General features: G+C 55.6%; 158 protein-coding genes, 8 tRNA genes, 1 other RNA gene and 1 other annotated feature. Of the genes, 37 read left to right on the top strand and 130 right to left on the bottom strand.

The window, feature by feature from the left end; translation table 11 throughout:
• Nucleotides 1–188 precede the first annotated feature (188 nt).
• The 3 genes from clpB to rluD all read right to left on the bottom strand — a co-directional run bounded on the left by clpB (nucleotide 189) and on the right by rluD (nucleotide 4,594).
• The gene (gene clpB, locus MWH02_RS19465; RefSeq protein ID WP_271461275.1) at nucleotides 189–2,762 is read right to left on the bottom strand and encodes an ATP-dependent chaperone ClpB; all 2,574 of its coding nucleotides are present in this window, start codon (nucleotides 2,760–2,762) and stop codon (nucleotides 189–191) included.
• 126 nt (nucleotides 2,763–2,888) lie between these two features.
• Nucleotides 2,889–3,617, bottom strand: a complete 729-nt coding sequence (yfiH, locus tag MWH02_RS19460) for a purine nucleoside phosphorylase YfiH (RefSeq protein WP_192411984.1) — start codon at nucleotides 3,615–3,617, stop codon at nucleotides 2,889–2,891.
• Complete coding sequence (gene rluD, locus MWH02_RS19455; protein ID WP_271461274.1) at nucleotides 3,614–4,594, bottom strand: 23S rRNA pseudouridine(1911/1915/1917) synthase RluD; 981 nt, start codon at nucleotides 4,592–4,594, stop codon at nucleotides 3,614–3,616. The genes yfiH and rluD overlap by 4 nt, the downstream gene beginning before the upstream one ends.
• A 130-nt stretch (nucleotides 4,595–4,724) precedes the next feature.
• Between rluD and bamD the strand changes: the two genes are divergently transcribed.
• From bamD to pheA, 4 genes are all read left to right on the top strand, one after another.
• A complete protein-coding gene (bamD, locus tag MWH02_RS19450) occupies nucleotides 4,725–5,465 on the top strand; it encodes an outer membrane protein assembly factor BamD (RefSeq protein WP_008109011.1) in 741 nt (246 codons plus the stop codon).
• Nucleotides 5,466–5,741: 276 nt separating this feature from the next.
• Entirely contained in the window at nucleotides 5,742–6,068 is a 327-nt protein-coding gene (gene raiA / locus MWH02_RS19445; RefSeq protein WP_008109009.1) for a ribosome-associated translation inhibitor RaiA, read from the top strand.
• A gap of 96 nt (nucleotides 6,069–6,164) precedes the next feature.
• Nucleotides 6,165–6,289 (top strand) — a sequence feature (Phe leader region).
• Nucleotides 6,166–6,213, top strand: coding sequence for a pheA operon leader peptide PheL (gene pheL, locus MWH02_RS19440; protein ID WP_100703679.1), 48 nt, complete (start codon nucleotides 6,166–6,168; stop codon nucleotides 6,211–6,213). Its footprint overlaps the feature before it by 48 nt.
• Before the next feature lie 22 nt (nucleotides 6,290–6,311).
• Nucleotides 6,312–7,475: a bifunctional chorismate mutase/prephenate dehydratase gene (gene pheA, locus MWH02_RS19435; protein ID WP_192236526.1), complete on the top strand. Its 1,164-nt coding sequence runs from the start codon at nucleotides 6,312–6,314 to the stop codon at nucleotides 7,473–7,475.
• Between the two features lie 34 nt (nucleotides 7,476–7,509).
• Here pheA and tyrA read toward each other — a convergent pair whose 3' ends face one another.
• The 7 genes from tyrA to ffh form a co-directional block, all read right to left on the bottom strand.
• Nucleotides 7,510–8,631: a bifunctional chorismate mutase/prephenate dehydrogenase gene (gene tyrA, locus MWH02_RS19430; protein WP_061719956.1), complete on the bottom strand. Its 1,122-nt coding sequence runs from the start codon at nucleotides 8,629–8,631 to the stop codon at nucleotides 7,510–7,512.
• Nucleotides 8,632–8,637: 6 nt separating this feature from the next.
• Nucleotides 8,638–9,717 carry a 3-deoxy-7-phosphoheptulonate synthase gene (locus MWH02_RS19425; RefSeq protein WP_101762625.1) on the bottom strand — a complete coding sequence of 360 codons (1,080 nt, stop codon included), beginning with the start codon at nucleotides 9,715–9,717 and terminating at the stop codon, nucleotides 8,638–8,640.
• A gap of 389 nt (nucleotides 9,718–10,106) precedes the next feature.
• Nucleotides 10,107–10,457, bottom strand: a complete 351-nt coding sequence (rplS, locus tag MWH02_RS19420) for a 50S ribosomal protein L19 (RefSeq protein ID WP_007893316.1) — start codon at nucleotides 10,455–10,457, stop codon at nucleotides 10,107–10,109.
• Between the two features lie 42 nt (nucleotides 10,458–10,499).
• Complete coding sequence (gene trmD, locus MWH02_RS19415; RefSeq protein ID WP_271461277.1) at nucleotides 10,500–11,264, bottom strand: tRNA (guanosine(37)-N1)-methyltransferase TrmD; 765 nt, start codon at nucleotides 11,262–11,264, stop codon at nucleotides 10,500–10,502.
• A 35-nt stretch (nucleotides 11,265–11,299) separates the two neighbouring features.
• Nucleotides 11,300–11,848: a ribosome maturation factor RimM gene (gene rimM, locus MWH02_RS19410; RefSeq protein WP_271461273.1), complete on the bottom strand. Its 549-nt coding sequence runs from the start codon at nucleotides 11,846–11,848 to the stop codon at nucleotides 11,300–11,302.
• A gap of 18 nt (nucleotides 11,849–11,866) precedes the next feature.
• On the bottom strand, nucleotides 11,867–12,115 hold the full coding sequence (gene rpsP / locus MWH02_RS19405; RefSeq protein WP_007893313.1) for a 30S ribosomal protein S16: 249 nt from the start codon (nucleotides 12,113–12,115) through the stop codon (nucleotides 11,867–11,869).
• 142 nt (nucleotides 12,116–12,257) lie between these two features.
• Nucleotides 12,258–13,619, bottom strand: coding sequence for a signal recognition particle protein (gene ffh / locus MWH02_RS19400; RefSeq protein ID WP_101762624.1), 1,362 nt, complete (start codon nucleotides 13,617–13,619; stop codon nucleotides 12,258–12,260).
• Between the two features lie 167 nt (nucleotides 13,620–13,786).
• On the opposite strand from ffh, the gene MWH02_RS19395 reads away from it, so the two are divergent.
• Together MWH02_RS19395 and MWH02_RS19390 are read left to right on the top strand one after the other, a co-directional pair.
• A complete protein-coding gene (locus MWH02_RS19395; protein WP_008108993.1) occupies nucleotides 13,787–14,581 on the top strand; it encodes a cytochrome C assembly family protein in 795 nt (264 codons plus the stop codon).
• 10 nt (nucleotides 14,582–14,591) lie between these two features.
• Nucleotides 14,592–15,878 (top strand): HlyC/CorC family transporter, encoded by a 1,287-nt coding sequence (locus MWH02_RS19390; RefSeq protein ID WP_101762622.1) that lies wholly within the window; start codon nucleotides 14,592–14,594, stop codon nucleotides 15,876–15,878.
• Nucleotides 15,879–15,931: 53 nt separating this feature from the next.
• Here the strand turns inward: MWH02_RS19390 and luxS are convergent, their stop codons facing one another.
• From luxS to tam, 15 genes are all read right to left on the bottom strand, one after another.
• Nucleotides 15,932–16,447 (bottom strand): S-ribosylhomocysteine lyase, encoded by a 516-nt coding sequence (gene luxS / locus MWH02_RS19385; RefSeq protein WP_192236523.1) that lies wholly within the window; start codon nucleotides 16,445–16,447, stop codon nucleotides 15,932–15,934.
• A gap of 150 nt (nucleotides 16,448–16,597) precedes the next feature.
• The gene (gshA, locus tag MWH02_RS19380; protein ID WP_101762621.1) at nucleotides 16,598–18,202 is read right to left on the bottom strand and encodes a glutamate--cysteine ligase; all 1,605 of its coding nucleotides are present in this window, start codon (nucleotides 18,200–18,202) and stop codon (nucleotides 16,598–16,600) included.
• Between the two features lie 31 nt (nucleotides 18,203–18,233).
• Nucleotides 18,234–18,662, bottom strand: a complete 429-nt coding sequence (locus MWH02_RS19375; RefSeq protein ID WP_101762620.1) for a YqaA family protein — start codon at nucleotides 18,660–18,662, stop codon at nucleotides 18,234–18,236.
• The gene (gene yqaB, locus MWH02_RS19370) at nucleotides 18,659–19,225 is read right to left on the bottom strand and encodes a fructose-1-phosphate/6-phosphogluconate phosphatase (RefSeq protein WP_008108985.1); all 567 of its coding nucleotides are present in this window, start codon (nucleotides 19,223–19,225) and stop codon (nucleotides 18,659–18,661) included. Before yqaB ends, MWH02_RS19375 begins: the two co-directional genes overlap by 4 nt.
• A 241-nt stretch (nucleotides 19,226–19,466) precedes the next feature.
• A tRNA-Arg gene (locus MWH02_RS19365) sits at nucleotides 19,467–19,543 on the bottom strand.
• Nucleotides 19,544–19,587: 44 nt separating this feature from the next.
• Nucleotides 19,588–19,664 (bottom strand) — tRNA-Arg (locus MWH02_RS19360).
• A 55-nt stretch (nucleotides 19,665–19,719) separates the two neighbouring features.
• A tRNA-Arg gene (locus MWH02_RS19355) sits at nucleotides 19,720–19,796 on the bottom strand.
• 85 nt (nucleotides 19,797–19,881) lie between these two features.
• Nucleotides 19,882–19,958, bottom strand: a tRNA-Arg gene (locus MWH02_RS19350).
• Nucleotides 19,959–19,966: 8 nt separating this feature from the next.
• Nucleotides 19,967–20,059 (bottom strand) — tRNA-Ser (locus MWH02_RS19345).
• 305 nt (nucleotides 20,060–20,364) lie between these two features.
• The gene (csrA, locus tag MWH02_RS19340; protein WP_008104508.1) at nucleotides 20,365–20,550 is read right to left on the bottom strand and encodes a carbon storage regulator CsrA; all 186 of its coding nucleotides are present in this window, start codon (nucleotides 20,548–20,550) and stop codon (nucleotides 20,365–20,367) included.
• Between the two features lie 249 nt (nucleotides 20,551–20,799).
• Nucleotides 20,800–23,427: an alanine--tRNA ligase gene (gene alaS, locus MWH02_RS19335; RefSeq protein WP_217549478.1), complete on the bottom strand. Its 2,628-nt coding sequence runs from the start codon at nucleotides 23,425–23,427 to the stop codon at nucleotides 20,800–20,802.
• 135 nt (nucleotides 23,428–23,562) lie between these two features.
• Nucleotides 23,563–24,078 carry a regulatory protein RecX gene (locus MWH02_RS19330; RefSeq protein WP_254633574.1) on the bottom strand — a complete coding sequence of 172 codons (516 nt, stop codon included), beginning with the start codon at nucleotides 24,076–24,078 and terminating at the stop codon, nucleotides 23,563–23,565.
• Between the two features lie 115 nt (nucleotides 24,079–24,193).
• Nucleotides 24,194–25,264 (bottom strand): recombinase RecA, encoded by a 1,071-nt coding sequence (gene recA / locus MWH02_RS19325; protein ID WP_101762617.1) that lies wholly within the window; start codon nucleotides 25,262–25,264, stop codon nucleotides 24,194–24,196.
• Between the two features lie 93 nt (nucleotides 25,265–25,357).
• Nucleotides 25,358–25,852 carry a nicotinamide-nucleotide amidase gene (pncC, locus tag MWH02_RS19320; protein ID WP_101762616.1) on the bottom strand — a complete coding sequence of 165 codons (495 nt, stop codon included), beginning with the start codon at nucleotides 25,850–25,852 and terminating at the stop codon, nucleotides 25,358–25,360.
• Nucleotides 25,853–25,954: 102 nt separating this feature from the next.
• Nucleotides 25,955–26,731 carry a trans-aconitate 2-methyltransferase gene (gene tam / locus MWH02_RS19315; protein ID WP_271461272.1) on the bottom strand — a complete coding sequence of 259 codons (777 nt, stop codon included), beginning with the start codon at nucleotides 26,729–26,731 and terminating at the stop codon, nucleotides 25,955–25,957.
• 166 nt (nucleotides 26,732–26,897) lie between these two features.
• Here tam and MWH02_RS19310 point away from each other — a divergent pair, with 166 nt between their 5' ends.
• Nucleotides 26,898–27,785 carry a dihydrodipicolinate synthase family protein gene (locus MWH02_RS19310; protein WP_271461271.1) on the top strand — a complete coding sequence of 296 codons (888 nt, stop codon included), beginning with the start codon at nucleotides 26,898–26,900 and terminating at the stop codon, nucleotides 27,783–27,785.
• 32 nt (nucleotides 27,786–27,817) lie between these two features.
• Here the strand turns inward: MWH02_RS19310 and MWH02_RS19305 are convergent, their stop codons facing one another.
• Together MWH02_RS19305 and mltB are read right to left on the bottom strand one after the other, a co-directional pair.
• Nucleotides 27,818–28,153, bottom strand: coding sequence for a zinc ribbon domain-containing protein YjdM (locus tag MWH02_RS19305; RefSeq protein ID WP_192236517.1), 336 nt, complete (start codon nucleotides 28,151–28,153; stop codon nucleotides 27,818–27,820).
• Between the two features lie 85 nt (nucleotides 28,154–28,238).
• Nucleotides 28,239–29,321, bottom strand: a complete 1,083-nt coding sequence (gene mltB, locus MWH02_RS19300) for a lytic murein transglycosylase B (protein ID WP_222234634.1) — start codon at nucleotides 29,319–29,321, stop codon at nucleotides 28,239–28,241.
• A gap of 366 nt (nucleotides 29,322–29,687) precedes the next feature.
• On the opposite strand from mltB, the gene mutS reads away from it, so the two are divergent.
• Nucleotides 29,688–32,231 (top strand): DNA mismatch repair protein MutS, encoded by a 2,544-nt coding sequence (gene mutS / locus MWH02_RS19295; protein ID WP_271461270.1) that lies wholly within the window; start codon nucleotides 29,688–29,690, stop codon nucleotides 32,229–32,231.
• A gap of 108 nt (nucleotides 32,232–32,339) precedes the next feature.
• On the opposite strand, the gene MWH02_RS19290 is transcribed toward mutS, so the two are convergent.
• The 15 genes from MWH02_RS19290 to cysG form a co-directional block, all read right to left on the bottom strand.
• Complete coding sequence (locus tag MWH02_RS19290; protein WP_101762610.1) at nucleotides 32,340–33,086, bottom strand: GolD/DthD family dehydrogenase; 747 nt, start codon at nucleotides 33,084–33,086, stop codon at nucleotides 32,340–32,342.
• A 26-nt stretch (nucleotides 33,087–33,112) separates the two neighbouring features.
• Entirely contained in the window at nucleotides 33,113–34,366 is a 1,254-nt protein-coding gene (locus tag MWH02_RS19285; RefSeq protein ID WP_271461276.1) for an MFS transporter, read from the bottom strand.
• Between the two features lie 424 nt (nucleotides 34,367–34,790).
• The gene (gene rpoS / locus MWH02_RS19280; RefSeq protein WP_007893257.1) at nucleotides 34,791–35,789 is read right to left on the bottom strand and encodes an RNA polymerase sigma factor RpoS; all 999 of its coding nucleotides are present in this window, start codon (nucleotides 35,787–35,789) and stop codon (nucleotides 34,791–34,793) included.
• A gap of 48 nt (nucleotides 35,790–35,837) precedes the next feature.
• Nucleotides 35,838–36,959: a murein hydrolase activator NlpD gene (gene nlpD / locus MWH02_RS19275; RefSeq protein ID WP_271461269.1), complete on the bottom strand. Its 1,122-nt coding sequence runs from the start codon at nucleotides 36,957–36,959 to the stop codon at nucleotides 35,838–35,840.
• Between the two features lie 166 nt (nucleotides 36,960–37,125).
• Nucleotides 37,126–37,752 carry a protein-L-isoaspartate(D-aspartate) O-methyltransferase gene (locus MWH02_RS19270; protein WP_008104533.1) on the bottom strand — a complete coding sequence of 209 codons (627 nt, stop codon included), beginning with the start codon at nucleotides 37,750–37,752 and terminating at the stop codon, nucleotides 37,126–37,128.
• A complete protein-coding gene (gene surE / locus MWH02_RS19265; RefSeq protein WP_271461268.1) occupies nucleotides 37,746–38,507 on the bottom strand; it encodes a 5'/3'-nucleotidase SurE in 762 nt (253 codons plus the stop codon). The genes MWH02_RS19270 and surE overlap by 7 nt, the downstream gene beginning before the upstream one ends.
• Entirely contained in the window at nucleotides 38,488–39,531 is a 1,044-nt protein-coding gene (gene truD, locus MWH02_RS19260) for a tRNA pseudouridine(13) synthase TruD (RefSeq protein ID WP_271461267.1), read from the bottom strand. Before truD ends, surE begins: the two co-directional genes overlap by 20 nt.
• The gene (gene ispF / locus MWH02_RS19255) at nucleotides 39,528–40,010 is read right to left on the bottom strand and encodes a 2-C-methyl-D-erythritol 2,4-cyclodiphosphate synthase (RefSeq protein ID WP_061719965.1); all 483 of its coding nucleotides are present in this window, start codon (nucleotides 40,008–40,010) and stop codon (nucleotides 39,528–39,530) included. The genes truD and ispF overlap by 4 nt, the downstream gene beginning before the upstream one ends.
• Entirely contained in the window at nucleotides 40,010–40,726 is a 717-nt protein-coding gene (gene ispD, locus MWH02_RS19250) for a 2-C-methyl-D-erythritol 4-phosphate cytidylyltransferase (protein WP_271461266.1), read from the bottom strand. Before ispD ends, ispF begins: the two co-directional genes overlap by 1 nt.
• A gap of 3 nt (nucleotides 40,727–40,729) precedes the next feature.
• On the bottom strand, nucleotides 40,730–41,047 hold the full coding sequence (gene ftsB, locus MWH02_RS19245; RefSeq protein WP_101762604.1) for a cell division protein FtsB: 318 nt from the start codon (nucleotides 41,045–41,047) through the stop codon (nucleotides 40,730–40,732).
• A gap of 171 nt (nucleotides 41,048–41,218) precedes the next feature.
• The gene (locus tag MWH02_RS19240; protein ID WP_101762603.1) at nucleotides 41,219–41,539 is read right to left on the bottom strand and encodes a DUF3561 family protein; all 321 of its coding nucleotides are present in this window, start codon (nucleotides 41,537–41,539) and stop codon (nucleotides 41,219–41,221) included.
• Between the two features lie 55 nt (nucleotides 41,540–41,594).
• Entirely contained in the window at nucleotides 41,595–42,200 is a 606-nt protein-coding gene (gene cysC, locus MWH02_RS19235) for an adenylyl-sulfate kinase (RefSeq protein ID WP_271461265.1), read from the bottom strand.
• Nucleotides 42,200–43,627 (bottom strand): sulfate adenylyltransferase subunit CysN, encoded by a 1,428-nt coding sequence (gene cysN, locus MWH02_RS19230; RefSeq protein WP_210081661.1) that lies wholly within the window; start codon nucleotides 43,625–43,627, stop codon nucleotides 42,200–42,202. The genes cysC and cysN overlap by 1 nt, the downstream gene beginning before the upstream one ends.
• 10 nt (nucleotides 43,628–43,637) lie before the next feature.
• Nucleotides 43,638–44,546: a sulfate adenylyltransferase subunit CysD gene (gene cysD / locus MWH02_RS19225; RefSeq protein ID WP_007893231.1), complete on the bottom strand. Its 909-nt coding sequence runs from the start codon at nucleotides 44,544–44,546 to the stop codon at nucleotides 43,638–43,640.
• 9 nt (nucleotides 44,547–44,555) lie between these two features.
• Nucleotides 44,556–45,971 (bottom strand): siroheme synthase CysG, encoded by a 1,416-nt coding sequence (cysG, locus tag MWH02_RS19220; protein WP_101762601.1) that lies wholly within the window; start codon nucleotides 45,969–45,971, stop codon nucleotides 44,556–44,558.
• Nucleotides 45,972–46,219: 248 nt separating this feature from the next.
• Here cysG and MWH02_RS19215 point away from each other — a divergent pair, with 248 nt between their 5' ends.
• Nucleotides 46,220–47,242 carry an aminopeptidase gene (locus tag MWH02_RS19215; protein WP_271461264.1) on the top strand — a complete coding sequence of 341 codons (1,023 nt, stop codon included), beginning with the start codon at nucleotides 46,220–46,222 and terminating at the stop codon, nucleotides 47,240–47,242.
• A 9-nt stretch (nucleotides 47,243–47,251) separates the two neighbouring features.
• Complete coding sequence (locus tag MWH02_RS19210; protein WP_101762599.1) at nucleotides 47,252–47,536, top strand: YciI family protein; 285 nt, start codon at nucleotides 47,252–47,254, stop codon at nucleotides 47,534–47,536.
• A gap of 262 nt (nucleotides 47,537–47,798) precedes the next feature.
• Here the strand turns inward: MWH02_RS19210 and MWH02_RS19205 are convergent, their stop codons facing one another.
• The 3 genes from MWH02_RS19205 to cysJ are packed head-to-tail and all read right to left on the bottom strand — an operon-like array spanning nucleotide 47,799 to nucleotide 52,056.
• A complete protein-coding gene (locus MWH02_RS19205; protein WP_101762598.1) occupies nucleotides 47,799–48,533 on the bottom strand; it encodes a phosphoadenylyl-sulfate reductase in 735 nt (244 codons plus the stop codon).
• Entirely contained in the window at nucleotides 48,530–50,254 is a 1,725-nt protein-coding gene (cysI, locus tag MWH02_RS19200) for an assimilatory sulfite reductase (NADPH) hemoprotein subunit (protein WP_271461263.1), read from the bottom strand. Before cysI ends, MWH02_RS19205 begins: the two co-directional genes overlap by 4 nt.
• A complete protein-coding gene (gene cysJ / locus MWH02_RS19195) occupies nucleotides 50,254–52,056 on the bottom strand; it encodes an NADPH-dependent assimilatory sulfite reductase flavoprotein subunit (RefSeq protein ID WP_222185577.1) in 1,803 nt (600 codons plus the stop codon). The genes cysI and cysJ overlap by 1 nt, the downstream gene beginning before the upstream one ends.
• A 297-nt stretch (nucleotides 52,057–52,353) precedes the next feature.
• Here cysJ and queD point away from each other — a divergent pair, with 297 nt between their 5' ends.
• Nucleotides 52,354–52,713, top strand: coding sequence for a 6-carboxytetrahydropterin synthase QueD (gene queD / locus MWH02_RS19190; RefSeq protein ID WP_167391191.1), 360 nt, complete (start codon nucleotides 52,354–52,356; stop codon nucleotides 52,711–52,713).
• Nucleotides 52,714–52,767: 54 nt separating this feature from the next.
• Here queD and queE read toward each other — a convergent pair whose 3' ends face one another.
• The 6 genes from queE to rlmD all read right to left on the bottom strand — a co-directional run bounded on the left by queE (nucleotide 52,768) and on the right by rlmD (nucleotide 61,326).
• Complete coding sequence (gene queE / locus MWH02_RS19185) at nucleotides 52,768–53,439, bottom strand: 7-carboxy-7-deazaguanine synthase QueE (protein WP_110868307.1); 672 nt, start codon at nucleotides 53,437–53,439, stop codon at nucleotides 52,768–52,770.
• Between the two features lie 149 nt (nucleotides 53,440–53,588).
• Nucleotides 53,589–54,887 (bottom strand): phosphopyruvate hydratase, encoded by a 1,299-nt coding sequence (gene eno / locus MWH02_RS19180; RefSeq protein WP_101762594.1) that lies wholly within the window; start codon nucleotides 54,885–54,887, stop codon nucleotides 53,589–53,591.
• A 75-nt stretch (nucleotides 54,888–54,962) separates the two neighbouring features.
• On the bottom strand, nucleotides 54,963–56,600 hold the full coding sequence (pyrG, locus tag MWH02_RS19175) for a glutamine hydrolyzing CTP synthase (protein ID WP_007891723.1): 1,638 nt from the start codon (nucleotides 56,598–56,600) through the stop codon (nucleotides 54,963–54,965).
• Nucleotides 56,601–56,841: 241 nt separating this feature from the next.
• The gene (gene mazG, locus MWH02_RS19170; protein ID WP_271461262.1) at nucleotides 56,842–57,633 is read right to left on the bottom strand and encodes a nucleoside triphosphate pyrophosphohydrolase; all 792 of its coding nucleotides are present in this window, start codon (nucleotides 57,631–57,633) and stop codon (nucleotides 56,842–56,844) included.
• Nucleotides 57,634–57,745: 112 nt separating this feature from the next.
• On the bottom strand, nucleotides 57,746–59,977 hold the full coding sequence (relA, locus tag MWH02_RS19165) for a GTP diphosphokinase (protein WP_101762592.1): 2,232 nt from the start codon (nucleotides 59,975–59,977) through the stop codon (nucleotides 57,746–57,748).
• A gap of 32 nt (nucleotides 59,978–60,009) precedes the next feature.
• Entirely contained in the window at nucleotides 60,010–61,326 is a 1,317-nt protein-coding gene (rlmD, locus tag MWH02_RS19160) for a 23S rRNA (uracil(1939)-C(5))-methyltransferase RlmD (protein WP_271461261.1), read from the bottom strand.
• A gap of 90 nt (nucleotides 61,327–61,416) precedes the next feature.
• Here rlmD and barA point away from each other — a divergent pair, with 90 nt between their 5' ends.
• A complete protein-coding gene (gene barA / locus MWH02_RS19155) occupies nucleotides 61,417–64,146 on the top strand; it encodes a two-component sensor histidine kinase BarA (RefSeq protein WP_271461260.1) in 2,730 nt (909 codons plus the stop codon).
• Nucleotides 64,147–64,290: 144 nt separating this feature from the next.
• On the opposite strand, the gene MWH02_RS19150 is transcribed toward barA, so the two are convergent.
• The 6 genes from MWH02_RS19150 to MWH02_RS19125 all read right to left on the bottom strand — a co-directional run bounded on the left by MWH02_RS19150 (nucleotide 64,291) and on the right by MWH02_RS19125 (nucleotide 71,283).
• On the bottom strand, nucleotides 64,291–65,430 hold the full coding sequence (locus MWH02_RS19150) for a glycerate kinase (protein ID WP_271461259.1): 1,140 nt from the start codon (nucleotides 65,428–65,430) through the stop codon (nucleotides 64,291–64,293).
• A gap of 84 nt (nucleotides 65,431–65,514) precedes the next feature.
• Complete coding sequence (gene garR, locus MWH02_RS19145) at nucleotides 65,515–66,399, bottom strand: 2-hydroxy-3-oxopropionate reductase (protein ID WP_271461258.1); 885 nt, start codon at nucleotides 66,397–66,399, stop codon at nucleotides 65,515–65,517.
• A gap of 19 nt (nucleotides 66,400–66,418) precedes the next feature.
• Nucleotides 66,419–67,186, bottom strand: coding sequence for a 2-dehydro-3-deoxyglucarate aldolase (gene garL, locus MWH02_RS19140; protein ID WP_101762587.1), 768 nt, complete (start codon nucleotides 67,184–67,186; stop codon nucleotides 66,419–66,421).
• Between the two features lie 52 nt (nucleotides 67,187–67,238).
• Complete coding sequence (gene gudD / locus MWH02_RS19135) at nucleotides 67,239–68,570, bottom strand: glucarate dehydratase (protein WP_192412005.1); 1,332 nt, start codon at nucleotides 68,568–68,570, stop codon at nucleotides 67,239–67,241.
• 16 nt (nucleotides 68,571–68,586) lie between these two features.
• The gene (locus MWH02_RS19130) at nucleotides 68,587–69,927 is read right to left on the bottom strand and encodes an enolase C-terminal domain-like protein (RefSeq protein ID WP_271461257.1); all 1,341 of its coding nucleotides are present in this window, start codon (nucleotides 69,925–69,927) and stop codon (nucleotides 68,587–68,589) included.
• A gap of 9 nt (nucleotides 69,928–69,936) precedes the next feature.
• Complete coding sequence (locus MWH02_RS19125; RefSeq protein ID WP_271461256.1) at nucleotides 69,937–71,283, bottom strand: MFS transporter; 1,347 nt, start codon at nucleotides 71,281–71,283, stop codon at nucleotides 69,937–69,939.
• 509 nt (nucleotides 71,284–71,792) lie between these two features.
• Here MWH02_RS19125 and garD point away from each other — a divergent pair.
• The gene (garD, locus tag MWH02_RS19120; RefSeq protein WP_271461255.1) at nucleotides 71,793–73,352 is read left to right on the top strand and encodes a galactarate dehydratase; all 1,560 of its coding nucleotides are present in this window, start codon (nucleotides 71,793–71,795) and stop codon (nucleotides 73,350–73,352) included.
• Between the two features lie 123 nt (nucleotides 73,353–73,475).
• Here the strand turns inward: garD and MWH02_RS19115 are convergent, their stop codons facing one another.
• The 4 genes from MWH02_RS19115 to syd form a co-directional block, all read right to left on the bottom strand.
• Nucleotides 73,476–73,922 (bottom strand): flavodoxin, encoded by a 447-nt coding sequence (locus MWH02_RS19115; protein WP_137386353.1) that lies wholly within the window; start codon nucleotides 73,920–73,922, stop codon nucleotides 73,476–73,478.
• 12 nt (nucleotides 73,923–73,934) lie between these two features.
• Nucleotides 73,935–74,714 carry a tRNA pseudouridine(65) synthase TruC gene (gene truC / locus MWH02_RS19110; RefSeq protein WP_271461254.1) on the bottom strand — a complete coding sequence of 260 codons (780 nt, stop codon included), beginning with the start codon at nucleotides 74,712–74,714 and terminating at the stop codon, nucleotides 73,935–73,937.
• Nucleotides 74,714–75,040: a YqcC family protein gene (locus tag MWH02_RS19105; RefSeq protein WP_101762014.1), complete on the bottom strand. Its 327-nt coding sequence runs from the start codon at nucleotides 75,038–75,040 to the stop codon at nucleotides 74,714–74,716. Before MWH02_RS19105 ends, truC begins: the two co-directional genes overlap by 1 nt.
• Nucleotides 75,041–75,617: 577 nt before the next feature.
• On the bottom strand, nucleotides 75,618–76,181 hold the full coding sequence (syd, locus tag MWH02_RS19100) for a SecY-interacting protein (protein WP_210081675.1): 564 nt from the start codon (nucleotides 76,179–76,181) through the stop codon (nucleotides 75,618–75,620).
• A gap of 62 nt (nucleotides 76,182–76,243) precedes the next feature.
• Here syd and queF point away from each other — a divergent pair, with 62 nt between their 5' ends.
• The 3 genes from queF (at nucleotide 76,244) to xni (ending at nucleotide 79,433) form a co-directional block, all read left to right on the top strand.
• Entirely contained in the window at nucleotides 76,244–77,089 is an 846-nt protein-coding gene (gene queF, locus MWH02_RS19095) for an NADPH-dependent 7-cyano-7-deazaguanine reductase QueF (RefSeq protein WP_271461253.1), read from the top strand.
• A 182-nt stretch (nucleotides 77,090–77,271) separates the two neighbouring features.
• Complete coding sequence (ppnN, locus tag MWH02_RS19090) at nucleotides 77,272–78,636, top strand: nucleotide 5'-monophosphate nucleosidase PpnN (protein WP_101762010.1); 1,365 nt, start codon at nucleotides 77,272–77,274, stop codon at nucleotides 78,634–78,636.
• A 38-nt stretch (nucleotides 78,637–78,674) separates the two neighbouring features.
• Entirely contained in the window at nucleotides 78,675–79,433 is a 759-nt protein-coding gene (xni, locus tag MWH02_RS19085; RefSeq protein ID WP_271461252.1) for a flap endonuclease Xni, read from the top strand.
• 336 nt (nucleotides 79,434–79,769) lie between these two features.
• Here xni and rlmM read toward each other — a convergent pair whose 3' ends face one another.
• The 4 genes from rlmM to MWH02_RS19065 form a co-directional block, all read right to left on the bottom strand.
• Nucleotides 79,770–80,870 carry a 23S rRNA (cytidine(2498)-2'-O)-methyltransferase RlmM gene (rlmM, locus tag MWH02_RS19080; protein ID WP_101762008.1) on the bottom strand — a complete coding sequence of 367 codons (1,101 nt, stop codon included), beginning with the start codon at nucleotides 80,868–80,870 and terminating at the stop codon, nucleotides 79,770–79,772.
• Nucleotides 80,863–81,258 carry a DUF423 domain-containing protein gene (locus MWH02_RS19075; protein ID WP_192412013.1) on the bottom strand — a complete coding sequence of 132 codons (396 nt, stop codon included), beginning with the start codon at nucleotides 81,256–81,258 and terminating at the stop codon, nucleotides 80,863–80,865. Before MWH02_RS19075 ends, rlmM begins: the two co-directional genes overlap by 8 nt.
• A 49-nt stretch (nucleotides 81,259–81,307) precedes the next feature.
• Nucleotides 81,308–82,225 (bottom strand): transcriptional regulator GcvA, encoded by a 918-nt coding sequence (locus MWH02_RS19070; protein WP_101762006.1) that lies wholly within the window; start codon nucleotides 82,223–82,225, stop codon nucleotides 81,308–81,310.
• 331 nt (nucleotides 82,226–82,556) lie between these two features.
• Entirely contained in the window at nucleotides 82,557–82,781 is a 225-nt protein-coding gene (locus MWH02_RS19065; protein WP_008109575.1) for a YgdI/YgdR family lipoprotein, read from the bottom strand.
• Between the two features lie 206 nt (nucleotides 82,782–82,987).
• On the opposite strand from MWH02_RS19065, the gene csdA reads away from it, so the two are divergent.
• Nucleotides 82,988–84,193, top strand: coding sequence for a cysteine desulfurase CsdA (csdA, locus tag MWH02_RS19060; RefSeq protein WP_271461251.1), 1,206 nt, complete (start codon nucleotides 82,988–82,990; stop codon nucleotides 84,191–84,193).
• A gap of 4 nt (nucleotides 84,194–84,197) precedes the next feature.
• The gene (csdE, locus tag MWH02_RS19055) at nucleotides 84,198–84,653 is read left to right on the top strand and encodes a cysteine desulfurase sulfur acceptor subunit CsdE (RefSeq protein WP_101762005.1); all 456 of its coding nucleotides are present in this window, start codon (nucleotides 84,198–84,200) and stop codon (nucleotides 84,651–84,653) included.
• Here the strand turns inward: csdE and tcdA are convergent.
• Together tcdA and mltA are read right to left on the bottom strand one after the other, a co-directional pair.
• Nucleotides 84,641–85,447, bottom strand: coding sequence for a tRNA cyclic N6-threonylcarbamoyladenosine(37) synthase TcdA (gene tcdA / locus MWH02_RS19050; protein ID WP_101762004.1), 807 nt, complete (start codon nucleotides 85,445–85,447; stop codon nucleotides 84,641–84,643). The two genes, csdE and tcdA, sit on opposite strands and share 13 nt — an antisense overlap.
• A 28-nt stretch (nucleotides 85,448–85,475) precedes the next feature.
• On the bottom strand, nucleotides 85,476–86,624 hold the full coding sequence (mltA, locus tag MWH02_RS19045; protein WP_271461250.1) for a murein transglycosylase A: 1,149 nt from the start codon (nucleotides 86,622–86,624) through the stop codon (nucleotides 85,476–85,478).
• A 204-nt stretch (nucleotides 86,625–86,828) separates the two neighbouring features.
• On the opposite strand from mltA, the gene MWH02_RS19040 reads away from it, so the two are divergent.
• The 3 genes from MWH02_RS19040 (at nucleotide 86,829) to MWH02_RS19030 (ending at nucleotide 87,163) form a co-directional block, all read left to right on the top strand.
• Nucleotides 86,829–86,905, top strand: a tRNA-Met gene (locus MWH02_RS19040).
• A 53-nt stretch (nucleotides 86,906–86,958) separates the two neighbouring features.
• Nucleotides 86,959–87,035: transfer RNA gene (locus MWH02_RS19035), tRNA-Met, on the top strand.
• A 51-nt stretch (nucleotides 87,036–87,086) separates the two neighbouring features.
• A tRNA-Met gene (locus MWH02_RS19030) sits at nucleotides 87,087–87,163 on the top strand.
• A 73-nt stretch (nucleotides 87,164–87,236) separates the two neighbouring features.
• Here MWH02_RS19030 and amiC read toward each other — a convergent pair.
• Nucleotides 87,237–88,472, bottom strand: a complete 1,236-nt coding sequence (gene amiC, locus MWH02_RS19025; RefSeq protein ID WP_146001292.1) for an N-acetylmuramoyl-L-alanine amidase AmiC — start codon at nucleotides 88,470–88,472, stop codon at nucleotides 87,237–87,239.
• Between the two features lie 233 nt (nucleotides 88,473–88,705).
• On the opposite strand from amiC, the gene argA reads away from it, so the two are divergent.
• The gene (gene argA, locus MWH02_RS19020; RefSeq protein WP_007891884.1) at nucleotides 88,706–90,034 is read left to right on the top strand and encodes an amino-acid N-acetyltransferase; all 1,329 of its coding nucleotides are present in this window, start codon (nucleotides 88,706–88,708) and stop codon (nucleotides 90,032–90,034) included.
• 142 nt (nucleotides 90,035–90,176) lie between these two features.
• On the opposite strand, the gene recD is transcribed toward argA, so the two are convergent.
• From recD to rppH, 12 genes are all read right to left on the bottom strand, one after another.
• A complete protein-coding gene (recD, locus tag MWH02_RS19015; RefSeq protein ID WP_271461249.1) occupies nucleotides 90,177–92,015 on the bottom strand; it encodes an exodeoxyribonuclease V subunit alpha in 1,839 nt (612 codons plus the stop codon).
• A complete protein-coding gene (recB, locus tag MWH02_RS19010) occupies nucleotides 92,012–95,551 on the bottom strand; it encodes an exodeoxyribonuclease V subunit beta (RefSeq protein WP_271461248.1) in 3,540 nt (1,179 codons plus the stop codon). The genes recD and recB overlap by 4 nt, the downstream gene beginning before the upstream one ends.
• On the bottom strand, nucleotides 95,548–98,445 hold the full coding sequence (gene ptrA / locus MWH02_RS19005; protein WP_271461247.1) for a pitrilysin: 2,898 nt from the start codon (nucleotides 98,443–98,445) through the stop codon (nucleotides 95,548–95,550). Before ptrA ends, recB begins: the two co-directional genes overlap by 4 nt.
• Before the next feature lie 107 nt (nucleotides 98,446–98,552).
• Nucleotides 98,553–101,933, bottom strand: coding sequence for an exodeoxyribonuclease V subunit gamma (gene recC, locus MWH02_RS19000; protein ID WP_271461246.1), 3,381 nt, complete (start codon nucleotides 101,931–101,933; stop codon nucleotides 98,553–98,555).
• A gap of 69 nt (nucleotides 101,934–102,002) precedes the next feature.
• Nucleotides 102,003–102,344: a prepilin-type N-terminal cleavage/methylation domain-containing protein gene (locus MWH02_RS18995; RefSeq protein ID WP_271461245.1), complete on the bottom strand. Its 342-nt coding sequence runs from the start codon at nucleotides 102,342–102,344 to the stop codon at nucleotides 102,003–102,005.
• Entirely contained in the window at nucleotides 102,277–102,699 is a 423-nt protein-coding gene (locus tag MWH02_RS18990; protein WP_192236492.1) for a DUF2509 family protein, read from the bottom strand. Before MWH02_RS18990 ends, MWH02_RS18995 begins: the two co-directional genes overlap by 68 nt.
• Nucleotides 102,696–103,235 carry a prepilin peptidase-dependent protein gene (locus MWH02_RS18985; RefSeq protein WP_192236491.1) on the bottom strand — a complete coding sequence of 180 codons (540 nt, stop codon included), beginning with the start codon at nucleotides 103,233–103,235 and terminating at the stop codon, nucleotides 102,696–102,698. The genes MWH02_RS18990 and MWH02_RS18985 overlap by 4 nt, the downstream gene beginning before the upstream one ends.
• Nucleotides 103,226–103,696: a prepilin-type N-terminal cleavage/methylation domain-containing protein gene (locus tag MWH02_RS18980; protein WP_110868038.1), complete on the bottom strand. Its 471-nt coding sequence runs from the start codon at nucleotides 103,694–103,696 to the stop codon at nucleotides 103,226–103,228. The genes MWH02_RS18985 and MWH02_RS18980 overlap by 10 nt, the downstream gene beginning before the upstream one ends.
• 177 nt (nucleotides 103,697–103,873) lie before the next feature.
• Nucleotides 103,874–104,668, bottom strand: a complete 795-nt coding sequence (thyA, locus tag MWH02_RS18975; protein WP_110867965.1) for a thymidylate synthase — start codon at nucleotides 104,666–104,668, stop codon at nucleotides 103,874–103,876.
• Entirely contained in the window at nucleotides 104,665–105,546 is an 882-nt protein-coding gene (gene lgt, locus MWH02_RS18970) for a prolipoprotein diacylglyceryl transferase (RefSeq protein WP_008109262.1), read from the bottom strand. Before lgt ends, thyA begins: the two co-directional genes overlap by 4 nt.
• Nucleotides 105,547–105,640: 94 nt before the next feature.
• Nucleotides 105,641–107,887, bottom strand: a complete 2,247-nt coding sequence (ptsP, locus tag MWH02_RS18965; protein ID WP_008109260.1) for a phosphoenolpyruvate--protein phosphotransferase — start codon at nucleotides 107,885–107,887, stop codon at nucleotides 105,641–105,643.
• 12 nt (nucleotides 107,888–107,899) lie between these two features.
• Complete coding sequence (gene rppH, locus MWH02_RS18960) at nucleotides 107,900–108,427, bottom strand: RNA pyrophosphohydrolase (RefSeq protein WP_007890933.1); 528 nt, start codon at nucleotides 108,425–108,427, stop codon at nucleotides 107,900–107,902.
• A gap of 682 nt (nucleotides 108,428–109,109) precedes the next feature.
• Between rppH and mutH the strand changes: the two genes are divergently transcribed.
• The 3 genes from mutH to MWH02_RS18945 all read left to right on the top strand — a co-directional run bounded on the left by mutH (nucleotide 109,110) and on the right by MWH02_RS18945 (nucleotide 111,304).
• Nucleotides 109,110–109,796 carry a DNA mismatch repair endonuclease MutH gene (mutH, locus tag MWH02_RS18955; protein ID WP_110867967.1) on the top strand — a complete coding sequence of 229 codons (687 nt, stop codon included), beginning with the start codon at nucleotides 109,110–109,112 and terminating at the stop codon, nucleotides 109,794–109,796.
• A 104-nt stretch (nucleotides 109,797–109,900) separates the two neighbouring features.
• Nucleotides 109,901–110,119 carry a YgdI/YgdR family lipoprotein gene (locus tag MWH02_RS18950; RefSeq protein WP_101761992.1) on the top strand — a complete coding sequence of 73 codons (219 nt, stop codon included), beginning with the start codon at nucleotides 109,901–109,903 and terminating at the stop codon, nucleotides 110,117–110,119.
• Between the two features lie 144 nt (nucleotides 110,120–110,263).
• The gene (locus tag MWH02_RS18945) at nucleotides 110,264–111,304 is read left to right on the top strand and encodes an NADP(H)-dependent aldo-keto reductase (protein ID WP_110867968.1); all 1,041 of its coding nucleotides are present in this window, start codon (nucleotides 110,264–110,266) and stop codon (nucleotides 111,302–111,304) included.
• A gap of 119 nt (nucleotides 111,305–111,423) precedes the next feature.
• Here MWH02_RS18945 and lplT read toward each other — a convergent pair whose 3' ends face one another.
• From lplT to MWH02_RS18870, 15 genes are all read right to left on the bottom strand, one after another.
• On the bottom strand, nucleotides 111,424–112,614 hold the full coding sequence (gene lplT, locus MWH02_RS18940; RefSeq protein WP_271461244.1) for a lysophospholipid transporter LplT: 1,191 nt from the start codon (nucleotides 112,612–112,614) through the stop codon (nucleotides 111,424–111,426).
• Nucleotides 112,611–114,761 carry a bifunctional acyl-ACP--phospholipid O-acyltransferase/long-chain-fatty-acid--ACP ligase gene (gene aas, locus MWH02_RS18935; RefSeq protein WP_222211037.1) on the bottom strand — a complete coding sequence of 717 codons (2,151 nt, stop codon included), beginning with the start codon at nucleotides 114,759–114,761 and terminating at the stop codon, nucleotides 112,611–112,613. The genes lplT and aas overlap by 4 nt, the downstream gene beginning before the upstream one ends.
• A gap of 656 nt (nucleotides 114,762–115,417) precedes the next feature.
• Nucleotides 115,418–116,821 carry an efflux transporter outer membrane subunit gene (locus tag MWH02_RS18930; RefSeq protein ID WP_110867971.1) on the bottom strand — a complete coding sequence of 468 codons (1,404 nt, stop codon included), beginning with the start codon at nucleotides 116,819–116,821 and terminating at the stop codon, nucleotides 115,418–115,420.
• The gene (locus MWH02_RS18925; protein WP_271461243.1) at nucleotides 116,822–119,926 is read right to left on the bottom strand and encodes an efflux RND transporter permease subunit; all 3,105 of its coding nucleotides are present in this window, start codon (nucleotides 119,924–119,926) and stop codon (nucleotides 116,822–116,824) included. It lies immediately after the preceding gene.
• Complete coding sequence (locus MWH02_RS18920; protein WP_271461242.1) at nucleotides 119,923–123,075, bottom strand: MdtB/MuxB family multidrug efflux RND transporter permease subunit; 3,153 nt, start codon at nucleotides 123,073–123,075, stop codon at nucleotides 119,923–119,925. The genes MWH02_RS18925 and MWH02_RS18920 overlap by 4 nt, the downstream gene beginning before the upstream one ends.
• Nucleotides 123,072–124,319, bottom strand: a complete 1,248-nt coding sequence (locus tag MWH02_RS18915) for an MdtA/MuxA family multidrug efflux RND transporter periplasmic adaptor subunit (RefSeq protein WP_271461241.1) — start codon at nucleotides 124,317–124,319, stop codon at nucleotides 123,072–123,074. The genes MWH02_RS18920 and MWH02_RS18915 overlap by 4 nt, the downstream gene beginning before the upstream one ends.
• A gap of 142 nt (nucleotides 124,320–124,461) precedes the next feature.
• Entirely contained in the window at nucleotides 124,462–125,862 is a 1,401-nt protein-coding gene (locus tag MWH02_RS18910) for an efflux transporter outer membrane subunit (protein ID WP_271461240.1), read from the bottom strand.
• Nucleotides 125,849–128,986 carry an efflux RND transporter permease subunit gene (locus MWH02_RS18905; RefSeq protein WP_271461239.1) on the bottom strand — a complete coding sequence of 1,046 codons (3,138 nt, stop codon included), beginning with the start codon at nucleotides 128,984–128,986 and terminating at the stop codon, nucleotides 125,849–125,851. The genes MWH02_RS18910 and MWH02_RS18905 overlap by 14 nt, the downstream gene beginning before the upstream one ends.
• A gap of 9 nt (nucleotides 128,987–128,995) precedes the next feature.
• Nucleotides 128,996–130,132: an efflux RND transporter periplasmic adaptor subunit gene (locus MWH02_RS18900; RefSeq protein WP_271461238.1), complete on the bottom strand. Its 1,137-nt coding sequence runs from the start codon at nucleotides 130,130–130,132 to the stop codon at nucleotides 128,996–128,998.
• 287 nt (nucleotides 130,133–130,419) lie between these two features.
• On the bottom strand, nucleotides 130,420–130,608 hold the full coding sequence (locus tag MWH02_RS18895; protein WP_101761981.1) for a toxin-antitoxin system HicB family antitoxin: 189 nt from the start codon (nucleotides 130,606–130,608) through the stop codon (nucleotides 130,420–130,422).
• Nucleotides 130,609–130,899: 291 nt separating this feature from the next.
• Nucleotides 130,900–131,337, bottom strand: a complete 438-nt coding sequence (locus tag MWH02_RS18890) for a hypothetical protein (RefSeq protein WP_271461237.1) — start codon at nucleotides 131,335–131,337, stop codon at nucleotides 130,900–130,902.
• Between the two features lie 87 nt (nucleotides 131,338–131,424).
• On the bottom strand, nucleotides 131,425–131,904 hold the full coding sequence (locus MWH02_RS18885; RefSeq protein WP_101761979.1) for a hypothetical protein: 480 nt from the start codon (nucleotides 131,902–131,904) through the stop codon (nucleotides 131,425–131,427).
• Entirely contained in the window at nucleotides 131,894–134,119 is a 2,226-nt protein-coding gene (locus tag MWH02_RS18880; protein ID WP_271461236.1) for a hypothetical protein, read from the bottom strand. The genes MWH02_RS18885 and MWH02_RS18880 overlap by 11 nt, the downstream gene beginning before the upstream one ends.
• 367 nt (nucleotides 134,120–134,486) lie before the next feature.
• Nucleotides 134,487–136,217 (bottom strand): penicillin-binding transpeptidase domain-containing protein, encoded by a 1,731-nt coding sequence (locus MWH02_RS18875; protein ID WP_101761978.1) that lies wholly within the window; start codon nucleotides 136,215–136,217, stop codon nucleotides 134,487–134,489.
• 273 nt (nucleotides 136,218–136,490) lie between these two features.
• Complete coding sequence (locus tag MWH02_RS18870; RefSeq protein ID WP_271461235.1) at nucleotides 136,491–138,752, bottom strand: molybdopterin-dependent oxidoreductase; 2,262 nt, start codon at nucleotides 138,750–138,752, stop codon at nucleotides 136,491–136,493.
• Nucleotides 138,753–138,949: 197 nt separating this feature from the next.
• Here MWH02_RS18870 and galR point away from each other — a divergent pair, with 197 nt between their 5' ends.
• Nucleotides 138,950–139,951 (top strand): HTH-type transcriptional regulator GalR, encoded by a 1,002-nt coding sequence (gene galR / locus MWH02_RS18865; RefSeq protein ID WP_036649453.1) that lies wholly within the window; start codon nucleotides 138,950–138,952, stop codon nucleotides 139,949–139,951.
• Nucleotides 139,952–140,102: 151 nt separating this feature from the next.
• On the opposite strand, the gene MWH02_RS18860 is transcribed toward galR, so the two are convergent.
• Complete coding sequence (locus MWH02_RS18860; protein ID WP_271461234.1) at nucleotides 140,103–140,552, bottom strand: GNAT family N-acetyltransferase; 450 nt, start codon at nucleotides 140,550–140,552, stop codon at nucleotides 140,103–140,105.
• Complete coding sequence (lysA, locus tag MWH02_RS18855; protein WP_271461233.1) at nucleotides 140,552–141,805, bottom strand: diaminopimelate decarboxylase; 1,254 nt, start codon at nucleotides 141,803–141,805, stop codon at nucleotides 140,552–140,554. Before lysA ends, MWH02_RS18860 begins: the two co-directional genes overlap by 1 nt.
• Before the next feature lie 110 nt (nucleotides 141,806–141,915).
• Here lysA and MWH02_RS18850 point away from each other — a divergent pair, with 110 nt between their 5' ends.
• A complete protein-coding gene (locus MWH02_RS18850; RefSeq protein WP_271461232.1) occupies nucleotides 141,916–142,836 on the top strand; it encodes a LysR family transcriptional regulator in 921 nt (306 codons plus the stop codon).
• Here the strand turns inward: MWH02_RS18850 and MWH02_RS18845 are convergent.
• The gene (locus tag MWH02_RS18845) at nucleotides 142,833–143,996 is read right to left on the bottom strand and encodes an MFS transporter (protein ID WP_101761973.1); all 1,164 of its coding nucleotides are present in this window, start codon (nucleotides 143,994–143,996) and stop codon (nucleotides 142,833–142,835) included. The genes MWH02_RS18850 and MWH02_RS18845 overlap by 4 nt on opposite strands.
• 362 nt (nucleotides 143,997–144,358) lie before the next feature.
• Between MWH02_RS18845 and MWH02_RS18840 the strand changes: the two genes are divergently transcribed.
• Nucleotides 144,359–144,985: a hypothetical protein gene (locus MWH02_RS18840; RefSeq protein ID WP_101761972.1), complete on the top strand. Its 627-nt coding sequence runs from the start codon at nucleotides 144,359–144,361 to the stop codon at nucleotides 144,983–144,985.
• A 198-nt stretch (nucleotides 144,986–145,183) separates the two neighbouring features.
• Here the strand turns inward: MWH02_RS18840 and MWH02_RS18835 are convergent, their stop codons facing one another.
• The 9 genes from MWH02_RS18835 to prfB all read right to left on the bottom strand — a co-directional run bounded on the left by MWH02_RS18835 (nucleotide 145,184) and on the right by prfB (nucleotide 153,281).
• Nucleotides 145,184–145,855, bottom strand: coding sequence for a DUF1989 domain-containing protein (locus MWH02_RS18835; RefSeq protein WP_101761971.1), 672 nt, complete (start codon nucleotides 145,853–145,855; stop codon nucleotides 145,184–145,186).
• 13 nt (nucleotides 145,856–145,868) lie between these two features.
• On the bottom strand, nucleotides 145,869–146,534 hold the full coding sequence (locus tag MWH02_RS18830; protein WP_101761970.1) for an amino acid ABC transporter permease: 666 nt from the start codon (nucleotides 146,532–146,534) through the stop codon (nucleotides 145,869–145,871).
• A complete protein-coding gene (locus tag MWH02_RS18825) occupies nucleotides 146,534–147,184 on the bottom strand; it encodes an amino acid ABC transporter permease (RefSeq protein ID WP_101761969.1) in 651 nt (216 codons plus the stop codon). The genes MWH02_RS18830 and MWH02_RS18825 overlap by 1 nt, the downstream gene beginning before the upstream one ends.
• A gap of 3 nt (nucleotides 147,185–147,187) precedes the next feature.
• Nucleotides 147,188–147,835, bottom strand: coding sequence for an urea carboxylase-associated family protein (locus tag MWH02_RS18820; RefSeq protein ID WP_271461231.1), 648 nt, complete (start codon nucleotides 147,833–147,835; stop codon nucleotides 147,188–147,190).
• A complete protein-coding gene (locus MWH02_RS18815; RefSeq protein WP_271461230.1) occupies nucleotides 147,819–148,451 on the bottom strand; it encodes a DUF1989 domain-containing protein in 633 nt (210 codons plus the stop codon). Before MWH02_RS18815 ends, MWH02_RS18820 begins: the two co-directional genes overlap by 17 nt.
• Nucleotides 148,452–148,453: 2 nt before the next feature.
• On the bottom strand, nucleotides 148,454–149,290 hold the full coding sequence (locus tag MWH02_RS18810; RefSeq protein ID WP_137386385.1) for a transporter substrate-binding domain-containing protein: 837 nt from the start codon (nucleotides 149,288–149,290) through the stop codon (nucleotides 148,454–148,456).
• Nucleotides 149,291–149,552: 262 nt separating this feature from the next.
• Complete coding sequence (locus tag MWH02_RS18805; RefSeq protein WP_192236472.1) at nucleotides 149,553–150,404, bottom strand: MurR/RpiR family transcriptional regulator; 852 nt, start codon at nucleotides 150,402–150,404, stop codon at nucleotides 149,553–149,555.
• Between the two features lie 248 nt (nucleotides 150,405–150,652).
• Entirely contained in the window at nucleotides 150,653–152,173 is a 1,521-nt protein-coding gene (gene lysS, locus MWH02_RS18800; RefSeq protein WP_101761966.1) for a lysine--tRNA ligase, read from the bottom strand.
• Nucleotides 152,174–152,182: 9 nt separating this feature from the next.
• A protein-coding gene (gene prfB / locus MWH02_RS18795; RefSeq protein ID WP_110867985.1) for a peptide chain release factor 2 occupies nucleotides 152,183–153,281 on the bottom strand; the annotation gives its coding sequence in 2 pieces (ribosomal slippage) (nucleotides 152,183–153,205 and nucleotides 153,207–153,281; 1,098 coding nt in all).
• Between the two features lie 554 nt (nucleotides 153,282–153,835).
• On the opposite strand from prfB, the gene MWH02_RS18790 reads away from it, so the two are divergent.
• Entirely contained in the window at nucleotides 153,836–156,598 is a 2,763-nt protein-coding gene (locus MWH02_RS18790) for an autotransporter domain-containing protein (RefSeq protein WP_271461229.1), read from the top strand.
• A 95-nt stretch (nucleotides 156,599–156,693) separates the two neighbouring features.
• Here MWH02_RS18790 and recJ read toward each other — a convergent pair whose 3' ends face one another.
• The 3 genes from recJ to xerD are packed head-to-tail and all read right to left on the bottom strand — an operon-like array spanning nucleotide 156,694 to nucleotide 160,057.
• Nucleotides 156,694–158,421 carry a single-stranded-DNA-specific exonuclease RecJ gene (gene recJ, locus MWH02_RS18785; RefSeq protein ID WP_271461228.1) on the bottom strand — a complete coding sequence of 576 codons (1,728 nt, stop codon included), beginning with the start codon at nucleotides 158,419–158,421 and terminating at the stop codon, nucleotides 156,694–156,696.
• A 6-nt stretch (nucleotides 158,422–158,427) separates the two neighbouring features.
• Complete coding sequence (gene dsbC, locus MWH02_RS18780; protein WP_101761962.1) at nucleotides 158,428–159,141, bottom strand: bifunctional protein-disulfide isomerase/oxidoreductase DsbC; 714 nt, start codon at nucleotides 159,139–159,141, stop codon at nucleotides 158,428–158,430.
• A 22-nt stretch (nucleotides 159,142–159,163) separates the two neighbouring features.
• Complete coding sequence (gene xerD, locus MWH02_RS18775; RefSeq protein ID WP_008108233.1) at nucleotides 159,164–160,057, bottom strand: site-specific tyrosine recombinase XerD; 894 nt, start codon at nucleotides 160,055–160,057, stop codon at nucleotides 159,164–159,166.
• A 100-nt stretch (nucleotides 160,058–160,157) separates the two neighbouring features.
• Here xerD and fldB point away from each other — a divergent pair, with 100 nt between their 5' ends.
• Complete coding sequence (gene fldB, locus MWH02_RS18770) at nucleotides 160,158–160,676, top strand: flavodoxin FldB (RefSeq protein WP_101761960.1); 519 nt, start codon at nucleotides 160,158–160,160, stop codon at nucleotides 160,674–160,676.
• On the opposite strand, the gene MWH02_RS18765 is transcribed toward fldB, so the two are convergent.
• Entirely contained in the window at nucleotides 160,673–161,032 is a 360-nt protein-coding gene (locus MWH02_RS18765) for a protein YgfX (RefSeq protein WP_271461227.1), read from the bottom strand. The two genes, fldB and MWH02_RS18765, sit on opposite strands and share 4 nt — an antisense overlap.
• Before the next feature lie 34 nt (nucleotides 161,033–161,066).
• Nucleotides 161,067–161,333, bottom strand: a complete 267-nt coding sequence (gene sdhE, locus MWH02_RS18760; RefSeq protein ID WP_101761958.1) for an FAD assembly factor SdhE — start codon at nucleotides 161,331–161,333, stop codon at nucleotides 161,067–161,069.
• A 218-nt stretch (nucleotides 161,334–161,551) separates the two neighbouring features.
• Here sdhE and ygfZ point away from each other — a divergent pair, with 218 nt between their 5' ends.
• Nucleotides 161,552–162,535 (top strand): tRNA-modifying protein YgfZ, encoded by a 984-nt coding sequence (gene ygfZ / locus MWH02_RS18755; protein ID WP_101761957.1) that lies wholly within the window; start codon nucleotides 161,552–161,554, stop codon nucleotides 162,533–162,535.
• A gap of 60 nt (nucleotides 162,536–162,595) precedes the next feature.
• Here ygfZ and trhA read toward each other — a convergent pair whose 3' ends face one another.
• From trhA to MWH02_RS18710, 9 genes are all read right to left on the bottom strand, one after another.
• The gene (gene trhA / locus MWH02_RS18750; protein WP_271461226.1) at nucleotides 162,596–163,249 is read right to left on the bottom strand and encodes a PAQR family membrane homeostasis protein TrhA; all 654 of its coding nucleotides are present in this window, start codon (nucleotides 163,247–163,249) and stop codon (nucleotides 162,596–162,598) included.
• A gap of 207 nt (nucleotides 163,250–163,456) precedes the next feature.
• Nucleotides 163,457–164,200, bottom strand: a complete 744-nt coding sequence (locus tag MWH02_RS18745; protein ID WP_271461225.1) for an SDR family oxidoreductase — start codon at nucleotides 164,198–164,200, stop codon at nucleotides 163,457–163,459.
• Between the two features lie 184 nt (nucleotides 164,201–164,384).
• On the bottom strand, nucleotides 164,385–167,258 hold the full coding sequence (gcvP, locus tag MWH02_RS18740; protein ID WP_210082042.1) for an aminomethyl-transferring glycine dehydrogenase: 2,874 nt from the start codon (nucleotides 167,256–167,258) through the stop codon (nucleotides 164,385–164,387).
• A 99-nt stretch (nucleotides 167,259–167,357) separates the two neighbouring features.
• The gene (gene gcvH / locus MWH02_RS18735) at nucleotides 167,358–167,744 is read right to left on the bottom strand and encodes a glycine cleavage system protein GcvH (RefSeq protein ID WP_101761953.1); all 387 of its coding nucleotides are present in this window, start codon (nucleotides 167,742–167,744) and stop codon (nucleotides 167,358–167,360) included.
• Nucleotides 167,745–167,767: 23 nt separating this feature from the next.
• Complete coding sequence (gene gcvT / locus MWH02_RS18730) at nucleotides 167,768–168,865, bottom strand: glycine cleavage system aminomethyltransferase GcvT (RefSeq protein WP_271461224.1); 1,098 nt, start codon at nucleotides 168,863–168,865, stop codon at nucleotides 167,768–167,770.
• A gap of 422 nt (nucleotides 168,866–169,287) precedes the next feature.
• Nucleotides 169,288–170,490, bottom strand: coding sequence for an FAD-dependent 2-octaprenylphenol hydroxylase (gene ubiI, locus MWH02_RS18725; RefSeq protein ID WP_101761951.1), 1,203 nt, complete (start codon nucleotides 170,488–170,490; stop codon nucleotides 169,288–169,290).
• A gap of 20 nt (nucleotides 170,491–170,510) precedes the next feature.
• Nucleotides 170,511–171,689, bottom strand: a complete 1,179-nt coding sequence (gene ubiH / locus MWH02_RS18720; protein WP_271461223.1) for a 2-octaprenyl-6-methoxyphenyl hydroxylase — start codon at nucleotides 171,687–171,689, stop codon at nucleotides 170,511–170,513.
• A complete protein-coding gene (gene pepP / locus MWH02_RS18715; RefSeq protein ID WP_271461222.1) occupies nucleotides 171,686–173,008 on the bottom strand; it encodes a Xaa-Pro aminopeptidase in 1,323 nt (440 codons plus the stop codon). Before pepP ends, ubiH begins: the two co-directional genes overlap by 4 nt.
• 50 nt (nucleotides 173,009–173,058) lie before the next feature.
• On the bottom strand, nucleotides 173,059–173,640 hold the full coding sequence (locus tag MWH02_RS18710; protein WP_271461221.1) for a YecA/YgfB family protein: 582 nt from the start codon (nucleotides 173,638–173,640) through the stop codon (nucleotides 173,059–173,061).
• 170 nt (nucleotides 173,641–173,810) lie between these two features.
• Between MWH02_RS18710 and zapA the strand changes: the two genes are divergently transcribed.
• The 3 genes from zapA to MWH02_RS18695 all read left to right on the top strand — a co-directional run bounded on the left by zapA (nucleotide 173,811) and on the right by MWH02_RS18695 (nucleotide 175,040).
• Nucleotides 173,811–174,140: a cell division protein ZapA gene (gene zapA, locus MWH02_RS18705; protein WP_007890288.1), complete on the top strand. Its 330-nt coding sequence runs from the start codon at nucleotides 173,811–173,813 to the stop codon at nucleotides 174,138–174,140.
• 39 nt (nucleotides 174,141–174,179) lie between these two features.
• Nucleotides 174,180–174,363: non-coding RNA, 6S RNA (ssrS, locus tag MWH02_RS18700), on the top strand.
• 80 nt (nucleotides 174,364–174,443) lie between these two features.
• Nucleotides 174,444–175,040 (top strand): 5-formyltetrahydrofolate cyclo-ligase, encoded by a 597-nt coding sequence (locus MWH02_RS18695; protein WP_137386396.1) that lies wholly within the window; start codon nucleotides 174,444–174,446, stop codon nucleotides 175,038–175,040.
• Between the two features lie 38 nt (nucleotides 175,041–175,078).
• On the opposite strand, the gene serA is transcribed toward MWH02_RS18695, so the two are convergent.
• Together serA and rpiA are read right to left on the bottom strand one after the other, a co-directional pair.
• Entirely contained in the window at nucleotides 175,079–176,317 is a 1,239-nt protein-coding gene (gene serA, locus MWH02_RS18690) for a phosphoglycerate dehydrogenase (RefSeq protein ID WP_110867996.1), read from the bottom strand.
• Between the two features lie 279 nt (nucleotides 176,318–176,596).
• Nucleotides 176,597–177,256: a ribose-5-phosphate isomerase RpiA gene (rpiA, locus tag MWH02_RS18685; RefSeq protein ID WP_110867997.1), complete on the bottom strand. Its 660-nt coding sequence runs from the start codon at nucleotides 177,254–177,256 to the stop codon at nucleotides 176,597–176,599.
• A gap of 181 nt (nucleotides 177,257–177,437) precedes the next feature.
• Between rpiA and MWH02_RS18680 the strand changes: the two genes are divergently transcribed.
• Nucleotides 177,438–178,343 carry a LysR family transcriptional regulator ArgP gene (locus tag MWH02_RS18680; RefSeq protein ID WP_271461220.1) on the top strand — a complete coding sequence of 302 codons (906 nt, stop codon included), beginning with the start codon at nucleotides 177,438–177,440 and terminating at the stop codon, nucleotides 178,341–178,343.
• 38 nt (nucleotides 178,344–178,381) lie between these two features.
• On the opposite strand, the gene MWH02_RS18675 is transcribed toward MWH02_RS18680, so the two are convergent.
• Nucleotides 178,382–179,110, bottom strand: coding sequence for an oxidative stress defense protein (locus MWH02_RS18675; protein ID WP_101761944.1), 729 nt, complete (start codon nucleotides 179,108–179,110; stop codon nucleotides 178,382–178,384).
• A gap of 217 nt (nucleotides 179,111–179,327) precedes the next feature.
• Between MWH02_RS18675 and MWH02_RS18670 the strand changes: the two genes are divergently transcribed.
• Nucleotides 179,328–180,635 (top strand): MFS transporter, encoded by a 1,308-nt coding sequence (locus tag MWH02_RS18670; RefSeq protein WP_192236439.1) that lies wholly within the window; start codon nucleotides 179,328–179,330, stop codon nucleotides 180,633–180,635.
• Here the strand turns inward: MWH02_RS18670 and MWH02_RS18665 are convergent.
• Nucleotides 180,622–181,320, bottom strand: coding sequence for an IclR family transcriptional regulator (locus MWH02_RS18665; protein ID WP_101761942.1), 699 nt, complete (start codon nucleotides 181,318–181,320; stop codon nucleotides 180,622–180,624). The genes MWH02_RS18670 and MWH02_RS18665 overlap by 14 nt on opposite strands.
• A 57-nt stretch (nucleotides 181,321–181,377) precedes the next feature.
• Here MWH02_RS18665 and MWH02_RS18660 point away from each other — a divergent pair, with 57 nt between their 5' ends.
• Nucleotides 181,378–183,636 carry an FAD-dependent oxidoreductase gene (locus MWH02_RS18660; protein ID WP_439652374.1) on the top strand — a complete coding sequence of 753 codons (2,259 nt, stop codon included), beginning with the start codon at nucleotides 181,378–181,380 and terminating at the stop codon, nucleotides 183,634–183,636.
• On the opposite strand, the gene argO is transcribed toward MWH02_RS18660, so the two are convergent.
• The 5 genes from argO to epd all read right to left on the bottom strand — a co-directional run bounded on the left by argO (nucleotide 183,633) and on the right by epd (nucleotide 188,867).
• Nucleotides 183,633–184,256, bottom strand: coding sequence for an arginine exporter ArgO (gene argO / locus MWH02_RS18655; RefSeq protein ID WP_271461218.1), 624 nt, complete (start codon nucleotides 184,254–184,256; stop codon nucleotides 183,633–183,635). The two genes, MWH02_RS18660 and argO, sit on opposite strands and share 4 nt — an antisense overlap.
• 128 nt (nucleotides 184,257–184,384) lie before the next feature.
• On the bottom strand, nucleotides 184,385–185,260 hold the full coding sequence (gene mscS / locus MWH02_RS18650) for a small-conductance mechanosensitive channel MscS (protein ID WP_271461217.1): 876 nt from the start codon (nucleotides 185,258–185,260) through the stop codon (nucleotides 184,385–184,387).
• Between the two features lie 188 nt (nucleotides 185,261–185,448).
• Entirely contained in the window at nucleotides 185,449–186,528 is a 1,080-nt protein-coding gene (gene fbaA, locus MWH02_RS18645) for a class II fructose-bisphosphate aldolase (RefSeq protein ID WP_110868001.1), read from the bottom strand.
• Nucleotides 186,529–186,632: 104 nt separating this feature from the next.
• The gene (pgk, locus tag MWH02_RS18640; protein WP_101761937.1) at nucleotides 186,633–187,796 is read right to left on the bottom strand and encodes a phosphoglycerate kinase; all 1,164 of its coding nucleotides are present in this window, start codon (nucleotides 187,794–187,796) and stop codon (nucleotides 186,633–186,635) included.
• A 51-nt stretch (nucleotides 187,797–187,847) separates the two neighbouring features.
• Nucleotides 187,848–188,867: an erythrose-4-phosphate dehydrogenase gene (epd, locus tag MWH02_RS18635; RefSeq protein WP_271461216.1), complete on the bottom strand. Its 1,020-nt coding sequence runs from the start codon at nucleotides 188,865–188,867 to the stop codon at nucleotides 187,848–187,850.
• Nucleotides 188,868–189,289 lie beyond the last annotated feature (422 nt).

Raw genomic sequence — 189,289 nt, 5'->3', positions numbered from 1 at the left:
ACCGTCTGCGTTGCCGCTTTGCCGTCTCAGTGGTGGCGCATTATAGGGAGTTCATTTCAGCTGACAAGTGCTAATTTGAAGTTTTCGCGCGACCGCTCACTTTCCAGGCTACACGTTGCAAAAAGCAGCTAATTCTTGCAAAAAGGCCAAAAAAAACGGGCCTGCAGGCCCGTTTTAATCAGAAGTGATTACTGATGAGCAACAATCACATCGTCTTTTACATCCATTTCGATGGTTTTTCCCGGAACCAGGGCACCAGAAAGAATCTGCTGAGCCAGCGGGTTTTCAATCTGCTGCTGAATAGCACGTTTCAATGGACGCGCACCATACACCGGGTCGTAGCCATTCTCGCCGAGCAGTTTGAGCGCCTCATCGGAGATATGCAGCTGATAGCCACGCTCCTCAAGACGTTTATACAAACGTTGCAGCTGAATCTGCGCAATCGAAGCAATGTGTTTTTCGCCCAATGGGTGGAACACCACCATGTCATCGATACGGTTGATAAATTCTGGGCGGAAATGCTGCCCCACAACAGTCATCACCACCTGTTTCATCTCCGCATAGTCCAGAGAACCGAAACGTTCCTGAATAAGATCGGAGCCAAGGTTCGAGGTCATGATCACCACGGTATTGCGGAAATCGACCGTACGGCCCTGTCCATCGGTTAAGCGACCATCATCCAGCACCTGCAACAGAATGTTGAACACATCAGGATGCGCCTTCTCCACTTCATCCAGCAGAATCACCGAATAAGGCCGACGACGTACCGCTTCGGTCAGATAACCGCCCTCTTCATAGCCGACATATCCCGGAGGTGCACCCACCAGCCGCGACACCGAGTGTTTTTCCATAAACTCGGACATATCAATACGCACCATCGCGTCATCGCTATCGAAGAGGAAGCTAGCCAGCGCTTTACACAACTCGGTTTTCCCTACCCCCGTTGGTCCGAGGAACAGGAAGGAACCAATTGGACGATTCGGATCGGACAAGCCGGCACGACTACGACGAATCGCATTCGAAACCGCTTCTACCGCTTCGTTCTGGCCAATGACGCGTGAATGCAAATCCTGCTCCATACGCAGCAACTTGTCGCGCTCGCCTTCCATCATGCGTGCGACAGGAATTCCGGTCCAACGCGCCAGTACATCGGCGATCTCCACATCCGTTACGCGATTACGTAACAGCTTCATGGTTTTACCTTCAGACTGCGTAGCGATGGCTAACTGTTTCTCCAGCTCCGGAATTTTACCGTACTGCAGCTCAGACATCTGACCCAGGTCACCAACGCGACGCGCTTGCTCCATCGTCAGGCGCGCTTGTTCCAGCTCGGCTTTAATGTTTTGCGTGCCGGTTAATGAGGCTTTTTCCGCTTTCCACTCCTCTTCCAGCTCAGCATATTCACGCTCTTTCTGGTCAAGTTCACTTTCCAGCATTTCCAGACGCTTCACGCTGGCATCATCAGACTCTTTCTTCAGCGCCTGCTGCTCAAGTTTCAACTGGATGATGCGGCGCTCAAGGCGATCAAGGGACTCAGGCTTCGAATCCATCTGTAAACGAATGCTTGAGGCCGCTTCGTCTATCAGGTCGATGGCCTTATCCGGCAGCTGACGATCTGAGATGTAACGATGCGACAACGTCGCCGCAGCCACAATCGCCGGATCGGTGATCTGCACATGATGGTGCAGCTCATAGCGTTCTTTCAGTCCGCGCAGAATGGCAATGGTATCTTCGACACTCGGCTCAGCAACGAAGACTTTCTGGAAACGACGTTCCAGCGCCGCATCTTTCTCTATGAACTGACGATACTCATTCAACGTAGTTGCGCCGACACAGTGCAACTCACCACGCGCCAATGCGGGTTTCAGCATGTTGCCGGCATCCATGGCGCCATCGGCTTTACCTGCGCCCACCATGGTATGCAGTTCGTCGATAAACAGAATGACGTTGCCTTCCTGCTTCGCCAAATCGCTAAGCACGCCTTTGAGGCGCTCTTCAAATTCACCGCGATATTTGGCGCCCGCCACCAGCGAACCCATATCCAGAGCCAGCACGCGACGGCCTTTCAGCCCTTCCGGTACTTCGCCATTGATGATGCGCTGCGCTAAACCTTCGGCAATAGCCGTTTTACCGACGCCGGGTTCACCAATCAGCACCGGGTTATTTTTGGTACGACGCTGCAACACCTGAATGGTGCGGCGAATTTCTTCATCACGACCGATAACCGGATCAAGCTTGCCGAGTTCGGCACGCTCTGTAAGGTCGATGGTGTATTTTTTTAATGCCTGACGCTGATCTTCAGCCCCTTGATCGTTCACGCTGTCTCCTCCCCGTATTTGCTCGATGGCCGCAGAGAGTTTTTCCGGAGTCGCGCCAGCTGATTTCAATAGATCAGCCAGCGAGCCACGTGAATCAAGGGCCGCCAATACAAATAATTCAGATGATATAAAGTTGTCGCCGCGCTTTTGCGCCAGCTTGTCGCACAGATTGAGTACCCGAATCAGATCGGCGGATGGCTGCACATCGCCGTCCGTGCCTTCAACCTGAGGTAGTCGATTAATCGCTTGTTCAATGCTGGTACGCAGGCCAGCCACGTCGGCACCCGCTGCGCTGAGCAACGGACGCACCGATCCGCCTTCCTGGTTGAGCAATGCGCTCATCAAATGAAGGGGTTCAATGAATTGATTGTCATGTCCCAGAGCAAGGGACTGTGCATCGGCAAGTGCCAGTTGAAATTTATTAGTAAGACGATCCAGACGCATAATTCCTCCCATTACAGGTCAAAATGCTACTGGAGATTAAATGAGGTCATCCCTCAAATTTTTCAAGGTTAATGACCTGAGTTGTGAGCAAAAAATACGCTAACTGGACCGTCTTGTGGCGTAAGGTTATCTCAGCCAAATCAAAGTTGCCATACGCCCGGTGATTCCGTCGCGTCGGTAGGAGAAAAAATCATCGCGCTCATGGAAGGTACATCGCGTTGAACCGCTGATGGAATGCACGCCGGCGGCCTGCAGACGCTGACGCGCCAGCAGCCAAATATCGGCGAAGTATTGGTTACCCGCCGGGCGGAAAGCCTCTTCCGCTTGTGAATCATGGGCCATAAATGCCGTTCTGACTTCCGAGCCAACTTCAAATGCCAGCGGCCCAATTGCCGGACCAAGCCATGCATGAATGTCATTTGGCGCGCAGTGAAACTGTGACAACGTCTGTTCCAGCACGCCATTACAGAGTCCACGCCAACCGGCATGTGCTGCCGCGACTTCACTGCCATCCTTGCTGCAGAACAGCACCGGCAAACAATCCGCCGTCATCACTGCGCAAACCACCCCGCTTTCACGCGTGATTGCGGCATCAGCGCGCGGCAGCGGATCGCTGGCGGGTAAACGCGCAACCACTTGACCATGGATCTGATCCAGCCATTGCGGCATTGCAGGTAACGTCAGTTGTTCAACCAGGCGTTGACGATTCTGAGCAACATGCGCCTCAGCGTCGCCAACATGCCCACCAAGATTCAACGAATCCCATGGAGCAGCGCTGACGCCGCCGTAACGCGTGGTGGAACATGCCCGAACATGCTGCGGCGCAGGCCAATCCGGGATGATCCATTCACTCATAGCCAATCCATCTGATCGCGGAATTCAAGGGTATCGGCTTTCAGCGCATCAATTAAATCGACCATATCCTGCGGCAACGGCACATGCCATTCCATCTCAATACCGGTGATTGGGTGATAGAGACGTAACATCGTGGCATGCAGCGCCTGGCGATCAAAACCCCGTAGCGTAGTGATGAAAGCTTCAGATGCCCCTTTTGGCGGGCGTGGACGGCCACCGTATAGCGGATCGCCCACCAGCGGATGGTTAATATGCGCCATATGCACACGGATCTGATGGGTACGACCGGTTTCGAGACGCAAACGCAAACGCGTATGGGCACGAAAATGCTCCATGATGCGATAGTGCGTGGTTGCCGGTTTACCCATCGGGTGCACCGCCATGTGCGTACGTTTGGTTGAGTGGCGCGCCATGGGCTGATCCACCGTACCGCCCGCAGTCATGGTGCCAATAGCCACCGCTTCATATTCACGCGTGATTTCGCGCAGCTGCAGCGTTTCAACCAGATGCGTTTGCGCAGGAACGGTTTTCGCGACCACCATCAAACCGGTGGTATCTTTATCCAGACGATGAACAATACCTGCACGAGGCACATCAACGATCGGTGGATAGTGATAAAGCAGTGCGTTAAGCACTGTGCCATCAGGATTACCGGCGCCAGGATGTACCACCAAACCGCGAGGTTTGTTAATGACCAGAATGTCGTCATCTTCATAGACGATATTCAGTGGGATGTTTTGCGCTTCCCAGCGTTGCTCTTCTTCGATCTCAGCATCAATCGAGACATGCTCACCGCCAAAAACTTTTTCTTTTGGTTTATCGATGATAGTGCCGTTGACGCTGACTCGGCGCTCAAGAATCCATTCTTTTATGCGAGAACGTGAATAATCAGGGAACAATTCTGCCAAAGTCTGATCTAAGCGTTGTCCAAGCTGTGCTTCGGACACCGTTGCGGTGAGTTGAACTTGTTGTGCCATATACAGCTTCTTCGTTAACGTTGGGTTTTCACGGCGATGCCGTTTAATATAATGTGCTATCGTACCTGGTCATAACTGGGAGCTATACGGACAGCTTCTGCTACAACACTTTGAGGATAATCATTTCGTCATGACGCGTATGAAACATCTGGTGGCTGCTGCCACACTGAGCCTGAGCCTGGCGCTTGTGGGTTGTTCTGGCTCATCAGATCCAGTCCCGGACAGCCCGCCGTCTGAAATTTACGCCACGGCCCAGCAAAAGCTGCAGGACGGTAACTTTAAAGCGGCGATTAAGCAACTGGAAGCACTGGATAACCGCTATCCGTTTGGTCCTTACTCGCAGCAAGTACAGCTGGATTTGATCTACGCGTATTACAAAAATGCCGATCTGCCACTGGCGCAAGCCGCTATTTCTCGCTTTATGCGTCTGAATCCAACCCATCCGAATATCGACTATGTCATCTATATGAAAGGTCTGACGGATATGGCGCTGGACGATTCTGCACTGCAGGGCTTCTTCGGTATCGATCGTTCCGATCGTGATCCGACGCACGCTCGTGATGCTTTCCGTGACTTCTCGCAATTACTGCGCGGTTATCCAAACAGCCAATATGCTGCGGATGCGCAGAAACGTTTGGCATTCCTGAAAGAGCGCCTGGCGAAGTATGAACTCTCGGTGGCGCAATTCTATACCAAGCGCGGTGCCTATGTCGCTGTTGTTAACCGCGTGGAAACAATGATGAAGGATTATCCGGATACTGAGGCGACCCATGAAGCGTTACCGTTGATGGAGAATGCTTACCGCCAGCTGCAGTTGACGGCTGAAGCCGACAAAGTGGCAAAAATCATTGCGGCAAATAATCAGTCCTGATTATTACACCCACAAAAAAGCAGCCCATGAGGCTGCTTTTTTTATGTCACTTTGTGGATAATCCAGCAGTTTTACAGATTTATCGCTGCAGTTATCCAGTCAATCATGCGCCCTTCCCCAGTCGTCTTCAAGTATTTCCCGCCACTTTCCCGGCCTTTCTCACAATTAAGCGGCATTGACAAAAAGTGACATTTCAATGTGATTTAGATCACACATTTTCTTAATTTCCGCGGTATGCTGGACCTACCCACACGGAAATGACAGAGAGGTTTAACTATGATTCTGAACATTACCAGCAAACAAATGGAAATCACCGAGGCCATCCGTAACCACGTTGAAGAGCGTCTCGCCAAGCTGGAAAAATGGCAAACACATCTGATAAACCCTCACATTGTGTTATCGAAAGAGCCGAAGGAGTTTGTGGCTGATGCCACCATTAATACGCCTAACGGTACGCTGGTTGCCAGCGCGAAACATGATGATATGTATACGGCCATCAATGACTTGATTGCCAAGCTGGAGCGACAACTCAATAAAGCGCAACACAAACCCGAAGCCCGTCGCGCCAACAGCAGTGTGAAAGATTTTCTTCCTACGGAATAAGCAAACATCTTTAGTAACGCGCCTCCGGGCGCGTTTTTTATTGACAGCTTTAAATCACTGCGGTTACTCTCAAGCCACTTTATTTATGGAAACAACCATGAAACATCTGCCGTTCTTCTTCGCATTCTTTTTTACCTTCCCCTGATTGGGAGGCGATTCGTCATGTGAAAATGAATGCGAAGACGAACAACAAAGCCTCCCAAATGGGAGGCTTTTTTATTGGACATTTTACAGGTGAGCCCTATGAATCCCGAAAATCCGCTGCTGGCATTACGCGATAAAATCAGCGCCGTTGATGAAAAACTCTTAGCGCTTTTGTCGGAGCGTCGCATACTGGCCGTTGAAGTTGCGCAGGCTAAACTGGCAACGCATCGCCCTATCCGCGATGTTGAGCGTGAACGCGCTCTGCTGGAAAACTTAATTTCACTGGGTAAAAAGCATCAGCTTGATGCGCATTACATCACTCGCCTGTTTCAGTTGGTGATTGAAGATTCGGTTCTTACTCAGCAAGCCTTGTTGCAAAAGAATCTCAACCATCCACATGCTCACGCGCCGCGCATTGCCTTCCTCGGTCCGAAAGGTTCCTACTCACATCTTGCGGCGCGCAAATACGCCACCCGACATTTTGATTCAATGGTTGAGATCGGTTGCCTGAAATTTCATGACATCATCCATCAGGTGGAAAGTGGACAAGCGGACTACGCGGTGATGCCGATTGAAAATACCAGCTCTGGTTCGATCAACGACGTTTACGATCTGCTTCAGCAAACCACGCTATCGATTGTGGGTGAGCTGACCATTCCAATTGAGCACTGTGTGCTGGTCAACGGCAGCACCGATTTGCAGCAGATCGAAACGGTATATAGCCATCCACAGCCATTCCAGCAGTGCAGCCAGTTCATTAATCGTTTCCCGCAGTGGAAAATCGAATACACCGAAAGCACCGCTGCAGCGATGGAGAAAGTGGCAGCGATGAATTCAACAAAGGTTGCCGCATTGGGTAGCGAAGCGGGTGGTGAGCTGTATGGATTGCAGGTGCTGGAACGCAATCTGGCCAATCAGCAGCAGAACCATACGCGCTTCATCGTGCTGGCACGTAAAGCGATTGAAGTTTCGGGTCAGGTTCCGGCGAAAACAACATTGATCATGGCGACGGGTCAACAAGCAGGCGCATTGGTTGAAGCGCTGATGGTATTACGTAACCACGGCCTCATCATGAGCAAACTGGAAAACCGTCCCATCAACGGCAATCCGTGGGAAGAGATGTTTTATATTGATGTGCAGGGCAATCTGCAGTCAGAAAATATGCAGTTGGCGTTAACCGAGTTGAGCGGCTTAACCCGTTCATTAAAAGTTCTTGGCTGCTATCCAGGCGAGAATGTGGTGCCGGTTGAGCCGCGCCTCTAAGCAAAAAGGCATCCTCACGGATGCCTTTTGTTTTTTACTGCCGGCTATCGTTCGCCGATCGCAGCATGCTTCTGCTTTCGACCAGGAAGCGTTTCGCGTAATCACCAAACCAGTGTTCGACGCGCTCAAAGCTATCGATAAAGGCTTGCTTATCGCCCTGCTCGAGCAGTTTGATCGCATCGCCAAATCGCTGGTAATAACGTTTAATCAGCGCCAGATTACTCTCCGAGGACATGATGATGTCCGCGTAAAGCTGCGGATCCTGCGCAAACAGACGTCCAACCATTGCCAGTTCAAGGCGGTATATCGGTGAAGATAGCGCCAGCAGCTGATCCAGATTAACGTTCTCTTCCGCCAGATGCAGACCGTAAGCGAAAGTCGCAAAGTGACGCAGTGCCTGAATAAACGCCATATTCTGGTCGTGCTCAACGGCACTGATACGATGCAACCGCGCGCCCCAAACCTGAATCTGCTCAAGGAACCACTGATAAGCTTCCGGCTGACGGCCATCACACCAAACCACAACCTGCTTTGCCAGGCTGCCGCTGTCCGGACCAAACATCGGATGCAAGCCCAGAACCGGTCCGGTGTGCGCGGCCAGCATCGCCTGCAGCGGGCGATTCTTCACCGAAGCCAGATCGACCAGAATGCAGTCTTCTGGCAATTTCGGCAGCTCACCGATGATTTGCTCGGTCAGATGAATTGGCACACTGATGATCACCATGCCCGCATCTTTCAGCAGCTCGTCAGAGCGTTCCCAATCGCCTTTATCCAGAATGCGGACCTGATAGCCAGAAAGCGTCAGCATCTTTTCAAACAGACGCCCCATCTGGCCGCGGCCACCTACAATCACCACCGGACGCAACGTCGGACACAGCGTTTTGAAGCCTTTGTCATTTTCATGGGCATAGGATTCACGCATCAAACGACGCAATACATCTTCAATCAAGTCCGGCGACACGCCGAGCGCTTCAGCTTCCTGGCGGCGTGAAGCCAGCATGCTGGCCTCACGCTCAGGAACATAGATCGGCAAACCGTAGCGGCTTTTAACTTCCCCTACTTCGGCTACCAGCTCCAGTCGTTTTGCCAGTAACCCAAGCAGTGCTTTATCTACTTCATCGATTTGATCGCGTAGCGCGGTCAGTTCAGCCACCATGACTCATTACACCTCGTGTGACAGACGCGCCGACAGCACTCCCTGCAGATCCTGATGGATTTCACGCAGCAATGTTTCAGTGGTTTCCCAGTTGATGCAGGCATCAGTGACGGACACACCGTATTTCATTTCGCTACGTGGCTGTTCAGAAGACTGGTTGCCTTCATGAATGTTGCTTTCCAACATCAGGCCAATGATGGAACGGTTTCCATCTTTAATCTGCGCAATAGCCGATTCGGCTACGCCAGGCTGGCGACGATAGTCTTTGTTAGAATTACCATGGCTGCAATCTATCATTAAGGCCGGACGCAGTCCCGCTTTCAGCATCTCTTTTTCACACTGAGCGACATCTTCTGGACCGTAGTTTGGTGCTTTACCGCCGCGCAGAATCACATGCCCATCTGGGTTGCCCTGCGTTTGCAGCAAGCAAACCTGGCCGGCCTGATTGATGCCAACAAAACGGTGCGGCATTGCGGCGGCGCGCATGGCGTTAATCGCGGTGCCCAGGCTGCCATCCGTACCATTTTTAAAACCAACCGGCATGGAAAGGCCTGAAGCCATTTCACGGTGGGTTTGTGATTCAGTGGTACGCGCACCAATCGCTGACCAGCTAAACAGATCGCCAAGATATTGCGGGCTATTCGGATCCAGCGCTTCGGTCGCCAGCGGTAAACCCATCTCCACGAGATTAACCAGCAGTTGACGCGCGATATGCAGGCCAGCTTCCATATCAAACGAGTTGTTCATGTAAGGATCGTTGATTAACCCCTTCCAGCCGACGGTGGTTCGAGGTTTTTCAAAATAAACGCGCATAACGATGTACAGCTGATCCTTCAACTGTGCAGAGAGAGATTGCAACTGACGGGCATAGGCAAGTGCGGCTTCAGTATCGTGAATCGAACAAGGACCACAAACCACCAACAGACGCGGATCGCGGCCCGCAATAATGTCGGCAATGGTTTGGCGAGAAGACGCAATTTGCGCTTCCTGCGCCGCAGTGAGCGGGAATTTGGCTTTCAGCTCTTGCGGGGTAATCAAAATTTGTTCGTCGGCGATATGCACATTGTTCAGCGCGTCTTTTTGCATGATTGCGATCCTTTTTACTCGTTTATGCGGTATGGGATCCTCACTGAGGATGGCGCTTACTTTATCACACCCTGTACAGGTTGCAATCCACCCATGTACACATTTATTACCACATCAAATAAAAATCACAAAAAATATTAAAATGTTCATTAAAATCATACGAATAACAGAAATGATGACAGAACGGCAATGTAAACTAAAGGTTACACCTAATTATGTTCTGATGATGCTCTCAACTAAAATTTTGGTATAACATTTTGATTTTCATTGTTTTCAGGAAACATACACTTTCCATCTTAGGGATGATCCTGCGCCCCTTATACGCCCATAAAAAAAAGGGGCTGGCCAAATGGCCAACCCCTTGTTTGCTATTAACTTTGAGAAGTCGCTTACGCGCCAAGACGCTCTTTGATACGAGCTGACTTACCGGTACGCTCACGCAGGTAATACAGTTTGGCTTTACGCACAGCACCACGACGTTTAACAGCAATGCTGTCAATTACTGGAGAGTGAGTCTGGAAGACACGCTCAACACCTTCGCCGTTAGAAATCTTACGAACAGTGAATGCAGAATGCAGACCGCGGTTACGAATAGCGATAACCACGCCCTCGAATGCCTGCAGACGCTTCTTAGAACCTTCTACGACCCATACTTTCACTTCCACGGAATCACCCGGACGGAATGAAGGTACGTCCTGCTTCATCTGCTCTTGTTCAAGTTGCTTGATAATGTTGCTCATAATTAAATCTCTTATCCTGGGTAAACTGATAGTGAGGGAAGATTACTCTCCCACCTCATCGTTTTGTTGCTGCTGATGTTCACGCTGGAACTCATTTAGCAACCGTGCTTGCTCTTCAGTCAGAGCCAGGTTTTCCAGAAGTTCAGGTCTTCTTAGCCAGGTACGGCCTAACGACTGTTTCAGGCGCCAGCGGCGAATATCGGCATGGTTGCCCGACAGTAAAACTGGCGGAACTTCCATCCCTTCTAACACTTCAGGTCGGGTGTAGTGCGGGCAATCCAGCAAACCATCCGAGAACGAATCCTCATCGGCTGACGCCTGTTTTCCCAGTACGCCGGGAATAAACCGCGCGACCGAGTCAATCAACGTCATGGCTGGCAGCTCACCGCCACTGAGCACGTAATCACCGATTGACCACTCTTCATCAATCTCAGTGTGAATCACGCGCTCATCTATCCCTTCGTAGCGACCACACACCAGAATCAACTTCTGATGGGTCGCCAGTTCGCAAACGCCCTGTTGGTCCAGTTTGCGTCCCTGAGGTGAAAGATAAATCACCTTAGCACCTTCTCCCGCCGCTGCTTTCGCTGCGGAGATGGCGTCCCGTAAGGGTTGCACCATCATCAACATTCCCGGTCCGCCGCCGTAAGGACGATCGTCCACGGTACGGTGCCGGTCATGCGTGAAGTCACGAGGACTCCAGCTTTGAATGTCGAGCAGGCCATTTTTTACTGCCCGGCCAGTTACCCCGTACTCGGTAATAGCGCGAAACATCTCTGGAAACAGGCTAATAACACCAATCCACATCGCGTTCGCCGTTACGTTACCGGATTGTCCGGAGATCAAAAACCAGGATCCCAATCTACTTCAATAAGGCCAGTAGAGAGATCGACTTTCTTGATAACCTGTTCATCAAGAAACGGGATTAACCGCTCTTGCGCACCGAATGCATCCTTCAGGTTTGCCTTAACGACGAGAACGTCGTTCGATCCGGTTTCCATCAAATCAATGACTTTGCCCATCTCGTAGCCTTCGAGGTTCACTACTTTCATTCCCATAAGGTCTTTCCAGTAGTAATCGCCTGCTTCCAGCGCTGGCAGCTGCGTGGAGTCGACCGTAATTACGCAATTGGTCAACTGTGCCGCAGCGTCCCGATCGTCAATGCCTTTGACTTTGATGATCAGGTCCTGATTGTGGTGCTTCCAGCCCTCGAGTTCGACCTGCTGCCATTTACCGGCGCGCTGGATGAACCAAGGTTGGTAGTCGAAGATGCTTTCAGCGTCTTCAGTGGAGGAAAACACTTTGAGCCAACCCCGAATTCCGTAAGCCGCGCCCATTTTTCCCAATACAATCGGGTTAACGGGAGGCTGCCCGGCAGGTTTAATGCTCATGCTCACCACCGTGACAGATTAAGCTGCTTTCTTTGCTTCTTTGATCAGCGCGTTAACGCGATCAGAAAGCGTTGCGCCCTGGCCAACCCAGTGCTCAATACGGTCCAGATCCAGACGCAGACCTTCAGCCTGACCAGAAGCGATCGGGTTGAAGAAACCTACGCGCTCGATGAAACGACCGTTACGAGCATTGCGGCTGTCAGTGACGACGACCTGATAGAACGGACGCTTTTTAGCGCCGTGACGTGCCAAACGAATTGTTACCATAACATCCTCATTAGTTAATAAAGCGCTCGGGCCCCATCGAGGAACGGGGCCCGAGCGCGATATAAAAAGCCCGAAAATTTTACTCATTTTGGCGCAAAAAGCAACCTCAGCGTGCCAAATTTCCGGCTTTATGACGGCCGCCTTAGCGACCAGGGAATCCAGGCGGCATCATACCTTTCATGCCACGCATCATTTTGGCCATGCCGCCTTTCTTCATTTTCTTCATCATGCGCTGCATATCATCGAACTGTTTCAGCAGTCGGTTGACATCTTGCACCTGCATGCCTGAGCCCAACGCAATACGACGTTTGCGCGACCCCTTGATAATTTCTGGCTTCTCACGCTCTTTACGCGTCATCGAATTGATGATGGCTTCCATGCGGACCAGCACTTTGTCATCCATCTGCGATTTCACGTTGTCAGGCAGTTGCCCCATGCCCGGCAGTTTGCCCATCAGGCTCGCCATGCCGCCCATGTTACGCATCTGCTTCAACTGCTCAAGGAAGTCGTTGAGATCAAAACCGTCGCCGGTTTTCAGTTTCTTCGCCAGTTTCTCCGCCTGATCGCGGTCAACTTTGCTTTCGATATCTTCGATCAGCGACAGAACATCGCCCATGCCAAGAATGCGCGACGCGATACGCTCTGGATAGAAAGCTTCCAGCGCTTCGGTCTTCTCGCCCATCCCCATAAATTTGATTGGCTTGCCGGTAATGTGACGAATCGACAGCGCCGCACCACCGCGCGCATCACCATCGACTTTAGTCAGGATCACACCAGTCAGCGGCAGCGCTTCGTTGAAGGCTTTCGCGGTGTTGGCGGCATCCTGACCGGTCATGGCATCGACCACAAACAGGGTTTCCACCGGATTTATCGCGGCGTGTACCTGTTTGATTTCGTCCATCATCGCTTCATCGACGTGTAAACGACCGGCGGTATCCACCAGCAGCACATCGTAGAATTGCACTTTGGCTTGTTTTAGCGCGTTCTGAACAATATCGACCGGCTTTTGACTCAGATCGGACGGACAGAAATCCACGCCGACCTGGCCAGCCAGGGTTTCCAGCTGTTTGATCGCCGCAGGGCGATAAACGTCAGCAGAAACTACTAGCACTTTCTTCTTATGCTTCTCGCGCAAGAATTTACCCAGTTTCGCCACGCTAGTGGTTTTACCAGCACCTTGCAAACCTGCCATCAGCACCACGGCTGGCGGCTGAGCATTCAGATTGAGCGCATTATTTTCAGCGCCCATCGCCGCAACCAGTTCGTTGCGCACGATTTTGATGAACTCCTGGCCTGGCGTCAGGCTTTTGTTCACATCGTGGCCAACGGCGGCCTCTTTCACGCGATTAATAAATTCACGCACTACCGGCAGCGCAACGTCAGCTTCCAGCAGCGCCATGCGGACTTCACGCAGCGTGTCTTTGATGTTGTCTTCAGTCAGCCTTCCGCGGCCGCTGATATTGCGCAGGGTTTGCGACAAACGATCGGTTAAATTATCAAACATGCTCTCTCACTTAGAACCGTAGCGAGGCCGCCATAGGCGACACAATGCGGCGGATTATAACACGAAGACGAAGCGATCTCTGCAATTGACCGTCAGATCGTTTGGAGCCTGCCGCTGCTGGCGCTATACTGCTTTTTTCCTTATCTGACCGATACATGAAAGGATCTATGTTCGTTTTCGCGATCGTGGCGCTGTTCGCCTACTCCCTCAGCCTTGCATTGATCATTCCCAGCCTGCTTAAACGCAACGGTGGCTGGCGTCGTTTTGCTGTGCTTTCTGCCTGCGTGGCGCTGATTGCGCACGCCGTTGCTCTGCAGCAGCGCATTTTTGCTGTTGATAACGGGCAAAACCTCAGCCTGCTTAATATCGGCTCGCTGGTTAGCCTGCTGATCTGCGCCATCATGACAATTGTCGCCTCGCGCAATCGTGGCTGGCTGCTGCTGCCGATTGTTTACAGCTTTGCATTGATTAATCTGGCCTTTGCCACCTTTGTGCCCAATGCCTTTATTACGCATCTGGAAACCACGCCGGGCATGATGGTTCACATCGGTCTGTCGCTGTTTGCCTATGCCACGCTGATCATCGCGGCACTGTATGCGCTGCAGCTGGCGTGGATCGATTACCAGTTGAAAAATAAGAAACTGGCTTTCACTCAGGATATGCCGCCGCTGCTCAGCATTGAGCGCAAAATGTTCCACATCACGCAGATTGGCGTTGTGCTGTTGACGCTGGTGCTGTGCACCGGTTTGCTCTTCATGCATAACCTGTTTAGCGCTGAGAATGTGGATAAAGCGGTTCTCTCCATCATTGCCTGGTTTGTCTACATCGTTCTGCTTTGGGGACACTATCGTGAAGGCTGGCGCGGACGCCGCGTCGTGTGGTTTAACTGTGGCGGCGCATTGCTGCTAACCATGGCCTACTTCGGCAGCCGCGTGCTTCAGCACCTGCTCACCTCTCACTAAGGATTTTGTGTTGGAACACGTTTCAACCACCACGCTGATCATTACGCTGGTCATCATGGTGCTGGTCTCTGCCTATTTCTCCGGTTCAGAGACCGGCATGATGACGCTTAATCGCTACAAACTGCGCCATAAAGCCAAAAGCGGCAATCGCGGCGCGCGTCGGGTAGAAAAACTTCTGCGTCGTCCCGACCGCCTGATCAGCCTGGTTTTAATCGGCAACAACCTCGTTAATATTCTCGCCTCCGCACTCGGCACCATTGTCGGTATGCGCCTGTATGGCGATGCTGGCGTAGCGATTGCCACCGGCATTCTGACTTTTGTCGTGCTGGTTTTTGCCGAGGTGCTGCCGAAAACGGTCGCGGCGCTCTATCCAGAAAAAGTGGCCTATCCCAGCAGCGTGTTACTGGCTCCGCTGCAGTATGTGATGCTGCCGCTGGTGTGGCTGCTGAATACCATAACCCGCATTCTGATGCGCATGGTGGGCATTAAAACCGATGGTTCCATCAGTTCGGCGTTAAGCAAAGAAGAGTTGCGCACCATTGTGCATGAATCGCGCTCGCTGATGTCGCGGCGTAATCAGGACATGCTGCTGTCAGTGCTCGATTTGGAGAAAGTCAGCGTGGATGACATCATGGTGCCGCGCAATGAGATCGTCGGCATCAACGTCAATGATGACTGGAAATCGATTGAGCGCCAGCTGAGTCATTCGCCGCATGGGCGTATCGTCCTGTTCCGTGACTCGCTGGATGACTGCGTTGGTATGCTGCGCGTGCGTGAAGCCTGGCGCATGATGACCGAGAAGAAAGAGTTCAACAAAGATCGCCTGCTGCGTGCTGCTGATGAGATTTACTATGTACCGGAAGGCACGCCGCTTAACGTGCAGCTGGTTAAATTTCAGCGTAACAAAAAGAAAGTCGGCATGGTGGTTGATGAATATGGCGATGTTAAAGGCTTAGTGACGATTGAAGATATTCTGGAAGAGATCGTCGGCGATTTCACCACCTCCATGTCGCCGTCGCTGGCTGAAGAAGTCATGCCGCAAAATGATGGTTCGGTATTGATTGAAGGCAGCGCCAATGTGCGTGAAATCAACAAAGCCTTTAACTGGACGTTACCGGAAGAGGATGCGCGCACCATTAACGGCATGCTGCTGGAAGCACTGGAAGAGATTCCGCTGGTCGATACTCGCGTCACCCTTGGCGCCTACGATATCGATATCCTTGATGTGCAGGACAACATGGTGAAGCAGGTGCGCATTACGCCACACCACGCACTGAAATCCTCCATCGGCTCCTGAAGCCTGTAAACAAAAACGCCGCGATAATCGCGGCGTTTTTCATGGTGTCTCAACTAGATGTGCAGCTCTTTCAGCTTTTCCGCTGGCAGCTTCAAATCTTCGTTGCGGTTCACGCCGATGTCGTGCGCCAGCACATTGCGCGCGATCTGCTGCGCTTCATCCAGTGAGTGCAGTTTGTAGCTGCCGCACTGATATTCGTTCAGCTCTGGAATCTGGCCCTGCTCTTTGACTTTCAGAACATCTTCCATCGCGCCTTTCCAGGCTTTCGCAACACGCTGCTCGTCAGGCGTACCAATCAAACTCATGTAGAAGCCGGTGCGGCAACCCATTGGCGAGATGTCGACGATTTCAACGCCATCACCATTCAGATGATTACGCATGAAGCCAGCAAACAGGTGCTCCAGCGTATGGATGCCACGCTCAGTCAGAATATCAATATTCGGACGGCAAAAACGCAGGTCGAAAACGGTGATGGTATCGCCATGCGGAGTTTTCATGGTTTTTGCTACGCGTACTGCAGGTGCGCCCATGATGGTGTGATCAACAGTAAAACTATCCAGTAGTGGCATACGTCACCTCCTGTTTTGAGATTTTTTTTAAAACGATGAAACTTTTCTGTTCGTCCAGCGTCTGAATATATGAAAGACGCGCATTTGTTATCATCATCCCTGACAACAGAGATGTTTATTTTGGCCACATTGATGTGGCCATTTTCTTTTCTAGCCTTCGCGACCCGCAAGGTAGCTTTCGAAATCCAGCGTATCGCTCTGTTCCAGCTTCTCTTGTGCCTGCACCGACTCCAGCGCCTGACGACTAAAATCTTCTTCGGTCAGAATCTCTAACGACTCTTCACACAGCAGATGACGATATTGCTCTGCCAATGCCACACCCGCGCCGGTCAAACCGTTTTCTTTGATCGCATGCAGGATGCGCGCCGAATAGGTTAGCTCAGGATCGTCGAAAGATGCCACCAGTTGATCGCAAACCTGTTGATATTGCGTGTTGCCGTGATTGCTGTCGAGCACTTCCGCCACGCGACGCAGATCGGCAAACAGCGCTTTACCCACTTCAACCAGCGTATGTTCTTTTTCGCTGCAACCTACTGCAATGACCTGGCCAGGCTTACGCCCTTCCATCACCACGCGATTCCAGTTTTTACGCGTACACAGCAGCTCATCCGCGCTCATTTCTGGCGCATCAGCAAGCGTACACCAAATCAGGAACAGATCGAGGAAGCGCGCCTGATCGGCATCTACGCCAATCGCGGAGAATGGGTTGATGTCCAGCGAACGCACTTCAATGTATTCAATACCGCCACGCAACAGCGCATCGGATGGTGCCTCGCCTGAACGCGTAACGCGTTTCGGACGAATCGGCGCATACAGCTCGTTTTCAATTTGCAGCACATTGGTGTTCAGCTGCAGCCAGTTGCCTTCGGCATCTTTGGTACCCATGGCGGCATACTCTTCCGACGGCGTTTTAATCGCTGCCTTCAGTGCTGCAACGTAACCTTCCAGCGAGTTAAAAGTGATACCCAAACCGCTCTGCGATTTGTTGGTGTAACCAAGGTCGCTCAGGCGCAGTGAGGTGGCGTGAGGCAGCCACAGCGTACCCTTGCCATCACCTTCAAACGGCAGATTGCTCTCGCGCCCTTGCAGGAACGAGGAGCAAATCGCTGGCGATGCACCGAACAGATACGGAATAACCCAGCCAAAACGATAGTAGTTACGAATCAGACGCAGATAGCCGGCAGAGATGGTCTCTTTGCCGCTTTCGGCATCTTTTACATCCGCCCACTCCTGCCAAAACGACAGCGGCAACGAGAAGTTGTAGTGCACGCCAGAGATAATCTGCATCAGCGCGCTGTAGCGATTCTTCAGCCCCTGACGATACAGCGTTTTCATTTTGCCAATGTTCGAGCTGCCATACTGCGCCAACTCGATGCTATCAACGTCATCAATGAAGCCCGGCATGCTGAAAGGCCACAAGCGCTCCTCGCCTAACTCACGCGCCACATGACGGTGAATATCGCGCAGGAACGCCAGTGAACGATCGATGCTCTGATCAACTGGCGTGATGAACTCCATCAGCGTTTCGGCAAAATCGGTGGTGATCCAATCATGCTTAAGCGCCGAACCGAGTGACTCAGGATGTCCTGTGGTTGCCAGGTGACCATCGGGTTTTACGCGTAATGATTCGCGCTCAATACCACGGCCGATACCCTTTAACGCGTCAGGATGCGCCTCCAGCCAGGAAAGTGCCTTAGATACGTCCGGGATCACGTTAACCTCCCGCTGTGTTAATAATTTATTTTTGTTCAGCATAATGTTAGCCGTAGCCTCGAATCTGTGCGAATCAATGCCACCATTGCATTGTTTGCAATGTGGCGGTCGCGATAACGATATAACGCAGCGTTTTACCCATGGCGAGGAACAGCACTGAAGGTAGCCAGGCAAAGCGCAACCAACCTGCGAGCACGCAGAGTAAGTCGCCCACTACCGGCAGCCAGCTAAAAATCAGTGCTGCAGGTCCTAATCGGTGTAACCACGTCATTGCTGTGTCGTGCCATCGCCCTTGCCCTTTTGGCGGCATCAGGCGACCAAGAAGAATGTTGGTCAGGCCACCCAGCGTGTTTCCCACTGATGCAGCCAATAACAATCCATAAACCGAACCTTTTTGGGCGATCAGCAGTGCAACCAGCACCGCTTCCGAGCTTCCTGGTAACAGAGTCGCGCTAAGAAAGCTGCTGCCGAATAACGATCCATAGGTCAGAAATTCATTCACAGTAAACGGACATCAACCACGTCCATGCCTGCTGCTTTGGCGGCTTGTACGCCGAAGTCAGCATCCTCAAACACTACACAGCGCTCGGGTGCGATACCCATTAATTCAGCGCAGCGTAAAAAGGTGTCCGGCTGCGGCTTATGACGCTGTACGTCATCCGCTCCGACCACCGCATCAAACAGGTGGTAAACACCTAACTCTTCGAGTAAGGCTTTTGCCAGGCTGTGTTCACTGCCGGTGCCCACCGCCATCGGACGGCGACCATGATAAGCCTTTACCACGTCCATCAACGGCAGCGGACGCACGTCATCCAGCAACATCGCTTTCAGTGCAGCGGTTTTTTCCGCCGCCAGCAGATGCGGATCGTGCGTTGCATTGTTCTGCTCAAGAATGAACTGCGCCAGTTGCCAGGTTGGAGCGCCATTGAAGCCCACCATTTTTTCTTCATCCATGGTGAAACCATAGCGGCCAAGCACCTGCTGCCAGGCTTTTCGATGTGTCGGCTCAGTATCCAGAATTGTGCCGTCCATATCGAAAATCAGGGCGTCATATTGGTCGTACATTGTCACTCCATCGAGCACCACAAAATGAGCCATTACTTTAGCGTAATGCGCTCAGGTTGTCGCCAGGCACGCTTAACCGCAAATGCTTTGAAAGCATTAGTTTTTTTCGTTTTCAGAAAAAGGTCAGAGTGCAATGCCGTGGATAAACGCCGGTAAATTCAGCGATTTTTTTACAAGTTGATTTGATTGCTGCAGGATTCAGAAACTGAGAGTCAAAAACAGAAAGGTATCGAAGAAGAGATGGTGCATCCAGGAGGATTCGAACCTCCGACCGCTCGGTTCGTAGCCGAGTACTCTATCCAGCTGAGCTATGGATGCATTGAGTTACTGCTGAAGAAAATTTTGAGAAGTTTGAAGAGGAATGGTGCATCCAGGAGGATTCGAACCTCCGACCGCTCGGTTCGTAGCCGAGTACTCTATCCAGCTGAGCTATGGATGCATTGAGGTTTTCTTACGATGGACTAACTGAAACAACCTGAGGATGATACGAAGAATGGTGCATCCAGGAGGATTCGAACCTCCGACCGCTCGGTTCGTAGCCGAGTACTCTATCCAGCTGAGCTATGGATGCATCGAGTTAATTCTTGTACAACGCAGGGTGCTAACAACTCACCATGAAAGGAACTGCTCGTTCACTCTTACTTCACCTTTCCGAATGGTGCATCCAGGAGGATTCGAACCTCCGACCGCTCGGTTCGTAGCCGAGTACTCTATCCAGCTGAGCTATGGATGCATCGGAAATGGCGGTGAGGCGGGGATTCGAACCCCGGATGCAGCTTTTGACCGCATACTCCCTTAGCAGGGGAGCGCCTTCAGCCTCTCGGCCACCTCACCTTACGCGTTCTTCCGAACCGTGCTTCTGAACTTGTTTCTGCTCATCGGCACTGCGTGGCGCACATATTACTTTCCCGGACTTATAAGTCAAACATTTATTTCCAGCCTTTTGTTTGATTGCACAAATGACACTCAATTCGGATGCTTTAGCGACAAAAAGAGTGATTTATCAACAAAGAAAGCCTGCTGGAGAACAGAAATGGGCGTTAAAGAGAATTGGTAATAGAGAGCGAAAAGCGGAAGATGTGTGGGGCTGGAGAGGAAAAACCGGTAGCGCCTCGCTCATGAGCGAGGCGCTGAATCCGTTAGTAACTCGAGGCTTGAGTTTTTTCGGCTTGAATACGCTGATAGATCTCTTCGCGATGTACCGAAACTTCTTTAGGCGCGTTAACCCCAATGCGAACCTGGTTACCTTTTACACCCAGCACCGTTACAGTCACCTCATCGCCAATCATGAGGGTTTCACCAACTCGACGAGTTAGAATAAGCATTCTTTGCTCCTTGAAAGATTAAAAGAGTCGGGCTTGTTCGGTCTCCCGGCCGTATCCATCATATAACGCTGAACAATGCCTATGACAAATACACCATTGTGCTTCGCCATGCCAATACATTCTGCTGATAGTTAGTTTAGCCGAAATACACTACATCAACCGGACTTTGTCATTACCTGGTGTGCACCGCGTTAAAAAAGCGCCAGAAAACGGGCTTCTGGCGCTTATCACAATGCGAAGTTTTATACGTTACAGTCGGTTACTGACCCATTCCTGCACGCCTGCCAGCGCACCCGCTAGCGCCTGCGGATTTGTACCGCCTGCCTGAGCCATATCTGGGCGACCACCGCCTTTACCACCAACCTGAGAGGCCAGTTCGCCAATCAGCTCGCCGGCTTTTACACGGTCAGTAAGATCTTTGGTCACGCCAGCAATCAGTGAAACTTTGCCATCATCAACCGTTGCCAGCACGATAATGGCAGACGTTAACTGGTTCTTCAGATCGTCAACCATGGTACGCAACATTTTCGGCTCAACGTTGCTCAGTTCACTGACCAGCAACTTCGTGCCTTTAACGTCAATCGCCTTACTGCTCAGTGACGCGCTTTCCTGCGCAGCTTGCTGATCGCGCAGTTGCTGCAACTCTTTTTCCAGCGCGCGGACGTGATCAACTAAGCCGCGCACTTTCTCATTCAGGTTACTGCTATTGGCTTTCACCAATTGCGCCACATCCAGCAACTGTTGGCTCTGCGCATTCACTTGTGCCAACGCACCTTCGCCGGTTACAGCTTCAATGCGGCGTACACCTGCAGCAGTACCCGATTCAGACTGAATGCGGAACAGGCCAATATCACCGGTACGCAGCGCGTGAATACCACCACAGAGTTCGGTAGAGAAATCGCCCATGGTCAGCACACGTACGCGCTGATCGTATTTCTCACCAAACAGCGCCATTGCGCCCTTCTGTTTTGCATCATCGAGATCCATGATTTCGGTCTCAACGACAAGGTTGCGGCGAATCTGCGCGTTAACAATATCCTCAACCTGACGGATTTCCTGCGGTTTCATGGCTTCAAAATGAGAGAAGTCGAAACGCAGATATTTATCGTTAACCAGCGAGCCTTTTTGTCCTACGTGATCACCCAACACCTGACGCAGTGCTGCATGCAGTAAGTGCGTGGCGGAGTGATTCAAACGGATGCGCGCGCGACGCGTTTCATCAACTTGCGCATGCAAACGGTCACCAACGCGTAACTGACCGCTGCTCAGCTTACCGATATGACCAATCGCTTTACCATACTTCTGCGTATCCTGAACGCTAAATTCAGCATTCTGCCCAGCCAACACGCCGGTATCGCCAACCTGTCCACCTGACTCGCCGTAGAACGGCGTTTCGTCCAGTACGACCACCGCGTCCTGACCCGCGCTGATCTGCTCAACTTGCTGACCGTCGACGAACAGTGCTTCGACTGTCGCGTTCAGTTCCAGATGGTCATAGCCTTTAAAGTCGGTTGCGGCATCAATGCGAATGACATTGTTATAGTCGGCACCAAAACCGCTGGCTTCACGCGCACGCTGACGCTGCTGCTCCATCGCGGCTTCAAAACCCGCTTCATCAATCTTCAGATTGCGCTCACGGCACACGTCAGCGGTCAAATCCGCCGGGAAACCGAAGGTATCGTACAGACGGAACACCGTTTCGCCATCAAGCGTATCGCCCTGCAGTTTGGCCAGTTCTTCATCCAGCAGTGCAAGTCCACGCTCCAGCGTTTTAGCAAATTGCTCTTCTTCGTTCTTCAGCGCGTTTTCAACATGCTTCTGCTGACGCTTCAGGTCTTCGCCTGCAGCTCCCATCACTTCAATCAGTGGCGCAACCAGCTTGTAGAAAAAGGCTTCTTTCGCACCCAGCATATTGCCGTGACGTACCGCGCGACGAATAATGCGACGCAACACATAGCCGCGGTTTTCATTCGATGGGATTACGCCATCGGCGATCAGGAAGGCACAAGAGCGAATATGGTCAGCGACAACGCGCAGCGACTTGTTATCCAGATCGGTTGCGCCAGTTACCTGCGCAACTGATTTGATCAGTTTGGCAAACAGATCGATTTCATAGTTGGAGTTAACGTGCTGCAACACGGCAGCAATACGCTCCAGACCCATGCCGGTATCCACTGACGGTTTAGGCAGCGGCTCCATGGTGCCGTCGGCCTGACGGTTGAACTGCATGAAGACGATGTTCCAGATCTCGATGTAACGATCGCCATCTTCTTCCGGGCTGCCCGGTGGACCGCCCCAGATATGATCGCCGTGATCGAAGAAAATTTCGGTACATGGACCGCAAGGTCCGGTGTCGCCCATCTGCCAGAAGTTATCTGATGCGAAAGCGCTACCTTTATTGTCACCGATACGGATAATGCGCTCGCGCGGCACACCAATATCGTTAGCCCAGATTTCGAAGGCTTCATCGTCTGTTTCATAGACGGTCACCCACAGGCGCTCTTTAGGCAGCTTGAACCACTGCTCACCCGTCAGCAGTTCCCATGCATAAGCGATCGCTTCTTTCTTGAAGTAATCACCAAAGCTGAAGTTGCCCAACATTTCAAAGAAGGTGTGGTGACGTGCCGTGTAGCCCACGTTTTCGAGGTCGTTATGCTTGCCGCCGGCACGCACACAGCGCTGCGACGTCGTTGCCCGCGCATAGTCGCGCTTATCCTGCCCGAGGAAAACGTCTTTAAACTGGACCATCCCGGCATTGGTAAACAGCAAAGTCGGGTCGTTGTTCGGTACGAGGGAGCTGCTGGCTACAACCTGATGTCCCTTGCTATGAAAAAAGTCGAGAAACGCTTGACGGATCTCAGCAGTGCTCTTGCTCATAAAATTCCTGGAATCACGCTAACGAACGTTCCCTTTCGCTGGCAAACCCTATCCATCCGGCCTGCCGCTGACTGAGGAACAAAAAGTGGGAATAAGATAAATTTTCTTCAGTGGGAAGTAAAATCACATCGCCTTTCAGTCGTCACTATTTCTGAAAACAGCCTGAATATCTTCCATCATAAAGCCTTTCGACATTAAAAAACGCTGTACCTTGCTTTTCTCAGTCCAGGTTTGCGGTAAGGGTTCGCCAAATTTGCGTTTGGCAAGATCGGCTGCGCACTGGCTCCAGTCTACTTCGGTATCGAATAGCGCCTGATTGATCTCCTCACGGCCAATGCCCTTTTGCTGCAATTCCATACGCACGCGTTGTGGACCATATCCTTTACGCGCACGGCTTTGAATAAAGCGTTCGGTAAAGCGCTCATCGTTGAGCCAACCGCTCTCCTGACACCAGTCGAGCACTTTTTCCAGTAACTCGTCGGGAATGGGCGTGTTTTCCTGCTGCTGCAGATAAGCCGCACGTTGGGAAGAGAGCTGCAATTTACGCTTTAGCTCTTCACGACTGTGGTCGCGCTGCGAAAGGATGCGCATAGCGCGGTCGAGTAAACGGGAATATGTTGGCACAGGTGCCGCAGATGATGACGATGACATAGGATCAACCTTGTTCTAACAGTCGTGCAGGGTCGCAGAGTAAAGCAAGAAGGCAGAGAGGAAAAGCGCTGGCGGGGAAAAGCAAAACGGGAGCATTTCTGCTCCCGTTAATATTTTAGAAATCTTCGTTGGTTTCGCTGGCTTCTTCGCGATCATCCGCGGAGATTTTCGCGGTGTCTGCGGCGGCGACATCACCACTTAGCAGTAAGTCACGCAGCTTCTTGTCGATTTCATTCGCAATCGCCGGGTTCTCTTTAAGGAAGTTGGTGGAGTTAGCTTTACCCTGACCAATCTTCTCACCGTTGTAGCTGTACCACGCGCCGGCTTTCTCAACCAGTTTGTGCTTCACGCCAAGATCCACCAGCTCGCCAAAGGTGTTGATACCTTCTCCGTACATGATTTGGAATTCAGCCTGCTTAAACGGTGCCGCAACTTTGTTCTTCACGACTTTCACGCGGGTTTCGCTACCTACCACTTCGTCGCCCTCTTTAATCGCACCGATACGGCGGATATCCAGACGAACAGAAGCGTAGAATTTCAGTGCGTTACCGCCTGTTGTGGTTTCCGGGTTACCGAACATCACACCAATCTTCATACGAATCTGGTTGATGAAGATCAGCAGCGTGTTGGACTGCTTCAGGTTACCCGCCAGCTTACGCATTGCCTGGCTCATCATACGAGCGGCCAGACCCATGTGCGAATCGCCAATCTCGCCTTCGATTTCCGCTTTCGGCGTCAGCGCCGCCACGGAGTCGACGATGATGACGTCAACTGCGCCTGAACGCGCCAGCGCATCACAAATCTCCAGCGCTTGCTCACCGGTATCCGGCTGTGAACACAGCAGGTTATCGATATCAACGCCCAGTTTTTTCGCGTACACCGGATCCAGTGCGTGCTCAGCATCGATAAAAGCACAGGTTTTACCTTTACGCTGTGCAGAAGCAATAACCTGCAGCGTCAGCGTGGTTTTACCCGAAGATTCTGGTCCGTAAATCTCAACGATACGGCCCATCGGCAAGCCACCCGCGCCCAGCGCGATATCCAGTGACAGTGAGCCGGTAGAGATGGTTTCGACATCCATTGAGCGGTCTTCACCCAAGCGCATGATGGAGCCTTTACCAAATTGCTTCTCAATCTGGCCCAGTGCGGCAGCTAAAGCCTTCTGTTTGTTCTCGTCGATCGCCATTTCCACTCCTAATCATGCTGGGTGAGTCGACATCAAGTATGTCGCTCGTTCTGTTGCCGCTAATTATACTGTATAGTCATACAGTATCAAGTTTTAATTTATCAGAAATTCATCAAGCAGCGTTTGCAGCGCCCAAGCCACTGACTGACGGCGTACCGCATCACGGTCGCCAGCAAAGATCTGGCGCTGCGCTAGTACGCGCCCCTCTGGACCCACAATCGCAAACCACACGGTGCCCACCGGTTTATCGGGCGTGCCACCTTCAGGACCGGCAATACCGCTTACGGCGATGGCGTATTCTGCCGCTGCCGCTTTAGCCGCACCGGTAGCCATCTCACGCACCGTCTGTTCACTTACGGCGCCATGCTGCTGCAACGTTGTGTCCTGTACGCCGACCATCTGCTGCTTAGCTTCATTGCTGTAAGTAACGAAACCGCGCTCAAACCAGGCAGAGCTACCGCTGATATCAGTAAATACTTTCGCAATCCAGCCGCCGGTGCAGGATTCTGCAGCGGTCACCGTGGCCTGACGTCTCTTCAGCTGTTCGCCAATACGGTGACTTAGCTGCTGTAACTGTTCATCGTTCATCGCCTTCTCCCGTTGTGGCGCTTCACGTTAGCAGTAAATGGTGCACTGAAAAGCCCTTTTCAACCTTCAGCCATCATTTCTGCGCAGTGGATTCCAGATACCTCAACCTGTTTTCACTGCAACCATAAACAGACGCGGGAAGGCTAACAAAACCTGGCCGTTACTGCGTGCGGGGTAAGCCGGAATGAGGGCCTGATGATAATCATGAAGAAATGCTGCCTGCTGCGTTTCATCCAGCCCCGCGAGGAAAGGACGCAGCCCGGTGGCACGCAACCAGGTAATGATGCCCTGCGCATCTGCCATCGGGTGATAATAAGTAGTGCGCCAGACATCAACCTGACAACCCGCATCGGTCAGCAGATCGTAATAGCGATCGGTGGTTAGCAGACGTTTGCGATCCGCCGCTTGTGGCGAAATCAGCGCCTGCCATTTTTCATTCGCCGCCACTTCGCGCATCAAACGGTGCGATGGTTCTTCAAGGTTATCGGGCATCTGAATCGCTAGCGCGCCACCGATGGCCAATTGATCAACCAGATGCGGCAGCAAGGTGTGATGCTCGGTCAACCACTGCAGCGAGGCGTTGGCATAGATAACCTGCTGCGGCTGTTCAGCCTGCCAGCGACGAATATCGGCCTGCAGGAAATGGCAGTTGGGGAGACGTTCGCGCGCCTGCTCTAACATTGCCGCAGAACTGTCAATGCCGGTTATCTGCGCCTCCGGCCAGGCTTGTGCCAGTAGCTCGGTGCTGTTGCCGGGTCCGCAACCAAGATCGGTGGCAAAGCGCACATCATCGAGCGGAATGCGCTCCAATAGCTCGCGCGCCGGGCGGGTTCGCTCTGATTCAAATTGGCGATACAGCTGTGGATTCCAGTCTTGCATGGCAATGCTCCTGTCTTGGCTGAGGGGTTAAACACTAACTGCTTTTCATGCGTTTATAGAAAGAGAAAAGTGCGATATCTCACCTTTTTGCCCTCGTTAGCTGGTTAGCCTGTGCAGATAGCATTAAGTTAAAACGACGTTTCATTTCCTAACCAAGGAGCTTGATATGTCTGCACAACCTGCATTGCCCGGCGTATGGTGTCCGTCAGTAACTCCCTTTGATAGCAACAATAATCTGGATATTGATGCGCTTGGCCGCCATTTTTCGCGCCTGAGCCAATCAGGTATTGATACCTTGCTGCTGATGGGCAGTATTGGCGAATTTGCCTCGCTCTCGCAGCAGGAGCGCCTGTTACTGATCCGTGAGGCGCGTCAACTCTCGCCCCTGACCATGGTGGCAAATGTCTCCAGCACCTGTATTGCGTACATGCTGCAAATGGCAGATGCGGCCTGGCAGAACGGATTTGATGCTGTGATGGTGCTGCCTCCTTACTATTACGGGCAGACACATAAACAGCTGCTGAGCTATTTCAAAGCGCTGGATACACAGCTGGGCGGCAAGTGGTTCGCCTACAATTTCCCCGCACGCACCGGCTGTGATTTAACGCCTGCGTTGGTCGCAGAACTGGCGGCAGAGCTGCCCAACTTTATTGGCATCAAAGACACCATGGATTGCTTGTCGCACAACCGCGCAATGATTGAAGAAACGAAGCAGGTGCGCAGCGATTTCACCGTGCTTTCCGGCTATGACGAATATCTGTTGCCCAATCTACTGGCTGGCGGTTCAGGTGTGATTTCCGGCTTGAACAATATTGTGCCGGAGCTATTTGCCCGTGCGATGCAGGCCTGGCGGGCGGGCGATGTAGCGCAGCTCAGTGAGATTCAACAACGTATTGGTAAACTGATGGCGATTTACACTATCGGCGATGATTTTGTTACCACCATAAAAACGGCTGTTGCACGTCGATTTGATTCAATGCGCAGCAACTCGCGCAATTATGGTGGCGAGCTAACAGCGGAACAGTGCGAGGAAGTGGATCGTTTACTGAGTTGAAACAAACAGGACGGCGCAAAGCCGTCCCATAATTAGTTCTTTTTGACGAACTCAGATTTGAGTTTCATCTGGCCAAAACCATCAATCTTGCAATCAATGTTGTGATCGCCTTCGACCAGGCGAATGCTTTTGACTTTGGTACCAATTTTCAACGTCGAAGAGCTGCCTTTAACCTTAAGATCTTTAACGACAGTGACGCTGTCGCCATCGGCTAACAGGTTGCCGTTGGCATCGCGTACCACCAAACCGTCCGATGCATCATCGGCGTTTGCCGTCCAGATATGGCCGCAAGATGGGCAATTCAGATTCTCGCCATCTTGCCAGGTGTAATCGGCGTGGCAGACAGGACAGGCAGGTAAGGTACTCATAAGCGCTCCTCAGAAGTCGGATGCGGTGAAGATGGCACCGCAAATGGGGCGCCATCTTATACCCTCACACTTTATATGGACAGCATTAAAACAGGCTGCCCTGACGTGCTTTAGCAACGGCTTCACCCAACTGCCACACCGCCATTGCATAGTGGGTGCTGTGGTTATAGCGCGTAATGGCATAGAAGTTGGGCAGACCATACCAATATTGATAGCTGGTGCCGAGATCCAAACGCAGCAAACTGACCTGAGTATTGCCGCCCAGCGATCCCTGCGGCGTTAACCCACTCGCGGCTAAGGTGCTGATTGGGTACTTGGTTTTAAAGCCATTCTCCAATGCCGGAGCCTGCCCGCTGGCTGGCACCGCAACGTTCTCGCCCGCACGCCAGCCATGTTCTTTGAAGTAGTTGGCTACGCTGCCAATCGCATCAACCGGATCCCAAAGGTTGATATGACCATCGCCATTAAAATCGACTGCGTATTGCTTATAAGAGGATGGCATGAACTGTCCATAACCCATCGCACCGGCAAAGGAGCCGCGCAGATCCAGCGGATCGTCTTGCTCTGTTCGCGCCATCAGCAGGAAGGTCTCCAACTCACCGCTGAAGTAAGCTGCACGACGCGGATAGCTAAATGACAAGGTTGCCAGCGCATCCAGCAAGCGCGTTTTGCCCATTACCCTGCCCCAGCGCGTCTCAACGCCGATAATGCCAACAATGATTTCCGGCGGCACGCCGTAAACCTGCTGCGCACGCTGTAGCGCATCCTGATACTGATTCCAGAATGCCACGCCGTTCTGCACGTTATCCGGCGTAATAAACTTGTTGCGATAGCGAATCCACGCGCCATTCGGTCCGGTTGGCGGCGTATAGCTCGGGGCTTGCTGATCCATCAAACGCAGCACGTAATCCAGACGCTTCGCCTGGCCGATAACCGCATGCAATTGCTCACGGTTAAAACCGTGTTTTGCCACCATTTGATCAATGAACTGTTCAGCGGCGGGGTTACCCGCAAAATCGCCAAACATCGGTTGAACCGCGTGCGAAGGTTCCAGCAAAAAGCCGCCTTTCGGTGCAGGCACAACGGCGGGCTGCTGATGGGATGCAGGCTTACTGCTGCAGGCAGCAAGCAGAGTAATAAGCGGAAGAAGAGCAACCTTAAAACGCATTGGATATCCATAAGCCAGGTGAAACCGGAAGCACTCATGGTAATCGTTCATCGGGGTGACATACAGAGCAATATCTTAAAATTTAGCCGTTTCCCGCCCGTTTCAGCCGGTTGCAACGCGAATTTGCGAAACCGCTCCACACTTTACCTTTTTCATTAAATTTTGCTTTTTACCGTTTGCGGCAATTTGTTATGGTCGGCAGCCATAAAGCCCTGCTGGCGGATGAAGGTTACGCGGCAAAAATGGTAATATCCCGCTTTCGTTATCCGCCCAAGTGATAACGACACTTCCGGGCTGCATTGACCCAGCCTCAGGTAATTAAAAGAATGAATGTTGAGTGAGAATGAGATGAAAGGAGCAGAGCAAATGGACTTTAGTGGCCATACGCCGATGATGCAGCAATACCTGCGCCTGAAGGCCGATCATCCTGACATCCTGCTGTTTTATCGCATGGGCGATTTTTACGAGCTGTTTTACGATGACGCGAAACGCGCCTCGCAACTGCTGGAAATCTCTCTGACTAAACGCGGCGCCTCTGCTGGGGAACCGATTCCGATGGCGGGCGTGCCTTACCATGCGGTTGAAGGCTATCTGGCGAAACTGGTCCAGCTCGGCGAATCGGTGGCGATCTGTGAGCAGATTGGCGACCCAGCCTTGAGCAAAGGCCCGGTTGAGCGAAAAGTGGTGCGTATCGTTACACCCGGTACCATCAGCGATGAAGCGTTGCTGCAAGAGCGCCAGGATAACCTGCTCGCCGCCATCTTCCAGAGCCAGCGCGGTTTTGGTTATGCAACACTGGACATCAGTTCTGGTCGCTTCCGCCTGAGTGAACCCGGCGATCTGGAGACGATGGCAGCAGAACTGCAGCGCACCAATCCGGCTGAACTGCTCTATCCCGAAGATTTCCAGGCAATGACGTTGATCGATCAACGCCGTGGCCTGCGTCGCCGCCCGCTGTGGGAATATGAAATCGATACGGCGCGCCAGCAGCTCAATCTGCAATTTGGCACCCGCGACTTAAGTGGTTTTGGCGTTGAGCAGGCGCATCTGGCGCTACGCGCTGCAGGATGTCTGCTGCAATATGTTAAAGACACGCAGCGCACGTCGTTACCGCACATTCGCTCGCTGAGCATGGAGCGTCAGCAGGATAGCGTGATCATGGATGCTGCTACGCGCCGCAACCTGGAGATAACGCAAAACCTGGCCGGCGGCATCGAGAACACGCTGGCGGCGATACTGGATAAAACCGTCACGCCGATGGGCAGCCGTATGCTGAAACGCTGGCTGCATATGCCGCTGCGCGATGTCACTACCATTGCCCGGCGTCAGGAGTCTATCGCAGAACTGCAATCACTTAGTCAGGAGCTGCAGCCGGTGCTGCGCCAGGTGGGCGATCTGGAGCGTATTCTGGCGCGACTGGCACTGCGCACCGCGCGCCCACGCGATTTGGCACGTATGCGCCATGCCTTCCAGCAGTTGCCCGAGTTAAACCAACAACTCGAGGGCGTTGAGGCCACGCAGTTAATTAATCTGCGCTCTCAGATGGGCGAATTTACTGAACTGCGTGAGTTGCTGGAACAGGCGATCATTGAATCGCCACCGGTGCTGGTGCGCGACGGTGGCGTGATCGCTCCGGGATACAATGCTGAACTCGACGAGTGGCGTGCGCTAGCCGATGGTGCCACCGATTATCTTGATCGTCTGGAAATCCGTGAGCGCGAGAAACTCGGGCTGGATACGCTGAAAGTCGGCTTTAACGCGATTCACGGCTACTACATTCAAGTCAGCCGTGGTCAAAGCCATCTGGTGCCGATTCATTACGTTCGCCGCCAGACGCTGAAGAATGCTGAACGCTATATCATTCCTGAACTAAAAGAGTATGAAGATAAGGTCCTGACGTCGAAGGGCAAAGCGCTGGCGCTGGAGAAAGGTCTCTACGATGAGCTGTTTGACCGCTTGCTACCGCATCTTGAAGCCCTGCAAATCAGTGCGGCTGCACTCTCTGAGCTGGACGTGCTAGCAAACCTGGCCGAACGTGCATTGACGCTGAATTATTGCCGCCCGGTGCTACAAGAAAAAGCCGGCATCCGTATTACTGCAGGCCGCCATCCGGTGGTCGAGCAGGTATTGAAAGAGCCGTTTATCGCGAATCCGCTGTCACTCTCACCGCAGCGTCGCATGCTGATCATTACCGGCCCCAATATGGGTGGTAAAAGTACCTACATGCGCCAGACAGCGTTGATCGCGCTGATGGCGTGGATAGGCAGCTATGTGCCAGCAGAGGAGACCGTCATCGGCCCTATCGATCGCATTTTCACGCGCGTCGGGGCTGCTGATGATCTGGCTTCCGGACGCTCGACCTTTATGGTGGAGATGACGGAAACCGCCAACATTCTGCATAACGCTACCGAAAACAGTCTGGTACTGATGGATGAAATCGGGCGCGGCACCTCAACTTATGATGGTTTGTCGCTGGCATGGGCCTGCGCTGAAAGTTTAGCGAATCGCATTAAGGCCATGACGCTGTTTGCCACCCACTATTTCGAGCTGACCACGCTGCCGGAAAAAATGGAAGGTGTCGTGAATGTGCATCTGGATGCGGTCGAACACGGAGACACCATCGCCTTTATGCACAGCGTGCAGGATGGTGCTGCAAGCAAAAGTTATGGTCTCGCGGTGGCGGCGCTGGCGGGCGTGCCGAAGGAAGTGATTAAGCGCGCGCGTAACAAGCTGAAGGAGCTGGAAGCGTTATCTGGCAGCTCCGCCGCATCCACAGTGGAAGGTTCGCAAATGCAGTTGCTGGTGGCAGAAACCTCACCGGCGGTTGATGCGCTTGAGGCACTGGACCCAGACAGCTTAACGCCGAAGCAAGCGCTGGAATGGATCTATCGCTTGAAAACGCTGGTGTAGTTATTCGCCCGCCCAGAAGCAACGTTCTGTGCGGGCCATTTTTTCTTTCTTACAATTCCCTGGTGTTAAGCAATTTCAGCGGGCTCATACTAATCAACTCGCCCGGCTTTAAATCACACTATATCCCCCATCGATCACTAAATTCTCGCCATTGACCATTGCCGCTTCATTGCTGCTGAGATACAGCACCGTACTCGCGACTTCGTCAGGTGTGGCAAAACGTCGTGATGGGATTTTTGATTTCATCTGCTCCGCTCGCTCCCCATGCCAGTAACGCTTACCTAATTCCGTCTCAACCACCGTTGGTGAAATGGCATTAGCGGTAATACCAAACGGCCCCAACTCCGCTGCCAACACCCGCGTGAAAGACACCATACCTGATTTGCTGGTGCAATATGCCGCGTGCTCATTGAGTGCAATGACGCTGGCCTGTGAGGCGATGTTAATCAGGCGGCCAAAACCGTGTTCTTTCATATATCGAGCACAATGCTGAGCGAGGAAGAATGGCGCGGTCATGTTAATCAACATCGTGGTATTCCAGCTGGCGAGTTGCACTTCGCCCACGGATTCCAGCATGCCAATACCGGCGTTATTGACCAGGATGTCAATGCGGCCAAAATCATGGTGAATCTGCTCAACCAGTTCACCAAGCGCTTCGACATTAGCCAGATCGAAAACGTAACCTCGCGCAGGGTTGTCCATCTTGCTGGCAACCGTTTTTACCTCTTCTGCGCGATCGATCATCGCCACTTGGGCACCCGCAGCACTTAAACAGCGGGCAATGGCGTAACCAATTCCCGATGCGGCGCCGGTGACGATGGCGACCTTATTTTGCAGTGAAAATGGTGTTGTCATGTTGTGGTCCTTTTCATTGAGGGTATTTATTCGGATTTGCTGGCCGTGGTCTTGAAAGGAGCGTTACGCTCTATTTTTGGTTGGGGATCACGAATAAAGAATGTCATGACGCCGCCAGCAAAATAGAGAACGGAGAAAGTAATAATCACGTGCTTGATTTCAAATGACAGGCCGAACATTAGTGCGGCAACCGCCGGACCAATTAGATTACCGAAACCACCACCCAGATTTTGCACCGAAACCGCAGCGCCTTTATGCTGCGGCGCCAGCATCGGGAAAATCGCCCCCATTGGCACAAAGGAGGTAAGCGTTAAGGCTAATAACAGCGCGCAGACAATGGCTAACGCCAGATTACCTGGGAAAAATGAGGGTAAATAATAGAAAGCGGCAGTGGTAATCGTGCATCCGAAGAAACCAAACCAGCGCATTTGAAAAATCCAGCCAATACGATCGCCAATAATGCCCCAAAGCACATTGGTTATTGGTTGAACCAGGAAAAATACGCCCCAGATAGTCGCCCACTCTTTAGTAGAAAATCCTAATTCACGGGTGAAATAGATCGGCATAAATACCGGCAGGCCAAATAATGCCACATTACATAAGATGCGTGTTATCAGCGCAAAGAACATACTGCGGTCTTCGAAGATCAAGGTTATTCCGCGCGATATTTCCCGCAATTTTTCTTTGCGACTGACGCCGTTACTATTTAGATTGTGTTCACTCTGAGTTTTAACCGTAAACAATATAATCACACCGCCCACCGCAGCAAACAGCAGTGAAAGCCAAAGCGTATTGATGAACCCAATTTCAGGCACCAGAAGGCCGGAGAGGAAGGAAGCGGTAATGCCATAACCAATGGTAAACATCGACCATATCCAGCCGGTTGCGGAGGCAAGTCGATGCTCAGGCGTGCGCTGCACCACTAATACATAGAATCCATAAAAGAACAGCGGATAAGCGAAGCCGCGCAACGTATAACTCACCAACATTAAGGTAAAGTTATTTTCACTTACGCCAAAATAAACAAATACGGCATGTAACACCATCCACCAAATAGCGCCGGTGAGCATAATTTTCTTCGGACCATAAATTTCACTGACGGCACCGGAAAGCCAACTTGAAACTGCTGCCGTTAACGCATAAACGGTGAAAACTAATGAAACTTGTTTTTCTCCATAGCCGAGATCGTAGAGATATCGGGAGAGATGAGCCAGTTCGATGCCATCGCCGGTCATGAAGATAGCCATCGCAATATATCCCCATAGCAGAGATATTGGCATTCCAAAAACCACTCTGGAGTATTGTGACTTTGTACTGCTGCTTTGCACACGCATTGTTCTTCTCACTCCCTTTTAGTTATTCATTGCTTGAATATCCTGGTGATACAGCGAGCAAGAAAATGGCATAGCACCGTGTCAAAAACTTTTATCAGAGTGACACGGAGAAAGGAAATAAGGCAAAATTGCAAAGAAAGTCGTGCGCAACATTACAAATTGCTAAATGAGAGCAAGATAAATAGAGCATTTATTAGATGTTTAATTAACATCTAATGGATTTAATTTACGTTTATCTATTTAGGTGAGGATTTAAGTGATAGCGTTAAAAGATTTTACTTTGATGAATTAACAAGTGCTGTCTGTATATTTTAACCAATAAAAAAGCGGTGGTTTTCACCACCGCTTCTTGTATTAACCACGTATTCTGTTATTCACGAAACAGTGCTTCGATGTTCAAACCTTGCGTCTGCAGAATCTCACGCAGACGACGCAGTCCCTCCACCTGAATCTGACGTACGCGTTCACGGGTCAACCCGATTTCACGACCGACATCTTCGAGCGTTGCCGCTTCGTAGCCTAACAGGCCGAAACGACGCGCCAGCACTTCACGCTGCTTGGCATTCAGTTCAAACAACCACTTAACGATGCTCTGTTTCATATCATCGTCTTGCGTGGTGTCTTCCGGACCGTTGTCTTTCTCATCGGCCAGGATATCCAGCAGCGCTTTTTCGGAATCGCCACCCAAAGGTGTATCGACCGAGGTAATGCGCTCATTGAGACGCAGCATACGGCTCACGTCATCAACAGGCTTGTCTAGCTGCTCGGCAATCTCTTCAGCACTTGGCTCATGATCAAGCTTGTGCGAAAGTTCACGCGCGGTACGCAGGTAAACATTTAACTCTTTAACGATGTGGATTGGCAGACGGATGGTACGGGTTTGATTCATAATCGCCCGTTCAATTGTCTGACGAATCCACCACGTGGCGTAAGTTGAGAAACGGAACCCACGTTCTGGGTCAAACTTCTCTACGGCGCGAATCAAGCCGAGATTACCCTCTTCAATCAGATCCAGCAGCGCCAGACCACGATTGCTATAACGACGGGCAATCTTTACTACCAAGCGTAAGTTACTTTCAATCATGCGGCGGCGAGATGGAATGTCACCCCGCAGTGCACGGCGCGCAAAGAAGACTTCTTCTTCTGCCGTCAGCAGCGGTGAATAACCAATCTCTCCGAGGTAAAGCTGCGTCGCATCCAAAACGCGTTGCGTCGCACCCTGTGACAACAGCTCTTCTTCCGCTACGTCGTTGTTATCACCAGGTTCGTTCTCAACGAGAGCCTTCTCATCAAAAACCTCAGCTCCGTTGTTTTCCTCGAATTCCGCATCTTCATGTAAATCGTTAACTTTCAGCGTATTCTGGTTCATTAGCGGCTCCTACCCGTGATCCAAGGGCAGAACCAAGGTTCTGCCGGATTATCGCTGCGGTAAATAACGCAACGGGTTTACGGATTTCCCCTTGTAACGAATTTCAAAGTGCAATCGTACTGAACTGGTACCGGTGCTACCCATGGTAGCGATTTTTTGCCCCGCCTTAACTTCCTGTTGTTCCCGGACCAGCATAGAGTCGTTATGGGCGTAGGCGCTCAGGTAGTCATCATTGTGTTTGATGATGATTAAATTACCGTACCCACGGAGCGCGTTGCCTGCGTACACCACTCTTCCCGAAGCTGTGGCGACAACAGGTTGTCCACGCGAACCGGCGATATCGACCCCTTTATTTCCGCCTTCCGCAGCGGAGAAGTTATCGATGATCTTCCCATCAGTCGGCCAACGCCAGCTTCCCACTGGAGTTGTGCTATTAGTCGTGCTGCTGACTGTAGGTGGTGCGACAACCGGAGCTGTGGTCGTTGCCACATTATTTGCTCCTTTCGACGGCAGCAATTTGCTACCCGACGAATTACCCGAATCATCAGAATACGTAATAACAGGTTGCTGTGCAACAGGGGTGGATTTAATTTGCGTCTGGCTCGGTGTAACTGGCACGCCGCCCTGGGTTGCATCGGCGGCAGTAATCGCGTTTCCACCGGTAATGGTCTGGCCGTTACCATTACCAACCTGCAGCGTTTGCCCAGCGTTCAAGCCATACGGGGCTGCAATATTGTTACGCTGTGCCAGATCGCGGAAATCGTTGCCGGTAATCCAGGCAATGTAGAACAGGGTATCGCCACGTTTTACGGTATAGGTTTCACCACCGTAGCTACCTTTAGGAATATTCCCATAATTGCGATTGTACACAATGCGACCATTTTCCGTGGCCACATTGTTATTGTCACTTACCATTCCATCTGACGGTTGTGCCGATGGTGTGCCGCCGCTTAACATTCCGCCACGTGGCATCGCGGGCACAGCGCTGTTTTGCGAAGAGATCATACCGCCGACTGGGGCTGAAGCCATACCGCTATCGCCGCTATCACCACCAATCTGGCTAATGGGTGCCTGTGTATTATCGCCAGAACTACAGCCCGCCAGCCAAAAACCTACCAAAGAAAGTGCCGCCAAACGGCGTAATTGAAATGCTGTGCTTCCCATGCTCACTGATCCCCCGTGATGGCAACCCTGAATATAAATGTGTAACGGCGTTAACCGCATTATCCACTGCGCGTAACGTTAAAAACGGTTTTTAGCATTGATAAACAAGGATAGTAACAATATCAACTGTGCCGTGCCATGTAACAGTTGTGAAGAATTGCGTAATGATGTCCTAGGCCAGATCGCCCTGAACCAACGGCACAAAGCGCACGGGTTCGATGATTTCTTCAATCAATTCATCGCCCTGACGACGCAAACGCTTCAACACCTGCTGATCCTCACCAACCGGCAGCACCATTTTGCCGCCGTCACCTAATTGCGCTATCAGCAAAGTCGGAATTTCAGGCGGTGCGGCGGTCACGATAATGGCATCAAACGGACCACGCGTCGCCCAGCCCTGCCAGCCATCGCCATGCCGGGTAGAAATATTATGCAGATCAAGTTGCTTGAGGCGACGCTTAGCCTGCCACTGCAAGCCCTTGATGCGTTCGACGGAATAAACATGATTAACCAGATGCGCCAGAATCGCGGTCTGATAGCCAGAACCGGTGCCGATTTCCAGCACGCGCGATTCCGGCGTGAGCTCTAACAAGGCGGTCATGCGCGCCACCATGTAAGGCTGAGAGATGGTCTGGCCGTTGCCAATCGGCAGCGCAACGTTTTCCCACGCTTTATGCTCAAACGCCTCATCGATAAAACGCTCACGAGGCACATCGGCAATGGCTTTCAGCAGGTGTTCATCATGAATGCCCTGCGCGCGCAGCTGCTCCAAAAGCGTTTCGATGCGGCGATTCACCATGCGAGTTTTACCTCTGCCTGGGTCAGCCAGTCACTCAATACTTCTTGTGCAGCATGCGCGGTCAAATCCACATGCAGCGCGGTCAACGAAACGTAGCCCGCATCCACCGCAGCGAAATCGGTATCCGGGCCTGCATCCAGCTTTTGCCCCGGCGGGCCAATCCAGTAAAGCGGCTGGCCGCGCGGGTCTTCGGTGCAGATAACCTGATCGGCGGGATGGCGGCTGCCGCAGCGGGTCACGCGGAAACCTTTGATCTCCGCTAACGGCAAATTAGGCACGTTGATATTAAGAATACGGCCGGTACGCAGCGGAGCGCGCGACAGCGCACGTAACAGCGTACAGGTGATGGATGCGGCGGTGTCGTAATGCTGATGTCCGTTGAGCGAAACGGCGAGCGCAGGCAAGCCAAGATGGCGCCCTTCCATTGCCGCAGCGACGGTACCGGAGTAAATCACATCGTCGCCAAGATTTGGACCGGCGTTGATGCCGGAAACCACGATGTCGGGCCGCGGCTGCATCAGCTTGTTCACGCCGAGGAACACGCAGTCGGTCGGCGTGCCCATCTGCACCGCGATATCGCCGTTTTCATGTGTAAAGGTACGCAGCGGCGTCTCCAGCGTGAGCGAGTTTGATGCGCCGCTACGATTGCGATCGGGCGCGACAACCTGCACCTCGGCAAACTCACGTAAAGCACGCGCCAGCGTCTGAATACCCGGCGCATGGATTCCATCATCGTTACTCAGCAATATCCGCATCGTTACCTTCTTGTTGGAGAAGCTCACGCACCACGCTGGTGGCAAAACTGCCGGCGGGCAGCCAGAACTGCATCTCCAGCGTCACATCGTCCCACCATTCCCAGCGCAGATCCTTTGGCACCACCAGCATTGCTCGACGCGCGGCATCAACCCGCTCGCGCTCAAGCAGTGTAATCAATTCTTCTGCGCCTGCCAGGCTCTGCTGCTCAAAAAGCAGCGCGTCGCCTTGCGGACCCGCATCACCGCGACCCGGCAGCGGCGCAGTGATGCGCAGTTGATGATTATCGATGCGCTGCTGCACGTCAGGCAACTCTTCCGCCTGCGCCACGAACCAGCTGCCGCGACCGGCCAGCTGTACCGCATCGCCCACCTGCACCACATCCAGTGCGCCATCACGCTGCAAACGCGCGCTGGTCACCTGATTGAACAGATGGCTGCGGGTCGCTGACAACAGCAGACTTTTCATATTGCGATCGCGCGGACGGAATGTCTCTTTCGCCCACTGTTTCGCCTGCGTCAGGTTGTTGCCGCCACGACCAAAGCGCTGCTCACCAAAGTAGTTCGGCACGCCGCGCTGTTGAATCTGCTGTAAACGTGCGTCGACTTCACGGCGATCGGAGATCTGACGCACCACTAAGCGGAACGCATTGCCCGCCAGCGCGCCGGTACGCAGTTTGCGCTTGTGGCGAATTACCTGCAGGATTTCAACGCCTTCCAGCTGGAATCCGGCCAGATTCGGCATGCCATTGCCCGGTACGCGGAAACAGAGTGTTTGCTCGGTGACGGCATGACGATCTTTCATGCCGGCATAGCTAAGGTCACGCACCGGCACGCCGAGAAATTTGGCGATGGCTTCAGCGACAAAGCGCGTATTGCAGCCAATTTTACGGATGCGCACCAACAGCTGTTCACCTTCGCCATCATAGGGATAGCCAAGATCTTCAATCACCACGAAATCTTCGGGATTGGCTTTGATGACGCCGGTGGCAGTCGGCACGCCGTGCAGGTAATGCAGTTCACTCATGCCTGATCGGCCTTTATCAGCAGCGCAACCGCTTCACAGGCAATGCCTTCGCCACGCCCGGTAAAGCCCAGCTTTTCGGTGGTGGTGGCTTTGACGTTGACGTCATCCATATGGCAACCGAGATCTTCGGCGATATTGACGCGCATCTGCGGCACATGCGGCAACATTTTCGGTGCCTGCGCAATGATGGTCACATCGACGTTACCGATGCGATAGCCTTTCAGCTGAATCCGACGCCAGGCTTCGCGCAGCAAACCGCGGCTGTCAGCGCCTTTAAACGCCGGATCGGTATCCGGGAACAACTTGCCGATATCGCCCATCGCCACCGCGCCGAGCAAGGCATCCGTCAACGCATGCAGCGCCACATCACCATCAGAATGGGCAATAAAACCGTGTTCGAAGGGAATACGCACCCCGCCAATCACTAACGGACCTTCGCCGCCAAAAGCGTGAACGTCAAAACCGTGACCGATACGCATCATGCGCTCTCCTGTAACTGAATCTGGGTAAGATAGAAGGCCGCCAGCGCCAGATCTTCTGGCCGCGTCACCTTAATATTGTCGCTGCGTCCACTCACCAATTCCGGGTGATAACCGCAATACTCCAGCGCCGACGCTTCATCGGTAATGGTAGCGCCTTCATGGAGTGCGCGCGTCAGGCAAGCGGTGAGCAGTTGATGCGGGAAAAATTGCGGCGTTAACGCGTGCCATAAATCTTCGCGTTCGACGGTGTGAGCGATGGCGGTTTTGCCCGGTTCGGCGCGCTTCATGGTGTCGCGCACCGGCGCCGCCAGAATTCCGCCAACCTTGCTGTACTCACGTACCGCCAGCAGACGTGCTAAATCGTCCGGATGCAGGCAAGGACGCGCAGCGTCATGCACCAGCACCCATTCGCTGTGTTGAATGGCGTTTAAGCCCGCCAGCACTGATTCGGCGCGCGTGTTGCCACCGGTCACGCGGAGAATACGGGAATCCTGCGCCAGCGGCAGTGAATCGAACCAGCCATCATCATTGCTGACCGGCACAATCACCTGTTTTACCGCAGGATGTGCCAGCAGACGTGCGACGCTGTGTTCAAGAAGGGTGAATTGACCAATGGTCAGATACTGTTTTGGGCAGGCAGCCTGCATTCGGCTGCCCACACCTGCGGCGGGCACCACGGCAATCACATCCGCAAGGATCGGGCGCTTGTTCATGGCTTATCGTTGTTGATTTTGCGCAGCTTGTTGCGCGTTACGTTTGTTCTGGTCTGGCACCAGACGATAGAAAGTCTCACCGGGCTTAATCATGCCCAGTTCATTACGTGCGCGTTCTTCGATCGCTTCAGAGCCGCCATTGAGATCGTCAATTTCGGCGAATAGCTGATCGTTACGCGCTTTAAGCTTGGCGTTATTCGCCTGTTGTGTCGCGACGTCTTCGTTGACGCGCGTATAGTCATGAATACCGTTCTTACCCAGCCACAGGGAATATTGAAGCCATCCCAGCAGCACGAGTAGCAGTAACGTCAGTTTTCCCATCCCCGCCCCCTGAAAAACGGCCCAATCATCCCATAACTTGACGCTGGACTCCACTGCGACGGCGAAAATGCCGCGCACGGGCGTTTAGCCGTGCAAATAATGCCAGAGTAGGAGGCGAGACGGCAGGTAAAGTTTTGTAACCTGCCGATGCGTTTGCACATCAGCTGGGCGTTACCAACCGGAGAGAAATGAGAACAGCAGCCAGAACAAGCACACCACCACAATCGCCGTGGCGATCCCGCTCCAGAATAAGTGAGTGCGGATCATCAGGCTGAGCACGATACCAATCAGTACCGAAACCGGCAGTAGCGCGAGGAAGAATGGCCAGGTGTAGAGGAAGAAGAACAGCGTGTTGGAGCCGTAGAGCATGAACGGAATCGCCAGTGCGCACCAGTACGAGAGAAAGCCAAACACGCCGCCCGGCAGTGATGAGCGAGACTCATCCGGGGTGCGTTCATCTTTACGGGCTAGCATGGGCGTTACGTTCTGCATAGAGATCCTGTTGACGCTAAGCGCGGCAAACCCAAAGGGATTTGCCGCTGTCGGTTCAGGATCTGATGATATCGCGGTGACGCAGCAGGTCTAACAATTGGCCGGCGAGTTTTGTAACCAATTGTTCGCCATCAAGGTGGATTTCCGGGGCGTCTGGCGCCTCGTAAACGCTATCGATACCGGTGAAATTACGCAGCTCACCGGCACGGGCTTTTTTGTATAAACCTTTGGGATCGCGCGCTTCGCACACGGCCAACGGCGTATCGACAAACACTTCGATGAACTGCCCTTCAGCCAGCAGATCGCGCACCATGTTGCGTTCCGCGCGATGCGGCGAGATAAATGCGGTCAGCACCACCAAACCGGCATCGACCATCAGTTTCGCCACTTCGCCGACGCGACGAATGTTCTCTTTACGATCGTCATCGCTGAAGCCGAGGTCACGGCACAAACCGTGACGCACGTTGTCGCCATCCAGCAGATAGGTGTTCACACCCGCCCGATGCAGCGCCTGCTCCAGCGCGCCGGCTACGGTGGATTTCCCCGAGCCGGAAAGCCCGGTGAACCACAGCACCACGCCTTGATGGCCGTGCTGCAGTTCGCGCTCCTCGCGCGTTACCGGATGATCGTGCCACACCACGTTTTCATCGTGTTGCGCCATTACTTGCCACCCAGCAGATCGCGCGCGTTCCAGTGTGGGAAGTGACGACGCACCAGCGCGTTCAGCTCCAGCTCGAAATCGCTGAACTGACCCGCTTGCGTACGCACATCGGTCAGCGGCTGATTAATCATGCCCGCGCCCACCGTCACGTTGCTCAGACGATCAATAAAGATCATGCCGCCAGTCACCGGATTCTGGCGATACGCGTCCAGCACCATCGGTTCGTCAAAGGTCAGTTCGACCAGGCCAATGCCGTTAAGCGGCAGGCTGTCCACGGTGCGCTTCTCCAGCGAGTTGATCTCCACCTGATGGATCACTTTCTCAACGCGCGCGCGGGTTTTCTTACCGGCGATCTTCACTTCGTAACTTTGGCCCGGCTGCAGCGGTTGTTCCGCCATCCACACTACGTCAATGGTGGCGGATTGCACCGCTTGCAGCTCGGCTTCCGCATCCACCAGCAGATCGCCACGACTGATGTCGATCTCATCTTTCAGCACCAGCGTAATCGCTTCACCGGCACCCGCTTCAGGCAGGTCGCCATCGAAGGTGACGATGCGCGAGATGGTCGATTCCACGCCCGATGGCAGCACTTTCACGCGCTGACCGACGTTGACCACACCCGAAGCCAGCGTACCGGCATAACCACGGAAATCGAGGTTAGGACGGTTCACATACTGCACCGGGAAACGCATTGGCTGATGATCCACCACGCGGTTCAATTCAACGGTTTCTAATACGTCGAGCAGCGTTGGGCCGCTGTACCACGGCATGGTGACGCTGGGCGTTGCCACGTTATCGCCTTCCAGCGCCGACATCGGCACAAAGCGAATATCAAGGTCTTCCGGCAGCTGCGCGGCGAAATCGAGGTAATCCTGTTTGATCTGCTCGAAGGTCTCTTGCTTGTACTCCACCAGATCCATCTTGTTGATGGCGACCACCAGATGCTTAATGCCCAGCAGCGTGGAGATAAAGCTGTGACGACGCGTCTGATCCAGCACGCCTTTACGCGCATCGATCAGCAGGATCGCCAAATCGCAGGTCGATGCACCGGTCGCCATGTTGCGGGTGTACTGCTCGTGTCCCGGCGTGTCGGCAATAATAAATTTGCGCTTCTCAGTGGAGAAATAGCGATACGCCACATCAATGGTGATGCCCTGCTCGCGCTCGGCCTGCAAGCCATCAACCAGTAACGCGAGATCCAGCTTCTCACCCTGCGTCCCGTGACGTTTGCTGTCGTTGTGCAGCGAGGAGAGCTGGTCTTCATAAATTTGACGCGTGTCGTGCAGCAGGCGACCAATCAGCGTACTTTTGCCGTCGTCGACGCTACCGCAGGTCAGGAAACGCAGCAGGCTTTTATGTTGTTGCGCGGTCAGCCAGGCTTCTACGCCGCCCTGATCGGCAATCTGTTGTGCAATAACGGTATTCATCTGCGTCTCCTTAGAAATAACCCTGACGTTTCTTCATTTCCATCGAACCGGCCTGGTCGCGGTCAATCACGCGTCCCTGGCGTTCACTGGTGGTGGAGACCAGCATCTCTTCAATAATTTCCGGCAGCGTCTGCGCCTCTGATTCAACTGCGCCGGTCAGCGGCCAGCAGCCGAGCGTACGGAAACGCACCATGCGCTGCTTGATCACTTCACCTGGCTGGAGATCGATACGGTCGTCGTCGATCATCATCAGCATGCCATCACGCTCCAGCACCGGACGCGGCGCGGCGAGGTAAAGCGGCACGATCTCGATATTCTCGAGGAAGATGTACTGCCAGATATCCAGCTCGGTCCAGTTGGAGAGCGGAAACACGCGGATGCTTTCGCCTTTGTTGATCTGGCCGTTATAGTTGTGCCACAGCTCAGGACGCTGGTTTTTCGGGTCCCAGCGGTGGAAGCGATCGCGGAAGGAGTAGATACGCTCTTTCGCGCGCGACTTCTCTTCATCACGACGTGCGCCGCCAAATGCCGCATCAAAACCGTATTTGTTCAGCGCCTGCTTCAGGCCTTCGGTTTTCATGATGTCGGTGTGCTTGGCGCTGCCGTGCACAAACGGGTTGATGCCCATCGCCACGCCTTCCGGGTTGCGATGCACCAGCAACTCCGCGCCCATCGCTTTCACGGTGCGATCGCGGAACTCGTACATTTCACGGAATTTCCAGCCGGTATCAACATGCAGCAGCGGAAACGGCAGCGTGCCCGGATAGAAGGCTTTACGCGCCAGATGCAGCATTACCGAGGAGTCTTTACCGATGGAGTACATCATCACCGGATTGCTGAACTCGGCCGCCACCTCGCGGATGATATGGATACTCTCTGCCTCCAGCTGGCGCAGATGAGTAAGTCGATTTTGGTCCATAATTTTTCCTCAAGCCAAATTGACAACGGCGGACTCGCGAGCCCCCTGCTGTGCCGAATGTTGGAACCAGGCCAATTGCCCGTGCAAATTTACGACTTCGCCAATCACTAACAGTGCTGGCGTGGGCGCGGCCGCAGCCAGCGCCTCCAGTTGATCCAATGTGCCGGTCAGCACCTGCTGATCCTGACGCGTGCCGCGCCCAATCACCGCTACCGGCGTGGAGGCGGCGCGGCCATGTTCGATAAGCCCGGCAGCGATTTCCGCCGCTTTCACCGTGCCCATATAAATCGCTAAGGTTTGACGTGCGCGCGCCAGCGACGGCCAATCAATGCCGTCGCCATCCGCGCGACAGTGACCGGTAATAAACAGCACGCTCTGCGCGTGGTCGCGATGGGTCAGTGGAATACCGGCATAGGCGGTTGCGCCTGCTGCAGCGGTGATGCCCGGCACCACCTGGAACGGAATCCCCGCGGCCTGCGCCGCCTGCAGCTCTTCGCCACCGCGGCCAAAAATAAACGGATCGCCGCCTTTCAGGCGCACCACGCGTTTACCCTGTTGCGCCAGCGTCACCAGCATCTGATTGGTTTCTTCCTGCGGCACCGAATGCGCACCGGCGCGTTTACCGACGCAGATGCGGTCGGCATCGCGCCGCACCAGCTCAAGCACTTCGTCGCTGACCAGATGGTCATACAGCACCACATCGGCCAGCTGCATCACCTGTAAGCCACGCAGCGTCAGCAAACCGCTGTCGCCTGGACCGGCGCCTACCAGCGTAATTTCGCCTTGATTGTCGCTATCGTTTTCCAGTTCGTGATCCAGCGTGCGCCGCGCTTCATGGACGTTACCCGCCGCCATCTGGCTGGCGAACAGACCGTTAAAGGCGCGCTCCCAGAAGCGACGGCGGTCAGACATGCGGTGATAGCGCTGCTTCACCTTGTCGCGCCACTGCCCGGCCACTTCCGCCATCTGCCCGAGATTGGCCGGCAGTAACGCTTCAATTTTTTCACGCAGCAGACGCGCCAACACCGGCGCGGTGCCGCTGGAGGAGATGGCCACCACCAGCGGTGAACGATCGACAATCGACGGGAAGATAAAGCTGCACTTCGGCTGATCGTCCACCACGTTCACCAGCTTGTGGCGCGCATTGGCGGCATCGAACACCTGCGCGTTAAGCGCGTTGTCATCGGTAGCGGCAATCACGAGGAACACGCCATCCAGCTGCGCCGGATCGAAGCGGTGGGCGATCCATTCAATCGCCTCAATTTCCAGCAGCGCCTGCAGCTCATGACCGAGTTCGCGCGCGGCGACCAGCACGCGCGCACCGGCACGCCGCAGCAGTTCTATTTTGCGCGCCGCGATGTCGCCACCGCCGACAACCAGCACCGGACGACTTTTGAGATCGGCAAAGAGAGGCAGATAATCCACGTTAACCTTGCTAGTTTTACAATAAGTTAACGCGACTATACGTCCCGGCCTTCCAGCAGATGAAATTACGAATTGGAATGAGTAGTTACCGAATGGAATAACGACCCAGGATTGCTGATAACATTTTGTGCTTAACAAATGATATTGCTGGTGTTTCGGAGAAAATCAAATTGTGCAAGCGTCGTCACAGTTTCATACTAAGTCGGAATTTTTTTAGCATGACCGGATGTCAGAAAAGGACGCTAACTATGTTTGCCACTCTCCGCCGCACTGTGCTGGCTGCACTGCTCGCGGGCGGTTTGCCTTTCTTTGTTCAGGCTGCGAGCAACAACACGCCAGGACATTTTGCCGAACAGCAGCTTCGCCATATCGCCACCTATTTCCCCGGCCGCATGAGCGGCAGTCCCGCCGAGTTGCTGACTGCCGATTATCTGCAGCAGCAGTTCAGCCAGTTGGGATATCAGAGTAATACCCGCCAGTTTAAAACCAGCTATAGCTGGCTGGAGAAAAAGGGCGAGAGCCGCACCCACAAAGTTACGGCCACGTCGGTGATTGCCGCGCGTGCCGGTGAAGTGCCGCAGGAGATCCTGATCGTTACTCATCTGGATACCTGGACGCCGCTCAGCCGCCACGAAGCCGATAACAATCTCGGCGGCCTGCGTTTGCAGGGCGTGGATGACAATGCCTCCGGGCTTGGCGTGATGCTGGAGCTGGCGCAGGCGCTAAGCAAAACGCCGCTGCACTACGGCGTGCGCTTTGTGGCGCTGAGCGCCGGTGAAGCGGGTTTGCACGGCATGGATGATTATCTGGCGCGCATGAGCGCGCAGGAGAAGAAGAACACGCTGCTGGTGATCGATCTGAATAGCCTGATTGTCGGCGATCATCTCTACTTTAACAGCGGTATCAATACGCCAGCGGCAGTGCGCAAACAGACCAGCGCGCGTGCCGTGCAGCTGGCGCACCGTTACGGTATCTCCGCCGCCAGCCACGCGATGACCGCACGCGATTATCCCGGCGTCAATCCGTTCGACAAAGCCGGCATGCCACTGATGGATGTCACCGCCGCCAACTGGACGCTGGGCAACAAAGATGGGCAGCAGCAGCGCGCGCGTTCCAGCCACTTCCCGGAAGGCAATGTGCGCCATCAAACCGAGCGCGATAACCTCAACTACCTCGATCACTGGCTGCCTGGCCGCATCACCCAGCGCACGCATGACAGCGTGAAGATTCTGCTGCCGCTGCTGACCGAGCTTGCTAATCCGACAACCTGAGGATTCCCTATGTACGTGGTATATCTAGACTATTTTCGTCCGGTAGAAGAAGTGGAAGCGTTACTGGAACCGCACATTAGCTGGCTGGATCGCTATTTCGCTAACGGCGTGTTTATCGCGGCGGGACGCAAAGATCCACGCACCGGCGGCGTGCTGTTGGTGAAGGATATTGATCGTGCGCGATTAGATACCATCCTGGCGGAAGATCCGTTTGTGGCGGTGGCGCATTATGAAGTGACGAAAGTGAATATGACGCGTGCGGCGGAAGAGTTTGCGGGGTTGCAGGGGGTTTGATTGTGCTGGCTGTACTCATACTTGATTGTGCTGGCTGTCCCCCATCCCGGCCTTCCCCCGCTAGCGGGGGAAGGAGACGCTGCCACATGCAGGTTCAGAACTCACATGTGGCAGCATCTTCCTCCCCCATTTATGGGGGAGGACCGAGGAGGGGGAAAGCGAGCACCAACTGGCAGCATCTTCCTCCCCCATTCATGGGGGAGGACCGAGGAGGGGGAAAGCGAGCACAAACCAAGGATGGGGGACAACCAGCACCTACCAATCAACCTTCATGCAACCCGCACTCGCGCTTCAGGCCGAAGAAGCGTGTCTCTTCCTCTGCCATGCCCGGTTCCCACTTTTTGGTGGTATGCGTATCGCCCACTGACAGATAACCTTCATCCCACAACGGATGATATTTCAATCCGTGTTGGGTCAGATACTGATGCACCTGACGGTTATCCCAATCAATGATCGGCAGAATCTTGAACACGCCGCGCTGCACCGCCAGCACCGGCAAACTGGCGCGACTGCCAGACTGATCGCGGCGCAGGCCAGCAAACCAGGTTTGCGCGCCCAGCGTTTCCAGCGCGCGGTTCATCGGTTCCACTTTGTTGATCTGGTTATACTGCTCAATCCCCTCGACGCCCTGCTCCCACAGTTTGCCGTAACGCGCTTCCTGCCATGCCGCTGAAGTTTCCGCACGGAAGATTTGCAGGTTGAGATTGAGCTTGTCGGTCAGCTCATCAATAAAGCGGTAAGTTTCCGGGAACAGATAACCGGTATCGGTCAGGATCACCGGAATGTCCGGCTTCTGCTGCGTCACCATATGCAGCAAAACCGCCGCCTGAATACCAAAGCTGGATGACAACACAAATGCGCCTGGCAGCTGTTCTAATGCCCAGCCCACGCGTTGTTCAGCGGAGAGTTTCTCCAGCTGCACGTTGCTTTCCGCCAGCGCCATGATGCGGTCAACTTTTGATGAACCATTCAGTGCTGCGAGATCGAGTACCGTCATACTGCCTCCGAGTCCCAGAAATCACGGGCGGGATCAACCACGGCTTTAATAATGCCGGTGCGAATCACGAAGTCGCCGAAGCCTTCGTTGGCCTGACGCTCGGTTGCCCAGCGCGCCACCAGCTCATCAATGCTGGCGAGGATTTCGCCTTCGTTGATGTTCTCGCGGTACATGCGTGGAATGCGCGTACCTTCACGGTTGCCGCCAATGTGTAAGTTGTAACGGCCCGGCGCTTTGCCCACCAGACCTAACTCCGCCAGCAAAGCACGGCCACAACCATTTGGGCAACCGGTAACGCGTAACACTATGTGCTCTTCGCCGACACCATGCTTATGCATGATCTCTTCCACTTTGGTCACGAACGACGGCAGGAAGCGCTCGGCTTCGGCCATCGCCAGCGGACAGGTCGGGAACGCCACACACGCCATCGAGTTCTCACGCTGCGGCGTGACCGCTTCCATCAAACCGTGTTCACGGGCGATGGCTTCGATCTGCGCTTTTTGCTTCTCCGGCACGCCAGCCACAATCAGGTTCTGGTTAGCCGTCAGACGGAAATCGCCCTGATGGATTTTGGCAATTTCGGCGATGCCGCGTTTCAGCGGACGGCCAGGATAATCCAGCAGACGGCCGTTCTCAATGAACAGCGTCAGGTGCCATTTCTCATCGATGCCTTTCACCCAGCCAACGCGATCGCCGCGCGAGGTGAACGCATACGGACGAATCGGTTCGAAGGTCAGACCGGCACGCTTTTCCACTTCCGCTTTGAAGGTTTCAACACCGACGCGTTCCAGCGTGTATTTGGTCTTGGCATTTTTACGCTCGGTACGATTCCCCCAATCGCGCTGCGTGGTGACCACCGCAGCCGCCACGTCGAGGATCTTCTCGACCGGCAGAAAGCCGAATTCGCTTGCGGTGCGCGCATAAGTCGCTTTGTTGCCGTGATCGATCGACAAGCCCCCGCCCACCAGCAGGTTAAAACCAATCAGCTTGCCCTGCTCGGCGATGGCGATGAAGTTCAGGTCATTGGCATGCAGATCGACATCGTTATGCGGCGGCACCACCACCGTGGTTTTGAATTTACGCGGCAGATAGGTTTCGCCAAGAATCGGCTCTTTATCGGTGGTGGCGACCTTCTCTTTGTCCCACCAGATTTCCGCGTAAGCGCGGGTTTGTGGTAGCAGATGCTCTGACAGCTTTTTCGCCCACTCGTACGCTTCCTGATGCAGCTCTGATTCCACCGGATTCGAGGTGCAAAGCACGTTACGGTTCACGTCGTTGGCGGTCGCCAGCGCATCCAGCCCGACTTCGTGCAGCATCTGGTGCGTCGGCTTGACGTTCTTCTTCAGAATGCCGTGAAACTGGAAGGTCTGGCGGTTGGTCAACCGGATGCTGCCATAAATGGTTTTATCGGTGGCGAATTTATCAATTGCCAGCCACTGCGTTGGCGTGATGATGCCGCCCGGCAGACGGCAACGCAGCATCATGGCGTGACGCGGTTCGAGTTTCTGCGCTACACGCTCGGCACGAATGTCGCGGTCATCCTGCTGGTACATACCGTGGAAACGGATCAGCAGGAAGTTGTCGCCAGTGAAGCCGCCGGTCAGGCCATCGTCGAGATCGTCGAGGATGGTGCCGCGCAGGTAGTTGCTCTGTTTTTTCAGACGCTCAGCGTCGACCAGCTTGCCTTCAACGACCAGCGGTCCAGGATGTTTTTCGCTCATTAGTAAACGTCTCGCTGATAACGGCGCTCAATGCGCAGCTCACTTAAAAATTCGTCAGCCGTTTCACGATCCATGCCGCCGTGTTCGACCACCACATCCAGTAATGCCTGCTCAACGTCTTTCGCCATACGATTGGCGTCGCCGCAGACGTAAAGGTGTGCGCCTTCCTGTAACCAGCTCCACACCTCCGCACCTTTGGCGCGGATCTTATCTTGTACGTAAACCTTCTCGGCCTGATCGCGCGACCATGCCAGATCAATATGGGTCAGCAGGCCATCTTTGACATACTTCTGCCACTCCACCTGATAGAGGAAATCATCGGTGAAATGCGGGTTACCGAAGAACAGCCAGTTTTTACCGCCTGCGCCATCGTTATCGCGCTGCTGCATAAAGGCGCGGAACGGCGCGATGCCGGTGCCCGGACCAATCATGATCACTGGCGTTTCCGGGTTAGCCGGTAAACGGAAGTTATCGTTGTGCTCGATGAAGACGCGAATTTCGCCTTCTTCCTCAATACGATCCGCCAACCATGTTGAGGCGCCGCCGCCGCGCTGACGACCGTCGATTTCAAAGCGCACCGCACCTACGGTGATGTGCACTTCGGTTTCGTTCTCCGCCTGCGATGAGGCGATGGAGTAGAGGCGCGGCGTCAGCGGACGCAGCAGGCCGGTTAATTGTTCGGCATTCAGTTCGGTCGGTGCCTGACGCACCATATCGACAATCGGGAAGCTCTGCGCATAACTCTGCAGCTTCGGCTTGTCACCGGCCAGCGCCAGCAGCGCGTCATTGCGGGACAGCGCCGCATACTGTTCGACGATTTGTGGCGTGTTGACCGTCAGTTCGAAATGGGTTTTCAGCGCTTCGGCCAGCGGCAGGGTTTTGCCCTGCACGTCTACCTGCTCGTCACCTTTCAGCCACACCAGCTGCAGCAGTTCCTGCACCAGCTCGTCATCGTTTTCAAACCACACGCCGAGTGCGTCGCCCGGCTGGTAGCGCAGGCCAGAATCGCCAAGGTCGATCTCAATGTGACGCACATCTTTATCCGAATCGCGTCCGGTGATCTTCTGGTTGGCCGCCAGGCTGGCCACCAATGGCTCTTCTTTGGTGTACGGGCTGCTGTCGACAAGGTTAACGCTGCCCGCCGCGGTGATGGCGGCCTGTGCCGGCGATTCGCTCGGCACACGTGCCTTCAGAATCTCGGTGATCTGCTGACGCCAGGCGTTCGCCTGCTCTTTGTATTCAACATCGGCATCCACACGATCCAGCAGACGTTCTGCACCCAACTCAGCCAGACGTTCATCAAAGTCTTTACCGGCTTTGCTGAAAAACTCATAAGAGGTATCGCCGAGACCGAACACCGCAAACGCTGTGCCTGCGAACTTCGGCGCTTTCTTCGATAGCAGGAATTTATGCAGCGCCACCGCCTCTTCCGGCGGCTCGCCCTCGCCTTGCGTGGAAGTCACCACCACCAGCAGCTTTTCCTGACCGATCTGCTTGAATTTATAATCGCCGGCGTTAACCAGATTGACGCTCAGCTTAGCAGCCAGCAGGTCATCACGCAGTTGCTCAGCCAGGCGACGCGCGTTACCGGTCTGCGAGGCGGAGATCAGCGTGATGGTCGGGGTTTCTGCCTGCACAGGCGCTGGCGCGGCAGCCGCACCCGGCGTCTGATTGACCATGCCCCAGAAATAGCCGGAGAGCCAGGCCATCTGAGTGGTGTTGAAATCCGTGGTCGCCGCCTGTAAGCGCGCGAGTTGCTCCGGTGATAACGGAAGCAGTGAACCTGGTGCCTGAGTCGTCATTGCGTTAAAAATTCCAGTGTCAGAAGTCCGGATCAATATGTTGCGAAAGAGTGCGTAGGTTACCGGGCTGTATATTAACGATTAAATACGCCTTCGACATATTAAATAACCAAAATGACTAAGTGGTTTTTCGGGTAAAGTTAACCAGCAAAAGTGGTAAATGAAGGCGATATGATTCAATGAGTTAATTAGCCGTTTTGCTGGCGGGATGGCGCATAATGCCCTTTTCGTTGCCAGCGGGTGCGAAAAATCTGCAATTCAGGTAGACTTCAGCGGTTTTTAAGTCTGAGAGCCATTATGTCTACCACGTTATTTAAAGAGTTCCAGTTTGAATCTGCCCACCGCTTACCTCACGTGCCGGAAGGCCATAAATGTGGGCGTTTGCACGGCCATTCATTCCTGGTGCGATTAGAAATTACCGGCGAAGTGGATGCGCATACCGGTTGGGTGATGGATTTTGCCGAACTGAAGGCGAAGTTTAAGCCGCTGTATGAACGCCTCGATCATCACTATCTGAATGACATTCCGGGTCTGGAAAATCCTACCAGTGAAGTGCTGGCGAAATGGATTTGGGATCAGATGAAGCCGATTCTGCCGGAATTGAGTGCGGTGATGATTAAAGAGACCTGCACCGCCGGCTGCGTTTATCGCGGTTGAGGTCAGTGAAGCCGTAACCGTGAGTGAGGTCGCCATGCATGGCGACCTTAGAACTCAGGCAATATTCAGGTATTTGTGCGTCTGCATCGAAAGCCGCCAGTTGCGGGCGATACAGGTTTCAATACAGAGTTTCGTTGCCGCATCACCCCGGCTGATCGGTTGCAGCGCCACAATGCGCTTTTTATCGTCGTGTAATCCTGCCAGCAACGCATCTAACGCTTCCACATCACGCTCACGCGCCACCGGATGTTTAATCTCATCTGCACGCTGCAGTGCCTGCGGCAAAACATCATAGCCACCGCGCATGTTCACCTTGGGTGAAACCGTCACCCATGTTGCGTCGGAACACTGCACGTCGTGCGTGCCGCTGGTTTCGATCTGGCAGGCAAAACCCGCCGCTTCTAATTGTTCCGTCAAAGGGCGCAGATCAAAAATCGCCGGTTCGCCGCCGGTGATCACCACATGACGTGCGGTCCAGCCCTGACGTTGAATGGTGTCGATCAACATGGCCGCATCGGCGCTGCCCCACGCATCGCTTTCCACGGTTTTGACCAGAATATCACCCAGCGAGGTCTCCCGATCCGCCCGCTTTTCCCAGGTATGTTTGGTATCACACCAGCTACAGCCCACCGGACATCCTTGTAAGCGGATGAACAGCGCCGGAACACCGGTGTAAAAACCTTCGCCCTGCAGCGTCTGGAACATTTCGTTAATCGGGTAGAACATTATTTACTCACGTCTAAAATTTGAGGCGCAGATTATGGCAGATCTTATGCGCCAGGTCACAGCTGCTTCGTGCCAAATAAAAGCAAAAGCCCCGCACAAGGCGGGGCTTCATTCAGACGATGCTGCCCGCAGGCAGCATACTCAGGCGATTACGCCTGGCCTTTAACTTCTTTCAGACCGTTGAACGGTGCTTTGCTGCCCAGCGCTTCTTCGATACGAATCAGCTGGTTGTACTTAGCAACACGGTCAGAACGGCTCATAGAACCGGTTTTGATCTGGCCAGCCGCCGTACCTACCGCCAGGTCAGCGATGGTTGCATCTTCGGTTTCACCTGAACGGTGTGAAATCACCGCGGTATAACCCGCATCTTTCGCCATCTTGATTGCAGCCAGAGTTTCGGTCAGTGAACCGATCTGGTTGAATTTGATCAGGATGGAGTTAGCGATGCCTTTATCGATACCTTCTTTCAGGATCTTGGTGTTGGTTACGAACAGATCGTCACCCACCAGCTGGATTTTGTCGCCCAGCACTTTGGTCTGGTAGGCGAAACCAGTCCAGTCAGATTCATCCAGACCGTCTTCGATAGAAACGATTGGGTACTGTTTGGTCAGGTCTTCCAGGAAGTGGGTGAACTCTTCTGAAGAGAAGGCTTTGTTGCCTTCGCCAGCCAGCACATATTTGCCGTCTTTGTAGAATTCAGATGCTGCGCAGTCCATCGCCAGGGTGATGTCTTTGCCCAGTTCGTAGCCTGCTGCTTTTACCGCTTCAGCGATAACAGCCAGCGCTTCGGCGTTAGAACCCAGGTTTGGCGCGTAGCCACCTTCGTCACCAACTGCAGTGCTCATGCCTTTAGACTTCAGCACTTTCGCCAGGTGATGGAAGACTTCAGAACCCATGCGGATCGCTTCTTTCAGGGTTGGCGCGCCAACCGGCTGAATCATGAATTCCTGGATGTCGACGTTGTTGTCGGCGTGCTCACCACCGTTGATGATGTTCATCATTGGCAGCGGCATAGAGTATTTGCCTGGGGTGCCGTTCAGTTCAGCGATGTGTGCGTACAGCGGCAGGCCTTTAGAGGCAGCAGCAGCTTTAGCAGCAGCCAGTGAAACCGCCAGAATGGCGTTAGCACCGAAGTTAGATTTGTTCTCAGTACCGTCCAGCTCGATCATGATCTTATCGATGTTCGCCTGGTCTTTGGCATCTTTACCGGTTACCGCGTTAGCGATTGGACCGTTAACAGCCGCAACCGCTTTGGTTACGCCTTTGCCCAGGAAACGAGATTTGTCACCGTCACGCAGCTCCAGAGCTTCGCGAGAACCGGTTGATGCACCTGATGGCGCAGCAGCCAGACCAACGAAACCGCCTTCCAGATGCACTTCTGCTTCTACAGTTGGGTTGCCACGGGAGTCGATGATTTCGCGACCGATGACTTTTACGATTTTGGACATTCGATTTTCCTCAGTACAAGTTAGTCAATCCTAAGACAAACAACGCGCGAAAAGTTCGCGCGTTGTTCGTGAAACTTACTTCGCTAAACGCTTCTGGTGTTCCTGCGCGGCTTTCACAAAGCCAGCGAACAGCGGATGACCATCGCGTGGGGTCGACGTGAATTCCGGGTGGAACTGACAGGCAACAAACCACGGGTGGTTCGGGATCTCAATGATCTCAACCAGCTGATCGTCGCCAGAACGACCGGCAATATGCAGACCCGCCGCTTCAATCGGCTTCAGCAACATATTGTTTACTTCGTAACGATGACGGTGGCGTTCGGTAATGATTTCAGAACCGTACAACTGACGCACTTTGCTTTCCGGCGTCAACTGGCACTGCTGGCTGCCCAAACGCATGGTGCCGCCCAGATCGCTCTGCTCAGTACGCTGTTCAACGTTGCCCTCTTCGTCACGCCATTCGGTGATAAGCGCAACCACCGGATACTTACAGTCTGGCACAAATTCCGTAGAGTTCGCGCCTTCCATACCGGCAACGTTGCGGGCGAATTCCATCAGCGCAACCTGCATGCCCAGGCAAATTCCCAGGTAAGGCACGTTGTTCTCACGGGCGTATTGCGCCGTCATCATTTTGCCTTCCACACCGCGGTAGCCGAAGCCGCCAGGGATCAGAATAGCATCCAGATCTTTCAGTAATTCGACACCGCGCGTTTCAACATCCTGCGAGTCGATCAATTTGATATTCACGGTAACGCGATTTTTCAGGCCACCGTGTTTCAAGGCCTCAATCACTGACTTGTACGCATCCGGCAGTTCGACATATTTGCCGACCATACCGATGGTCACTTCGCCGCCCGGATTGGCTTCTTCGTAAATAACCTGTTCCCATTCGGCCAGGTTCGCTTCCGGCGCGTTCAGATTGAAACGCTTGCAGATGTAATCATCCAGACCTTGCGATTTCAGCATGCCTGGAATCTTGTAGATGGAATCCACATCTTTCAGGGAAATAACCGCTTTTTCTGGCACGTTACAGAACAGCGCGATTTTAGCGCGTTCGTTCGCCGGCACCGCGCGGTCAGAACGGCAGATCAGCACGTCTGGCTGAATCCCGATCGACAGCAGCTCTTTCACTGAATGCTGGGTTGGCTTGGTTTTCACTTCGCCTGCGGCCGCCATATACGGCACCAGCGTCAGGTGCATATACATGGTGTGTTCACGACCGACATCGACCGCCATCTGACGAATCGCTTCGAGGAACGGCAGGGATTCGATATCACCCACGGTACCGCCGATCTCGACCAGAACCACGTCATGACCTTCGCCGCCTTCAATAATGCGTTCTTTGATGGCGTTGGTGATGTGTGGAATAACCTGAATCGTGGCGCCCAGATAGTCACCGCGACGCTCTTTGCGCAGCACTTCTGAGTAGATACGACCGGTAGTAAAGTTGTTACGGCGCGACATTTTGGTGCGGATGAAGCGCTCGTAGTGACCTAAATCCAGATCGGTTTCGGCCCCATCATCGGTAACAAATACTTCACCGTGCTGCGTTGGGCTCATGGTACCCGGATCGACGTTGATGTACGGATCGAGTTTCATGATGGTCACATTCAGACCACGTGCTTCAAGGATGGCTGCGAGGGAGGCTGCGGCAATGCCTTTGCCCAGAGAGGAAACAACCCCGCCGGTCACAAAAATATAATTCGTTGTCATGCTGAACCTGAGAGTTTAGGTTTAAAGACGGTGGAATAACCAAGACGGGAAAATAGTATACTTGAAGTCGTCTTAAGCCACAATTGATGAATCACACCATCGTCCTCCACAGGTAAGCCGGTAACATAGCGGATAGCATGGTGCGAAATGTTGATGTACGTCACAAAGTCGCCGCAAGGCTGAATCGAGTAAGCTCAAGCGGCGAATTTATGCGCAGCGCTGGAATAATCGCCAGATTCGCTTACTGTTTGTTCTCGCTCACTTTCACCTGCTGCCAGGCGGCTTCCATTTGATCCAGGGTCGCATCGCTTATGGCTAACCCTTGTGAGGCGATGATGGCTTCAACTTCGCGGAAGCGGCGCTCAAATTTATCGTTGGCTTTTTGCAAGGCGACTTCCGCTTTGCTGCCTAAATGGCGCGACAAATTGACGGTCGCGAACAGCAAATCACCGATTTCCTCTTCCAGCCTGGCGTTATCCACCACCGCTTGCTGCGCTTCGTGCATCACTTCATCGATCTCTTCATGCACTTTATCCAGCACCGGGCCGAGATTGTTCCAGTCGAAGCCCACCGAGCTGCAACGCTTCTGAATTTTGTGCGCGCGCATCAATGCCGGCAGCGCTTTAGGAATGTCGTCCAGCGCCGAGTGCTGCGATTTTTCTGCGCGTTCGCTGTGCTTGATGGCTTCCCAGTTTTTCAGCACTTCTTCGCTGGTTGCAGCCTGAACATCGCCAAAAATGTGCGGATGACGGCGCTCAAGTTTGTCGCTGATGGCGTTGCAGATGTCATCGAAATTAAAGCGCTGCTGCTCATCGGCCATCTGCGCGTAGAACACAACCTGAAACAGCAGATCGCCAAGTTCACCGCGCAGATCGGCAAAATCTTCACGCTGGATGGCATCGATCACTTCGTAGGTTTCTTCCAGCGTGTAAGGCGCGATCGAGGCGAAGGTTTGCTGACGATCCCACGGGCAGCCGCGCTCCGGGTCGCGCAAGGTTTGCATGATGGTGAGCAGGCGATTTAAGGGCGTCATGAAAGGATCCTTTGGGAAAATTTTGGGAGAGACTGCGCTGGTTACAAATACGGCAGCGTCTTCTTCCCCCGCGAACGGGGGAAGGTCGGGATGGGGGACAAACGGCTCTGAATCAATGCAAACGGCGCGCGTCGATAATATCCGGCACCTGATTGAGACGTGCCAGCACGCGGCCAAGCACTTGCTGGTTATAGATCTCAATATCCATATCAATGGTTGCCAGCTGCTTTTTGGTGTCACTGCGGCTGGAGACGCCGAGCACATTGACCTTCTCGTTAGCCAGAATGGTGGTGATATCGCGTAGCAGGCCGCTACGATCGTTGGCGGTAACGCGTACCACCAGCGAATAACCGCTGGAGTAATCCTCGCCCCACACCGCATCAACGATACGTTCCGGTGCGTGCGAAATCAGCTCGGTTAACTGGTCGCAGTCGGCGCGGTGAATCGAAATGCCGCGCCCCTGAGTAATGAAGCCCACGATATCGTCGCCAGGAATCGGCTGGCAGCAGCGGGCGATGTGGTGCAGCAGATTGCCCACGCCTTCCACCACCACGCGACCGCTCTCTTTGCGCGCGGACGGCGCATGTGACTTCTGCGTCAGCAGGCGCAGCGCCTCGCGATCTTCCTCTTCGGCGCTCGGCTTGTTGAGCTTGCCCTGCAGGAAATTCACCATCTGATTGAGGCGAATATCGCCGCCGCCAATCATCGCCAGCAGCTCATCCTGCGAACTGACGTTATAGCGCGGCAGCAGCAGTTTTTCCGCTTCGCGCATGCTGATATCCATCTGATTTAGCTCGCTTTCGAGGATCTGACGGCCAGCAATGATATTTTTGTCACGATCCTGTTTGCGGAACCAGGCGTGAATTTTCGAGCGTCCGCGGCTGGTGGTGATATAGCCGAGGTTCGGGTTCAGCCAGTCGCGGCTTGGGTTTGGCTGTTTCTGGGTGATCACTTCAATCTGATCGCCCATCTGCAACTGATAGGTAAACGGCACGATGCGCCCGCTGATTTTGGCGCCAATGCAGCGGTGGCCGATATCGCTGTGAATATGGTAGGCGAAGTCGAGCGGCGTTGATCCCGCCGGCAGATCGACCACGTCACCTTTCGGGGTAAACACATACACGCGGTCGTCGAATACCTGGCTGCGCACCTCTTCCAGCATCTCGCCGGAATCAGCCATCTCTTCCTGCCAGCTAATCAGCTTACGCAGCCAGGCGATGCGCCCTTCATGTCCTGCCGCGCCGCGCGCGTTGCTGGAGGTTGGACCTTCTTTGTACTTCCAGTGTGCGGCGACGCCCAGCTCGGCATCTTCATGCATCTGGCGCGTACGAATCTGGATTTCCACCGTTTTGCCCTGCGGACCCAGCACCACGGTATGAATCGATTGATAGCCGTTAGGCTTGGGATTGGCAACGTAGTCGTCAAACTCACTTGGCAGATGGCGAAACAACGTATGCACCGTACCAAGCGCGCCGTAGCAATCCTGCAGCCGTTCCGCCACGATACGCACCGCGCGCACGTCAAACAGCTCATCGAACGCTAATGACTTCTTCTGCATCTTGCGCCAGATGCTGTAGATGTGTTTCGGACGACCATACACTTCAGCACGCACGCCCTCTTTCTGCATCTCGGCACGCAGGTTGGCAACGAAGCTTTCAATATAGCCTTCGCGGTCAATACGGCGTTCATGCAGCAGCTTAGCAATGCGTTTGTATTCATCGGGATGCAGATAGCGGAAGCAGTAATCTTCCAGCTCCCATTTGAGCTGACCGATACCCAAGCGGTTGGCCAGCGGCGCGTAGATATTGGTGCTCTCTTTCGCCGCGAGCACGCGCTCATCTTCTGGCGCGTCTTTCATTTCTCGCAGATGGGCGATACGTTCCGCCAGCTTGATAACCACGCAGCGAAAATCTTCCACCATCGCCAGCAGCATGCGGCGCACGTTATCCACCTGCTCGGAGGCCATCGAATCGTTGTGAATCGCTTTCAGCTGGCGAATGGCATCCATGTCGCGCACGCCGTGCACCAACATCACAATCTCTTTGCCAAAGGCTTTTTCGAGATCCTCTTCGCTCACCACATCGGCGTTGGCGAGCGGGAACAGCAGTGCCGCGCGCAGGCTGTCAATGTCCATGCTGAGCATGGTGAGAATTTCCACCATCTCAATACCGCGCCACAGCAGCAGAGCTTGATCAGGATGGTTGTGCGTTTCGGCTTCACAGTAGCGCCACGCATCCGCCAGTCGCTGACAGGATTGCGGATTGTTGATACTCAAACTGGCGATCCACTGGTCGAGGGCAAATTCGCCCGCCGTATTTAAATGCGCACTTCTAACCGCAACCATATCCTCTCCTGCCACAGCGATGTGGACATCGCTTATGCTTTGCTAAACAGCACCATGGATTCGAGATGACTGGTATGGGGGAACATATCCAGCATCGCGACCCTTTCCAAATGGTAGCCCGCTGACAGCAATGTCTGACTGTCACGCGCCAGCGTTGTAGGGTTACAGGAAACATAGACCACACGTTGCGGCGCAAGTTTAACCACATGCGCCATTACGCCCGCGGCCCCAGCACGCGCTGGATCCAGTAACACCTTGTTAAATCCCTGCGTCGCCCACGGCTGACGCGATACATCTTCCTCCAGGTTATGCTGGAAAAAGCGAACATTCTTGAGATTAGTCTGCTCAGCATTATACGCTGCCTGCTGCACTAATGCTGCAACGCCCTCCACACCTACAACATTTTGTACGAACTTTCCTAATGGCAAGGTAAAGTTTCCCATGCCGCAGAACAAATCCAGCACACGATCCTCTGGCTGCAAATCCAGCCATTCAATGGCTTTGGCGACCATCTGCTGATTCACACCATCGTTGACCTGAATAAAATTCTGCGGGCTAAAGGATAGCGGCAAATTCAACGAGTGATAAAAAGGTTGGCGCGCATTCAGCGCGAGCAAACTTTCACTGCCATCAGCCAGATAGAGCGACAGTTGCTGCTCATGCGAAATGCGTTCCAGTTTTGCGTGGTCGCCGGCAGATAATGCATCAAGATGACGCAGCACCATCAGCGGGCCATTATCCGCCAGCACCAATTCTACGTGGCCTAACCGTTTAACTGCCTGTAAATCGCTGAGGCACTGGTGCAGCGGCTGCAGCAACGCTTCAAGTTCGGGCACCAAAACCGGGCATTGCTTCAGTTCAACCAGATCGTTGCTGGCGGCCTGACGGAACCCCATTTGCAAACGCTGCTGTTTTGGCTGCCACTGCAATCCTAAACGCGCCCGGCGACGATAACCCCACGCGCTGCCGCTGATGATCTCATCCACCTTCACCGGCAGCGGCGCTTCGCGGCTTAACATGCGGCTTAATGCGCGCGCTTTACTCTCCTGCTGCAAAGCCACCGAGGCATGTTGCTGCTGGCAGCCGCCGCACACGCCAAAATGGACGCAGCGCGGTGTTTCCCGCTGTGGGCTGGGATTAATGATCTTGTTGGCTTTGGCGCGTGCGTATTTGCTTTTATCCTCGAACACCGTCACTTCCGCCTGTTCACCGGGCAGCGCGCCGCTAACAAACATCGCCTTGCCTTTATGGCGCGCAACACCTTGTCCGAAAGGATCGAGGTCTTCAATGGTGACGGATATGCGAGCCTTCGTCGTCACACGCTGTTTTGCGGAGTAAAATTGCGCCATAGTATTGTGAAATCTCTACGTTAATTGGGTGTGCAGCCAATAGCCGTGCTCGCACAGGGAAAAAATGCCAGGAGTCGCCAGGCCACAATTATGACCAAATACAGCCTGCGGGCGCGAATGATGATTCTGATACTGGCACCAACGCTGATGATTGGTCTGCTGCTCAGTACCTTCTTTGTGGTGCACCGCTACAACGAATTACAGCATCAGGTGCACGACGCGGGAGCGAACATCATCGAACCGCTGGCGGTCTCTAGTGAATACGGCATGACGTGGCACAACCGCGATGCGATTCGCGAGTTAGTCAGTCTGCTGCATCGCCGCCACTCCGATATTGTCCGTGCCATCACCATTTTCGACAACAACAATCACGTCTACGTCACCTCGAATAACAATCAGAATCTGGCGCTGCTGCAAAAAGAGGACATCTCCACGCTGGAAGATGGCGTCTCGGTGGAGCGGCAAGGCACAATTATGATTCTGCGCACGCCGATTATCTCTGAACGCTATTCGGTGGATGAGCTGCCGGGCGAAGATGCCAAACCAGCCGGGAATCCGCTGGGTTATGTGGCGATCGAACTGGATCTGCAATCAGTGCGGCTGGAGCAGTACAAAGAAGTATTTGTCGCCACGCTGCTGCTGCTGTTCTGCCTGTGCATCGCCATGCTGTTTGCCTATCGCCTGATGCGCGACGTCACCGGTCCCATTCGCAATATGGTTACCACCGTGGACCGCATTCGTCGTGGCCAGCTGGACAGCCGCGTCGATGGTTACATGCTGGGCGAGCTGAGTATTCTGAAAAACGGCATCAACGCCATGGCAATGTCGCTCACCGCCTATCACGAAGAGATGCAGCAGAACATCGATCAGGCGACTTACGATCTGCGTGAAACGCTGGAGCAGCTGGAGATTCAGAACGTGGAGCTGGATCTGGCGAAGAAGCGCGCGCAGGAAGCGGCGCGCATCAAATCGGAGTTCCTCGCCAACATGTCGCATGAGCTGCGTACGCCGCTGAACGGCGTAATTGGCTTTACCCGTCAGATGCTAAAAACCGGGCTGAGCACCAACCAGCGCGACTACATGAGCACCATCGAGCGTTCGGCGAATAACCTGCTGAGCATCATTAATGACGTGCTCGATTTCTCGAAACTGGAAGCCGGCAAGCTGGTGCTGGAGTCGATCCCGTTCCCGCTGCGCGCCACGCTGGATGAAACCCTGGTGCTGCTGGCGCCGTCCGCCCATGACAAAGGGCTGGAAATTACCGTGTGCCTGGAAAAACAGGTGCCGGATAATGTGATTGGTGATCCGCTGCGCCTGCAGCAGATCATGATTAACCTGATTGGTAACGCGATTAAATTCACCGAGCACGGTCATATCGATTTGCGCGTTGAGCTGCGCAGCATCAACACTACGCGCGTCGAGCTGGAGATTCAGGTGCATGACACCGGCATCGGTATCTCTGAACAGCAGCAGTCGCAGCTATTCCAGGCGTTTCGTCAGGCCGATGCCAGCATTACGCGCCGTCATGGCGGCACCGGTTTAGGGTTGGTGATCACGCAGAAACTGGTGAGCGAAATGGGCGGCGAAATTGCCTTCCACAGCCGCCCGAATCAGGGTTCGACCTTCTGGGTGCACATTCATCTCGATCTCAATCCCAATGCGCCAGCCATTCCGCGCATGTTGGACGATTTGCGTGCCACGCCGCTGGCGTATATCGAGCCACATCCGGCGGTGGCAAAAGCGGTGCAGGAGATGCTAAGCATCACGCCGCTGCAGGTGCAGCACTTCTCCAGCCTGGAAGAGATGCCCGAGACGCACTTCCCGCTGCTGCTGATGGGTTTGCCGGTCACCGAGCCGCATCCTGCGACGTTGCCGGATGCATTGATTAAACGTCTGCATGCGCGCGCCGATTCGGTGCTGCTGGCGCTGCCGAGTGAAATGATGCTGTTTGCCGATGACTTACGGGCGCGCGGCATTGCCGGGTGTATCGCCAAACCGGTTTCGTTGACGCGCTTGCTGCCGATGCTGCTGGACTTACATGACTGGCAAAGCGATGCGCTGCCGCGTGGTGCACGTCAGCCGCTGACGGTAATGGCGGTGGATGACAATCCCGCCAATCTGAAACTGATTGGCGCGCTGCTGGAGGAGCAGGTGCAGCACATCATTCTGTGTGATAACGCCGAGCAGGCGATTCGCCAGGCGCGCCTGCACAAGCTGGACGTGATTCTGATGGACATTCAGATGCCGGATATCGATGGCATCCGCGCCAGCGAAATCATCCGCAGCCTGCCGCTGCACGCCACCACACCGATTGTCGCCGTTACTGCGCATGCGCTGGACGGCGAACGTGCGCAGCTCATCAACGCTGGCATGAATGACTATCTGGCGAAACCGATTGATGAGGACAAATTGAGCCAGCTGCTGCAGCGTTACGCGCCGAACCGGGTCATGCCACAGCCGCAACAGCCGCACGTGGCGCCGTCGCTGGACTGGACGCTGGCGCTACGTCAGGCCGCCAATAAACCCGATTTAGCCCGCGATTTGCTGCAAATGCTGCTCGATTTCCTGCCGGAAGTGGAAGAGCGCGTAGAGAGTGCAATGGCGAGCAATGATGTGGTGGGATTGCGCGAGATTATCCACAAGCTGCACGGCAGCGCCAGCTACAGCGGCGTGCCGCGCCTGAAGCAGCTGTGTCAGCAGCTGGAGAAGAGTTTGCATCAGGAGAGCGATATCGACGCGCTGGAGCCGGAGCTGCTGGAGTTGAGCGATGAGATGGCGAACGTGGCGCGTGAAGCGAGGAAATTGTTGGCGTTGGGTTAGTGCGGTGCGATTTTCCCCTCACCCCGCCCTCTCCCGCAAGCGGGCGAGGGAGTTGCCCTGAGCATGCTGAAGTTACGTGCAAACTTATTCCATCGCTCCGATCGGTTCCCTCTCCCTCTGGGAGAGGATTAGGGTGAGGGAAAACTATCTCCCTTTCCCCAGCTTTATCACCGCCGCCACATTGCGCGCCGTCAGGCGCACGTTCTGCGCCGCGTTGGCCAGCGCGTCATCCAATGAGCAGATGCTAAACAGCACGCTGAACACCGCATCCAGCCCATGTTGGTGCACCACGCCGACATCCGCGGTTAAACTTCCGGCAATGCCAATCACCGGTTTATTAAACTGCTTCGCGACCTTTGCCACACCAATCGGCACCTTGCCGTTAATGCTTTGACTATCAATGCGCCCTTCGCCGGTAATCACCAGATCGGCATCTTTCACCTGCTCGGCCAGGCCCAAGGCTTCAGTGACAATCTCAATGCCGCTGCGTAACTCGGCCTGACAAAACGCATGCAGCGCCGCGCCCATGCCGCCCGCCGCGCCGCCACCATCAATGTGTAAAACATCAATATCCAGATCGCGATGAATCAGGGTGGCGTAATGTTCCAGTGCTTTGTCCAGCTGCTGCACCAGTTCCGGCGTCGCGCCTTTCTGCGGACCGAAGATCGCCGAAGCGCCCTCATCACCGGTGAGCGGATTGCTGACATCGCAGGCGACTTCAAAGCGACACTGCTTAATACGCGTATCCAGCTGTTCGATATCGATGCACGCCAGCTGCGGCAATGCGCCGCCGCCGTAGGCGATTTGCTTGCCGTGCTCATCCAGCAGTTGTGCGCCCAGCGCTTGCATCATGCCGGAACCGCCATCATTGGTGGCGCTGCCGCCAATGCCGATAATGAAGTGATCGACACCGCGATCAAGCGCATCTTTGATCAGCTCGCCGGTGCCGAACGAGGTGGTAATCAGCGGATCGCGCTGTGCCGCGGGCACTAACTCCAGCCCGCTGGCTGCCGCCATTTCGATAAATGCGGTACGCTCATCACCTGACAAACCGTAGAACGCCTCCACTGGCTTGCCGAGCGGTCCAGTAACCGTCAGCCGGACAATGTTTCCCTGCGTTGCCGCCACCATCGCTTCAACCGTGCCTTCACCACCGTCGGCAACCGGTATTTTCACGTACTCAGCTTCGGGAAAGATCTCGCGGAATCCCGCTTCAATCGCCGAAGCCACTTCCAGGGCGGATAAACTCTCTTTATATGAATCCGGTGCGATGACAATTTTCATAGGCAATCCAGCGCGGTTGATGACGGACATCCGTCCTGCGAAGGCAGCGAGCCGCCCGACATCCGTAGACGCCGGACGATTGCACTACCGGGTGATCTCAACTTTCGCTAATTTTTCATAATAGCAGGCCAGCGCGCTATGGTCGGAAGTGCCCTGTCCATCCACTTTCAGCGCCTGCATCATCTCCATCACTGCGGCAGTCAGCGGCAGATGCGCACCGATCTCGTGCGAGGTATCCAGCGCATTGGCCAGATCTTTGATATGCAGATCGATGCGGAAGCCCGGTTTGAAGTTACGATCCAGCACCATCGGCGCTTTGGCATCCAGCACGGTGCTGCCTGCCAGACCACCACGAATCGCCTGATAAACCAGCTCAGGATTAACGCCCGCTTTGGTCGCCAGCGACAGCGCTTCTGACATCGCCGCGATGTTAAGCGCCACAATCACCTGATTTGCCAGCTTAGTCACATTCCCCGCGCCAATGTCACCGGTGTGGACCACCGAACCCGCCATCGCTTTCATGATGTCGTAGCACTGATCAAACACCGCTTTATCGCCGCCCACCATCACCGACAGCGTGCCTTCAATCGCTTTCGGCTCGCCGCCGCTGACTGGCGCATCGAGCATTTTGATGCCTTTCGCCGCCAGCGCATCATGCACTTCGCGGCTGGCCAACGGCGCAATGGAACTCATGTCGATAACAATCAGGCCCGGCTTCGCGCCTTCGATGATGCCGTTAGCGCCGAGGCACACCTCTTTAACCTGTGGCGAGTTCGGTACCATGGTGATCAACACATCCACCTGTTCAGCCACCTCTTTTGGCGTCTTCGCCACGGTGGCGCCCAGCTCCACCAACTCTGCTTCGTTAATAACATTATGGTCGCGCACCACCAGCGAATAACCGGCTTTCACCAGGTTTTTACTCATCGGTTTGCCCATGATGCCGAGGCCGATAAATCCAATTTTCATTGCCTTTCCTCTCAGTCAGTTATTTTTTAAATTTGTCACACAGCGCCTGCGTGGCGTTACGGAACACACCCAGATCGCTGCCTACCGCCACAAAGCTGGCGCCCCACTCCAGATAGCGGCGCGCATCGGCTTCCACCGGCGCCAGAATGCCGCTCGGTTTCCCCGCCGCTTTGGCGCGTTCAAAGACGTGTTTAATCACTTTCAATACTTCGGGATGCGCAGGCTGGCCGAGATAGCCGAGCGCGGCCGAGAGATCGCCCGGCCCAACGAAGATGCCATCGACCCCCTCCACCGCGGCGATAGCATCGATGTTGTCCACCGCCTGTTGCGTTTCGATCTGCACCAGCACCGTGATGTTGTCGTTAATGGTGCTGTTGTAATCCGGCAGCGTGCCGTACATGTTGCTGCGGTGTGAAACCGACACACCGCGAATGCCCGCCGGTGGATAGCGAGTAGATGCCACCGCGCGAATCGCCTCTTCCTCGGTCTCCACGAACGGCACCAGGAAGTTGTAGAAGCCGATATCCAGCAAGCGCTTAATGATGATCGGTTCGTTGCACGGCGGACGCACCACCGGCGCGCTGTGGCTGCCCTTCAGTGCCATTAGCTGCGGCACAAAGGTGGTGATGTCATTCGGCGCGTGTTCGCCATCCAGCACCAGCCAGTCAAAGCCCGCCAGGCCCAGCACTTCAGTGGTAAGGGGATTAGCCAGCGCGCACCAGCTGCCAATCAGGGTTTCTCCTGCCAGCAAACGGCGACGAAAAGGGTTCGGCCAGGCATTGCTCATTGTCTTCACTCCTGTCGGTTACAGCAGGCTCCCGCGCGGGGAGCCGGAAAAGTTAGCGCACCAGGCACGGACGCTTGTTATCAAAGGTCCAGTTCGGTACGAGGAACTGCATGGCTTGCGCATCGTCGCGCGCGCCTAAACCGTGTTTCTGATACAGCGCGTTGGCCTGCATCACCTGATCCATATCCAGCTCGACGCCGAGACCCGGTTTTTGCGGCACCTGCACCATGCCGCCTTTAATCTGTAGCGGCTCTTTAGTCAGGCGCTGATTGCCTTCCTGCCAAATCCAATGCGTATCGATGGCGGTAATCGCACCTGGTGCGGCGGCGGCAACGTGGGTAAACATCGCCAGTGAAATGTCGAAGTGGTTGTTAGAGTGCGAGCCCCACGTCAGGCCGAAGTCGTGACACATCTGCGCCACGCGCACCGAACCCTGCATCGTCCAGAAGTGCGGATCGGCCAACGGGATATCGACCGACTGCAGCGACAGCGTGTGGCCCATTTGACGCCAGTCGGTGGCGATCATATTGGTGGCGGTCGGCATGCCGGTGGCGCGGCGGAATTCCGCCATCACTTCGCGACCGGAATAGCCCTGCTCAGCACCGCACGGATCTTCCGCATAGGCCAGCACACCTTTCAGCTGCTTACCGAGCAGAATCGCCTCGTTGAGCGACCAGGCGCCGTTAGGATCAAGCGTCACGCGCGCCTGCGGGAAGCGCTTCGCCAGCGCCGTCACCGCTTCGGCCTCTTCGCCACCGCGCAGCACGCCGCCTTTCAGTTTGAAATCGTTAAAGCCATATTTTTCATAGGCCGCTTCCGCCAGGCGCACCACCGTATCCGGCGTCAGCGCTTCTTCGTGGCGCAGGCGATACCAATCGCATTTGTCATTTTCCTGGCTCTGATACGGTAGCGAGGTTTTCTTGCGGTCGCCGACATAGAACAGATAGCCGAGCATTTCTACCCGGTCGCGCTGCTGACCATCGCCAAGCAACGAGGCGACGTTCACGCCTAAATGCTGTCCCAGCAGATCGAGCAGCGCCGCTTCGATGCCAGTAACCACGTGAATGGTGGTACGTAAATCAAAGGTTTGGTTGCCGCGTCCGCTGGAATCGCGGTCGGCAAAGGTGCTGCGCACCAGGTTGAGGATGTTCTTGTATTCGCCAACGGTTTTCTGCACCACCAGCGCCGCCGCATCCTCCAGCGTCTGACGAATCTTTTCGCCGCCCGGAATCTCACCGACGCCGGTGTGTCCGGCATTGTCTTTAATGATGACGATGTTGCGGGTAAAGAACGGCGAATGCGCGCCACTCAGGTTAAGCAACATGCTGTCGTGACCGGCCACCGGAATGACCTGCAGCGATGTTATTTTCGGTGTCTGACTCATTTCCTGCTCCTTAAACTTAGCCGCGACCAAAGGCTGGACGCTTGCGATCGAATGACCAATTGGGAACCAGATACTGCATCGCGGTGGCGTCATTACGTGCGCCCGCTGGCAGTGATTTGTACAACGCGTTGGCCTGATGCAGGCGATCCCAATCCAGCTCGACGCCGAGGCCCGGCTTATCCGGCACGGCGATTTTGCCGTTGCGGATCTGCAGCGGCTCTTTGGTCAGGCGCTGATCGCCCTCCTGCCAAATCCAGTGCGTATCAATCGCGGTGGGTTTACCCGGCGCAGCGGCGCCAACGTGGGTGAACATCGCCAGTGAAATATCGAAGTGGTTATTGGAGTGACAGCCCCACGTCAGCCCCCAGTCATCACACAGCTGCGCCACGCGCACTGCGCCGCTCAGCGTCCAGAAGTGCGGATCGGCCAGCGGGATGTCGACGGCATTGAGCATCACCGCGTGGTTCATCTCGCGCCAGTTGGTGGCGATCATGTTGGTGGCGACCGGCAACCCCGTCGCACGGCGGAATTCGGCCATGACTTCGCGGCCGGAATAACCCTGCTCGGCACCGCACGGATCTTCGGCGTAGGTCAGCACATCGCCCATGCCTTTACACAAGCGAATGGCTTCATCCAGCGTCCAGGCACCGTTGGGATCGACGGTGATGCGCGCATCGGGGAAGCGTTTTTTTAGCGCCACCGCCGACTCAATCTCCTGCTCGCCCGACAGCACGCCGCCTTTGAGTTTGAAATCTTTGAAGCCATATTTGTCCTGCGCCGCTTCCGCCAGACGCACCACAGATTCCGGCGTCAGCGCCTCCTGATGACGCAAGTGATACCAGTCGTGGCTAGCATTTTCGCCGGTCAGATACGGCAAATCGGTTTTGCGACGATCGCCGAGATAGAACAGATAGCCGAGCACCGTGACCTCATCGCGCTGCTGGCCCGGACCGAGCAGTTCCGCCACCGGCACGCCGAGACATTGGCCGAGTAAATCCAGTAGCGCCGCTTCCAGCGCGGCCACCGCATTGACGCGCAGCTCGAAGGTCCACGCGCCTTTGCCGAAGGTATCGAAATCCGCCGACTGATTGCCTTTGTGCACCTGCTGCACCAGACGATTCATGCGGGCAACCTGCTGACCTTTTACCTGCGGAATCGCCTCAACCAGCGTTTGGTAGATGGTTTCCCCGCCCGGCGCTTCACCGACGCCGGTGTGTCCCGCGCTATCCGTGAGCACCACGATATTGCGGGTGAAGCAGGCGCTGTGCGCGCCACCGATGTTGAGCAGCATGCTGTCGTAACCGGCAACCGGAATCACCTGCATATCGGTGATGACCGGCGTGCTTTGCGTAGTCATATTCCGTCCTTATGGCCTGGTTTTCAGTTCAACGCGTTTGATATCGCCGGCAATCACCAGGAAACTAAATGCGGCGACAAAGGCATGGATACCGACATAAATCAGCGCGCCCTCGAAGGATCCGCTGGTGGCGATGATGTAACCGATGGCAATTGGCGTGACGATGCCGGAGAAGTTACCGAACATGTTGAACAAGCCGCCGCTCAAACCGCTGATCTCTTTCGGGGCGGTATCTGCCATCACTGCCCAACCCAGCGCACCAATGCCTTTGCCGAAGAATGCCAGCGCCATGAAGAACACCACCACCCATTCGGTGTCAGTGTAGTTACACATCACCATTGAAATGGAGAGCAGCATACCGAGCACAATGGGCGTTTTACGTGCGATGTTCAGCGAACCGGTTTTACGCATCAGGTAATCAGAAATCACGCCGCCCAATACGCCGCCGAGGAAGCCACACACCGCAGGAATCGAAGCAATAAAGCCGGCCTTCAGAATCGACATGCCGCGCGCCTGCACCAGATACACCGGGAACCAGGTAATAAAGAAGTAGGTTAAGGCGTTGACGCAGTATTGGCCGAGATAGATGCCCAGCATCATGCGTGAGGTCAGCAGCTGTTTGATCTGGAACCACTTCTCGCTCCAGCTCACTTTGCGGTCGTCCTTTTTGACGTCCATGTTGATCAGCGCGCCGCCCTGCTCCATGTACTCCAGCTCGGCTTTGTTGACGCCCGGATGATCGGTGGGATCGTGGATCACTTTCAGCCAGATAAAGCTGAGGATGATGCCCAATCCGCCCATGAACCAGAACACGTGCGCCCAGCCCACTTCGGAGACCAGCCAACCCATGATCGGCGCGAAGATTACCGTGGCAAAGTATTGCGCCGAGTTAAAGATTGCGACGGCGGTGCCGCGCTCCTGTGCCGGGAACCAGGCCGCAACAATGCGGCTGTTGCCGGGGAAGGATGGCGCTTCAGCCAGGCCGACCAGGAAGCGCAACATGAACAGCGAAATGATAATGCCAAAACCGCTGAACAGATCGACGAAGCCTTGCAGCAAGGTAAACAGCGACCAGAGGAAGATGCTCCAGAAGTAGACGCGTTTTGAGCCGAAGCGGTCGAGCAGCCAGCCGCCCGGAATCTGCCCAATCACGTACGCCCAGGAAAAGGCGGAGAAGATATAGCCCAGGCCGACCGAATCAAGGCCGATCTCTTTGGACATCGCCGAACCGGCAATCGAAATGGTTGCGCGGTCACCGTAGTTGAACGAGGTGACGATAAATAACATCACCACAATCCAGTAACGGGCATTGGTGCGCTTTTGCACCGCTTCCGCTGTCTGGCTGAAACTATTCATGATGCACTCCTGAAATATAGCGAACGCTACATCCACTCTGACTGCATACACATCGCGTTGGGTATCAGAATGAAGTCGGGTTAAACACGGCGATTTTTATATTTGGCAATACGATGATGCGTCGTGACGAATAACCTAACGTTGAAGAACGAGAATCAGTATAGGAACAGCCTGGCGGCGAAACACTGGAAGAACGCATGAGGATTAAGGGTGAAAGAGAATGATTTTATGGCATCTGCACATAACGCTGCGGCGTGGCTCACGGAACGCTTTTTTGCTCCCTGATTTTGCCTGGTTAACGTACAGGACAACGGCAGTTTGTGAGTCCCTTCACTTGTGTTTGGATAAACGAACCAAATTCCCCTGATAAATCTCCTTAAAGCCAGTCAGTTGCACAATGCATACGGCAAATACCCCTGCATATACTGAGGCTGGCAAAAAACGATGACGTGATGGACGTATTTTAAACCGCGCTGCTACGTACGGTGCGACGAACTGGAAGGTGAGCAATGAACCGTCTTCTGACAGAAAAACCGCTCTATATCAAAGTGCACGATGCCGATAACGTGGCTATCGTGGTCAACAATCAGGGATTACCGTCCGGCACCCGGTTCGACGACGGACTGCAACTGACTGAGCATGTGCCGCAGGGACATAAAGTCGCGCTCAGCGATATCCCGCAAGCAGGCGCGATCCTGCGCTACGGTGAAGTGATTGGCCACGCGCTGCGCCCCATCCCACAAGGTAGCTGGATTGAAGAATCACTGGTAGCGCTGCCTGAAGCGCCGCCACTCCACAGTTTGCCGTTGGCAAACAATGTGCCGCCCGCGCTGCCGCCGCTGGAAGGTTATACCTTCGAAGGCTATCGCAACGCAGATGGCAGCGTGGGCACGCGTAACCTGCTCGGCATCACCACCAGCGTTCACTGCGTGGCGGGCGTGGTGGATTATGTAGTGCAGATCATTGAGCGTGATTTGCTACCGCGCTATCCCAATGTTGATGGCGTGGTGGCGCTGAATCATCTGTACGGTTGCGGCGTGGCAATCAATGCGCCCGCCGCGGTGGTGCCGATTCGCACCATTCATAACCTGGCGCTGAACCCCAATTTTGGTGGCGAAGTGATGATCGTCAGCCTCGGCTGCGAGAAGTTACAGCCCGAACGTCTGCTGACCGGCACACCGGATGTGCAGGCCATTTCGCTGGATGACAACGACATTGTGCGATTGCAGGATGAGCGGCTGGTGGGCTTCGGCGCGATGGTGGATGAAATCCTGCAGGTCGCCGAACGCCATCTGAAAAAGCTTAATCAACGTCAGCGCATAACCTGTCCAGCATCGGAATTGGTGATCGGCACGCAGTGCGGCGGCAGCGACGCTTTCTCGGGCGTAACGGCGAACCCCGCCGTGGGATTTGCTTCTGATTTACTGGTGCGCTGCGGCGCAACGGTAATGTTCTCGGAAGTGACCGAAGTGCGGGATGCTATCCATCTGCTGACGCCGCGCGTGATGGATGAAGCGGTCGGTAAACGACTACTGGAAGAGATGGCGTGGTATGACGATTACCTCAGCCAGGGCCAAACCGATCGCAGCGCCAATCCCTCGCCGGGCAACAAAAAAGGCGGGCTGGCGAATGTGGTGGAGAAAGCGCTGGGTTCGATTGCCAAGTCAGGTCGCAGTCCAATTGTTGAAGTGTTATCGCCCGGACAGCGCCCCACCAAACGCGGGCTGATTTATGCGGCCACACCAGCCAGCGATTTCGTGTGTGGCACGCAGCAGATGGCATCGGGCATTACCTTGCAGGTGTTCACTACCGGGCGCGGCACACCTTACGGTTTGGCCGCCATTCCGGTAATCAAGATGGCAACGCGCAATGCCCTGGCCGAACGCTGGCATGATTTGATGGATATTAATGCCGGAACCATTGCAACGGGCGAAGAGAGTATTGAACAGGTCGGTTGGCGACTGTTTGAGTTGATTCTGGAGATTGCCAGCGGGCGCAAGCAGACATGGTCGGATCGTTGGGGGATTCGTAATCAGCTGGCGGTGTTTAATCCGGCGCCGGTGACGTGATGGTTATTGCCCTCACCCTGGCCCTCTCCCACTTCGCGGGAGAGGGAACAAACCGTGCGGGCTGCACCCTCTAAATATTCCCTCTCCCGCTGGCGGGAGAGGGTTAGGGTGAGGGAAAAGTCCTTACAGCAACTTACCCCAGCTCTCCACCCACGGTGAGGTCACTGATTCGGGCTCCGGATCTTCCGTCGCATCCACCAACAGCACCTCGCCGATGCGCTGCGCGCTCTGCTCCTGCAAGGTGGCATCAAAGGTTTTAGCTGCACGGCAGAAATTGTCATAGCTGCTGTCACCCAAGCCAATCACGCCATAACGCAGTTCTGGTTGATAACCCAGCTGATCGCGCACTGCAACATACAGGCGGGCAATGTTATCCGGGAAGTCGCCCTGACCGGTGGTTGAGGTGACAATCAGCACCACATCCTGGCTGTATGCCTGCCAATCCGCCATCGACGGATCTTCAAACACCTTCACGTCGTGGCCCTGCTCTTCCAGCACCGTCTGTGCTTCTTCAGCTACCAGCAGCGCATTGCCGTAAACCGTACCTGTAAAAATGCCAATCTTTGCCATCTTGCCGCTCCTTTATTCTGTCGGCTTATCCTGGACTGCATCATTGGCAAACTCAACCCTGGGAACATCAGGGATCTGATCCTGCCAGCCAAACTGCTCAAGCATCTGCTGCCAGACGCGATCCAACCCGGCGCGAATCACTATGGCCTCGCCGGTAACGGGATGGGTAAAGCTGAGTGCGCTGGCGTGCAGCATCAGGCGATTGAGGCCAAAATGTGCCGCCGCACCGCGATTCTGGCGCAGATCGCCGTGCGCGCTGTCGCCAATAATCGGATGACGCAGATGCACCATGTGGCGACGCAGCTGATGTTTACGCCCGGTGTGCGGCGCCATCTCCACCAGCGTATAGCGCGCGGTGTTATAGCGGCTGATGGCGACCGGCATCTCAACGTGTGCCAGCGCCTGGTAATCCGTTACCGCCGGTTGGGCAACAGGTTCCTGGGTGGCAAATTTGTCGGCAATCTTATCCAGCTCTTCCACCAGCGGATAATCCAGCGTCGCGCCGCCTTCCAGCCAGCCGCGCAGCACCGCATGATAGGTTTTCTGCATCTGATGCTGTTCAAACTGCTGCGCCAGTAAATGGGCGACTTCACTCGATAAGGCCATCAGCAACACGCCGGACGTTGGGCGATCGAGGCGGTGCACAGTAAACACATGCTGGCCAATCTGATCGCGCACCGTTTGCATCACCACCACTTTTTCATTGCGATCGAGCCAGCTGCGATGCACCAGCCAGCCGGCCGGCTTATTCACCGCGACCAGCCACGCATCTTGATAAAGGATTTCGAGCATCAGGCGGAAGGTTCCTGGAACAGCGCATCAAACTTGTTGAGCGTCAGCAATAGCACCGCATAGCCCGGCGTGTCGGCTGGCAATGCGACTTCATAATAGGGAGCGATGGCAAAATTCTGCGGCAACGGCGCGCCGCTTTCGAGCAGCGCATAAAAACGTGGCATGAACACCCATTGTAGCCATTGCAGCGGCTCCATGGTATCAAGACAGAAAGGTTCGGTACTGGCGAAGGCGCCCGCCTCGGGGGATTGTGACTGCCAATGGCCGTGTTCACGCATCACCGCTTCGACCTGCTGCAGGCGCTGAAAAATCATTTGCGACGACATGCGCCACCTCCAGAGAAAAATTGGGCGGCAAGCATACCATCAGTCACGCCCGGCGTAAAAATGGCATAAAAAAAGGGAGCACTGTGATTACAGTGCTCCCGGTTTTCGTTTGCAGCATTCCAGCTACTGCTGTGCTCCCTGCTCATCCATGACAACTTTTCCTGCGCTTTCCGTCGCTTGTCATCATGACATTGGTCCTTAGCATCCTGGCCCGCCACGTTCCGCGTGGCTCTCATTCTCCGTCCTGGAGGTGTCCTTTATACTCAATCCTGAGTGTCCTGCTTCGTCCTGAAGCCTTCCTTGTGCCGTAAATTCCGTTACGTTCCCGCCTCATGGCTGACATTCTCCTGAACGTCTCTTAATCCCTAGCATCCTGCCAGTGGTGACTATTCTCCCAGAAACCATCGCAATAACAAGCCAGTAAGAAGCGTTAATGGATTAAGTTCTGTCTTAATTTTCAGATTGATGCCATAAGTTCATGATTCACAATATTTTTACATTTAGCGCTTCCGCAAGTCTGCGCAATGATCTAGCGATCTCTCACACGTAACGTGAGAGATCTCTCACAAAGCGCAGCCTAAAAATCTGCAAATGACTGAGTAACCGGTTGTAAAGCATTAAGAAACTTCTCAACCGATGTTGCCAGGACTTCACGCTTTTTAGTGCCAGGCTCCTCAATAATGACCTCGCCGGTAAGATTGCACAGCGCAATCACATCATTCTCTGAGTTGGTGGTGGCAATAAACAGCGTTGGCGCTTGTCTTAAGCGGCGCTTCATAACCAAGTGACCAATCAGGTTTTCCTGCAGGCGAGTGAAATCCGCTTCACTCCATACCTGCAGCAGGGTAATCGGCTGCTGTTCAAAGGTTGCCGTCATATCACCTGCAAACTGGCTGGTGTAAAACGCACTGATTTCTGGTTGCAGTTGCAGATCCAGCGCACGCTCTACCGCTTCAAGCGTGGCTGGTAACGTAAACGGCTGCGGCTGCCACAACACGCGGTCATCCAGCGTGCTGATGATGCAGTCGGAGGGAACGCCAAGCAGATCGGCGCTGGCGGGAAAATGTCCGGTTTGTTGCTGCCAATGTTCCACGTAGCGGGCGGTAAACTCACGCAGAGCATCTACGGTTTGCTGCATCATTCATATTCTCGCAAGTGTTAGGTTACACTTAACCACTTTGATGAAATTTAGTGGTAACCGTTATGTCTTCTGAAAACCGGGATCAGGCATTAAGCGGCCTGACCTTAGGTAAGCCCACGGCTTATGTTGATCGCTACGATAACACGCTGCTGCAATCCGTGCCGCGCAGCCTTAACCGTGAGCCGCTGGGGCTGTATCCCGATAATCTGCCGTTTACTGGCGCAGATATCTGGACGCTCTACGAACTCTCCTGGCTCAACAGCAAAGGCGTTCCGCAGGTCGCGGTGGGCGAAGTGGTGCTGCGCGCCGATAGCCAAAACCTGATCGAGTCGAAGAGTTTCAAGCTCTATCTTAACAGTTTTAATCAGAGCGTTTTCGCCGACTGGGGCGAAGTGCGCCAGACGTTGGAGCGCGATCTCAGCGCCTGCGCGAAGGGTCAGGCCAGCGTGGCGCTGTTTCGTCTCAGCGAAGTGGAAGGCCAGCCGATCGGCCATTTCAGTGGCGAAGTGATTGATGAACAGGATATCGAAATCCACGATTACGCCTTCAATGCGGATTATCTGGCGCAGGCTGCAGGCCGTGAAATTGTTGAAGAAACGCTGGTTAGCCATCTGCTGAAATCGAACTGCTTAATTACCAATCAGCCCGATTGGGGCTCTGTGATGATTCGCTACAAAGGCCCGCGTATTAATCGTGAAGCGCTGCTGCGTTATCTCATCTCATTCCGTCAGCATAATGAGTTTCATGAGCAGTGCGTTGAACGCATTTTCAACGACGTTCAGCGCTTTTGTCAGCCAGAAGCCCTGAGCGTTTATGCACGCTACACCAGACGCGGGGGTCTGGATATCAATCCGTGGCGCAGTAACGTGCCCTTCTCTCCGGGATTTTCCCGCCTGGTTCGCCAGTAATAGTTTGCGAGACGCCTCGCAGGCCGCTGCACGGATGCGCGGTTCCCCTTGAGCATTCACAGCGGACAACGTTACTCTGTTGAAGGCGCGATCGAAGCATGCGCGACCAGGGATTTTCGTCGCTGCGTTAATAAGTTAAGCGCAGCGTCATCAGCCACGCATTTGCGTGTAAAGGAGTTCTCTTGATTACACATATCAGCCCGCTTGGCTCGATGGATCTGCTCTCCCAGCTTGAAGTCGACATGCTGAAGCGCACCGCTAGCAGCGACCTTTATCAGCTGTTTCGTAACTGTTCTCTTGCGGTACTCAACTCCGGTAGCCAGACCGACAGCAGCCAGGAATTGCTTTCGCGTTTTGAAAACTTCGACATCAACGTGTTGCGCCGTGAGCGCGGTGTGAAACTGGAGCTGATCAACCCGCCGGAAGAGGCGTTTGTTGATGGCCGGATTATTCGTTCGCTGCAGGCAAACTTGTTTGCCGTGCTGCGCGACATTCTGTTTGTAAACGGACAACTGGCGGCAACAGAACGCTACCAGAACGAGGAGCCGGAAGACTCTGCGCATATCACCAATCAGGTGTTTTCGATTCTGCGTAACGCGCGTGCACTGCACATCGGCGAATATCCGAATACCGTGGTGTGTTGGGGCGGCCACTCAATCAATGCGGTGGAATACCAATATTGCCGCAACGTCGGCACGCAAATGGGCCTGCGCGAACTCAACATCTGTACCGGTTGCGGACCTGGCGTCATGGAAGCACCGATGAAAGGTGCGGCGGTAGGACATGCGCAGCAGCGTTATCATGACAGCCGTTTTATCGGCCTGACTGAGCCCTCAATCATTGCCGCCGAACCACCGAATCCGCTGGTCAATGAGCTGATCATCATGCCGGATATCGAAAAACGCCTTGAAGCCTTTGTGCGTATCGCCCACGGTATCGTGATCTTCCCTGGCGGCGTGGGCACAGCAGAAGAGCTGCTGTATTTGTTGGGTATTTTAATGAATCCGCACAACAGCGATCAGGTATTGCCGCTGATTCTGACCGGACCCAAAGAGAGCGCCGACTACTTCCGCGTGCTGGATGATTTCATCGTCAATACGCTGGGCGAAGCCGCACGCAAGCACTACAAAATTATCATTGATGATGCCGCTGAAGTGGCGCGTCTGATGAAGAAAGCCATGCCGCAGGTGAAAGAGTATCGTCGCGAAACCGGCGATGCCTACAGCTTCAACTGGTCGATTCGTATCGCACCCGAATTGCAAGTGCCCTTCCTGCCGACGCACGAGAATATGGCAAACCTGAAGCTGTTCCCGGATCAGCCCGCCGAGCTGCTGGCAGCCGATCTGCGTCGCGCCTTCTCCGGCATTGTGGCGGGTAACGTCAAAGAGATCGGAATTCGTGAAATTCGCGAGAAAGGCCCGTACAAACTGCACGGCGATGCCAATCTCATGCACCGCATGGACGAACTGTTGCAAGGTTTTGTCGCACAGCAGCGCATGAAGCTGCCGGGCAGCGCCTACACGCCTTGCTACGAAATCATCAAATAACCCATCAGGAAGGCAGCCTGCGGGCTGCCGCTATCGCTATGTCGCTTCATCTTCTTATCATTGATGCACTCAATCTGATTCGCCGTCTGCACGCTGTTCAGGGTTCGCCATGCCGCGACAGCTGCGTTGCCGCCTTGCATCAGTTATTGGGACATACACAACCCACGCACGTGGTGGCGGTGTTTGATAGCCATGAGCGTCAGCCTGGTTGGCGCCATCAGCTATTACCGGATTACAAAGCGGGTCGCCCGCCGATGCCGGAGGATTTGCATCTGGAGATGCCCGCGCTGCAGGACGCCTTCCGCGCAGCAGGCGTTAACTGCTGGGTGGCTGATTTAGACGAAGCCGACGATCTCGCCGCCACGCTGGCGGTGAAAATGGCGGACGCTGGTCATCAAGCAACGATTGTTTCTACCGATAAAGGTTATTGCCAGCTGCTGGCACCTAACATTCGTATTCGCGACTATTTCCAGAAGCGCTGGCTGGATGTGCCTTTTATCGAGCAAGAGTTTGGCGTAACGCCCGCGCAGTTGCCCGACTATTGGGGATTGTGTGGTATCAGCAGCAGCAAAATTCCCGGCGTGCCCGGCATTGGCCCGAAAAGCGCCCGCGAGTTGTTGATGCAGTTTGGCTCGCTGGATGCGATCTATCAGCAATGGGATCAGGTACCGAGCAAATGGCAGGGAAAATTGCAGGAACAGCGGGAAATGGCGGAAATTTGCCGCAAAGTATCAACGTTAAAGCGTGATTTGATACTGCAAGGCAACCTTAATACATTGAGATATCAAACAAAATAGCGGTCGCCGTTAATGGCGTAATGCCGATCAGTTAAGCGCCATATCAAATCACCGCACCTTCCGTAGCGGCGCGATTTATCGCGCAATGAATTGCGCCGCTACAATGTGTGCTTTCGGTAATTAGGGGTTTTCATGCCTTAACTTACGAGCATTACGGCATAAATGGCGACCCTGAAAACAATTTCCTGCGAAATAATTTGTGCTACAGCAAGGCGGCAAGTGCGCGAGTCCCCGGGAGCATACATCAGTATGTGACCGGGGCGAGCAAACGCAGCCAACGCCGCTGTAGTGCAAAGTATGAAGCAGGACCGCTGTAGCGCAAAGTATGAAGCAGGATTAGCGCTCGTCGCGACGGCCGCCAACAGCCGCCCAAAGTCGACGTACGTGCACGGTGACTTCTTCGCGGTCGTGATAGAGCTGGCGCGCCTGAATCTGGGCATTAATGCCCTGCGCTTTCAGCGCGTCATCAATCATCGCCAGGTTCTGTGTCACTTCTTCGTAGCGCTTTTTCATGGGCAGCTTGAGGTTGAATATCGCCTCGCGGCACCAGCCATTCACCAGCCATTCGGTCATCAGGCTTGCGACGCGCACCGGTTTTTCCACCATGTCGCACACCAGCCAGCTGATATTGGTACGCGGCGGACGGAATTTAAAACCATCTTCGCGGCAGTGCGTCACCTGTCCGGTGTCCATCAGGCTTGGCGCCATCGGGCCGTTATCTACCGCAAAAACCCACATGCTGCGTTTCACCAGTTGATAGGTCCAGCCGCCAGGGCAAGCGCCAAGATCGACGGCGTACATGCCGCTGGCTAAACGCTCATCCCACTCATCCGCAGGCACAAACACGTGAAACGCCTCTTCCAGCTTGAGCGTAGAACGGCTCGGCGCATCGGAGGGGAATTTCAGGCGCGGAATGCCCATGTAGAATGGCGAGTTGTTTTCCGGCAGCGAATAGCCGACGTAACAGGTGCCCGGCGCAATAAAGAACACGTGCACCACCGGACGCTTAGCTGTTTCGTAATTAAGCAGGATTTTGCTTTCACGCAGGCTGGCACGCAGCGGCACGGTTAATTTACGGCAGAACTTGGTGAGCTCTTTCGCTTCATTGGTATCCGGCACTTCAACCCGCAGTTCACCGCCCTTCTCCACCACACCGGTCAGCATGCCGACAATTGGCGTGATGCGGTCTTCTGGTGGCAGATCGCGCAGCAGCTCTCCCACCACCAGCATCTGCCGCGCAAAGATCAGTTCGGCAAACGGCAGCGTTTGGATCAGCTTTTCAGCATCTTGCTGCTGATAGCACTCATACAGCACGTAACCTGAGTCATCTTTGACGCGCGGGAAGCCGTAAATCTCGCGCTCAGCCGCTTTCGCGCTGATTTCTGCCGCGCACTCTTTCTCAAATCCTGGACGGCAATAGAGTAAAACTTTATTCATGGCGATCTGCCTTTCGTTTCAGACGCAGTGCGCCAATCAACATCAAGAACCAGCCAATAAGGAAGCATAAGCCTCCCACCGGCGTAACAAAAACCCAAAACTTCATGTGCGACAGCGCCAGACAATAGAGGCTGCCACTGAACAACACTGTACCGAGCGCCATCGCGGCGCTACTCCAGTAAAACCAGATATTGGCACGACGCAGCATAGCGGCACCCAGGCCAATCACCGCCAGCGTGTGATACGCCTGATATTCAAGCCCGGTATGTATCCACGCCATTTCGGCTGGGCCGAGCGATTTGCTCAGCACATGCGCGCCGAAAGCACCAAACGCCACCAGCATAAATCCGCTAATGGCAGCAAAAACAAACATGGCACGACTGGACATCAAACAATCCTCAAGGTAATGCGCACATCATTGTGCAGCCAGCAACGCATTAGTGATCGTAGCGAAAACGGAATTTTTCTTGTTCATTGGCCGCTTTTTCCAGGATCCACTGACGAAAGGCGGCTATTTTACCCAGTTCTGCCTGGCTGTCATGACAAACCAGATAAAAAGCATTTTTACTGACCAATACGTCATTAAAAGGACACACCAGACGACCGGCTTCAATTTCACTCTGCGCCATCACATTATTCGCCAGCGCCACGCCCTGACCATGAATCGCCGCCTGCAACACCATGGCGCTGTGGCTGAAGATCGGGCCCTGTTGCACATTAATATGCTGCACGCCCAGCTGACGCGTATAGGATTGCCAGTCACGGCGCGATGCATCATGCAGCAGCGTGCAGTGCGCCAAATCGGCCGGCGATTTGAGAGGATGATCACCCGTCAGCAACATCGGTGAGCAGACTGGCAGCAAATATTCGGCATACAATTTCTCAACCCGCAGGCCTGGCCAATTGCCACGACCGTAGAAAATCGCCACGTCGACATCGTCCGCCAATTTCTCCTCATCACGGTCCACCGCCTGGATACGCACGTCGATGCCCGGATAAGCCATATTAAAGCTGGAAAGGCGAGGCACCAGCCATTGAATGGCGAAACTCGGCAGCAAACTGACGGTCAGCGCACCCTTAGCGCTGCGCGCCTGCAACTTACGCGTCGCATCGTTTAGTGCGGAGAAAATCTCCTTAATATCTAAATAGTAGCTTTGACCTTCTTCCGTCAGTAAAAGCGAACGATTCCTCCGGCGAAACAGCTTTAGACCGAGGAAATCTTCCAGAGATTTGATCTGATGGCTGACAGCAGCCTGGGTAACAAACAGCTCTTCAGCGGCTTTGGTGAAGCTCAAATGACGGGCAGCAGCATCGAAGACGCGTAAAGCATTAAGCGGCGGAAGGCGTTTAGACATGGTTTTCCGTATCCGGATTGACAAGGTAATACTTCAACTTATACAAAGTCGCTACGTATTAGTTTTTTTAATCCGAGACATTATAATTTGTCCGTTGAGGAAGCTCCAGCAAATACCTATAGTTGCCGCACTTCCTGAGCCGGAACGAAAAGATTTCTGGAAACGTGCGAGAGATCGCAGACTTTTGGAGAGCTTTTGGCTTGTGGTCGTGATGTTGTGTTTGCATTTTGATCTGACGCTTGCAGATCAAGCTTTTAATTCCTGTAGATTTACCCTGTCTGTCCATAGTGATTTTAAATAGCACCGCAAATTGCGGTGCTTTTTTTTTGCCTTACTGCCCCATCTCCACCATCTCTTTGACGTCAGAGCGGTTAATCTGCTGCTTGTTGCCATTGGCATCCTGATAGCTGATCATACCGGTTTCGTCATCAACTTTAGGTTTGCCATCGGCGACGATGGTGCGACCATCGTTAGTGTGCATTACGTAATTGCTGGAACATGCGGACAGGGTAAAGGCCAGAGTACACACGGCCAGCACTGCGGTGAGTTTATTCATCTTCTATCTCCTTGCAGATTAATTGCATTAAACCACCCGCATGCGCTCACCAAAGGTAGCGCCAGTGAAATCGACTATGAATAGCGACGCGTTATGCGGGTTTCGGTTCAAACCTTGCAATAATTAGCATAACGCGCTTTTCCAGCTTTGCCAGGCAACGGGCCAGCTTTCAGCCTGGTCCTAACATGATTAACAGTGGGCTGAGTATGACCATTTTTTCTCCCGGCGCCTTCCGCCAGCAGTTCCCCGCGCTGAGCGATGCCGGAATCTACCTCGATAGCGCGGCTACTGCGCTCAAGCCGCAGGCGGTGATCGACGCAACGGCACAGTTCTACAGCCTCAGCGCTGGCACCGTGCATCGCAGCCAGTTCGCTGCCGCTCGCGCATTAACGGAAAAATACGAACAGGCGCGCGGATTAGTGGCGCGCTGGCTCAATGCTGCGGACGATCGGCAGATTGTCTGGACGCGCGGCACCACCGAAGCGATCAACCTGGTGGCGAACAGTTGGCTGGCTCCGCGATTGCAGGCTGGCGATGAAATCGTGGTTAGCGAAGCCGAACATCATGCCAATCTGGTGCCGTGGCTGATGGTGGCAAAAGCGGCGGGCGCAAAAGTGGTGAAATGGCCGTTGGGCGACGATCGTTTGCCGGATATCACGCTGTTGCCAGCACTGCTCAATTCACGTGCCCGATTGCTGGCCGTTGGTCAGATGTCGAACGTCACCGGCGGCTGTCCGGATCTGGCGCAGGCGATCCGTTTAGCCCATGACGTCGGTGCCAAAGTGATGGTCGATGGTGCACAAGGCGTGGTGCATTGTCCGCCGGATGTACAGGCGCTGGATATTGATTTCTATGCTTTTTCCGGCCATAAGCTTTACGGCCCAATGGGCATTGGCGTGCTGTATGGCAAAGCGGAACTGCTGGAAGCGATGGATCCGTGGCAAGGCGGCGGCAAAATGCTGACGCAGGTCGATTTTAACGGTTTCACACCGCAGCCGGTGCCGTGGCGTTTTGAAGCCGGAACGCCTAACGTTGCCGGCGTGGTGGGGTTGAGTGCCGCGCTGCAGTGGCTGGCGCAACATGATGGCAAAAAGGCCGAAATGTGGAGCCAGCAACTGGCGAGCCTCGCCGAGGAGCAACTGAGCGAGATCCCCGGTTTTCGCAGCTTCCGCTGTGGCAATGCCAGCCTGCTGGCGTTCGATATTGCCGGCATTCACCACAGCGATATCGTTACGCTGCTCGCCGAGCATGGCATCGCATTGCGCGCCGGGCAGCACTGTGCGCAGCCGCTGATGGCGGCGCTGGGCGTCACCGGCACGCTGCGTGTCTCGTTCGCCCCCTATAATAATTTGCAGGACGTGGATGCGCTGGTGCGCGCCATGCGCCATGCTGTAGACTTACTGAGTGAATAAGCCCATGACATCAACCCTGCTCGCCCCGCATCCGTTCGGCGATCTGATTACCGCCGCCAGCCTGACGGAAAAATTCACCCATTTTCATCAGTGGGAAGATCGCTATCGTCAACTGATCCAGCTCAGCCGCCAGCTGCCTGCGTTAGCGGAAGAGTTAAAGACGCCAGATATTGAACTCACGGGCTGTGAAAATCGCGTGTGGCTAAGCAGCCAGTTGCTGAACAACGGCACGCTGCACTTTTATGGTGACAGCGAAGGACGCATCGTGCGCGGATTGCTAGCGGTGTTACTGACGGCGGTGGAAGGCAAAACGCCAGCCGACTTGCTGCAGCAAGATCCGCTGGCGTTGTTTGATACGTTAGGTCTGCGCGCGCAGCTCAGTGCGTCGCGCAGCAGCGGTTTACAGGCGCTGGCGGATGCGGTGCAACGCGCTGCTCGTCTGCACGCTCAGGCCGTTTGACGCGCTGCCTTCGCCAGAAACTTCTTCAATGCATGGGAAACCGCCACAAACCCGAACGTGGCGGTAACCATGGTCGCCGCGCCAAATCCGGCGGCACAATCCATGCGTTTCGGGCCTTCTGCGGTGGAGCGTGAAGTGCACACGCTGCCGTCCGGCTGCGGATACATCAGCGCTTCCGTCGAGAATACGCAGTCGATGCCGAGCTTGCCTTTGCTGTTCTTCACCACGCCAAAATCCCCTTTCAATCTCTCACGCAGCTTTGCCGCCAGCGGATCCTGAATGGTTTTTGCCAGATCGCTCACCTGGATCTGCGTGGGATCGATCTGGCCGCCCGCGCCGCCAGTGGTTATCAGCGGGATCTTGTTGCGACGACACCAGGCAATCAACGCAGCTTTGGGCCGCACGCTGTCAATCGCATCAATCACGTAGTCAAAACCCGCCGATAACAGTTCAGCGGTATTTTCCGGCGTGATGAAATCATCGATGCAGATCACTTCGCATTCCGGATTGATGGCGCGCATACGCTCGGCCATCACTTCGGTTTTCGCCTGGCCCACTTTGCCCTGCAGCGCGTGAATCTGGCGGTTTGTATTGGTGATGCAGACATCGTCCATATCAATCAGGGTGATTTTACCGATGCCAGTGCGCGCTAAGGCTTCCGCCGCCCACGAACCCACGCCGCCAATACCGATCACGCAAAAGTGCGCGTCGGCAAAACGCTGCAGCGCGTCCTGGCCATAGAGACGCGCCGTGCCGCCAAAACGTTGTCGCCAGGCGTCGCTTACTACTGTCATAACCTAACCTTTCCGGGAAAACGGGACATTAATTAGAACCTAACAGCAGCGAACCGTTGTTGCCATTTTGTGGGTTGCTAAACAGCGGCTGACCGGTGCCCGGCGCGGCTTTCAGCACCCAGACGCGGCCATAATGGTTGTAGAAACCGGCCAGATGCGCCGCATCCGGGCCAACGCCCTGATAGATATCGAAGTGTTGGCCTTTAATCGCGCCACCCACGTCTAACGCCACCATCAGACGCATCTCATATTTGCCATTGAACTTGCCCTTCTCGTTCAGCTGCGGCACTTCGGCTAACAGCACGGTTCCGGCCGGAATCAATGAACGATCGGAGGCAACGGAAGCCTTGGCAATCAGCGGCACCGCGCTGGCACCGCGCACCGGCACATACTCTTCCGGTTTGAAGAAGACGAAGGATTGGTTGGTTTCCAGCACCGAACGCACTTCCTGTGGCGAATGCTCTTGCGCCCACTGACGAATCGCCTGCATCGACATATCTTCGCGCTTCACTTCACCACGATCGATCAGCTCTTTACCGATGCTGTGATAAGCCCAGCCATTTTTGCCGCCGTAACCAAAGAAGCGCAGTGGACGACCATCACCAAAATCAACGTAGCCGCTGCCCTGCACATCCATCATGAAGTTATCGATTAGCGAATTGCTGTAGGCAATGATGTAGCGATCGTCGAGCCCACCATTATAGATAGAAGCGCGGCTCGGCAGTTTCTGTCCACGCGGACGCGGTGGCATACGATAAATCGGATACTGGAACTCGCCCTGACGGGTATAACGCGCTCCCACAACCGGCGTGTAGTAACCGGTGAACTGCACGTTGCCGTAATTGTCAGTGCCTTCCATCTGATAAGCATTCAAACCAAACTGGTTGAGCTGGCGCGTATCCGCGCCGGACAGCAGCCAGTTTTGCACTGCGCTGTAAGTACCGTTGTTGCGCCCGAACAGGCCGGATGAGGCGGTTTGAATCTGCACTACCTGATCGCTAAAGTCTTTGCCGTTCACCGGACGCCCTTTAGCATTCGGTTGGTTGACCAGCCCAAGCGGTTGCTCCAGCTTGCCATCGATATACTGTTGACCGCGGTCGGTCGGTTTGGAACTACAGCCCGCTAACAGCGCGATAAATGCGCCAGTAAGTGCATACTTCGCCCAATGTCCTTTCATAACCTTCTCTTTTTATCGATTGTTTGCCCGGCGAAGATAGCAAAGGGACAGAGAGATTGAAATCTGCCCTAAGCGGTCGCGCTCACATCTGTACAATAATTCACCCAATGGCGAGTTTATTCATCAACTGACTGTAAATTTGGCGTTTTGTCTCAAAAAGGGGTTGCATCGCCGCGCGTCCAGAGTATAGTGCGCATCCACGGACGCGGGGTGGAGCAGCCTGGTAGCTCGTCGGGCTCATAACCCGAAGGTCGTCGGTTCAAATCCGGCCCCCGCAACCAATTCTTCTTAAATGAAGAGACAATGTGAAGTGTCGTGTAACGCGTCAGTCGGACGCGGGGTGGAGCAGCCTGGTAGCTCGTCGGGCTCATAACCCGAAGGTCGTCGGTTCAAATCCGGCCCCCGCAACCAATTGTCTTAAGAAGAATACAATGTGAAAAGTCGCTTAATGCGACAGACGGACGCGGGGTGGAGCAGCCTGGTAGCTCGTCGGGCTCATAACCCGAAGGTCGTCGGTTCAAATCCGGCCCCCGCAACCAATCATTTAAACACCTTAACGGGTGTTTTTTTGTTTCTGGCGTCCGGAAAAAAGCGGCATTGCTGCCGCCCTCCTCAGCGATGCGCTAGTGCCGCACCCTTATCAAAATACGCCTTAATCCCATGCAGAATCGCCTCAGCCACCTGATGCTGATAGCGCGCCGTGCGCAGCTTGCGCTCCTCTTCGACATTACTGATAAACGCGGTTTCCACCAAAATCGAGGGAATATCCGGCGCTTTCAGCACCGCAAATCCCGCCTGATCGACGGTGCGCTTGTGCAGGTGATTGATATGTCCCATGCGTGACAGCACTTCTTTACCAAACTTCAGGCTGTCGCTGATGGTTTGCCGCTGCACCATGTCGAACATGGTGTGGTCGAGATAACGATCGCCGCTCATGCTGACGCCGCCAATCAAATCGGCTTCATTCTGCGTTTGTGCGAGGAAGCGCGCCGCCGCTGAGGTAGCGCCGCTGGTCGAAAGGGCAAACACCGACGAACCGCGCGCGGCCCGACTGGTGAAGGCATCAGCATGGATCGAAATAAACAGATCCGCACGCTGCTTTCGCGCTTTCGCCACGCGGACACGCAGCGGGATAAACACATCCTCATTGCGCGTCATGTAAGCTTTCATGTTGCGCTCTTTGTCGATCAGCGCCTTCAGATAGCGACCGATCTTCAACACGATATCTTTCTCACGCGTTTTGTATTTGCCATGCGCGCCGGGATCCTCACCGCCATGGCCAGGATCGATCATGATGATAATCGGTCGATCGCGCCCCGCTTTGCCCGGCAGCGCCGCCTGCACCGGCTGATCGCGTTCAAGATCGCCCTGATTGTAATTCTGCAGTAATGCCAGTAGCGGATCCTCTTCCCGTGATTGCTGATTAGGATAGAGATCGACCACTAAGCGATGCTTGATACCTGCCACTGGCGCAAGAGTAAATGTCTTGGGCGCAATGCTACGCTTGAGTTCCAGCACCAGTCGCACCGTGTTAGCGTCAAACTGACCGACGCGTGCGGTTTTGATATAGGGATCGTCCACGCGCACCAGCTTATCGACTCCTTTCAGGACCGGGTTGATGTGCATATTTTCGATATCAATAACCAGACGATCGGGATTCCCCAGCGTGAACTGTTTGTACTTGAGGGGAACGTTTGATTCCAGGGTTACGCGGGAGTAGGTCGATGAGGGCCAGATGCGCACCGCCACAATATGCTGGCTGGCAGCCAGCCCGGTACGCGTCACGCTTAGCATTAATAATGCGCCAGCGCCCTGTAATAATCGTCGTCGTGTAAAAGCTTCGGACATGCCGCTCCAACTGCTGTGTTATGTCTAAAAAATCATCACTCGATGGCAAGAAAGTGAAAACTTTACTCGATGAGAATCGTCTTGTCTTGCCGGAAAAACCAGATAATGCAGTCTGTTAGCGCGTGTTGCATCATGAAAATCGTAAAGTAACGTCAGGCCCGGCGCTTGCAATAAAGAGCAAAAGAGCATAAAAATACGAAAATTACGAATAAACATGCATAGAGGGCTTTGCCGTGAAGGAACGCAGTACAGAACTGGTTCAGGGTTTTCGCCACACCGTTCCCTATATAAATACCCATCGTGACAAGACGTTTGTCATCATGTTGGGTGGCGAAGCCATCGAGCATGAGAACTTCTCAAGCATCGTTAATGACATCGGTCTGCTGCATAGCCTCGGCATTCGCTTAGTGGTGGTTTATGGTGCGCGTCCGCAGATTGACGCCAGCATGGCCCAGCAACAGCTGGAACCGATTTACCACAAACATACGCGCGTTACCGATGCGCAATCACTTGAGCTGGTAAAGCAGGCCGCCGGTCGTTTACAGCTGGATATCACCGCGCGTCTTTCGATGAGCCTCAACAACACGCCGCTACAAGGCGCGCACATTAACGTAGTGAGCGGCAACTTCATCATTGCGCAGCCGCTGGGGGTGGATGATGGCGTTGATTACTGCCACAGCGGGCGTATTCGTCGTATTGATGAGGAAGCGATCCATCGTCAGCTGGATAACGATGCGATTGTACTGCTCGGTCCGGTAGCGGTTTCTGTGACCGGCGAGAGTTTTAACCTGACGTCAGAAGAAGTAGCGACGCAGCTGGCAATTAAATTGAAGGCCGAGAAGATGATTGGTTTCTGCTCCGAACAGGGCGTGACCAACCGCGAAGGCGCGATTATTTCTGAATTGTTTCCGAACGAAGCTCAGGCGCGCATCGACGAAATGGAGAGCGACGGCGATTTCCTCTCTGGCACCGTGCGGTTCTTACGTGGTGCGGTCAAAGCCTGCCGCAGCGGCGTGCGTCGCAGCCACCTGATTAGCTATCAGGAAGATGGTGCGTTGCTGCAAGAACTGTTCTCGCGCGACGGTATCGGTACCCAGATTGTGATGGAGTCGGCCGAGCAGATTCGGCGCGCCAACATCAACGATATCGGCGGTATTCTCGAACTGATTCGCCCGCTGGAGCAGCAAGGGATTCTGGTGCGTCGCTCCCGTGAGCAACTGGAGATGGAGATTGATAAGTTCACCATTATTCAGCGCGATAATTTAACCATCGCCTGTGCCGCGCTCTACCCGTTCCCGGACGAGCAGATTGGTGAGATGGCTTGTGTGGCAGTGCATCCGGATTATCGCAGCTCGTCGCGTGGAGAACTGTTGCTGGATCGCGTGGCGTTGCAGGCACGTCAGATGGGGCTAAAGAAGCTGTTTGTGTTAACCACGCGCAGCATTCACTGGTTCCAGGAGCGCGGTTTTACGCCGGTGGATATTGAATCCCTGCCCGAGAGCAAGAAGCAGATGTATAACTATCAGCGCCGTTCAAAAGTGCTGATGGCGGATTTGGGGTAGTCGCATCATTTAACTGTGCCGTTGCGTAGTTGCACATACCGCAGCGGCGCAATTTATTGCGCAATATTCGCATGGGCAAGCTGCCGTCATTGATATACGCGATTCATCGCGCCGCGACGGATTGTGCGGAATCGATATTTAATTACTCCCCGCTCAACCGCTCCAGTAATCCGCTGCGTCGCTGGGTACGCAACTGCACGGCACGACGGAACACGCCGTCATCGCTGTACAACGTCAGCTGCTTACGCGCGCGGGTAATCGCGGTATAAATCAGCTCGCGCGTTAACACCGGCAGGAACTGCGCCGGCATCACCAACGCCGTGTGGTCAAATTCCGAACCCTGCGATTTATGCACCGTCATCGCCCACGTGGTATCGTGCGTCGGCAAGCGGCTCGGTTGCACCGCCTTGATGCTGCCATCCGGCAACGGGAAGAACACCTTCAGCAGACCTTCCTCATCAAACAGCGTAATGCCGATATCGCCGTTAAACAGGCCCAGCGCGCTGTCGTTACGCGTCACCATCACCGGACGTCCCTGATACCAGCGACTGCCGCCGGTTGGACGACGAATCAGCTGCAGCTGCATCAGCTTCTGCTCAATCCGTTGATTCAATCCCTGCACGCCAAACGGCCCTTCACGCAGTGCGCACAGCAGCTGATATCGGCCAAACGCCGCGATAATCTCAGCAGGATCAGCGCGTTGGCGAATGAGTTTCAGGAACGGCTGATAACCGGCGGCAATCTCTGTCAGCATCGCCTGATACGCATCAGCATCCTGCAAAGGTTGACGGGTGATATCGCTGAAACCAGCCTTGAATGCGGCTTCAACCGCCTTTGCATCCCCGGCGTTAACCGCTGCGGCCAGTTGGCCAATGCCGGAGTTGGCGTCAAAGCGGTAGCTTTTACGCAGCAGGCAAATCGCGTCGCGTACCGCGGGTGCGCTGCTGTCATCGATGCCCGCCATCCCGCTGCCGGTGAGCTCGCTCAGCTGCGCAGCGCGCATCGGGCTGTAACCGGCTTCGGCACAGCGACAGATATCACCGAGCACCGCGCCCGCTTCCACCGATGCCAGCTGATCGCGATCGCCGAGGAACACCACGCGCGCCTGCGCTGGCAATGCGGCAATCAAATTCGCCATCATGCCGAGATCGACCATTGAGGCTTCATCCACCACCAGCACATCCAGATGCAGCGGATTTCCGGCGTGATAGCGCAGGCGCTGTGTTTCCGGCTGCGCGCCTAACAAGCGGTGCAGCGTGGTGGCATCGGCCGGAAAGCGCTGCCGCTCCGCCTCGCTCACCGGCAACTTTTGCAGCGCCTTGCCCAGCGATTCGGTGAGACGCGCCGCCGCTTTGCCGGTTGGTGCAGCCAACTGAATACGTAACGCGCCTTCACTAAGACGGATCAGTGCCGCCAGCAGTTTTGCCACCGTGGTGGTTTTTCCGGTTCCGGGACCGCCCGAGATCACCGCAGTTTTCTGCGTCAGCGCCACCGCAGCCGCAATCTTCTGCCAGTTATCCGGCTCGCTGCCAAACAGCTGATCCAGCACTTCCCTGACCCGTTCAGGCGCAAAAGGCTGTGCTGTTGACTGTGACTGAAAGAAGCGTGCCACCTGCCCTTCGTTGTGCCAAAGGCGATGCAGATAGAGACGATCTTCGCTCAGCACGATGGGTGCCGCTTGCTCGCTGCTACTCAGTGCCGACCAGCCGGCTAAAATTGCAGGCCAATCCTGCGGTTTGCCTGCCGCTTGCCAGATGGCCTGGGCCAGCTCCGCATGACGCCCTTTAAACAGGTTGTCGCGGCTCAGCTGTGATAACGGCAAACAGACATGCCCATCTCCCGCTTCCGCGCTCAGGCAGGCCGCCAGCAGCAAACGCGCCGGTTGATCATCATCCGCCAGCAGTTGAGCGAACTGGACATCCAGCGAGCGCAGCAAACGCAGCTCAGCCGCCTGTGCTAAAAGCGCGGTCATACCGCTCATGCTGTCGCTCCCGGCCCGCGAAACAGGCTATCCAGTTGTGAAATGAAGTCGAAGGTGGGACGGGTATGAAACACGCCGTTGTCTGGAGAGCTGCCGTCCATGCCACGCAGGAAGAGATAAAATACGCCGCCGAAATGCTGCTCATAATCGTAATCCGGCACGCGATGTTGTAAATAGCGGTGCAGCGCCAGCGTATAGAGCTGGTACTGCAAATCGTAGCGGTGGTCGATCATCGCCTGCGCCATTGCCTGCGGCGTATAAGCTTCATGGCTGTCACCGAGCCAGTTGGATTTATAATCCAGCAGGTAATATTTGCCCTGCCAGCGGAACACCAGGTCGATAAAGCCTTTCAGCATGCCCTGCACCTGACGGAAATCGAGCGGCGGAGCCTGCGCCGATAACGCATCCTGAGCAATCAACGCGCTCAGTTCACGCGCGGTCAGCACATTGTCAATTGGCAGATAGAATGCCATCTCCACCAAACGATCGCTGCTCTGCACCTGCGCCAGATGAATACCCTGCGCGTTAAGTGGCGTGCTCAATACACGCCTGATCCACGCACTGAGCATCGGCTGCCAGTGCAGCGGATAGCCGTTTTGCTGCAGATGTTGCGCCAGCGTCTCCTCGGAAGGCGGCTGCGGGAAATCCAGCGATTCGAACAGCTCATGCAAAAACGTTCCCGGCGCAGCACCGCGCGGGAAGTGATGGGGCGTGAGCGCCGCTTCCCCTTCCTCTTCCCGATCCTCTTCGCCGGCTGCTTCCACATCGAAATTCGGCATCACCTCAAGCAGACGGTGAGAACTGTGCTGCTGCAAACCGGAATAACTGGTGACGCGCCACGGGTCGGCCAGCACGCGCGTTACGCTTCGCGCCCCCAACTCGCTATCGGCGACCGCCTCAACCTGCCAGCGCTCGGCTTGCATATCTTCGGCCAGCACCACTTCGGTGCCCGCCGCGTCCATGTTATGCAGCAACGCGCCGAGCTGTTCGGCTGTTGCCGCTACACCGCGCTGCAACAGAAAACCGAGCGCGCTTTTATGCAAATCGCTCTCGCCCTCTTTCTTACGCGTGCCGCGAAACAGCGGTGCCACGCCGACGCTGCAGTGATAGATCGAACGGGTCAACGCCACGTAGAGCAGGCGCAAATCCTCCGCCAGACGCTCCTGTTCGGCCAGCGCCAGGCTCTCTTCATCGGCTTGCAGATCCAGGACCGCGTTAAAGCTCTCACGATCGTGATAAAGCGCGGTATCCGCCTCGCGAAAACCGGCGGCGAATGGCAGCCACACTAGCGGATATTGCAGCCCTTTAGATTTGTGGATGGTGACAATCTGCACCAGATGACGATCGCTCTCCAGACGCAGTTGCTGGCTGGCAGACTGGCTATCCGGGCGGGCGATCTGCTGTGCCAGATGACGCACCAGCGCGTGTGGGCTATCCAGCTGCGCAGCCGCTTCCTGCAGCAGTTCGCCGAGATGCAGTAAATCCGTCAGACGACGCTCGCCGTTCTCCGATGCCAGTAGATTTTCCGCCAGCTGGCGCTCCAGCATCATCTCGCGCAGCATCGGCAAGACGCCACGCTGCTGCCACACCATCTGCCAGCGGGCAAAGGTATCCACCAGTTCATCCCAGCCGCGCGCATCCTGATCCAGCGCATCCAGCTGCGAGGCATCAAAGGCAAAGAGCGAGGTTGCCAGCGCGGTACGCAGCATACGCTCCTGCTCCGGTGCCAGTACCGCCTGCAACAGCCATAACAGCTCTCGCGCTTCCGGCGTGGTGTAAACGCTGTCGCGATTCGACAGGTAAACCGACGGAATACCGAGCAGATTGAGTGCTTCGCGAATCTGGTTAGCTTCGTTACGGCTGCGCACTAACACAGTGATGTCAGAGGCTTGTACCGGCCGCAAATTGGGCGCTTTGCCCAGCATCGCGCGCTGCTGCTGCCCGGCCTGCAACCAGCGACTGATATCGGCCGCACACTGCTGCGCCATACGTTGTTGATAATCCCCAACGCTGCAGCCTTCGCCCGGCTGCAGCCAGAAGCGTAACGCCGCTTGCTCAACCTGATCGATACTGAGCGACAGTTGCTGGTTGGGAGGCGCAAACTGCACCGGCTGGAACGGGATCTCAGCGAACAGGAAGGGCGCGTCGAGGCGCGCAAATAGCTGGTTAACGCTGTTGACCATCGCAGGCGACGAGCGCCAGTTGGTATCCAGCGTGTAGTGCGCGCTGACTTCACTGCGCGCGCGGATATAGGTAAAAATATCCGCGCCACGAAAGGCGTAAATCGCCTGTTTGGGATCGCCAATCAAAAGCAGCGCATGCGCTGGCTGATTGATATAAAGCGTGCGGAAAATGCGGTATTGCAGCGGATCGGTATCCTGGAACTCATCAATCAGCGCCACCGGGAAACGCTGGCGAATCGCCTGAGCCAGTTGCTCACCGCTCGGCTGCTGCAGTGCTTCGTCGAGGCGGCTCAGCAGGTCATCAAAACCCAGCAGTGCCTGCTGACGTTTCTCTTTGCGCACCGCAGCGCGCACCTCTACCAGCGCACGCGCAATCACCAGATCGCGCAGCGACAGCGGCTGAGCAAGGAAAGTGTCGATGGCGTCAAACACACTGTGATGCGGCGGATTGCCCTTTTTGGTCTTCTCTTCAAGCATGCGCTGACCGAAGCGCGCCAGTTCGGCGGGCACCTGATAATCACGCGTTTCGCTCTGCGCCCAAAAGCTGACTTTATTGACCCAAACCGGCAAATTCTTGCTGCTGTAGCTGCGCTTATCCACGTCAGATTGCCCCACCAGCGTCAGCACTTCGTCACCCACCGCCAGCCATTGCGCTTTCATCGCGGCGATACGCGCCAGGTTTTCGCTGTGGCGCGAAGCCAGGGTTTCACTGTCGGCAGGCGGCAGACGCAGACTGGGCGATTCGCCCTGCAACCACGGACGCAAGGTGGAAAGCAACTGCTCCGGGCCGCTCCATTCGCTGACAATCACTCGCGCGACATCCAGCGTCAGCGGATAGCAGTGACGACGCCAGAAATCGGCAGTCGCCTGGCGCAGCAGCAGCTGTTCATCCTCAATCAGCTGCTGTTCAAACAGCATGCCGGACTCAAAGGCGTTGAGATTCAGCATGCGCTGGCAGAAGCCGTGGATGGTGAAGATGGCGGCTTCATCCATCTGTCGTTCAGCGGCGAGCAGCAGCGAAGCCGCATCGGCGGGCTGTGGAATCTCCTGCAGCAGCTGCATCAGCATCGGGTTGCCGCTGACGCCGCGCAGGCAGGCCAGCCGCAGCTCGTGAATGTTGGCGCGTATACGCCCGCGCAGTTCAGCGGTCGCGGCCTCGGTAAAGGTCACCACCAGAATCTCTTCTACCGACAGCGGGCGCGAATAAGCATGTTGTCCGCCCAATCCCAGTAGCAGCCTTAGATAGAGCAGGCCGATGGTGAAGGTTTTGCCGGTGCCGGCTGAGGCCTCAATCAGACGCTCACCGCGCAGCGGCAGCGTCAGAGGATTGAGCGATTCAGGTAGCAGACTCATTGGGCATCACTCTTCACGGGCAACGACTGCTGCAGCTTCTGGACCTCATCCCATGTGGTCCAGCCCGGCAGCTGGGCGTAGTCATCTTTGGTCGCGCCATCATGGCTGCCACCGATCTGCGAAATCATCGCCATGCCTTGCTGCGCTAAAACCGCCTGATGGAAGAAGTCGGCCAGGCCGGCTGGCGTCAGTTGCTGAATTTGCTCAATCGCTTTTTCACGCGTATCGAAGGCAAAGTTCTGACGTTTAAAGTCACGGTTAAAGCGGTTCGCCTCTTCATCCAGCGTTTGCGGACGCTGCTTCATATCGTTGATCAGCGCCTGCTGATACTGGGCGAAATCCTCTGCTTTCATGCTGCGCAGACGCTGTTCAGCCTGCGGATAAAACGCCTGGAAGCGTTGCAGTAAAAACGCTGGCTGCTTGCTGTTACTTTGCAGCAGGAAACCGATGCCCCACTGGCGTCCGATCGGCATCTGGTAAGCAAACACCGCATAGCCGAGTTGCTCTTCGGTGCGCAACTGGTTGTAGAACCAGGGTTGAACGATCTGGCTCAGCATGGTGCTGTTGGCCATGCTTTGATATTCGCTGTAGCCCAACGGCACATACAGCGCGGCCAGCGCTGAATCAGTGCTGCTGCCGGCTTTCTGCAGATTGGCCTTCATTGCTTTATCCACCGCCACATAATCACTGTGCCAGTAGCCGTGGCCATCGCTGTGCAACTGTTGCTGCAGCTCATCACCGAGCTGTTTCACGCGCTCTGCAGAGAGATTGCCCACCACCATCATCTCCGGGGTTGCATGATGAATCAGCGCATCGCGGTAATCGGTGACCTCTTTCAGAGTAATATCTTTCACCAGATTGCGGCGCGTTTCACGTTGGGTGTAAGGCAGCTGCGACAACATCTGCATCGGCTGAATCGCCTGCTCAAACGCTTTGCCCTTCTCTGCCGCTTCCAGTCGATCCAGGTACCAGGATTTGGCCTGTTCCAGCTGCTGCTGATCCGGCGTAAAGGTGGCGTAACCCTCTACCAGCTTCTTCAGCAATTCCGGCAGACGTTGGGTAAACCCGCTGGCGCTAAACACGATGCCATCATCTTCCCCGGTGGAGAAACTGATGCCGCCAACCGAAGCCTGCGAATTCAACTCATCCAGCGCCAGGCTGGAGAGATAGTCATTCAACCCAAACAGCACCTGCTGGCGCGCATCGCTGATCGCCGATTTGTTGCGCAGCGCTAAGGTGATAGCGGCTTTCGGTTCGCTGGCAAACTGCTGACTTGGCATCCAGTAAATACGCATGCTGTCGCCATTGGTCAATGCGACCGGATGATCGTAGGTTTTGCCATCGGAGGGGATGATGGCGAAATCCGACGGAATATAGGGATTCAGCGTGGGCATCGACAGCTGAAGCTGCGCGGCACGTTGCTGCCAGTCGCTAATTTGGGCGTCGCTGATTTTGTCCACCTGATAGGGCGCATTCACAAAGTAGGCTTCTTTGTTATGCGGCTCCTGCGGACTGATGTACCAGATGCGCGCGTTCTGCGGCGTCATTTCGTCGAGACGCGTTTTGATTGCCGCGGGATCGAACTGATCGGCCAGATAAGGCGCATCCAGCGTGTGTTCAACCGGCACCCGCAGCATGGTATCTACCAGCCACTCGATGTAATCCATATCACGGGTAATTGATGGGTAGCGGAAATCCAGCGCCAGCACGTGGGAGACTTCATCGAAGTATTCTTTACTGATGCCTTTGGTGCGCAGCATATCAAGGTAGTTGAACACCGCAGCCACCACTTCATCGCGCTGCGCCAGACCTTTGTCGGTTAACGACACGCTGATAGCGAAGACGCCGCTGTTGCGCTCGGTCATCGGGTCTGCACCGGCGCTGACGCCATCCGCCAGCCCTTGCTTTTGCAGCCAGTCGTTGAGGGTGTTTTTGCTGCGATTGCCCAGAATGTAGCTGATCAGCGTATCGGTTTTACTGCGGAACTGGCCGCTGCTGTTCGGGATGCGGAACTCAATTTTCAACTGCTTGCGCGGCTGTGCGGGCACGTAATGGATAATGATGCCCTTCTGCGCGTCGGTCACTACCGGCACGTCAATCTCTGGCACCGTCGTTTGATGATTAGCCACACGACCAAAGGTTTTTGCCGCAATGTCGGCCATCTCTGGCAGCGGTTTGTTGCTGTAAATCACCGCCTTCATCAGATTGGCGGAGTAGTGGCTGTGATAAAAATCGGTCAGCGCCTGATGCAATTTGCTGTCTGGCTTGTCGCTCAACGTATCAAGGTTGCCACCGGAATAGCGCGAGCCGGGATGCGCAGGGTTGAGAGTTTCTGCACCCACCTGTGCCATACGCAAGCCATCGCGTGAGCGAGCCATGGTCAGTTCTGCGTTAACCGCATGGCGTTCACGATCGGCATTAACCGGATCGAGCAGCGGTTCAGCAATCGCATCGGCTAGACGATCAACTGCGGGCTGCAACGCGCTGTTTTCCACTTCCAGATAGAACGCCGTGCGATACGACGCGGTGCTGGCATTGTGGCTGCCACCATTTTTTTTCAGGAATTCGGCGAGATTATCAGGCTGCGGATAACGCTTTGAGCCCATTAACACCATGTGTTCGAGATAGTGCGCCAGACCCAGCTGCTGATTAGGATCATCCAGCGAACCGATCGGTAAGGTCAGCGCCGCCAGCGATTTAGGCGCTTCGGCATCCGAGACCAGCAGCACGGTCATGCCGTTGTTTAACGTAATCGCCTGATAACTGCGTGGATCGTGATCGCTTTTACGAATGGTGTCATTGATGGGTTGCCAGCCGCGATCGGTATCGGCAAAGGCATTCAGCGCTAACGTGCTCAGCAGCAGCGCTCCAATCCAGCGTGCGTAAATCCGCATTTAAACCCCTTACATTACCCTTTTCCGCTGGCTGTGTGCCCAGCGGTGAAATAGACAAACTTTCTTATCGTGTCAGGAACAACCTCAAACGAGGCCGTATCCCCATGCTATTCATCATTCTGATGCGCCAGGCGCACCGGCAAATACCATTGGCGTGCGGCGGCAGTAATCGCCTGCACGGCATCATCGTCCAAAGACCGACTCAGGCGTTGCAGATAGGGATCGCTGCCCTCGCCTTCCACCTGGAAACCACCCTGCCAGGCTTGCAGCAATTTGTTAAGTGCCTTTTTCTGCGTGGCTTCGTCTTCCAGCAACTGCTGCGACTTGCTATCAAAGCTGGCTTCCAGCCAGGCTCCGCCGGATTTATTCAGCAGCATCAGCGGCTCGACTAATCCGGCCTGGTAACCCGCAACATACGCATGCAGAAGCGACAGCGCCTGTTCAGCAGGCAGCGCCGCGAAGCGCCAGTGACTCTGTTTACGGCCGTACATGCGGCTTTCACCGCTGCCGCCCAACGCGCAATACACCAGATGTTCCAGCCATAGCAGCAGACCATCGTTCATGTTCAGCACGCCCGGACGCCAGCGCAGCAGGCCATCAGCTTGCACCTGCGTCAGCCAGCCGGTCAATTGCACTGCGCCGATCGTCAGATTGATTTCCCAACTTTCAGCGGGCTGGCGTTGACCACTCACCTCGGCGGCCACTTCCTGCATCTCTTCGGTCTGGCTCTGCCAGAAAAGTTCCCCGAACGCGCCATAAGGCAGATTGCCAGCGGCGCGGTGACGCGCATACAGCTGCGCCGGATCGTCACCGTTGACCAGCGTATTCAGCAATTGGGCGTTGATTTGGTAGCGTTCCAGGCTGTCAGGCGCGAACGGTTCGCTGTCGGGCAGCTCGCTCTCTTCCATCCAGAAAGCCACCCCCAAGCGCTGCTGGAACCAGGCGCGTACCGGATGGCGCCAGAAGCGTAGCAGTTGCTCCAGCGACAAGGTTTCTATCGGTGCAGGCAGCAAGGGCTGCACAAAATCCGGCTGTGCCACGCCGCTGCCGGTGGCTGCAGGCAACCACTCCGCAGCAAAGCTTTGCCCGTGTGCGCCCGGCTGGAAGTTCTCTGCGGCAAACGGCATGCGGCTATGCAGCTTTTGCAGATGTTCGCGCACGCGCTGCTCGCTGATATCGGGTTCAAGCGCTTCATCACCCGGCAGACAGAAGCTCTGCCCCAGGTAATCAACCAGCTCGCTCACTAATACCGATGGATAGCGCTCGGTGTTGTCCTGAATCGCCCGGCCGATGTAACTGATATAGAGCTGCTGCTGCGCCGAAATCAGCGCTTCGAGGAACAGATAGCGGTCATCATCGCGGCGGCTACGGTCGCCTTTGCGCATCTGTTGCTGCATCAGGTCGAAACCCAGCGGCGCTAAGGTGCGCGGATAGACGCCATCGTTCATGCCCAGCAAACACACCACTTTGAAGGGAATCGAACGCATCGGCATCAGCGTACAGAAGTTGATGGGACCGGCGAGGAAACGCTGGCTGATACGCTGTTGATCGAGGCGTGAACGCAGCTCATCACGCAGCAGCGTAACCGGAATCGGCTGTTGATAGGCCGCCTGCATGCCCTGCTCGATAATCTGTTTCCACTGCATTTCCACCAGCAGCAGCGCGGCTTCACTTTCGGCGTCTCCGCTAAAGAAGCACTCAATCAGCTCACGACACAGCGGCTGCCACTCCGCTAACGTGCGCTCTTCTGCCAGACGCGCACGCCACTCTTCGAGTCGCGATAGCAGTTCCGCCAGATGCCCCGCCAGCTCAGCGATCAAACCGCTGGATTCGTCATACGGCAGGATCCCTTGCCAGTCGCCGTTGCGGCTCTCCAGCGCATAGCCGAGCAGCATACGCTGCAGGCCGAAGCGCCAGGTGTGTTGTCCGGTTACCGGCAGCGCCAGCGCTTCCACGCTGGCATCATCCAGTCCCCAGCGAATGCCGGATTCCATCACCCAGCGGCGCAGCAGGCGCAGCCCGCTTTCATCCACCGAGAAGCGCTGAGCCAGCGCGGGAACCTCAAGCAGCGCCAGCACATCTTCGGAGGCAAAGCGACTTTCAGGCAGCGACAGCAAGCTGAGCAGCGCCAGAATCGCCGGGTGCGCCTGACTGGCGCGGCGGTCGGAGATGGCGAACGGCAAATAGCGTTCGCTCGGCGCGCTGGCAAAAGCGGCCTGAATAAAAGGTGCGTAGCTGTCGATATCCGCCACCATCACGATGATGTCGCGTGGCTTGAGTTCGGGATGGGCTTCCATCAGCGTGAGCAGATGATCCTGCAGCACTTCAACTTCACGCTGTGCGCTGTGGCACACCTGCAGCGTGATCGAGCGATCTTCAGGATCAAGCAGCCGTTTTTCGGCGCTGTTCGCTAGCTCACCGGCGTTGAGGCCAATGATCGCTTTATCGTCCAGATTGAGCAGATCCGCTTGCACGCTGTGCAGCAGATTGTCTTGAGGCATCTCGACGAAGGCATCAATGTCGTTGGCGGCGGATTCCATCTGGCTCAGCAGATACAGGTTATCGCGCCCCAGCTTGCCCCATGACGCCAGCAGCGGATTGGTCAGCTGCTGCTCGCCAATATCGTTAAACAATGCTGACGCGCTAGCCGGATCGCGGAACAGCGGCTGCAGCTCATCCGACTGGATGCGGCGGCGCTGGCGGCTTTGCAGCTTCGCCAAAAAGGCATAATCCTGAATGTCGCCCCAATAGTGACGGCAGGGATTGGTGAACAGCAGATGGATATCAATGTGACGGCCCAGCGCTTCCAACGCCTGCAAATAAACCGGCGGCAGCGCGGAGATACCGCAAATAAACACGCGCTGCGGCAAGCCCGGCGGCGGCATTTGCGCCTGTTCCAGCTTTTGGATAAAGCGCGCATAGAGGTTAGCGCGATGCCACATCGGCTGACCCAGGCTTTCGGTAAAGTTAACCAGATCGCACCACAGCAGCGCCTGCCACTGCTGCGATTCGCCTAAGCCATCAATCCGTTCACCGCGCTCCCAGCTGTTGAGCCAGTCCGAGCGATACACCAGATATTGGTCAAACAGATCGGCAACACGGGCGCTGAGCTGATACAGCTTGCGCTTGTCGTCGTCATCATTGAGGTAGTGACGCAGCGGCTGGAAAGCGTCCTGCTCCAGCAAAGTTGGCAAGCGATGCATCAGCTTCCAGCTCATGCTGGCCTTGGTGAAGGCGCTCTCTTCAGGAATATCGGGCAGCACCTTAACGAACATGTTCCAGATGAAGCTCGCAGGCAGCGGGAAATCAATGTTGGCGGCAATGCCGAAACTGTTAGCCAGTTCCATTTGCAGCCACTGCGCCATGCCTGGGCTTTGTACCAGCACCTGTTCAGCCGCCAGCGGATCGGTCAGCGGTTGATTTTCAATCAGAATACCTGCCAGATTTTTCAACAGATCAAGCTGATTAGAGTGATAGACCCGGAACATATTTCTCCTAAACACAAGACAACAACGCAGCCGAGCCACTCTACCGTTTATCACCTGCGATGCCTACCGCTAGTGGCAATTGAGCTGCGCCAGTGAGGCGGAACGCTGCTGTGGCCCCATGACCGTGACGCGCTCCAGCGTGCAGCCGCCCGCCAGACTCTGCTGCTGGCGCTGACTCTGCCATCCCTCAACGTCACGGCCAAGCAGCGCCTGGCCGGCAACGCGCCACGCCTGACGTTGCTGCCACTGCTGGCTAAACCCCAGCGCCAGCGCGCGATGATATTGCAGTAATGTGCTGATGGTCATCGCCAGCAACAGCATCGCCACCAGCGTTTCCGCCAGGCTAAAGCCCTGCTGCTTCTGGCTGGCACAGCGCCGGCTGCGACAGCGGGCAGTAATCGATCCAGCCATGCGCTTGCGGCTGGGGTTGCGTGTTGGGGATGGATACCCAACGATAGAGCCACAGCGCGCGCCCTTCTCCATGTCCCGATAACAACGCATTGTCATCCTCCATTCGTAGCAGGCAGCTTTGCCACTGTTCTGCTGTCCATTGCTGACATTGCCAGCCGGTGGCCTGCGGCCAGTTTTGCACGCTGCCCCACATTAACGCCGCCTGCGCCTGCCAGAAATCCTGACTGTGCAGCTGCTCATCAGCCACTAACACCATGCCTTGCGAGAGCTGCGTTCGCGTGGCGTGTAGCGTCAGTCCGCCCATCAGTAACATCATCAGCACCATGCCCAGCGTGCTATTGCCGCGCTGCTTCACAGATTGATTCCTTCTATCCAGCTTGCCAGCTCCACGCTTTGGCTGTTGGCGTGTCCCGCCAGTTGCAGCACCAGACGCGATCCCTGCCGTTCAAGCTTGAAGGTATCGATGGTGAGAAATGCCGGATCGGAGAGTTTCTCCCAGCCGCTGCTGTTGCACTCATCCACGCCACGCTGCATTTCAAGCTGTCCGCTGCGCAGCCGATAGCCGTAATAGTCACTTTCGCTGTGGCCCACGCCTTCCCAGCGCCCGTTGCTGTTCTCATCCCAGCGCAGTAAAACGCAGCTGCCGCTGGCGGCAATCGTTAGCGCCGAACCGCTGCACTGGCCGTGGCAATAGCCGGCACGGCGCAGCGCTTTTTGCAGCGTATTGGCGATCTGCTGCAGCTCCTGCTGTAACTGCACGCGCTGTTGCAGGCGCAGATTCTGCTCCAGCAGCAGCGGTAAAAATCGCCCGACGCTGATCATCAGCACCGCGCCAATCGCCATGGCAATCAGCATCTCCAGCAGGCTGAATCCGAGTTGCGCTATTCGCATCCTTTCTCTCCCGGCTGACAGGCACGGATGCGCGCTCTGGCGGAGATAATTAAGCGCCAGCGTCCCGCCGCACTGGCGAGATCGATGCTGCCAGGACGCGCGACATCACGCCGACCGTAAAAACCGACGTCACCATTGATGCCGACAAGGCGCACGCTGTCGTGCGGCGGTTTAAATAACCAGCGCGAGGGCAGTGCGCAGCCTTCTGCAGGTTTAGGTCCCGCCCCAAGACAGCCGTTTTCACCGCTCTGTACCCACAGCGTGAGATCGCGGTTGTGCCAGTTAGCATGGGCGCGCAAGCGCAGAAGAAATCCCTGCAGTTGCAGTACGCTGTCGCGCAGCTGTTGATATTGCTGCCAGCGCTGCCAACCCTGCAGCGCGCCGACGCTAAGTATGCCGGCGATCACCATCACCAATAACAGTTCGGGCAAAGTGAAACCGTGGATATCGTTTCTGTTCATGGCGGGTAATGTGCCCAGCAACATGAAGTTCAACAAGGGAGAGAAATCGACGTTGGGAAACGTTGCTCAGGAAATCGAGGAGAGGTGCAGAGAGATACAGCGTTTTGTGAGACAGATTCAGGATTAAAGTGCGATTTGGGCGTGGTCGCCATGAATGGCGACCTTGCGGGAGTGGCGTTAAATGGCGACGGGCGCTTTAATGGCTGGATGCGGATCGTAACCTTCAATCTCGAAATCATCGAACTGATAATCAAAGATAGAGGACGGTTTACGCTTGATTACCAGCTTCGGCAACGGACGCGGCTCACGCGTTAATTGCAGGCGCGCCTGCTCTAAATGGTTGCTGTACAGATGCGTATCGCCACCGGTCCAGACAAAATCGCCCACTTCAAGATCGCACTGCTGCGCCACCATATGCACCAGCAGCGCGTAGCTGGCGATGTTGAATGGCAGACCAAGGAAGATATCGCATGAGCGCTGATAGAGCTGGCAAGAGAGCTTGCCGTTGGCCACGTAGAACTGGAAGAAGGCGTGGCAAGGCGCCAGAGCCATGTGATCCAGCTCGCCCACGTTCCATGCCGAGACAATGATGCGGCGCGAATCGGGGTCACGCTTCAGCTGCTCAATCACTTTACTGATTTGATCAATCTCTTCACCCGAGGCGCTGCCCCAGCTGCGCCACTGCTTGCCGTAGACCGGGCCAAGATCGCCGTTCTCATCGGCCCATTCGTCCCAGATGGTGACCTTGTTCTCTTTCAGGTAACCGATGTTGGTCTCACCTTTCAGGAACCACAACAGCTCATGAATGATCGAGCGCAGGTGCACTTTCTTGGTGGTGACCAGCGGAAAACCGTCCTGCAAATTGAAACGCATCTGGTGGCCAAAGATGGAGAGCGTGCCGGTGCCGGTACGGTCGGCCTTTTCTGCGCCTTCATTCAGCACATGTTGCATTAGGTCCAGATACTGTTTCATTTTACCTCACGAGTTTGTTGCTGCGGGCGACGACGATACGCCCAGATCATCATAATTACCCCGGCCAGAATCATTGGGATCGACAGAATCTGTCCCATGCTGACGCCGCCTTCAAACAGGCCAAGCTGCGCATCCGGCTGACGGAAGAACTCCACGATGATGCGGAATGCGCCGTAGCCGATGAGGAACAGGCCCGAGACGCTGCCCATAGGGCGCGGCTTGCGAATAAACAGGTTGAGAATGATGAACAGCACGATGCCTTCGAGGCACAGCTCATACAGCTGCGAAGCATGACGCGGCAGCACGCCGTAGGTGTTCAGCAACTCCTGGTACTGCGGATTGTTGGCTGCCAGCGCGATGTCTTCGCTGCGTGAACCGGGGAACAACATCGCGTATTTGAAATCAGGCGCCACGCGGCCCCACAGTTCGCCGTTGATGAAGTTACCGAGACGACCGGCACCCAAACCAAACGGGATCAGCGGTGCAATGAAATCCGCTACCTGGAAGAAAGTGCGCTTGGTACGGCGTGCGAAAATCAGCATCACCACAATCACACCAATCAGGCCGCCGTGGAACGACATGCCGCCATCCCAGACCTTAAACAGATACAGCGGATTCTCAAGGAACAACGGCAGGTTGTAGAACAACACATAGCCGATACGTCCACCGAGGAATACGCCGAGGAAGCCCGCATACAGCAGGTTTTCCACTTCCTCTTTTTTCCAGCCGCTGCCAGGTTTGTTGGCGCGTCGCGTCGCCAGCCACATAGCAAATACAAAGCCCACCAGATACATCAAGCCGTACCAGTGAAGCGAAACCGGTCCGATAGAGAAAATTACCGGATCGAATTGGGGAAACGAAATGTAGCCGTCAGTCATCTTTCACCATCATTTTTCTGCCCTGAAACGGGACAATAAAAGGCTGCGCATCATAGCACAGCCACTTTTTTTACAGGTCGTGAAGTTGTAACCGTTAACGCCCGCCGCGAATCAAACCGCCTAAACCACGACGCTCCATAAAGGTGGAGACCAGATGACGCACTTCCGAGGCAGTATGCGCGGCCAGTCCATGCTCGCTGAGCTTCTGTGCCTCTTCAAAATCGAGATGGCGCAGCAGATATTTCACCCGCGGCACGTTCTTGCCGTTCATGCTGAGATGGTGATATCCCATGCCCACTAACAGCGCGACACACATTGGATCGCCAGCCATTTCACCACACAAACAGAGCTCTAGCTTGGCCTGGCGGGCTTCGCTGGCAATAGTGTGCAGCGCCCGCAGCATCGCCGGATGCAGCGAATCATACAGGTTCGCCACGCGCGTATTGTTGCGATCAACCGCCAGCAGATATTGCGTCAAATCGTTGGTGCCAACCGAGACGAAATCGACGCGATCCGCCAGATGCGGGATCATAAACAGCATCGACGGCACTTCAATCATGATGCCAATGCGCGGCTTGGGAATCACATAGCCGAGCATCTCTTCCACTTCGCGGCCAGCGCGATCGATCAGACGACGCGCATCATCGATCTCATCGATATGGCTGATCATCGGCAGCAGAATGCTCAGGTTACCGGAGGCCACGTTGGCACGCAGCATGGCGCGCACCTGCACCAGGAAGATTTCCGGCTGATCGAGCGTTAAGCGAATGCCACGCCAGCCAAGGCATGGATTCTCTTCGCTGATCGGCATATACGGCAGCTGTTTATCCGCGCCGACATCCAGCGTACGCAGCGTCACCGGTTTGTCGTAGAACAGCTGCAACATGCCCTGATACTGCGCCACCTGCTCCTCTTCGGACGGGAAGCCGTTGTGCAGCATGAACGGTATTTCAGTACGATACAGGCCAATGCCATCCACCCAATTATCGAGCGCCTGCTCGTGTTCCGGGCTGAGACCGGCATTCAGCATTACCTGAATGCGCTCACCGCTTTTCAGCTCGCCGGGCTGCTCGACCACGCCTTCGGCCATTTTGCTCAGCGCGTTCTCTTCGCTGATTAAACGCTGATACTCCTGCACCAGCACCGGTTCCGGATCGATCAGCACTTCGCCGCGATAACCATCAACAATCAGCAAGCGTTTGTTGAGCTGCGCTGGCAGAATATCCGCGCCCATCACGGTGGGAATACCCATCGCGCGCGTTAAAATCGCCGCATGCGAGTTGGCGGCACCGTCGCGCACCACCACGCCAGCCAGACGCTCCTGCGGCAATTCAGCCAGCGTGGTGGCGGTGAGTTCATCCGCGACTAACACGAAGCGTTCCGGCCAGGCATTGGTGCCGACCAGCGAATCATCGAGGTGGAACAGCAGACGTTGACCGAGCACGCGCAGATCGCCAGCGCGCTCGCGTAAATATTGATCCTGCAAATTGGCGAACTGCTCGGCGAACTTCTCGATCACCGTTTTAACCGCCCACTCCGCTACCGATCCGCGCTCGATCTCATCAAACAGATCTTTTTTCAGCCGCGCATCGGTAAGCAGGTGCGAATAGAGATCGAAGATCGCCGCGCTCTCTTTCTGCACGCTGGCAGCAAAGCGTTTGCTGAAGCGGCGGAATTCGTTGCCGGCCTCGCCCATCGCCAGCACCAGACGCTCGCGTTCGCGCTGCACGTCAAGCGTGGACGCAGCGGAAACCTGATCGAGCAGCGGCTGAGTTTCATCCACCCAACCCGGCGCGACCGCCACACCCGGCGCAGCGGCAATCGCTTTTACCCGCGTCTGACGGAATTGACCAAACAGTTGACCGAGCTGCGACTGCGACAGCAATCCCGCCATTTGCGTGGCGAGCGTGACGAGGAATGACTCTTCGCTTTCATCAAACTGACGGTGTTCGCGCTGCTGGATAACCAACACGCCAAGCAGCTGGCGGCGGCTGATAATCGGCACGCCGAGGAAGGAGCGATAACGCTCCTCTTTAACAGAAGGAATGTATTTGAAGCTGGGATGGCTTTGCGCGTCGGCGAGGTTGATCGGCTCGGCTAAGCGTCCAACGAGGCCAACAATGCCTTCGTCAAACGCCAGCGTGACCGTACGACCACGCGGCTTTTTTAGCCCGCGTGTCGCCATCAGGTAGTAGCAACGACGATCGTGATCGGCGAGATAAACCGAGCAAACCTCGGTTTCCATCGCAAGGCAAATTTCGTTTACCAGAATGTCGAGTGCTTCATTCAGACGTGGAGCACTCGCCACTTTCTCTACTATTTCGCGTAACTGAGTGAGCATAAAGGGCGTGGCCTATCCTCTTTTACGTCGTTGGGCGGCATTATTACGCTGCCCCGCACTCTCCTGCATAGACATCACTACGCCCGCGAATTCTTTCATCACGCGGCGATATACATCGCGCTTGAAAGAGACCACCTGACGTACCGGATACCAGAAGCTAACCCAGCGCCAACCATCAAACTCGGGCGTGCTGCTGTGCTGCACATTGATTTCCGCGTCACTGCACATCAACTGCAGAAGAAACCACTTTTGTTTCTGGCCGATACACACCGGCTTTGTGTCCCAACGCACCAAACGTTTTGGCAACTTGTAGCGTAACCAGTTTCGGGTTGAAGCAAGTATTCGAACATCTTTGCGGTGTAAACCCACTTCTTCGAACAGTTCGCGATACATCGCCTGTTCAGCAGTTTCACCCGGATTGATGCCTCCCTGAGGAAATTGCCAGGAGTGCTGTCCAAAGCGCCTGGCCCACAACACTTGTCCTTGCCTGTTACAGATTACGATACCAACATTCGGGCGGTAGCCATCATCATCGATCACTGGACTACCTCAAAGCTAAATTTGAATAGCCTGATTGTTTCACACTCCTTACAGGCGGTAAACCACTGGATAGCGGGCCGCAGGCGGAATAAAAACAGGATAACTCACAGAGATTAGCCAAGTTATAAACAGATGCCCCCATTTATCGGCGATCTTATTCACCTTTTCTGTGGATAGCTTTGTGCAGAACACGGGAATGAATTGAATAACCCCTTCGGATAAATCTCATCACCCAATATAACAACACGCAAAAAAATAATAATATTCATCGGGATATGACTTATTAACCGTTAAATCGTTACCAGGATCCGTAGTTATACTCCGCTCATTTTTTTCGATCGGTTAAAGATCCATCACCGACGTTTTTATCCACAGAGAATGCCCTAAACCTGGTCAAAGAAAGGAAAAAAAGCGTTCAAAACGCGAAAGTCAAGGCTGTAAATGGAAACAGGGGTATGACCAAAAGGGTGTTACCCCACTTTTCTGTGGATAACCAGGTTCAACACCTGTTCATTGTCGATAACAAGCTGGGATAACCGGGCCATGTCACTGGATCATCCCATTCTATGGAAATAAAAAAGCATGCTGAATCATGCTATTATCACCTTTATTCAACTAACTGCCATGTGGACAAACCCGGCTCGCGTTTACTGTTCACTCTTTAACCAATGTAGGTTTTAGCATGCACTTCTCACCGTTATTGCCATCGCCACCTGAAAACGAAGCGGAATTACTGCAGCGCGCACAGCAGCTGGCGGGACAGACCTTTGCCGCGCTGGCGGCGCAGATTAACCTGCCGATTCCGGCAGATTTGAAACGCGACAAAGGCTGGGTTGGCATGCTGTTAGAGCTGCATTTGGGTGCCAGCGCTGGCAGCAAAGCCGAGCAGGATTTCGCCCATCTCGGCATTGAGCTGAAAACGATTCCGGTAGATGCGCAGGGCAAACCGCTGGAGACCACCTTCGTGTGCGTCGCGCCGTTAACCGGTAATAGCGGCGTAACCTGGCAAACCAGCCATGTGCGGCACAAACTGGCGCGGGTGCTGTGGATCCCGATCGAAGGCGATCGTGCTTTGCCGCTGGCCGAACGCCGCGTCGGTTCGCCGCTGCTGTGGCATCCGAGTGCAGAAGAGGAGCAACAGCTGCGCGAAGACTGGGAAGAGTTGATGGATATGATTGTGCTCGGTCAGGTGGAGCGCATCACCGCACGTCACGGTGCCTGGCTGCAAATCCGCCCTAAAGCCGCCAACAGCAAAGCGTTGACCGAAGCGATTGGCGAACACGGCGAGCCAATCATGACGCTGCCGCGCGGCTTTTATCTGAAGAAAAGCTTCACCGGTCCGCTTTTGGCGCGACATTTTTTACTGTAAATGCATATTGCTGCCGATAATTTTAGGAATGATGCGATTACTCCTAACGACGAAAGCATTTATTACTACACTTTTGCTGTTGAAGTCGCGAGAAGGAGATAAGAATGAAAGGGTTGGTGAGTGCAGTAGGTTTAACCTTGGTGACGCTGTTATTGAGTGGTTGTAGCAGTGATTACGTCATGGCGACCAAAGATGGCCGCATGATCATGACAGATGGCAAACCCGCCATCGACAAAGAGACCGGATTGGTACAGTACACCGATGAGCAAGGCCATCAGATGCAGATCAATGGTGACGAGGTTTCAACCATCATTGAGCGTTAAGTGCCAAATTGCCCTGCCTGCACGCGTTTTCCCCTTGTGCAGGCGATTTCCCGAACTTTCCCCTCTTCCTTCCGCGCCGCTTCACACGCTATAGTCCCAAAGGACACAACATTCCCTTTCATAATGAAAAAAGGATGCCGGCACATGCACTATCACCGTATTCCCCATAGCACGCTGGAAGTGAGTCAGCTGGGGCTTGGAACCATGACGTTTGGTGAGCAGAACAGCGAAGCCGACGCCCACGCACAACTTGATTACGCGGTTAGCAGTGGCATCAACCTGATTGATACCGCAGAAATGTATCCGGTGCCGCCGCGCCCGGAAACCCAGGGATTAACCGAACAATACATTGGTAGCTGGCTGAAGAAGCGCGGCAGCCGTGACAAAATCATCCTCGCCAGCAAAGTAGCCGGCCCGGTACGCGGCGCGGATGCCTCGATTCGCCCGAACCAGGCGCTGGATCGCAAAAACATCCGCGAAGCGCTGGATGCCAGCCTGAAACGTCTGAACACCGATTATCTCGATCTCTATCAGCTGCACTGGCCGCAGCGTCAGACCAACTACTTCGGCAAGCTGGGTTATCAATACACCGATTCCAGCGTGCCGGTGACGCTGCTGGAGACGCTGGAAGCGCTGACCGAACAGGTGCGCGCCGGTAAGATTCGCTACATTGGCGTGTCGAACGAAACTGCGTGGGGCGTGATGCGTTATCTGCAGTTGGCTGAAAAGCATGAGCTGCCGCGTATCGTTACCATCCAGAACCCGTACAGCCTGCTGAACCGCAGCTTCGAGGTTGGTTTAGCGGAGATCAGCCAGCATGAAGGCGTCGAGTTGCTGGCGTATTCCAGCCTGGCGTTTGGTACGTTGAGTGGCAAATACCTGAACGGTGCGAAACCCGCCGGTGCGCGCAATACGCTGTTTAGTCGCTTTACCCGCTACAGCGGCGATCAGTCACAGCAGGCGATTGCAGCCTATGTTGCGCTGGCGCAGAAACACAATATGGATCCGTCGCAGATGGCGCTGGCGTATGTGCGTCAACAGCCGTTTGTCGCCAGCACCTTGCTGGGCGCCACCACGCTGGAGCAGCTGAAGATTAACGTTGAGAGTTTCAATCTGACGCTGAATGCCGAGGTGCTAGAGGAACTGGAAGCGATTCATCGCCAGTTTACCTATCCAGCGCCATAAATCGCACCACACCGTAGCGGCGCGATTTATCGCGCGCTTTAAAAACGCCGCACACTTTTCCCTTTGTGCGGCATTCGCCATTGCGCAATACACTGCGCCGCTACGACGCTATGCTTTTGTTACTTCCGCGCTTTCCACCACAACACCGCAATCGCCACGGCGAAAATCGCGCCGAATCCGACGCCGGTCGCCACCGCAGGCGCGCCCAGCTTAATCGCCACGGTATACAATCCCAGCATCAGCAGCATCGCGGTATTCTCACCGAGATTTTGCACCGCAATCGCATTGCCTGAACCCACGGATGCCTTGCCACGCTCCTGCAGCAGCGCATTGAGCGGTACCACGAAGAAACCACCCAGCGCACCAATCAGCATCAAAACCAGATAGGCATTGAGCAAGCTGGTTTGCAACGCGAACACCACCACCATCACGCCAATCAGCACACCGGCTGGCATGCAGCGACGCACGGTTTGCAGCGTCACCAGCTTCGCTGCCGCTGCCGCACCAATCACGATGCCAATCGCCACCATGGCATTCAGCGTGGTCGGGGTTTTGTTATCGCTGATGCCGAGCGCCACCGGCACCCACAGCACCAGCAGGAAACGCAGCGTCACGCCCGCGCCCCAGAACAAGCTGGTGCCGAGCAGCGAGAAGCGCGTTTCGCCGTTGCGCCACAGCAGCTTAGTGGCCGCGATGAAACTGCGCAGCATGGCGCCAAAATGCCAGCTCTGACCGGGACGCGCTGCCGTCAGACGCGGAATAAAGATGTTCGCCACCACCGCCATCGCATAGGTCATGGCACACACCACCAGCGCGGCGACCAGGTTCCAGTCCGCCAGAATACCGCCCGCCACCGAACCCAGCAGAATCGCCGCAATGGTCGAACCTTCCATTAAGCCGTTGGCTTTGACCAGGCGTTCACCGCTGGTGATCTCCGTCAGGATGCCGTACTTGGCTGGCGAATAGGATGCCGCGCCAATCCCCACCAGCGTATAGCCGAGGAACGGATTGAAGCCGAAACAGATAACCAGCGCGCCGAGCAGCTTAAGGCTGTTGGCGAACATCATTACCCGACCTTTGGCAAAGCTATCCGCCATCTGGCCCACGAACGGCGCGAGCAGAATGTAAGCGGCCACAAACAGCATTTGCAGGATCGGCTGACTCCAGTCCGGATAGAACTGATTTTTCAGCACCGCCAGCGTCACAAACAACAGCGCGTTGTCGCCAAATGCCGAGAAGAACTGCGCCACAATCACCGCCAGCATGTTGCGCGATAACAGCGGTGCATCGTTATTTAACGCCTGGCTCATGCCTGCTCCTCTTCCGCCAGCTGCTTCAGGCTGACATAGTCCGGTTTGCCGCTACCCAGCATCGGTAGCTGTTTCATCACGCGGATATCGCGCGGCACCGCCAGTTCCGGCGCGCCAATTTCACGCGCCGCTTTCAGCAGCGTGTCGCGGCCCAACTCGCTGTCGGTAGTAAACAGCACCAACGCTTCGCCTCGATTACCGTCCGGACGCAGCGACGCCGCATGCTGCTTCTCGTTAGAGGCTTTCAGCGCAATCTGCTCCACAATCTCCAGCGACACCATCTCACCGGCAATTTTGGCGAAGCGTTTCGCACGGCCCTGAATCTGGCAGAAACCGCCTTCATCAAAGCTGACGATATCGCCGGTGTCGTACCAGCCCGCTTCCATCTCGCCTTCGCCGTTATCGGCGACCGGGACTTCCAGCACGCCTGGATTTTCCACGCGCAGATACCCGTTCATCACGTTCGGACCGCGCAGCTGCAGGCGACCGCCCTGCTCAATGCCCGGCACCGAAATCAGACGCGAATCCATGCCCGGCAGAATGCGGCCCACGGTGTGATTTTTCGCCGCCATCGGCACGTTGATCGCCACCACCGGCGCGCACTCCGTCACGCCGTAGCCTTCGAGAATACGGATGCCGTATTTTTCCATGTAGATCTGACGCGTCGCTTCCTGCAGTTTCTCCGCGCCCGCCACCACATAGCGCAGACGCGCAAAATCGTACGGGCTGGCGAAACGCGCATAGTTGCCAAGGAAGGTTGAGGTACCAAACAGCACGGTGCAGTTACGGTCGTAAACCAGCTCCGGCACGATGCGGTAATGCAGCGGGCTCGGATAGAGAAACACCTGCGCACCGGTCAGCAACGGGGTAAACAGGCCAACGGTTAAACCAAAAGCATGGAACAGCGGCAGCGCCGACATAAAGCGGTCGCGCGGGGTGAAATCCGCTACGGTACGAATCTGCTCAACGTTCGCCAGCAGACTTTTATGCGAGTGCACCACACCTTTGGGATGGCCTTCCGAACCGGAGGTAAACAGCACCATCGCCGCATCTTCCGGCTGCTGCGCCACCAGCGCACGGCGCGGCATCAGCAGATGCGCCACAATCCACAATTTGTCCTGCAGCGTAACGGTATCTTTCAGATCTTCCAGATAGATCCACTGCACTTCGGTCAGTCCCTGCGGCAAGTGCCACAGGTTGCCTTTTTCGAGGAACTGCCGCGAGGTAAACACGGTTTTCACCTGCGATGCGGTCAACGCCGCACGCATGCCATTCACGCCTGCGGTGTAGTTGAGCATCGCCGGAATGCGCCCGCGCAGCGAGGCACCGAGAATCGCCGCCGCTGTCACCGTGGCGTTCGGCAGCAGCAGACCGACGTATTCACCTTGCTGGCTGTAACGCTCCAGAATGCGGCCCACGCCAAGCGCTTTCTTCAGCAAACCGGTATAGCTATCCGGTTTGAAGTTGACGTCTTCGATGCACGGCTTCATCGCGCCATAACGCTGACGCGCATTCAGGAAAGCCTCGAACAGCGTCTCACGCGGACGCACTGCCATGCGGGCTTCCATCATCACATGATGCAGGTGCTCGCCCGCCAGCGTGCGGCGATCGCGCGCGCGTTTGGCTTCAGGCATTGGGATTACCGTTGGCGGCAGCACCGTTAAGGTGATGCGCGGGAACAGGCGCCGTTTAAACACGCCCGCCAGACGACCAAACGGCGTATATTCCGCGCCTTCGATACGCATCGGCACCACGGTGGCACCGGATTTCGCCGCCACAAAGCCCGCGCCGCTGTAGATCTTCATCAGCGATCCAGTCACGGTGATGCGCCCTTCCGGGAAGATCACCACCGGACGGCCCTGATTGATCATGCGCACCAGATGTTTGATCGACATTGGCTTGGTGGGATCGAGCGGAACGAAGTCGATAATCGGCTTCAGCAGACGCATGAACCATTGATCGCTGATCGAGGAATAGACCGCAAACACCGGTTTGATCGGCAGAAACAGCGCCAGTAATACCCCATCCAGAAATGACGTGTGATTGGGGGTGATCAGCACTTTCTCTTTATGCAGTGCCGCGAGGTCGCCGCGCAGTTCCACACGCCACAGCAGGCGGAACAGGAAACGGAAAAAAGTGAGTAGCATGCCAGCTCCTTAGCAATCGTAAAAATGGCTCTTACGATGCAGGATCTGGGGATTTTCGACAAGTGGCGTGGTGATTTAAACGCAATAGCGGGCGTAGGGCCGCCATTCATGGCGTAATGCTTGTCAGTTAAGTCAACGATGAGTGCGCAGGCCGGGGCCACTTGTGGTCCGGCGGTCCTCGCGCCGCTAGCGCGGTGCCTTCACTTCGCTCGTCTGCCTGACGGACCGGCGGAGACGGGACTTCCTTGTCCCGGCTCCGCCTTTCGCCCGCGTCCTGCGGGCTCTCCTGGCTTCCTCGCTTCGTTCAGCGCTGCGGATTGCCGGCCCAAAAGCGTCCCCGGCCTGTCCCGAAGCTTCAGTGTGTGCTGCTGAAAAGGGCAACATTTGCCAGAGGCGCTGGCGCGTCAGCTGCGGCAAAGGGCCATTCGCAGCGCTGAGGCTTTTACGTTGGGCCAGGAGCCTCACGCAGGGATGCGTGAGGCAGTTCGGGGCGGCCAGGACGGCCGATCCACGAACGATCCGTCGGCACGACGTGGAAGCCGAAGGCACCGCGTTAGCGGCGCGAGGACGGCCCGTGACGCAGCAGATGTGTCAGAGCCCGCACCAAAAATGCTTTCTTAACTAACAAGCATTACGCCATTCATGGCGACCTGGTTTTACCGCGTATCCGCCTGCCAGCCACCGCCCAGCGCGGCGATCAGACCGACGCTGCTGACCCACTGCGTGCTCTGCAGCGACAGCAAACTCTGCTGCGCGCTCAGGCTGCTGTTTTCGGTGGTGGCGACGTCGAGATAGTCGATCATTCCGGCATCATACTGATTGCGCGTTACGCGCGCCGATTCCTGCGCTGCGTCGGTGGCGCGCTGCTGTGCGGCGATTTCGCCCTGCAAAGTATTCAGCTGCACCAGATAATCTTCCACTTCGCCCATGCCGGTCAGCACCGACTGGCGATAGCTGGCAACGCTGGCATCATAGGCGGCGCGCGCCTGTTCGACTTTCGCTGAGGTGGCGCCGAAATCTAACAGCGTACCGCTCAGCTCCGGCCCCAAAGACCAGACGCGATTGGGCAGCGAGAACAAACTGTTGATCGCCGATGAACTCACGCCGCCGCTGGCGCTCAGCGTCAAATCGGGATAGTAACCGGCAATCGCCACGCCGACCGCCGCATTCGCCGCCGCCACGTTGCGCTCGGCGTAGGCGATATCGGGACGGCGCTGCAACAGTTGCGACGGCACGCTGTTCGGGATCGCGGGCAGCGCGGCCTCCAGCTTCGCCACCGGCAAGGAGAAATCCGCCGGAGCTCGGCCCAGCAGCAAGGCAATCGCGTGCTCCATCTGTGCACGCTGCCACTGGTAATCCTGCGCCGAGGCGCGGGCGCTCTCCAGCTGCATCTGCGCCTGCGCTAAGGTGGCGCGTGATTCGCTGCCCGCCGCATATTTGTTTTCAATCACCGTCAGATAGCGTTGATAGGCCGCGATACTGCGCTGATAGAGCGCGATTTTCTCGTCGATGATGCGCAGCTGGAAATAGTCCTGCGCCAGTTCGGACTGCGCGCTCAAGGTGATATTCGCCAGCTCGGCTTTGCTGGCTTCGGCGCTGGCATGGTTCTCCTCCAGCGTGCGTCGCAGTTTGCCCCACACATCCAGCTCCCAGCTGGCGCTGAGATCGGCGGCATGGCTGTTGCTGACGCTACGTTGATCGCTGGCGCTGGCGCGGCTGCCGCTGCGCGTGCTGCTGGCGTCGTAGCCTAGCGACGGCAACAACTCCGCGCGTGATTGCCCAACTAACGCCTGCGCTTCGCGGTACTGCGCGGCATAGCTGGCAACGTTCTGGTTGGAGATGCTCACCTGCTTCAGCAGGCTAGCCAGCGTGGCATCGTGATATACCTGCCACCATTCACCTTTGCTGTTTGCATCCTGCGGCGTCGCCTGCGTCCAGCCTTTGGCTTCTTTGAAATGGGTCGGCATCGCCATGCTCGGGCGCTGATAATCGGGGCCAACCGCGCAGCCCGCCAGCAACATCACGGTGAGCAACGGCGTAATTTTCAGAGACATTTTCATCTATCGGGATTCCACATGACGCAACCGCTGCCACTGACGTTGCGTGGCGCGGCTTAAACGGTCGAGCCAGAGATAAACCACCGGCGTAGTAAACAGCGTTAATAATTGGCTCAGCGCCAAACCACCGGCAATCGCCAGCCCGAGCGGGCTACGTAAGTCGGCATCGCCGCCGCTGCCCAGCGCCAGCGGCAGCGCGCCAAAGAAGGCGGCCAGCGTGGTCATCATGATCGGCCGGAAACGCATCAAACAGGCTTGGGTGATCGCCTGCTGCGGCGTCATGCCTTGGCTGCGCTCGGCGTGAATCGCAAAGTCGATCATCATGATGGCGTTCTTTTTCACGATACCAATCAGCAGGATGATGCCGATCAGCGCGATCACCGTCAGCTGCGTGTTGGTCAGCAGCAGCAACAGCAGCGCGCCCACGCCCGCCGACGGCAGCGTTGAGAGAATGGTGATCGGATGGATGTAACTCTCATATAGCACACCGAGCACGATATACACCGCCGCCAGCGCCGCGATAATCAGCCACGGCATGGTGGCGGTAAGCTGGGCGAAGGCGGCGGCGGTGCCGGCAAAACCGGCCTGAATACTGGAGGGCAAACCGAGCTGCGCCATCGCCTGCTTAATCAGCGCCTGCGCCTGCTCCAGCGACACGCCGTCGTTAAGGTTAAACGCCACGGTGCTGGTGGCGGATTGGCCCTGATGCGCCACCGACAGCGGCGCGTTGCCGCCCTTGAAGCTGGCGAATGCGGCGAGCGGCACGCGATCGCCGCTGTCGTTAATCACATACAGCTGCTGCAAAATCGCCGGATCGCGCGTGTAGCTATCCTGCAGCGACATCACCACATGATACTGATTAAGCGTGTGATAGAGCGTAGCGACCTGACGCTGGCTGAAAGCGTTATTCAGCAGGGTGTCGAGCATCTGCACATCCACGCCCAACCGTTTCGCGCGGTCACGATCGATATTAATCACCACTTCCTGACCGCCGGTTTGCGAGTCGGAATCGACGCTGTTCAGCTGCGGGATTGCCGCCAGCGCCGCCTGCACTTTAGGCGTCCACTCACGTAGCAGATCGAGATCGTCGGCCTGCAAACTGTATTGATAGGTGGCGTTGGCGCTGCGCCCGCCGATGTGCAGATCCTGCGCCGCCATCAGGAACATCTGCGCGCCGGCAATATGGCTGGTTTTCATACTCAGGCGGTTCGCCACTTCGGTGGCGGTGGCATCGCGCTTGTCAAAATCCTTCAGGCGCACAAAGAAGTTGGCGCTGTTGCGCGAGCCGAACATGCCGCTGCCCATCGACGACATCACGCTCTCCACCGCCGGATCGGACTGGATAATGTGGGTGAACTGCAACATTTTCGGCTTCATCGCCTGGAAGGAGATGTTCTGGTCGGCACGCAGCGCGCCCATCAGCAGGCCGGTATCCTGATTGGGGAAAAAGCCTTTCTGCACCACGGAAAACAGGAACAGGTTGAGCAGCACGGTCAGCACCAGGCTGAACATCGTCAGCTTTTGGTGCGCCATCACCCAGGTTAACCCGCGCGAATAAGCCGCCAGCAATGCGTTAAGTTGGTTTTCGATAAACTGATACAGCGGATGCGGGCGTTGCGTGACTTTGGGCTTTGGCTTCAGCAGGCGCGCGCACAGCATCGGCGTCAGGCTCAGCGAGACAAACATCGAAATCAGCAGCGATACCGTCAGCGTGACGGCAAATTCGCGGAACAAGCGTCCGACGATGCTGCCCATCAGCAGAATCGGGATGAACACCGCAATCAGCGACATGGTCATCGACAGCACGGTAAAACTCACTTCCTGCGCGCCACGCAGCGCCGCGCGCAGCGGACTGAGCCCTTCTTCGATATGGCGCGTGATGTTTTCCAGCACCACAATCGCGTCATCGACGACAAAGCCGGTGGCGATAATCAGCGCCATCAGCGACAGGTTATCGAGGCTGTAACCCAGCAGATACATCACCGCGCAGGTGCCAATCAGCGAGACCGGCAGCGCCAGCGCCGGGATAATCACCGCCTGCACGTTACGCAGAAACACAAACACCACGGCGATCACCAGCAGCATCGCCACCAGCAGCGTCTCTTCGGTGTCATACAGCGAGGCGCGCACCGTCGGCGAGCGATCCACCACCACTTTCAGTTGCGTATCGGCGGGCAGATTTTTTTCCAGCGCCGGCAGCTGCGCTTTGATAGCATCAATGGTGTCGAGCATGTTGGCACCGGCCTGGCGCTTAATGCCCACCATCACCGATGGCATGGCATTGAGGAAACCGGCCTGATACTGATCTTCAACCGAGTCATACACGGTGGCGACATCATGCAGCCGCACCGCTTTGCCCTCTTGATACGTAACGATCAGATCCTGATACTGCGCGGCTTTATCCAGCTGGCCGTTGCTGTCCACCACCCACGACTGGCTGCTGCCCTGCAAAATCCCCTTCGGCTTATTGCTGGTGCTGTTGGCGATGGCGCTGCGCACCGTATCCAGCGAAATTCCATATTGCGCCAGCTTCAGCGGCTGCAGATCGATGCGCACCGCCGGTAAGGCGCTGCCCATCAGCGACACTTCGCCCACGCCTTTCACCTGGCCCATTGCCTGCTCGATTTTGCTTTCGGCCAGATCGTAGAGTTCGCCCGGCGTGCGCGTGGCGGACGTCAGCGCCAGCATCACAATCGGCGCATCCGATGGATTGGCTTTGCGATAGGTCGGCAGCGACTCCATCGCGCTCGGCAGCAAACTGCGTGCGGCGTTGATCGCCGCCTGCACGTCACGCGCTGCGCCGTTGATGTCGCGATCGAGGTCAAACTGCAAAATCACGCTGGTCGATCCCTGCGAACTGCTGGAGGTCATCTCGGTGACGCCGGCAATCTGCCCCAGCGAACGCTCCAGCGGCGTAGCGACGGTGGCTGCCATGGTTTCCGGGCTGGCACCGGCCAGGCTGGCGCTCACCATGATAGTGGGGAAATCCACCTGCGGCAGCGGCGCCACCGGCAGCAGCCGATAGCCCAACGCGCCCAGCAGCAGGATCGCCAGCGTCAGCAATAACGTGGCAACCGGGCGGAAGATAAACAGCCGGGTGAGGTTCATCGCTCGCCCCGCGCCTGCTGCTGCTTGCGCTGCATGTAGCGCTTGCCGCGCTGCGCGATGCCATCAAACCACAGGTAAATTACCGGCGTAGAGAACAGCGTCAGCACCTGGCTGACGATCAAACCGCCAACAATCACCAGACCGAGCGGCTGCCGCAGCTCGGCACCGGAACCGGACGCCAGCATCAGCGGCAGCGCACCGAGCAACGCCGCCATGGTGGTCATCAGAATCGGGCGGAAGCGCAGCAAACAGGCCTGATGAATCGCGTCCCGCGCGCTTATGTGCTGCTTGTTTTCCGCCTCCAGCGCGAAGTCGATCATCATAATCGCGTTCTTCTTGACGATACCGATCAGCAGAATCACGCCAATCAGCGCGATCAGGCTGAACTCGCTGCCCGCCAGCAGCAGCGTCAACAGCGCGCCGACCGCTGCCGACGGCAGCGTCGAGAGAATGGTCACCGGATGGATAAAGCTCTCATAGAGAATGCCGAGCACCACGTACATGGTGATTAATGCCGCCAGAATCAGCCACAGGGTGTTGCCGGTGGCGCTCTGGAATGCCGAGGTTTCGCCCTGATAACGCAAGGTGATGCTCGACGGCAAATTGAGCTGCTGCGTTACTGTGGCAATCGCCTTCTGCCCCTCTTCCAGCGAATAGCCTTTGTTGAGATTGAACGACACCATCACCGCCGGGAATTGATTGAGGCGCATGTGCATCAGCGAACCGGTGCGCTGGTGAATGGTGGCGATGGACGTGAGCTTCACCATGCCGGTGGTGGTTGTGGTGGTGTCATCCGTGGTGGACGTGCTGCTGCTCGCGCAGGTCACCGGCAAATAGACATCATCAAACGAAGCGGGCGATTGCTGATACTGCGGCGCCACTTCCAGCACCACGCGATACTGATTGGCCTGGGTAAAGATGGTGGAGACCAGACGCTGACCGAAGCTGTTGTACAGCGCGGTATCGACGTCGGCGGCGGTAATGCCGTAGCGCGCCGCTTTATCGCGGTTTAGCTCGACGTAAGCCACGCGGCCCTGATCCTGCAGGTTACTCACCACGCCGTTAAACTCCGGACGCTGCTGCAAGGCGGCGACCATCTTCGGCGTCCAGCGCACCAGGTTTTCGCTGTCGGCATCATCCAGCGTGAACTGATACTGGCTCGGCGACACCTGATCGTTGACGGTCAAATCCTGCGCCGGTTGCAGATAGAGCTGAATGCCCGCCACCTGCTGCGCCGCCTGTTGCAGCTGTTTGATCACCACGTCGGCTTTGTCGTCGCGCTGCTCAAACGACTTGAGGTTGATCTGGATGCGCCCGCTATTCAGGCTGGTGTTGCTGCCATCAATACCGATGGTTGAGGACAAACTCTCCACCGACGGATTTTGCAGAATCACTTTCGCCAGCGCCTGCTGCCGCTTCGACATCTCGCTAAACGACACATCCTGCGACGCCACGGTGACGCCCTGAATCAGCCCGGTATCCTGGGTCGGGAAGAAGCCTTTTGGGATGGCGATATACAGCAGCGCGGTGAGCGCAAAGGTCGCCAGCGCCACCAGCAGCGTCAGCTTCTGATGGTTCAGCACCACCGTCAGCATGCGGTCATAGCCGCGCACCAGCTTGTCGAACAGTTCGCCGCCTTTACGCGAGAAGCGCGACTGTTTTTCCGGCGGAATGTGCTGCAACAGATAGGCGCACAGCATTGGCGTCAGCGTCAGCGACACCACCATCGACACCAGAATCGACACCGCCAGCGTGATGGCAAATTCGCGGAACAACCGCCCAACCACGTCGCCCATAAACAGCAGCGGGATCAGCACGGCAATCAGTGAGAAGGTCAGCGAGATGATGGTGAAGCCAATCTGCTGCGAGCCTTTCAGCGCCGCCTGCATCGGCGTTTCGCCCTCTTCCAGCCGCCGCGAAATGTTCTCCACCACCACAATCGCATCGTCAATGACGAAGCCGGTGGCGATGGTCAGCGCCATCAGTGATAGGTTATTCAGGCTGAAGTCGGCCAGATACATCACGCCGAAGGTGCCAATCAGCGACAGCGGCACCGCCACGCTGGGAATCAGCGTCGCCGCCACGTTGCGCAGGAACAGGAACGTCACCATCACCACCAGCGCCACCGACAGCATCAGCTCAAACTGCACGTCGCTGATCGAGGCGCGAATGGTTTGCGTGCGATCCGACAAGATGCTCATCTTCACGCCGTCCGGCAGCGCCGCCTGCAGCTTCGGCAGCTGCGCTTTGATGCTGTCCACCACCTGAATCACGTTGGCGCCCGGCTGGCGCTGCACGCTGATCACAATCGCCGGACTGTTGTTGGCCCACGCCGACTGGAAGCTGTTCTCCGGTCCCTGCTCGATATGCGCGATATCTTTTAGCCGCAGCGCCGCACCGTTTTGGTAAGTGATGATCAAATTGCCGTACTCATCGGCGGTGCGCAGCTGATCGTTGGCGTCAATGGTCACCGAGTGATATTTGCCGTCGAAGCCGCCTTTCGAGCCGTTCACGTTGCTGTTGCCGATCAGCGTGTTGACGTCCTCCAGCGACAGCTGATGCGCCGCCAGCGCTTTCGGGTCCATCTGCACGCGAATCGCCGGTTGATGGCCGCCCGCCAGCGTCACCATGCCAACGCCGTTAATCTGCGACAGCTTGAGCGCCACGCGCGTGTTCACCAGATCCTGCACCTGCGTCAGCGGCAGCGTGTCGGAACTCACCGCCAGCGTAATCACGGCGGTATCGGCTGGGTTAACCTTTTTATAGGTCGGCGGATTGGGCAGATCGCTCGGCAGCAAGTTATTGGCAGCATTGATCGCCGCCTGCACTTCCTGCTCGGCGACATCCAGCGACAGATCGAGGCTGAACTTCAGCGTAACGATCGACGATCCGCTTGAACTGGTGGAGGTCATCTGGCTTAGCCCGGCCATTTGCCCGAGCTGGCGCTCCAGCGGCGAGGTGACGGACGACGCCATCACATCCGGGCTGGCACCGGGATAGAGCGTGGTGACCTGAATGGTTGGGTAATCCACCTGCGGCAGCGCCGAGGTGGAGAGAAAACGGTAGGAGAAGATCCCGGCGATCAGCACGCCGACCATCAGCAAAATGGTGGCGACCGGACGCTGGATAAACAGGCGAGACGGATTCATTTGGCCTCGGCGGTCGCGGTGGTTTTGCGCTCATCCGCCAGCTGCACTTTGCTGCCGTTGGTCAGGCGATCGATGCCTTCGGTCACCAGACGATCGCCCGGTTCCACTCCGTTGAGAATCGCCTGCTGATCTTCACCAAACGTTGGCCCGGTGGTGACCGCTTTGCGCGTCACGGTGTTGTCTTGGTTGATGACAAATACGAAGCTGCCGTCGCTGCTCAGCTGCAGCGCCTGCGCCGGGATCACCGTGACATGTTTCAGGATGTTGGTTTGCAGCCGCAGATTGACGAACTGGTTAGCGAACAGCGATTCGTCTTCATTCGCGAAGCTGGCTTTCAGCTCAATGGTGCCGGTCGCGGTATCGATCTGGTTGCTGATGAACTTCACCTCGCCCTGCGCCAGCGCGCGGCTGTTGTCCTGATCAAAGGCGGTGGCGGGCAGACTTTGCCCGCCGTGCAGCGCTTTGGTCAGCTGCGGAATGTTGCCCTGCGGCACGCTAAAGGTCACGGCGGCGGGCTGCATCTGCGTCACCACCACGATGCCGGTGGTATCGGTGGTTTGCACCATATTACCGGGATCGACCAGACGCAAACCGACGCGTCCGCTGATTGGCGAGGTGATGCGCGCATACTCGATATCCAGTTTGGCGCTGGCGATCTGCGCTTCATCAGCGGCGACCGCACCTTTGTACTGGCCGACGGTGGCGGTTTGGGTATCAAGATCCTGGCGCGACAGCGAGTCCTGCGCCGCCAGTTTCTGATAACGCACCAGCGTTAACTGCGCGCTTTTCAGCAACGCCTGATTCTGATTGAGATCGCCCTGATACTGCGCCAGCGTGGCCTGATAGCTGCGCGGATCGATCTGCGCCAGCAGCTGGCCGGCGCTGACCTTCTGCCCTTCGTTAAAGAACACTTTTTCCAGCTGTCCGGCGACACGGCTGGTGACGGTGACGCTGGCGTTAGGGATCACCGTGCCGAGCGCGTTGAGGTATTCCGGCACATCCGCGCTGCTGGCAACGCCGCTGTGTACCAGCGTGGCACCGCCCATCATCATCGCCATGCCCGGCGGGCCGCCCGCGCCACCGCGATGACCGCCGCGTGCGCCCGGCGGCTTTCCGCCGCCCGGCATGCCGCCGTGACCACCGACCACGCGCCAGATCACGCCCGCCACAATCAACAGCACAAGCAACAACAGAAGCCATTTCAGCCAGCGGGAAAACGGGGAGCGGGAAGCGTTGTTAGTCATCAGGATCTTCAGGTTAGCCAGAAAACGGAAAATCCCCTGTAAAACAGGGGACTATTTCAAGGGGAAATCATCACTACGCGCATTATCGGTTGAATGCCCGCGCGAATTCCATACGCGAACCGTAAGGGTTTCGTTAAGGTGATTAAGATTTCCAGCCGCCGCCTAACGCCTTGTACAGGGTGATTTTCTGGCTCAATTGGCCGAGATGCGCGCTGATCAGCGACTGCTGCGCACTGTAAAGCGATCGCTGGGCCACTAACACATTGAGATAATTGTCGACGCCTTGCTTGAAGCGCAATACGGAATAGTCGTAGTCGCGCTGATTGGCGCCAACCTCCTGTTGCAGCGCCGTCAGCTGATCCTGCCAGGTATCCTGACCGGCCAGCGCATCGTTCACCTCTTTAAACGCGGTCTGGATCGCCTTCTCATAGTCAGCAATCTCAATGCGTTTCTCGATATGCGCGATATTTAGGTTGGCCTGGTTTTTACCACCGTCAAAAATCGGCAGGTTAATCGATGGCATGAATGACCATGCGCCGGTGCCGCCGCCCAGCAGGCTGCCAAGCGAGCTGCTGGTGGAGCCGCCGGACGCGGTCAGCGTGATGCTCGGGAAGAAGGCGGCACGCGCCGCGCCGATATTGGCATTGCCCGCCTTCAGCGTGTGCTCCGCTGCCATGATGTCCGGGCGACGCGTCAGCAGATCCGACGGTAAGCCAGCGGGCGTGGCCGGGAACTGCCAGTTGGCGTCCAGCGTGGCGTGTGACAGCAGCGTGGCGGGCAGTTCGGTGCCGACCAGCAAGCGCAGCGCATCGACATCCTGCCGCACCTGACGCGTGTAACTCGCCACGTCCGCCTGCGCCGCCCGCACCGTGCTTTCGGCCTGCGCCAGATCCTGATCGCTGCTGGCACCGCCGTCGTAGCTGAGTTTGGTCAGGCGATACGATTCCTGCTGGCTTTGCGCGGTGTGTTGCGCCAGATGCAGCAGATCGTTATCCGAACTCAGCGTCAGCCACGCCGTCGCCACTTCCGCGATCAATGAAATGCGCGTGGCGCGTTCGGTGGCGGCGCTCGACAGATAGGTTTCCTGCGCCTGATCGCTCAGGCTTTGCAGGCGGCCGAAGAAATCCAGCTCCCACGAGGTGACGCTCAAGCCGCTGTTCAGCTCGTGATAGGTCACCGCGCCGCTGGTTTTGGTGTTGTAGAGATTGGCCGGTTCATGCGCCGAAGTCTGGCTGGCCGTGGCGTTGATCGACGGCATCAGCGCCGCGCGCTGCACCGTGACGCCCTGCTGCGCCTCTTGCACGTTCAGCGCCGCCACGCGCAGGTCGCGGTTGTTATCGAGCGACAGCTGGATCAGGTTGCGCAGCGTGGCATCGGTGAAGAAGTTCTGCCACGGTAAATCGGCGACGTTGCCGACGGGCGTCGCCTGATCGTATTTAGCGTCCACCGGCAGCGCCGGGCGCTGATAGTGCGGTGCCAGCGTACAACCGGCCAATGCCAGCGCGAGCGGCAACAGCGCCAGACGGAAGTTATTCATGTTCATTTTTAACCACCTCTGCGGATGTTTGTTTCTTACGCGCAAAGAACTGCGAAACCACCACGTAGAACATCGGCACAAAGAAGATGGCGAGGAAAGTCGCGGTGATCATACCGCCCGCCACCGCCGTACCAATCGAATGCTGGCTGCCTGCGCCCGCGCCGTTGGATATGGTCAGCGGCAGCACGCCGAGAATAAACGCCATTGAGGTCATGATAATCGGACGGATACGCAGCCGCGCCGCTTCTACCGCCGCTTCCACCAGCGTTTTGCCCTCGCGCTCATGCAGCTCTTTGGCAAACTCGACGATCAGGATGGCGTTTTTCGCCGCCAGCCCCACGGTGGTCAGCAGGCCAACCTGGAAGAAAACATCGTTCTGCAGGCCGCGCAGCAGCACCGCGCTAATGGTGCCGAGGATGCCGAGCGGCACCACCATGATCACCGAGAACGGAATCGACCAGCTCTCGTACAGCGCCGCCAGACACAGGAACACCACCAGAATCGAGATCAGATACAACTGCGTGGTTTGGCTGCCGGATGCCTGCTCCTCATACGAAATGCCGTACCACTGCACGCGGAAACCGTGCGGCAGCTGCTTCGCCAGCTGTTCCACCGCCTTCATCGCTTCACCGGTACTCTGGCCCGTCGCGGGCGATCCGAGGATCTCCTCAGCGGTTAAGCCGTTAAAGCGTTCAAAGTGCGGCGAGCCGTACACCCATTTGCCCGAGGCGAAGGCGGAGAATGGCACCATGGTGCCGCTGCTGTTGCGGAAGTACCATTTGTCGAGATCCGACGGTGTGACGCGCGAGTCCGCTTTACCCATCAGATAGACCTCTTTCACGCGGCCGTTATACATGAACTGATCGATGTAGCTGGAGCCCCACGCCACCGACAAAGTGTTGTTGATGTCGGTCATGCTCAGGCCGAGCGCGCTGGCCTTCTCATCATTGATCTCCAGCTGATACTGCGGCTCATCTTCCAGCCCGTTAAGACGTACCTGCGCCAGATGCGGATCGTTGTTCGCCAACGTAATCAACTGATGCGCGGCATCCATCATCTGCTGATGGCTGTGCGCGCCGGTATCCTGCAGATAGAGATCGAAACCGGTGGCGTTGCCCAGCTCCATCACCGCCGGCGGCACCATGGCGAAGATTTTGGCGTTCTGGTAGTTGGCGAAGTGCGCCATCACGCGGTTCGCCAGGTCCTGCACGCTTTGCCCGCTGTGCGTGCGGTCGCCCCAATCTTTCAGGCGCACAAAAGCCATGGCGTTGCTCTGGCCGCGACCGGCAAAGTTAAAGCCCGCCACGCCAAAGGTGGTGGTCACCACCGACGCTTCGTTCTGTTGCAGATAGGCGTTGAGATCGTTGATCACCTGCTGGGTACGCTGCGACGACGAGTTCACCGGCAGCGTGATCTGCACCATCATCAAGCCCTGATCTTCACCCGGCAGGAAGGTGGTCGGTACACGGGTGAACAAAAATCCCGTCACGCCAACGATCACCAGATAGATCACCAGGAACAGGCCGCGACGGGAAATCACTTTGCTGACGCCATGGGTGTAGTGCATCGCCCCGCTGTCGAACTTGCGGTTAAACCAACCGGCGAATCCGGTGCTTTTATGCTCCGCTGCCGCCGGTTTCAGCAAGGTGGCGCACAGCGCAGGCGTGAAGATCAGCGCCATGATCACCGACAGCGCCATCGCCGAGACGATGGTGACCGAGAACTGGCGGTAAATGACACCGGTCGATCCGGAGAAGAACGCCATCGGCAGCAGCACTGCCGACAGCACCAGCGCAATGCCAAACAGCGCGCCCTGAATCTGCTGCATCGATTTAATGGTGGCGGCTTTCGGGTCGAGCTGCTCTTCGTGCATTACGCGCTCAACGTTCTCCACCACCACAATGGCGTCATCCACCAGTAGCCCGATGGCCAGCACCATGCCGAACATGGTGAGGGTGTTAATGCTGTAACCAAAGGCTGAGAGAATGCCAAAGGTGCCCAGCAGCACCACCGGCACCACCAGCGTGGTGATCAGCGTGGCGCGCAGGTTTTGCAGGAAGATCAGCATCACGAAGAACACCAGCACCACCGCTTCGATCAGCGTTTTCACCACCTCTTCAATTGAGGCGCTGACCACCGGCGAAGTGTCGTACGGATACTGAATCTCGACGTTATCCGGCAGCGAATCTTTCAGGTCGGCGATGGTTTGGCGCACCGCCTTGGCGGTATCCAGTTCATTGGCACCGGTTGCCAGACGCAGCGCGATACCGGCGGCCGGTTTGCCGTTCATGGTGGCATCGATGCCGTAGCTTTGCGGCCCGAGCGCGACGCTGGCCACATCTTTCAGCCGCACCTGCGAGCCGTCGCTATTCACCTTCAGCAGCACATTCTCAAACTGCTGCACGGTGGTGAAACGGGTTTTGCCGAGGATCGTCGCCTGGGTTTTTGCGCCCTGAATGGTCGGCAAACCGCCGAGTGAACCGGACGACACCTGCACGTTCTGGTTATCAATCGCCGTGGTGACATCGCTCGGCATCAGGTTGTATTTGTACAATTTGGCCGGATCGAGCCAGATGCGCATCGCGTATTCGGATCCCAGCACCATGAAGTCGCCGACGCCCGGCGTACGCGAGATCGGATCTTCCAGTTTCGACACCAGCATGTCGGCCAGATCGCCGTTAGTCAGCTTGCCGTCTTTGGCGATCAGCCCGATCACCATCATGAAGTTTTTCTGGTACTTACGGATGCGGATACCTTGCTGGGTGACATCGGTGGGCAGCTGCGACTCCGCTAGCGACACGCGATCCTGCACCTGAACCTGGGCGATATCGGGATTGATGCCCTGATTAAAGGTGGCGATGATCTGCGCGCTGCCGTCCGAGGCGCTGCTCGACTCCAGATAACGCAAACCATCCAGGCCATTCAGCTGCTGCTCAATGACCTGCACCACGGTGTTTTGCGTGGTTTCGGCGCTGGCACCCGGATAGGTCACCGAGATAGAGACCGCTGGCGCGGAGATATTGGGATATTGATTGACCGGCAAACTGATGGCGGCAATCGCGCCGACCAGCATCACGATAATGGCGATAACCCAGGCGAAGATTGGACGTTCTATAAAAAACTTCGACATGCCGCCCCCTTATTGCGCCGCTGCGTCAGTCATCGAAAGACTCACCGCATTGGCGGATGGCGTGTCGTTGGTGTTGGCGGCGGTGGTGGTCACTTTCACCCCGCTGCGCACGCTTTGCAGGTTGTTCACCACCACGTTTTCCCCTTGCTGCAAGCCCGAGGTCACCAGCCATTCTCCTTTAATCATCTCGCCGGTGTGGATACTGCGCTGCTCGATGGTGTTGTCGCTTTTCACCACAAAGACATACGGCTGACCTTTGGTGTCATGCATGATCGACTCTTGCGGCAGCAAAATGCCTTGCTGCTGAATGCCCTGCGGGAAGCTGGCATGCACGTACATGCCCGGCAGCAGTTCGTTATTCGGGTTCGGGAACACCGCGCGCAGCACCACGGTGCCGGTGGCGGTATCGACGTTCACTTCCGAGAACGCCAGCCTGCCCTGCTCGGCGTACTGGCTGTTATCTTCCAGCGACAAGCCCACGGCGGCGGTGTTGTCGGCCACTTTGGCGATTTTGCCATCGGCCAGCGCACGGCGCAGGCGCAGCAGATCGGTGGAGGATTCGCTGACATCGACATAGATCGGATCAAGCTGAGTGATGGTGGCGAGATAATCGGTTTGCCCGTTGGTGACCAGCGCACCGGCGGTGTACAGCGAGCGGCTAATGTGGCCGGAAATCGGTGCTTTCACCAGCGTGTAGTCGAGATTCACTTTGGCGGTTTCCACGTCGGCCTGCGCTTCACGCGCGGCGGCGACCGCATCGTCGTAGGTTTGCTGGCTGATGGCGTGCGCGTTGGCCAGCGGCTGATAGCGCTTCACCACCATCGCATCGTTCTGCCAGGTCGCCATGGCTTTGTCGTAAGCCGCTTTATAGGTGGCCGGATCGATTTGATACAGCGGCTGGCCGGCTTTCACTTCACCGCCCTCGGTAAACAGGATTTTTTCAATTACGCCGCTCACCTGCGGACGCACCTGCGCAGTTCTCACCGCCGTGGTGCGGCCTGGCAATTGGCTGACAAGCGTAACGGGTTGCGCTTTCAGGTTGACCACCCCCACTTGCGGGGTGGCGGATGCGGCGGGCTTTGCTCCGCCCTGGTCACAGGCTGCCAGTAAAAACACCACGCTGGCAGAAAGAAGTTTCAGGCGCATAGTTGTTCTCTAAAAGATAGGAAGGGAATAGTCACGAAGGTAATGACTTGAAAGCCATTGTAGGGAGGCGGGTTAAGAGGGGTTGTTAAGGTTGCGTAAAATATATTTTCCAAAGGAAAATGGTAAACCTTTCGTGCCATAAAGGGTTGGGGTTTTTAGCGTTTTGCGGGTTTTGATGGGGACTACGTCCGTGCATATCGCACCGTAGGGTCGCCATTTATGGTGACCGCTCCGAAGGCTGCACGGTGCGGCCATTGGCAAGGTCGTCATAAATGACGACCTTACGATTAACCCTTCGGTTCGATGCCGCGACGGCGTAGCTCGCGACGCGCCAGCTCTTTTAACCAGCACGACAGCGTAACGTTGTCGTCGTCGGTCAAACTGCGCAGCTGCTCGTGCAGCTCCGGGTGAATACGTAACTGAAACGCCGAAGAGCGGCCCTCGCCTTTTGGCGTGCGGTCTTTGGTTTTTGGCATCGCGGGTTGGCCTCAACGAATCGCAATAAAAAATCGCCCCCTAAAGCGCTACCAACACCGTAAGGGGCTAGCGAACCGCCATGGAATGCGACATCGCGGTGCGTTACATACAGGTTACACAACCAGATATTTTTATGTTGCCGGGGAAGTGTTAAGACTCAGACAAGAGGTGTGAGCGAGTTCGCGCGGTGGTAAATATTGGGTGAAAAACACATACCTCTTCCACGAACGGACTGAGTAATCTGGGATGGGGCTGAATTAAGGGGTTACTTCCTTGCTAGCGATTAGAACTTAATGCGAGCAATGTTTTAAGTTGATGGCTCCATGTTCAGAATAATTTTGAACAAAGTCGGGCTCATTTATCCAAACATATTTGTTGTCGCTAATATCATAAAACCCACTCCAGTTAAGGACGCCGCTGTCACCAGAAAATGCTAGCTCTGCAATTCTCATTTCTCCACTGACATTGCTCCAGTTAATGGTCATTCCACCACGTCCCAAGTCGATAGGCTTGATAAAATAGAGGTCCACCTTATTTTCTGAAGCCATTACGGATGCGTACTGCACTACGATTTGATTGTCATTGACGACCAGACCTGAAAGAGAATTGGAGATCTTAAGGTCAAATGCATCACTTGCTCCACACTCTGTAGACCAAATTCCATTGGGTAGATCAGCCTTAGCGGTTAAAGACACAATAAAAAAAATAGTAGCCAAAAATTTCATCATGAAATGTCCTGTTAATGTCCACTAAAGTCTAGAAAAGAATTTTTGTGGACAGATATGATTAATGCTTTTCATCTTGCCCAATAATATTCATTCATTTTCAGAAGCTACATTGACTGTTTTAATTAGTTTCAACGCACCATCTTTTAGTGAAAAATATTTTATTGTATTATCTTCATCATCAAGAGCTTGCCCTTTTATGATAACTAATGAACTATTGATGTTAAATTGATCGCTCTCTAATCCCTCAGCATAATAATTTGGAATTTCACTTTCCACTAAGATTCCCGACCTAGCGTCCAGTAAGCCATAACCTAATGAACCACCACCACTGCCGAAAGTGAAGAGGACATAATGCCCAGCAAAATTTATTTTTTTAGCATTTTTATATTCCCATGCAAGATTTGGTGACAGATTTTTAACATTTTCTCTGTGGTTTACCGGTCCCTTGTATGAATCATGGACATTAAAATCAGAAAGAGACAAATGTGTCTCCGCTTGTGAAATGCCTGATTCAAGCCCTAACAATAGAATAAATAATAATCCCTTGCAAAAACGATTAAATTCCATTTTTAGACTCCTCCAATAGTTCTTTCATTTTATCGGGTAAGATATGAGCCTTATTTAGCCCATCACCAGTGTAGTAAGAAACCCCTTCACTATCTGCAATTCGATTTCTTGAGATCTTCTTCCCTTTCCTCACACCCGCAGAAGCAAATTCCATAGCCCATGCATACATTGCGTCTTCAACGCTACCATCCCCCTCTAAGAAATTAATAATAGGTTTACGTTTAATCTTAATGAGATATTCTTCAAATATTTTATCCTGAAGACTTTCGTCATACAACGCATTCATATCAAGTGCGAGTTTACTTACGGCATCTTTTAGAGTTGATGGTATTATTTGAAACCGGCCTGTAGCAAACATATCGTGTTTTTTCTGAGCGTCCATGACTTGTTGAATAGTCAACGAAGTAAGGCTTGTCCCATACTTTGCTTCACTATTAGTTGGTTTAGGATGCGGATAAGTACGATTATAGGCAGTGTAATCATTATTTGATTCCACTCGACCTAATAAATTAGCGAATGGACTATGTGCCCACCCTTTCTTCTTTGATTCTTTTAATGCGTCGAGAAATACTATGGGATGAAAATGCCATATTGGTTCGTCCTGATTAAACGGCTCAACCTGGCTCATCCACTCCATATCGGATTGCCATTTCTCACAATATTTCTTGTCGAAAACATCCAGATCTTTATAAACCCCGTTCCAACGACCGCTTGAGATCGATCCATACCATTCGCTGTGGTGCCGAATAACAAGCCGATCAACGACATCCCGAACTAAAGAATGACGAACGCGTAAGGCGCCACGCACGGCATTAACGCCATCGTATTGCGGATTTTCCAGCTTAGCGATAAGCCTGCGATAGTTATCAGGAACAAAAGCGTGCTTCATAACCCGTTGGTGCTCTGCACTGCTTGCTATCAGTTCCAGAGCAGTAATAACCCAGTTCTCTTTGAATGTTTCTGATACATCATTAACGGTCACTTCTTCTAAAGGGGTGAAACCCTGGCTCAGCAAATCAAACTGTTCGGTTATTAGAACTTTATCTTGTGGCAACCAGCCTGAACCGCTGACGTTATACCACCAGCGTTCGGCATCATCGAGGAAAGGTATGGCTGAATCACGCGACAAAAATTGCTGTGCTCCTAGCGGAACGCCCGTCTCTCTAAATTCAGGTGTTTCACGGAAATCATCTCGAAGATAAATCAGCTCACCCTTTGCGGCTCTGAGCATACGCTTATCGGTTTGAACGCGGCCTGGATTAGAAAGAAAGCGAGGCATTCTGCTATCAACACTCAGGCATTCCAAATGAATGAACCACTCTTTTTTAACTAACTCAGTCGAATCTGGCCTCTCGGTAAGCCCCAAAAATCCTAATGGCGTCCCGGCGTTGACTTTCCATTCATCACCTTCATCCGTCATTACTACGTCATTAAAGATGCCCTTATCGGCGGCTATTGCCATCCAATCTGGCAGAAGATCATACATCTCCCCATCAGGCTCCAGAAGCTCAGGATCTAATGTTACCCAAAACTGTTCTTTGCCCGGCTTGCCAGCCTTCAGCAACCTGGCAAGGCCGAAAGTATTAAGTTCGCTTTTTCCATTCTTGTGAAGATAAAACCGACCTTGCCGTGAGACTACAATCCGGTCGCCATCATTAATGACCTGACCGCTTCTTGGTGGCGCAGGATAAAGCGCGTATTGCCTTTTAGCTTCGTCACCTTCAGGCACGCCAAAATGCCCCTTTTTGAAACGCCGCAGTGTGATACCACGGCGATCAGCAGCAACTTTGTAACACTGCGATGAGGGATAATCGTTGAGTGCAGCAAGATGCATGTACAGGCAATAGAATTCTAACCAGGTTTCTTCTCTGTCCGGATTTGGTTTGCAAAGCGATTTCACCAACACAAACGAAGAACTATGACAAAGCGTCGTGCCGCAATGCCGCGCTGTTGGGTAGGTGTCATTTAAGCGATAGGCAACGATTGTGCCATCAGTCATGAATTGCAGCGGCACAGGATCTTCACTGTTCTGTGCATCTGGTATGAGTGCCGAAAATGGCTGGGAGACATCACTGATATGTATTCCGCCATGCCAGAAGCCGTTGGCACCAATAGCCCAGGATCCATGCGGTTCACTGGCGATAAGGCTCATCACCTCATCATGTGATTGGAATTCACTGCCATTGAGGTTTCTGATGGGATAGGAGAATTTCATAACGCATCCTTAGCTGTCGTTCATCCTGTGGTGTAAGGCGGCACCGATTCGTTTGAATCTTGTGAAAAACCTTAAGGCACAATCTTCGCATGGCTTTTTAAAAAGAAAAGAACAAATTACAGGCATTGAGTAATTAAGATGATCAGTTCGGATCTAAATTACAGGCAAAAAAAACCCACGCATCTGCGTGGGTCGGTGTAATAACAGGGTACTGCCAAAGCAGCTTGTTTCACACCCATCAATACCTCTGGGATCTCCATACTCGCACCGTTGAGTCGGTGAAAGACAGGTGCAAAAAGCAACGGTGTTTGGGGAAGTGAAACGAGGTGTGAATATTCTCCACACCTCACTTACGCTTTTGATTTAACTAAGATTTGTCTGAAGAAGGTTTACTGTAGATCGCATCGGGTGCCACGTTCATGTGCTTGAGTACCGGGCCCATGATGTTGCCGAAGATCGGTGCCGCCACCGAGCCACCAAAGTGATCGCCCGCGGTGGGATGGTTGATCATTACCACCAGCGCCACTTCCGGATGGCTGGCGGGCGCGATGCCGGCGGTGTAGTTGATATAACCGCCATCGTACTTGCCGCTTGTGCCCATCTTCTCTGCGGTACCGGTTTTGGTCGCCAGACGATAACCCGGCACCGCCGCTCTTACCCCGGTCCCGCCCGGCAGTACGTCGCTCTCCAGCATATGCACCACGGTTTGCACCACCTGCGGATTCGCCACCTGTTTGCCTAACACCGGCGGCGTCACTTTGGTGATCGACAGTGGACGATAAACGCCGTACGAACCGAGCGTGGCGTATTCACGCGCAATCTGCAGCGGCGTGACGCGCAGGCCGTAGCCAAAGGCAAAGGTGGCGCGTTCGATATCAGCCCAGCGCTCGCGGTGCAGCGGGAAGTACCCCACGCTCTCACCGGTCAATCCCAGCCCGGTAGGTTTACCCAGGCCAAATGCCTGATAGGTATTAACCAGCGCTTCAGCGGGCATCGCCAGCGCAATGTGCGAGACGCCGATGTCACTCGATTTCTGCAAAATGCCGGTCATGGTGAGGCGCGGCCAGTGACCAACGTCGCGAATTAAGTGGCCGTTGACGCTGTAAGGCGTGGTATCGATCACCGAATCGGCGCGCACCAGATGGCGCTCCAGCCCTTCCATCACCACCAGCGGTTTCACCGTGGAGCCGGGTTCGTAGCTGTCGTTGATCGCCGAGTTACGCATCTGCGCCGGCGTGGCATTTTCATAGTTGTTCGGGTTGAACGACGGATAAGAGGCCATCGCCAGAATTTCGCCGGTATCGATTTTCACCAATACCGCCGCACCCGAATCCGCTTTGTTAAGCAGCACGCCGTCGCGCAGTTTGCTGTAGAGCGTGAATTGGTCGAACTTATCGATACTGAGCTGCACGGTTGGCGGCTGCTGTGGCGGCTGGTAATCGATCATCGCAATGATGTTGCCTTCACCATCCTGACGATAAACCTCTTTACCTGGATCGCCCTGCAGCACATGGTCGAAGCCCTTCTCGATGCCGTTCAGGCCATTGCTGTCGGCCCCTACAATACCAATCAGCGGCGCAGCTGCTTCACTCATTGGATAGAAGCGGCTGTCGTTATACACCGAGCTGATACCTTTGAGTTTCAGCTCGGCGATATCTTTGGCGATGCCGAGTTCGATTTTGCGGCCCAGATAGAGGAAGCGTTTTTTCGGGTTGGCGGTGATGGCCGCGCGCAGATCTTCCGGACGCTGATTGAGCGCGGCCGCCAGATAAGCCCATTTGGCGCTGGTGAAATCGGGATTTGCCTCCAGCACGCGCATTGGATCGGCGATGATGTCACGCGCCGGAACGCTCAGCGCTAATGCCTGGCCGTCGCGATCCAGCAAGGTGCCACGGTTAGTTGGCAACGTTACGGTACGCAGCGAGCGCTGATCGGCTTCGTGCTCCAGCATCGGATGCTTGATCAGCTGCAGGTCACCAACGCAAATCAGCAACAGCACCAAACAGCAGAACACGCCAAGGCAGATCAGGCGAAAACGAAACGGGTTAAAGGGCGCTTTTATCTGGTCTTTTCCCAGAAATTTTTTTATTTGAGGCATGGCAATCCGCTGCTGTAAGTGAATCTGAAGCTTATTGCTTGCAGTTATAAAGAAACGTAAAGCGAGTTGACAGGAAAACTGTGTTTCGATTCGTTAAGCAAAAAAAAACCTGCGCATCTGCGCAGGTCGGTGTAATCAAGAAAACTTTTTGATGTTCACCCATCAATACCTCTGGGACCCTGACTGTAGCAAGGTGGCACGCTGGGAAACCATCGCCTAAACGCAACAGTTACCGGCAAAATGTAACCAGCGATGAGATTATTCGTTGCCCATTCACATCAGATGTTTTTTGATTTCCACCAGGCAACTCATGGCATTAGGACCCTGCGTTAACGACGAGGTGCCGATATCCAATGTCAGGACATTCGGGTTGCCGGCGCGATCCCACGGTTGCCAGGCGCGACCAAAGCCAGGATCGAACCAGGCGCCGGTGGCGATGATCACCACGCCCGGCGTTACCCCGTCGGTCAGGCGCACACCGGCCAGCATGCGCCCGCGCGCGTTGCTCACCTCAATCTCATCGCCATCCTGAATATCACGCGCTGCCGCATCCTGCGGATGCATATACAGCGTCTCATGTCCGGCGGTTTTGTTGCCTTGCACCGTGGCGGTGGCGTCCATCTGGCTGTGCAGACGATCGGATGGCTGAATCGAGATCATATGCAGTGGGAACTGTGAACTGAGCGGCGCGCCCAGCCACTCTTGCGGCTCGCGCCACTCGGGATGTCCGGCGAAATCCTCCAGCTGATAATCGGCAATGGTTTGGCTGAACAGCTCAATCTTACCGCTGGCGGTTTGAATTGGATGCGTTTCTGGGTTAGCGCGGAAATCATCCATAAACACGAACGGCTTGCCGCCTTCGGGAATCTCGACAAAACCGCGCTCCCAGAATTCCCCGAACTCCGGGAACGGGATATCACGGCGCGCATGCGCTACCGCGCACTGCTGATACAGATGCTCAATCCACTGCATCTCATTGCGCCCTTCGGTGAACACATCACGATAGCCGAGGCGATCGGCGATATCAGCGAAGATGTCGAAATCATTGCGCGCCTGATGCTGCGGCTTGATCGCATGATGCATCGCCAGCACGAAGCGATCGCGCGACGATCCGCCGATGTCGTTGCGCTCCAGCGTGGTGGTCGCGGGCAACACGATATCCGCCATCTGCGCCGCCGGCGTCCAGACGATATCCTGCACAATCACGGTATCCGGGCGCTGCCAGCCTTCCACCAGACGATTGAGCTGCTGATGATGATGGAACGGATTGCCGCCCGCCCAGTGCACCAAATGGATATCCGGATAGTGCTGGGTTTCACCCTGGAATGCGTACGGCTGGCCGGGATTGAGCAGCATGTCGCTGATGCGCGCCACTGGAATCGACAAATTGCCCGGATTCGGGCCGGTGCTCATCATGGGTGCCGGGCCATCCTGACGCGGATTGCCGACGCTGTTCATCGAGCCATGACCAAAGGAGAAACCGCCGCCCGGCAAGCCTGGCTGACCGAGCATTGACGACAGCGCAATCATCATCCAGTACGGCTGCTCGCCGCGATGGGCGCGCTGTACCGAATAGGAGCAGGTAATAAAGCTGCGTTTGCCGATCAGCTGCTGCGCCAGCAAAGCAATGCGCGCCGCCGGAATGCCGGTAATGCTGCTGGCCCACTCAGGCGTTTTGGCGATGCCATCGCTTTCACCGAGCAGATAGCCGCGCAGCTGCGGCCAGCCGGTGCAGTGGCTGGCGAGGAAGCTTTCATCCAGCGCGTTAAGCCTGGTGATCTCAAAACCCAGCGCCAGCATCAGCGCCACGTCGGTGTTCGGGCGAATCGGAATCCACTCGGCATTGACGAACGCCGGGCAGTCATCGCGCATTGGGCTGATGTTAATGATTGGCGTGCCTTTGGCGCTGAGCTGCTCCAGCGCCGGTTTCAGGCTGTGCTGCCCTGCGCCGCCGGACGCCACCTGCGCGTTTTTCAGCGCCAGGCCGCCGAAGGCGATAAAGATGTCGGCGTGCTGCACCACTTCCGGCCAGTCGGTGACGCGGCCGGTGAGCGGCATGTAGGTGCCAATCACGTACGGCAGGAAGAACTGCGCCGCGCCCCAGCTGTAGTTACCTTGCTGATCGACGCCGCCGCCGCCCTGAAAATAGAAGCGACGGATCAGCGTGCGCGCGTGGTTGACGCGTCCCGCCGATGACCAGCCGTAAGAGCCGTTGAAAATGCCCGCTGCGCCGTAGCGATCGCGCACGCGGCGATTCTCTTCCGCCACCAAATCCAGCGCGGTATCCCAATCCACCGCCACGAAATCTTCCCGACCGCGTAAGGTGCGATCGCTGTTCTCGCGCGACTTCAACCATGAACGGCGCACCATCGGCTGGCGAATACGCTTATCCGAATAGACCAGTTCAGGAATGGTGTTGAGCATCGGCGAGGGATCGGCATCGGCGAAGAAGGGTTCACAGCCAATCAGGCGATCGTTTTCGGTGACGGCAGTGAATGCGCCCCAGTGCGCCAGGTGTGGCACGCGAGTTTTCATGGTTTTTGGGTCCGGCAGGCAGGTGTGATTGTGTCTGGCAGCATAACATGAGCCTGTAACCGAGCTAAAGCGCGGCTGTGAGCGCCTGATTTTCCGTGCTTTTGCGACAGCGCTGGCATTCTGCCGGGTTGCTACAGGGTGGGTTTTCCGTAACACTGGTGGCATGTGTAAACGTTTTCCCGGATGTCGATAATCGCATGGCTACCATTAAGGATGTTGCCCGTATGGCTGGGGTGTCGGTTGCGACCGTCTCCCGCGTCATCAATAATTCGCCCAAAGCCAGCGAGAGTTCTCGCCTCGCCGTTACGGCGGCAATGGAGCAGTTGCAGTATCACCCGAACGCCAACGCACGCGCCCTGGCGCAGCAATCCACCGAAACCCTGGGTTTAGTGGTGGGCGATGTTTCCGATCCGTTTTTTGGCGCGATGGTCAAAGCGGTGGATGAAGTTGCGGGCCAGACCGGCAACTTTTTGCTGATTGGTAACGGTTACCACAATGAGCAAAAAGAGCGTCAGGCGATTGAGCAACTGATGCGCCATCGCTGCGCCGCCTTAGTGGTGCACGCCAAGAAAATCCCCGACGACGATTTAGAGATGCTGATGAAGCAGGTGCCGGGCATGGTGCTGCTGAATCGCCTGCTGAAAGGCTTTGAACATCGCTGCATCGCGCTGGATGACCGCTACGGCGCGTGGCTGGCAACGCGCCATCTGATTCAGCAAGGCCATACGCAAATCGCCTTTATCTGCTCCACGCACACCATTTCCGATGCCGAAGATCGTCTGCAAGGCTATTACGACGCGCTGAAAGAGCACGGTTTGCCGTGTAATGACCGTTTGGTGGCGTGGGGCGAACCAGACGAAGTGGGCGGCGAACAAGCGATGACCGAATTGATGGGACGCGGCAAGCAGTTCACCGCGGTGGCCTGCTACAACGATTCGATGGCCGCCGGTGCGCTGGCGGTGCTGAGTGATAACGGCATTCGCGTGCCGGAAGAGATGTCGCTGATTGGCTTCGATGATGTGCTGGTGTCGCGCTATGTGCGCCCGCGTTTGACGACGGTGCGTTATCCGATTGTCACCATGGCGCAACAGGCGGCGCAACTGGCGCTGGCGTTAGCCAATGGCAGCGAGATGCCGGAAGTGACCAATATGTTTAGCCCCACGCTGGTAAGACGGCATTCGGTGAGTGGGCCGGGTTAAATCCTGGTGCGCGCTTTCCCTCACCCTAACCCTCTCCCGCAAGCGGGAGAGGGAATGATTAGGTGGAGTGAACCTCGGATTTACAGCTTGCTTGGGCGGCTCCTTCTCCCGCTTGCGGGAGAAGGCTGGGATGAGGGACAACGCGCACCCATCACAAATCCCGCGAATACACCTTCACCCGCACATCCGGGAACTCCAGCGCTTCGCATTGATACTGCCAGCCAAAACGTTCGTAATAGCCGCCAAAGGTGGACCATAACCACAGCTTGTCATGACCGCGCTGCTGCGCGAAATCGATCACATGCTGCTGCAGCGCTTTGCTCAATCCCTTGCCGCGCGCGGACTCCTCAACAAACAGCGCCGCCACCCACGGCGTGAGATCCTGACGGCTGATCAAATCGCAGCGCCAGAATCCCACCGTGCCGAGCGGTATGTCGCCGTCCAGCGCCACGAAGGTCACCGGAAAGTCGGCGCCGTTGAGGCTGCTGCGCACAATGCTGTGGTAAAACTCACGCGACGTACCGTCACCAAACGCCTGCCACAGCCAGTCGGTGATCTGCGTGGCGTGATGCGGCACCTCGCTGAGCGCGACGATCTTCATCAGATCAGCTCCAGCGCCAGCAGCTCCTGAATGGTCTGCGCACGACGAATTTCACGCGCCGCGCCATTCTCGAACAGCACTTCCGGAATCAGTGGACGGCTGTTGTAGTTCGACGACATCGACGCGCCATACGCGCCGGTATCGTGGAACACCAGATAATCGCCGACCTGCGCCACAGGCAGCGCACGGGTTTCCACTTTGCCGCCTTCCAGTTGCGTGAACACGTCGCCCGATTCACACAGCGGACCGGCCACTACGCTCTCCACGGTGGCGTCGCCCAGCGCGCGGCCATCGACCGGCAGCAGAGAAATGTGGTGATAGCTGCCGTACATTGACGGACGCATCAAATCGCTAAAACCGGCATCGACCAGCACAAAGTGACGGCTGCCCATCTCTTTTACCGCGCGTACCTGTGACACCAGCACGCCCGATTCAGCAACCAGGAAACGGCCTGGCTCAATCTCCAGTTTCACCGCATGACCGAGATGCGCAGCGATACGCTCGCGCGCGTCGTTCCACAAGCCGTAATAGTGCTGGGTATCAATGGCTTCTTCGTCAAAACGATACGGAATCGACAAACCGCCACCGGCAGAAATCGCTTCCAAATCCTGCCCAAATGCCACCACCTGATCGACCATCGCGTCACACACCTGCTGCAGATGGCCATAATCCACGCCGGAACCGATGTGCATATGCAGGCCGACCAGACGCAGGCCGTGCTGCTGAATCGCCGCCAGCGCCAGCGGCAGATCGCTGTGCCAGATGCCGTGTTTACTGTTCTCACCGCCGGTGTTGGTTTTCTGGCTGTGACCGTGACCAAAACCCGGATTGATGCGCAGCCACACCGCGTGGCCCGGTGACAGCTCGCCCAGTTGATGCAGCATATTCACCGAACCGGCATTGACCGGCACTTTCAGCTCGGCGATACGCGCCAGGGTTGGCTGATCAAACACATCGGCGGTGAAGACGATATCTTCGCCGCCCGGCTGATAACCAGCGGCAATGGCACGCTCGATTTCACCCAGCGATACCGAATCGACTTTGACGCCCGCCGCACGCATCAGACGCAAAATGTGAATGTTGGAGCAGGCTTTCTGCGCAAAACGCACCACGTCGAAGGCGCCGAGCTGCGCAATGCGCTGCTGAATAATCGCCGCATCATAAGCCCAGAATGGGCCGGCATAACGCTGCGCCAGCGGCAGTAAGTTGGCGGCAGTTAACGCGGTTTCGGTGTTATTAAGTGGGCGTGGCATGTCAATTCTCCTGTGTCATTGAGGCTATTTAGCCACAGCGCATCAATTCAGAAAAATATCTGTTTTAGCGACATCTATACAAATATGATATGAGCTATCTGGAGGAGACAATGGCAAAAATTAACTGGCGACATATCGAAATTTTTCACGCGGTGATGACCAGCGGCAACCTGACGCAGGCGGCGACGCTGCTGCATACTTCGCAGCCCACGGTGAGCCGCGAACTGGCGCGCCTTGAGCAGCAGCTCGGCCTGCAGCTTTTCGAACGGGTGCGCGGCCGCCTGCAGCCAACGGTGCAAGGCTTGCGGCTGTACGAAGAGGTGCAGCGCTCGTGGTACGGACTGGATCGCATCATGGATGCCGCCGAAGGGTTGCGTCAGTTTCGTCAGGGTGAATTGTCGATCGCCTGCCTGCCCGTGTTTTCGCAGTCGCTGTTGCCGCCGGTGCTGCAGCCCTTTCTTCAGCGCTATCCGCAGGTCAGCCTGAATATCATTCCGCAGGAGTCGCCGTTGCTGGAAGAGTGGCTGTCGGCACAGCGTTACGATCTCGGCCTGACCGAAACCCAACACGCACCGGCGGGCACCGAACGCTTGCCGCTGCTGACCTGTGACGAAGTGTGCGTGCTGCCGCCACAGCATCCGCTGTGTCAGCGCGAGGTGCTGACGCCGCAGGATTTCCACGGTGAAAACTACGTCAGCCTGTCGCGCAGCGATAGCTATCGCCAGCTGCTGGATTCCCTGTTTCATGAGCAGAATGTGGAGCGTCGTCTGGTGCTGGAGACGCACAGCGCGGCGTCAGTGTGCGCGATGGTGCGCGCGGGCGTGGGGATTTCGATTGTGAATCCGCTGACGGCGCTGGATTACGCCGACAGCGGTGTGGTGATGCGTCGCTTCAATATTGCCGTGCCCTTCACCGTGAGTTTAGTGCGGCCGCAGCATCGACCGGCTTCGGCGCTGGTCGATCACTTCTGCGACCACCTGCAACAGCACGTGGCGGCGTTTCCACAACGTATTGCCGAGCGGCTGGCTTAAGCGTTGACCGCTTCGCCCTGCCCGCCCGCTTTGCGGAAGGTGATCAGGCAGATCACCAGTCCGACCGCGGCCAGCGCAGCAGCGGCAACCGGCACCGACGTCAGGCCGTACCCTTTCTCGATCACCGCGCCACCGACCCACGCGCCGAGCGCATTGCCGACGTTGAAAGCGGAGATATTCAGCGTAGAGACCAGATTCGGCGCATCTTTGCCGTGGCGCACCACGTTAATCTGCAAGCCCGGCACGGTGGCGAAGGTCGCCATCGCCCACAGGAACAGCGTGATTTCCGCCAGCCACAGCGCATGGCTGGTCCAGCTGAACAGCAGCGAGAACACTGCAATCAGCACAAAGCTGAGGATCAGGCTGAACGACACTTTCCAGTCGGCCAGCTTGCCGCCGAGGATGTTACCGACGGTCAGCCCCGCGCCAATCAGGAACAGCGTCCAGCTAACACCCCGATCCGAGATACCGGTCACCTGCAGCAGCAACGGGGCAATGTAGCTAAACAGCGCAAACATCGCCGCCGCAAAGAACACCGTCATCAGCAGCGACAGCCACAGTTTGCCGTTGGCCAGCGCGCTGATTTCACTCGCCAGATGCACCGGCTTCTCTTCTTTGTTGGTCGGCAGGCTCACCATCAGCGCGATAAAGGCGAAGATGCCGATGATCGCCACGCCCCAGAAGGTGGCGCGCCAGCCAAACATCTGACCAAACCAGGTGCCGAGCGGCACGCCGAGCACGTTGGCCAGCGTCAAACCGGTGAACATCAGCGCCACGGCAGAAGCTTGTTTACCTGGAGCGACCAGGCTCGCCGCCACCACTGCACCGATGCCGAAGAACGCACCGTGACACAGCGCCGTCACCACTCGCGCCAGCATCAGCAGGTTGTAGGTGTAGGCCAATGCACAGAGCACGTTACCGATGATGAAGATGATCATCAGCAGAATCAGAGTACGTTTACGCGGCAGTTTGGCGGTCAGCAACGCCATGATCGGCGCGCCAATAGCAACGCCCAGCGCGTAGCCGCTGATCAGCCATCCCGCAGAAGGAATGGTCACTTGCAGATCACCCGCCACCTCGGGCAGCAATCCCATAATGACGAATTCCGTGGTGCCGATGGCGAACGCACTCAGCGCCAGCGCCAGTAATGCAACAGGCATAACACACTCTCCCAATAATTTTTTGCAGGCGGGCCGCACTGCGAACGCAGTACGGTGACAACAGACGCTTATTAAAATTTGAACTGCGTCACATTGTTATTAAAGCATAGCCCTTCCATGCCAACCACCCTGCGCGCCGCAAGACTATTTTGCGCCCGTAGCAATAATCCCTGCGCGCGAAAATGTCACTGACTAACCATTGAGACAGATGGAGGTTTCCGCGCTACGCTTGAGAAGGGTGTGATCGTTATCACAGTGAGTCAGCTTTTGGCGAAAAATCAAACAGTAAAGGATGGGCGTGCACTGCCGATACCTCAATGGATTGCCCGGTTATGGGGTGTCAAAAATCGAGGGGAAAGCGTATGCGATGGCTCATCGCGCTAACGGTTGGCTGCCTAAGCGGCTGCTCTGTTGGGCATTACGAATACAGCAAAGAAGCAGCAAAACGCGTCGATATGACCGTCACCGGCATTCCAACGGTGCTGGGCATTGGTGCGCTTGGCACCACCATTCCTCTCACGCCCGAATACAGCCTGACGGCGGCCCACGTGGCGAAGTATTCACTCTATCGGGTGAAAGCCTGGCATCCCGAATGCGATATCGCCGTGGTGTACCATAAAAACAGCGAAGCCAATTTGCCGCCGCCGTTCCGCAATAGCCATATCGGCGACGACGTGAATCTGTATGGCTACAGCTTTATTTCCGCGATGCCGGTAGCGTCAAGCGGCAAGAATCTGATCAATACCACGCTGGCGAATGACTGGAACAAAGCCAGCTGTGTGGTGGTGGCGGCCAATGCCGGCGTGGTGAAAGGTATGTCCGGCGGCGCGGTGTATAACGCCAGCGATGATACGCTGGCGGGGGTGATTGTCGGTTACAGCAGCCAGATTGATGACAATAAAAGCGGCAAAACGCTGTTTAAGAATGTGGCGCTGTATGTACCGTACGCACGCTTTCAGGCGTGGCTGGATGGGGTGGTGAAGTCTTAGATCGTGCTGGCTGTCGGTGCTGGCTGTCCCCCTCCTCGGTCGGTGATTGCTGTCCCCCTCCTCGGTCCTCCCCCATAAATGGGGGAGGAAGATGCTGCAATATGATAGTTCTGAAGCTGCATGTGGCAGCGTCTCCTTCCCCCATTCATGGGGGAAGGCCGGGATGGGGGACAGCGTGCACAGGGACAGCGTGCACAGTCAAGCCGGAACCCATGCCCCCTGTACCTGCACCTGCGGGAAACCGCTGGTCAGAATACGCAGCTCGGCATCGCGCGGGGTGTTGTCGCCCTGCCCCTGAATGCTGACGATATCCTGCGGACAGGCGGAAAACGCCACAAAACAGTCCATCTCGGCGCGCAGCACAATATAGTCACCCGGCTTCGTCACCACCGGCAGCGTCTTCAGCGTGATGCCATCCGGCTGCACCTGAATATTCATAAAGATATTAAACGAGGCCAGATTGCCATGCGGCAGCGTCACGCCCAGCTCACGCATGCCTTCAAACAGATTGTCATGGCAGTTGCGATGCGGTTCGGTGCAGCCGAGCAGCTCATAACGACGCGCATCGCAGGCCGCCATAAAGGTGTCGTGCACGCCTGGCGAGGTATCCGCCACCAGCGTCAAAATCGGATGGCGCTGGCTGGTGATAAAGCTGTCGCCCACTTTGGGATTGAGACGCTGATTCCACACGCGCGTCGCCTCCATACACATATATTCACTCACATCCTCAGCGTTGTACGCCCAGCAATCCACCACCTGCGTGCCGTGCAGGTTAATCACCTGCACCGCTTCACCTTGCTTCAAGCGCACCGCTTTGCCGTAGCGCGCCGGGATGGTCATCGCTTCACGATGCTGAAATTCAGCCGACATGTTGTTCTCCTGATTAATGCTGCATGGCACGACGATAGCGCGTCATGCGAGATTCAAGGCCGCGCGCCAGCCAGTCGATAATGCTGTTGAGCAGCCAGTAACAGAGCGCCACCGTGAGATAGATCTCCAGCGGCGCGTAGGTATCCGAAATCGCCTGTTTGGCGGCGTACATAAACTCCTGCACCGAGACAATCGACAGCAGCGCGGAGTCTTTAATCAACCCGATCATCAGCCCGACCAGCGGCGACAACATCTGCGGCAGCGTTTGCGGCAGCACCACGTCACGCAGTTGTTCGCTGCGGCTCAGGCCCAACACGCGGCACGCTTCCCACTGCCCTTGCGGCAGCGCATCAATCGCCGAGCGGATCACCTGCGCAATGTAAGGCGCGTAGTAGAGCGTCAATGCCAGCACGCCCACCACCGGCGACGACAGCGTGATGTCATATTCCGGCAACACAAAATAGAGCAGATAGATCACCACCAGCAGCGGCAGCGCGAGGGTTAAGCCGCTGTAAAGATTGAGCAAACGCAGCCAGAACCGCGAGGCACGCATCAGCAGCACGGCCAATAGCGCGCCCCACAGTAGTGAGCAGAGCGCCGCCACCAGACAAAGCTGCAAGGTGGCGAGCAGGCCGTCACCGAGCGACGGCAGAGAGGTGATAATTGCCTGCCAATCCATTACACCAACCTCCGCTTCGCTTCTAAACGGCGCGCCGCCGCAATTAACGGCATGGCGATCAGCAGATAACCGGCCGCCACCAGCAGCAGCACTTGCGTAGCTTCGTAGGTGCGGGCGATGACGATCTGTCCGGCGTAGGTCAGTTCAGTGAGCGCCACCACCGACGCTAGCGGCGTGGTTTTCAGCAGAATGGTGAATTCATTCACCAGCATCGGCAGACTGGCGCGCATCACTTGGGGATTGATGACGTACCACCACGTCAGCAGGCGGCTCAGACCCAGCGTGCGCGATGCTTCTAGCTGTCCGCGCGTCACCAGGCTGCGATTCACGCGCAGGATTTCCGCCACGTACGCGCCGCTGTTAAGGCCAATGGCAATCACCGCCGCCAGCATCGGCTGACCGCCCAATCCCAGCCGCGGCAAGGTGAAAAACACCACAAACAGCTGCACAATCGCTGGCGTTCCGCGCATCACGCTGACATAGAAACGCCCGATGGCGCGCCAGATCCAGGCACGACGCAGCTGCAGGAAGCAGCCGAGCTGCCCCATCACCACGCTGACTAATGACGCCAGCACGGTGAGCACCAGCGTCATCAGCAGGCCGTGTCCGAGTTCCGGCAGCGCGGCCACTACCTGTTGATCCAGCCCCATGCGTTACTCCGCGTTAAAGTCGTGCAGGTTTTCCGCCACCGACAGCAGCAGCGGCGCGGGACGATCGTTGCCCTCAATGCCGGTGTTACAGGCGGAGACGATGAACTGCATGTCCATCACCACGCGACAGGTAATGCTGTCGCCAGCTTGGGTCAGGTTGGTTTCCGGCAGAATCTCGCCTTCACGCGTCAGCTTGACGTGCATAAACAGATTGATGGGATCCGGCAGCTTCGGCACCACCATGCCCAGACGCGCCAGCTCGCCGCGCAGCGCATCGAGGCAACCTTCGCCCGGATAACCGCGCTCAGCGAGAAACGCCGTGGTGGACGCCGGCAGCAGCAGGTCGTGACGCTTCACGCTGTCTTTGCCCAGCACCATCATCGGACGACGACGGTTGTTCACCAGACGCATGCCGGAACCGAGCAGGTAGCTGTTGCTAAACACCCGCGTGTGGTGCACCGACAGCCACACGGCGGGATCGGCCAGGCTAAAGCCAAACAGCGAAGCCACCGCGCCGTCGCCCTGAGCGGTGATGCGCAGCAACTGACCGCGCAGCACGCGAATCGAACCGATGCTGCCCGCTGCAACCTGCACCGGTTCAGCCAGCGTGCGCACGGCGGTTTCTTCATAACTTTCACGCATTAACAGCATGATTCATCTCCTGAGCGTGAAAATGGTCGCTGACCACGATGTCGATTGGCGTCACCTGCAGGCCGTTGCCGGGAATAATGTCCTGCGGGCAGGATGAGACCGCGCAGATCAGATCGCACAGCGCTTTAAAGGTGATGCTATCGCCCGCTTTGCTGTTGGGATCGGTCACTTCCATGCGGCCATCGGCGGTGACCGGGCCGTTCTGAAATAGGTTGAACGGTTCCGGCAGCGAGAAGTAGGTGACGCCAAACGCCTTCATCCCCTCCAGCAGGTTATCGACGCAGTTGCGATGCCCTTCGACACCGAAATCGATGCTGAAACGGGTGCGATCGCAGGCCGGTACGTTGGCGTCGTGGATGCCGATGCTGTCGGCAAGAATGCGCAGCATCGGGCGGTTTTCACTCGACCACAACGCGTCACCCGGCTTAAAGAACAGCGAGCGCAGCTGTTGGCGCGTGTGCACCGGCGACAGCTTCTCGTTCAGGTCATCGGCATTCACCGCGACAAAATCGGCCGCCTGCTGCCCTTCGCTGTCAATCACGGTAATAAACTGGCCCTTGCGCACGCGGAAGGTTTTGCCAAAGCCGGCAGGCACCGTCAGGTTGGACTGGCACATAATTACTCCTGCGGAATGAAGTCGCTGGCGGGCACGGTAAAGGTGGTGCCGAGATATTGCTGCTGCAGTTTGGTCAGTTCGCCGTCTTTCTGCATCGCGAGGATGTGGTCGCTAATGGCTTTGTTCAGGCTGCCATCTTCTTTACGTGTCGCCCAACCCATCCACTGCGACGGGCCGACTTCGCCCACCTGCGCCACTTTGCCGGCATATTTTTTTGCTACCGGCGCCAGTACCGAGATGTCGTCATAAACGAAGTCGGCGCGTTTGGTCATCAAGGTGCTGACGGTTTGATCGAGTGAATCGACATTGATGATGGTGATCGGTTTTTTACCCTCCTTCTTCAACTGCTCGTTGAAGCCCTTCAGCAGCTGCTCTGGCACGCTGGCGGTTTTCACCGCACCGCGCAGACCCGACAAGCTTTCCGGACTCAGGGCCTTGCCGCTGAAGGTTTTCGCTTCGGCTTCACGCACCAGCACGCCGTTGACGGTTTTGCTGTACGGCACGGTAAACAGCACTTTTTTCGCGCGTTCCGCCGTGACGTTGAGGGATGAACCTTCGGCATTGAAAGAGCCCGAAATCAGGCCCGGCAGAATGCCGCTGAAGGCGGTTTTCTGAAACTCCAGTTTCACACCGAGATCGTTGGCAAAGGATTGCATGATCGCCACGCTGTAACCGGTGATCTCACCTTTGTCATCGGTGTATTCGTAGGGAGGAAAGGTTGGATCGATACCGACGGTAATTTTGCCGCTGCTTTTGATGTCGGCCAGCGTATCGGCTTGTGCCTGCGCCATGGTGCCGACGGAGAGAAGTGCGGCAATCAGCAGTGCTGTTTTTTTCATTATGGTGATTCCCTGGTGTTGGTGAAATGTCATTTTCTACTGAGCATATTTTGTGCCAGCTTTTTCACTACCATGCAGGGAGACCTGATAAAAAAAAGATTTTATTTAATAAAATCAAATGGAAACATTTGTTTCTTAATTTTTATTTTTAGTTTCTATTATTTCACACACGGTAAAACGGGGATAATTGGATGGGTGGGCACTGGACAGAATTGCACCGTTTTGGTGATTTTTCTGGCGCACAATGCGCCAGCAAGGCGCATTATTCCAGTTCGTCGAGGGATTGGTGCAGCGCTTCGATTTGCGCGAGATGATCGTTGCTGGCTTTACCCATTTGCCGGGCCACCAGTGAACAGAGCAGGTTACACACGCCAGAGAGCGCGGCGGTGCTGTCGAAAATCAGGCTGCTGTCGGTGTGACAGCGGATTACCCACTGCGCATGGCGCGCCGGTTTGCCGGAAAGCACGTCGGCGATATACAACATTGGCACATTGCGCTCGGCCAGCGCGTTCATCGCCGCCTCCAGCGCGGGCATGCGACGACGCAGACCGACGCAGATCACCACATCCTCTGCGGTCAGAGCCGCGATATGCTCTGCCAGCGAATCGCCGGGACGCGGCAGCAGACGCACATCGGAGTGAATATGGATCAGGTCTCGATAGATCAGATGCGCGATGGTTTGGCTGTGGCGCCAGCCCATTACCACCACGCGTCGCGCCTGGCTGATGGCGCTGACCGCTTGCTGCAGCTGTTCGCTGTCCAGCGTGCGATAGCTGTTGACCAGGTTGGCGATCTCTCTTTCCAGATGCTGCTGCATGATGCTCGCCAGCGGCGATGCGCTGGGTGCCGGTTGCAGGTAGAGCGGTGATCCGCTGCTTTGCATGTCACGCGCCTGGCGACGTGCGGCTTCATAACTTTCATAGCCGAGATGGCGGAAGAAGCGCGTGGTGGTGGCTTTGGACACGCCCGCGCTGTGTGCCAGCTCGGTGGCGGTGTTCATGGCTAACTGGCCTGGTGCGGCGAGTAGCACATCGGCAAGTCGCTGCTCGTGGCTGGAGAGTTGATCCCAGTGCTGACGAATCCGGCCCTCTAACGTTGCCGCTTTTGCACTCATGGTGATTCCCTGAAAAAGAAAAAAACCATCCTGCACAGAGCGTGCCGGGTTGTCATCAGGAATTTTGTGTTGGGGGGAATGTGCTGGCTGAATCGCTACTCGGTCCGTGCTTGCTGTCCCCCTCCTCGGTCCTCCCCCATGAATGGGGGAGGAAGATGCTGCCATATGGTAGTTGGGGAGTTGCATGTGGCAGCGTCTCCTTCCCCCATTTATGGGGGAAGGCCGGGATGGGGGGCAGCAGCTCCGGACTACTTACCGGTCGGGCGCAGTGCCGGGAACAGGATCACGTCGCGGATGGTGTGGCTGTTGGTGAACAGCATCACCATACGGTCGATACCAATACCCAAACCAGCGGTTGGCGGCAGGCCGTGTTCCAGCGCGGTGACGTAGTCTTCGTCGTAGAACATCGCTTCGTCATCGCCAGACTCTTTCGCATTCACCTGCTGCAGGAAACGCTCAGCCTGATCTTCTGCATCGTTGAGCTCTGAGAAGCCGTTACCGATTTCACGGCCGCCGATGAAGAACTCAAAGCGGTCAGTGATTTCCGGGTTCTCGTCGTTACGACGCGCCAGCGGTGATACTTCAGCCGGGTATTCGGTGATGAAGGTTGGCTGAATCAGGTGCGCTTCAGCGGTCTCTTCGAAGATCTCTGTAACGACGCGGCCCAGGCCCCAGCTCTTCTCAACTTTGATGTGCAGCGATTGGGCAATCGCTACCGCTTTATCAAAGTCTTCCAGATCGCTCAGGTCAGTTTCCGGACGGTATTTCTTGATCGCTTCACGCATGGTGAGCTTCTCGAACGGCTTACCGAAATCGAAGCTGTGATCGCCATACGGCACTTCCGTGGTGCCCAGCACATCCTGCGCCAGCGTACGGAACAGGCTTTCGGTCAGTTCGATCAGATCTTTGTAATCCGCATACGCCATATAGAGTTCCATCATGGTGAACTCTGGGTTGTGGCGTGGCGAAATCCCTTCGTTACGGAAGTTACGGTTGATCTCGAACACGCGATCAAAACCGCCAACCACCAGACGCTTCAGATACAGCTCTGGCGCAATACGCAGGTACATATCGATATCAAGCGCATTATGATGGGTGATGAACGGACGCGCAGATGCGCCGCCCGGAATCACCTGCATCATCGGGGTTTCCACTTCCATAAAATCGCGGTTAACCATGAACTGACGAATGCCGGCCATGATTTGTGAGCGAATTTTAAAGGTTTTGCGCGAATCGTCGTTGGAGATCAGATCGAGATAACGCTGACGATAACGGGTTTCCTGATCGGCCAGGCCGTGGAATTTGTCCGGCAGCGGACGCAGCGCTTTGGTCAGCAGACGCAGCTCAGTGATGTGGATCGACAGCTCACCGGTTTTGGTTTTGAACAGCTTACCGCGCGCACCGAGGATATCGCCGAGATCCCACTTCTTGAACTGCTCGTTGTAGACGCCTTCTGGCAGATCGTCGCGTGAGACGTAGATCTGAATCTGGCCGCCGACATCCTGCAGGGTCGCGAATGACGCTTTACCCATGATGCGGCGCGTCATCATACGACCGGCCACGCTCACTTCAACGCCCAGCGCTTCCAGCTCTTCATTCTCTTTCGCGTCATAGCTGGCGTGCAGCACATCGGACGTGGTATCGCGGCGGAAATCGTTAGGAAACGCCACGCCTTTTTCACGCAGCGCGCTGAGTTTTTCGCGACGCGCTTTCAGTTCGTTGTTTAACTCAAGGGCGGCATCAGCGCTCTGCGGTTGTTGTTCAGACATGTCGGTTCCTTATAGCCCTGCTTTTAAACTTGCTTCAATAAAACGATCGATATCGCCATCCAGCACCGCTTGGGTGTTGCGGGTTTCTACGCTGGTACGCAGATCCTTGATGCGTGAATCGTCGAGAACATAAGAACGGATCTGGCTGCCCCAGCCGATATCAGATTTGTTATCTTCCGCTGCCTGCTTATCCGCGTTTTTCTTCTGCATCTCATATTCGTACAGCTTGGCGCGTAACTGCTTGAAGGCCTGATCTTTGTTCTTGTGCTGTGAACGGTCGTTTTGGCACTGCACCACAATGTTGGTCGGCAAGTGGGTAATACGCACCGCAGACTCGGTTTTGTTAACGTGCTGGCCACCCGCACCGGAGGCGCGGTAAACGTCGATACGCAGATCGGCAGGATTGATATCGATATCGATGTTGTCATCCACTTCCGGGTAGATAAACACCGAACTGAATGAGGTGTGACGACGGCCGCCGGAATCGAACGGGCTCTTACGTACCAGGCGATGAACACCGGTTTCGGTACGCAGCCAGCCAAACGCGTAGTCGCCGATGATTTTAATGGTGGCGGATTTGGTTCCGGCCACTTCACCGTCTGACTCTTCAATAATTTCGGTTTTATAGCCTTTGGCTTCCGCCCAGCGCAGATACATGCGCAGCAGCATGCTGGCCCAATCCTGCGCTTCGGTGCCGCCGGAACCGGCCTGAATGTCCATGTAGCAGTCGGCGCTGTCATATTCGCCTGAGAACATACGACGGAATTCCAGTTCGCCCAGCTTCACTTCCAGTGCATCAAGCTCGGCAACCGCTTCGTTGAAAGTCTCTTCGTCGTCAGCTTCCACCGCCAGATCCAGCAGGCCCTGCACATCTTCCAGGCCTTGCGTCATGTGATCTAAGGTTTCCACTACCGCTTCCAGTGAAGCACGTTCTTTACCCAGCGCTTGCGCGCGCTCAGGTTCGTTCCAGACGTCAGGCTGCTCCAGCTCGGCGTTTACTTCTTCGAGGCGTTCTTTCTTGGCATCGTAGTCAAAGATACCCCCGAAGAACGTCGCTGCGCTCACTGAGGTCCTGGATACGATTTTTGACCGGATTAATTTCAAACATGGCTTTTCAGTCTTTTTTGACGATTCGGTGAAAGGAGATAAAAACTAACGCGCTAGTTTACCCGAAAGTGTGCGCACTTTGTAGCATTGCACGCCGCCTGAGTGAGCGCGCCTCCGCCGTAAGAAAAAAAGTTCTTATCCTTCTGGAAAGCTTTACCCGCTACGCTTTCCCAAACACCCCCGCAAATACCTCGCCTTCAGAACCTTCTTAGGAGTTTTCCTGCAAAAATTAGGCAATTGGCGCCAGATAACGTCATTAAAGATCATGATTTATAACGATAAATCATTAAGAATTGTCTTGTGAGAAATTTCCTGCAAGAAAGCAGACACGTCTCAAATAACGCCATTAAGCAGCTGATATTCAGCCTATCGATTTATTAGCGCCCTTTTATCATTTTGCTCAGTGACTATCCCCCCGATGGACATCACTGACGTCCAGACCGTTTGTCACCACGATCGCCAGGAATGCGCAGCTTCGACAGGGAATGACACAGTAATCAGCGCCCGTAAACGTGAGCGGGCACAACATGTCCTGAGAGACATGAAGGAGTATCGATGTTTATTCCCGGTTTGCGCACTTCACCGCGCCTGCTTGCCTTGTTAATGCCTTTGTTACTTACCGCCTGCGGAGGCGGTGGCGGCGGCGGAGGTGGCGGTAGCGCGGCAACCTCGCCCACCACCGGCACGCCTGAGACACCCACGCCAGCTCAGCCCAGCGCTTCAGGCAATGCCAGCAAAGTCGGCATTATTGATTCAGGGTTATCGCCCGATCGCAGTGAAATCAATTACGCCAACGTGCAGTTCACCAGCTACGTCGGCGGCGGCAGTAGTTTGAATGATAATCAGGGCATTAACGGTCACGGCACCGTGGTGGCGCTGACGTTATTAGGCCTGTCGCCGGGCAGCACGCTGTATGTGGCGCAGGCATCGCAGAACAATATCTTTCACTACGACGATACCGCCCGTGCGGTGAGCGGCCTGCTGAGCCAGGGCGTGCGGGTTTTCAATATGTCGTATGCCTCCAACGAGCGCTTAACCTCCGCACAGGCGCTATCCGATGCGCAGCCGCACTATCAGGTGCTGGTGCAAAGCATGCGTGAGATTGCAGCGGCTAACGGTTTGGCGGTGGTGATCACCGGCAATGGCGGCACTGCAACACCGTCCCCTAACGCGCAGCTGCCGCTGATTTATCAGGACAGCGCACTGCAAAAGAATATGCTGGCCGTTACCGGCGTGATGGACAGCACCTCATACGACACGGCGAACCGCGCGGCGTTAACCGGGCCGTTTGATGCCTGTGGTAACGCCGCGGCATGGTGCCTGAGCGCACCGGGATACACCGATTATCGCTTTCAGAACGCCGATGGTACCTGGGTGAATGCGCGCAGCTACGGCACCTCGTTTGCCGCGCCGCGCGCCGCTGCGGCCGCTTCGCAAGTGTTGCAGCGCTTTCCGTGGATGAGCGGCTACAACCTGCAGCAAACGTTGCTGACCACCGCCACTTATCGCAGTGATGCTTACGCAGGCGCTGCGGATAGCGCCAACGGGCGGCCTTACAACAACACCTTCGGCTGGGGCGACCTCAACCAGGCGAAAGCGCTCAACGGTCCGGCAATGTTCTGGGCCAATGATTTTCACGCCAGCCTGGATGCGGGTAGCTATGTCTTCTCGAATGCCATCAGCGGCGATCGTGGCCTGATACTCGACGGCGCCAATAATGGCGGCGTGCTACGGTTAACCGCTAACAACAGTTACCTCGGCCAGACCAGCGTTGCCGCCAATACGTTGCTGATTGAGGGTGCGATTGCTGGCAGTGCCAACGTCAGCGGCAGCGGTACTTTGGGTGGCAGCGGTGTGATTGGCGGCAGCTTACTCAATCAGGGAACGGTCAACGGCGGTTTGCAGGTGCAAGGCGATTACCAGCAACGCAGTAATGGCGTGCTCAATATCGCGTTAAACAGCCCGCTGCTTGTAGCAGGCCACTCTACGCTTGACGGCACGCTGAACCTCGCGCCACCCTCATCAACTTATGTGGTGAAACAGCAGGAAACGCTGCTGACCAGCGATGCGGGCGTTAGCGGCCAGTTCAGTCAGGTCAATACTGGCATTTTTCTCGACGGTTCGGTCAGCTACAACGCTAACAGCGTCACTGGCCAACTGACGCGTAAAAATACCACAGCAGTAGCGGCAGCGCTGGGCATGAACAGCGCCAGCACTCAGCAAACGGCCGCGAATCTGGAGCAGGCGTTTAGCGTAGCGGACAGCTGGCAGCAACAGGGTTCACTGAGCAGTGCGCAGCAGTCAGCGCTGGGCGCAGCAGGAGCGTTTCAGTCGCTGGCAGATGCCCGCAGTGCGCAGGCCGCCATCAATTCACTTTCCGGTCAGGCGCACGCTTCCAGCAACGCGGTACTGTTTAACGCGCTGGATTATCAAAGCCGCCTGTTGAGTAACCGTATCGCCGATGCCAGCGCCGACAATCGTTACGGTTTCTGGCTGGAGAGCGGTCAACTGCGCGGTTCACTGGATCAGGCGGGCTACCTCGGCACCGATTACCGCAACACGCTTACCGCATTGGGCGTGGATAGCGATTTGGGTATTTCTGGTCTGCGTGTGGGCGTGGCCTGGACGCAGAATCAGATCGACTCCACCTACGACCAAACTGGCGGCACCAGCCGTAATCGCCTGCAAGGCGCGATGCTGTATGGCCGCTACGATTTGACGCCAGCATGGTATCTGCAGGGCAATCTCAGCTATCAACATGGTCGCGATGAGTTAAAGCGTCTGGTGTTGCTGGATGAAGCTTCGCCGGTGTCATCGACCACCAGCAGCAACAGCTGGCAGGGGGCGCTGCAAAGCGGCTATCGCTGGACAATTGAGGAGAATTATCGCCTCGAACCCTATCTCGGCTGGCGTGAAACCGGGCTGGATACCGGTGCGTTTGAAGATAAAGGTAGCGCGTTCGGTCTGAGCGGCGACGGCGACAGCTATCGACGCAGCGTCGGTTATAGCGGTTTGAGTATCAGCGCACGGCAGGATTGGTCGGCTGGATTGTGGAGCATGCTGAGTCTGTATGGCGAATATCAGTACGCATTCAACAATCCGTCGATGGATGTCAGCGCGCGCTGGGGCGGATTTGGCGATGACCAGAACCGCTTCATGATTCCCGGTATGCAGCTCGATCGCCGTTCGCAGTGGTTAGGTGTGCGGTTGGATGTGGCGCAGACGTCACGCGCGCGCCTGTTCCTGCGCGCCGATCAGCACTTCGCCGATCGCGGTGACGAAAAAGTGCTGCGCGGCGGTGTGGATGTGAGTTTCTGATAAACGTTTAACCGGTCAACTGAGCGCGATAGATCGCGCCGCTACGGATACGTGCACAGGTAGCGGCGCGATGCATTGCGCGTTTTGGTAGTGAACTACAGCGGCCAAAGGTGATCGATGATCAATTGCACCGAACGATTGCCGCGGTATTCGTTGATATCCAGCTTGTAGGCCAGCTGCACCTGACGCACGCTGCTGTCTGGCCACAACGTGGTATCCACGTTGAAGGCAATCCCATCCAACAGCGGGCCGCCGCCGAGCGGCTCGACCATCACTTTCAAATGACGCTCGCCCACTAACCGCTGTTGTAACAGCTTGAACTTGCCATCGAACACGGGTTCCGGGAATGCCTGGCCCCACGGACCGGCCTCGCGCAGCATTTCGGCAGTATGCAGGGTAAACTCCTGCGCATGCAGTTCGCCGTCCGACCAAATCACGCCCTGCAACGCTTCGCCATCCAGCCACTCATCAATCAACGCGGCAAATCGCGCACGGAACTCCTCGTACTTCGCGGTTTCCAGTGACAATCCGGCTGCCATGGCGTGACCACCAAATTTGATCATTAAGCCAGGGAACAGCGTGTCGAGACGCTCCAGCGCATCGCGCAGATGCAAACCCGCAATTGAGCGGCCCGAACCTTTCAGCGTGCCGTCTCCGGCGGGGGCGAAGGCGATCACCGGGCGATGGAAGCGCTCTTTCAGGCGCGACGCCAGAATCCCCACCACGCCCTGATGCCACTCGGGATGGTAGAACGCCAGTCCAAGCGGCAGATCGGTATGCTGACGCTCCAGCTCATCGCACAGCGCCAGCGCTTCGCTCTTCATGCCCTGCTCAATCTCTTTGCGCGTCTGATTCAGTGCATCGAGTTCATTCGCCAGCATGCGCGCCTGGGAAATATCTTCGGTGAGCAGCAGCGCCACGCCGACCGACATATCATCCAGACGACCGGCAGCATTCAGGCGCGGACCCACGGCAAAACCGAGATCGCTGGCGGCGAGTTGGCGCGCATCGCGGTTGGCAATCTCCAGCAGCGCGCGAATCCCGGCACGGCATTTGCCCGCGCGAATACGGCTCAAACCTTGCCACACCAGAATGCGGTTGTTGGCATCCAGCGGCACCACATCGGCCACGGTGCCCAGCGCCACCAGATCCAGCAGCTCCGCCAGATTTGGCTCGGCTCGGCTCTCACTAAACCAGTTTTGCTGACGCAGGTGCGCACGCAGCGCCAGCATCAGATAGAAGGCCACGCCAACACCCGCCAGCGAACGTGAGGGGAATTCGCTGTCGTTGAGGTTCGGATTAACAATCGCTTCGGCGGCGGGCAAGGTTTCGCCCGGCAAGTGGTGATCGGTAACCAGCACCGGAATGCCGTGCTGATGCGCGGTATTCACTCCGGCATGTGATGAGATGCCGTTATCGACGGTGAGGATCATCTCCGCACCGCGCGCTTTAGCCTGCTCGACCACTTCCGGACTCAAACCGTAGCCATCTTCGAAACGGTTTGGCACCAGATAATCCACATTACCGCCGAGGCTGCGCAGCGCCAGCACGGTTAACGCGGTGCTGGTGGCGCCATCGGCATCGAAATCGCCCACCACCACGATACGTTTGCCCGCCAGCAGCATCTGATGCAGCAACGTTACGGCGGCTTCGATGCCGCCCAGCGTTTGCCACGGCAGCAGGTGTTTAGCGCCGCGTTCCAGTTCCAGCGCCTCTTTCACGCCACGTTGCAGATACAAGCGGCGCAGCAAAGGGGGCAAATCAGCGGGTAAGCTGGCTTCGGTCTCGGCTTCGCGCCGACGCAATTCAACAGAATGAATCACTGTGCGTTAACCGCCACGCTTCTGGCCGTCAAGCACCTGCTTCAGCTCTTGCGGTCCCTGATAGCCAGGAATCATCATGCCGCTATCCGTGAGAATGGCTGGCGTACCCTGAATGCCAAACAGGATGCCGAGTTTGTACTGCTGCTCGATATTGATTTTGCAGGTCGCTGGCGCATCCATCTGCGGAGCATCGCCTTTCATTGCTGCATCGAAAGCTTTGTTACGATCGGCGCTGCACCAGATGGCGCGCATGGCTTTTTCTACCTGACCATTCAGACCTTCACGCGGGAAGGCCAGATAGCGCACGGTGATGCCGAGCGCGTTGTAGTCGGCCATCTGCTCATGCAGCTTGCGGCAGTAGCCGCAGGTGATGTCGGTGAACACGGTGATGACGTGCTGCTCTTTCGGCGCTTTATAGACAATCATGTCTGGCGCCAGCGCAGTAACTTTTTTGTCCAGCAGCTGGTTGGTAACGTTGATCGGCTGGGTGCCGCTGACATCATACAGCGGGCCCTGAATCATGTGCTTGCCGTCTTCGGAGACGTAAAGCACGCCGCTTTCGGTCAGCACCGTTTTAATACCCGGCAGCGGGGACGGCTGGATTTCAGCCTGCTGCAATCCCAGTTTTTTCAGCGTTTGCTGAATAGCGTTGTCATCGGCATGCGCCAATCCAGTGAATGCACTGACCAGCAGAGCCAGCATCGTTAGCTGCTTTTTCATCTTAAATCCTTGTTACCGCATCTCAAGCGCGCGGATGATGCTGTTGATGTAACAGACGCAGGCGCTCAGTGGCGACGTGCGTATAAATTTGGGTGGTCGAGAGGTCGCTGTGGCCCAGCAACATCTGTACGACGCGTAAATCGGCGCCGTGGTTCAGTAAATGTGTGGCAAATGCGTGGCGCAGCACGTGCGGCGACAGCTTTTCGCTATCGATACCGGCAAGGGTCGCATAGTGTTTAATGCGATGCCAGAAGGTCTGCCGCGTCATTTGCTGCGCGCGTTGGCTGGGAAACATCACGTCCAGCGTTTGCCCGTTGAGCAGCCACGGCCGACCATGTTCCATATAGTATTCAATCCAGTAAACCGCTTCTTCACCTAACGGCACAAGACGCTCTTTGTTGCCTTTACCGATTACGCGCACCACGCCCTGACGCAGGCTGATATCGCTGATGGTCAAACCCACCAACTCCGTTACGCGTAAACCGGTGGCGTACAGCAGCTCCAGCATCGCCTTGTCGCGCAGTTCGAGCGGCACATCAATGCTCGGTGCCTGTAGCAAGCGTTCGACCTGGTTTTCACTGAGATCTTTCGGCAGACGCTGCGGCAGTTTCGGTGCCGACAGCAGCGCGCTGGGATCGTCGCTGCGCACTTTTTCCCGATAGAGATATTGGCACAAGCGGCGAATGGCGCTGAGGGTGCGCGCCGAGCTGGTGGCTTTGTAGCCGCCCTCAACGCGTTCGGCAAGAAACTGCTGCAAATCAAGCGCTTCAAGCGTTAATAGCGTGCGATCATGGTGATGCAGCCAGCCGGTGAGCGTTTGCAGATCCTGCCGGTAAGAGGCGAGCGTGTTCTGCGCCAGATTACGCTCAATCCAAAGCGCATCCAGAAACTGTTCGATCAGATCGCTGTCCTGCACTGTACTCTCCGCCCGTGTGAAATCGTGCTCATTATGCCTGAAAGTAGCCTGCTTCTGGTACAATTGCCCCCGAGTCAGGTTCAGACAGAGCATTAATTACATGAATATTGGTTTGTTTTATGGTTCGAGCACCTGTTACACCGAGATGACGGCGGAGAAGATTCGCGACTTTATCGGTGAAGAATTAGTCACGCTGCACAATTTGAAAGATGACGATCCGTCGCTGATGGAGCAGTACGATTTGCTGATCCTCGGCATTCCGACGTGGGATTTCGGTGAGTTACAGGAAGATTGGGAAGCGATTTGGCCACAGATTCCGGCGCTGAATTTGCGCGGAAAAATCGTGGCGCTGTACGGCATGGGCGATCAGGGCGAATACGCCGAATGGTTCCTTGATGCGCTGGGCATGCTGCACGAACTGCTGCAGCCGATGGGCGTGCAGTTTGTGGGTTACTGGCCGCTGGAAGGCTATGAGTTCACCAGCAAAAAACCGCTGACCGCCGATGGCACGCAGTTTGTCGGTTTGGCGCTCGACGATGTTAACCAGTTCGAACAGAGCGATGAGCGCATTGAGCAGTGGTGCGAACAGATTCTGACGGAAACCGCAGCGCTGCTTTAAGGCAGCGTTTGACCATCCCTTAGAAAACAGCAGGCGCGCAGCGTGCGCCATTCACCGGGCGGCAGGTTGTCATGCATTAACCATAGCCGCCAGCGTTTTCCCTGCTGATTACGCAGCACCAGCAAAACGCCATACGGCAACCAATCCGCCTTACGTTCCGCTCGCCAGCGCACGCCGCGCCACAGCCAATTGCCCTTCACGTCCAGCCCCAAATGACCTACGCGCTGTACCAGACGGCGCTCGTTACGCCAGCACTCCGCCAGCAGCAGCACTAACACCGGCGCTTTGCTCCACGCCCACGCGTCAGGCCACTCCAGCGCCAGCAGCAAACCGGTGCACAGTAGAGAAAGCGTCACATTCAGTGCGCGCGCACTGCGTGACGCTCGCAGATCACATTGCCACCGGACCGCGTTCACGGTTGCGCTGCTGAATCAGTTTCACCATACGTTTGAACTCGGGATCAACCGGTTCACCGTGATTCATCAACCAGTTGAACAGATCGGGATCGTCACTCTTTAGTAGCGCGATAAAAACCTGCTTATCGGTGTCGTTCAGCGAATCATATTCAAATTTGAAAAACGGCATGATAGCCATATCCAGCTCCAGCATGCCGCGACGGCATGCCCATTGGACGCGGGCTTTGTCGTTAATTTCCATGTCTCAGGTTCCATGACTAAAAACAGTGGGGCTCAGTGTACCTGCTTTTTTTTCTCGCTGCAGGCGCTGTGCTTAAGCCTGTGCAATACCTCGGCGTTACATCCCCCAGTTTGCAATGGGTATCACGCGATTTGTGCGCCATATTCAGTAAACAGGTTGCAAAGCCGCACTGCTCTTTTACCATTGCAACCTATTACCTCATTAATCAGGAAAGAGACATGTCGATTTTTACCCTTCCACCTCGCCAGCCTGCTGCATCGTCACGCCTGCCTTTAACCCTGATTTCGCTCGACGAATGGGCGCTGGTTAAGGTGCAAGGCAACGACAGCACGTCTTATCTGCAAGGTCAGTTGACGCTGGATGTCGCGGCGATGGGCGAGACGCAGCATCGTCCCGCCGCGCACTGCGATGCCAAAGGCAAAATGTGGAGCAACATTCGTCTGTTCCATCGCAGCGAAGGTTACGCTTACGTGGTGCGTCGCAACCTGCGTGAGCAGCAGCTAACCGAACTGAAGAAATACGCGGTGTTCGCCAAAGTCACCATCGTCGCTGACGATGAAGCGGTGCTGCTCGGCGTTGCCGGTTTCCAGGCGCGCGCCGCGCTGGCAGGCGTATTCAGCACACTGCCGGATGCCGAAACGCCGGTAGTACAGCAAGGTGAGAGCACGCTTTTGTGGTTTGATCAGCCAGCCGAACGTTTCCTGCTGGTGACCACGCCAGAACAGGCGAATGCGTTGAAAGAGAAACTGGCGGGAGAAGCGCAGTTCAACGACAGCCTGCAATGGCTGGCGCTGGATATTGAAGCGGGCATTCCGGTGATTGAAAGCGCCACCAGCGCGCAGTTGATTCCACAAGCCACTAACCTACAGGCGCTGGATGCCATCAGCTTCAAAAAAGGGTGTTACACCGGCCAGGAAATGGTGGCACGCGCCAAATTCCGCGGTGCGAACAAACGCGCACTCTATTGGCTGGCAGGTAAAGCCAGCAAAGTGCCGGAGGTTGGCGGTTCGATGGAGCTGCAGATGGGCGATAAATGGCGTCGCACCGGCACCGTATTGAGCGGCGTGCAGCTGGATGACGGCAGCGTTTGGGTACAGGTGGTGATGAATAATGATTTGGAGCCAGATAGCGTATTGCGCGTGGAAGGCGACGAAAGTGGCAAATTGACCATTCAGCCGCTGCCGTATTCATTAACCGAATAATTGCGGGCCGGGTCCGTACTAAACACGTAAGGTCGCCATTTTCGGCGACCTGGATTGAGCTTACATCACGTAAAAATAAATCGCGCAGAAGTGCAACACGCTGCCGCCGAGCACAAAACCGTGCCAGATGGCGTGACTGTAAGGAATACGGCGCGAGACGTAGAATATCACTCCTAGCGAATAGACAATGCCACCGGCAGCCAGCAGCCAAATCCCGCCCGGCGACAGTTTGATCGCCAGCTGATAAATCACCACCAGCGACAACCATCCCATACCGAGATAGGTCACCAGCGACAGCGCTTCAAAGCGGTGGGCAAAGGCGATTTTAAACAGAATACCTACCAGCGCCAGGCTCCAGATCACCACCATTAAGCCTTGTGCCAGCGGCGAATTGAGCCCCACCAGCAAGAACGGCGTGTAAGTGCCAGCAATCAACAGATAAATGGCGCAGTGGTCAAATTTCTTCAGCCAGTATTTGGCTTTTTGATGGGGAATGGCGTGATACAGCGTTGAGGCGAGATAGAGCAGAATGATGCTGCCGCCGTACAGGCTGTAACTGGTTATCGCGGTAACGTTAGCTTGGGATTCAACGGCTTGTGTCAACATTAACGCCAGGCCGATGATGCCGAAAATGCAGCCAATTCCGTGGCTGATACTATTGGCGATCTCTTCTGCCAATGAGTAGCCCTGAGCAATAACTGGGGTTTGTACCATGAGGTGATTCCTGAACAACGGAAAAAGCGAGTGTGCTATTTCTGAGCAACCAGAGTAACCGGGATAATTTTCAGAGTACACATGTACGCTAAAATAAATCTGTGAGTGGGTGTGACAGGCGAGGGTTTGAATGAATCGGTCGCCATGCATGGCGACACTCCGCACGGATACTGTTTTATGGGGTCGGTATTGATACCGGCTTGGTGATTATCGTCCGCCAGCCGCATCGATAAAGGTGCCCGTCACGTATGACGCGGCATCGCTCGCTAGCCAGGCAATTGCTGCAGCAATCTCTTCTGCCTGGCCGCCGCGTCCCATTGGCAATGTGCTCGCCAGGCGATCGACCCGACCCGGCTCGCCGCCATCGGCGTGCATGTCGGTATAAATAAGGCCAGGACGCACGCTGTTGACGCGAATGCCTTGCGATGCCACTGCCAGCGACACCCCTTTAGTCAGCGTATCCATCGCCCCTTTTGAGGCGGCGTAATCCACATATTCGCCTGGCGCACCGAGACGTGACGCAGCGGATGACACATTGACGATGGCGCCCCCTTTGCCGCCATGATGCGTGCCCATGCGTTTTACCGCCTCACGACAGCAGATGAACGTGCCGGTGACATTGGTGGCGAACACGCGCTGAATACGTTCGGCATCCAGATCTTCCACCCGACATTGGGTAAACAAAATACCGGCATTATTCACCAGCACTCGCAGCACGCCCTCTTGCTGGTCCAATTCGGCAAACATACGTATGACCTGCGCTTCATCGCCAATATCGGCCTGCAGCGCAAACGCACTGCCGCCCTGCGCTTCAATCTCTGCCACCACGCTTGCCGCTTCGGCTGCACGCTGACGATAGTTGATCGCCACGCGATAACCCGCCTGCGCCAGCGATAGTGCGATTGCGCGTCCAATGCCGCGACTACCGCCGGTAATCAAAGCCAGATCCATTTTTGCCTCCACAAAAAAGGCCGAACAATCGGCCCTTTCATAAATATCACCCACAACTTTAGCCTAAATAATTTGAGATACAGCAAGGCGGCAAGTTCATTCATCCCCGGGAGCTTACATCAGTAAGTGACCGGGGTGAATGAGCGCAGCCAACGCCGCTGTGGCTCAAAGTATGACGGCTAAATTATTGGTATTCGCTCATTGGTACACACGAACAGAAGACATTGCGATCGCCAAATACATCATCCAGACGTTTCACCGTCGGCCAGTATTTGTTAGCGCTACCGGCCGGGAATACGGCCAGCTCACGGGTATACGGATGCGCCCAGTCGCCGACGATTTCTGTCTGCGTGTGCGGTGCGTTCACCAGCGGGTTATCTTCCAGCGGCCATTCGCCATCGGCAACGCGATCGATTTCCATGCGAATAGCCAGCATCGCATCGATAAAGCGATCCAGCTCGATTTTGCTTTCCGATTCCGTGGGTTCAACCATCAGCGTTCCCGCAACCGGGAATGACATCGTTGGTGCGTGGAACCCGTAATCGATCAGACGTTTAGCAATATCCAGCTCGCTGATACCGGTCTGCTCTTTCAGCGGACGAATGTCGAGAATACATTCGTGCGCCACGCGGCCATCGCGGCCGGCATACAGAATCGGATAGGCCGATTGCAGACGGCTGGCAATGTAGTTGGCGTTCAGGATCGCCACCGAACTCGCTTGCTTCAGACCTTCTGCGCCCATCATACGGATATACATCCAGCTGATTGGCAAAATCGATGCGCTACCAAACGGTGCGGCAGATACCGCGCCCTGCTGTGTCAGCACGCCATCAATTTGCACCACGCTGTGACCTGGCACGAACGGTGCAAGATGCGCTTTCACGCCGATTGGGCCCATACCCGGACCGCCACCGCCGTGCGGGATACAGAAGGTTTTGTGCAGATTAAGGTGCGATACATCCGCGCCGATGTAACCTGGCGTGGTGATACCGACCTGCGCATTCATGTTGGCGCCGTCGAGATATACCTGGCCGCCGTGCTGATGCACGATCTGGCACACCTCGCGGATGGTTTCTTCATAAACGCCGTGTGTTGACGGATAGGTCACCATGATGCACGACAGCTGCTCACCCACCTGCGCGGCTTTCTCACGCAGATCGCCAAGATCGATGTTGCCTTGTTTATCACACGCCACCACCACAACTGACATGCCCGCCATCTGCGCCGATGCCGGATTGGTGCCGTGCGCCGAGCTTGGGATCAGGCAAACATTACGGCCGCCTTCGTTACGACTTTCGTGGTAACGACGAATCGCCAGCAGGCCGGCGTATTCGCCCTGCGCACCTGAGTTGGGCTGCATGCACAGCGCATCGTAGCCAGTCAACTGCACCAGCCATTGCGACAGCTGGCCAATCATCTGCAGATAACCCGACGCCTGCTCAGCCGGGCAGAATGGATGCAGTTCGGCAAATTCCGGCCAGGTGATTGGAATCATCTCCGCCGCGGCGTTAAGTTTCATGGTGCACGAACCGAGTGGGATCATCGCCTGGTTCAGCGCCAGATCCTTTTTCTCAAGGCTGTGCATGTAGCGCATCATCTCAGTTTCGCTGTGATGACGATTGAACACCGGGTGCGTCAGGAAGGCGCTTTCACGCACCTGACCAGCCGGAATCGCACTGTTTTCCGCAGCAACGGCGGCATCCAACGCATCAATGTCCTGACCGTGCGCATCGCCCAACAGAATGGCGAACAGCGCCAGCACATCTTCACGGGCGGTGGTTTCATCCAGCGTAATGCCAACCGCATTGTGGATATCGCTGCGCAGGTTGACGCCGAAGCTCTGCGCGCGGTTCAGCACCGCCGCTTTATCGGCCACTTCAACCGTCAGCGTATCGAACCAGCTGTTGTGGCGCAGCTTCAGGCCACCGTTTTGCAGGCCCGCGGCCAGAATGCTGGTCAGACGGTGAATACGTGAGGCAATGCGTTTCAGGCCAACCGGACCGTGATACACCGCGTAGAGACCGGCGATATTCGCCAGCAGCACCTGCGATGTACAGATGTTGGAGTTGGCTTTCTCACGACGAATATGTTGCTCGCGGGTTTGCATCGCCATACGCAGCGCGGTGTTCCCGGCGGCATCGCGCGATACACCAATAATGCGACCAGGCATCGAGCGTTTGTGCTCGTCGCGGCTGGCGAAGAACGCGGCGTGTGGTCCGCCGTAACCCATCGGCACGCCGAAACGCTGGGCAGAACCAAAGACGATATCTGCGCCCTGCTTGCCTGGCGCCTCTAGCTGCACCAGCGCCATGAAATCTGCGGCTACGCTCACCACCACTTTGCGGCTTTTCAGCTCGGCAATCAGTGAGCGGTAATCGTGCACTTCACCGTGCGTACCCACCTGTTGCAGCAACACGCCGAACAGATCATCGTGATCCAGCGCCTTGTCAGCACGATCAATAATCAGTTCAAAACCAAAGGTTTCTGCGCGGGTGCGCACCACATCCAGCGTCTGTGGATGGATGTCATCGGCGATGAAGAATTTGGTGGCGGTTTTCAGTTTGCTAACGCGCCTGGCCATCGCCATTGCTTCGGCAGCAGCGGTCGCTTCGTCCAACAGTGACGCGGAAGCGATGTCCAGACCGGTCAGATCCAGCGTCAGAGTTTGGAAGTTGAGCAGCGCCTCAAGACGGCCCTGCGACACTTCTGGCTGATACGGCGTATACGCGGTGTACCAGCCTGGATTTTCCAGCATATTGCGCAGGATGACGGGCGGCGTGATCACCGCGCTGTAGCCCATGCCGATCCAGGATTTATAGCGTTGGTTCTGACTGGCAATGGCTTTCAGCTCTGCCAGCGCTTGCTGCTCGGTCGCCGCAATGCCTACTGCAGGCGGGCCTGGCAGTTGGATGTCGGCAGGCACAATAGAACTGATCAATGAGGAGAGCGAACTGGCACCAATCGCTTCCAGCATTAAGGCCTGTTGTTCCGGCGTAGGACCGATGTGGCGCTCAATGAAAGCACCGTTGTGTTCAAGCTGGCTGAGAGTCTGGGTCATTTGCAGTAAATCCTGAATCGGGCTGGGTTACAAAAATGGCGTTAAATCAGGCAGATAAAAAAGAAGGTGACGCAGCGCGCCACCTTCTGCCACTACCGGTTACTCGTCGATTGCGGCTTTATAGGCATCGGCATCCAGCATCGCGTCGAGTTCTGATTCGTCGCTGGCTTTGATGCGGAACAGCCAACCATCGGCGTACGGCGCGCTGTTCACAAGCTCTGGCGAATCGCCCAGATTGTCGTTCACCGCCACAATCTCACCGCTCAGTGGCGCGTAGATGTCTGAAGCCGCTTTTACCGACTCCGCAACGGCGCAGTCATCACCGGCCGAGAAGGTGGCACCGACGTCTGGCAGATCGACAAACACCATATCGCCCAGCAGTTCCTGTGCGTGTTCGGTGATACCCACAGTGAAGGTGCCGTCGGCTTCTTTACGGACCCATTCGTGGCTATCGCGGTATTTCAATTCATTTGGCACATTGCTCATTGGCCATTTCTCCTGAAAAAAAATTACTGGGCAACCGGCTTACCGGCGCGAACAAAAATCGGTTTGGTGACTTTCACTGGCATTTCACGGTTGCGGATTTCCACAATCGCCTGCTCACCAATGCCGGCTGGCACACGCGCCAGCGCGATGCTGTAACCCAAGGTTGGTGAGAAGGAACCACTGGTAATAATACCTTGCTGCGGCTGACCTTGTTGATCGGTGAAGCGCACCGTTAACCCGTTACGCAGCACCCCTTTTTCGGTCATCACCAGGCCAACCAGCTTTTCGGTTCCGTGCTCGCGCTGCGCTTGCAGGGCATCACGGCCAATGAAATCGCGATCGGCAGGTTCCCAACTGATGGTCCAGCCCATATTGGCGGCGAGCGGCGAAACGCCCTCATCCATCTCCTGACCGTACAGGTTCATGCCCGCTTCCAGACGCAGCGTGTCACGCGCACCGAGTCCAGCCGGTTTAACGCCTGCGGCCAACAGCTGCTGCCAGAAAGCGGCGGCTTCAGTCGCTGGCATGGCAATCTCATAACCCGCTTCGCCGGTGTAGCCGGTGGTAGCGATAAACAGGTTTTCGGCCTGCACGCCAAAGAAGGGTTTCATGCCGGCAACGGCATCACGCTGAGCGGCGCTCAACAGCGTTTGTGCTTTCTGCTGCGCGTTTGGACCTTGCACCGCAATCAGCGCCAGATCGTCACGTTCGGTCAGCTCAACGCCAAACGGCTGCGCATGCTGTTTAATCCAGGCTAAATCTTTCTCTCGCGTAGCGGAGTTCACCACCAGACGGAAGAAATCTTCGCTCATAAAGTAAACAATCAAATCATCAATGACGCCAGCAGAGGCATTCAACATGCCGGTATACAGGGCTTTGCCCGGCTGGGTCAGCTTGGCGACATCGTTTGCCAGCAGATAGCGCAGGAATTCGCGGGTGCGTGCGCCGTGCAGATCGACGATGGTCATGTGGGAAACATCAAACATGCCGGCATCGTTACGCACCGCGTGATGCTCATCCATTTGCGAGCCGTAATGCAGCGGCATCATCCAGCCGTGGAAGTCCACCATGCGTGCACCGCATGCCTGATGCTGTTCGAATAGAGGCGTTTGCTGAGTCATAACCATCCTGTAAAGACAAGTGAGTGTGACGCGCCTGCGTCGCCTAATGAGGCTGACGCAAACGTTCTCTTTGTGCTGAAGTTATCACCTAATGTGGCAATTAACCATGAGGAAAACGAGGGCGAAACACTACCACCTTTCATCAAATCATCGAACAGCGCCCAGCATAAATCACTGCATTATTGTGATTAGCCTCGCACAAAATACGACTAAATTACTTTCATGCAGCAAATTGAGGGAATACACGCCACAGGATTAAGAAATGGTCCGGCATGCGCAGGGCTATGACATGAATTAATCTAATGCGAATTAAGGCGTCAAATTAGAATAAATCAAACGAGGCGCGATTGCGGTGCATCGCTGCATCATTGGGGTGCAGCAAAGAAAAACGGCGCCCAATGGGGCGCCGTTTGCTAAGATGATTAGCGTATCCATCTGGGTAGATCGTTAAGCCCCATCGCCTGTTTCAGCATCAGCGGTTTAACGCCAGGTAACGTGTCGGCGAGCTTGAGGCCAACATCACGCAGCAGCTTTTTCGCGGGGTGGGTGCCAGCAAACAGCTCGCGGAAACCCTGCATCCCCGCCAGCATCATCGCCGCACTGTGCTTGCGGCTGCGCTCATAGCGACGCAGATAGAGATGCTGACCAATGTCTTTGCCTTCCTGATGCAATCGACGAATTTCACCAATTAATTCAGCCGCATCCATAAAGCCGAGATTTACGCCCTGCCCGGCCAGCGGATGGATGGTGTGGGCGGCATCGCCGACCAGCGCCAAACGGTGCGCGGCAAAGTTACGCGCATAACGTGCCGTCAACGGGAAGGTTTTACGTTCACTCTCGACCTGACACAAGCCAAGACGCATATCAAACGCCACCGACAGCTGCTGATTAAATAGCGCTTCCGGCATCGATTGCAGGCGTGCCGCTTCCTGTGGCGCGAGCGACCAGACGATCGAGCATAAGTGTGGATCCTGCATCGGCAGGAACGCCAGAATACCGTCGCCGTGAAACACCTGACGCGCAATTGCATCATGCGGCATATCGGTGCGGATGTTCGCCACCAGCGCGTGATGCTCGTAATCCCAGAAAGTCAGCGGAATATCCGCTTTATCGCGCAGCCACGAATTCGCGCCGTCTGCCGCCACCAGCAAACGTGCGCTCATCATGCTGCCATCCTGCAACGTAATGAAGGCTTCGTTGTCGCCAAACGCTACTTGCTGCAGCTGCGCCGGGGCAAACAGCGTGATATCGCTGCTCTGACTGGCACGCTGCCACAACGCGCTATGAATCACTTCGTTTTCAATAATATGGCCAAGATGCGATAAACCCTGCTGCTCGTCATCAAAGCTGATTGAGCCAAAGCTGTCCTGATCCCACACTTCCATGCCGTGATAGGCGCTGGCGCGCAGCGCCAGGATGCTCGACCAGACATCGAGCTTTTGCAGCAGACGTTCACTGGCAGCGTTGATGGCGGAGACGCGAATCGACGCATTGGCCGCCGGATCAAACTGTGGCTCGGGTGCTTTTTCCAGCACGGCAACGCGTAAGCCGCTGCCTTGAAGTCCGCAGGCGACGGCCAAACCCACCATGCCGCCTCCGGCAATTGCCACATCAAAAGTTTGCATTGCTGCCCCTTAATTCGTGCTTAACGCTTAACCCAGCCGAGCGTGCGCGCGGCAAGTGGATTTCGTAGCCAAGGCAGATGGTCCATCGCCACCAGCCCAAGATTTCGTCCTGCTACCAACGGCGCATAGCGGTTAGCAAACAGTCGGACTAAACCGTCAGTGACGCCAACAGTGGCGGCACGATCGGGCTGACGTCGCGCGGCAAAATTCTGTAATACCGCGAAACTGCCGGGATCTTTCTGCTGACGATATGCGCCTGCCAGCGTTTCCGCCAGCGACATCACATCGCGCAGACCCAGGTTGAAGCCTTGTCCGGCGATTGGATGCAGCGTTTGCGCCGCGTTGCCCACCAGCGCCAGACGATGTGTCACCTGACGTTCAGCGGTTTGCAGCGCCAGCGGATAATGCTCGCGTTGACCGGTATGCGTGAAGCGCCCCAGACGCCAGCCGAATGCGCGTTGCAGTTCTTGCAGGAAGGTCGCATCATCCCACTGCTTAATCGTTGCTTGCGCCTCAAGCGGGTGGCACCACACCAGCGACATGCGGTTGCCGGACATCGGCAACAGCGCCAGCGGGCCGTATTCGGTAAAGCGCTCAAAGGCGCGGCCCTGATGCGGCAACTGCGTCGACACGTTGGCGATAACCGCCAACTGCTGATAATCGTCGCGCTGCCAGGTGATACCGCAGGACGCGCCTAAAGGTGAACGCGAACCGTCGGCGGCCACCAGTAATGCGCCTGCCAGCTGTTCGCCGCTGTTCAACATCACCTGCACATTATCCGCCGTACGCGCTACCGAAGTTACATGATCCGGGCAGCGCAGCGTGACGCCTGACGCTTTTTGCAGGCGTTGAAACAGCCGCTGGCCGACATCAAACAGTTCAACCACCTGACCGAGCGCAGGCAACTGATGATCTTGCGCTTTAAGCGAAACAAAGCCGGTATGACCGCGATCGGAAACGTGAATATCGGTGATGGGCGTGGCGCAATCGGCCAGCGAGCGCCACAGATCGATATCTGCTAACTGCTGACAGGTGCCAGCCGCCAGGGCAATCGCGCGTCCGTCAAAGCCAGGATGTGCGCGGCTGTCGGGCTGGCTGCGCTCAATCAGGGTAACCGGCAGTTGGCCTTGCGTCAGATGTGAAATCGCCAGCGCCAGAGTCGCACCGGTCATGCCGCCGCCAGCAATCAAAATGCTCATGCGTGACGTGCCGCCGCCATCAAGGCTTCAATCGCATCGGCGTCTTTAACTACGCTGTCGGTGAGATTTTCGTTGCCGTCGGCGGTGATGACGATGTCATCTTCGATGCGAATGCCAATGCCGCGATATTGTGGCGGTACTTTGGCATCTGGCGCGATATACAAGCCAGGCTCAACCGTCAGCACCATGCCCGGCTCCAGCACGCGGTCGCGGCTTGGCGTGCCGTAATGGCCGACATCGTGCACATCCAGCCCCAGCCAGTGACTCAAACCGTGCATGAAGAACGGACGATGCGCCTGCTCTTCAAACAGCGTATCGATATTGCCATCCAGAATGCCGAGATCGACCAGGCCGGTAATCATAATACGCACCACCTCGTCGTTGACGTCATGGATGCTGATGCCCGGACGGAACATCGACAGCGCTTTGTTGAGCGAAGCCAGCACGATGTCGTAGATGGCGCGCTGCGGCTCGCTAAAGGTGCCGTTGACCGGGAAGGTGCGGGTGATATCGCCCGCGTAGCCGTGGAATTCACAGCCTGCGTCAATCAGCACTAAGTCGCCATCGCGCATTTCCGATTCGTTTTCGGTGTAGTGCAGAATACAGCCGTTTTCGCCCGAACCGACAATGGTGTTGTACGAGGGGAAACGCGCGCCGTGGCGATTGAATTCGTGATGAATTTCGCCTTCCAGCTGATATTCGAACATGCCCGGACGACAGGCTTGCATCGCTCGCGTGTGCGCCAGCGCGCTGATTTTTCCGGCGCGGCGCAGAATCTCAATCTCTTCTGCGCTTTTGAACAGGCGCATGTCGTGCACCCACGGACGCCAGTCGGTAACTGTGTCGGGCGCGCTAAGGTTTTGACGGAAGCCGCGACGCAGTTTTTCCAGCGCGCTGAACACCAGCTGATCGGCTTCTGCGTATTCGCCCTGCGCGTGGTAAACCACATCCAGGCCGTTAAGCAGTTGATGCAGCTGCTCGCCGATGTCATCCCACGGCAAAGCGCGATCGACACCCAGTTTCGCCGGTGCGGCATCCTGGCCAAGGCGGCGACCAAACCAGATTTCGGCCGTCAGGTCACGCACGCGATTGAACAGCACACTGTGATTGTGCTTATCATCACTTTTGATTAAGACCAGCAGCGCCTGCGGTTCATTAAAACCGGTGAAGTACCAGAAGTCGCTGTTTTGACGAAAGCTGTATTCGGTGTCGTTGCTGCGCGTCACTTCAGGTGCAGCAAAAATTAACGCCGCACTGCCTGGCGCCATGCGGGCAATCAGCGCCTGACGACGTTGTTGAAACGTATCCAAGGTAATCATGTTTGCACTCCCTGTTGAAGACGGGCTACAACGCACCCGCATTGACGCGCTTAATGTAGCGTAGGTTTCTGTACTTCTGGTGCCGTTGGCTGATGCGGACGCGTGAAGGTGTCATGGCACAGCAGAGCGGCAACGCGCACGTACTCAATCACCTCTTCGAGTGACTGCTCCAGCTCTTCCTGATCTTCATCTTCGTCATAGCCAAGTTGTGCGATGGTGCGCAGATCGTCAATCGCTTCGCCAGTTTCGCCGGTCACTTTCTCCAGCTTCGGCTGCGTGACACCCAAACCGAGCAGGAAGTGGTTTACCCAACCGGCCAGCGCATCCGCGCGATCGAATACCGTGATGTCATCGTCTTCCGGCAACATCAGCTGGAACATAAAACCTTCGTTTTCCAGCGTGGTCGCCAGGCTTTCATGCAGCGCCTGCAGCGGCTGAGACAGGCTCTGCGAAAACGCCATGCCTTCGTTGGTGAGATCGTGAACCATGGTTTTCCAGCTGGTATCCTGATTGCCGCCGCACAGAATCCCGGAAAGGAGACCATGCATTTCGGCTGGCGTCATGCCCACGCCCTGCTGTGAAAGGGCCGCGGCCAGCGCGTTGTAACTCGGCGTTGCGTTCTGTAAAGACATAAGCTTTGGTCGTCGTTGGCAGAATAAGTTCGTGTTATGCTACCACCAGGTGCCTCTGGGTTTCCAGAAAAGGGGTTGTAACTTATAACTCGGGTATATATAGTTTCGCACCTCCCAACCCATTGACCGGTAAGGGAGATGCGATCGAAGTAATCAGTTAGGATGGTGGCATGTCTGCACAACCAGTAGATATTCAAATTTTTGGTCGTTCGTTAAGAGTGAATTGCCCGCCTGAACAGCAAGATGCGCTGAATCTGGCCGCAGAGGATCTCAATCAACGGTTGCAAGATTTAAAAGTTCGCACTAGAGTCACCAATACAGAGCAACTGGTGTTCATCGCCGCGTTAAACATCTGCCACGAGTTGGCACAAGAGAAAGGTAAGACGCGCGACTATGCAGCAAACATGGAACAACGTATCCGCATGCTGCAGCAGACCATTGAACAAGCGTTAGTAGAGCAAGGTCGCATAACTGACCGCCAGGGCCCTAATTTTGAATAAAGCTTCATGGTCCTCATGTTAGAGTGACGGTGAAGTAAATTTTCTCTGAGATGTTTGCAAGCGGGCCAGTCCCCTGAGCCGATATTTCATACCAACAGAATGTGACGCTCCACAATTTGTGCGCATGCTCGGTCCGTCCGAGAAGCCTAATAGTTGTGACGGCATGTTCACCTTGAACCAAGGGTTCAAGGGTTACAGCCTGCGGCGGCATCTCGGAGATCTCCATTTAGTAGCAAGTCTGTTTCCCCGGTTCGCATGATATAATCGCTTTTAAGAAGCGATTATTCCGGGGATTTAGATATCATGCCAGCGCCCTCCCTTCTCGACCGTCAAGACATCCGTCAGCATGTGCGCCATTTGCGCCGTAATCTCACGTCTGAGCAACAGGAACAAGCCGCCGATCAGTTGGCTGAACACGCCATCAACATTGCACCGATCGCTAATGCCCAACGCATTGCGCTGTTTTTATCTGTCGATGGAGAGATCAACACCCGCCCGCTAATCGCCAAACTTTGGCAGCAAAAAAAGCAGGTTTACTTACCGGTGCTTCATCCCTTCTCGCCGGGCAATCTGCTGTTTATCCGTTACACGCCAGAAACGCCACTCGCGCCAAATAAACTTCGCATCCCGGAACCGCCGCTGGATATCACGCAACTGGCCACGCTGGATCAGCTGGATGTGATGCTGGTGCCGCTGGTGGCGTTTGACTATGCTGGCCAACGTTTGGGAATGGGTGGCGGATTCTACGATCGCACGCTGCAAAACTGGCAGCAGCATGGTTTTCTGCCGGTGGGCATCGCACATGATTGTCAGCGCGTAGAAGCATTACCGGTTGCCGCCTGGGATGTGCCGCTCCCCGCGATACTGACGCCATCGAAACTGTGGCAGTGGGAAGCGTGAGCAGGAAAAACAAAGGGCGCCAATGGCGCCCTGTTTAATCAGTACAGCAGACGGGCGCGGATGGTGCCCGGAATCGCCTTCATCGCCTGCAGCGCTTTATCCGCTGCATCCTGCTCAGCATCAATATCGATCACCACGTAGCCCATAATCGGCGTGGTTTGCAGATACTGCGCGGCGATGTTGATGCCCTGCTCGGCAAAAATCTGGTTAATGGCGGTCAGCACACCCGGACGGTTTTCATGGATGTGCAGCAGACGGCTAGCACTTGCCGCATGCATCGGCAGTGAGACTTCCGGGAAGTTAACCGCAGACAGCGTAGAACCGTTGTCGGAGTATTTCGCCAGCTTGCCAGCCACTTCGATACCGATGTTTTCCTGCGCTTCCTGCGTTGAACCACCAATGTGCGGCGTCAGGATCACGTTATCGAACTCGCACAGCGGTGAGTTAAACGGATCGCTGTTAGTCGCAGGCTCGACCGGGAAGACGTCGATAGCGGCACCGGACAGATGTTTATTCGCCAGGGCATCACACAGCGCCGGAATATCGATCACGGTACCGCGCGCGGCGTTGATCAGCAGCGCACCCGGCTTCATCAGCGCCAGCTCTTCCGCGCCAATCATGTTCTGAGTGGATGGCGTTTCAGGAACGTGCAGGCTGACCACGTCGCTCATGTTGAGCAGATCGGAGAGATGACGCACCTGAGTGGCGTTACCCAGCGGCAGCTTGCTTTCGATATCGTAGAAGAACACGTGCATACCGAGGCTTTCTGCCAGTACACCCAGCTGCATGCCGATGTGGCCGTAACCGATGATGCCCAGTTTCTTGCCGCGAGCTTCAAACGAACCGTTGGCGACTTTATTCCAGATGCCACGGTGCGCTTTGGCGTTGGCTTCCGGAATGCCACGCAGCATCAGCAGCATTTCGCCAATCACCAGCTCTGCAACAGAACGGGTGTTGGAGAACGGCGCGTTGAACACCGGCACACCGCGTTTCGCCGCTGCCGCGAGATCAACCTGGTTAGTACCGATACAGAAGCAGCCGACTGCTACCAGCTTTTCTGCGGCAGCAAAGATCTCTTCAGTCAGTTGGGTACGGGAACGGATACCAATGAAGTGCGCATCGCGGATGGAGGATTTCAGCGACTCCGCATCCAGCGCCCCTTTGTGAAACTCGATGTTGGTGTAGCCTGCTGCACGCAGGTTTTCCAGCGCACTCTGGTGAACGCCTTCCACCAGCAGGAACTTAATCTTGTCTTTTTCCAGTGATACCTTTGCCATTTCCCGACCCTATTCAGAATTCAATGAGGACTACCATAAGGTAGCCTTCTGTCAAAATATCAAAAATTTCGTGCGCAGCAATACAAACGATTGCCTGGGAGCCAGCACGCGCCCACGCGGAGACAGCACAATGCCGTACAAAATCGTGACATCCTTAATGGACGAAGTACGAACTTACTGCTGATGAATCTTTTGTGACATAAGTCACCAAATTTCAGCCTGGTGAGAAAAGATGTTTTGCGGATGGAAATAACCGGCGCATTACGCGCGCCGGACAGATCATTTTACGATGGTTTTCACGCCTTCTGCGGTACCAATCAGTGCGACGTCCGCACCACGTCCCGCAAACAGGCCAACGGTCACTACGCCCGGCAGCGCATTAATGGTTTTTTCCAGCTCAATGGGATCGAGAATACGCAGATTATGCACGTCGAGAATAATGTTGCCGTTGTCGGTAATGACGTTCTGGCGATACTCCGGCAAGCCGCCGAGTTTGACCAGTTCACGCGCCACATACGAACGCGCCATCGGAATCACTTCAACCGGCAGCGGGAAATGGCCCAGCACATCAACTTCTTTCGATGCATCGGCAATGCAGACAAATTTCTTCGCCACCGCCGCAACGATTTTCTCACGCGTCAGCGCTGCGCCACCGCCTTTGATCATCTGCATCTGCGGATTGATCTCATCGGCGCCATCAACGTACACCGACAGTTCATCAATTTCGTTGAGATCGAAGATGTGAATGCCCAGCGCTTTCAGTTTCTCCGTTGAGGCTTCCGAGCTGGAAACCGCACCTTCAATCTGATTCTTCATGGTGCCGAGTGCATCAATAAAATGCGCTGCCGTCGATCCCGTGCCTACGCCGACAATAGTGCCGGGCTCTACGTACTGCAGGGCTGCCCAACCTACCGCTTTTTTCAGTTCATCCTGGGTCATGGTATGTTTAAAACCTGTGCGACATCGAAGTGCGCGTAGTATAAAACAAGGCGCTGTAAAAAAGCGCGACAGTTAGACAGCCGATTTAACACTTTGGAAGCCAGCCCGCAAAAATGCGCCGCAGCACAATTTGACAGTTTTATGGCATAGTAATGTCCACCCTGAACGAGAGAGAACAACAATGAAACGCCCGGATTATCGAACGCTTCAGGCGCTGGATGCTGTGATTCGCGAGCGCGGCTTTGAGCGTGGGGCACAAAAACTCTGCATTACCCAATCGGCGGTTTCGCAGCGTATTAAACAGCTGGAAAATTTATTTGGTCAGCCGCTGCTGGTGCGCACCGTGCCGCCGCGTCCGACCGAGCAGGGACAAAAGTTACTGGCGTTGTTGCATCAGGTTGAACTACTGGAAGAGGAGTGGCTGGGTGATGATAACGGTGGAACCACGCCGCTGTTGCTGTCGCTGGCGGTCAACGCCGACAGCCTGGCCACCTGGCTGCTGCCCGCGCTGAAAGACGTGCTGGCCGATTCGCCAGTGCGCCTGAATTTGCAGGTGGAAGATGAAACCCGCACGCAGGAACGCCTACGTCGCGGTGAAGTGGTCGGCGCGGTGAGTATTCAGCCGCAGCCGCTGCCAAGCTGTCTGGTGGATCAACTGGGTGCGCTCGATTATCTGTTCTGCGCCTCACCTGATTTTGCTGCTCGCTATTTCCCGAACGGCGTAACACGCTCTGCGCTGCTGAAAGCGCCGGCGGTGGCATTTGATCATCTGGACGATATGCATCAGGCGTTTTTACAGCAGAACTTTGACCTGTCGCCGGGCAGCGTGCCTTGCCACATCGTTAACTCGTCAGAAGCCTTTGTGCAGCTGGCGCGTCAGGGTTCGGTGTGCTGTATGATTCCGCATCTGCAGATTGAGCGCGAGTTAGCGCAAGGTGAACTGGTGGATTTGACGCCAGGCCTGTATCAGCGTCGTATGCTGTACTGGCACCGGTTTGCGCCGGAAAGTCGTTTGATGCGCAGCGTGACCGACGCGCTGATTGCGCACGGACATCGCGTGCTGCGTCAGGATGTGTTGCCAGCGTAAAGATCAGGTCGCCCTTCATGGCGACCTGATATCAAACCTTACGGTGTGTTTGGTTTGATTTCAAAGACGACATCTACCTGGTCGTCAAAGTGAATGCTCTGCTGCTCGTAAGTTTGCTGCGCGGTGGTATCAGCTTGTACTGCGGCGGCCTTATACATGCGCGCCATCGGCATCGGTTGATAGTTCGCAACGTGATAGCGGATGCTGTAAACCGAACCTAACTTAGCGTTAAACCCTTCTGCCAGCGCGTTAGCCTGCTGCGTAGCATTAGCGATGGCCACTTTACGCGCCTTCTCTTTGTAGCTGTCCGGATTCGCCACACCTAATTCGACCGAACGAATTTCATTCAGGCCAGATTTTAACGCGCCATCCAACAGCTCGTTGAGTTTGTCCAGCTGGCGCAGCGTTACCTGTACCTGACGCTCGGCACGATAGCCTTTCAGTACCGACTTACCTTCTTTGGTGTAATCGTACTCTGGCTGCGTGCTGAGGTTTGCCGCATCAATATCTTTTTTCTCGATACCGTTCTTTTGCAGGAAATCGAAATATTGCGCCACGCGATCATCAGCTTGTTTCTTCGCTTCTGCCGCGTCTTTCGACGAAACATTCACCACAATCGCGAGCGTCGCGAGATCTGGCGTGGCATCAACGCTTGCCTGTCCAGAAGTCACCACATGCGGTCCATTTGGCAATTCGCCTGCCTGAACTAAACCGGACAGTGCGCCCGTGCTCATTACGGCGGCCAGCGCCAGTGCTTTCAGTTTCACGAAAGTCCTCCTTGAGGGATTCAATTTGCAGGTCGCCATTATGGCTAAACCCAAAACACATTAACATGTGTGCTTATCTGATTAGTAAACGGCTCAAAAGTTCGAGCAATCTCCTTTTTAACGTAGCCGCGATCGCAAATTTAGCTGTACGGATTCGCCAATAAAACACTTATTCGTTTCTATTAAAGAAACACCTCTGAGTTCGGGAGAGTTGCCAATGACAGAACAGCCACTTAGCCAAACCGTTGCCAGCGCTCGCGCGGGACGCACGCGCTTTCTGATGCTCGGTCTGGTGTTTATTAACATCATTATCAACTATATGGATCGCACTAACCTGTCGGTTGCCGCTACGGCAATGGCTGGCGAATTGCGCTTCTCGCCCATGGAGATGGGATTGATCTTTTCCGCCTTTGGCTGGATCTACGCTGCGCTACAGATTCCCGGCGGCTTCCTCATCGATCGCCTTGGTGCGCGCGTCGTTTATGGCGTCGGTTTATTTGCCTGGTCGCTGATCACCGCGCTGCACGCGCTTGCCAACAGCTTTGGCGCGCTATTTGGTCTGCGGCTCGGCGTCGGCGCTTTTGAAGCGCCGGTGATGCCCTCCAACAACCGGGTGATCTCCAGCTGGTTTCCGGAGCAAGAGCGCGCCAGTGCCATCGGCATTTACTCCTCAGCGCAGTTTGTCGGCCTGGCGTGTATGACGCCGCTGCTGTTTCATCTGCAGGATGCTTTTGGCTGGCGCGGACTGTTTTTGATCACCGGACTTGCGGGGATGATTTGGGCGCTGGTGTGGTATTGGCTCTACCGCGAGCCGAATCAGCATCAAGGCGTGTCAAAAGCTGAGCTCAGCTATTTGCGTGACAACGGTGCGCTGCTGGAGAGTCGACAAAATTCGCAGCAGCCCATAGCGCGCTGGGGCGATTTGGCGCAGATGTTCCGCAGTCGTAAATTGGTCGGCATCTACATTGGCCAGTTCACCATTTCCGCCACCTTCTGGTTCTTCCTCACCTGGTTCCCGACGTATCTGGTGGAGTATCGTCACATGGGCTTCATCAAAAGCGGCTACGTTGCTTCGCTGCCCTACTTCGCCGCCTTCTGTGGCGTGCTGCTGGCCGGATTTGCCTCAGATCGCATGATACGTCGCGGTATCTCCGCTAGCGTGGCGCGCAAGCTACCGGTGATCCTTGGCCTGTTCCTGACGCTGTTTATCCTTGGCGCCAATTACACCAACGATTCCACGCTGATTATTCTGTTTATGTCGCTGGCGTTCTTCGGCAACGGCCTGGCGACCATTACCTGGGTGTTTGTCACGGCGTTGGCGCCGCGCCACTTGATTGGTCTGGCGGGCGGCGTATTTAACTTTACCGGTGCGCTGTCATCCATCGTGGTGCCGATTGCCATTGGTGCGTTAATCGACGGCGATAACTTCGCGCCAGCCCTGGCATTTATCGCCGTGCTGGCCGCGATTGGCATCTGCAGTTACCTGTTTATTGTCGGGAAAATCGATCATGTTAGCGCGGGGTGAACACGGTTTGCGCCAGCGATTGCAACTGTTGCAGGCGCTGCGCGAGGTGCGCCTCATCGTCCTGCCAGATTTTGGCGAACGCCAATGCCGCGCGATTGTGATCAATCGGCTGCGCCATGCTGATTTCGCCATCATCGCGGTGCCAGATCAGGTAACCCTCAGCACGCTTACGCGCCAGCAGCGGCGCGATTTGCAGCCACTGTTCTTCGCTAAAACGCGGGCGCAGCGCCTCGTCACTTTCCGCCGCCAGCAACGACACGCCAATCACCGATTGCCACGCGGGCAGCATGCGGAAACCGGCCAGCGCCTGGCTGGCGTTGATGCGTTCACCGGGTTCCGAGTGCCAGATATAGATCACCTGATCCTCCCACAGCACGCCCAGCGCCACCACGATATCGCGCGGCGCGTGGCGTTCCAGCTGCGGCAACGCCTGCGCGAACAGCGAAGATCCGCGAATCGCCTGTGCCGCCAGCGCGTGAATACCGGGGCCAGGCAGATAGCGTCGATGCTCATCCTGCGTCGTCAGTCCAATCGACGCCATGGTCATCAGCAGTCGATTCACACGCGTGCTGTTCATCCCCATCTGGCGCGCCAGTTCACGGCAACCCACGGCCTTATCACTGGACACCAGATATTGCAGACAGCGAATACCGTCAATCAGGCTTTGGTTCGGTTGAGAAGACATAGATCACCTGCGGCGGGCAAACTCCAATCTTAGCCTTAGAGTCAGAGGAATGAAATGATGCAAACTTTCTCTACGCAAAATGAGCGCCACTTTCCGCAACAACGACTTCAAGCGGAGTTATTGATCGTCGGCGGTGGACTGGCGGGCGTGTGTGCCGCGCTGGCCGCCGCACGCGATGGCCTGGATGTGGTGCTGATTCAGGATCGCCCGGTGCTGGGCGGTAACGCTTCCAGCGAAGTGCGCTTGTGGGCCAACGGTGCGACCTCACACATGGGCAATAACAATCGCTGGGCGCGCGAAGGCGGCATCATGGGCGAGATCATGGAGGAGAACCTGTGGCGCAATAAAGAGGGCAATCCGGTACTGTTCGATATGGTGCTGCTGGACATCGTACAGGCGCAGCCCGGCCTGACTTTGCTGCTCAATACGGTGGTGACCGATATCGAAAAATCTGGCCGCCGTTTGCTGTCAGTGCAGGCGTTTAACGCCATTAATCAAACGCGTTATCGGGTTTCGGCTACACAATTTATCGATGCCAGCGGCGATGGCGTATTGGGCTATCTGGCCGGTGCGGCGCATCGCGTGGGCGCGGAATCCGTGGAGGAGTTTGGCGAGAAGATGGCGCCGGGCGAGAATTTCGGCCACAAGCTCGGACATTCCATTTACTTCTACACCAAGCGCACGGCACAACCGGTACGCTTCGTTGCGCCCTCTTTCGCACTAAAAGAGATCACCGCCATTCCGCGCTATAAACGGCTAAGTTCAGAGCTGAACGGCTGCGATTTATGGTGGCTGGAATGGGGCGGACGGCTCGATACCGTGCATGAGAGCGAAACCATCAAGTGGGAACTGTGGAAAATTGTCTGGGGCGTGTGGGATTACATCAAAAACTCCGGCGAATTTTCCGATGCCGATAACCTCACCATCGAATGGGTGGGCCTGATTCCCGGCAAGCGCGAGAGCCGGCGTTTTCTCGGCGAGACGATGCTGTGCCAGCAGGACATCATCGAACAACGCGACCACTACGATGCGGTGGCGTATGGTGGCTGGTCGATTGATCTGCATCCGGCCGACGGCGTCTACAGCGAACACGATGGCTGTCGTCAGTTCCACAGCAAAGGGACTTACACCATTCCCTTCCGCGCGCTCTACAGCCAGTCGCTGGACAATCTGCTGCTCACCGGCCGACTGATCTCCGCTACGCACGTCGCCTTTGGCAGCGCACGCGTCATGTGCACCTGCGGCGTGCTGGGCGAAGTGGTGGGCCGCGCGGCGGCGCTGTGCCAGCAACAGCAGATCACGCCCGCCGAACTGGCGCAGCCTGAGCGCGTTGGGCAGCTGCAGCAGCATCTGCTGCGTCAGGGTGCGTTTATCCCGCGACATCCGTTGGCCAACCCAGCGCGCGAGGCGTATGTCACGGTGAGCAGCACCTTAGAGTTGCGCGCCCTGCCCGCCGATGCCGGTTGGCAGCCGCTGCAATCTCGCTGTGCGTTGCTGCTGCCGCTCAAAGCGGGCGAACGCTTGCCGGCAATCAGCGTGCAGCTGCGTGCCGCCAACGCGCAGAAATTACAGGTATCGCTGCTCACCAGCGCTAATCCGGCCAATACCTGCGGCGACTGCCAACTGAGCACGCAAAGTATCACGGTTACTGAGCAAGGCACTTATCGACTGAGCTTTGATTATCGCGCCGAATGCGATCGCTATGTATTTATCGCCTTTGAGGAGAACGCTGCGATTGAGGTTGCATTAACCAGCCAGCGTTTGCCGGGCGTGATGATGGTGTTCAACAGTCTCAATCCGCGCGTAGCGAAACGCACACGCCAGATTAATGATGGCGATTACGGCGTTGATGAGTTTGATTTCTGGCTGCCGCGCCGGGCTCCACAGCAAATCCTGCTGGCCTTTGCGCTGGAAACGCCGCTGCAGCTTTGGCACCGCGACTATCTGCTCAACGGCAAGCTGCGCCCGGAACAGCACACTAACTGCTGGGTGCCGGCGCAGGATGACACGCATCCCAACGTCAGCTGGCATTGGAATGAACCGCAGCAGGCGAAACACATTACCTTGCTGTTTGACAACGACTTCGACCATGCGATGGAAACGGTGCAAATGGGCCACGCACAGGCTGTGACGCCGCACTGCACCACACATTATCGCGTATGGCTGGATGAGATGCTTTTGGCAGACGTGACGGAAAATCATCACTCGCTGTGTCATCACTTGGTGCCAGGAGGCGTGAGTTTTAGCCAGATACGACTGGAGTTGCTCGCCAGTGCGGGCGCGCTGCCCGCACTGTACGGATTACATCTGCATTAGAGTGCAGCAATGCCCTGACGCGCCAGCTGAATGGCGATAAACCACATCACGCCGCCGACCAGCAAATTGATAATGCGCTGCGCCCGCACGGTGCGCAGCCGCGGCGACAGCCACGCGGCCAGCAGCGCCAGGCCGAAGAACCAGATAATTGAGGCACTCACGGTGCCAAATGCAAACCAACGACGCGCGTCTTCAGACGGAAGCTGGCTACCGAGGCTGCCGAGCACCACAAAGGTGTCGAGATAGACGTGCGGATTGAGCCAGGTCACCGCCAGAATAGTAGCGATGATGCGCCAGCGACCTTGCTTTATCTCCGCATCAGATGCCAGCAACACATCACCTTGCCATGCAGCGCGCAGCGCCCCCCAACCGTACCACAGCAAAAACGCCACGCCCGCCCAAGTGATCAGCATCAATAAGAGAGGCGATTGATTCAGCAACGCGCTGCCGCCAAAAATCCCACCACAGATCAGCGCAATATCGCTAAGGGTACACAGCGATGCGGTCATCAGGTGGTAATGGCGCTTAATGCCCTGATTCATCACAAAAGCATTTTGCGGGCCTAACGGCAAAATCAGCGCAGCACCAAGGGCAAGCCCTTGTAAATAAACAGATAACACGGAAATAACCTTAATTACTGGGGAGGTGCGATGCAGTATAGTGACGCGAGGATATTAGAGGAAATTGAAATATTTAATAGGCTATTAGAATGAGTAATAAAAAAGGCACCCGCAGGTGCCCTTCTCTATTATTCGCTGCGTGCAGGCTGTTGTTGCTCGCTCTTCACCTGATGCAGATGCACATCCATCTGCGGGTAAGGAATGCCGATGCCGTTCGCGTCCAGCGTACGTTTGAAGTTCTTCATCAGATCCCAATAGACGTTTTGCAGATCGCTGCTTTTACTCCAGCAACGCACCACAAAGTTGAGCGATGAAGCCGCCAGTTCATTTAGGCCGATCTGTACGCCGAGGTCTTGCAGTACGCGCTCGTCCGCATCAACCACTTCACGCAACAGGCTAATAACCTGATCGACATCCGCATCGTAAGCCACACCAATAATGAACTCGTTGCGACGGATCGGTTCACGTGAATAGTTAACGATATTGCCGGCGATAATTTTACCGTTGGGTACCACAACGATTTTGCCATCAGCGCTTTTCAGCGTAGTGGAGAAAATCTGCACGTTCTGTACGGTACCCATCACGCCGCCGAGATCGACAAACTCACCGGTTTTGAACGGGCGGAAGGTCACCAACAGCACGCCAGCAGCCAGGTTGGACAGCGAACCTTGCAGCGCCAAACCCACAGCCAAGCCAGCAGCACCCAGCACGGCAATCACTGAGGCGGTTTGTACGCCAACGCGTCCCAGTGCAGCAATGACGGTAAAAGCGATAATTCCGTAGCGCACCATTGTAGAAAGGAAATCTGCCACAGTGGCATCAATATGACGCGCCAGCAGAACGCGGTTAATCGCATTGGAGACGATGCGCGCAATGAACATACCAATGATGATGGTAATAATCGCCGCCACAATATTGACCGCATAGCTCAGGATCAACGCCTGATTACGTATCAGCCATCCACCAGCACTATTAATGCCATCAACGACATGTAAATCTTCCATTTGTTAGCCCTGTTGTTGAGTTTCCCGCGGGAAATTGCCAAAAACTGCCAGATTGACTCCGACACTCCGAATACAAGGGTAAACAAAAATAAGGCGAAGCGCCAAAAATGGCCTGAATTCGTGGGATTTTCTGAATGAGACGCATAAAAAAAGGCCCTTGCGGGCCTTTTTTGTACTGTACGGAAAAATTACAGTACGTCGACAGCGTTAAGCTCTTTGAAAGCCTGCTCCAGGCGAGTCACCATGGAAGCCTGCGCTGAGCGCAGCCATACGCGTGGATCATAATATTTCTTGTTCGGGCTATCCACGCCTTTAGGGTTGCCTAATTGGCCTTGCAGATATGCTTCGTTTTCTTTGTAGAACTTCAGAATACCGTCCCATGTTGCCCACTGGGTATCTGTATCGATGTTCATTTTAATTACGCCGTAACCAATTGATTCTTTGATTTCTTCTGGAGATGAACCTGAACCGCCGTGGAACACGAAATCGAGCGCGTTATGCGGCAAGTTGTGTTTTTTAGTCACGTATTCCTGAGAATCACGCAGGATGGTCGGCGTCAGTTTCACGTTGCCTGGCTTGTACACGCCGTGCACGTTACCGAATGAAGCAGCGATGGTGAAACGTGGGCTGATTTTGCTCAGCTCGGTGTAAGCGTAATCAACGTCTTCTGGCTGAGTGTACAGCGCAGAAGCGTCCATGTGGCTGTTGTCCACGCCGTCTTCTTCGCCACCGGTACAACCCAGTTCGATTTCCAGGGTCATATCCAGTTTGGCCATGCGCGCCAGATACTTAGAAGAAATCTCGATGTTCTCTTCCAGTGACTCTTCAGACAGGTCGATCATGTGAGAAGAGAACAGCGGCTTACCGGTTTTCTTGAAGTGCTCTTCACCCGCGTCCAGCAGACCGTCGATCCACGGCAGCAGTTTCTTGGCGCAGTGGTCGGTATGCAGGATTACTGGCACACCGTACTGTTCAGCCATCAGATGCACATGGTATGCACCCGCGATAGCGCCGAAGATAGCCGCGCCCTGCGGCTTGTCGGTTTTGAAACCTTTACCGGCGATGAAGGCAGCACCACCATTGGAGAACTGAACGATGACCGGCGCTTTCACTTTGGCCGCAGCTTCCAATACCGCGTTAATAGAATCCGTGCCGACGCAGTTAACTGCTGGCAGAGCGAATTTGTTCTCTTTCGCTACCTGGAAAATTTTCTGAACGTCGTCACCAGTGACAACGCCGGGTTTTACGAAATCAAAAATTTTAGACATGTTTGTGTCCCGTTTCGTTACCGTTCATCCCCGAAGGGATTGCGATTTGTTTGCCCCATAAAGGGCTAGCCTTCAGGCGACGCCCAAGCGTCGCCCCCAAAGAGTTACTGCTTCGCGCGCTCTTCCAGCATAGCAACTGCTGGCAGTTTTTTACCTTCCACGAACTCGAGGAATGCGCCGCCGCCGGTTGAGATGTAAGAGATCTTATCTTCGATACCGAACAGATCGATTGCAGCCAGCGTATCGCCGCCGCCTGCCACTGAGAATGCATCGCTATCGGCGATTGCATTTGCCACGATTTCGGTACCTTTACGGAAGTTCGGGAACTCGAACACGCCAACCGGACCGTTCCACAGAATGGTTTTCGCGCCTTTCAGAATCGCGGCCATCGCCTGTGCGGTTTCGTCGCCGAAGTCCATAATCTCTTCGTTATCCGCCACTTCGGAAACCTTTTTCACGGTTGCCGGGGCAGTTTCAGAGAATTCCGTGCCTACGCGAGAATCAGTAGGAACTGGGATACCAAACTGATCACGCAGACCTTTTGCTGCTTCGACGAAGTCTGGCTCGTACAGTGATTTACCGACGTTGTTATCGATAGCAACGAAGGTATTCGCGATACCGCCGCCGACAATCACGGTGTCAGCAATCTTCACCAGCGACTGCAGCACATCAAATTTGGTCGACACTTTAGAACCGCCAACCACAGCAACCAGCGGACGCTCTGGATTACTCATCACTTTGCCCAGCGCTTCCAGCTCAGCTGACAGCAGCGGACCGGCACATGCGATTGGGGCAAATTTGCCCACGCCGTGGGTAGAAGCCTGTGCGCGGTGCGCGGTACCGAAGGCATCCATCACGAACACGTCGCACAGTGCGGCATATTTCTTCGACAGCCCTTCTTCGTCTTTTTTCTCACCTTTATTAAAGCGCACGTTTTCCAGCACAACCAATTCGCCCGCGCCGACTTCAACGCCGTCGAGGTAATCTTTTGCCAGGGTAACGTTGGTGCCGTTCAGTTTATCTTTCAGGTAGTTAACAACCGGCAGCAGGGAAAACTCTTCGTTATATTCACCTTCGGTCGGACGACCCAGGTGAGAGGTAACCATCACTTTCGCGCCCTGTTTCAACGCCGCTTCGATGGTAGGCAGAGAAGCACGAATACGTGCATCTGACGTCACTTTCCCTTCTTTCACTGGCACGTTGAGATCGGCACGGATCAGAACGCGTTTACCAGCAAGATCCAGATCGGTCATCTTAATTACAGACATGGTGAACCCTCTCGTTGATTCTCATAAGTTTTGCCAGACGCAGTCCGCGTCTTACCTGAAACCGCTTGCGGCCAATGCTAACGTGGTGTCGATCATGCGGTTAGCAAAGCCCCATTCGTTGTCACACCAAACCAGCGTTTTGATAAGGTGATGACCACTGACCCGCGTTTGCGTGCCATCGACTATGGCACTGTGCGGATCATGGTTAAAATCTACTGAGACTAACGGTAATTCCGTATAGTCAACTATACCACGAAACGCCCCTTCTGACGCGTTTTGCAGCAACGCGTTGACCTCACACGCCTTCACCGCTTCGCGCACCGACACGCTCAGATCAATGGCTGTCACGTTGATGGTGGGCACGCGCACGGCAATCGCCTCAAAGCGATCGTTAAATTTCGGAAAAATACGGGTAATGCCAGCAGCGAGACGCGTATCTACCGGAATGATCGATTGGCTGGCGGCGCGGGTACGACGCAGATCGCTGTGATAGGCGTCGATCACCTGCTGATCGTGCATCGCCGAGTGAATGGTGGTCACGGTGCCCGACTCAATGCCAAAGGCGTCATCCAGCAACTTGATCACCGGAATAATGCAGTTGGTGGTGCAGGATGCGTTGGAGACAATGCGGTCAGTTTGTTTAAGAGCTTGTTCGTTAACACCGAATACGACTGTGGCATCGAGATCGTTGCCGCCCGGATGCGAGAACAACACTTTCTTCGCGCCCGCCGCCAAATGGGCTTCGCCATCAGCGCGGCTACCGTACACCCCGGTGCAATCCAGCACGATATCCACATTCAGTTCGCGCCACGGCAGCGCATCAATTTCAGCCTGATGCAGGATGCGAATGGTGTCGTCGCCAACAAATAGTTGATCGCGCTCCTGGCGCACATCAAAGGCAAAACGGCCGTGGCTGGTGTCGTACTTCAGCAGATGCGCCATACCGGCGGCGTCTGCCAACTCGTTAATGGCGACCACGGTGATCTCAGCCCGGCGACCGGTTTCATACAGGGCACGCAACACATTACGCCCGATACGACCAAAACCATTTATTGCTACGCGAACGGTCATCTCTACCTTCAACCACACCCGAAAAAACGTGCCGATTAGCCTGAGCGTTTCACACCGGTTTGTACAGGGAATTATTGCTTACCCACATGAGTGAGATGCACGATTTCGCTCACAACTGAAACGGTTCAGCTAGAGTAATGCAAGAGAGGAATAACGGGAATGATTGCGATCAAGTGAGTGGCTGAATATTGGATCTCCGTCACAAATTTTCCACTGACGGATTATTACTGCAGGAATAATTGAACCGTTTCAGGTTAGATACGCCTGCATTGCAGGTGCGCGCGATGAATCGCGCCGCTACAGGCTGTGCTTAACCGGTAGCGGCGCAATTTACTGCGCAAAGTTACAGAATAGATTTCGCCGTTTTCACCACGTTCTCAACCGTAAAACCAAACTCTTTGAACAGCTGATCCGCAGGCGCT

Source organism: Pantoea leporis, from assembly GCF_028048155.1.
GTDB lineage: Bacteria > Pseudomonadota > Gammaproteobacteria > Enterobacterales > Enterobacteriaceae > Pantoea > Pantoea leporis.
This window is presented reverse-complemented; position numbering and strand designations above follow the sequence as displayed.

Bases quoted from the DNA above. Each gene is read 5' to 3' on its own strand.
- ubiI (WP_101761951.1), bottom strand. From the start codon at position 170,490: ATGCAAACTTTTGATGTGGCAATTGCCGGAGGCGGCATGGTGGGTTTG.
- epd (WP_271461216.1), bottom strand. From the start codon at position 188,867: ATGACCGTTCGCGTAGCAATAAATGGTTTTGGTCGTATCGGGCGTAAT.
- mscS (WP_271461217.1), bottom strand. From the start codon at position 185,260: ATGGAAGATTTACATGTCGTTGATGGCATTAATAGTGCTGGTGGATGG.
- truD (WP_271461267.1), bottom strand. From the start codon at position 39,531: ATGAGTGAACTGCATTACCTGCACGGCGTGCCGACTGCCACCGGCGTC.
- MWH02_RS19205 (WP_101762598.1), bottom strand. From the start codon at position 48,533: ATGACGGTACTCGATCTCGCAGCACTGAATGGTTCATCAAAAGTTGAC.
- MWH02_RS18895 (WP_101761981.1), bottom strand. From the start codon at position 130,608: ATGCCAAAAACCAAAGACCGCACGCCAAAAGGCGAGGGCCGCTCTTCG.
- cysN (WP_210081661.1), bottom strand. From the start codon at position 43,627: ATGAATACCGTTATTGCACAACAGATTGCCGATCAGGGCGGCGTAGAA.
- MWH02_RS18930 (WP_110867971.1), bottom strand. From the start codon at position 116,821: ATGAAAATGTCTCTGAAAATTACGCCGTTGCTCACCGTGATGTTGCTG.
- MWH02_RS19130 (WP_271461257.1), bottom strand. From the start codon at position 69,927: ATGACTACGCAAAGCACGCCGGTCATCACCGATATGCAGGTGATTCCG.
- pyrG (WP_007891723.1), bottom strand. From the start codon at position 56,600: ATGACAACGAATTATATTTTTGTGACCGGCGGGGTTGTTTCCTCTCTG.
- MWH02_RS18830 (WP_101761970.1), bottom strand. From the start codon at position 146,534: ATGGATTGGCAGGCAATTATCACCTCTCTGCCGTCGCTCGGTGACGGC.
- MWH02_RS18950 (WP_101761992.1), top strand. From the start codon at position 109,901: ATGAAAGGGTTGGTGAGTGCAGTAGGTTTAACCTTGGTGACGCTGTTA.
- MWH02_RS18875 (WP_101761978.1), bottom strand. From the start codon at position 136,217: ATGCCTCAAATAAAAAAATTTCTGGGAAAAGACCAGATAAAAGCGCCC.
- MWH02_RS18660 (WP_439652374.1), top strand. From the start codon at position 181,378: ATGCAAACTTTCTCTACGCAAAATGAGCGCCACTTTCCGCAACAACGA.
- MWH02_RS18870 (WP_271461235.1), bottom strand. From the start codon at position 138,752: ATGAAAACTCGCGTGCCACACCTGGCGCACTGGGGCGCATTCACTGCC.
- pgk (WP_101761937.1), bottom strand. From the start codon at position 187,796: ATGTCTGTAATTAAGATGACCGATCTGGATCTTGCTGGTAAACGCGTT.
- ffh (WP_101762624.1), bottom strand. From the start codon at position 13,619: ATGTTTGATAATTTAACCGATCGTTTGTCGCAAACCCTGCGCAATATC.
- tcdA (WP_101762004.1), bottom strand. From the start codon at position 85,447: ATGACAGTAGTAAGCGACGCCTGGCGACAACGTTTTGGCGGCACGGCG.
- clpB (WP_271461275.1), bottom strand. From the start codon at position 2,762: ATGCGTCTGGATCGTCTTACTAATAAATTTCAACTGGCACTTGCCGAT.
- cysD (WP_007893231.1), bottom strand. From the start codon at position 44,546: ATGGACCAAAATCGACTTACTCATCTGCGCCAGCTGGAGGCAGAGAGT.
- syd (WP_210081675.1), bottom strand. From the start codon at position 76,181: ATGATGCAGCAAACCGTAGATGCTCTGCGTGAGTTTACCGCCCGCTAC.
- dsbC (WP_101761962.1), bottom strand. From the start codon at position 159,141: ATGAAAAAGCAGCTAACGATGCTGGCTCTGCTGGTCAGTGCATTCACT.
- MWH02_RS18840 (WP_101761972.1), top strand. From the start codon at position 144,359: ATGCGATGGCTCATCGCGCTAACGGTTGGCTGCCTAAGCGGCTGCTCT.
- serA (WP_110867996.1), bottom strand. From the start codon at position 176,317: ATGGCAAAGGTATCACTGGAAAAAGACAAGATTAAGTTCCTGCTGGTG.
- cysJ (WP_222185577.1), bottom strand. From the start codon at position 52,056: ATGACGACTCAGGCACCAGGTTCACTGCTTCCGTTATCACCGGAGCAA.
- MWH02_RS19330 (WP_254633574.1), bottom strand. From the start codon at position 24,078: ATGTCATCGTCATCATCTGCGGCACCTGTGCCAACATATTCCCGTTTA.
- fldB (WP_101761960.1), top strand. From the start codon at position 160,158: ATGAATATTGGTTTGTTTTATGGTTCGAGCACCTGTTACACCGAGATG.
- trhA (WP_271461226.1), bottom strand. From the start codon at position 163,249: ATGGTACAAACCCCAGTTATTGCTCAGGGCTACTCATTGGCAGAAGAG.
- raiA (WP_008109009.1), top strand. From the start codon at position 5,742: ATGATTCTGAACATTACCAGCAAACAAATGGAAATCACCGAGGCCATC.
- MWH02_RS19305 (WP_192236517.1), bottom strand. From the start codon at position 28,153: ATGAGTACCTTACCTGCCTGTCCTGTCTGCCACGCCGATTACACCTGG.
- MWH02_RS19290 (WP_101762610.1), bottom strand. From the start codon at position 33,086: ATGACAACACCATTTTCACTGCAAAATAAGGTCGCCATCGTCACCGGC.
- MWH02_RS19215 (WP_271461264.1), top strand. From the start codon at position 46,220: ATGTTTGCCACTCTCCGCCGCACTGTGCTGGCTGCACTGCTCGCGGGC.
- xni (WP_271461252.1), top strand. From the start codon at position 78,675: ATGTCGCTTCATCTTCTTATCATTGATGCACTCAATCTGATTCGCCGT.
- mazG (WP_271461262.1), bottom strand. From the start codon at position 57,633: ATGACGCCCTTAAATCGCCTGCTCACCATCATGCAAACCTTGCGCGAC.
- rpoS (WP_007893257.1), bottom strand. From the start codon at position 35,789: ATGAACCAGAATACGCTGAAAGTTAACGATTTACATGAAGATGCGGAA.
- barA (WP_271461260.1), top strand. From the start codon at position 61,417: ATGACCAAATACAGCCTGCGGGCGCGAATGATGATTCTGATACTGGCA.
- ispD (WP_271461266.1), bottom strand. From the start codon at position 40,726: ATGAACAAGCGCCCGATCCTTGCGGATGTGATTGCCGTGGTGCCCGCC.
- recB (WP_271461248.1), bottom strand. From the start codon at position 95,551: ATGAGTCTGCTACCTGAATCGCTCAATCCTCTGACGCTGCCGCTGCGC.
- mutS (WP_271461270.1), top strand. From the start codon at position 29,688: ATGGACTTTAGTGGCCATACGCCGATGATGCAGCAATACCTGCGCCTG.
- csdE (WP_101762005.1), top strand. From the start codon at position 84,198: ATGACATCAACCCTGCTCGCCCCGCATCCGTTCGGCGATCTGATTACC.
- cysI (WP_271461263.1), bottom strand. From the start codon at position 50,254: ATGAGCGAAAAACATCCTGGACCGCTGGTCGTTGAAGGCAAGCTGGTC.
- MWH02_RS19270 (WP_008104533.1), bottom strand. From the start codon at position 37,752: ATGGTGAATCGCCGCATCGAAACGCTTTTGGAGCAGCTGCGCGCGCAG.
- relA (WP_101762592.1), bottom strand. From the start codon at position 59,977: ATGGTTGCGGTTAGAAGTGCGCATTTAAATACGGCGGGCGAATTTGCC.
- pheA (WP_192236526.1), top strand. From the start codon at position 6,312: ATGAATCCCGAAAATCCGCTGCTGGCATTACGCGATAAAATCAGCGCC.
- MWH02_RS18995 (WP_271461245.1), bottom strand. From the start codon at position 102,344: ATGGCTGGATCGATTACTGCCCGCTGTCGCAGCCGGCGCTGTGCCAGC.
- ptrA (WP_271461247.1), bottom strand. From the start codon at position 98,445: ATGCGGATTTACGCACGCTGGATTGGAGCGCTGCTGCTGAGCACGTTA.
- MWH02_RS18695 (WP_137386396.1), top strand. From the start codon at position 174,444: ATGCCAGCGCCCTCCCTTCTCGACCGTCAAGACATCCGTCAGCATGTG.
- alaS (WP_217549478.1), bottom strand. From the start codon at position 23,427: ATGAGCAAGAGCACTGCTGAGATCCGTCAAGCGTTTCTCGACTTTTTT.
- MWH02_RS18985 (WP_192236491.1), bottom strand. From the start codon at position 103,235: ATGCGAATAGCGCAACTCGGATTCAGCCTGCTGGAGATGCTGATTGCC.
- MWH02_RS19150 (WP_271461259.1), bottom strand. From the start codon at position 65,430: ATGAAAATTGTCATCGCACCGGATTCATATAAAGAGAGTTTATCCGCC.
- MWH02_RS19425 (WP_101762625.1), bottom strand. From the start codon at position 9,717: ATGCAAAAAGACGCGCTGAACAATGTGCATATCGCCGACGAACAAATT.
- MWH02_RS18670 (WP_192236439.1), top strand. From the start codon at position 179,328: ATGACAGAACAGCCACTTAGCCAAACCGTTGCCAGCGCTCGCGCGGGA.
- lgt (WP_008109262.1), bottom strand. From the start codon at position 105,546: ATGACTGACGGCTACATTTCGTTTCCCCAATTCGATCCGGTAATTTTC.
- ubiH (WP_271461223.1), bottom strand. From the start codon at position 171,689: ATGAGCATTTTGATTGCTGGCGGCGGCATGACCGGTGCGACTCTGGCG.
- thyA (WP_110867965.1), bottom strand. From the start codon at position 104,668: ATGAAACAGTATCTGGACCTAATGCAACATGTGCTGAATGAAGGCGCA.
- yfiH (WP_192411984.1), bottom strand. From the start codon at position 3,617: ATGAGTGAATGGATCATCCCGGATTGGCCTGCGCCGCAGCATGTTCGG.
- queD (WP_167391191.1), top strand. From the start codon at position 52,354: ATGTCTACCACGTTATTTAAAGAGTTCCAGTTTGAATCTGCCCACCGC.
- MWH02_RS18835 (WP_101761971.1), bottom strand. From the start codon at position 145,855: ATGTCGGCTGAATTTCAGCATCGTGAAGCGATGACCATCCCGGCGCGC.
- rluD (WP_271461274.1), bottom strand. From the start codon at position 4,594: ATGGCACAACAAGTTCAACTCACCGCAACGGTGTCCGAAGCACAGCTT.
- cysC (WP_271461265.1), bottom strand. From the start codon at position 42,200: ATGGCGCAACACGATGAAAACGTGGTGTGGCACGATCATCCGGTAACG.
- MWH02_RS18710 (WP_271461221.1), bottom strand. From the start codon at position 173,640: ATGTCTTTACAGAACGCAACGCCGAGTTACAACGCGCTGGCCGCGGCC.
- rplS (WP_007893316.1), bottom strand. From the start codon at position 10,457: ATGAGCAACATTATCAAGCAACTTGAACAAGAGCAGATGAAGCAGGAC.
- tyrA (WP_061719956.1), bottom strand. From the start codon at position 8,631: ATGGTGGCTGAACTGACCGCGCTACGCGATCAAATCGATGAAGTAGAT.
- gshA (WP_101762621.1), bottom strand. From the start codon at position 18,202: ATGCTGAACAAAAATAAATTATTAACACAGCGGGAGGTTAACGTGATC.
- MWH02_RS19310 (WP_271461271.1), top strand. From the start codon at position 26,898: ATGTCTGCACAACCTGCATTGCCCGGCGTATGGTGTCCGTCAGTAACT.
- truC (WP_271461254.1), bottom strand. From the start codon at position 74,714: ATGCTCGAAATCCTTTATCAAGATGCGTGGCTGGTCGCGGTGAATAAG.
- lysS (WP_101761966.1), bottom strand. From the start codon at position 152,173: ATGTCTGAACAACAACCGCAGAGCGCTGATGCCGCCCTTGAGTTAAAC.
- yqaB (WP_008108985.1), bottom strand. From the start codon at position 19,225: ATGTACGACCAATATGACGCCCTGATTTTCGATATGGACGGCACAATT.
- recA (WP_101762617.1), bottom strand. From the start codon at position 25,264: ATGGCGATCGACGAGAACAAACAGAAGGCTTTAGCTGCCGCACTGGGC.
- MWH02_RS18790 (WP_271461229.1), top strand. From the start codon at position 153,836: ATGTTTATTCCCGGTTTGCGCACTTCACCGCGCCTGCTTGCCTTGTTA.
- MWH02_RS18745 (WP_271461225.1), bottom strand. From the start codon at position 164,200: ATGGATCTGGCTTTGATTACCGGCGGTAGTCGCGGCATTGGACGCGCA.
- fbaA (WP_110868001.1), bottom strand. From the start codon at position 186,528: ATGTCTAAAATTTTTGATTTCGTAAAACCCGGCGTTGTCACTGGTGAC.
- rpiA (WP_110867997.1), bottom strand. From the start codon at position 177,256: ATGACCCAGGATGAACTGAAAAAAGCGGTAGGTTGGGCAGCCCTGCAG.
- MWH02_RS19065 (WP_008109575.1), bottom strand. From the start codon at position 82,781: ATGAATAAACTCACCGCAGTGCTGGCCGTGTGTACTCTGGCCTTTACC.
- mltA (WP_271461250.1), bottom strand. From the start codon at position 86,624: ATGAAAGGACATTGGGCGAAGTATGCACTTACTGGCGCATTTATCGCG.
- pncC (WP_101762616.1), bottom strand. From the start codon at position 25,852: ATGAACGATGAACAGTTACAGCAGCTAAGTCACCGTATTGGCGAACAG.
- eno (WP_101762594.1), bottom strand. From the start codon at position 54,887: ATGTCCAAAATCGTAAAAGTCATCGGTCGCGAAATCATCGACTCCCGT.
- MWH02_RS19240 (WP_101762603.1), bottom strand. From the start codon at position 41,539: ATGCAGAACGTAACGCCCATGCTAGCCCGTAAAGATGAACGCACCCCG.
- MWH02_RS18900 (WP_271461238.1), bottom strand. From the start codon at position 130,132: ATGCGCCTGAAACTTCTTTCTGCCAGCGTGGTGTTTTTACTGGCAGCC.
- galR (WP_036649453.1), top strand. From the start codon at position 138,950: ATGGCTACCATTAAGGATGTTGCCCGTATGGCTGGGGTGTCGGTTGCG.
- csdA (WP_271461251.1), top strand. From the start codon at position 82,988: ATGACCATTTTTTCTCCCGGCGCCTTCCGCCAGCAGTTCCCCGCGCTG.
- MWH02_RS19075 (WP_192412013.1), bottom strand. From the start codon at position 81,258: ATGTCCAGTCGTGCCATGTTTGTTTTTGCTGCCATTAGCGGATTTATG.
- csrA (WP_008104508.1), bottom strand. From the start codon at position 20,550: ATGCTTATTCTAACTCGTCGAGTTGGTGAAACCCTCATGATTGGCGAT.
- gcvH (WP_101761953.1), bottom strand. From the start codon at position 167,744: ATGAGCAATGTGCCAAATGAATTGAAATACCGCGATAGCCACGAATGG.
- MWH02_RS18915 (WP_271461241.1), bottom strand. From the start codon at position 124,319: ATGACTAACAACGCTTCCCGCTCCCCGTTTTCCCGCTGGCTGAAATGG.
- garD (WP_271461255.1), top strand. From the start codon at position 71,793: ATGAACCGTCTTCTGACAGAAAAACCGCTCTATATCAAAGTGCACGAT.
- MWH02_RS18890 (WP_271461237.1), bottom strand. From the start codon at position 131,337: ATGATGAAATTTTTGGCTACTATTTTTTTTATTGTGTCTTTAACCGCT.
- rlmD (WP_271461261.1), bottom strand. From the start codon at position 61,326: ATGGCGCAATTTTACTCCGCAAAACAGCGTGTGACGACGAAGGCTCGC.
- rimM (WP_271461273.1), bottom strand. From the start codon at position 11,848: ATGAGCATTAAACCTGCCGGGCAGCCTCCCGTTAACCCGATTGTATTG.
- MWH02_RS19285 (WP_271461276.1), bottom strand. From the start codon at position 34,366: ATGCCAATATCTCTGCTATGGGGATATATTGCGATGGCTATCTTCATG.
- amiC (WP_146001292.1), bottom strand. From the start codon at position 88,472: ATGTCCGAAGCTTTTACACGACGACGATTATTACAGGGCGCTGGCGCA.
- MWH02_RS19115 (WP_137386353.1), bottom strand. From the start codon at position 73,922: ATGGCAAAGATTGGCATTTTTACAGGTACGGTTTACGGCAATGCGCTG.
- MWH02_RS18925 (WP_271461243.1), bottom strand. From the start codon at position 119,926: ATGAACCTCACCCGGCTGTTTATCTTCCGCCCGGTTGCCACGTTATTG.
- sdhE (WP_101761958.1), bottom strand. From the start codon at position 161,333: ATGGAAATTAACGACAAAGCCCGCGTCCAATGGGCATGCCGTCGCGGC.
- MWH02_RS18880 (WP_271461236.1), bottom strand. From the start codon at position 134,119: ATGAAATTCTCCTATCCCATCAGAAACCTCAATGGCAGTGAATTCCAA.
- gudD (WP_192412005.1), bottom strand. From the start codon at position 68,570: ATGAGTCAGACACCGAAAATAACATCGCTGCAGGTCATTCCGGTGGCC.
- MWH02_RS18845 (WP_101761973.1), bottom strand. From the start codon at position 143,996: ATGCCTGTTGCATTACTGGCGCTGGCGCTGAGTGCGTTCGCCATCGGC.
- MWH02_RS18885 (WP_101761979.1), bottom strand. From the start codon at position 131,904: ATGGAATTTAATCGTTTTTGCAAGGGATTATTATTTATTCTATTGTTA.
- ftsB (WP_101762604.1), bottom strand. From the start codon at position 41,047: ATGGGAAAACTGACGTTACTGCTACTCGTGCTGCTGGGATGGCTTCAA.
- bamD (WP_008109011.1), top strand. From the start codon at position 4,725: ATGACGCGTATGAAACATCTGGTGGCTGCTGCCACACTGAGCCTGAGC.
- rlmM (WP_101762008.1), bottom strand. From the start codon at position 80,870: ATGAATAAAGTTTTACTCTATTGCCGTCCAGGATTTGAGAAAGAGTGC.
- tam (WP_271461272.1), bottom strand. From the start codon at position 26,731: ATGCAAGACTGGAATCCACAGCTGTATCGCCAATTTGAATCAGAGCGA.
- recD (WP_271461249.1), bottom strand. From the start codon at position 92,015: ATGAGCGGTATGACCGCGCTTTTAGCACAGGCGGCTGAGCTGCGTTTG.
- MWH02_RS18815 (WP_271461230.1), bottom strand. From the start codon at position 148,451: ATGTGCCAGTCCAACCTGACGGTGCCTGCCGGCTTTGGCAAAACCTTC.
- mutH (WP_110867967.1), top strand. From the start codon at position 109,110: ATGCACTTCTCACCGTTATTGCCATCGCCACCTGAAAACGAAGCGGAA.
- queE (WP_110868307.1), bottom strand. From the start codon at position 53,439: ATGTTCTACCCGATTAACGAAATGTTCCAGACGCTGCAGGGCGAAGGT.
- garL (WP_101762587.1), bottom strand. From the start codon at position 67,186: ATGAGCAATGCCTGGCCGAACCCTTTTCGTCGCCGTTTGCTGGCAGGA.
- MWH02_RS19105 (WP_101762014.1), bottom strand. From the start codon at position 75,040: ATGTCGTCGCAAATGATTTTTCAGCGCCTGCAGCAGGTCGAAGCGGTG.
- gcvT (WP_271461224.1), bottom strand. From the start codon at position 168,865: ATGACTCAGCAAACGCCTCTATTCGAACAGCATCAGGCATGCGGTGCA.
- lplT (WP_271461244.1), bottom strand. From the start codon at position 112,614: ATGAGCCAGGCGTTAAATAACGATGCACCGCTGTTATCGCGCAACATG.
- MWH02_RS18810 (WP_137386385.1), bottom strand. From the start codon at position 149,290: ATGAAAAAAACAGCACTGCTGATTGCCGCACTTCTCTCCGTCGGCACC.
- MWH02_RS18825 (WP_101761969.1), bottom strand. From the start codon at position 147,184: ATGGGGCTGGATCAACAGGTAGTGGCCGCGCTGCCGGAACTCGGACAC.
- MWH02_RS19210 (WP_101762599.1), top strand. From the start codon at position 47,252: ATGTACGTGGTATATCTAGACTATTTTCGTCCGGTAGAAGAAGTGGAA.
- MWH02_RS18680 (WP_271461220.1), top strand. From the start codon at position 177,438: ATGAAACGCCCGGATTATCGAACGCTTCAGGCGCTGGATGCTGTGATT.
- garR (WP_271461258.1), bottom strand. From the start codon at position 66,399: ATGAAAATTGGATTTATCGGCCTCGGCATCATGGGCAAACCGATGAGT.
- MWH02_RS18850 (WP_271461232.1), top strand. From the start codon at position 141,916: ATGGCAAAAATTAACTGGCGACATATCGAAATTTTTCACGCGGTGATG.
- trmD (WP_271461277.1), bottom strand. From the start codon at position 11,264: ATGTGGATTGGTGTTATTAGCCTGTTTCCAGAGATGTTTCGCGCTATT.
- ygfZ (WP_101761957.1), top strand. From the start codon at position 161,552: ATGTCGATTTTTACCCTTCCACCTCGCCAGCCTGCTGCATCGTCACGC.
- MWH02_RS18945 (WP_110867968.1), top strand. From the start codon at position 110,264: ATGCACTATCACCGTATTCCCCATAGCACGCTGGAAGTGAGTCAGCTG.
- luxS (WP_192236523.1), bottom strand. From the start codon at position 16,447: ATGCCACTACTGGATAGTTTTACTGTTGATCACACCATCATGGGCGCA.
- rpsP (WP_007893313.1), bottom strand. From the start codon at position 12,115: ATGGTAACAATTCGTTTGGCACGTCACGGCGCTAAAAAGCGTCCGTTC.
- MWH02_RS18820 (WP_271461231.1), bottom strand. From the start codon at position 147,835: ATGCTGTTAATGCGTGAAAGTTATGAAGAAACCGCCGTGCGCACGCTG.
- aas (WP_222211037.1), bottom strand. From the start codon at position 114,761: ATGCTACTCACTTTTTTCCGTTTCCTGTTCCGCCTGCTGTGGCGTGTG.
- mltB (WP_222234634.1), bottom strand. From the start codon at position 29,321: ATGCGTTTTAAGGTTGCTCTTCTTCCGCTTATTACTCTGCTTGCTGCC.
- MWH02_RS18860 (WP_271461234.1), bottom strand. From the start codon at position 140,552: ATGAAGATCGTCGCGCTCAGCGAGGTGCCGCATCACGCCACGCAGATC.
- MWH02_RS18805 (WP_192236472.1), bottom strand. From the start codon at position 150,404: ATGAGTGCAAAAGCGGCAACGTTAGAGGGCCGGATTCGTCAGCACTGG.
- recC (WP_271461246.1), bottom strand. From the start codon at position 101,933: ATGTTCCGGGTCTATCACTCTAATCAGCTTGATCTGTTGAAAAATCTG.
- gcvP (WP_210082042.1), bottom strand. From the start codon at position 167,258: ATGACCCAGACTCTCAGCCAGCTTGAACACAACGGTGCTTTCATTGAG.
- MWH02_RS18910 (WP_271461240.1), bottom strand. From the start codon at position 125,862: ATGAACATGAATAACTTCCGTCTGGCGCTGTTGCCGCTCGCGCTGGCA.
- surE (WP_271461268.1), bottom strand. From the start codon at position 38,507: ATGCGGATATTGCTGAGTAACGATGATGGAATCCATGCGCCGGGTATT.
- MWH02_RS19070 (WP_101762006.1), bottom strand. From the start codon at position 82,225: ATGTCTAAACGCCTTCCGCCGCTTAATGCTTTACGCGTCTTCGATGCT.
- zapA (WP_007890288.1), top strand. From the start codon at position 173,811: ATGTCTGCACAACCAGTAGATATTCAAATTTTTGGTCGTTCGTTAAGA.
- ptsP (WP_008109260.1), bottom strand. From the start codon at position 107,887: ATGCTCACTCAGTTACGCGAAATAGTAGAGAAAGTGGCGAGTGCTCCA.
- MWH02_RS18980 (WP_110868038.1), bottom strand. From the start codon at position 103,696: ATGAACAGAAACGATATCCACGGTTTCACTTTGCCCGAACTGTTATTG.
- MWH02_RS19125 (WP_271461256.1), bottom strand. From the start codon at position 71,283: ATGAATAGTTTCAGCCAGACAGCGGAAGCGGTGCAAAAGCGCACCAAT.
- lysA (WP_271461233.1), bottom strand. From the start codon at position 141,805: ATGCCACGCCCACTTAATAACACCGAAACCGCGTTAACTGCCGCCAAC.
- MWH02_RS18905 (WP_271461239.1), bottom strand. From the start codon at position 128,986: ATGTCGAAGTTTTTTATAGAACGTCCAATCTTCGCCTGGGTTATCGCC.
- MWH02_RS18665 (WP_101761942.1), bottom strand. From the start codon at position 181,320: ATGTCTTCTCAACCGAACCAAAGCCTGATTGACGGTATTCGCTGTCTG.
- MWH02_RS19395 (WP_008108993.1), top strand. From the start codon at position 13,787: ATGTTCGTTTTCGCGATCGTGGCGCTGTTCGCCTACTCCCTCAGCCTT.
- ispF (WP_061719965.1), bottom strand. From the start codon at position 40,010: ATGCGTATCGGTCACGGTTTTGACGTTCACGCTTTTGGCGGCGAAGGT.
- MWH02_RS18920 (WP_271461242.1), bottom strand. From the start codon at position 123,075: ATGAATCCGTCTCGCCTGTTTATCCAGCGTCCGGTCGCCACCATTTTG.
- pepP (WP_271461222.1), bottom strand. From the start codon at position 173,008: ATGATTACCTTGGATACGTTTCAACAACGTCGTCAGGCGCTGATTGCC.
- queF (WP_271461253.1), top strand. From the start codon at position 76,244: ATGTCTTCTGAAAACCGGGATCAGGCATTAAGCGGCCTGACCTTAGGT.